We start from the raw sequence: 224,286 nt of genomic DNA on the forward strand, positions 1-224,286 counted from the left end.
CGAAGCCGCGGTGCCCGAAGCGGCGTTGCCCGACGCCGTGGTGCCCGCGGTCCCGGCGCCGGCCGCGGGCCCGCCCGCGCCGCGGGCGCGGCTGCGGGCCCTGGACGGGCTGCGGCTGATCGCCGCGCTCATGGTCGCGACCTACCACTACGTGGTCCGCGGCGGCGACGCGTGGCACCGCCCGGTGCGGGAACTCCTTCCGCACCTGATCGCGCCCAGCGCCTACGGCCCGCTCGGCGTGCAGATCTTCTTCGTCATCAGCGGGTTCGTGATCTGCATGAGCGGCTGGGGCCGCAGCGTGAAGGAGTTCGCGGTCTCCCGGATCAGCCGGCTGTACCCCGCGTACTGGGCGGCGCTGATCCTGGTGGCGGTGGTCCTCTTCCTGATCGGCGAGCAGACCGTCTCCCGCACCGACCTGATCACCAACTTCACGATGCTCCAGACCCCGGCGGGCGCGCAGCGGCAACTGGGCGTCTCCTGGACGCTCTGGGCGGAGCTGCGCTTCTACGCGCTGTTCGCGCTGACCGTGCTGTGGCGCGGCGCGACCCACCGCCGGGTGCTGGCGTTCTGCGCGCTGTGGACGCTCGGCGCGGTCTACGCCCAGGGTTCGGGCGACGGCTTCCTGCAACTGGCCCTGATGCCGGACTACGCGCCCTTCTTCGTCGGCGGCATCGGCCTCTACCTCGTCTTCCGCTTCGGGCACGACCTGGTGAACTGGTCCGTGGTCGCCACCGGGTTCCTGCTCGGCCAGCACTACGCGGTCAAGGCCCTGGTGGCGCCGCGCAGCTCCCACCCCTTCTACCTGCGGTCGCCGACGGTGGTGATCGTGCTGGTCGCCGCGGGGTTCGCGGCGGTCGCCGCGGCCACCCTGGTGCCGCGCGTCGCCCGGGTGGAGTGGCGCTGGCTGACCACCGCGGGCGCGCTGACCTACCCCTTCTACCTGGTGCACGAGATCCTCGGCACCAAGGTCATCGACCGGCTGGAGCACCACACGTCGCTGCCCGCCGGCGCGGTGCTGGCGCTCGCCATCGGCTCCATGCTGCTGCTCGCCTGGCTGGTCCACCGGCTGGTCGAGCGGCCGCTGGCGCCGCTGCTCCGGCGGCGGCTGTCCGCCCCGCTGCCGGGCGGCCCGCTGCTCGGGTCCAGCCGGTGAGCCCGCCCGTCAGGACGAGCCGGTGAGGTGCACCCCCCGGTGCGAGCGCAGTTCGAAGCGGTCGCCGGACGCGGCGAAGGTCACCGTGGACGGCAGCGGAACCGGTGCCCGGAACTGCGCGCGCACCCGCTCGGTCAGGTCGAGCGCGGCCGCGCAGCGGGCGACGGTCCACATCCCGTGGGCGATCGCCCGGGAGAACCCGAGCGGCCGGGCGGTCAGCGCGTGCAGGTGGATCGGGTTGTAGTCGCCGGACACGCGGGCGTGCTGCCGGCCGAGGCCTGCCGGCAGCCGCCACTCCTCGACCGCGGGCAGTGCCCCGCCCGCGTCCTGCCCGCTGTCCCGCCCACCGTCCGCCTCCGCGTTCCGTCCACCGTCCGCGTCCGCGTCGCGCGCGCCGTCCGCCCCCGGGCCGGAGACCTGCCCGGCCTCCGGCCCGGCGTGCTGCTCCGGCGGGCGATCGGCGGCGTGCCGGGCCAGGTACGTACTGCGGTCGGTCCACACCGCCGCCCCGCCGATACGGGCCTCGGTGACGAGGACCGCCTCCGTACCGCGCCGGTGCGGGCGCAACTCCTCGGCGTGCACGGCGATCTCGGGCCGGTCGTCGACGGTGAGCGGGCGGTGCGCGGTGATCTCGATCGAGGTGTGCACCAGCCCCATCAGCGGTAGCGGGAAGTCCCGGGCGGCCATGACGCGTGCGGCCAGCGGGAACCCGAGGATGTGCGGGTAGGTGAGCGGGACCCGGTCGGCGGCCGGGGAGTAGCCGCAGACCTCGGCGTAGCGGGCCATCCGCGCCGGGTCGATCCGCACCTCCGGCTCGGCGAGCCGCAGCCGCGGCAGCGCGGCACCGGCCGACGGCCGCTTGCCGATCCCGGTCAGCGCGCCGCGCCCCAGGGTGAGCAGCAGGGCCATCTCACGCCCCCAGCAGCGACTGCCCGCAGACGCGGACGACCTGGCCGGTCACCCCGCCGGAGCCGGGCGCCGCGAGCCAGGACACGGTCTCGGCGACGTCCTGCGGCAGGCCGCCCTGGCCGAGGGAGTTCATCCGCCGCCCCGCCTCGCGGATGAACAGCGGTACGGCGGCGGTCATCTTCGTCTCGATGAATCCGGGGGCCACCGCGTTGACGGTGATGCCGCGCCCGCGGACCCCGCTGTCGGCGGCCAGCGCGCGGACGAAGCCGATGACGCCGGCCTTGGAGGCGGCGTAGTTGGTCTGGCCGACGTTGCCGGCGATGCCGGCGATGGACGCGGTGCCGACGATCCGGCCGTGCGGGCGGACCGCGCCGGCCTTGAGCAGGTGGTCGGTGACGCGCAGCACCGAGGCGAGGTTGACCTCGATGACCGTGTCCCAGCCCTCGGCCGTCATGTTGGCGAGCTTGCGGTCGCGGGTGATGCCGGCGTTGTGCACCAGGACGTCCAGGCCGCCGGGCACCGCGGCCGCGATCCGCTCCGCCGCGTCCGGCGCGGTGATGTCCACGGTCAGCGCGGTACCGCCGACCCGCGCCGCGGTGACGGCGAGCGCCTCGGCGGCCTGCGGCACGTCCAGGCAGATCACGTGCGCGCCGTCCCGGGCGAGGGTGGCCGCGACCTCGGCGCCGATGCCGCGGGCCGCGCCGGTGACCAGCGCCGTACGGGTCCCGGCCGCGCCGGTGCCGGCCCGCGCCGCCCCTTCGGCGTCCCCGGCCGCGCCGGCACCCGGCGCGGCGTCCACCCCCGCCTCCCCGGCGCCCGGACCGCCCACCTCCGGGCCGACCTCGATCACCTGCCCACTGACGTAGGCGGACCGGGGCGAGAGCAGGAAGTCCAGAGTGGAGCCGGCGTCGGCGCCGGGCGCGAGCCGGACGAGCTGCACCGTCCTGCCCCGGCCGATCTCCTTGCCGAGCGAGCGGACGAACCCCTCCAACGCCTGCTGGGCGGCGGCCTGGTGGACGTCGGCGCCGTCCGGCCGGGCACCGAGCACCACCACCCGGCCGCTCGCGGCCAGGGTGCGCACCAGCGGGTGCAGGCTGGCGCGGACGGCCCGCAGCCCCGCCGGGTCCGCGATGCCGGTCGCGTCCAGCACCACCGCGGCCGGCGCCGTCCCGCCCGGCGCGGCCGGCGGCGGCGCCTCGCCCGCGGTCAACCGCAGGACGGGGCCGTCGAGTTCAGGCGTCACGGGTGACCAGCGCCGCAGCGCGGCCGGCTGCGGCAGGCCGAGCCGCCGGGTGAGGAAGCGGCCGGGAGCCGTACCGGTGAAGCCGAGATAGCGGTCGGCCATTGGCCTTCTCCTTACTCTGGAGTAAGTTTACCGCCGGTAAGGCTACTGGTGAGTCGTCGCTCCGGCCAAGAGCCCTCAGGAGTTCCGTATGCATACCGTTCGCCGTGTCGCCGTCATCGCCGGCCACCGCATCCCCTTCGCCCGCTCGGACGGCCCCTACGCCACCGCGTCCAACCAGGACATGCTCACCGCCGCGCTCGACGGCCTGGCCGAGCGGACCGGACTGGCCGGCCGCGAGGGCGGCGCGCGGGCCGGAGCCGGCCCGGTGGTGGGGGAGTTCGCGGCCGGCGCCGTGCTCAAGCACGCCCGCGACTTCAACCTCGCCCGGGAGACCGTGCTCGGCTCGGTCCTCGAGCCGACCACCCCCGCCTACGACGTCCAGCAGGCGTGCGGCACCGGCCTGCAAGCGGTCTTCGCGGTCGCCGCCAAGATCGCGCTCGGGGTGATCGACTCCGGCATCGCGGGCGGCGCCGACACCACCAGCGACGCCCCGCTCGGCGTCAACGACGAGCTGCGCCGCACCCTGCTCGCCGCCCGCCGGGCGAAGTCCCTCGGCGGGCGGGCCCGCGCGCTCGCCGGGGTGCGCCCGCGCCACGTGGTGCCCGACATGCCGCGCAACGCCGAGCCGCGCACCGGCCTGTCGATGGGCGAGCACGCCGCGCTCACCGCGGAGCGGTGGGGCATCACCCGCGCCGCCCAGGACGAACTGGCCGCCGCCAGCCACCGCAACCTGGCCGCCGCCTACGACCGCGGCTTCTTCGCGTCCCTGGTCGGTCCGTACCGCGGCCTGGACCGCGACCAGAACCTGCGGCCCGACTCCAGCCCCGAGAAGCTCGCCCGGCTGCGGCCGGTCTACGGCGGCCCCGGCGGCACCATGACCGCGGGCAACTCCACCCCGCTGTCCGACGGCGCGGCGGTGGTGCTGCTCGGCTCCGAGGAGTGGGCGGCGCGGCGCGGGCTGACCCCGCTGGCGTACCTCACCGCCTACGAGACGGCCGCGGTGGACTTCGTCGCCGGCCGCCCCGACACCGACGGGCTGCTCATGGCGCCGGCCTACGCGGTGCCGCGGATGCTGGCGCGGGCCGGCCTCCGCCTGGGCGACTTCGACCTCTACGAGATCCACGAGGCGTTCGCGTCCCAGGTGCTGGCCACCCTGGCGGCGTGGGAGGACAAGGCGTTCTGCGCCGAGCGGCTCGGGCTGGCCGAGCCGCTCGGCGCGATCGACCGCTCCCGGCTGAACGTGGCGGGCTCCTCGCTCGCCACCGGACACCCCTTCGCCGCGACCGGGGCGCGGATCGTGGCGACGCTGGCCCACCTCCTCGCCGAGCGGGACGCCCCGGGGCGCGGCCTCATCTCCATCTGCGCGGCGGGCGGGCAGGGAGTGACGGCGATCCTCGAACGCGCCTGAGGGCTGTGCGGCGGGTCCTGCCGGGCCCGCGACGCCCGGCGCCGCACCTCCCCGCGTTGTCGAACCCTCCACGTACGACCCGGTCCACGTACGACCCGGTCCACGTACGACCCGGTGCGCGGACGGTTCTCCGCCGCGCGGTGCACGGCACCGGACGTCGCGCGCCCGACCGGCACGATCCGCCGGACAGGCCCTGACGGCGCGCCGGTGATCCTCGAAGACGCCCGGGCCGGCCACGGGGTCCGCGCCCCCCGCACGGAAGCTCAATCACCCTCACCTTTCAGGAGCCGTAGATGTCAACTGGAGCAGGGCAACCGGCGAGTCCGGCACCGAACGTGGTGGCCGAGGCGGGGCGGACCGTGCAGGTGGCGGTGCCTCCCCTGGTCGATCCCCCGACGAGCGGGAGCCTGGCCGACATCCCCTTCACGAACGCGCGGGAGGCCCCGCGGGACACCGTGCTGAGCCGGGAGGCGGCGGACGGGACCTGGCACGACGTGAGCGCGGCCGAGTTCCGCGCGGAGGTGACCGCCGTCGCCAAGGGGCTGGTCGCCGCCGGGCTGAAGCCCGGTGAGCGGCTGGCGATCATGGCCCGCACCAGCTACGCGTGGACGCTGTTGGACTTCGCGGGATGGGCCGCCGGCCTGGTGACCGTGCCCATCTACCCGACCTCGTCCGCGTCGCAGACCGCGTGGATCCTCGGCGACTCGGGCGCCGCCGCGTGCGCGGTGGAGAACGTGGAGCAGTCCCGGCTGGTCACCGGGCGGCGGTCCGAACTGCCCGGGCTGCGCCACCTGTGGCAACTGGACGCCGGCGCGATCGCGCAGCTCGGCGCGGACGGCGCGGACCTGCCGGACGCGCTGGTCACCTCGCGGCGGCAGGCCCTGACCCCGTCGAGCACCGCCACGCTGATCTACACCTCGGGCACCACCGGCCGCCCCAAGGGCTGCGTGCTCACCCACGGCAACTTCTTCGCCGAGGTCGACAACGCGATCGAGCTGCTGCACCCGGTCTTCAAGTCGGTGAGCACCGAGCCGGCCTCCACGCTGCTCTTCCTGCCGCTCTCCCACGTCTTCGGGCGGATGGTCGCGGTCGGCTGCCTGCGCGCCCGGGTCCGGCTCGGCCACGCGCCGAGCATCGCCACCGAGGACCTGCTCGCGGACCTGGCCGGCTTCCAGCCGACCTTCCTGCTGGCCATCCCGTACGTGCTGGAGAAGGTCTACAACACCGGCCGGGCCACCGCGGAGAAGATGGGCCGGGCCGCGTCCTTCGACCGTGCCGCCTCGATCGCGCAGCGTTACGGCCGGGCGCTGGCCGCCCGGCAGACCGGCACCGGCCCCGGACCGTCGCTCGGCCTGCGGATGGCACACGCGCTGTACGACCCGCTGGTCTACCGCCGGATACGCGCCGCACTGGGCGGCAGGGTCCGGTACGCGATCTGCGGCGGCTCCCCGCTGGGCGAGCGGCTGAGCGCCTTCTACGCGGGCGCCGGGGTGATGGTCTTCGAGGGGTACGGCCTGACCGAGACCACCGCCGCCGCCACCGTGACACCGCCGCTGGCGCCGCGGCTGGGCACCGTGGGGCAGCCGCTGCCGGGCACCGCGGTGCGGATCGCCGAGGACGGCGAGGTGCTGCTGCGCGGCGGGCAGGTCTTCACCGGCTACTGGAACCACGCCGGCGGGGTGCCGCACGTGGACGGCTGGTTCCCCACCGGGGACATCGGCGAGCTGGACGAGGACGGGTACCTGCGGATCACCGGCCGGAAGAAGGAGATCCTGATCACGGCGGGCGGCAAGAACGTGGCGCCGGCGCCGCTGGAGGACCGGCTGCGGGCCCACCCGCTGGTCGGCCAGTGCATGGTGGTCGGCGACAACCGGCCGTTCGTGACCGCGCTGATCACGCTGGAGGCGGACGGCCTCACGCACTGGCGGCGGATGCGGCGCAAGGAGGGGGTGCCCTCCGCCGACCTCGTCACCGATCCCGACCTGCTCGCCGACCTGCAGAAGGCGGTGGACGACGCGAACTCCACGGTGTCCCGTGCCGAGTCGATCCGGGCCTTCCGGGTGCTGCCGGTGGACTTCACGGAGGAGAGCGGCCACCTCACCCCGTCGATGAAGCTCAAGCGCTCCGCGGTCGCGGCGGACTTCGCCGACACCATTGAGGACCTCTACCGCCGCAGGTAGGCCGGCCGACCGGCCCCGCCCGGAGGCGAGAGGGCGGAAGGAAAAAGGCAGGGGCCCCGCATCAGATGCGGGGCCCCTTGGTACTGCAGGTTCTGGGCGCGATCGCGCCGCTGTCCGACCGATCTAGTGGAGGACTAGTTCGGGGTGACGTTCTCCGCCTGCGGGCCCTTCGGGCCCTGGGTGACGTCGAAGGTCACCGGCTGGTTCTCCTCGAGGGAGCGGAAGCCGGTCGCGTTGATCGCGGAGTAGTGAACGAAGACATCCGGGCCGCCGCCGTCCTGGGCGATGAAGCCGAAGCCCTTTTCAGCGTTGAACCACTTCACGGTTCCGGTAGCCATAAAGCCCTCCTTGGGCCCAAAGGGTTGCCCTGCTCCAGAACCTGCAACTGCGAAGTCTGAAAACTACAAAAGCCCGCGGGTTACATGATCCGCAGGCCTTGTACTGCAAGGAAACCAAACTGCAACTTGCGTCGAGCCTAGCATGGGGGGCCGGGGCACGGAAGGGTTGCAAGATCCTTCCTACGGCTTGCCGGGGCACCCCCGCACAGCGCCGCGCGGACCCAGGAGTAGCGTCCGGCATATGGACACAACCGCGCGTGAAAGCGACAGCGACCGGGTCCGCCCCCGGGTCGGCCACATCCAGTTCCTGAACTGCACCCCGCTGTACTGGGGACTGGCCAGGACCGGTGCGCTGCTGGACGTGGAGCTGACGAAGGACACCCCGGAGAAGCTCAGCGCCCAGCTCGTCGACGGCGATCTGGACATCGGCCCGATCACCCTCATGGAGTACCTCAAGCACGCTGACCGGCTCGTGGCGCTGCCCGACATCGCGGTGGGCTGCGACGGCCCGGTGATGTCGTGCGTCATCGTCAGCCAGCTCCCGCTGGACCGGCTGGACGGCCAGCGGGTGGCGCTCGGCTCCACCAGCCGCACCTCCGTGCGCCTCGCCGAGCTGCTGCTCGCCGAGCGGTACGGCGTCAGCCCCGAGTACTACCGCTGCCCGCCCGACCTCTCGCTGATGATGCAGGAGGCCGAGGCCGCGGTGCTGATCGGCGACGCCGCCCTGCGCGCCTCCCTGCACGACGCGCCCCGGCTCGGGCTGGCCGTCCACGACCTCGGGCAGATGTGGAAGGACTGGACCGGGCTGCCCTTCGTCTTCGCCGTCTGGGCGACCCGGCGGGACTACCTCGCCGCGCACCCCGACGCCGTGCGCGACGTGCACCGGGCGTTCCTCGCCTCCCGCGACCTCTCCCTGGTGGAGGTCGACAAGGTCGCCGAACAGGCGGCGCGCTGGGAGGCGTTCGACGAGGACCTGCTGCGCAACTACTTCACCACGCTGGACTTCTCCCTCGGCGCGCCCCAGCAGGCCGGCATCTCCGAGTTCGCACGTCGCGTCGGCTTCCCGCCGGGTGCGGGCGTCGACCTGCTGCCCCCGGCCTGACCGTCCCATCCCGCCCCGCCCGGCCCCGTCCGACGCTCCACCCGGCTCTGCCGCGCCGGTGCCGACGTGCCCGGCCGCCCGGCCCGACGCTCCCGCCGGGCCGGGCGCCGGGCGCCGCCGTCCGCGCGCGGCCGAGGGGCGCCCATCTCCTCCCGTACGGCACCGGTGAGGGCACCGCCGACCCCTGGCGTACGCTGAACCGGTCCGATCCCGTCCTCCGAAGGGCCTGCCACGGTGACCTCTCCGACCGACCTCGCAGCCGTCCTCGACCGCGCCGCCGCAGGGGGCAGGATCACCCCGGAGGAGGCGCTCGACGTCTACCGGTCCGCGCCGCTGCACGCGCTGGGGGCCGCGGCCGACGCGGTGCGGCGCAGGCGGTTCGCCGGCACCGAGCACATCGCGACGTACATCATCGAGCGCAACATCAACTACACGAACGTCTGCGTCACCGCGTGCAAGTTCTGCGCGTTCTACGCGGCGCCCAAGGACACCGCGAAGGGCTGGAGCCGCGGGCTCGACGACATCCTGCGCCGCTGCGCGGAGACCGTCGAACTCGGCGGCACCCAGATCATGTTCCAGGGCGGCCACCACCCGGACTACGGCGTCGAGTACTACGAGGAGCACTTCGCCGCGATCAAGCGCGAGTTCCCGCAGCTTGTGATCCACTCGCTCGGTGCGTCGGAGATCGACCACATGGCGCGGGTCTCCGGGGTCAGCGCGGAGGAGGCGATCCGCCGCATCCACGCCGCCGGGCTCGACTCGTTCGCCGGCGCCGGCGCCGAACTCCTGCCGGAGCGGCCGCGGAAGGCGATCGCGCCGCTGAAGGAGTCCGGCGAGCGGTGGCTGGAGATCATGGAGACGGCCCACCGCCTGGGCGTGGAGTCCACCACGACCATGCTCATGGGCACCGGTGAGACGAACGCGGAGCGGATCGAGCACCTGCGGATGATCCGCGACGTGCAGGACCGCACCGGCGGGTTCCGGGCCTTCATCCCGTACACCTACCAGCCGGAGAACAACCACCTGAAGGGGCAGACGCAGGCGACCCTCTTCGAGTACCTGCGGATGATCGCGATCGCGCGGCTCTTCCTGGACAACGTCGCCCACATCCAGGGGTCCTGGCTGACCACCGGCAAGGAGGTCGGCCAGCTCTCGCTGCACTACGGCGCCGACGACCTCGGCTCGGTCATGCTGGAGGAGAACGTGGTCTCCTCGGCCGGGGCGAAGCACCGCTCCAACCGGATGGAGCTGATCCACCTGATCCGCGCTGCCGGGCGCGTGCCCGCGCAGCGCGCGACCACCTACGAGCACCTCGTGGTCCACGACGACCCGGCGAACGACCCGGTCGACGACCACGTCGTCTCGCACCTGTCCTCGACCGCGATCGAGGGCGGCACCGCGCACCCCGAACTCAAGCTCCTCGACGCCCGCTGAGCCCCCGCGCCGCGGGGCCGGCCCGCCGCCGGGCGGTGTGCCGGGGCACGGCGGGGCCGGGCGGGCGGCCGGCGGCGCACCCCGTAGGGTGGTGCGGGTGACACGGGCCTCGCTGGAGAAGCAGCCGCAGGACGTCGCCGCGATGTTCGACGGCGTGGCGGCGAAGTACGACCTGACGAACGACGTGCTGTCGCTCGGCCAGACCCGCCTGTGGCGGCGGGCCGTGGCGCAGGCGCTCGACGTGCGGCCGGGGGAGCGGGTGCTCGACCTCGGCGCGGGCACCGCGACCTCGTCGCTGCCCTTCGCGGCCGCCGGCGCGTACGTCGTACCGTGCGACTTCTCCCTCGGCATGCTGCGCGAGGGCAAGGGCCGCCACCCCGAACTGCCGCTCACCGCGGGCGACGCGACCCGGCTGCCGTTCGCGGACGGGGTGTTCGACGCGGTGACCATCTCCTTCGCGCTGCGCAACGTGCAGGACGTCGACGCGGCGCTGCGCGAGATGCGGCGGGTGGCCAGGCCCGGCGGGCGCCTGGTGATCTGCGAGTTCAGCCATCCGACGCTCCGGCCGCTGCGCACCGTGTACACGGAGTACCTGATGCGCGCGCTGCCCCCGGTGGCGACCAGGGTGAGCAGCAACCCGGACGCCTACGTGTACCTCGCCGAGTCCATCCGCGCCTGGCCCGACCAGCGGGCGCTGGCCGGGCGGTTGAAGGACGCGGGCTGGGCGGGCGTGGCCTGGCGGAACCTGACCGGCGGGATCGTGGCGCTGCACCGGGGGACGAACGGGCGGGCCTGACCTCCCCTCCCCCGAACCGGAGTCCGACGTTCCGGGTGGTTGTGGCCGGTAGGGGCCGTATGCTGCCTTGTCCGCGGGGGGACAGCAGCCCCGCCATGCCCCGGAGTTGCCGATGCCCTTCTGCCCCGCTTGCGGGAACCAGGTCGCCGAGGCGGAGGGCAACCGCTTCTGCCCGCGCTGCGGCCGAGACCTGACCGCGCCCTCGCTCCCGGCGCAGCCCCCGACGGCGGCGCCCGCGCCCCCGCAGGTCGGGTCGCCTCCGCCGCCACCCCCACCACCGCCGTACGGCGCCCCGCCCGGGCAGGTGCCGCTGCCGCCCGGGCCGTCCGGGCCGCCCGGCTTCGGGCCGGGCTACCCGCCGCCCGCGCCGGTCGGACCCTCGCCCGCCGCGGTGTTCGTGCGCCGGGTGTTCACCGGCCGCTGGGAGGGACCGCTGCTGGTCGCGCTCGGCCCGGCGCTCACCGTGGTCGCGGCCGCCCTGGCGATAGCGGGCGCCGCGGGCGCGGCGCTGCCCAGCGGCACCATCGGCATGGCCACCCGCACCCGGGCCGCCCTCGCGGCGCTGGTCCAGGGCCTGGGCGGGAACCTCCACGCGAGCACGACCTACACCGACGACGACGTGTTCGGCGACTCGGACGACGGGGACGGCGACGACGACCCGTCCGACGGCGGCAGTGACGGCTTCGACTTCTCCGACGGCGGCAGCGACGGGTTCGACGACGGGTCGGACGGCGGCAGCGACGGGTTCGACGACGGGTCGGACGGTTACGACGACGGTTCCGACGGGTTCGACGACGGGTCGGACGGGTTCGACGACGGAAGCGACGGCTACGACACGGACGGCTCGGACGGCTACGACAGCGACGGGTCCGACGGCTACGACGACGGCAGCGACGGCTACGACAGCGGCTCCGACGGCGCCGACGGCAGCGACATCGGCTACACGATGAGCGGCAGCGGCGGCGACGGCCACTCGCACACCCTCCACGCCTCGTTCTCGGTGCTGCCCTGGACCGTCACCCTGGTCTGGGTCCTGGTGCTGGTGCTCGGCCTGCGCGCGCTGCGCCGGCGGCAGCTCGGCGCTGCCGCCGCCGCGGGCGCCGCTCCGGAGGCGACCGCCGACAGCGCGGCCGCCGCCGTGCGCGTCGCGCTGCTCGCCGCCGCCGCGGTGCTCGCCATCGGCTTCTTCGCCGAACCCCACATCGGCGTCGCGCACTTCACCACCGCGCCGTTCCTCGCCGCGCTGTGGACCTTCGTGCTCAGCCTGGTGACCGCGCTGGTCGTGCTGTGCCGCCCGGCGCTCAACGGCTGGCTGGCCGCGCGGCCCGGCGCCGCGGCCACCTACCGGGTGGCGGCCACCACGGCGATCGCCCTGCTGGCCACCCTGTTCGTCGCCGGGGTCGCGGTCTTCGTGATCGCGGCCGCGCACTACCACGACCTCACCGGGTGGGGCGTGGCCGCGGCCGCGCTGCTGCTGGTCAACCTGGGTGTGTCCGGGCTGGGGTTGGGCTGGGGCGCGCCGTTCCGGCTCGGCACCGGCGAGGGTTCGTCCGCCCGGCACGTCTCCTTCGGGCTGGGGGACCTCGACCACGTGTGGGGCGGCTGGTCGGTGGCCGGCACCGTCGCGGGCGGGCTGTGCTGCGCGCTGCTGATCGGGGTGCTCGCGGTCCGGCGCAACCGCGGCCGGCCCGAGCAGTTCGCGGTGGCCGCGCTGTTCACGGTCCTGCTGGTGGTCCTGGCCGCGGTCAGCGGCGCGCACACCGGCGGCGACGAGGGCTCGGGCCTCGGCGGTGTGCTCGAGCACTCCAGCGCGCACACCGAAGTGCCGCAACTGCTCGGGCTCGGCCTGCTGTGGACGTTCGGCGGCGTGCTGGTGGCGCCCTACGTCTGGCGGGTGTTCGGCGGCCGGATGCCGCCGGCGGCGTACGCGGAAGCGGGCGCCCCGTCCCCGTACGCCCCCGGCGGGACGTACGGCGGGGCGTACGGTGCCGCCCCGGGCGCCGCGCCCACCGGTGCGCCCGGCGCGCCCGGTGCCGTGGTCCCGCCGCAACCCGCCCCGCCGGCCGGGGCGTACGGTCCGCCGCAGCCGCCCGGCCCGGCCGGGCCCGCGGAGCCCACCGTGCACGACCTCGGCGTGGTGGAGCCGGACCGGCTGCGCAAGCAGCCGCCCGACCACCGCTGACGGGCCGTCCCCCCGAGAGCCGCCGCTCCGCACGGAGCGGCGGCCTCATACACTCGGCATGACGTCCGCTGCCGGCGTCCAGCGCCGGCAACAGCCCCACGCCGAACCGGGAGAGCCCACGTGACCGACACCGCCCTGTCCGAGCGCAGCGCCGACGTGATCGTCGTCGGCGCCGGTCCCGCCGGTTCGACGACCGCCTACTACCTGGCCAAGTCCGGCCTCGACGTCCTGCTGCTGGAGAAGACCGCCTTCCCGCGCGAGAAGGTCTGCGGCGACGGGCTGACCCCGCGCGCCACCAAACAGCTCGTCCAGATGGGCATCGACGTCTCGGAGGAGGCGGGCTGGCTGCGCAACAAGGGCCTGCGCATCATCAGCGGCGGCATGCGGCTGGAGATGGACTGGCCGGAGCTGGCCGCCTACCCGGACTACGGACTGGTGCGCCGGCGCGACGACTTCGACCAGTTGCTCGCCCAGCAGGCCGTCAAGGCCGGCGCCCGGCTGTACGAGCGGTGCAACGTGGGAGCGCCGATCGTCGACGAGCGCACCGGGCGGATCACCGGCGTCACCACCAAGCTCGGCGAGGAGAAGACCCCGGCCGCCTTCCACGCGCCGCTGGTGGTCGCCGCGGACGGCAACTCCACCCGGCTGTCGCTGGCGATGGGCCTGCACCGGCGCGACGACCGCCCGATGGGCGTCGCGGTGCGGACGTACTTCACCTCGCCCCGGCACGAGGACGACTACCTCGAATCCTGGCTGGAGCTGTGGGACCGGCGCGGCGCCGCGCCCCGCCAGCTCCCCGGCTACGGCTGGATCTTCGGCCTCGGCGACGGGACCTCCAACGTGGGCCTGGGCATCCTCGACTCCTCGGCGGCCTTCCGCGAGCTGGACTGGCGCGAGGTGCTCAAGGCGTGGGTCGGCTCCATGCCCGAGGACTGGGGCTTCACCCCGGAGAACATGACCGGGCCGATCCGCGGCGCCGCGCTGCCGATGGCCTTCAACCGCCAGCCGCACTACACCCGCGGCCTGCTGCTGGTCGGCGACGCCGGCGGGCTGGTCAACCCGTTCAACGGCGAGGGCATCGCCTACGCGATGGAATCCGGCCAGCTCGCGGCCGACGTGATCACCCAGGCGCACGCGCGGGCCGGCGCCGCGCAGCGCGAACTCGCGCTCGCCGCCTACCCGCGCATCCTCAAGGACACCTACGGCGGCTACTACAACCTCGGCCGCGCCTTCGTGAAGCTGATCGGCAACCCGAAGGTCCTCCAGCTCTGCACCCAGCGCGGCCTGACCCACCCGATGCTGATGCGCTTCTGCCTGAAGCTGCTGGCCAACCTCACCGACCCCACCGGCGGCGACGCGATGGACCGCATCATCAACGGCCTCACCAAGATCACCCCGCGCGCCTGACCGCGGCGCCCCGCCACCCGCTCCCGGCGGCCCGGGCGTCCGTGACCCCGGGCGTCCGGCAGACGGGGAACAACCGCGCACGAACCGGCGGGAGGCGGCCGCGCCGAGCCTGGTCGGGGCATGGCGCGGCCGCCTCCCGCCGTTGTCGGGGGAGCGGTGCGAGGGGCGCGCGGGGAGCGCGGCTCAGAGGACGTCGACCGCCCAGTCGGGCATGTAGTCCGCGAGCTGGTGGATGGCGACCGGCGTGGACGGGTTGGCCGCGTCCAGGTACTGGCCGTCGCCGATGAAGACGCCCACGTGGTAGGCGCTGCCCTCGCCGCCCCAGAAGACGAGGTCGCCGGGCTGGAGGGCGGAGATCGAGACGGGCGTGCCGGCGGTCGACTGCTCCTGCGAGGTCCGCGGGATGTCGACGCCCACGGAGGCGAACGCCGCCTGGGTCAGGCCCGAGCAGTCGTAGGAGTCGGGACCGCTGGCGCCGTACACGTAGGGCTTGCCGATCTGGGACTTCAGGAACGCGATCAGCCGGTCGACCTTGCTGGACGAGGCCGCGGCGACGGGCGTGGTGGACGTCGTGGTGGACGTCGTGGTCGCGGTCGGCGTCGCGGTGGCCGAGTCCTGCCCGGACGAGCCGGACCCGGTGCTGCCGCCGGCGCGCGAAGCGGCTCGGGCCCTGGCCGCCTTCGCGGCCGCCTCGGCCTTCCGCAGCGCGGCCTTGTGGGCCTTGGCGGCGGTCTTCGCCGCGTCGGCGGCGGCCTTCTCCTGGTCCGCGGACAGGGCGGCGGCCAGCGCTTCGCGTTCCAGGGCGGCGACGGCCTGCTGGGCGGAGGCCGCCGTGGACAGCGTGGCCGCGCGGGCGTCGGGCTCGTGCGCGGAGCGGGTGTCCTGCGCGGTGGCCGCCCGGGCGGCCGCGGTGGTGTGGTGCGTGGTATCGGCCATGGCCGGAGCGGCCGCGCCGCACAGGGCGAACGCGCTGACGACACCGCCGACGAGTCCGGCCCGGCGAACCCAGTTCGGGTCACGGGGCGCCGCGTGCCGTCGGCGGCCGGTATGGGGTTGCGTGTCGGACAGCTGTGTCCGGGTTGTGTTCGGGGACATGCGTCTCTGGCTATCAGGAACGAATGGTTCCGTTCAATAAAGGTGGGATGCGCCACAGTTGACGTGCGCACGGCTCAATTGCCCGATTCGTGATCTTGCCTGACGAGTGCTTTGATCCGTTTTCACAGCTCCGGTTCCGTATGTGCTCGTGCACGCGTTCACGCGCCCCGTTCCAGGGGATCGGCGGGCCGGCCGGGTCGATCGGGTGGCGCTATCACGTCGTTCGGTCCATCGCCAATTTGCCTGTAACGTCCACTGTCTGGTAGTGGAATCGCGGCTCTGACCAGCGAAGACGCCCGTGGATGTGACGTCAGGTGATGGTTCGGGTGCCATCCGCCGCAAGATCACCGCTCGTCCGACGTGATGATCGTTCGTCAGGTGGTGGAGATCACAAAGTCGGTGCTGACCCCCGTGTCGCAGATCACAGACCGGGAGGCATAGTATGCAGGCGGCTTGGGCTTGTGAACTGCCTCACATGGCCGCGATCTTCGCGCCTTCGTGACGTGGTGCGCCGGTCCGGGCACGGTCCGTACATCAGTCACAGTCGACTGGAAGGAGCGGGGGACGGTGAACGCCTACGCGCCCATCCTCGTGCTGGGCGGCCTCGCGGCCGGCTTCGCGATCTTCTCCGTTTTCATGGCCTCGATCATCGGGCCGAAACGGTACAACCGGGCCAAGTTGGAAGCCTACGAGTGCGGCATCGAGCCCACTCCGCAGCCGGCCGGCGGTGGCCGCTTCCCGATCAAGTACTACCTGACGGCGATGCTCTTCATCGTCTTCGACATCGAGATCGTCTTCCTCTATCCCTGGGCGGTCACCTTCGACCGGCTGGGGATGTTCGGGCTCGTCGAGATGCTCCTCTTCGTGCTCACCGTCTTCGTCGCCTACGCCTACGTCTGGAGGCGCGGCGGCCTGGAGTGGGACTAGCAGTTCCGGCAACTGACGGCGACCAGGGGACCGAGGAGACCAGGAGCAACCCATGGGTATCGAAGAGAAACTGCCGAGCGGATTCCTGCTGACGACGGTGGAGACCGCGGCGGGCTGGGTGCGTAAGGCATCGGTCTTCCCGGCCACCTTCGGCCTGGCCTGCTGCGCCATCGAGATGATGACCACCGGCGCCGGGCGGTACGACATGGCCCGGTTCGGCATGGAGGTCTTCCGTGGATCGCCGCGGCAGGCCGACCTGATGATCGTGGCCGGCCGGGTGAGCCAGAAGATGGCGCCGGTGCTGCGCCAGGTCTACGACCAGATGCCGAACCCCAAGTGGGTCATCTCGATGGGCGTGTGCGCCTCCAGCGGCGGCATGTTCAACAACTACGCGATCGTGCAGGGCGTCGACCACGTGGTGCCCGTCGACATCTACCTGCCCGGCTGCCCGCCGCGCCCCGAGATGCTCCTCGACGCGATCCTCAAGCTGCACGAGAAGATCCAGCACGGCAAGCTCGGCGTGAACCGCGAGGCCGCCGCCCGCGAGGCGGAGGAGGCGGCGCGCAAGGCGCTCCCGACCATCGAGATGAAGGGGCTCCTGCGATGACCGCCACCCCGAACCCGCCCGACCTGCCCGAGGAGCCCGCCGAGGGCGTGCCGGCCCAGCGCCACGACGCCGGCGAGGTGATCGGCGTGCGCACCGGGATGTTCGGCGCCGCCAACGGCGGCGACACCAGCGGCTACGGCGGCCTGGTCCGCACCGTCCGGCTGCCGGGCGCGGCCAACCGCCCCTACGGCGAGCCCTTCGACGAGATCGCCGACGAGCTGGAGGGCGCCCTGGAGGAGCAGGGGCTGCCGCCGGGCGAGGCGATCGAGAAGACCGTCGTCGACCGCGGCGAGCTGACCTTCCACATCGCCCGCGAGCACCTGGTCCGGGTCGCCCGCACGCTGCGCGACGACCCCGCGCTGCGCTTCGAGCTGTGCACCGGCGTCAGCGGCGTGCACTACCCGGGCGACAAGGGCCGCGAGCTGCACGCGGTGTACCACCTGCGCTCGCTCACCCACGGCCGCGTCCTGCGGCTGGAGACCAGCGCGCCGGACGCCGACCCGCACGTCCCGTCGCTGGTCACGGTCTACCCGACCAACGACTGGCACGAGCGCGAGACCTACGACTTCTTCGGCATCGTCTTCGACGGCCACCCCGCGCTCACCCGGATCATGATGCCGGACGACTGGCCCGGCCACCCGCAGCGCAAGGACTACCCGCTCGGCGGCATCCCCGTCGAGTACAAGGGTGCCCAGATCCCGGCTCCCGACCAGCGGAGGTCGTACTCATGAGTTACGGATACACGGCTCCGCAGCAGGCGGAGGAGCGGGAGACCACCGAGGGCCGGGTGTTCACCGTCACCGGCGGGGACTGGGACGAACTCGCCGAGACCGTGGGCAAGGCCGATGACGAGCGGATCATCGTCAACATGGGCCCGCAGCACCCGTCCACCCACGGTGTGCTCCGGCTGATCCTGGAGATCGACGGCGAGACGGTCACCGAGGCCCGCTCCGGCATCGGCTACCTGCACACCGGCATCGAGAAGAACATGGAGTTCCGGACGTGGACCCAGGGGTCCACCTTCGTGACGCGCATGGACTACCTCACGCCGCTGTTCAACGAGACCGCCTACTGCCTCGCGGTGGAGAAGCTGCTCGGCATCACCGACCAGATCCCGGACCGGGCCAGCGTCATCCGGGTGCTGATGATGGAGCTCAACCGGATCTCCTCGCACCTGGTGTGCATCGCCACCGGCGGCATGGAACTGGGCGCCACCACCATCATGATCTACGGCTTCCGCGACCGCGAGTACATCCTCGACATCTTCGAGCTGGTCACCGGCCTGCGGATGAACCACGCCTACGTCCGCCCCGGCGGCCTCGCCCAGGACCTGCCGCCCGGCGCGGTCGACCAGATCCGCGAGTTCGTGAAGAAGTTCCGGAAGAACCTGCCGGAGTACGACAAGCTCGCCACCGGCAACCCGATCTTCAAGGGCCGGATGCAGGACGTCGGCTACCTGGACCTGACCGGCTGCATGGCGCTCGGCGCCACCGGCCCGATCCTGCGCGCCGCCGGACTCCCGCACGACCTGCGCAAGTCCGACCCGTACTGCGGCTACGAGAACTACGACTTCGAGGTGCCGACCACCGACACCTGCGACTCCTACGGCCGCTTCCGGGTCCGCCTGGAGGAGATGTACCAGAGCCTGCGGATCGTCGAGCAGTGCCTGGACCGGCTGGCCCCCGGACCGGTGATGGTCGAGGACAAGAAGATCGCCTGGCCGGCGCAGCTCGCGCTCGGCCCGGACGGCATGGGCAACTCCCTCGACCACATCAAGAAGATCATGGGCACCTCCATGGAGGCCCTGATCCACCACTTCAAGCTGGTCACCGAGGGCTTCCGGGTACCGCCGGGGCAGGCGTACTCCGCCGTCGAGTCGGCCAAGGGCGAACTGGGCGTGCACGTCGTCAGCGACGGCGGCACCCGCCCGTACCGGGTGCACTTCCGCGACCCGTCCTTCACCAACCTGCAGACCATGGCCGCGATGTGCGAGGGCGGCCAGGTCGCCGACGTCATCGTCGCCGTGGCGTCCATCGACCCCGTGATGGGAGGTGTCGACCGATGACTGAGCCCGCACAGGCAGGCGGCTCCCAGGGGGTGTCCCTGGGAATCCCCGAGATGCCCGCCCCCGACTACCCGGCCGACGTCCGGGCCCGGCTGGAGACCGACGCCAAGGAGGTGATCGCCCGCTACCCCGGCTCGCGCAGCGCGCTGCTGCCGCTGCTGCACCTGGTGCAGTCCGAGGAGGGGTACGTCACCCGCACCGGCATCCGGTTCTGCGCCGAGCAGTTGGGCCTGACCACCGCCGAGGTCACCGCGGTCGCCACCTTCTACACGATGTACCGGCGCAAGCCCTCCGGCGAGTACCAGGTCGGCGTCTGCACCAACACGCTGTGCGCCGTGATGGGCGGCGACGCGATCTTCGAGGAACTGCAACAGCACCTCGGGGTGGGCAACGACGAGACCACGCAGGACGGCAAGGTCACCCTCGAACACATCGAGTGCAACGCGGCCTGCGACTTCGCGCCCGTGGTGATGGTCAACTGGGAGTTCTTCGACGACCAGACGCCCGAGTCCGCCAAGCGCCTGGTCGACGACCTGATCGCCGGCCGCGAGGTCCGGCCGACCCGCGGCGCCCCGCTGTGCACCTACCGGCAGACCGCGCGCATCCTGGCCGGCTTCCCCGACGAGCGCGAGGGCGCGGTCGAGGCGACCGGCGGCGCCGGCCCCGCCTCCCTGGCGGGCCTGCGGCTGCACCGCGGGGAGCTGCCGTCGCCGAAGGTGGTCGGCCAGCGCGACGCCTCGCCGGCCGACGACCCCGGGGCGCACGACACCGCCACCTCGCCGTCGCCCGCGCAGCACCCCAGCTCGCACGACGCACCGCGGCAGACCGCCGAGTCCGACCCCGCCCACCCCGCGGACCCGGTCGCCGAACACGCGCAGGACCACGCCACCGAGGAGGAGGGCGAGTGATGACCGTCGAACCGGCCGAGAAGCTGCTCGCGCCCGTACTGTCGGCGTTCTGGGACGACCCGCGGTCGTGGACGCTGGAGACCTACCGCCGGCACGAGGGGTACGAGGCGCTCACCAAGGCGCTCGCGATGGCCCCGGACGACCTGATCGCGTACGTCAAGGACTCCGGACTGCGCGGCCGCGGCGGCGCGGGCTTCCCCACCGGCATGAAGTGGCAGTTCATCCCGCAGGGCGACGGCAAGCCGCACTACCTGGTGGTGAACGCCGACGAGTCCGAGCCGGGGACCTGCAAGGACATCCCGCTGCTCTTCGCCAACCCGCACTCCCTCATCGAGGGCATCGTGATCGCCTGCTACGCGATCCGCTCGCACCACGCCTTCGTCTACCTGCGCGGCGAGGTGGTCCCGGTGCTGCGCCGGCTGCACGAGGCGGTCCGCGAGGCGTACGCCGCCGGCTACCTCGGCAAGGACATCAAGGGCAGCGGCTTCGACCTCGACGTCACCGTGCACGCCGGCGCCGGCGCCTACATCTGCGGCGAGGAGACCGCGCTGCTGGACTCCCTGGAGGGCCGCCGCGGCCAGCCCCGGCTGCGGCCGCCCTTCCCCGCCGTCGAGGGCCTGTACGCCTGCCCCACCGTGGTGAACAACGTGGAGTCGATCGCCTCGGTTCCCGCGATCATCCAGCGCGGCAAGGAGTGGTTCCGCTCCATGGGCAGCGAGAAGTCCCCGGGCTTCACGCTCTACTCGCTCTCCGGCCACGTCGCCCGCCCCGGCCAGTACGAGGGCCCGCTCGGCATCACGCTGCGCCAACTGCTCGACATGGGCGGCGGGATGCGGCCGGGCCACCGGCTGAAGTTCTGGACCCCCGGCGGCTCCTCGACCCCGATGTTCACCGACGAGCACCTCGACGTGCCGCTGGACTACGAGGGCGTCGGCGCGGCCGGCTCCATGCTCGGCACGAAGGCCCTCCAGTGCTTCGACGAGACGACCTGCGTGGTGCGCGCCGTCACCCGCTGGACCGAGTTCTACGCGCACGAGTCGTGCGGCAAGTGCACTCCCTGCCGCGAGGGCACCTACTGGCTGGTCCAGCTCCTGCGCGACATCGAGGCCGGCAAGGGCCGGCCGGAGGACCTCGACAAGCTCCAGGACATCGCCGACAACATCAACGGCAAGTCCTTCTGCGCCCTCGGCGACGGCGCCGCCGCCCCGATCTTCTCCTCCCTGAAGTACTTCCGCGCGGAGTACGAGGAGCACATCGAGCGCGGAGGCTGCCCCTTCGACCCGGCCCGCTCCACCGCCTGGGCCGACAAGTCCCGTACGGAGGCCCACGCGTGACCATCACTACGAACGCCCCCTCCGGGTCGCAGCCGGCGCCGCCCCCCGAGGACCTGGTCTCGGTCACCATCGACGGCATCCCGATCTCGGTGGCCAAGGGCACCCTGGTGATCCGCGCCGCCGAGCAACTGGGCATCGAGATCCCCCGGTTCTGCGACCACCCGCTGCTGGACCCGGCCGGCGCCTGCCGCCAGTGCATCGTGGAGATCGAGGGCCAGCGCAAGCCGGTCGCCTCCTGCACCATCACCTGCACCGACGGCATGGTGATCACCACCCAGCTCACCTCGCCGGTCGCCGAGAAGGCGCAGCGCGGCGTGATGGAACTGCTGCTGATCAACCACCCGCTGGACTGCCCGGTCTGCGACAAGGGCGGCGAGTGCCCGCTCCAGAACCAGGCGATGTCGGTCGGCGACCCCGACTCCCGCTTCGAGGGCCGCAAGCGCACCTTCGCCAAGCCCGTGCCGATCTCCGCGCAGGTGCTGCTGGACCGGGAGCGGTGCGTGCTGTGCGCGCGCTGCACCCGCTTCAGCCAGCAGATCGCCGGCGACCCGATGATCGAGCTGCTCGAACGCGGCGCGCTCCAGCAGGTCGGGACCGGCGAGGGCGACCCGTTCGAGTCGTACTTCTCCGGCAACACCATCCAGATCTGCCCGGTCGGCGCGCTCACCTCCGCCGCCTACCGGTTCCGCTCGCGCCCCTTCGACCTGGTCTCCTCGCCGTCGGTGTGCGAGCACTGCGCGGGCGGCTGCGCCACCCGCACCGACCACCGGCGCGGCAAGGTCATGCGGCGGATGGCCGCCAACGACCCGGAGGTGAACGAGGAGTGGCTGTGCGACAAGGGCCGGTTCGGCTTCCGCTACGCGCAGCGGCCGGAGCGCCTCACCCACCCGCTGGTCCGCGGCGCCGACGGTGAACTCGCCCCCGCCAGTTGGCCGGAGGCGCTCGCCGCGGCCGCCGCGGGGCTGAACGCCGCGCACGGCCGGGCCGCCGTGCTGGCCGGCGGCCGGCTCACCGTCGAGGACTCCTACGCCTACGGGAAGTTCGCCCGGGTGGCGCTGGGCACCAACGACGTGGACTTCCGGGCCCGCCCGCACTCCGAGGAGGAGGCCGACTTCCTCGCCGCCCACGTGGCCGGCCAGGGCGTCGACCTGGGAACCCCCGGGGTGACCAACCGGGCCCTGGAACAGGCACCGACCGTGCTGCTGGCCGGCCTGGAGGCCGAGGAGGAGGCCCCCGGCGTCTTCCTGCGGCTGCGCAAGGCCCACCGCAAGAGCAGGCAGCAGACCTTCGCGCTGGCCACCCACACCTCGCGCGGTCTGGAGAAGGCCGGCGGCGTGCTGCTGCCGGCCGCGCCCGGCACCGAGCCGGACTGGCTGGACGCGCTGGCCGGTGGGGGCACCTCCGCCGCGGGCAGGGGGAGTGCCGGTCTGGACGAGGCCGGCCGTCTGGCCGCGGAGGCGCTGCGCGCGCCCGGCTCGGTGATCCTGGTCGGCGAGCGGCTCGCGGCCGTGCCGGGCGCCCTGACCGGGGTGCTGCGGCTGGCCGCGGCGAGCGGCGCGCGGACCGCGTGGATCCCGCGCCGGGCCGGCGAGCGCGGCGCGGTCGAGGCGGGGGTGCTGCCCGGGCTGCTGCCCGGCGGGCGCCCGCTCACCGACCCGCGCGGCCGCGACGAGGTCGCCCGGGTGTGGGGCCTGCCGGCCCTGCCGACCCGGTTCGGCCGCGACACCGGCGAGATCCTGACGGCCGCGGCCACCGGCGAGCTGGCCGCCCTGGTCGTCGGCGGCGTCGAGGTCGCGGACCTGCCCGACCCGGCGGCCGCCCGGGCCGCGTTCGGCAACGTCGCCTTCCTGGTCAGCCTGGAGCAGCGGCCGAGCGAGGTCACCGACCGCGCCGACGTGGTGCTGCCGGTCGCCGCGGTCGCCGAGAAGTCCGGCACCTTCCTCAACTGGGAGGGCCGGGCGCGGATGTTCGAGGCCGCGATCAAGCCCGACCAGGCCACCACCCGGCACCAGCTCCCCGACGCCCGGGTGCTGACGATGCTCGCCGACGCGATGGACGTCGCGCTCGGCCTGTCCGACGTGCGCGCCGCGCGCCGCGAACTCGACGCCCTCGCCGGCTGGTCCGGCTCCCGTGCCGCCGCGCCCGCCGCGGCGTCGGTGCCGCTGCCCAGGCCCGCCGCGGGCCAGGCGGTGCTCGCCGGCCACCGGCTGCTGCTCGACCAGGGCCGGCTCCAGGACGGCGACGACGCGCTGGCCGCCACCCGGCACGCGGCCGTCGCCCGGCTGTCGGCCGCGACCGCCGCGGAGGTCGGGGCGGCCGACGGCGACGTCCTCACCGTGGCCGGACCGGCCGGCAGCGTGGCGCTGCCGCTGGCCGTCACCCCGATGCCGGACCGGGTGGTGTGGGTGCCGCTCAACTCCGCCGGCGGCGGAGTCGCCTCGGACACCGGCGCCCGCCCGGGCCAGGTCGTCTCGCTCACCGCGTCGCCCAGTGCGGAGGTCCAGTCATGACCGCCCTGTCCACCGGCGGCGTCCAGCTCGCCGCCACCACGGAGAACCTGTCGTTCTTCGGCACCGACCCGTGGTGGCTGATCGTCGTCAAGGCGGTCTTCTGCTTCGCCTTCGCGATGCTGACCGTGCTCTTCTCCATCGTGTGGGAGCGCAAGGTCGTCGCCTGGATGCAACTGCGGATCGGACCGAACCGGCACGGCCCCTGGGGCATGCTCCAGTCGCTCGCCGACGGCGTGAAGCTGATGCTCAAGGAGGACCTCAACGTCAAGCGCGCGGACAAGGTGGTCTTCGTCCTCGCGCCGATCGTGGCCGCGATCCCCGCCTTCATGTCGTTCGCGGTGATCCCCTTCGGCCCGGCCGACAACGAGGTCTCCGTCTTCGGCCACCGCACCGCGATGCAGCTCACCGACCTGCCGATCGGCATCCTCTACATCCTCGCCACCGCGTCCGTCGGGATCTACGGCATCGTGCTCGCCGGCTGGTCGTCCGGCTCGACCTACCCGCTGCTGGGCGGCCTGCGCGCCTCCGCGCAGATGATCTCGTACGAGATCGCGATGGGCCTGTCCTTCGCGGCGGTCTTCCTCTACTCCGGTTCGATGTCCACCTCGACCATCGTCGAGGCGCAGAACGGGCGCTGGTACATCATCCTGCTGCCGGTGTCGTTCCTGGTGTACATCTGCACGATGATCGGCGAGACCAACCGGGCGCCGTTCGACATGCCGGAGTCCGAGGGCGACCTGGTCGGCGGCTTCAACACCGAGTACAGCTCGATCAAGTTCGCGCTGTTCATGCTCGCCGAGTACGTCAACATGGTGACGGTCTCCGCGGTCGCCACCACGCTCTTCCTCGGCGGCTGGCGGGCGCCCTGGCCGATCAGCACCTTCTGGACCGGCGCCAACCACGGCTGGTGGCCGCTGCTCTGGTTCGTCGTCAAGGTGCAGTTGCTGCTCTTCTTCTTCATCTGGCTGCGCGGCACCCTGCCCCGGGTCCGCTACGACCAGCTGATGAAGCTCGGCTGGAAGGTGCTCATCCCGATCTCGATGGTCTGGCTGATGCTGGTCGCCGCCGTGAAGGCGATGCGCAACCAGGACTACGACTTCACCAGGATCGTGCTGTACGTCGGCGGCGCGGTCGTCGCGCTGCTGCTGATCTCGCTGGTCGTCGACGTCATGCGGGACCGCGAGGAGAAACGCAAGGAGTCCGCGGCCGGCGGCGCGCTCGCGCCGCAGCAGCGGTTCGACCCGATGGCGGGCGGCTATCCGGTGCCGCCGCTGCCGGGCCAGCAGGCCGAGCGGGTGCCGCGGCGGCCCAGCCGTGCACAGGCCCAACTCGTAGGCGCACCTGGTGCGTCCGGCGCGCCCGGTCCGTCCGGTCCGGACGCCGCGCAGACGGAGAACACGGAGGACGGCGATGCCTGAGTTCCTGGACCCGGTCGCGGGCTTCGGCGTGACCTTCAAGGCCATGTTCAAGAAGCGGCTGACCGAGCAGTACCCCGAGTACAAGAAGCCGACCGCGCCGCGGTTCCACGGCCGCCACCAGCTCAACCGGCACCCGGACGGCCTGGAGAAGTGCGTCGGCTGCGAGCTGTGCGCCTGGGCCTGCCCGGCCGACGCGATCTACGTGGAGGGCGCGGACAACACCGACGAGGAGCGCTACTCCCCGGGCGAGCGCTACGGCCGCGTCTACCAGATCAACTACGCCCGCTGCATCCTGTGCGGGCTGTGCATCGAGGCGTGCCCGACCCGCGCGCTGACCATGACCAACGAGTACGAACTCGCCGACCGCACCCGCGAGTCGCTGATCTTCACCAAGGAGCAGCTGCTCGCCGGGCTGGAGGAGGGCATGGTCGACTCGCCGCACTCGATCTTCCCCGGTACGGACGAGGGCGACTACTACCGCGGCGCGGTCACCGGGGCGGCGCCCGGCACCGTACGGCAGGTCGCCGTCTCCAAGGGCGAGCGGCCCGACGAGTCGGCGCCGGCGACGAACCCGTACACCGGCGAGCCGGAGGCGGCCGAGACCGTCGCCCCCGGCGGCAGCGCCCCGGCCGGAACGGGGGAGGAGGCATGACCGGCTCGATGCAGTCGCTGCCGCTCGCCGCCGCCGCGTACCAGACCTCCACCGGCGAGGCCGTGCAGTTCTGGGTGCTGGGCACCGTCGCCGTGCTCGGCGCGCTCGGCACCGTGCTGATGAAGAAGTCCGTGCACAGCGCGCTGTCGCTGGCCGGCACCATGATCATCCTCGCGGTGTTCTACCTCGCCCAGGGCGCGTACTTCCTCGGCGTGGTGCAGATCGTGGTCTACACCGGCGCGATCATGATGCTCTTCCTCTTCGTGGTCATGCTGGTCGGCATCACCGCCGCCGACTCGCTGAAGGAGACGCTGAAGGGCCAGCGCTGGATGGCCGCGCTGTGCGGCCTCGGCTTCGGCATCCTGCTGATCGCCGGCATCGCCAACGCCTCCCTGGACACCTTCACCGGCACCGGCGCGGCCAACGCGGTGGACGGCGGCAACGTCCAGGGCCTGGCCCACCTGGTGTTCACCAAGTACGTGTGGGCGTTCGAGATCACCGGCGCGCTGCTGATCACCGCGGCGATCGGCGCGATGGTGCTCACCCACCGGGAGCGGACCGAGGAGCGCCGCACCCAGCGCGAGCTGGCCGAGGCCCGGGTCCGCGAGGGCCGCCAGGTCACCCCGCTGCCGGCGCCGGGCACCTACGCCCGGCACAACGCGGTGGACGTGCCGGCGCTGCTGCCGGACGGCTCGCCGTCCGACCTGTCGGTCAGCTCCACGCTGCGCGACCGCGGCCAGATCCGCGACGTGTCGCGGGACGCGATGCGGCGGCTGGCCGCGCTGGACCAGCGCTCCGACGAGTGGCTGGAGAGGGCCCCGGAACAGCCCGGCACGGTACAGCCCGGCACGGTACGGCCCGGCCCGGCACGAGGCGGCCCGGCACAGGACGGCGAGCGGGCCCCGGCGTCCGCGGAGGAGGGTGCGAAGTGAACCCGGCGAACTACCTCTACCTGGCGGCGCTGCTGTTCACCATCGGCGCGGCGGGCGTGCTGGTCCGGCGCAACGCGATCGTCGTGTTCATGTGCGTGGAGCTGATGCTGAACGCCTGCAACCTGGCGTTCGTCACCTTCTCCCGGCTGCACGGCAACCTCGACGGGCAGGTCATCGCGTTCTTCACGATGGTCGTCGCGGCCGCCGAGGTCGTGGTCGGCCTGGCGATCATCGTGTCGATCTACCGAACCCGCCACTCGGCCTCGGTCGACGACGCGAACCTGATGAAGCTGTAAGGGGCTGCGAGACGTGGAAACCCTGATCGGACTGCTCGTCGCGGCGCCGCTGCTGGGCGCGGGCATCCTGCTCACCGGCGGACGCCGGCTCGACCGCGGCGGCCACCTGCTGGGCACGCTGCTCGCGCTGCTGTCCTTCGTGCTCGGCGTGGTGCTCTTCGCCAACATGCTCGGCAAGGACGCCGACGACCGCGCCCTGCACGCGCACCTGTTCACCTGGGTGCCGGTGGAGGGCTTCCAGGCCCAGGTCGGCTTCCAGCTCGACCAGCTCTCGATGACGTTCGTCCTGCTGATCACCGGTGTGGGCACCCTGATCCACATCTACTCGATCGGCTACATGGAGCACGACGAGCGCCGCCGCCGCTTCTTCGGCTACCTCAACCTCTTCCTCGCGGCGATGCTGCTGCTGGTGCTCGCCGACAACTACCTGCTGCTGTACGCGGGGTGGGAGGGCGTCGGGCTGGCGTCCTACCTGCTGATCGGCTTCTGGCAGCACAAGCCGAGCGCGGCGACCGCCGCGAAGAAGGCGTTCCTGGTCAACCGGGTCGGCGACATGGGGCTGTCCATCGGCATCATGCTGATGTTCACCACCTTCGGGTCGTTCGCCTTCGCCGACGTGCTGCCGGCCGCCGCGGGTGCCTCGGCCACCCAGCACGCCACCGTCACCGGCATCGGCTTCATGCTGCTGCTCGCCGCGTGCGGCAAGTCGGCTCAGGTGCCGCTCCAGTCCTGGCTCGGCGACGCGATGGAGGGCCCGACCCCAGTCTCGGCCCTGATCCACGCCGCGACCATGGTGACCGCGGGCGTCTACCTGATCGTCCGCTCGGGCGCGATCTTCGACGCGGCGCCGGACGCGCAGACCGCGGTGGTCACCGTCGGCGCGGTCACGCTGCTCTTCGGTGCGATCGTCGGTTGCGCCAAGGACGACATCAAGAAGGCGCTCGCCGGCTCCACGATGTCGCAGATCGGCTACATGATCATGGCCGCCGGGCTCGGCCCGATCGGCTACGTCTTCGCGATCATGCACCTGGTCACGCACGGCTTCTTCAAGGCCGGGCTGTTCCTCGGGGCCGGCTCGGTGATGCACGGGATGAACGACGAGGTGGACATGCGCCGCTACGGCGGCCTGCGCACGTACATGCCGATCACCTTCGTCACCTTCGGCCTGGGCTACCTGGCGATCATCGGCTTCCCGGGGCTGTCCGGCTTCTTCTCCAAGGACAAGATCATCGAGGCGGCGTACGCCAAGGGCGGCACCGAGGGCTGGATCCTCGGCAGCGCGGCCCTGCTGGGCGCCGCGGTCACCGCGTTCTACATGACGCGGGTGATGCTGATGACCTTCTTCGGCGAGAAGCGCTGGGTGCCGGACGCGGAGGGCCACGAGCCGCACCCGCACGAGTCGCCGAAGTCGATGACCGTCCCGATGATGATCCTCGCCCTCGGCTCGGTCTTCGCCGGCGCCGCCTTCAGCATCAACTCCTCGTTCCTGAAGTGGCTGGAGCCGGTCACCGGGCACAGCGAGGGCGACTCGCCGGTGAGCGCCGGCACCGTCACCGCCGCCACCATGGTCTGCCTGGTGGTCGGCGTCGGCATCGCCTGGCTGATGTACGGGCGCAGGCCGGTGCCGGCGGTCGCGCCGCGCGGCAGCCTGGCCACCCGGGCGGCCCGCCGCGACCTGCTCCAGGACGACTTCAACCACGTGGTGCTGGTGCGGGGCGGCGAGCACCTGACCCGCTCGCTGGTCTACCTCGACCACTCCCTGGTCGACGGCGTCGTCAACGGCACGGCCGCCTCCGTCGGCGGCCTGTCGGGGCGGCTGCGCCGGCTCCAGAACGGCTACGTCAGGTCGTACGCCGTCTCCATGCTCGGCGGTACCGCGGTGGTGGTCGCCGCGACCCTTCTCATGAGGGCGGTCTGATAGCTCATGTCGTTTCCTCTGCTGACCACCACCGCGGTACTGCCCGCGGTCGGCGCCGTCGCCACCGCCGCGGTGCCCGCCGCGCGCAGGGCCGCCGCCAAGTACACGGCACTGGCCTTCTCGCTGGGCACGCTGGTGCTGGCGATCGTCGCGATGGTGCGGTTCGATCCGCACGGCGACCGCTACCAGCTCACCGAGTCGCACACCTGGGTGAAGAGCTTCGGCCTCCACTACGACCTGGGAGTCGACGGCATCGCGGTCGTCATGGTCGCGCTGACCGCGTTGCTGATCCCGTTCGTGATGCTCGCCGGCTGGCACGACGCCGACCCGCTGGAGGGGCCCGACCCCAACCGGCGCTGGCGGCCCACCCAGGGCTTCTTCGCGCTGATCCTGCTGGTCGAGGCGATGGTGGTGCTCTCCTTCGAGGCCACCGACGTCTTCCTCTTCTACATCTTCTTCGAAGCCATGCTGATCCCGATGTACTTCCTCATCGGCGGCTTCGGCGACCGGGCGCACGCGGCCGGTGAGGAGGAGGCGGCCCGCCAGCGGTCGTACGCGGCGGTGAAGTTCCTGCTCTACAACCTGGTCGGCGGGCTGATCATGCTGGCCGCGGTGATCGGGCTGTACGCCGCCACCGCCAGCCAACTGGGCACCGGAACCTTCTCGTTGCAGGAGATCCTGTCCGCCCGCGCCGCCGGTCACCTGCACCTGGCCACCTCCACCGAGCGGTGGCTGTTCCTCGGCTTCTTCTTCGCCTTCGCGGTGAAGGCGCCGCTGTGGCCGCTGCACACCTGGCTGCCGAACGCGATGGGCGAGGCCACCTCGCCGGTGGCGGTGCTGATCACCGCGGTGGTGGACAAGGTCGGCACCTTCGCGATGCTGCGCTTCTGCCTCCAGCTCTTCCCGGAGGCGTCGAAGTGGGCGACCCCGGTGGTCCTGGTGCTCGCGGTGATCAGCATCATCTACGGCGCCCTGCTCGCGGTCGGCCAGCGCGACATCAAGCGGCTGATCGCGTACGCGTCGGTGTCGCACTTCGGCTTCATCATCCTGGGCATCTTCGCGATGACCAGCCAGGGCCAGTCCGGCGCGACGCTCTACATGGTCAACCACGGCATCTCCACGGCCGCGTTGATGCTGGTCGCCGGGTTCCTGATCACCCGGCGCGGGTCGCGGGTCATCGCCGACTTCGGCGGGGTGCAGAAGGTCGCGCCGGTGCTCGCCGGCACCTTCCTGATCGGCGGCCTGGCCACGCTGTCGCTGCCGGGGCTCGCGCCGTTCGTCAGCGAGTTCCTGGTGCTGGTCGGCACGTTCAGCCGCCATCCGGTGCTGGGCATCGTCGCGACCCTCGGCATCGTGCTCGCCGCGCTGTACGTGCTGGTGCTCTACCAGCGCACCATGACCGGCCCGGTCAAGGCCGGCATCGAGGGCATGGCCGACCTGAAGGCACGCGAACTGGTGGTGGTCACGCCGCTGATCGCGCTGCTGCTCTTCCTCGGCGTGTACCCGAAGCCGGTGGCGGACATCGTCAACCCGTCGGTCGGGCACACGCTCTCCGACGTGCACAAGACCGACCCCAAGCCCGCGCTGGAGGCGAAGAAGTGAGCGCCGCACTGCATACGGGACCCGCCGTCCACACCCTGTGGACGAGCGCCGCGTCCTCCACGGACCGCTTCCCCACGCCGCACGTCGAGTACGCGCAGCTCTCGCCGGTGCTGATCGTCTTCGGCGTGGCGATGCTCGGGGTGCTCGTCGAGGCGTTCGTGCCCCGCCGGTCCCGCTACACCGCGCACGTGGTGCTGGCCGTGGTCGGTCTGGCCGCCGCGTTCGCCGCGGTGGTGGCACTCGCCGAGAAGGGGTACGGCACCACCAAGGCGCACATCGCGGCGATGGGCGCGGTCGCGGTGGACGGGCCGGCGCTGTTCCTCCAGGGCACCATCCTGCTGGTGGGGCTGGTCGCGGTGTTCACCTTCGCCGAGCGCCGCCTCGACCCCAAGGCGCACGGCCGGCAGGTCGACTCCTTCGCCGCCCAGGGCTCCGCGGTGCCCGGCGGCGACCAGGAGAAGGCCGCGGTGCGCGCCGGGTTCACCACCACCGAGGTCTTCCCGCTGCTGCTCTTCGCGGTCGGCGGGATGCTGGTCTTCCCGGCGGCGAACGACCTGCTGACGCTCTTCGTCGCGCTGGAGGTCTTCTCGCTGCCGCTGTACATCCTGTGCGCGCTGGCCCGCCGCAACCGGCTGATGTCGCAGGAGGCCGCGGTCAAGTACTTCCTGCTCGGCGCCTTCTCGTCGGCGTTCCTGCTCTTCGGTATCGCGCTGCTGTACGGGTACGCGGGCACCGTGTCGTACTCCGGGATCTCCTCGGTGATCGACGGCACCGCGAAGATCACCCCGGCGCTGGCCGACACCACCGGGAACGACGCGCTGCTGCTGATCGGGCTGGCGATGGTCGCGGTCGGGCTGCTGTTCAAGGTCGGCGCGGTGCCCTTCCACATGTGGACGCCGGACGTCTACCAGGGCGCGCCCACCCCGGTCACCGGGTTCATGGCCGCGGCCACGAAGGTCGCCGCGTTCGGCGCGCTGCTGCGACTGCTGTACGTGGTGCTGCCCGGCATGCGCTGGGACTGGCGGCCGGTGATGTGGGGCGTGGCGATCGCCACGATGGTCATCGGCGCGGTCATCGCGGTCACCCAGACCGACGTGAAGCGGCTGCTCGCGTACTCGTCGGTCGCGCACGCCGGGTTCATCCTGGCCGGCGTGATCGCCACCGACCGGTCGGGCGTCTCGTCGGTGCTCTTCTACCTCGCCGCGTACTCCTTCGTGACCCTCGGCGCGTTCGCGGTGGTCACCCTGGTGCGCGACGCGGGCGGCGAGGCCACCCACCTGTCCCGCTGGGCGGGTCTGGGCCGCCGCTCGCCCCTGGTCGCCGCGGTCTTCGCGGTGTTCCTGCTGGCGTTCGCCGGCATCCCGCTGACGTCCGGGTTCGCGGGGAAGTTCGCGGTCTTCAAGGCGGCGGCGCAGGGCGGCGCGATGCCGCTGGTGATCGTCGGGGTGATCTCGTCGGCGATCGCGGCGTTCTTCTACATCCGCGTCATCGTGCTGATGTTCTTCAGCGAGCCCAAGCCCGACGGCCCCTCGGTCGCGGTGCCCTCGCCGCTGACCTCGACCGCGATCGCGGTGGGCGTGGCGGTCACGCTGGTGCTGGGCCTGGCCCCGCAGTACTTCCTGGACCTGGCCGACAAGGCGGGGGTGTTCGTCCGCTAGGGCCGCACCCGCCGCACCCGCCGCACACCGACCACCGAAGGGGCCCGCCCACCACCCCGGGCCCCTTCCCCCGTCCCGCCCCCACCCCCGGGAAGCGGGACTTTGCGGGTGCACCCTAGAACTGGCCGGCCCGCCATTCCTTGAACGTCGTGGGCAGGTCGGTGAGGCCGAAGTCCACCAGCCCGTCACCGTAGGACCGCAACCTCGCGTACGCCTTCCGGAGATCGCCGTCCGTGGGGAACCTGCCCTGCAGGACCGCCAGTTGCAGGACGTTCTCGATGGTCAGCACGGTCAGGTCGTAACGTGCCGAGGTGGCTTGGCCGTCCTGGTCATCGATGGCGACGTACACCTCATGTCCGCGTTCGGCAAGATCCACGGCGTGGGCGATGACCACCGCCTCGCCCAGGTCCTTGGGACGGCGCAACGCCTGTTCGAACTGCAACCCGCGGATCTCCTCGAACACCTCGACGAGACGCGGGGACACGGCTGCCGCGCGCAGTGCGGGAAGCACACGCACGCACTCGCTCGCGACCAACCGACGCCAAGGAACCTCGATCGAACCGTACTTGCGCGACTTGCCGAGCACCTCCTGATGCACCTCCTCCGGCACGAGCAGTACCAGGCGGGCGGTCCGCAGCACGTCGACCAGAAGCCGCTGCAGATTCGCCCCCACGAAGTGGACGCAGATGACCGCATCGAGCACGCACAGCGAGTCGAGCCCGGTGGACGGACCATCGCCCTCGACGGCCTCGTCACGGTTCTCGGGCAATCCCCACCCCTTCGTTCGGCAGCCCTGTACAGCCTCGACGGCACGTCACCAAGGGATGGCGGTTGCCGTCTGCGAGTCCTAGCGATCCCCGGATTCGTGTCGGGAGTGTGATCTGGCGGCGAGGCGGGTCACGTCGGCCCGCTTGGCCGTACGCACTTCGGGCACGAGGCCGGCCTCCCGCAGGGCGGCCTGGGTCTCCTCGACACCGCGCCCCTCCAGCATCGCCAGCACGCGGACGCCGATCCGTTGCCCGCGGTACGCGCTGACCGCCCGTTCCAGGATGCGTCGAGGAGGCCGCACCGTCCGGGAGACGTCGATTTCCTGCTCGTACGCGGGCCCCCAGCCGTAGCGCTGCGAGAGTTCGACGCCGGTGGGCCCCTTGAGAGCGTCCTTCCGAGCGGTGGAGATGAGGTCCAGGCACTCCAACTGGATGAGCATCACCGGGAAACTCACCCGGAAGTGCCGGGCGAGGAGGGCCGCGGTCCGCTCGTCCACGCTCGGACCGGCCGCGGTGCCGACCCGTCCGTCAGGCCCCAACCAGGTGCGGATGCCTTCCAGGGGGGCCAGCAGATGCCGTGCGAACGCGTCGCAGCGCTGCTCGGTCGGTGTCCTGGCCCCACCCAGTTGGTGCACCTCGGCGCCGTCGCCCTGGAGAAGGTGTCCGAGTTCGTGGGCGAACGTGAACCTCTGGCGCTCGGGTACGTCGCACGCGCGCACCGCGATGAGCGTCGTGTCCCGCGCGGGGTCGGTCACGGTGAAGCCGTCGACGGGTTGCGGCAGGCGTAGCACCGCCGTGTCCACTCCGGTGAGGTGCTCGATCAGCTCGTCCACATCGGCCACCGGCGCGGTGCCGAGGCCGAGCACGGAGCGCACGTGTGTCGCGAGTTCCCGACCCTGCTCCTCGGGAGTGGTGCCGATCGGGCGCGGTGCGGTGAGACGCCTGCGGTGCTGCTGAGCGGCCGCTGCGTCATCGGCGCCGCCGTCGAGGCGCGCGTCGAGTTCCAGTACCTCCACGACCAGTCGCAGCGCGCGCTCCTTGTCGTCCTCGGCGACGGCCGGGTCGATGCGGGCGGCGATGTGCACGCGCCCCCGCACGGGGCTCCCCGTGGTGAGCTGCCGTACCGGTACGTCCAGCGCGTCCGCCAGTCGGTCGAGCTCGGCAAGGGTCACCTGCGCCCGCGTACCGAGTTCGATCCGGTGGAGAGTCGGCTGGGAGAAGCCGGCGAGCTCGGCGAGGGCTCGCTGGCCGTAGCCCGCGCGCTCGCGCTCCTCGCGGACTCGCCGTCCCACAGCTACAAGATCCACAGAGCACCTCCTTGCTTGAATCAATTCTACGCGGGTGATTCACGCTGTCCACCGGTATGTCTACCAGGGGGGTCTGACAGCGGGGCGGCGGATCGTCGCGGGGCGGCTGTACCGGGCGGCGTGGTCCCCTTGGCGACCTCCATGGAAAGCGGGTGTCAACTCAGGTGAATATCGGGTTGTTTCTGATTCACATCAGTTGACCTTTGCTCGATGGGTGGGCAATGCTGAACGCCGTCGCCGGCGGCAGCGGTCCTGCCGTACGGCGGCGGAACGCGGATACGCGTCCCGGGTACGGTCCGGGCGCGGTGCACCCGCACCGGCGCTCCTCGGCCGGGTCCGAGCCGGGCCCGACCGGCGCGGCTCCGGGCCGGAACCGGGCCCGACCGCAACGGCGGCCGGCCGCCGGCCGGCCACGACCGAAGGAGAGCCCATGTCCCCTCTTGCCGCGAAGGCGAACGACAGCAGCGAACTGGCGGCCGTGCCGCTGCGGTCCACCGACGTGCAGCGGCTGGCGAGCACCGAGCTCCAGCCCATCCTGTCCGTCGTCGTGGTGACCTCCACCGTCAGTGTCTCGATCAGCGCCACCGGCGGCGAGTGGCCGTCGTCGTAAGGACCGTTGCGCGGTCCCGGTCCGGTTCCGTTCCCGGTTCCGGCCGGTGACGCGGCGTCGGCGCCCTCCCCGTCCGGTGGCGGCGAGGGCGCGCGGCGCTCGACGCGTTACCGCGCTCCGCGTCATCCGCACCCCCGCGTCGACCCGCGCCCCGCGCCCACCCAGAGAAGGGGAAGACCCGTGCCGAGACTCCAGCGGATGCTGCGTGCCGCGGTGGCACCGCCCACGGTGGACCGCGGGACCGCGCTGACCGTCATGGAGCGGTTCGGCGCGGTCAACCACCTGGTGGCGAGCCTGGAGTACCTGGCCCGGCCCGGCGACCGCGACCGGGGCGGCCTCAACGACTGGCAGGTCGCCCGCGGGCAGTTCGCGCGCTGGCCGCGCCCGGCCCGTGCCGCGCTCGACGCCGTGGGCCGGCCCGCCGTGACCCGCACGCTGCACGTCGCCCGCGTCGCCGCGGCCGGCGCCCTGCTCCTGCCCCTGCCCCGCCGCGGCCGGTTCGCCGCCGACCTGGTGCTCAGCGCCTCCTGCCTCGCGCTGTACCCGCGCAACCACTACGGCACCGACGGCGCCGACCAGGCCGCGTTCGTCGTGCAGACCGCGGCGACGGTGGCGCGGGCGGCCGAGGGCCGGCCCCGTACCGTGGACGCCTGCCTGTGGTTCGCCGGCCTCCAGTCGGTGCTGTCCTACACCGCCTCCGGCTGGGTGAAGGCGTCCAGCCCGACCTGGCGCAGCGGCCGTGCCCTGCCCGGCGTGCTGCGCACCGCCTCCTACGGCGAGGAGCGCGCCTGGCGGCTGGTCCGCGACCATCCGCGCGCCGCGAAGGCGGTGTGCGCCTGCGTGGTGGCGCTGGAGTCCGCGTTCCCCGCCGTCCACCTGGCCCGCGGCCGCGCCGCCAAGCCGCTGGTCGCCGCCGCCGCGGGCTTCCACCTGGCCAACGCCGGCGTGATGGGCCTGGGCCGCTTCCTCACCGGCTTCTGCGCGCTGCACCCGGCGGTGCTCTACGTCACCGGTCCGCGTGAACGCGTCCTGCCCGGCGGCGGGGTGCAGCGGCGCGACGACACCTTCCCGGTCGCCGCCGGCGCCGCGCTGGCCGCGGCCCTGACGGCCGGGGCCGTCGTGCGCGCCAGGGACCGGCGGACGGTGCTGCGCGGGCGCGGCGACGAACGGCGGTTCGTCACCTCGGCCGGCACCACCCTCGTCCACCGCGTGACCGGTCCGCCCGACCCCGGTCGGCCCCGGGTGGACCCGCCCGGCCCGCTCGACCCGCTCTTCGACGACGGAACGTCGGGCGCCCGCGCGGGCGTGGCCGCGGCCGGCGCCGTCCCCGGGGGAGCCGGGCAGGGCGCGCACCCCTGGCCCGCCGCGGGAGGGGCGGGTGCCGTGGACCGCGCCGACGGGGCGCCGACGCCAGCGGGCCCGGCCGACCCGCCCGGGACCGGCGCCGGCGCCGCCCCCGCGGACGCCCTGCCGTGGGCGGGCGGCCCGGTGGCCGACGGTGTCCAGGGCGCCGTGGGCGGCCCTCCCGGCGCGGGCGGCCCGTCCATCGGCCCTGCCGCGGACGGGGGAACGGTCGTGGTGCTCTGCGGCGCGCTCGCCGATTCGCCCGACCGCTCCGAGTGGCTGGTCCGCGCGCTCGCCCGGCGCCACCGCGTGGTGACCTACCACCGGGCCGGCCAGGCGGGCAGCACCGCCGCGCCCCGGACCGGCCCGCACGCCGGTCCGGACGCCGGTCCGGACGCCGGTCCCGGCCACGGCCTGGACGCCGCCGCGGCCGATCTCGCCGACCTGGTGCTGCACGTCGCGGGCGGCCGCCCGGCGTTCCTCGTCGGCCACGGCGTCGGCGGCGTCATCGCCGCCTCGGCCGCGACCCGGCTGGAGGGCCGCCTCGCCGGCCTCGTCCTGGTGGACCCGCACCACCCCGGCGACGTCCCCCGCCCGGACCCCGACGAAGGACCCGGCGGGACGGCGGCGGACGACCCCGCGGGAGCCCCGGACCAGCGCGAGGTGACCGCGCTGCTCGACCAGATGACGGTCTCGCTGCGGCTGGGCCTCGGGCAGTTGCTGCGCGACCCGGACTGGCTGCGCCTGCTCCCGCCGGACGTGCGCGGCCTGGCCCGCGCGCACTACCGCGACGCCGCCGGCTGGAGCGCGGCCCGCGGCGAGTGGCGGGCGCTGCGCGCGCGGGCCGCGGCAGCGCGGCCGGGCGAGGACGCGGTCCCGGCCGCCGCCGTGCCCACCTGCCTAGTCCTGTGCGAGCCGGGCGGCGCCCCGCCCGACGCCAGGCGGGCCCTCCAGGAGCAGTACGCGCGGCGCGCCCCGCACGCCGTCGTCCACGCGGTGGACGCCTCCCGCGACGACGTCCTCGCGGCCCGCACGTCCGCCCGCGCGGTCGCGGAACTGGTCACGGCGTTCGCGGCGGGGTCCGGCGGCCCCGGCCGCGACGGCACCGACCAGCGGGAGGAGGCCGCCGATGTCCCCGCTCAGCGGTGAGGGTCCGGCCGCAGGCCGCGACCTGGTCGGAGCGGCGGCGATCGGGGCCCTCGCGGCCTGGTTCGCCGCCACGGTGCTCAGCCAGCACCCGCGCCCGGAGTTCAACCGGATCGCCGTCCTCGACGGCACCGGCGCCCTCATCCCCAACTGGCGCTTCTTCGCGCCCGAGCCGGCCCGCCACGACTTCCACGTCCTGTTCAGGACCGAGGACGCGCGGGGCCGGGCCACCCCCTGGCAGGAGGGCTCCGCGATCACCCCGCGCCGTCCGCTGCACCTGGTGTGGTTCCCCAACCGCCGCCGGGAGAAGGCCCTCTACGACCTGTGCCACGAACTCGTTGCGGTCCTGGGCCAGTTCGACGGCGACGTCACCCGCACGCCCGCCTACCGCATGCTGCGCAACTCCGTGGCCCGCGCCGTCAGCGGGCTTCCCGGACGGCCGCCCCGCGGCTTCCAGTTCGTGGTCGCCCGGCACACCGGCCACGACCCGGGGCACGACCCGGACTACCTCTTCGTGTCGCCGTACATCCCCTACACCGCGGACGCGCCGTACGCCTGAGCGGGGCGCGCCCGGCGGCGGCGTCAGGAGGTGGTGGCCCAGCCGAGCAGGGCCGTGTGGGGGAGGGACAGCGCGCCGCTGTCGGTCCGGAACTCCGCCGCCAGCACGTCGTACTGCCGCCGCACCTCCGCCGCGGTGTCCGGGGGCAGGGAGTGCAGGATCTGGCCGACCGTGGCGATCCCCGCCGCCGGGCCCGACCACCACACCTCCGGGTCGGCCACGTGGTTCCAGCTCAGTGTCGCGCAGCGCGCCCCGACCAGCCCGGCGGCCGTCAGCAGCCCGGTCAGGCCCTCCTCGGTGCGGGCGAAGTCGTCCTCGGCGGCGAGCGTCGGGACGGACGAGGGCCGGGCGGCGCCGGCCGCCTCCAGGGCCCGTCCCAGCAGCGCCTGCCCGGGCGCGGGCGGCGCGGACCAGATGGTGACCGCGACCCGCCCGCCGGGCCCGGCCACCCGGCGCAGCTCGGCGAGCGCGTCCGCCGGCCGGCCCACGTGGTTGACCACGAAGTTCGCCACCACCGCGTCGAACTCGCCGTCGGCGAAGGGGAGTTCCGGCAGCATCGCGTGCTGCACCGCGGCCTCCGGCACCGCCCGCGCCGCACGCTCGACCATGCTCGGCTCCGCGTCCACCGCGTGGACCTCCGCGCCGCGGCGCACCGCCAGCGCCGCCGCGGTGCCGGGGCCGGTGCCGACGTCCAGCACCCGTACGCCCGCCCCCACGCCGGCGGCGTCCAGCAGCATGGGCACGGTGTGCGCGCACAGCAGCCCGAAGCTCCGCGCGTACGCCTCCGCCCGTCCGGCCCACGCCTCGCGCTCGAACGCGTCGAAGTCGCCCACCGCACACCTCCGTGCCGTACCGAACCGTTCACCGACCGCCTGTAGCCGATCACTCTAGAGGAGAGAAAGGACACTGCCCGCCACTCTTGCCAGGCCGCGGACCGCCGCCGGCGGTGGAGTCGCCCGGGCCGCGCCCGTCCACCCAACTCACGTACCGAGCACGGGCGTTCGCGTCGACCGACGGAACCGCCGGGGCGGGGTCGGGCGGGACCGCCGCGCCCGGCAGGCGGCGCGGACGGTCCCTTCGTGCGGCGGGCCGGACGGCGGGTCAGGAGGCCGGCCCGACGCCCAAGCCTGCCGGCCCGGTTCGGTCCGATCGGTGCGGCCCGCCGGTGCCGCCCGTCAGTTCGGCACGGCCAGCAGCAGGGCGAAGCGGGCCGCCGCGTCGGTCCACCAGTGCCGGACGGTGAAACCGCCGGCGTGCAGCTCGGCGGTCAGCGACTCGCGGCGGAACTTGCAGGACAGTTCGGTGCGCAGGTCCTCGCCGGCCGCGAGGTCGACGGACAGGTCGAGGTCGGGGATCTTGACGGTCTGCGCGACGCGCGAGCGCAGGTGCATCTCGATCCGCTCGTCCTCGGCGTTCCAGACGGCGACGTGCTCGAAGGCGTCGGGGTCGAAGTCCGCGCCGAGCTCCCGGTTCAGCACGTGCAGCACGTTCTTGTCGAACGCGGCGGTGACGCCGGCCGCGTCGTCGTAGGCGCGGACCAGCACCGCGGGGTCCTTCACCAGGTCGGCGCCGAGCAGCAGCACGTCGTCGCTGCTCAGCGAGCGGGTCAGGGTGCGGTAGAAGGCGGCGCGCTGCGGCCCGTCGAAGTTGCCGATGGTGCTGCCGAGGAAGGCGAGCAGCCGCGGGCCCGGCTCGTCGGAGAGCGGGATGCCGCCCTCGAAGTCGGCGACGGTGGCGGAGACCTCGAGCCCCGGGTAGTCGGAGCAGATGGCCCGCCCGGCCGCTTCGAGCGCCGAGGCGCTGACGTCCAGGGGCGCGTAGCGGCGCAGCGTGCCGCCCGCGGTGAGGGCGTCGAGCAGCAGCCGGGTCTTGCGTGAGGAGCCGGAGCCCAGCTCGATCAGGGTGGCCGCGCGGGTCGCCGCGGCGATCTCCGGCGCCCGGCGGACCAGGATCTCCTGCTCGGCCCGGGTCGGGTAGTACTCGGGCAGCCGGGTGATCTGCTCGAACAGGTCACTGCCGCGCTTGTCGTAGAACCACTTGGGCGGCAGGGTGCGCGGAGCGGCGGTGAGGCCGCCGACCACGTCGGCGTGCAGCGTGTCGGTGAAGTAGCCGGCCGGCAGCCGGTCGTCGAGGGTGAAGCGGCTCTGGTTCTCGTCGCTCATGGGGGTGGTGTCCTTGCGTTCGGGGCGCAGCGCGATGACGCGCACGCCTTCCGTGGTGGCCAGGAGCAGGGAACGGTCGGGGACCTCGCGCCACTCGCCGAGCGCGGCCCCGACCGCGTCGTCGGGTTCTGACGCGACGACCACCGCACCCGGGCGGGCCCGGTACCAGAGCGTGTCGCCCCACGCGCTGGCGGCGATGGTACGGCCGTCGGTGAGCAGGAAGTTGAGCCGAGCGGTGGGCCGCGCGGCGGCGACCTCGCGGACCACGGCGGCGATCGCGCCCCCCGGCGGCTCGCCCCGGCGCAGCCGGCCCGCGAGCATCGCCCACAGCAGGGCGGAGTCCGACCGTGCCTCCAGGGACAGCAGTTCGGCGGAGCCGAGCCCGGTCGGCAGCCGGGTCCAGTCCGGCACCGCGCCGTTGTGGCTGAACAGCCAGCGGCCGTCCCGGAAGGGCGCGGCCGCCGACTCGTCGGGCGCGGTGCCCTCGGTGGCCGACCGCACCGCGGCCAGGACGGCGCCGCTGCGGATCACCCGGGCCAGCTCGGCGAAGTTGGGGTCGGCCCACACCGGCAGCGCCCGGCGGTACCGCGCGGGCACGGCCGCCCCTTCGTCACCGGGCCGTTCCGCGGGGGCGGCCGGGCCGCCCGCCGCGGGGACGGGTGGCGCCGGGTCGTGCGGGGCCGGGTCATGCGGGGCCGGGCCATGCGGCGCCGGCGGACCGGGCACCGCGGCGGCCCCGGGCTCCCCGGGCACCGCGGCTTCCGAGTCCGCCGGGTACCAACCCACCCCGAAACCGTCGGCGTTCACCGTGCCGTGCCGCTGCCGGCGCGGCTGCCAGGACTGCTCGTACAGGCCCCGCGGCGGCTCCACGAGCAGCCGCGCCAGCGGCAACGGCGGGCCCACGTAGGCGAGATGGCGGCACATCAGACGATCCCACCGCCCGTCGCCCCCGAACCCCCGGCGCGCGAGGCGCCGTTCGCGATCGCGGCGGTGCCGGGCGCGGTGCGCGCCTCGGTGTCCGTCAGGTCCCTCGCCGTGCGGAACCCGGCGAAGATCTGCCGTCGGATCGGGTAGTCCCAGTTCCGGAAGGTGCCGCGGCAGGCCACCGGGTCCACCCCGAAGGCACCGCCGCGCAGCACCTTGTACTCGGGGCCGAAGAACACCTCGGAGTACTCCTTGTAGGGGAAGGCGGCGAAGCCCGGGTACGGCGCGAAGTCCGAGGACGTCCACTCCCAGACGTCGCCGATGAGCTGCCGGGCGCCGCTGGGCGCCGCGCCTTCGGGATAGCTGCCCGCGGCGGCCGGCCGCAGGTGCCGCTGGCCGAGGTTGGCGTGCTCCGGGCCGGGGTCCGCGTCGCCCCACGGGTAGCGGCGCGAGCGGCCGGACGCCGGGTCGAACCGCGCCGCCTTCTCCCACTCCGCCTCGGTGGGCAGCCGCCGGCCGGCCCACCGGGCGTAGGCGTCGGCTTCGTACCAGCACACGTGCACCACCGGCTCGTCGGCCGGCACCGCCTCCACGTGGCCGAACCTGCGGCGGATCCAGCGGTCGCCGTCCCGGGACCAGAACAGGGGCGCCGTGAGCGCGGCGTCCTGGACGTGCCGCCAGCCCTCCGGCGTCCACCACCGCGGGTCGCGGTAGCCGCCGGCGTCGATGAAGTCGGCGTAGCGCCCGTTGGTGACCGGCACCGTGTCGAGCCAGAACGGGGCCACCCGCACCTCGTGTGCGGGCAGTTCGTTGTCCAGCGCCCACGGCTCGGTGCTGGTGCCCATCGTGAACGGGCCGCCGGGGACGAGGACCTCGCGCGGCAGCCCGGCCGCGTCGGCGGGCGCGGGCGGCGGCGCGGGGGCGTCGAGGACGGCCGGCCCCGACCGCAACTGGTGGGTGGCGAGCATCGTCTCGCCGTGCTGCGCCTCGTGCTGGGCGAGCATCCCGAAGACGAAGCCGCCCTTCAGCAGCCGTTCGGGGTGCGCGGGATCGGTGTCGATGCCGGACAGGACGTCCAGGGTCTCCTCCCGCACCTCGGCGACGTAGGCGCGCGCCTGCGCCGGCCCGAGCAGCGGCAGGGCGGGGCGGTCCGCGCGGGGGTGCCGGAACGCGTCGTAGAGGTGGTCGAGGTCGGGCCGCACGCCGTCGCGCCGGCCGGCCTCGCGGACCAGCCACAGCTCCTCCTGGTTGCCGATGTGCGCCAGGTCCCACACCAGCGGGGACATCAGCCGGGAGTGCTGGGCGACCAGGTCGTCGTCCGTGACGGAATCGGTGAGCAGCCCGGTACGGTGCCGGGCGGCCCGCAGCGCCGCCAGCGCGCGGGCGGCGGGGTCGCCGCCGGGGTGGTCGGGACGGCCGGGGCCGCCGGAAGGGGCCGCGGGCGCGCGGCCGGCCGGGGCCGCCGGTGCGACGTGGGGTGAGGGTGTGGCCGAGGGCGTCGAAGAGGCTGGAGTGGCCGGATTTTCGGCAGTGTCGGGGTGCGGGGTGCGAGGGTCTGTCACGACTAGCCTTCCGGAGGGTCAGGCGCGGCTCAACGCGTCCAACTGGTCGTGGGCCGGACATCGGCCGCGTTGTGGATAGCGCTCGGCGAAGTCGGAGACGGCCTGCCGCAGGGCCGGGGGAGCCCCGGTGCGCGCGAGGGCGCTCTCGGCGGCGGCGAAGCAGGCGCGGGCGGCCCGGGCCAGTTCGGGATCGGCCAGACCGGTCCGCGCGGCACGGCGCCAGACGAGATCGGTGGGGAGGGGATCACCGCTCGTGGCGAGCGGTTCGGTGGCGGCGTACGCGGTTTCGGCGGCGACCGGATCGTCCAACAGGGTTGCTGCGAGCACGGTCGGCACGATCCACTGGTCGCCGTCCTGCGCGTCGGTCATCCGCAGCTCCAGCCAGCCGCGCGGCCGGACCGGGGGGAAGAGGGTGCTGAGGTGGTAGTCCAGGTCGGCGACGGTGGGCCGCCGGACCCCGGGGGCGCCGCGCACCCACTGGCGGAAGGTGAGCCCGTGGGGCGCGGACCAGTCGCCGGAATCGGTGCGGTCCGGGCCGCTTGGAGAGCCGACAAGACTGCCTTTGAGAGAGCCTGTGGCAGAGCTTCCGCGGCCGGGAGCAGCGGAGGCGGCGGTGCGGCCGCCGGCGGAGGACGCGCCGGGACGCGTGGCGTGCTCCGCGGCAGGGCCCACGGTGCCGCCGTCCTGGCGGATGCACAGCACCCGGGCGTCCAGGGCGTACCGCGCCCACGCGGCGCGCGGGTCCTCGTCCGGTCCGTCGTGCCGCGGCTGCCGGGTCCTGCCGGGGTCCATCAGGGCCCAGTTCGCCTGCCGGGTGGAGACCCAGCCGGTCGGTCTGCCGTCCCGGAAGGGCGAGTTCGCGAACGCCGCGACCATCACCGGGCCGATCCGGTGGGCCAGCGCCCAGCGGCCGCGGTAGCCGGTCACGCCCGGGCGGTCCTCGCCGCTGTCCAGGTTGACCTGCAAGGACGCGGTGCGGCGCATCATCGTGCGACCCCAGGGGCCCTCGCGGTCGAAGAAGCGCTCCATCGCCCGGTAGCGGGGATGGTCGAGGACCCGGGGAGGTTCGCGGTGGGGGTCGAGGCCGTGTCCGACGAGCACCAGTCCGGCGCGTTCGACGGCCTCCCGGAGAGCGGCGAGGTCTTCCGCCATCGCCGCCACGCACCCCGCGAGGCTGGGTGCGGGTGGAGAGCTCAGCTCCACCTGGCCACCCGGTTCCCGGGTGAGCCTGCTGCCCCGGGGCAGTGCCCCTGGGGCCTCGACCGGCGCGAGCGCCGCGTCGAGTCGTTCGACGGGTATCAGTGCGCGGGGATCGGAGCGGTCCTGGACCAGCCACTCCAGTTCCACGCCGGTGCGCTCGGGCGGGCCCGTCTTGAAGCACACCCCGTGTACGTGGGCCTCCGCCTCGTCCTCGGTGAGGTCTTCACGTCGGTCGGCACGGTTGACAGCCATCGGTCCACCTCCTCATTTCTTCTGTCGGGTGTTCATCCGAAGCGAGGACATGTCACATGTTGCTGGGGAGAGTGTAGTTCGCCACGGTGCGTGGCGGTCTTACGTCATGATGACCGGGCATGCGGGCAAGCATTCGATATCGGCCGAGTATTCCCCCGTCCGTACTCTTCACTCTTTCGAGTGGGTCATATATGAATAAACCAGGTGATCGTGATGATACGGGCGGTGGTCGTCCGCAGCTCGTCGCAGGGCGATGCCCCGGCGGTGATCAACACGTGACCGGCTACCCTGCCGGTAGGAGCAGTCGCAGGTCCCCGTCCCCGGACGGTCCCCGCGGCGGTTCCCGGTAGTAGCCGCCGTAGCCGCCCGAAGCGCAGACCCCGCCAGATGCCAGACCAGCGACAGGAGTACCCCTCGTGACCGTCGTCGGGCCCTTCGGGCTGAGCGTGTGGGACGAGAACCTCGATGCCGACGTCCAGGCCGGTCTCGCAGCCGTGGAGGAAGGGCTGCTGGAGGCGACCAAGAGCGACGTCCCCTTCATCACCGACACGGCGCGCCACCTCCTGCGGGCCGGCGGCAAGCGCTTCCGGCCGCTCCTGGTGATGCTCGGGGCGCAGTTCGGCGACCCGCACGCGCCGGGGGTGGTGCCCGCCGCCGTCGTCGTGGAGCTGACCCACCTCGCCACCCTCTACCACGACGACGTCATGGACGAGGCGGACGTGCGCCGCGGGGTGCCGAGCGCCAACTCCCGCTGGGACAACTCGGTGGCGGTCCTCACCGGCGACTTCCTCTTCTCCCGGGCCTCCCACATCCTCGCGGACCTCGGGCCCGAGGCGGTGCGGGTGCAGGCCGAGGCGTTCGAGCGGTTGGTCACCGGGCAGATCATGGAGACCGTCGGCCCGCGCGACGGGCGCGACCCGCTCGACCACTACCTGGAGGTCATCGCGGGCAAGACCAGCTCGCTGATGGCGGTGTCCGGCCGGTTCGGGGCGATGATGTCGGGCGCCGACGAGTCGGTGGTCCACGTCCTCACCCAGTACGGCGAGCGGATCGGCGTGGCGTTCCAACTGGCCGACGACGTGCTGGACATCGCGAGCGACAGCCACGAGTCGGGCAAGACGCCCGGGACGGACCTGCGCGAGGGCATCCCGACGCTGCCGGTCCTGCACGTGCGCCGCTGGCGCGCGCAGGGAAAGGGCCCGGCGACGCCCGAGGACCGGCGGCTGAACGAACTCCTCGACGGCGACCTGACGGACGACGCGCTCCACGCGGAGGCGCTGCACCTGCTGCGGGCGCATCCCGCGCTGGAGCAGGCGCGCCGTGACACCGTCCGCTACGCGGACGAGGCGAGGGCGGCGCTCGCGCCGCTGCCCGACCTCCCGGCGAAGGCGTCCCTGGCCGCCCTGTGCGAAGCGGTCGTCCACCGCGCGGGTTGAGGCGGAGCGAGGGCGCCTCACCCCCGGGGTGGTCCGTGCCGTCGGTTCCGCGACCACCTGCCGGTGGGTCGCCGGCCGCACCGTATCCCCGCCCCTGGGCAACCGCGGGTCTTCCACGGCCTTCCACGGCCGGCTGTCTTCGGGGCGGCCTGGTGGGGCCAGTTGGCGGGGCCGGGAGGGGCACCGGCGGAGCGTCCGCGGGAGGGCCCGCACGGCCCAGGGGCGCGGGGGCGGCGCGATCGGCCACGACGCACCGGGTGGTCCCGGAACCGACGGCACCGCGTACCCCGGAGGGTCGGGGGCGCCCCGGGCAGGCGTCATACCCGGGGCGTACGGCGGGCCCGCCCCCGGAGGGATGTGCGGGGGCGGGGAATCTGGTCGGATGGGGTCACCCCACCGCATGGCGGACTGGGGGACAATCGCCCCGGGTAGGGGGAAACCGCGAGCGGGCCGCCGCTGACGACGGAGGTACAACGCCATGGCAGTGACCGAACGGATCGGGCGACCCGAGCCGGAGGAGCCGGAGCGACCGCGCGGCCGCGCCCGGAAGATCGCGCGCTACGCCGTACCCGTCGCTGTGGCGGGCGTGGCGGCCGCCACGATCACGCTGGTGCCCGCGCTCGCCGACGCCGGCGACCCCTCGCTGCCGAAGATCACCGCACAGCAGTTGCTGACGAAGATCGCGGCCTCGGACACCCGCGCCCTGGACGGCACCGTGAAGGTGAGCACCGACCTCGGCCTGCCCGACGCGCTCTCGGGGGGCGCGGCCGGCGGTCTGCTGTCGGGCGCGGGCGGCTCCGGCAAGGACGGCTCCTCCGCCGCCCCGCAGGCGCAGCTCGCCCAGCTCCTCGTCGGCACCCACCAGTTGCACGTCGCGGTCGACGGCCAGGACCGGCAGAAGGTCTCGGTCATCGAGCCCGCCGCCGAGTACAGCGTCATCCACGACGGCACCCAGTTGTGGGCGTACGACAGCGCGTCGAACCAGGCGTACCACGCGACGCTGCCCGCCGCGGCGGACGAGTCCTCGGGCCCGGTCGGCGCGCGGCCGTCCGACGGCGTGCCGACCACCCCGCAGGCCGCCGCCGAGCAGGTGCTCCGGGCGGCGCGCGGCACCTCCTCGGTCACCGTCGACGGCACCGCCCGGGTGGCCGGCCGCAGCGCCTACGAACTGGTGGTCACGCCCGAGCACGCCGCCGACACCACGGTCGGGTCGGTCCGCATCGCGGTCGACTCCGGCACCGGGGTCCCGCTGAAGTTCACCGTGCTTCCGAAGGGCGGCGGCAAGGCCGTCTTCGAGATCGGCTTCACCAAGGTCGGGTTCGGGGAGCCGGCCGCGAGCACCTTCTCGTTCACCGCGCCCAAGGGCGCCGAGGTGACCGAGGGCAAGTCCTCCGGCGCGTCCGGCGGCAGCGGGGCCGGCGCCGTGGCCGGCCTGGCCGCGCCCACCGTGCTCGGCACCGGCTGGGACTCCGTCGCGGTGATCGACACCGGCGACGCGGGCTCGGGGTCGGGCGACGGCGGCGGCAGCGGCTTCGGCGCGGACGGCACGGCCGGTTCGGGCCGCGGCGGCGACGCGTCGTCGGCGCTCGACGGATACGGCACCAAGGTCACCGGCTCCTTCGGCACCGGCACCGTCTTCCACACCCGCCTGGTGAACGTGCTCCTCACCGACGAGGGCAGGCTCTACGTCGGCGCGGTCACCGAGTCCGCGCTGACCGCGGCGGCCGGCGGCCACCACTAGCCCCGGTGCGCGGCGCGGCGCGGTGCGGCAGCGCGGGAGAGCGGCGGAGCCAGGAGAGCGAGGGAGCGCGATGACGGAGCCGGCCCCGGCGGCGGCCCCCGGTGAGGCCGTGATCGAGACCCGCGGCCTCGCCAAGCGGTACCGCGGCACCCTCGCCGTCGACGGCCTCGACCTGCGGGTGCCGCGCGGCAGCGTCTTCGGCTTCCTCGGGCCGAACGGCTCGGGCAAGACCACCACCATCCGGATGCTGATGGGCCTGGTCGAGCCGACCGCCGGTACCGCCCGGGTGCTCGGCCGCCCGATGCCGCGTTCGGCCCGCTCGGTGCTGCCCCGGGTCGGCGCGCTCATCGAGGGCCCGGCGCTGTACGGCTTCCTGTCCGGCCGCGACAACCTGCTGCGGTACGACGCGGCCGACCCGACCGCCGACCCGCGCACCCGCCGGGCCCGGGTCGGCGCCGCCCTGGACCGGGTGGGGCTGGCCGCGGCCGCGCAGAAACGGGCCCGGCAGTACTCGCTCGGCATGAAGCAGCGCCTCGGCCTCGCGGCGGCGCTGCTCCAGCCGCGGGACCTACTGGTGCTCGACGAGCCGACGAACGGCCTCGACCCGCAGGGCATGCGGGAGATCCGCACCCTGGTCAGGGAGCTGGCCGCCGACGGCACGACCGTCTTCCTCTCCTCGCACCTGCTGGACGAGATCGAGCAGGTCTGCACGCACGCCGCGGTGATGGCCCGCGGCCGGCTGATCACGCAGGGCCCGGTCGCCGAGCTGTCGGCCGGTACCCGCGGCCGGCTCGCCGTCACCACGCCGGACCCGGCCGAGGCCGTCCGGGTGCTGGCCGGCCGCGGCGTGACCGCCCTGTCCGCGGACGGGCAGCGCGTCACCGGCGAGTTGCCCGCCGAGCCGCCGGACCTCGCGGAGCTGAACGCGGCCCTGGTTGCGGCGGGCGTCCGCGTGCGCGGCTTCGGCCTCGAACGCGGCTCGCTGGAGGACGCGTTCGTCGCGCTGACCGGGGAGGGCTTCGATGTCGCGGGCTGAGACGGCGCCGGAGGGGGCGCAGGAGGCCGCCGGCGCCCCGCCGGACCCCGTGGATCCGACCGGCGCCGCCTCGGGCCGTACGGGCCGAGCGGCGGTGCGGCGGCTGTGGTCGCTCGCTCTGTTCCGCTCCGAGCTGCTGATCGTCTTCCGGCGCTGGCGGACCCTCGCGCTGTTCGGGGTGCTGGCGGGCGTCCCGGTGCTGGTCGGCGTCGCGGTGCGGATCGAGACGCGCGACGGCGGGTCGGTCGGCGGCCGGTCCGGCGGCGACGGCGGGCCGGCGTTCATCCAGCAGGTGAGCAACAACGGCCTGTTCCTCGCCTTCACCGCGCTCGCCGCCACCCTGCCGTTCTTCCTGCCGATGGCCGTCGGCGTGGTCGCGGGCGACGCGGTCGCCGGCGAGGCGAGCGGCGGCACCCTGCGCTACCTGCTGGTCGCCCCGGCCGGGCGGACCCGGCTGCTGGTCGCCAAGTACGCCTCGGTGCTGGCCTTCTGCCTCGCGGCCACGCTGGTCGTCGCCGTGTCCGGCCTCGTGGTGGGCTTCGTGCTCTTCCCGGTCGGCGACGTGACGACCCTGTCCGGGACCACCGTCCCGCTCTCCCAGGGCATGCTGCGGGCGCTGCTGATCGCGGCCCTGGTGGCCGGCTCGCTGGTGGGCGTGGCCGCGCTCGGGCTGTTCGTCTCCACCCTCACCGACAGCGGCATCGGCGCCATGGCGGCCACCGTCGGCCTGCTGATCACCGTGCAGATCGTGGACACCATCCCGCAGTTGCACGCGGTCCAGCCGTACCTCTTCCCGCACTACTGGCTGAGCTTCGCCGACGTGCTGCGCGATCCGGTGCAGTGGAACGGCATCGGGCGGAACCTGGGCCTCCAGGCGCTGTACGCGGCCGTGTTCGGGTCGGCCGCGTGGGCGCGGTTCACCTCGCGCGACATCACGGCGTAGCGCAGGACATCACGGCGTAGCGCTGTCGGCGGCCGCGCGGCCGGACACGGCACCCGTCGCGGCGCCGGCCGCGGCGAGCGCGAGCCGGCCCCGCCGGGCGGTGCGCAGCGCGTCCCAGGTGAGGACCGCCAGCGCGGCCCAGACCAGGAAGAACCCGGCCCACCGGTCGGGCGGCATCGTCTCGTGGAAGTGGAGCACCCCGATCAGGAACTGGGAGACCGGGGTGAGGTACTGCATCAGGCCGATCGTGGACAGCGGCAGCCGGGTCGCGGCCATGCCGAAGAAGATCAGCGGTACCGCGGTGACCAGGCCGCAGGCGGCGAGCAGCGAGGCGTGCCCCGGTCCGTGGTGGGTGAAGGTGGAGTGGCCGCCGGCGCCGAGCACCACCAGGTAGCCGAGCGCGGGCAGGAACTGCACGCTCGCCTCGGCGGCGAGCGACTCCAGGCCGCCCATGGCGACCTTCTTCTTGATCAGCCCGTAGCCCCCGAAGGAGAAGGCCAGGGTGAGCGCGATCCACGGCAGCCGCCCGTAGCCGACCGTGAGCACCACCACGGCCGCGCAGCCGATGCCGACGGCGGCCCACTGCACCGGGCGCAGCCGTTCGTGCAGCACCAGCACGCCGAGGCCGATGGTGACCAGCGGGTTGATGAAGTAGCCGAGCGCGGCCTCGACCACGTGGCCGGCGTTCACCGCCCAGATGTACACGCCCCAGTTCACGGTGACCGCGGTCGCCGCGGCCGCGATCAGCGCCAACCGCCGCGGCTGCCGGACCAGTTCGGCGATCCACGCCCAGCGGCGCAGCACCAGCAGGATGACCGCGGCCACGCCGAGCGACCACACCATGCGGTGCGCCAGGATCTCCAGCGCCCCGGCCGGCTCCAGCAGCGGCCAGTAGAGCGGGAAGAGCCCCCACAGCCCGTAGGCCGCGAAGCCGTAGCCCAACCCCGCCCGCTGCTCGTCCATGTGCCCGCCCCTCCCGACCCCGTACGGCTCCCCGACCGTAGCGGGCGGCGGCGCGGCCTGTCATGGCCATATCGCAGTGTGGTCATGACAGGCCGCGCCCGGGCGGGCTGGGCGGGGGCGGTCAGCCCTTCAGCGCGGCGGCCACCGACTGCGGCATCGGGGTGGTCGGGCGGCCGATCAGCCGGGACAGGTCGCCGCTGGTGCCCGCGAGCAGGCCGCGGCCGATCGCCCGGTCGACGTCGACCAGCACCTCGGCGAACGCGGCCGGCAGGCCGGCGCCCACGAGGATCTCCAGGTACTGCTCGGAGGAGACGTTCCGGTAGGCGATCTCCTGTCCGCTCGCCTGCGCGACCGCTGCCGCGTACTCCGCGAAGCTCCACGCGGTGTCGCCGCTGAGTTCGTACGCCTTGCCCTCGTGGCCCTCGCCGGTGAGCACCACGGCCGCCGCGGCCGCGTAGTCCGCGCGCGCGGCGGAGGAGACCCGGCCCTCCCCGGCGCTGGCGACGACGGCGCCGTGCTCCAGCACCGTGCCGAGGTTCTGCGTGTACACCTCGGTGTACCAGCCGTTGCGCAGGAAGGTGTGCGGCAGCCCGGAGTCGAGGATCAGCCGCTCGGTCAGCTTGTGCTCCTCGGCGAGCGCGAGATCGGCCTCCGGGCCGCCGAGGATGCCCGTGTACGCCAGCAGGCCGACGCCCGCCCCGCGCGCCGCGTCGACCACCGCCGTGTGCTGCGGCAGCCGTCGGCCGACGTCGTTGCCGGAGACGAACAGCACCCGGTCGCCGGCCGCGAACGCGCCCTTCAGGGTCTGCGGGTCGTCGTAGGTCGCGACCCGCACCTCCACGCCCTTCGCGGCCAGGTCGGCCGCCTTGCCCGGGTCCCGGACGACCGCGGCGATCCCGCCCGCCTCCACCCCGCGCTCCAGCAGGTCCGCGATGACGAGCCGGCCCAGGTGGCCGGTTGCCCCGGTGACGACGATGCTCATGCTGTTGCTCCCGTTCTGCGGTGGTCCGCGGATCACTCCGACGTCTCCGCCACCGTAACGCGGGCACTAACTTCGGGAAAGTACCCACCTTGGAGTACGGTACCCCCATGAAGGTGAGTGAAGCGGGCCGGCTGCGGGGCTGTCCGGAGCGGGCGGTCCTCGAACACGTCACCAGCACCTGGGGCGTCCTGGTGCTGGTCGAGCTGGCGGGCGCGGGCACCCTGCGCCCCAGCGAGCTGCGCCGCCGGATCGGCGGGGTGAGCGAGAAGATGCTCGCGCAGACCCTGCGCACCCTGGAGCGGGACGGCTTCGTCCGCCGCCTGGCCCACCCGGTGATCCCGCCCCACGTCGACTACGACCTCACCCCCCTCGGCCACCAGGTCGCCGGGAAGGTCCGCGCCCTCGCCGAGTGGACCGCCGGGAACATGGCCGCGGTCGCCGCCGCCCAGCGGGCCTACGACGCGGCCCGGTGACGCGTCCGCCCCGCCGCACCGGAGCGGGCCGGCGGGGCGGGGCGGAGGGGTTCCGTGGCCGGCGCGTCAGTCGGCGACGGTCCAGGTGTCCTTCCCGGCGAGGAGGGCCGCCAGGTCGCCGGGCCCCTGGCGGGTGACGGCGGCTTCGAGCTGCTCGGCCATGTCCGTGTCGTAGACGGGACGGGCGGTGTCGCGGAAGACGCCGATCGGGGTGGCGGTGCCCGGGCCGAAGGCGGTGCCGTCGGTGAGCCGGGTCAGGGCGAAGGCGTTGGTCGGCGAGGGGGAGTGGGCGTCGTGCACGAGGAGGGCCGCCTCGTTGGCGGCGGTGACCTCCACGACCTCCAGGTCGCCGGTGCGCGGGTCGCGGACCACACCCCGCGAGCCGTCGGGGCCGAAGCGGACCGGGGCGCCGTGCTCCAGCCGGATCAGCGCGCTCTGCGCGGTGTCCTTGTCCTTGAGCACGTCGAAGGCGCCGTCGTTGAAGATGTTGCAGTTCTGGTAGATCTCCACCAGCGCGGTGCCCTCGTGGGCGGCGGCCGCGCGCAGCACCGACTGGAGGTGCTTGCGGTCGGAGTCGATGGTGCGGGCGACGAACGACGCCTCGGCGCCGATCGCCAGCGACAGCGGGTTGAAGGGGGCGTCGAGGGAGCCCATCGGCGTGGACTTGGTGATCTTCCCGACCTCGGAGGTGGGGGAGTACTGGCCCTTGGTGAGTCCGTAGATCCGGTTGTTGAAGAGCAGGATCTTGAGGTTCACGTTGCGCCGCAGCGCGTGGATGAGGTGGTTGCCGCCGATGGACAGCGCGTCGCCGTCGCCGGTGACCACCCACACGCTCAGGTCGCGCCGGGAGGCCGCCAGCCCGGTGGCGATGGCCGGGGCGCGGCCGTGGATGGAGTGCATCCCGTAGGTGTTCATGTAGTACGGGAAGCGCGAGGAGCAGCCGATGCCGGAGACGAAGACGACGTTCTCCCGGGCCAGGCCCAGTTCCGGCATGAACGACTGGACGGCGGCGAGGATGGCGTAGTCCCCGCAGCCTGGGCACCAGCGCACCTCCTGGTCGGACTTGAAGTCCTTCATGCTCTGGGGGGAGGCGGCCTTGGGCACCAGCGACAGCGCCGTCGCGCCGGCGAGCGGGCCGATCCCGGCGGCGGGGTCGAGCGTGGGGGTCTCAGACATCCGCGTTCTCCTTCGCGATGGCCTGCGCCAGCTGTTCGGCCTTGAAGGGCAGCCCGGTCACCTGGGTGTGGGAGCGTGCGTCCACCAGGTACTTCGCCCGCAGCAGGTGCGCGAGCTGACCGAGGTTCATCTCCGGCACCAGCACCTTGTCGTACCGGGCCAGCACCGAGCCGAGGTTCGCCGGGAACGGGTTGAGGTGGCGCAGGTGGGCCTGTGCGACCCGGCCGCCCTCGCGCCGGACGCGGCGCACCGCGGCGGTGATCGGCCCGTACGTCGATCCCCAGCCCAGCACCAGGGTGCGCGCGGCGCCGTCCGGGTCGTCCACCTCCAGGCGGGGGACCTCGATGCCGTCGATCTTCGCCTGGCGGGTGCGGACCATGAAGTCGTGGTTGGCCGGGTCGTAGGAGATGTTCCCGGTGCCGTCCTGCTTCTCGATGCCGCCGATCCGGTGCTCCAGACCCGGGGTGCCGGGCACCGCCCAGGGCCGGGCCAGGGTCTCCGGGTCGCGCAGGTAGGGCCGGAAGCTCCGGGTGCCGTCGGCCGCCGTGTGGTTCGGGCCGGAGGCGAACTCCACCCGCAGGTCCGGAAGTTCGTCGACGTCCGGGACCCGCCAGGGCTCCGAGCCGTTGGCGAGGTAGCCGTCGGAGAGCAGCATCACCGGGGTGCGGTAGGCGAGCGCGATCCGGGCGGCCTCCAGCGCGGCGGCGAAGCAGTCCGCGGGGGTGGCCGGGGCCACCACCGGCACCGGCGCCTCGCCGTTGCGCCCGTACATCGCCTGGAGCAGGTCGGCCTGCTCGGTCTTGGTCGGCAGGCCGGTGGACGGCCCGCCGCGCTGGATGTCCACGACCAGCAGCGGCAGTTCGAGCGACACCGCCAGCCCGATGGTCTCGGACTTCAGCGCCACCCCCGGCCCGGAGGTGGTGGTGACCGCCAGCGACCCGCCGAACGCGGCGCCCAGCGCGGCGCCGATCGCGGCGATCTCGTCCTCGGCCTGGAAGGTCCGCACGCCGAAGTTCTTGTGCCGGCTCAGCTCGTGCAGGATGTCCGAGGCCGGGGTGATCGGGTAGGAGCCGAGGAACAGCGGGAGCCCGCTGCGGCTCGACGACGCGACCAGGCCGTAGGCGAGCGCGAGGTTCCCGGAGATGTTGCGGTAGGTGCCGCCCGGGAAGGCGCTGGCGGCGGGCGCCACCTCGTAGGAGACGGCGAAGTCCTCGGTGGTCTCGCCGAAGTTCCAGCCGGCGCGGAAGGCGGTGACGTTCGCCTCGGCGACGTCCGGCTTCCTGGCGAACTTGGCGCGCAGGAAGGATTCGGTGCCCTCGGTCGGGCGGTGGTACATCCAGGAGAGCAGGCCGAGCGCGAACATGTTCTTCGCCCGCTCGGCGTCCTTGCGGGCCAGGCCGCTGTCCTTGAGCGCCTCCAGGGTCAGCGTGGTCAGCGGCACCGGGTGCACCGCGTAGGCCGCCAGCGAGCCGTCCTCCAGCGGGTTCGCGGCGTACCCGACCTTCGCCATGGCCCGCTTGGTGAACTCGTCGGTGTTGACGATGACCTCGGCGCCCCGCGGCAGGTCGGCCAGGTTCGCCTTGAGGGCGGCAGGGTTCATCGCGACCAGGACGTCGGGGGCGTCGCCCGGGGTGAGGATGTCGTGGTCGGCGAAGTGGAGCTGGAACGAGGAGACCCCCGGCAGGGTGCCTGCGGGGGCCCGGATCTCGGCGGGGAAGTTCGGCAGCGTGGACAGGTCGTTGCCGAACGACGCCGTCTCGGAGGTGAAGCGGTCGCCGGTGAGCTGCATCCCGTCGCCCGAGTCGCCCGCGAACCGGATGATCACCCGGTCCAGCCGGCGCGTCTCCTTGCCGGGGGCCGGCGGCCCGCCGGTCCCGCCCGGCTCGGCGAGCCCACCGGCTCCGGCGAGTCCTCCGGGCTCCGCGACCTCCCCGGCGGGGGAGCCGAGCACGGTCCCCGGACCCTCGTGTTCCTCGTTGATGGGGCTGCTGACCTGGCTGGTCACTGAACGGACCTCCTTCGCGGCGGCACTGCTCATCACCGGTCATCGTACGTCGGTAAGGGTCACCTTCCCGGTACGTTCGGCAAAGGGGAACCGGACCCGCGGCTGACCGGAAAACCACCACCTGTTCCCCTTGTGAGACAGCGTGTCAGCAATTCACGAGTTGAGGTAGGTCAGCACCGCCAGCACCCTGCGGTGATCCCCCTCACTCGGAGCGAGGCCCAGTTTGAGGAAGATGTTGCTCACGTGCTTCTCCACCGCGCCGTCGCTCACCACGAGCTGCTTGGCCACCGCCGAGTTGGTCCGGCCCTCGGCCATCAGCCCCAGCACCTCGCGCTCGCGCGGGGTCAGCCCGGCGAGCACGTCCTGCTTGCGGCTGCGGCCGAGCAGTTGCGCGACCACCTCGGGGTCCAGCGCGGTGCCGCCCTCGGCGACCCGGACCACCGCGTCCACGAACTCGCGGACGTCGGCCACCCGGTCCTTGAGCAGGTAGCCCACCCCGCGGCTGCTGCCGGCCAGCAGTTCCGTCGCGTACTGCTCCTCGACGTACTGCGACAGCACCAGCACGCCCACGCCCGGGTGCTCCCTGCGCAATTGCACGGCCGCGCGCACCCCTTCGTCGGTGTGCGTCGGCGGCATCCGCACGTCGGCCACCACGACGTCAGGAGGCGCGCCCTCGCCGGCCAGCCCGCGGACCGCGTCGAGCAGGGCCTCGGCGTCGCCGACCCCCGCGACCACGTCATGGCCCCGGTCGGTGAGCAGCCGGGTCAGTCCCTCCCTGAGCAGTACCGAATCCTCGGCGATGACGACCCGCACTCTTTCCTCCACCGTCTCCAGCTCCCCCGTTCGAACCGACTGGCCCAGCATCCCAGCATCGGCGGCTCGATGAGGAATACGGTTCGGGGTGGGCAAGGTTGCGCCCGGCGATCAGCGGCGGCCGCCCGTACGGGCGGCGCCCGGGGAGAGGAGAACGTGTGCGCGCGGTCGGTTTCGACGTCATAGGCGGTCCTGAGGTACTCAAGGCCGTGGACCTGCCCGCGCCCGTGCCCGGGCCCGGCCAGCTCCTGGTCCGGGTCGCCTACGCCGGCGTCAACCACGACGAGATGCGGCACCGGCTGGGGGACTTCGGCACCCCGCGGCACACCACCGTGCCCGGCTTCGAGGTCTCCGGCGAGGTCGCCGCGGTCGGCCCGGGCGTGACCGGTCTGACGGTCGGCGAGCAGGTCGCCGCCTACCTCCCGGACGGCGGCGGCTACGCCGAGTACGCCCTGGCGCCCGCGGACTTCGCCTTCCCGCTCGACGGGATCTCGCTGCGCGACGGCGGCGGCGCCGGCCTCACGCTCACCGCCGCCTACGGCATCCTCGCCGGCGCCGCCCGGCTCACCGCGGGCGACACGGTGCTGATCCACGCCGCCGCCGGCGGCATCGGCTCGGCCGCCGCCCAGATCGCCCGCGCGCTGGGCGCCGCCGCGGTCTACGGCACCGTCGGCTCCGCGGCGAAGGCCGAGTACGCCGAGCGCTTCGGCTACGACGCGATCCACCCGCGCGACGCCTTCGCGGCGGCGGTGCGGGAGGTCGACGTGGTGCTCGACCCGATCGGCGGCCCCACCCGGCTCGCCTCGCTGCCGCTGCTCGCCCCCTTCGGCCGCCTCGCCCTGTACGGCGAGGCCGCCCGCCACCCGGACCTCTCGCTGCCGCTGCTGCCGCTGTGGCAGAACAACCGCTCGCTGGCCGGCTACAACATCGCCGACCTCGCCCGCCGCGCGCCCGCCGCCGTCCGCTCGCACGCCCTGTCCGCGCTGTCCCTGCTGGCCTCCGGCGCGATCCGGCTCGACATCACCGGGGAGCTGCCGCTCGCGCGGGCGGCCGACGCCCACCAGGTCCTGGCGGACGGCCGCGGCACCGGGAAGGTGCTGCTGCGGGTCGGCTAGTGCACGTTCGGCGCGGGCGGCGCCGGAGCAGGAGCCCGCGCATGGGCCCGAGCATGGGCCCGGGCCGCCCCGACCGCGGGCCCGGGCCGCCCCGGGCCCGCGGTCGGGGCAGCCCGGTGCAGGGCCGGTGGGCCCGGGTGCCCGGACGGTGGGTGGTGGCGACCCCCGGGGCTGCCTCCGGAGCCGGGTCCGGGTCGGTGGTGGGGCCCGGGGCCGGGATGAGGCCGGTGGACCTGTGCGCCGGGGCCGCTGCGCAACCGGTGTGCCCGGGTGCCTGGCTGCGGGCCGGGGCTGCCCCGGGGCCGAGCCGATGCCCGTACCCGGGTTCGGGGCGACGCGCGGGTGGAATCGGGGTGAGGGCCGAGCCGATGCCCGGGTTCGGGTCGGTGCCCGGGTTCGCTGCCGGGTCCGGCGCGAGCGCGGGTGGAATCAGGGTCAGGGCCGGGTCAGTGCCCGGGTTCGCTGCCGGGGCCGGGTTCGCTGCCGGGGCCGGGGCCGGGGCCGGGGCGGCGTGGGGGCGTGGGTCCGGGCGGCGGCGGGGCGGCTCAGGACTGGGCGACCTCGTCGAGCAGCGCCATCGCGTCGATGATCGTCTGCCGCTGCTCCTCGGTGTACCGGGTCCGCAGCTCCCGGACCAGCCACTCCTGCCGCGACCGGCGGTCGCCGAGCCGCCGTTCCACGCCCCGCTCGGTCAGCGCCAGCAACTGCCGCCGGCCGTCGTCCGGGTCGGGGCGCCGGGACACCAGCCCGGCCTCCTCCAGACCCGCCACGATCTTCGCCATCGACTGCGGCCGGACCCGCTCGATCGCGGCGAGGCCGCTGATCGAGGCACCCTCCCCCTTGGCCAGCCGGACCAGCACCGACGACTGGGCCGGTGTCAGCCCGTCGCCGTTCACCTCCCGCAGCCGGCGCCGCAGCCGGCCGACGACCACCCACACCTGCTCGGCCGCCCGCACCGCGGAGCCGTCACCCGCTCCGCCCGCCCCGCCGCTGATCTCGTCCATGGCCCCCACGGTAGGACCTCGCCCGGCGGGCGGTCAGGACCGCCAGGGCAGTTCGGCCGCGACACGCGTGGGGCCGCCGTACGGGGAGTCCACCACCAGCACGCCGTCCACCGCGTCGAGCCGCTCGGTCAGGCCGGCCAGGCCCGAGCCGCCCTCCGCCGAGGCGCCGCCGCGGCCGTTGTCGTACACGTGCAGCATCAGCCGTTCCCCGGTCTGCCAGACGTCCACGGAGGCGCGGGACGCGCCGCTGTGCTTGCTGACGTTCTGCAGGAGTTCGGAGACCGTGAAGTAGGCGATCCCCTCGATCGCGGGCACCGGCCGGGCCGGCAGGTCCACGGTGACCGAGACCGGCACGGTGCAGCGCGCCGCCACCGCCGACAGCGACGGGCCCAGCCCGCGGTCGGTGAGGATCGCCGGGTGGATGCCGCGGGCGAGGTCGCGTAGTTCCTGGAGGGCCACCTTCACCTCGCCGTGCGCCTCCTCGACCATGGCCGCGCCCACCGCCGGGTCCTCCAGCAGCTTCTCCTTGGCCAGGCCCAGGTCCATGGCCAGGGCCACCAGCCGGGCCTGGGCGCCGTCGTGCAGGTCCCGCTCGATCCGGCGCAGGTCGGCCGCCGCGGTGTCCACCACGGCGCCGCGGTCCGACTCCAGCTCGCTGACCCGGTGGGCCAGCCGGGACGGCCCGAGCAGTCCGCCGACCAGCATCCGGTCCACGTGCGCCATGCCCCGCACCGTCCACGGCATCAGCAGCACCAGCGCCCCGCCGGCGGCCACGCACAGCAGCATGTCCGCGGGGGTGTGCAGCCACCAGCCGTGGTGGCCGTCGCCGTCGCCGTACACCTGGATGCCCTCCTGGCCGAAGTAGACCGGGAACACCCAGCGCCACAGCGGGTAGGTGAGCAGGCCCCAGCCGTAGGTGAAGAAGCTGACCGACACGCAGAAGCTGAAGACGCCCCACGGGAAGTGCAGCAGGCAGTAGATCGCGTGCCGCCAGTTCACGCCGCTGCCGAGCTGGCCGCCCAGCCACGGGAAGAAGCCGCGGGACCTCGTCCGGACCGGGCCGGGCTCCTCCACGTCGAGCCACAGCAGCGAGCGGGCCCGCGCCCGCTCGGCGTACCCGACCGCCCGGCAGCCGCCGAGGGCCAGCACCAGCACCGGCAGCCCGACGAAGGTGACCAGCAGCCCCGCGCCCAGCGACAGCATCGTCACCGTCCACACGAAGCCGAGGACGCCCATCGGCAGGTTCAGCAGCAGGTAGGCCAGTTCCCGCCAGGTGCGCGCCTCCAGGGGCGCGCGCAGCGCGGTGGGCAGCCGGTGCTCTCGCTCGGCGGGCTGGATGCCGTACGCCATGGTCGGGACCGTCCTTTCGGTACTGCTGGTCATACCGACCACACTGGCCCGGCCGGCCCCGGCCGCCCATGGTGCGGATCGGCGTCTTCGGGGTGGGGATTTCCCTACCCCCGGCGCGCCGCCTGCCGCTTCGACTCACGGTCGCGCCAGGGCAGCTCCGCGGTCACCACGGTCGGGCCGCCCGCCGGCGAGGCCACCACGAACAGCCCGTCCACCGAGTCCAGCCGCTCCGCCAGCCCGGCCAGTCCCGACCCGCCGGAGACGTCCGCGCCGCCCCGGCCGTCGTCGCGCACCTGGATCATCAGCCGGTCGCCGGCGTGCCACACCTCCACCGAGGCGTGCCGGGCCCGGCTGTGCTTGCTGACGTTCTGCAGGAGTTCGGAGACCGTGAAGTAGGCGATGCCCTCGATCGCCTCGGCCGGCCGGGCCGGCAGGTCCACGGTGACCGAGACCGGCACGGTGCAGCGGGTCGCGACCGAGGACAGCGCGGCGTCCAGCCCGCGGTCGGTGAGGATCGCGGGGTGGATGCCGCGGGCGAGGTCGCGCAGTTCCTGGAGGGCCACCTTCACCTCGCCGTGCGCCTCGCCGACCATCTTCGCCGCCGCCTCCGGGTCCTCCAGCAGCTTCTCCTTGGCCAGGCCCAGGTCCATGGCCAGGGCCACCAGCCGGGCCTGGGCGCCGTCGTGCAGGTCCCGCTCGATCCGGCGCAGGTCGGCCGCCGCGGTGTCCACGACCACCCCGCGGTCCGACTCCAGCTCCGCGATCCGCCGCTCCAGCTCGTCGGAGGGCTGGAGCAGGCCGCGGGCCAGTGCCCGGTCCACCGTCGACATGCCCCTGGCCAGGAACGGGAGCACCGGCCAGAGCACGAACAGCGAGACCAGCGTGACCACGAAGGTCACGATGCCCCACGGCAGCCGGATCGCCAGGTAGAGCGCGTGCCGCCAGGCCACCGGGTCTTTCAGCGACGCCCACAGCCAGGGCAGGAACCCGCCCAGCGTCCGAGTGCGCAGCGGCCGCGGCTCCTCCACGTGCACCCCCAGCAGCCGGCGCACCCGGGCCCGCTCCAGCCGGCCCAGCAGCCGGCAGCCGCCGAGGCCGAAGGCGAGCAGCGGCAACCCGATCACCGTCACGGACAGCCCGGCGCCCAGTGAGAGCGTCGTCACCACGTAGACGAAGCCGATCAGCGCCATCGGGAGGTTCAGCAGCAGGTTCGCGATCTCCCTCCACGTCACGGCGTCGAAGGCGAAGCGGGCCGGGGGCAGCCGCTGCGGGTCCGGCGTCGGGCCGGGGCCCGGTGCGGAACCGGGGGCCGCGGAGCCGCGCGAGGCGGGCGAGGTGTCCATGGGCCAAGCCTGCCGCCCCCGCGGGGGCGCGCGCCATGGGGTGCGCGGTCCGGCGGTTGGTGGGGTTATCCCCCCTTGTCCGCCGCTCGCCGACCGCGATCCCTGGACGCCTGCTTCCGCCGCAGGGGCCAGGGCCTAGACTCCCTCCGTACAAATCGTCTAAAGATCCATCCGGATCGCTGGACATCGCTGGTCAACGAGTGAACGAGGGGCGGATGGACGTGGACTACTTCCACGGCTACTCGGTCGTCGGTCTGGTCGCGGTCGTCGGCGTGCTCTTCGTGACGGTCTCGTTCACGGCCGGGCGGCTGCTGCGACCCGACGTGCCGACGCGGGAGAAGCTGCTCAGCTACGAATGCGGCGTCGACCCGGTCGGCGAGGACTGGGCGCACACCCAGATCCGCTACTACGTGTACGCGTTCCTCTACGTGATCTTCGCGGTGGACGCGATCTTCCTCTTCCCGTGGGCGACGGTCTTCGCGGCCCACGGCTTCGGCGGGACCACGCTCGTCGAGATGTTCGTCTTCCTCGGCTTCCTCGCGGTCGGGCTGCTGTACGCGTGGAAGAAGGGCGTGCTCGAATGGACGTGACCCTGCCCGACCCGGCCCTGCCGGACCGGTCCGCGACGGCGCTGCCCGAACCGCGCCGGCTCGGCCCGCTGGCCCGGCTGGCACCCGAGCCGATGAAGGTCGTGCTCAACTGGGGCCGCCGCTACAGCCTGTGGGTGTTCAACTTCGGGCTCGCCTGCTGCGCGATCGAGTTCATCGCCGCGTCCATGGCCCGGCACGACTTCATCCGGCTCGGCGTGATCCCCTTCGCGCCCGGCCCGCGGCAGGCCGACCTGATGGTGGTCTCCGGCACGGTCACCGACAAGATGGCGCCCGCGGTGAAGCGGCTCTACGAGCAGATGCCGGAGCCGAAGTACGTCATCTCCTTCGGCGCCTGCTCCAACTGCGGCGGGCCCTACTGGGACTCCTACTCCGTCACCAAGGGCGTCGACCAGATCATCCCGGTCGACGTCTACGTGCCCGGCTGCCCGCCCCGCCCCGAGGCGCTGTTGCAGGGCATCCTCAAGCTCCAGGAGAAGATCGCCCGCGAGTCGCTGGGCGAGCGGTACGGCCGCGGCGGCGGGCGGCCCTCGGCCGCCGCGCTGACCAGCGGCCTGGTCACCCCGCCGCCCCCGCCCGCCGCCGGCGACGGCCCGGAGGCGGGTCGGCGGTGAGCGACTTCGAGCAGTTGCCCGAGCGCGCGGCCGAGGTCTTCGGCGAGGGCGCGACCGCCGAGGAGGCGTACGGCCTGCTGACCGTCGACGTGCCGCCCGCCGGGTGGGTGGCGGCGCTGACCGCCGCCCGGGACGGCCTGGGCTGCACCTTCTTCGACTGGCTGAGCGCGGTGGACGAACCCGGCACCGGCTTCCGGATCTGCGTCCATGTCGTACGCCTCGAAGGCGGCGTCGGGCGGCTGCTGGTGCGGACCACGGTGCCGCACGACGCGGCCGAGCTGGCGACCGCGACCGGCGTCTACGCGGGCGCGGACTGGCACGAGCGCGAGACGCACGAGATGTTCGGCGTCACCTTCACCGGGCACCCGGGCATGGCCCCGCTGCTGCTGCCCGACGAGTTCGAGGGGCACCCGCTGCGCAAGGACTTCGTGCTGGCCGCCCGGGTGGCCAAGGCGTGGCCGGGCGCGAAGGAGCCGGGCGAGTCCCATGACGGCGGCCCGAAGCGGCGCCAGATGCTGCCGCCGGGGGTGCCGGACCCGAACGACTGGGGCCCGCTGAAGGGACAGCTCCCGCCCGCGCCTGCCCGCCCGGCGCGGCGCGCGGCGGCGGGCGGCGCCGCGGGGGAGCGGCCGGCCCGCAGGACCCGCACCGCGGGGGAGGGCTCGGCGAGCCAGGAACCGGCGGGCGGGAGCGCGGCGGGCGGAGGCCCGGCAGCGGAGGGGGCGGCGCGTCCGGCCCGTCCGGCCCGCACCCCGCGCCCGAGCACGCCGGACGCGCCCTGGCAGAAGCCGGCCGAGCGGCCTCCTGCCGGCGGGGAGGCGCCCGAGCCGTCGAAACCCGCCGAGCCGTCGGAACCCGCCGAGCAGCCGCCCGCGGAGAAGCCCCGGTCCGAGCGGCCGCCCCGGTCCGGGTCGGAGCAGGCCGAGCCCTCGGAGGCGGCCGAGCCGTCGAAACCGGTCGAGCCGTCGAAACCCGCCGAGTCCTCGGAACCCGCCGAGCCGTCGGAACCCGCCGAGCAGCCGCCCGCGCCGCCCGCACGTGACGAACCGCCCACCGACGAAGGAGGACGTACCCCGTGAACGACACGCTCCATGTCGTCCTGCGGCTGGTCGCCGTCCTCGTCGCGTTCCTGGTCCTTCCGCTGCTGGTCGGGCAGACCGAGCACAAGGTGATGGCGCACATGCAGGGCCGGCTCGGCCCGATGTACGCCGGCGGCTTCCACGGCTGGGCCCAGCTCGTCGCCGACGGCGTGAAGTTCGCGCAGAAGGAGGACGTGGTCCCGGCCGACGCCGACCGCAGGATCTTCCAGCTCGCGCCCGCCGTCGCCCTGCTGCCGTATCTCCTGGTGCTGATCGTCATCCCGGTCGGGCCGGACGGCTTCGTCGGCGAGGCGGTCGACGCGGGGCTGTTCTTCGTGCTGGCCGTGATGGGCGTCGGCGTCCTCGGGTCGCTGATGGCCGGATGGGCGTCGGCGAACAAGTTCTCGCTGCTCGGCGGCCTGCGCACGGCCGCCCAGCTGATGGCGTACGAGCTGCCGATGCTGCTGGCCGCCGCGTCCGTGGCGATGGCCGCCGGCACCCTGTCGCTGCCGGGCATCGTCGAGTCGTACCACTGGTGGTGGACGCTGTGGCAGCTCATGGGCGGCCTGGTGTTCTTCACCGCCGGACTCGCCGAGTTGCAACGGCCGCCGTTCGACATGCCGGTGGCCGACTCGGAGATCATCTTCGGCGCGTACACCGAGTACACCGGGCTGCGCTTCGCGCTGTTCCTGCTCGCCGAGTACGCGGGGATCGTCGTGCTCTGCGCGCTGACCACGGTGCTGTTCCTCGGCGGCTGGCACGGGCCGTGGTCGGGCGGTGTCGGCTGGCTGTGGACGCTGCTGAAGACCGGTGTGCTCGCCTTCGTGGTGATCTGGCTGCGGGTGAGCTACCCGCGGCTGCGCGAGGACCAGTTGATGAAGTTCGCCTGGACCGTGCTGATCCCGATTTCCCTCGTCCAGATCGCCCTGACCGGCGTCGTCAAGGTGGTGACCTCGTAAGCCATGCCGATTCCCGGCTCCGGTCTGGCCAAGGGCCTGGCCGTCACCCTGCGCACGATGACGAAGAAGACCGTCACCGCCCGCTACCCCGACGTGCAACCCGAACTCCCCCCGCGCAGCCGCGGCGTGATCGCGCTGTTCGAGGAGAACTGCACGGTGTGCATGCTGTGCGCCCGTGAGTGCCCCGACTGGTGCATCTACATCGACTCGCACAAGGAGACGACGCCGCCCGCCGCGCCCGGCGGACGCGAGCGCAGCCGCAACGTGCTGGACCGCTTCGCGATCGACTTCGCGCTGTGCATGTACTGCGGGATCTGCATCGAGGTCTGCCCGTTCGACGCGCTGTTCTGGTCCCCGGAGTTCGAGTACGCGGAGACCGACATCCTCGACCTGACCCACGAGCGCGACAAGTTGCGCGAGTGGATGTGGACGGTGCCCGCGCCGCCGCCGCTGGACCCGGCGGCGGAGGAGCCCAAGGAGGTCGCGGCCGCGCACAAGGCGGCCGAGAAGGCGGCCCAGGCGGCGCAGGCCGCCCGGGAGGCGGAGGCCGCGCAGACCGACGGTGGCGGGCAGGCCGACGGTGGCCCGCAGACCGACGGTGGCGCGCGGGCCGACGGCGGCGGGTCGTCCGAGCGGCCGGGGGAGGGCGAGGCGTGATGCACGGCAGCGTCGCCGGCCACAACGGCTTCCTCTCACCCACCGGTGTCGAGATCACCTTCCTGCTGGTCGGGCTCGCCACCCTCGGCGCGGCCCTGATCACCGTCACCACCCGCCAACTGGTGCACGCGGCGCTGTGGCTGGTGGTCGCGCTCGGCGGGATCGCGGTGGAGTACCTGCTGCTGACCGCCGAGTTCATCGCCTGGGTGCAGGTGCTGATCTACGTCGGCTCGGTCGTCGTCCTCCTGCTGTTCGGGCTGATGCTCACCAAGGCGCCGATCGGCCACTCGCCCGACGCCGACTCCGAGAACCGCTGGGTCGCCCTCGCGGTGGCCGTCGCGGCCGCGGCCACCCTCGTGTGGGTGGTGGTCGACGCCTTCCGCAGCACCTGGATCGACGTGCACCGCACCGCCGGGGCCGGCTCCACCAAGGTCACCGGCAGCAGCCTCTTCCGGTTCTGGGTGCTGCCGTTCGAGGCGCTGTCGGTGCTGCTGCTGGCCGCGCTGGTCGGCGCGATCGTGCTGTCGCGGCGCAGGACCGACGCCGAGCCCGCCGGCGCCGGTCCTGCGCCCCGCCCCGCCGCGTCCGGCTCCGGCGGCCGTACCGCGTCCGGCGGCCGTACCGCGTCCGGCGGCCGCGCCGCCCCGAACGGCAAGGACCGCTGATGCACCTCGTCTACCCCGCCGTCCTGGCCGCCCTGCTGTTCTGCGTCGGCCTGTACGGGGTGCTCGCCCGGCGCAACGCGATCCTCGTCCTGATGTCCGTCGAGCTGATGCTCAACGCCGTCAACCTCAACCTCGTCGCCTTCGACACCTGGCTCGACGACCGCCTGCACACCGGGCAGGCCCTCACCCTGTTCACCATCACCATCGCCGCCGCGGAGATCGGGCTCGGCCTGGCGATCGTGCTGCTGGTCCACCGCAACCGCGGCACCGCCGACATCGACCGCCTCACCGACCTGGCCGACCCCGGACAGCCGCTCGGCGCGGCCGGCCCGCCGGACGGCGACCTCCCGGCCCCGGGCCCGGCCGCCGCCTCCGGCCACGACGAGAAGGCAGAGGCCACCGCGTGACCCTGACCGCCCTTGCCGCGCTCGTCCCCGCACTGCCCTTCCTGGGCGCGGCCGCCGGGCTCCTGCTCGGCCGCAGCGCACCCGGCTTCGTACGCCCGCTGGCGGTGCTGCCCACCGCGGTGTCCTTCGTGCTGGCGATCGTCGTCGCCGCCCGGCAGGGCACCGGGCGGGCCACCGACGCCGCGCACCGGCTGACCGCCACCGGCTCGGTGCCGATCGACCTCTCGCTGCACCTGGACGGCTTCTCCGTCCTGATCGCGCTGCTCGTCGGGCTGGTCGCCACCTGCGTGCAGGTCTACTCCGTGTCCTACCTGCGCGACGACCCGCGCTACCCCTCCTACGCGGCCCTGGTCTCGCTGTTCACCTCCGCGATGCTGCTCGTCGTCTACTCCGGCGACCTGATGGTGCTGCTGGTCGGCTGGGAGGTCATGGGCATCTGCTCCTACTTCCTGGTCGGCCACTACTGGGAGACCGAGGCGGCCCGCTCCGCGTCGATCAAGGCGTTCCTGGTCACCAAGCTCGGCGACGTGCCGTTCCTGATCGGCGTGTTCGCGCTGGCCGCGGACGCCGGCACCTTCCGGATCAGCGGCATCCTCACCGCCGCCGCCGACGGGCGGCTGCACCACCCGACGGTGGTGGCCCTGCTGCTGCTCGCCGGTGTGGCCGGCAAGTCCGCGCAGTTCCCGCTGCACACCTGGCTGCCCGACGCGATGGCCGGCCCCACGCCGGTGTCCGCGCTGATCCACGCGGCGACCATGGTGGCCGCCGGCATCTACCTGGTGGCCCGGCTGCTGCCGGTGTTCACCGCGTCCGCCGCCGCGCTCGCGGTGCTGGCCGCGATGGCCGCGGTCACCATGGTCGGCTCGGGACTGGCCGCGCTCGCGCAGGACGACATCAAGCGCGTGCTCGCCTACTCCACCATCGGCCAACTCGGCTACATGGCGGGTGCGCTGGCCGTCGGCGACCGCGACGCGGCCGTCTTCCACCTCCTGTCGCACGCCGCGTTCAAGGCGCTGCTCTTCCTGGGCGCGGGCGTGGTGATCCACGCGGCCGGCACCAACTCGCTGACCGCGATGTCCCGGATGGGCTCGCTGCGCCGGCGGGTCCCCGACGCGATGTGGACGATGGGGCTCGCGCTGGCCGCGCTGGCCGCGCTGCCGCCGCTGTCCGGCTTCTTCTCCAAGGAATCGGTCCTGCGTGCCGCAGAGCACGCCTCCGCCGGCGACACCGCGCACGTGCCGTCGGCGGTCGGCTGGACGGTGCTGGTGGCCGGACTGGCCACGGCCGTCCTCACCGGCGCCTACGCGACCCGCCTGTTCCTCCTCGCCTTCCTCGGCACCGGCCCGCAGGTCGCCGACCACGGCCGGCAGCCCCTGCCGATGACCACGGTGCTGTGGGTGCTCGCCGTCCCCACCGTCGCCTTCGGCGGGCTCACCTACCGCGAACTGCCCGACTGGTTCGGCGGTACCCCGCTCGGCCCGACCCTGCTCACCGCGCTCCTCGGCACCGGCCTGGCCCTGGCGGGCGTACTGGTCTCCTACGGTGCCTGGCGGGCGGTCGCCCCCACCCGCCGGGCCGTGCCGATCGGCGCGGTCGTCGCCGAGCCGCCGGGCACCGGCACCGCGCTCGCCGACCACCTCGACGCGGACTCCGAACCCGCCCTGATCGAGGCCGAGGCCGAGGAGGACCACGACAAGGTCTACGGCGACGTCGCCGCCGCGCACGACCCCGGCGACCCCGGGCGGCTGCTGCTCGGCCCGCTGCACACCGCCGCCGCGCACGGCTTCCGCCTCGACGCCCTCTACACGGCGCTCTTCGTCCGTCCGGTGCTCGCCGCGGCCGCGCTGGTCCGCTTCCTGGACCGGGACGTCGTGGAGACCTGGGTACGCGGCGCCGCGGGCACCCCGAACCTGCTGGGCGCGGCCGTCCGCAAGGCCCAGACCGGAAACGTCCAGACCTACCTCAGCGCGCTGCTGGCCGGTGCGGTCGTCCTCGCCGTCCTCGTCGCCGTCGGAGGCTGAGCCCGAAGTGAACGACACCGCCCTTCAGTACGTCCTCGCGGCGATCCTCGTCCTGCCGCTGCTCGGCGCGGTCGGCGCCCTGCTGCCGGCCCCGCCCGGCCTGCGCGGACGCGGCCCCGACCAGGCGGTGCTGCGGCACGGCGTGACCGTCACCGGCGCGGTGCTGGTCCTCGCGGTGGTGCTCGCCGCCGGCTTCGACCACGACCACCCCGCCAGGATGCAGGCCACCACCGACCTGGACTGGATCCCCGCGCTGCGCATCCACCTCCACCTCGGGGTGGACGGCATCTCGCTGCCCCTGCTGGTGCTGACCGCGCTGCTGACCTTCCTGTGCGCGCTGTACTCGTACTTCAGGATGCCGGACGGGCCCCGGCCGCGGGCCTTCGTCGCGCTGCTGCTGCTGCTGGAGGGCGGCACGCTGGCCAGCTTCGCCGTCCTGGACCTGATCCTGTTCTTCCTCGCCTTCGAGACCGTCCTGGTCCCGATGTACTTCCTCATCTCGCGCTGGGGCGGCGCCGACCGCGAACGCTCCGCACTGCGCTTCATCGTCTACACCCTCCTCGGCTCCGTGATCATGCTGCTCGGCCTGCTCCTCATCGGGGTGAAGGCGGGCACCTTCGACATGGTGGCACTCGCCACCGACAACGGGTCACACCTCGGTCACACCACGCAACTGGTCGCGGTCCTGGCGATCGGCCTCGGGCTCGCGGTGAAGGCGCCGATGTGGCCGCTGCACAGCTGGCTGCCCGACGCGCACACCGCCGCGCCCACGGTCGGCTCGGTGCTGCTCGCCGGGGTGCTGCTCAAGATGGGCACCTACGGCCTGGTCCGGGTGGTGCTGCCGATCGCGCCCGGCGGGATGCACACGTTCGCGCCGTACCTGGCGGCCTTCGCGGTCGTCGGCATCGTCTACGGCTCGCTCGCGTGCCTCGCGCTGGCCCGGCAGGGCAACGGCGGCGACCTCAAACGGCTCATCGCCTACTCCTCGGTCGGCCACATGGGCTTCGTGCTGCTCGGCATCGCCTCCATGACCCGCACCGGCGTCAACGGAGCCCTGTTCGCCAACGTCGCCCACGGCCTCATCACCGGCCTGCTCTTCTTCCTCGTCGGCGCCCTGAAGGACCGCTACGGCACCAGCGACCTGGACCGGCTGGCCGGACAGGGCGGCGCCGCCCTCTACGGGCGGGCGCCACGGCTCGGCGGGCTGCTGGCCTTCGGCGCCGTCGCCTCGCTCGGCCTGCCCGGGCTCGCCGGGTTCTGGGGGGAGATGCTGGCGATGTTCGGCGCGTTCGAACCCGGCGCCGGGCTCAGCCGCCCGGCCTACGTCACCTTCACCGCGATCGCCGCCTTCGGCACCCTGCTGACGGCCGCCTACCTGCTGTCCGTGGTCCGCCGGATCTGCATGGGCGACCGCGGCACCGCGCGGGCCGAGCCGGCCCTCGCCGACGTGCGCGGCTACGAGTTCGCCGCGTGGACACCGCTCGCCGCCCTCACCGTGCTGGCCGGGCTGTGGCCCGCGCTGCTGCTCGGCCTCACCGATCCGGCCGTACGCTCCCTGCTCGGAGGAAGCTGATGACCTCCCTCGGCGCGATCCCCGCCGCGCTCCCGGGTGCGATCGCCACCGCCGGCCCCGCCCACGGCACCGGCGCCGCCCACGCGCTGGGCCACGGGCCCGGGCTCGCGCTGGCGTCGCCGCTGACGGAGTCCGTCGACTGGACCGCGATCGCCCCGGCCGCCGTCCCGGCCGCCCTGGCCGTGCTGCTCCTGGTCGCCGACCTGTTCCTGCCGCCGCTGCGCAAGCGGTTCCTGGCCTGGGGGGCCGTGGCCGGGCTCGCGCTGGCGCTGCTCGCGCTGATCCCGCTGCGGGCCGGTCACCACGCCACCTTCTGCAGCACCGGCGCGACCGGCGGCGGCTGCTCGTACACCGCCGACCGCTTCGCGCTGGTGGTGCAGGTGCTGGTGCTCGGCGGGGCGCTGCTGACCGCCCTGCTGTCCGCGCCCGCGGTCGAGGAGGAACTGCCGGCCGGCGAGTTCTGGTTCCTGCTGCTGGCCTCCGCGTCCGGCGCCACCCTGCTGCCCGCCTCCCGGGACCTGGCCACGCTGATCGTGGCGCTGGAGGTCACCACGCTGCCGTCGTTCGCCCTGGTCGGGCTGCGCCGCGGCGACCGGCTGGGCAGCGAGGCCGCGCTGAAGTTCTTCCTCACCTCGGTGACCGCCACCGCGGTGTCGCTGATGGGCGTCAGCTTCCTGTACGCCACCACCGGCACCCTCTACCTCGACCGGATCGGCCGGACCCTCGGCCACGAACCGGGCCAGCTCCACACCCTCGGCAAGGCCGGCGCCGCCCTCACCCTGGTCGGGTTCGCCTTCAAGCTGGCGGTGGCGCCCTTCCACTTCTGGGTGCCCGACACCTACGCGGGCGCCCCGCTGCCGGTGGCCGCCTACCTGTCGGTGGTCGGCAAGGCGGCCGGCTTCTCCGGCCTCATCCTGCTCACCACGCTCGCCCTCCACCCGTACGCCGACACCTGGGGCCCGGCGATGGGCGTGCTGGCCGCGCTGACCATGACCGTCGGCAACGTCGGCGCCCTGCGGCAGCGGCCGGACGCCGAGCGCGGCGCCGTACGGCTGCTGGCCTGGTCCTCGATCGGCCAGGCCGGCTACCTCCTGGTGCCGCTCGCCGCCGAGGCCGCCGGCCGCCCGGCCGGCTACCACGTCGGGACCACCGTGGCGTACGCCCTGATGTACGCCGTGGTGAACCTCGGCGCCTTCGCCGTCGCGGCCCTGGTCGGCCGCGGCGCGCCGCACTGCCGGCTGACGGACTTCCGCGGACTGTACGCGTCCCGCCCCGCGGCCGCCCTCGCGCTGGCGTTCTTCCTGCTCTGCCTGGCCGGGCTGCCGCCCGGGGTGATCGGACTGTTCGCGAAGGTGGCCGTCTTCTCCACGGCGGTCGACGCCCGGCACGGCTGGCTCGCGGTGATCATGGCCGTCAACGTGGCGATCGCCCTCGTGTACTACCTGCGCTGGACGGCACTGCTGTTCGGACGCGCGCCGAGCGGGAAGGAGGAGGGCATGACGGACTCGGCGGCCACCTCCGACGCCACCGGCGCGGCGCACGGTGCGGCCGACGGCGCCACCGGCGCGACGCGCGGGGCCGCCGCGGACGCGCCGGCCGGTGCGGTCGCCGCGGGCACCCCCTTCGCCCTGGCGGCGGCCATCGCCCTCGCCGCGGCGGCCGGCGTGGTGCTCTCCGGCGCCCCGCAGATCGTGCTGCGCTACGCGGAAGGGGTGCTGCTCTGAGTGCCCGCCCGCCGGCCGCGGCGGGTGGCCGGACCGGCCGGCCCGGCGGGAGCCGCAGGTGGGGGGCTCGCCGACCCGTTCCGTACGGTAGCGCTGCGTACGCACAAGGGAACCAACGGCGCCCGAGTCGCGTTGACCAGTGCAGGAGGTTTTCCTGAAGGGGGAGATCCCCCCGCCGCACACTTTGGAGGGCGCACGTGCACCGCCGGCACAACGGGCTGAAGACCGCCGTACTCCTCGGCGGCCTGTCGGCACTCATCCTGGTCATCGGTGGCTTCTTCGGCCGGACCGGGCTCATCGTGGCGCTCGTCATCGCCCTGGGCACGAACGCGTACGCGTACTGGAACAGCGACAAGCTGGCGCTGCGGGCCATGCGCGCCCGCCCGGTCAGCGAGTTCGAGGCGCCCGAGATCTACCGGATCGTGCGCGAGCTGTCGACGGCCGCCCGGCAGCCCATGCCGCGGCTGTACATATCGCCCACCGAGGCGCCGAACGCCTTCGCCACCGGCCGCAACCCGCGCAACGCGGCGGTCTGCTGCACCGAGGGCATCCTGCAGATCCTCGACGAGCGGGAGCTGCGCGGCGTGCTCGGCCACGAGCTGAGCCACGTCTACAACCGTGACATCCTGATCTCCTCGGTGGCCGGCGCGCTTGCCTCGGTCATCGTCTTCCTGGCGAACTTCGCCTGGCTGATCCCGATCGGCCGCTCCGACGACGACGACGGCCCCGGCATCCTCGGCATGCTGCTGCTGATGATCCTCGGCCCGGTGGCCGCCTCCCTGATCCAGCTTGCCGTCTCCCGCTCCCGGGAGTACGAGGCGGACGCCTCCGGCGCCCGCCTGACCGGCGACCCGCTGGCGCTCGCGTCGGCGCTGCGCAAGCTCGACGCCGGCACCAGGCAGCGCCCGCTCGCCCCCGAACCGCGGCTGGAGACGACCAGCCACCTGATGATCGCCAACCCGTTCCGGCCGGGTGACGCCTCCAAGCTGTTCTCGACGCACCCGCCGATGGCCGAGCGCATCGCGCGCCTGGAAGAGATGGCAGGTGGTAACCGATGAAGACGATCCTCAACGTGATCTGGCTCGTCCTGTGCGGGCTGTGGATGTGCCTGGGCTACTTCCTGGCCGGGCTGCTGCTGTGCATCACGATCATCGGCATCCCGTTCGGCATCGCCGCCTTCAGGATCGGCCTCTACGCCCTGTGGCCCTTCGGCTACACGACGGTCGAGCGGCGCGACGCCGGAGCCGGCTCGCTGGTCGGCAACGTGCTGTGGCTGATCCTCGCAGGCTGGTGGCTGGCGCTCGGCCACGTGGTCACCGGGATCGCGCTGTGCGTGACGATCATCGGCATCCCGTTCGGGATCGCGAACTTCAAGCTCATCCCGCTGTCGCTGATGCCGCTGGGCCGGGAGGTCGTGCCGACCGACCAGCCGTTCGCCACGCGCTGAGCGGTCCGGGCGCCTCTACCGGGCGGAGTACCCGTACCCGGGCGCAGTAGCCGTGCCCGGGCGGAGCGCCCGTACCCGGGCGGAGTGCCCGTGCCCGGGCGGAGCACCGGTATCCGGGCCGTGACCGAGCGACGAGGAGGCGCGCGTCCCCGCGACGCGCGCCTCGCCCGTTTCCGGGGGTCCTCCCGCACCCGGCCCGCGCCGCCGTACCCTCCTAGTCCAGCCGTTACCGAGGAGACCGCGATGACCCTGCAAGTCGGCGACAAGGCACCGGACTTCACCCTTCCCGACCAGTCGGGGGCGGAGGTGAGGCTCAGCGAGCGACTGCGGCACAAGACCGTCGTCCTGTACTTCTACCCGAAGGACAACACCCGCGGCTGCACCGCCGAGGCGTGCAGTTTCCGCGACGGCTACGAGAGCTTCACCGACGCCGGAGCCGAGGTGATCGGCGTCAGCTCCGACACGGTCGCGTCCCACGAGAAGTTCGCCGGGCGGTACGAACTGCCCTTCACGCTGCTCTCCGACCGCGACCGCGCGGTCCGCCGGCAGTACGGCGCCACGACGCTCGGCGTCGTCCCCGGCCGGATCACCTTCGTCATCGACCAGGGCGGCACCATCCGGCACGCGTTTTCGTCGATGATGAACGTCGGGGCGCATGTGGACGACGCGCTGGCGGTGGTGAAGAAGGTGCAGGAGGAGGCCGCGGGGGCCGCCGCGGCGGGTGCGGGCGGCGAGGGGCCGACCTCCGCCGAGGAGGCCGCCGGCGGGGACGGGGGAGAGGCCGGGAGCACGCGGTAGCGGGGCGGGAAAGCGCCGAGGCCGGCCGGGCACGCGGTGATGCGTGCCCGGCCGGCCTCGTGTCGTCCCGCGGGCGCCAAGGGGCCCGTCGGCCCCGCCGCCCGACCGACCTGTCGTCGGCCCCCGGTTCAGCGGTAGTTGACGAACTGGAGCGCGAAGTCCAGGTCCTTGCCCTTCAGCAGGGCCTGCACGGACTGGAGGTCGTCACGGCTCTTGGAGCTGACCCGCAGTTCGTCGCCCTGGACCTGCGCCTTGACGCCCTTCGGGCCCTCGTCCCGGATGATCTTCGCGACCTTCTTGGCGTTCTCCTGCGAGATGCCCTCCTCGATCGTCGCGAAGATCTTGTACTCCTTGCCGGACAGCTGCGGCTCACCCGCGTCCAGCGACTTCAGCGAGATTCCCCGCTTGACCAGCTTCGTCTCGAAGACGTCCAGGATCGCCTTCACGCGCTCCTCGGAGTTCGCCTCCAGCAGGATCTTCTCGCCCGACCACGAGATCGACGCGCCGACGTTCTTGAAGTCGTAGCGCTGCGAGATCTCCTTGGCGGCCTGGTTGAGGGCGTTGTCGACCTCCTGCCGCTCGACCTTCGAGACGATGTCGAAACTGGAGTCGGCCATCTTCAGTGGGCTCCTTGACTGTGTTCATCGGTACGTCGGTTCCCTGCACATCGGCGACGGTCCAACCCGGCACCGCCACCGGCCCAGCCTAGCCACCCGGGACCCCGGTGCCCTGATCAATCCGGTGGCGAACCACCCCTCCGCATCAGGTATCGTTTACCCCGTCGCCACGACCCCCGGCCTCCCAGGCCGGCCCGCGGCGCGTCCCATGGCGGTATGCCCGAGTGGCCAATGGGAGCGGACTGTAAATCCGTCGGCTTAGCCTACCGTGGTTCGAATCCACGTGCCGCCACACCATGAAGAGGGCCCCTCACCTGCGCTTGCGCGGGGGAGGGGCCCTCTTTGTATGTGGGGCGGGGGAGCGCCGTGTCTCGCTCAGCCCCGCCCTGAGCCGCTGTCTACCAGCTTCTCTGGACGGGGCGTGGACGGGATTCGGCGCTCCGACCTGCTGATGCGGGAGGAGCGGGTGCCCCAGTCAGGACGGTCGCTTCCGTTGGGCGAGGCGGGCGGAGATTTTGGCGTTGGCCTCGTCGTCGCCGCCCTTGAGGAACTTGGCGTAGAAGCGGAAGAGGACGGCGACACTCTGGCCGGCGCGGTGGGCGACGAGTTGGGGTTCGACGCCGGAGCTGAGCCAGGTGGAGACGGCGGCGTGGCGCAGGTCGTACGGGCGCTTGGCGAGCTTGGTCTTCAGCTCGTCGGGGGAGAGGGTGGCTTCGCGGGCGCGGCGCCAGACCTCGCCGTAGCCGCTCTCCTGGACGATGCCGCCGCGGGTGGTACGGAACACGCGTCCATCGGGCGCGCAGCCGTGGACGGTGATGTGCCAGCGGAGCAGGGCGACGAGTTCCGGTGGGATCGGTACCCAGCGGACGGCGCTGCGGGGGCGGTGCTTGAGCCCTTTCCTGTCGTGTGCCTCGCCCGAATCCGTCCACGGGCGGCCGGCCCGCGGACGGCTTTCGTGCAGCCGCATCATGCCCCAGCCCCGCCGGGGAAGCTTCAGGTCGGTACGGCTGAGGCCGACGATCTCGCCCGGGCGGGCGGCGCCGTAGTAGATGCAGCCGAAGAACGCCTTGAGGTGCCGCCCGCGCGCCCCCTGATCGGCCACCGACGCGAGCAGCGACTCGGCGAGTTCCGGGTTCGGCACGCACTCCGGATCGAGTTCCTCCTCGATCCGCTCGGGCGGCTTCCACTGAAGTGCCGGGAGAGGGTTCTCATTGAGGAGCTCCGCTTCCACTGCGAAAGCGAGGGCCTGGTGGAAGACGGCCCGCTTGCGGTGGATGACGGACGCCGCGGACGTCTTGCCGTCGAGGCGCTTCGCGCACGCGTTGAGGGCCTTGCGTACGGTCGCCGCTTCCGCAAGGGCGGACATCGGAAGGGACTTCTTGGCGAACCAGGCCAACGCCTGCTTGATGTCCTCGGGCGGCTCCGTGTCCCAGCGGTTCTTGTTGAACGCCCAGCTGTAGAGCGCCCGCCTCGCAAGCCTGGCGTCGGGCATTCCCTTCGTGTCCTTGACGAGCACGGCAGCGACCGTGGCCATGGTGTCCGCGTACCCGGTGCGTGTCTTCGCCGGGGCGTGGTCCCACTTGAGGTCCACGTAGTTCCGGGCGTGCTGGTAGAAGGAAATGTCCTTCTGCTTGCGGACCTTCGACTTGGGCATCCCGGTCTCGACGTCGAACGCCTCGCCGGCCCGCGCCGCGGTGATGAGTTCGGCTCGCCTGCTCTCCGCGAGCCCCGACGTCAGGAAGGACTCGGAGTGCGGCCGAATGCCGACCTGCCAGCGGAGCTGGTACGGCTTGCGGTACGGGCGCTTTCGGATGCCCCACACCCGAACGGTGTAACTCCACTCGGTCACGATTCCTCCATCTCACGGAGGAACGAGTCGAGTTCGCTGCGGCGTACCCGCAGGTGACCGTTCGGGAGACGGTGAACCTTCGGGCCCAGACCGCGATTGCGCCAGCGATACCAGGAAGCGCGCGTGATGCCGAGCTCGTCCAAGACGACGGTCAGCGGCAGCAACTCGTCCTTGGGCGAGCGGTGGTGGCGCCGGTAGTGGGTGGTCACGTCACACCACCTCGGTCCCAGACTTGATGAAGGGGAAGCGACTGGTCCGGATGCTGGTGTCGACGCGGGGGAAGACGGAGTAGATGCGGATGGCGGTGCCACCGATGGTGGTCGCGCATTCCAGGAATTCCCTGGTGTCGGAGGCACGGTGCGTGGCGGATTCGGTGGCCAGGTTGAGCGTTTCCCGCCAGGTCTCCCAGACGCCGGGGCTGTCGAGCTGGATGTCGACCTGGTTCGGGAACAGGTTGTGGGAGACGACGTATGCGCCGGGGAGGTGGGGGTGGAGGTCGATGAGGTGGAGCAGGGCGCGTAAGGCGTCTGCTTGCGCCGCGATGGGCGGTTGCGGGCTGGGAGGGTAGGGCATGCTGGGGGCACCTCCTGTGCCGTGTTGGCGGGGCGGGAGGCCGGAGCAGCGGGCGTCCTTGGCCGGTTGGCCGCTGCTCCGGGCCGAGTCAGGTGTCGTCGGCGGTGGGGTGGGTCGGGGCGACGGTGGTGGTGGCGACGAGCGAGACGGTGCCGTCAGGGTCGCCCTCGAAGACGGTTTCCATCCAGTCCCAGGTGTGTTCGCCGTCGAGGAGGGCGTAGCCGAGGGTGGCGAGGGCGTTGGTGCGGGCGCGGAGGGTGGGGATGCCGTCGGTGAGGGGGAAAGGGACGGTGGGCCAGCGGGCTTCGTCGGGCAGTGCGACGAAGACCTGCCATTCGGTGCCGTCGTAGGACTGGATCATGTGGGCGCGGATGGCGCGGGTGTGGGGCATGTGCTCCGTTCGTCGGGGGCCTGGGCGGGTGGCGCGGGGTCAGCTCGCGCAGAGGAAGCCGTGGGTGTCGGCGTAGTGGATGAGGTGGTGGAGGGCGCGTTCGGCGTGCTGGCCGTAGGCGTGGGCGGTGTCGGCGAGCACGGTCGACAACTCCGTCTCCACGTCGTCCTCTTCGGTGTCCTGGGCCTGTTCGCAGGCGATGAGCCGGGTGCGGAGGTCGGTGAGGTCGCGGGCGCCGGCCTGGGCGGTGAGGGAGTCGCTGAGGTCGGGGAGGTCGTCGGCGGTGAGGCGGTAGTTGCCGTTGCGGTCGCGCGGGAGTTCGGCGTGGTGCGGGTGTTCGGCGCGCAGGACGGCGGACATGGCGTTGGCGGTGCCGTGGGCGTAGCCGAGGGCCGCGTTCTCGTAGAGGCCGTGGGTGTGGTGTTCGAGCACCATGTACAGGTCGCTGAGCTGCCACAGGGCCTCGTCGTGGGGACGGACGGGCTCGGCGTTGCCGGGGACGGTGAGCAGGCCGGGGACCGGGATGATGCGGGCGGGGTCGGCGGTGCGGGCGGTGTGGCGGGCGTGCTGGTGGGCGGCGCGCAGTTCCTCGGTGGCGGCGGCGAGGGCGCGCACGCTGTCGAGGAGGCTGAGGTGCCATTCCGGGGTGGTTGCGGGCATGGGTTCCTCCGTTGGGCGGCTGGGCTGTCCGGTCCTCGGAGCGGCTCCAACGCACCTCGTCGGGGAGGAGTTGGAGCCGCACCGGGGGCCGTCAGCCCAGGGGGCCGGCGGGGCCCGGCGTGAGCCCGGCGCGTTCGAGGAGGCGGCGGAAGTCGCCGCCGACGGCGGCGAGGCGGTGCTCGATCGCCTGCCAGGACTCGGTGTCGATGGACATCAGCGCGGTGATCGCGGTGGGGCCCTGGCCGCGTTCGAGGGCGGTGAGAGCGTCGCGGAGGTCGCCGACGGCCATCAGGGAGAGCCGGGGCGTGATGTTCGGGACGCACATGATGAACTCCCTTGTGGTCATGTGTGGTTGCCGGGGATGGCGTCGCGGAGGGCGGACATGATCTGGTCGATGGACGGGGCGGCGGCGCTTCGGGCGAGGTAGAAGCCGAAGAGCAGGGCGACGACCGCGGCGCCGGCGCCGAGGGCGCGGTAGCGGATGAGCAGGGCCACGAGGGCGCCGAAGAGGACGAGCGCGGAGATGCTGAAGGCCATCTGGGTGCCTTTCTCAGGAGCGAGCTGAGGCGGTCAGCGGGTGCCTTCGCGGTGGAGCCGCGTGGCGACGTTGTAGAGGTGGCGGCCGACCCGGACGCGTTGTCCGTAGCCGCGGCAGCGACGGCACTCCCGGCCGCGGACGATCCGCCCGCGTCGGTTCTGCCGGACCTTGAAGCCGAACCCGCCGCACCTGCGGCAGACCCCGAGCGGGCTCGCGGTGCAGAGGGCGGCGTAGCAGGCGGCGGCGATCACGATGAGGGCTATAGCGGCGGCAAGCGAGGGCATGCGTAACCCCTTCCAGGGCGGAATCAGGGCGTGCGGAACGAGGGCCGCTAGGAGCTAGCGGCCTGGTCAGAGGTGGTGCGGGGCGCTAGCGGGGGTGCTAGACCTAGCGGGGCGCGGCGCTAGGCCGGTGGCCCCGGGGGCACTACGCGCAATTACGCATAAGTACGCGTAACGACGCGCACGAGCTGGTCAGCATGCCGAACTACGCGTAACTACGCGGCCGCGGTGTCACCGTCGCGCTCGGCGAGAACCTTGAGGACGTCGGCACGGCGGAGGCCCCGGCGGTTGGCGCCCTTGCCGTCGGCGGTACCCCAGACCTGGACAGTGCGCAGGCCGTACGGCTTGACGGCGGCGGCCAGTTGCTCGGCGGTCCAGCCCGAGTAGACCTCGGGGCGCAGCTCGGCGAGCCGGGTGACGATGTCCTCGCTCCACGCCTTCGCCTTGCCGGCCGGTAGCGCCGCGACAAGATCGGTGAGGAGGTCGTACGACGCCGAAGCACTCGTCTCGACTTCCTCGCCCAGAGCGTGGCCGCTCAACCGGCCTGCCCTCGCACGTAGTTCGTGGACCTGAGCCGTGAGTGCGTCGGCGGTGGGTGCGTCGACCTCGACGCAGCGCACGACGCGGGCGTCAGCACCCTCACCGACGAACCAGGCGATGCCTTTGTCCGCCCAGGCGAGGGTGTTGGCGCGGATGCCGCGCTTGTAGGAGCCCGTGCCCAGGACCATGTCGTTCTCGATCTGACCCATCACCTTGAGGCACCACCGCACGGTGGCGTTCGCCGAGATACCGGTCGGCAGCGACTTGGAGTCAGGCCGCTGCGTCGCGAGCAGCAGTGTGATGCCGAGTGCGGGGCCGCGCTTGACGAGGTCGGTGCAGTGCTCTTCGAACTCGGCGCCATGCTGGGGGTGTTCGAACCACTTCTGGCACTCGTCCACGCCGATGACGATCGGGTGCAGGCCGAGCGACTTGCGGTCGGCGAGAGGGGAGGTGACCTTCGACTCCGGGCACAGGTCTTTCGGCAGTTCCCGGATGACCCTGGCTCGCCGCCTCAACTCCGCGCGCAGCTCGCGCAGATCGGCGAGCGCGTAGGCGATGTCGTCCTCTTCCTCGCCGGCCCGGTAGCGGTGGGCGACGCGGGCGAGGGGCGAGAGGTCGCCGGTGCCCTTGAGGTCGTACGCGTGGATCTCGGCGCGCAGGTCCATGCAGGCGATCAGCAGGACCAGGCGCAGGAGGAACGTCTTGCCCATCCGGGGGACGGCTCCGATGATCCCGGAGACGTACATCAGAGTCTGGCCCACCCAGCGTCCGCGCTGGTCGGTGGCGAACGGCTGCGGCTTGAACAGGTCGACCGAACCGGCAGCCAGGAGAGGCCACTTGGACTGCCGAGCCCTGGACATGTCCTGGTCGCCAACCCACAGGCGCAGGCGCCCGGTGTGCTCGTCCGGGACCGCCTCCGGCCATACGCACCCGAGCGGACGTCGCAGCCCGCTCGCCAACTTCTCGCGGCGGTCGAGGACATCGGCGACGGTGACGCCGTAGGGGAGGTCGCCCTCCGCGAGCCATCCGGGGCCGTCGCGGGTGATGGGTGCGGTGAAAGAGAAGCCTGAACCACCCTTGCCCTGGGCCTGGTTGATCGCGGGAATGCCGAGCGCGCCAAGCGCGCGCAGCACGATGTCGCTGGTGAGCTTGGTCGCCCGCGGGATGTCCACAGCCCTGTGGATGACCGGCGCGTCCGCGGGCTGCCCGAGCCGGCCGAAGGCGAGGGTGAGCACCACTCCGGCCACGGCCAGCACCCATGCCGGGGCGAGCACGTACAGCGCGAGAGCCGTCGCTGCCCCGAAGACGGCGGCGAGTACGCCGACGACCGTGCGCCACCGCACCCGGCGGTCCCGCTGCCGTGAGAGCTTGAGGTACTCCTCGACGTCTTCACGCGTGGCCGCGGCCTGTCGCAGCGGGCCGCCTTCCGCGTCGGCGACCCACCGCAGCGATCCACCGACGAACCGTGCGGTGCCGCGCGGGGCTTGAAGGGAGAGGCGGACGGCGTACCAGGGCACGCGGACCGCGTGATACGCGCTGACGTGTCCGACGTATCCGCCCAACCACCGGGCAGAGCTACGGAGGTCTCGCCGCGAGCGCGCCCACGTCGGCACGATCGGGCGGCGCTTCACACCGTGGATGCGATCGGTGAGGCCGTGTCCGGAGCGGTCGTCGGGCTTGTCGACCAACGGCACGGCGTAGGGCGGCGGTAAGGACGTCTGCACGGGTGTGTCGTCGGGCCGGGCATGTTTCACTGGCGGTTCCTTCCTGCACGGAGGGGACGCCGGGGCCCGGCCCTACCCGCCAAAGCAGCGGCCAGGCCCCGGTGATGGGGCGGCACGAAGCGAGTGGGGTCAACGCGGCGTGTTCACCGGACGGGGGCCGCGTTCACGGTCGAGCCGTACGAACACGCTGTGGACGTAGCTCGGGGCGCGGGTGGCGCGGCGGGCGGTCTCGCGCACGGTGAGGCCGTCGGTCCAGCCGCGTTCGATGGCCGCCAGTGCATCGGCGGTGCCGAGCTTGGCGGGTGAACGTCCGGGTGAGCACGTCTCTCCTGAAGCCGGGCTCTCTGCGCGGTGTTCGGTGAACGGCGGCATCGGGAAGTGGCGAGCGTTCGCCGTCGCCTGTGTCATCTGGGCGCGCACGTGGTGAGCCGGCGCGGACGCCGTCGGGTCCGGCCGCACCGCCCACGGAGACGGCAGCGCGACCGTTGCGAGGTCGGCCGCGTGACGGCGGGCCGCAAGCTGGTCGAGCAGTTTTCCGCGCTGATCCGCGTCGGTGCCGACGGACGCCTTGGCCACGGCCACGGACAGCCGTCGCGCGATCCGCCGACCGCGCCGCTTCCCCCGCCGCACCGGACTGATCTCCGCGAGCCGGGTGGCCAGCGCCACCGCTCGTACGGTGGCGCGGTCGCGCGTGATCTGGGCGGCGTCGCGGTGCCGTTCGGCGATCCCGAGCCGGGAGAGGAGACGTTCCCGCAACTCCCTTACGAGAAGGGCTCCGAGACCGTTGGATGACGTGGCCGGCGTGCGATGCCGTAGCTCGATGCCCATGGCGAGGTGCCACAGCAGTGCTGCCAGCACCGGACCGACGAAGGCGCGTACGGTGCCGCCGATCGGGCCGGACTCGGCGTACGCGGGGATGATCTGCACTCCCGTGATCACCCAGACGAGCACGCCGGGGACCCCGGGAGCCGCGCTCGGCCCGTTCAGGTTCTGCCGGGCCAGCAACGCGGTGGCGAACAGGGCGAGTTCGGCCGCGCCGAACATGGCGGCTCGCTCGGCGGCTCCCGCCATGTCGAGGTAGTCGGCGGCGAACCGCCAAGAGGTGTCGGCGCTGTACGCCGTGCAGCCCGCCGCCGCAAGGGCGGCGACACGCACCGCCGGTGTGCCGCGCCGCAGTTGCCGGACGAGGAGCCAGGCCGCCCAGGCCGCGAGCGCTATCAGGGCGAGCGCGGCGGCCGGGCTGCGGGAGAGGCTTGCGAAGGCGTTCACGCCGCCTCCCGCACCAGGGCCGCGGCGCCGCGCAGCAGTTCGGCACCGCCGAGGCGCACGGCGTACCAGGCGTCTTGCAGGGCGAGGTCGTCGTGATCGCCCGCGTCCAGCAGTTCGGCGAGCACGTCACGTGCCACCGCCAGACGGGCAGCCCGTTCGTCCGCGGACTCATGCGCGCCGGGCGGGCCGCGGAACAGCTCCCGGAAGCATCCCGGGAGTTCTCCTAACTCCAAGTCGCTGGCACTTCCGCAGCGACGGGTGAACGTACGCATGAACGCTCCTGCTCATCTACGGAGGCGGGGCCGCTGGGCGGCTCAGACGCGGAACCGCCGCGGCGACACCAGACGCGCCGACCAGCGGACGACAGTGGTGACCGCGCTGAAGCCGCCGACACCGGCAAGGAACGCCAGCAGCCAGTCGGCGCCGACCTCGCGCGCGGAGCGGCCGGCGACGAAGGCGAAGAGCACGGCGAGGACGTATCCGGCCGCGCGAGCCGCGTTCCTTCGGGACGTGGGCGGGAACCGCAGCGCCGGCGACGAGGTCAAGCTCGCCCGGATCGGCGAGGTGCAGGTCGGACGAGACCTGGAAGGCGACGAGGGGGCCGTCGGGGTGGCTGGCGAGGCCGGCCACCGTGCCGAGGGCCTGGTCGGTGCGGTCACGGACCACGTCGCCGACTGCGAGATGCATCGGGTCCCTCCTTGGGGTGGTGGGGACCGCTCATCACGGACGAGCGGTCATGACCTCCGGCGCGGCCACCGACCGCTGGGGCGGGGCGGCGGACGTGCCGGGATCAAAAGCACTCGTTCGTTCAGGCGCTCTGTGGAGTTCTCAAGCAACGGGCGTTGCCTTAGGAACCGTTTCGCGGGCCCTCCGGACGCTCTGGACATGGCAACTCATCAAGAATTCCTGTCCTCAGGTCCTCTTTAGGAGTTCGGGAGCGACTGTGACACGTGACTCCTTAAGTCGTCAAGTCCTCTTGAGGAGTTGTATGCTGGCGCGGGCCGATGATCAGGACGGTGAGCTGCATGGCGAAGGCGTACGAACGGATCGCAGACGATCTACGTGACCGCATCCGCGCAGGTGAGCTGGCGGCGGGCGACCGATTGCCCTCCGAGACGGCGCTCGTGGAGGAGTACAACAAGAGCCTGCCGACCGTCCGCCAAGCGCTCGGGCTCCTCCAGGCCGAGGGCCTGATCGAGAAGCAGCACGGCCGCGGCAACTTCGTGCGGCAGGCCCGTACCCCCGTGTTCCGCTCGAACCTGCGGCACCAGTGGGAGAAGGACCGGGCCCGCGAGCCGGAGCAGCAGCGGAAGAAGACCGGGGCGACCGAGCACGACACTGGGCTCGAAGTGAACGACCTCGTCTTCTACGCCGTGTACGACGAGGTCGAGGCCGACGAGGAACTCGCCGCGATCTTCGGCGTCCCGGTCGGCACCACGATGGTGGAGCGGTCATACCGCACTCGGTACGAGGCGGAGGACTACCCCTTCAACCTCGTCTCCTCCTACCTCGTCCGCGACATGGTCGCCGTGAACCCGGATCTCCTGGACGCGACCAACGAGCCCTGGCCCGGCGGCACGCAGAACCAGCTCTTCACCATCGGCATCGAACTCGACCGCATCGAAGAGCGCGTCTCGGCCCGGCCCCCGACCGCCGAGGAATCCGAGGAACTCGGCCTGCCGCCCGGCACGGCCCTCATCGTGCTGGGCAAGACCTCGTACGACACCGACGGCCGCGTGGTCGAGCACTCCTACGTCCGGCTGCCGGGCGACCGCACGGAGATGACCTTCGTCACCGACCTGGGAAGGTGGTGACCGCCGTGGCGGACCGCCGGATCGACGTCATCACCGCAGTCCACGCCCCCTCGACGCCGTACCTGGCGGACGCCTACACGTCGCTGTGCGCACAGGAGTTGCCCGACGGCTGGGAGTGGCACTGGATCATCCAGGAGGACGGGTACGGCGACGCCGTACGGCCGCACGTCCCGGACGACCCGCGCGTCACCTTCCACCAGGGCCGTCCCGGCGGTCCTGGGGTCGCCCGCACCATGGCCCTCGCGTACGCCTCCGGGCCGTACGTCAAAGTCCTCGACGCGGACGACCAGTTGACCCCGGGCGCCCTCGCCCGCGACCTGGCCCTCCTGGAAGCCGACCCCGAACTCGGCTGGGCCACCTCCCGCGTCCTGGACCTTCTCCCCGACGGTTCCACCGCCGGCTTCGACGGCGACCCGGACGACGGCCCCCTCTCCCGCGGCGCCGTCGTCGACTACTGGAAGGCGAATGGCTTCCGCGCTCAGGTCCACCCGGCCACCCTCTTCGTCCGTCGCGACCTGCTCCTCGCCCTGGGCGGCTGGATGGCCCTCCCCGCCTCCGAGGACACCGGCCTCCTCCTGGCCCTGAACACCGTCTCCCCCGGCCACTTCACCCGCGAGTACGGCCTCCTCTACCGCAAGTGGCCCGGCCAGGCCACGGCCCAGCCGAGCCACACCGACGAAGCCGAGCGAGCGGCCCGCATGGCGGTGGTAGCGGCCCGCGCCGAGGCGTTGGCAGATTCCGGTTGGCGCCTGGCCGCGGCCGATTGAGTCAGAACATGCCTGCACGCCTGGGAGCACCCCGCCGTGAACAGCGGCTTTGCTCGCATCCCAAGGTTTGCCTATATCGGAAATCTTTGGCACGCGGGATTCCGTGGAAAACGCATATACTCGTCGATCGGCTGACGCTACGGACTCCGCAGAACGCTACGCTCGGGCATGGGCCCTGTAAGCGGCTACGCAGTGGTTCGCCGGAAGCGTGCGGCTACCGCCCCATGTCCGTCTCTGCCTGGGTGGACTGCTTGGCCAGACTTTCGGGAAATTTTCCGGTCACTGCGATTTCTGGATCAAGAGCTGCATTTCTTGCTGCATGAGCGTCATGGTTGCGATCTTGTCGGGATCGCCGGGGCTGTATGTCTTGACGTAGATGAACATGTCGCCCCATGAGGCTGCTATTTGAGTCACTGTTTTGTTGAACTTGCTTTTCTCTGGCGACATCGTCCCCTCCCCGGCTACGGCTGGGTCGGAGAATGCGACATTAGGGCTTTTCTCCCACTTGAAGGCGGAGGCTACGCTTTGATATTCGTAGCGAGCCTGTCCGCCGGTTGAGAACCTTACGAGCCAGATGTCGGACTCGAAACCGTCCGGAGCCATCCAGCCCCGGCAGTATGCCGATGTGAATCCATGGTGGGCGAGGAATGCCCGTTCGTAGGACTGGTAGTCTTTCTGGTAGACATGTTTGACGAAACCGGCTACGTTCATGTAGCCAGTATTCTTGGCGGGGTAGTGCATTACGCCGTTGGGATACGGGAGAACTGCGTCGGCCAGTGTAACTGCTCTGCGGGTCGCCTTTTTTCTTTGTGTATCCGTCTCGGCTGACGATTTTCTCTGCCCGGATGGGTGCGTCTGTGCAGCCCCTCCGGTGAAGAGTGCGAGTATCCCGATGAGGAGTAGCACGGATATGAGGCGATGGCGCTGATGGGGCACGCACGACTCCATCGTTATGAGGGTGGTCTCATTAGGGCTGCAGTATCGCTGATGAGGCTAGGCCGCCTCGGTCACTTTTGGAGATTTTCCGTAGGAAGCGTCGTCGGGCTGCGTTCCATTAGTTGGTTGCTGCTGAGGCTACGGGTTGACCGGGACCTCGTAGACGACTTCGCAGAGGTTCGCCGGGACCACGATGTCCGCGGTTTCGACGGGGCGACCGTCTTCCGCGTAGTACGTGCGCTGGATGTGGGTGGCGAGGGTGCCCTTCTGCACGCCGAGCAACGCGGCTTCCTCGGCGGTCACGGCTCGCGGTGAGGGTTGCTCGACTGCCCGGGTGACCGTCACGCCGATCTCGGCCATGCGGCGGACGACGCCGGCGCCGGCGTGGGGGCCACCCTCCGGGAGGACGACGAGGGTGCCCGACGTGAGGGCGTAGGGCTCCCAACTGGTCGATAGCTGCGCGGGCTTGCCGTCGGCGAGGAACTCGTAGGCGGTGCGGACGCACAAGTCGCCCTCGGCAATGCCGAGTCGGGCCGCGATGTCGGCAGGGGCCGGAACTTTGGCGTCGGTACGGCTCTCCCAACTGCCGCGCTTGCCCAGGGCCGCCATGTCGGACTGGAAAGGCGAGCTGCCGGTCTGCTCGCGGTAGAGCGAGCGGACGATGCGGAGCCGTTGGCGTGGCTCGGCCACATACGTGCCGGAGCCGGCGCGCCCTTCGAGCGCGCCCAGGGAGATCAGCAACTCCTGGGCGCGGCGGATGACGTTGTCGCCGACGCCGTACGCGGTGGCCAGCTCGGCGCGCGACGGCAGGCGGTTGCCGGGAGTCCACTCCTGGTCGGCGATGCGCTTGCGGAGTGCGTCCGCGATCCGGAGATACGGCGGCTGATCAGGCATGTGGACAATCTAGTCCACTAGCTCTAATCTAGTGAACTAGCTTCACTGAGAGTGCCTGATTGGCAACGGAGGACTGCCTTGTGCCCCGACCCGAAGCTCGCATCGCCGACATCTGTGCGCGCTTGGCCGCCGTAGGTCTGACGCCCGAGCGGACGGATCGCGGCGGCCGCGCACGGATCGAGGCGCCGGTTCCGCCGGACTTCCCGGCGGGGAGGTGGCCGGAGCTTCTGGCGGTCCTCGAAACGGCCGACCGGTTCGGCTTTGCCGACAGCACCTCGCGCGGCCGCCACTTGTGGGCGGTCGTGCGGACAGACCCGGACCGGCGCGTCACGCCCCGCCGGGAATCCCCTGAACCGTAGGAGCCGAACCGATGCCCGAACTCATCTTCCGAGCCGCCGCGTGGTTCGCGCGACAGCTCTTCCCCCCCGCAGGGCGGCACCGTCATAGTCCGCTACTGGCAGCGCGGTTGGAGGTTTCTCCGTCCTGCCCGGCCGTGAGCGCGGCGCCGGCCACCCCACGCTGGAGCGTCATCCGCGCCGAGGAGGTCGCGTGCGTCCGCCCGTACGTGCTCGCCGCGGAACGACGGCGAGGTCGGGGGCACGGCCCCGCGCTCGCGGCGGCACCGTGACCGCGCGCCACCAGGTCGTCGCCGACGACCTGCGCCGGCTGATCGCCGCGGGGGAGTACGCAGTCGGAGAGCGGCTTCCGCCGGAGACACGGCTGGCCACGCGCTACCACGTCAGTACTCCGACGCTCCGTGACGCGCTCGACGTGCTGCGGGCCGAGGGTCTGGTCGCGAAGTTCCAGGGCCGTGGCAACTTCGTCTGCCGGCCGGCGGATCGGATCGCCTTCCCCCGGGGTATGGACGCGCTCGACATCGTCGTCAGCGTCGTCGAACGCACCGCCTCCGCCGAACTCGCCGACCATCTCGGCGAGCCGTCGGACGCTCGCATCACCCAGTACGTCTGCCTGACTCATACGGACGACGGCCCGCAGGTACTCGCGCACGTCCACGTCCCACACGCGGTGTCGGGCGGCCGGGTGATCCCGTCGGGCACGTCGCCATGGGGCGACGACATCCTCAGAGGTCTCACGCACGCGTCAGCAAGGCGCAGCGGGGAGATGAGCAGCTTCGACCAGGTCACCGCCCGGTTCCCCACCGGCGCGGAAGTACAGTCACTGCGCATCACCGCCCGTACGCCGGTGCTTGCGATCCATCGGACGGTCACGGTGGGCGGTGGGCGGACAATCGCCTGCGTCCATGTCGTCCTGTCCGGTATCCGAGGTGAAGTCGCCTTCACCGGGGTCCCGGTAGGCCGTGGCACGGCAGACGGACGAGCGGGGGCGCCGTGATGCGGCTCCTGCCGTGGCAGGGCGCGGACGGGAAGCCCTGCTACCTGGACACGGACGCCGACGGCTCGTCGTTCCTCTCCAGGCTGGCGGACAACGTCGAGGCCGTACAACTCGGCCTCGGCCGCGATCTGCTGGCACGCATACGGAGATACGAGGCCGAACAGCTCCTGTCTGAAGACGACTTGCGCGTGGTCGTCACTCACCTGTGCACGGCCCTCGCCGATGTACTCCGTGTCGCGGAGAGCCGCGGCGCGCGGGTGCCGGACGCGGACGAAGACGAGGGCGGCGGCAACGCGGACGACGCCGTACGGCTCCGCCAGGCCGTCCAGTCGATCACCGGGCGCGCGTTTGTGCGGCGGGACCTGTCCTGACGCCAATTCCGCCCGTGAGCCGCGCTCTCACGCCCACACCGCCTCGCCTCACCGATTCACCGATGAAAGGAACCCGAGCCGATGACCATCGGCACCACGGATGCGGAGTTACGCGTAGCCGACCGGGCACGCGCCTGGAAGATCACCACCACCAACGGCATCAGCACCTCTGGATACCTCCCCGATTGGGCGGAGGAAGACCCCAGCGCGACCGGACTCGACCCCCGGGAACTGCACGTCACGCTGGCCGATATCGGGCATCGCAGCCCGTTCCACGGTGTGGCGTTGAATGCCTTCACCCGGGACGGCGGGACCGAGCAGGCTCACGAGATCGACGCGTTCCAGGGCGAGATCGTGTGCCACCCGTTTCCCGACGCGGACGTGCCGGACGGGGCGCTCTTGCCGACCGTCAACGTACAGCTCACGCCGGACTGCTGGCTGATCGGTCTGGGGCCGCAGCAACTCGGCGCTCTGGCGGCGAAGCTGCGCGCCCACGCCGACCTCTTGGACGGAGACGTGAGGCCCAGGCTGGTCGCAGCCCGTGAGGACTGGAGCGTTCATCACGACGTGGGGAGTCGGCGACTGTGACGGCGGACTCCGCCCGGCCGCCCGAGGTGAAACGCGCCCGCGCCGGCCCCAGGCGACTGCACCACGAACCCGAGGCGGTCGCCTGGGCGCGGGGGAAGTCCGGGTTGACCAAGCGGGCACTGGCCGGTCTGGTCGGGATCTCCGAGCAGTTGATGGGCGACATCGAGTCCGGTCGGCGAAACGCCACCCCGGCGAACCTCGTGAAGATCGCCGCAGCGCTGAACTGCCCGGTCGTGTTTCTGGAACGCAAGCGCAACGACGGCCCGCCCCGGCCCGAGGCCGAACCGGTACCCGGACCCGACCCTGCGCCCTCGACCACGGTCCTCCTGCCTCCCGACTCCGACCACCCGGCACCGACCGACGACTGACCGCGCCTGGCTACCGCCACTTCACACGGTGGCGGCAGCCAGGCGTGCCCGTCCCCTCCACAAGGAGTTCCGACATGGCCAACCCCGGCCGCTTCGCCACGAAGAAGCTGGACACCACGCTGTCCGCGCGGGCGCTGTACGGCGCCGAACTGCGCTACTTCCGGGAGCGGATGGACCTGACCCTCCGGGACCTGGCGGACAGGCTGCACATCGAGATGTCCTTCCTCGCCCGCATCGAGCAGGGAGAACGCCGGTTGCCCGACGAGCTGGCCGCGGTGGTGGACGAACTCCTCCACACCGGCGGCTTCTTCGAGCGCAACCTCGAAGCCGCCCGGTCCGCGCCCAGGCCCGACCGCCTCACCCCGCTCGCGGAGTGGGAATGGCTCGCCGTCGCCATTCGGGAGTGGGACGCGGCCCTCGTGCCCGGCCTGCTCCAGACGGACGCGTACGCGCAGGCCGTCGCCGACACGTACGGCCCTCTTCTCACGGACCGCACCCAACGCCACCGCTGGGAGGCGCGGTTGTCCCGTACACCCGTACTCCTGGCTCCGCACGGGCCCCGTTACACCGCTGTCCTGGGAGAGGCCGTTCTCCGCCGGCCGCTCGGCGGCCCCGTCGCCATGGCCGTGCAACTCGACCACCTCGCCGGTCTCGTCCGCAGCGAGCGCGTCACGCTCAACGTGCTGCCGTTGATCGCCACCCCTCACCCGAGCGCCATGGATGGCGCGTTGCGGGTGATGACGTTCGCCGACGAGACCCCGGCCGTCCACTTCACCAGCCACCGGACCGGCGCGTACGGCACCGAGCCGGCCACGGTCGCCCTCGCCCACCTCACGTACGACCTGCTGTCGTCGGCGGCCCTGCCTGCGGACGTGTCGCTCGACCTCATCGAGGCCGCGGCCGAGGGGTACCGGGCTGAGGGCGGCACCCGGGAACGGCCGAGTCGGCGTACGGAGAAGCACCCCGGCGTCGTACGCACCGCTCCGTGAGAGCGGAGGCCGCGCGTCAACTCCCTTCTCAGGGAAGGGTTTCCGCGTCGACCCGGGAGAAGACGAGGTCGCTCTCGTCCGTCACCGGGCCGCGCCAGCGGATCGGTACGGCGGACGTGCCGTCGAGCGCTGTCGGGTAGGAAGAGGCGGCGTACTCGTTGGCGAGCCGGTAGACGTGGAAGCCGGCGCCGCGCATCGTGTCGAGCAGCTCCTCGACGGAGTCGCCGAGTTGCTCCATGCGCTCGGGGGTGACCTCGACGGTGACCTCGGCGTCGGGCCGTAGGCGTTCGAGCATGGGCGCCATGCCCCGTACGACGCTGCCCTCGGCGCCCTCGACGTCGATCTTGACGACCCGGGCGCGGGTGATCTCGTCGTCGGTGAGGACGTCGGGGAGCGGGTGTGCGTCGATGTCGAAGACGGACTCGGTCGGGCCGTCCCAGGGGACGATGCTGTTGGCGCCCATGTTCGCCGAGCTGGCGAGGATGAACGTGAGTGTCTGGTCCTTGTCGGAGACGGCGGTGTGCACGGCGCGGATGTTCGTGCAGCCGTTGAGGCGCGCGTTCTGCTCGACCCGGTCCAGGAAGGGGCGCGACGCCTCTATGGCGACGACGTGGCCGCTGGGTCCGACGAGCTGCGACGCGATCACGCTGAAGTAGCCGATGTTCGCGCCGACGTCGATGTACGTGTCCCCCGGGCCCAGGCGGTTGCGGAGCCAGTGCGTCATGCGCGGCTCCCACGTGCCGAACAGGTACAGGTAGCGCTGGATCAGGTCCTGGGTGTCGACGGCGAAGCGCGCGCCGCTCTCCGTCTCGGTGACGCGTCGGCGCGGGGTGTCCCGCAGGTGCGGGTTCAGCCAGCGGCCGGCCAGCGAGCCCTTGCCGAGGGTGCCGGGGGCGTTGCGCACGTACCAGCGGCCCAGGGTGACCAGGGCCTCCGTGGTGGGGTTGCTCATTCGTGTTGCTCCTCCGCGCGCCGCCAGGCCACCCACCCTACGGGCGCGCGCCCGCCACCACCCAAGCCCCCGCGGGCCGGATGCCCCGGAATCGCCCCCTTGCAGCCGCCCGCCCTCCTAAAATCCTCAAGACGTCTTGATGACTCGGGGACCGGGGGTGGGCTTGAGCACGTCCGAGCAGTTGCTGACCATCGCTGCCGTGCTCCTGGGCGCCCTCACCACGTACGTCACCAACTACTGGACCGAGCGCCAGCGCATCCGCCGCGAACTGCTCACCCGCTGGGACACCAAGAAGCTCGAAGCCTACGAGAACTACGTCGACCGCGTCCGCGCCGCCATCTACCTCGCCGTCGAGCTGTACGAGCACCGCGAGGGCATCCGCCTCAGCGACGACCCGGAGGCGCGCCAGCGGGCGGAGCTGTCGGAGGCCACCCACCTCCGCGGCCGCGCCTTCGAGCGCATCATGCTCCTGGCCGGCGACGAGGTCGTGGAAGCCGCCCACGCCCTGAACGCAGCCACCCTGGAAGTCGACTGGCAGTCCACCGGTAAGACCCCGGGCACCCTGGACGACTGGCGCACCCGCAACCGCGCCGTCTTCGCAGCGATTAACACCTTCCACGAAACGGCCCGCGTCGACCTCGGCGTCAGCGGCTCCGTCACGGGCGAGGCACACCCGGACCGGGATCTGCTGCTGCCCCCGGCGCGACGAGTGAGAGAGGGCGCTGACTGAAGAAGACACCTGCCTCGCGTCCAAAGTGCCATCAACCGCTCGCGTTATGTGTCCGTCAGAGAAATCTATTTGCCGCGGAAGGGCTTCTTCCCTGACAGTGCAGCCGTGTCACTTACTCGGAGGAGATAGTGAGGATGATTGACCCTGATCCGATGACGGGTACGAGTAGCGGAATTCGTACGCATTTTTCCCACCTTTCCACCATTGGCGCCAAAGTGATTGAAAGTTCGGTGTCATCACATTCGGTGCTACTTGGCGAGATTCTCCAACTTGAGGCAGATATTGGAGCGTGGGAAAGTTGTATATCTATGCGCCCAGAATCTGAGCAGATAGCCGATGCACGACGTGAACTTGGGTTTGCCGCTTACGCCGCCTGTTGTGGACTCTATCGACTGGCTTTCAGTGGTATTCGAACGTTCTTGGAGCTGAGTTTTGCGGCGGTTTATTTTTCCGCGAATGAGCTGCATCGCCGACAGTGGGTCGCCGACCGGCGAGATTTCTCTTGGTCGCAGGCGCTTGATGAAGAGAACGGCGTACTCTCTAAGAAATTCATTCAGGAATTCTTGAGAGATAGCGTTGGGGAGGCAAGTTTCTACGCCGCAATGGCGGCGCGCTCCTATAGGCACTGTTCGCAATTTATTCACGGCAAGTCGGCGGTCACCAAAGACCTGCCTCGCGATATGCGGTTTTCGACCGATGCTCTTGCCGACTGGGCAGCAACTGCACGAAACTCCGCGCAGTCGGTTCTATTCGCGCTCTACGGACGGTACGCCTCGGAGTTGATTCCCGGTGATGCCGGCGTCTTGGGCGCTACCCTGGAACATAGCTTCCTTCATCTAAAATCAGTAAGGTCGATACTCGGATTGCCCGTGGAGGGGTAACGTAATGCAGAGCGAGATCGTTTATAGGACTGAAGACATTCCGCCCGAGGAGATTCTTGATTATTTTGTTGAGACTGACACGGATAGGCAGCTTATTGATTTTCTGAAGGGGCGTTCCCCTGTCATCCTAAAAGGAAGCAGGGGGGTGGGAAAATCGTTCTTGATGCGAGCCGCAGAGGCCGAGATCAGGAAGAATTTTCCCACGCAGCGAATCCTTCCCGTCTATGTGACTTTTGCCCAAGCTAGTCTAATTCGTCAAGATACGCCTGACCGTTTTTTGCTTTGGATGATGGCTAAATTGTGTACCAGCATCTTGAGGGCGGCTTCGACTTTCGGATTGACGCTTCCTGGAGGGTCGGCAATTACGGCAATCCAGGGCAGTGCGGCCATCGGCAATTATGCTGGCATGCAGAAGGTAGAGGCAATATTCGAGTCTTCTTGGATGCAGGAGAAAGAGGAGCAGCTGCCTGTAGCAATCCCCGATCCTGAAGTTCTTCGTGACGCAGTAGAAGATCTCTGTCGCCATACTGGTACGAGGCGAGTGGTTGTCTTTGTGGACGAAGCGGCGCACGTCTTCATCCCCGAGCAGCAGCGCCAATTCTTTACGCTAATGCGTGATTTGCGTAGTCCATATATAACCGTGAAGGCGGCGGTATATCCAGGTGCGACCTCCTATGGTCATGTGTTCCAGCCGACGCATGATGCGACTGTGCTTTCAGTGGATCGACTTGTCACGGATGGTAAGTATGCGGGCGCGATGAGGTCTATTGTTTACAAGCAGGATGCCAGCCTTAAGAAGCAGATTGAGCCGAATGGTGATGTTTTCGATACCCTTGCGTATGCCGCTACGGGAAACCCAAGGATTTTGCTAAAGACGCTCCTGATGAGATCTCCTTTCAATCGAAGGAATATCCAAGAAACGATCAGAGAGTACTATCGCGGAGACATATGGGGTGAACATTCAAACCTTGGCGAGAGATACCCAGGTCATCGTGCGCTTATCGACTGGGGGAGGGGGTTCATCGAAGATGCGGTCTTGCCTGCACTTTACGCACGAAACCAGAGATCTTCTCAGACGTCATCGTATTTCTGGGTTCATAGAGATGCGCCGCAAGCAGTCCGTGAAGCTCTGAGACTACTCTGCTATAGCGGAATTGTGCAGGAAGGTGATTCTGGCATGCGGGCTACGCGAGGGGAGATCGGCACGCGCTACATGGTCAACCTAGGATGCCTGTTTGCCCAGGATGCGGAGCCAATTAAATTTGGTCAGAATGTCAGGCAGAACCTTCATCTTAAGCGTATGGTCGAATACGGCGCCAACCACCCGGCGTATCGTCCGATTGACACCTTCTCGCTTGACGGAATTGACACCGCTGGCAACCAGGCTCTAGAGAGTCAGCTCGATAGATCGATCGATTATCTTGATGTTACCGATTTTCAACGAGAAAAGCTGCGTGATCTCCGCTTGCTTACAATCGGCGAAGTGCTCAGATCCAACGAGGATGTATTCAAGCGGGCGTATTATGTCGGCACTAAGAGGGCGCGGCAAATCAGAAATGCCGCCATCATTGCGGTATTGGAATACTTGTCCGGCTGACTTGTGTGAATTCCTGCCGCGGCGGTTATGCTCGCACCAAGATCGGGACGTGGCATGGACGAGGCATTGGTCAAGCGACGGAGGATTGCGAGGAGGGCCTGGTCGGGGCGTCAACACCCGGGGTGGGCAAGCCAACTGTAAATCCGTCGGCTTAGCCTACCGTGGTTCGAATCCACGTGCCGCCACACCATGAAGAGGGCCCCTCACCTGCGCTTGCGCGGGGGAGGGGCCCTCTTCGTGTGCGGGGAGCCGGGGGGCTCCGGGGCGGGCAACGGGTGCGGTGGCGGGGGTGGTCGGGGGTGTCAGGGGGCCGTCGGGATGTCGCCGCGCAGCGTGATGCGGTGCATGACGCGGCGCGTGTCGCCGTAGTCGCGGTTGGCGTAGTGCGCGGTGCTGCGGTTGTCCCACAGGGCGACGTCGCCCCGGCGCCAGCGGTGCCGGACGACGTGCTCGGGCTTGGTCAGGTGGGCGTAGAGGATGTCGAGCAGTCCGCGGCTCTCCTCCGCCGAGACACCGACGACGTGCGAGGTGAACCCGGGGTTGACGAACAGCCCCTTGCGGCCGCTCTCCGGGTGCACCCGCACGACCGGGTGCTCCACCGGTACGAGGTCGGTGAAGGTCTCCCCCTCCCAGACGTTGCCGCGCCCCTTGCGGCGCTGCGCGAGGTAGTAGCCGAACTCGCGGCTGCCGTCGTGCACCGCGGTGAGCGTGTCCACGTGGGCGCGCAGCCCCGGCGACAGCGACTCGTAGGCGAGTTGGCTGTCCGCCCAGTTCGTGTCACCTCCGTACGGCGGCAGTTCCACCGCGCGCAGCACGGAGATCGCCGGGGGACGCCGTACGAAGGTGACGTCGGTGTGCCAGATGTCGGCGAAGCCGTTGTCCTGGCTGTCCACGGCGTACACCTCGGGCGGGACGTCGCCGGAGTCGTGGACGGGGTGGCCCGCGGTGACCTCCCCCAGCCGCCGGCCGAAGTCGATCTGCGCGGCGTCGTCGACGTCCTGGTCGCGCAGGAAGAGCACCTTGTGCTCCACGAGGGCCTCGCGGAGCGCCTGCACCTGGCCGTCCCGGAGGCGGGTGAGGTCGATGTCGTGGACCTCGGCGCCGAAACGGGGGCCCAGCCTGGTGAGGTTCAGCTCCGCGCGGACGTCGGTGGCCGGCTGTTCGCTGGTGACGGTCATCGTTGGTCGTTCCTCTCTTCTCGCGGCTCTGTCGCGGACGGTGGTCCGTTCGTGCGGTTCGCTCTGCTCCTCTCCTTCGCTCCGTGCCGTTCGTGCGGGAGTCGTTCCGCCCGCCGCGCCGGCCGGTCAGGCCGCCGCGGCCTTCACCGCGTGGGCGACGCGGGTGCGCAACTCGGCGAAGCGGGGCGAGTCCCGCAGTTGCTCCGCGTCGACGTCGCCGCGCGGCAGGTCGATCGGCAGGTCGAGGACGACGGTGCCGGGCCGCTTGCCGAGCACGACGATGCGGGTGCCGAGGAACACCGCCTCGTCGGCGGAGTGGGTGACGAAGACCGCGGTGGTGCCGGTCTGGTCGGTGACCTCGCGGATGTCCTCCTGCAACCGCTCGCGGGTCAGGGCGTCCAGCGCGGCGAACGGTTCGTCGAGCAGGAACAGCGGGTTCTTCGCGGCCAGCGCCCGGGCGATGGCGACGCGCTGCTGCTGGCCGCCGGAGATCTCCCAGGTCCGCCGGCTCTCGACGCCCTCCAGCCCGACCCGGGCCAGGAGTTCGGCGCGCCGCTGCGGCCACAGCTCCCGGGCGACCCCGGCGTAGCGCAGGGCCAGGTCGACGTTGCCCCGCACCGTGCGCCAGGGGAACAGCCGCGGCTGCTGGAACACCAGGCTCGCCGCCTTCCCGGGCCGCGGTGCGGCGCCCGCGACCTCGATCGAGCCGTGGGTGGGCTGCTCGAAGCCGGCGACCAGCCGCAGCAGCGTGCTCTTGCCGCAGCCGGAGGCACCCACCAGCACCAGGAACTCGCCGGCGGGCACGCTCAGGTCGATCGGCCCCACCGCGGTGATCGCCCGGTCCCCGCGGCCGTAGCGGTGCGTCACGTCGCGCAGGCGTACGGCCTCGGCCCGCGCCGGCGCGGTACCGGTCCCGCCCTCGGTTTCGCCGGCCGGGCCGGCACCGGTCACCCGCCCGGCTCCGTTGACGGCGTCGGCTCCGCTCCGGGCCCCGGCACCGGCGCCGGCCTCGGCCTCGGCCCCTGCGCCGCCCCGCCGCTCCGCGCCGGGGGGCCGGTGGGTCGCCGTACCGGCGGGCTCAGGCGAGGACACCGGGCAGCCCCTTCAGGTAGAGCGCCTTGCCGACCGTCGCCCGGCTCGGCGCGGCCGGGATCTGCTTCTGGGCGGCCAGGAACCCCGCGGTGCTGGTGACGTAGTCCACCAGCTTGCCCGGGCTGCCGTCCGTGCCCAGCCACTGCGCGGAGGACTCCTCAGCGGGGGTGAGGAAGACGCCCTGCGCGAGCTGCGCCCTGGCGTCCGCCAGGCTGATGCCCAACTCGGCCGCCACCGAACGCGCGGTCCCGTCCGGGTCGGATGCGAGCAGGCGCAGGGCGTGCGCCTCGGTCCGGCGCCAGACGTCGATGGCGTGCGGGTCCCTGGCGATCAGCTCGTCCGTCACCACCGCCAGGTCCAGGGTCGGCTTGCCGCCCGCCCCGATGCTCTTGCTGCTGACGAGTTGGACGCCGGTCTTCCGCAACTCGTCCAGGGTCGGCAGCCACACGTAGGCGGCGTCGATGTCGCCGCGCTGCCAGGCGGCGAGGATCGGCTGCGGCTGGAGGTCGACGAGCTTGACGTCCGACGCCTCCAGCCCCGCCTGCTGAAGGGCCGCCAGCAGGCTGTAGTGCGAGGTGGACGCGAAGGGGGTGGCCACCGTCTTCCCCTTGAGGCCGGCCACCGTCGTGATGCCGGTGCTCCTGCGCGCCACCAGCGCCTCGTTGTCGCCCGCGACGTCCAGGACGAACGCGGCCTTGTACGGGATCGGCGAGGAGCCCGAGATCCCGCTGGCGAACGGGCTGGAGCCCAGGGCGGCGATGTCCAGGGACTTGCCCAGGAACGCCTGGTTCACCGTGGCGCCCGAGTCGAACTTGATCCAGGTGATCCGGTAGTCGGGCAGCGCCTTGGCCAGCAGCTTCTGGTTCTTCACGATCAGGTCCCCGCTGGGGAAGGCGAAGTACCCGATGCGCAGCCGCTTCCCGCCGCCACCGCTCCCGCCGCTCCCTCCGCAGGCGGTGAGCGCCGCGGAGGCCGTCGCCGCCAGGGCGCCGGCCATCACGGAGCGGCGGGACGGCCGGCGGCCGCCGGGCCCGAATCGAGGTCCGGGTCCGGGTCCTGTCCCGGTTCCCGGAACGTTTCCTACGGCGCTTCCGACGGCGTTTCCTGAGGAGTTTCCGGTGGCGTCATGGGTCACCGAACGTGTCATGGGGGCCATTCCTGGGTGAGGGGGAGGGGGATACGAAGGAGGGGGCGGGACGGCCCGCGTTACGAGCGGCCGCGCCACGGCACCGCGCTGCGCTCCAGCCACAGCAGCAGGCCGTCGATGATCAGACCGGAGATCCCGATCACGAAGATGCCGACGATCACCACGGGGGTGTTGTTGTAGTTGGCGGCGTCCTTCACCATGCCGCCGATCCCGGGCAGCCCGTTCACCAACTCGGCCGCCACCAGCGACGAGTACGCCACGCCGACGGCCAGCCGGATGCCGGTGAACGTCTCCGGGAGCGCGGACGGGACGACGATGTCCTTCACCACGTCCCACCGGGACGCGCCCAGGGCCCGCGCCGCCTCGATGAGGCTGCTCGGCACCGAGGAGACCGCCGTGGTGGTGGACACCGCGACCGGCGGGAAGGCGGCCACGGCCAGCAGCGTGATCTTCGGCTCCTCGTTGATGCCCAGCCACACGATGAGCAGCGAGAAGTAGGCCAGCGGCGGCAGGGTGCGCAGGAACGTGATCCACGGCTCGAACAGCGCCCGCACCCACCGCACGCTGCCCATCACCAGGCCGAACAGCACGCCGATCACGATGCCGCTGCCCGCCCCGACACCGATCCGCCGCAGGCTGATGGCCAGGTGCTCGATCAGGAGCTTGCCGTCGTAGCCGCGCACGCCGTCATGCGTCGTGGACACGTCGACGAACGCGTCCCACACCTTGGCCGGCGGCGGGACCAGGATGTCGCTCCACCGTCCGCTCGACGCGACCGACTGCCACAGCGCGAGGAACACCCCGAGCGAGAGCAGCGGCAGGCCGAGGCGTACGAGCAGGGTCCGGCCGGCCCGCTCGCCCCATCGTCGGCGGGGCGGGGCCGGGTCGCGTAAGGCTTCCTCTGCGCCGGAGTCCGGAACCGGCGGTGCGGTGGGCAACGTGAGCCTCCAGGAAACGGGGAACAGGAACGGGAACGGGGACGCGGAACGGGGAAACGCGGAACAGGGCGCGGGAACAGCGAGCGGGGCAGGGCGGAGCAGGGAAGGGCAAGGCAGGGCCGTGCGGGGCCGCGGGGACGGGGCCGGCCAGGTGGGGCTCAGGTACGGCCGGACGGCAGCGCGCCACGCCGTCGGCGGACAGCCGCGCGGGCCGTGCGGCGGGGGAGGGCACCGGCGACGCGGTGCCGCGGGATGCCCGTCAGGCGGCGTCGCGGGACGCGCGCCACGCCTGGGGGCGAGAGGTCAGAGACAACACACGGCCGGGTGGCGGCACAGGTCAATGACCAGTCGTCGCACCAGGTTCGTCTCTGTCATGGCAGAGGACTGTACCGGGAAGGTACATGTCATGCCCAGGGTGCGTCCGCACCGTGGACGGCGGCCCGGTCAGCCGCCGTCGCCGCCGCGCAGGTACCGCGTGACCATGTCCACCAACTCGTTCTCGAACGTCTCGACGGGGATGGTCCGCGGATGGGCCATCAGCCGGTGGGTGTTGGTCTCCACCGTGAACAGGATCAGCTCGGCCGCCGTGTCGAGGTCGCGCACGCGGACGTCCGGGTGCCGGGCGAGGAGCTCGCGCAACTGGGCTGTGCGGACCCTGCCGTGGCGTTCGATCGAGTCGAGCAGCTCACGGGAGGGCGACGCCTCCTCGATCATGATCCGCAGCAGGTGCGGATCGTCGCGGTGGTTGTCGACCGCGTCGCGCACCAGCGTCCGGACCACCGTCTCCAGACTGCCGGGGGACAGGTCGAGCCGGTCGGCCTGCGTCCAGCTACCGCGGTCGATGTGCCGCACCAGCAACTCGGCGAGGATCGCGTCCTTGTTCGGGAAGTACTGGTACAGCGAGCCGATGGAGATGCGGGCGTGCTCGGCGATGCGGTTGGTGGTGCCGGCGGCGTAGCCGTGCTCGGCGAAAACGTGAGCAGCGGCCGCGAGGATCCGCTCGCGGGTGAGCTCCGCGCGTACCTGGCGGGGCTTGCGACGTGCCTGGAGACGGCGATCGGCCGACGGCATCGGGACACCCTTCCGGGGCGGGGAAAGCGAGTAGCCAAAGAGCTGAGCTATTGTTCACAATAGCCCTATGAACTGCGAGAACGCGAGTTTTCGAGACGCGGGCGGCTCGTCGTGATCCCCAAGGTGCAGCTCCCCGGGGCGCGGACGATGATCACGCTGGAGGTCCGCCGCCGGGTGTTCCTGTCCCCGGGATTCGCCTCCGTCACCCTGGGCGGACCGGGCGTGCGCGACCTGGCCGTCGCGGGCGGCGACCAGGCGGTACGGCTGTTCTTCCCGCGGGAGGGGCAGAGCGCGCTGCGGATGCCGACGGCGTCGAGCGAGGCGTGGATGGCGCAGGTGCTGCTGATGCCGAGGTCGGTCCGCCGGCACCTCGTCAACGACCGCGGGGTGCCCAAGCGGGACATCTCGTTCTTCGGCTACTGGCGCCTGGGGCGGTCGGCCCCGGGCTGAGAGGAGTCACCCGTGCGGCAGGACAACCGGCCGGGCGCGCTGCGCCGGCTGACAGCGGTGGACGAGGTCGAGGCGGTCATCGGCCGCCCCGCGGCTGTGATCATGCTCAAGCAGATCGGCTCGCTCGACGAGGGGTGCCGGGCCGTCCTCGCCCGCTCCCCGGTCGCCGCCGTCGGCTACCGGGACGCGGACGGTGCCCGCCGTACGGACTTCGTCGGCGGTGCGCCCGGGTTCGCGCGGGTGCTGTCCCCGACCCGTTTCTCGTGCGCGCTGCCCGGACCGGGCGACCCGCGCGGCCCGGCCTCGTTCTTCTTCCTGCTACCGGGGGTCGGGGAGATCCTGCGCGTCAACGGGACGGTGGCCGGGCGCGCGGGGGCGGAGACCGCCTTCGACGTCGAGGAGGCGTACATGCACTGCGCGCAGGCGGTCCTGCGCTCCCGGCTGTGGCAGCCGCCCCCGCCCGAGGCGCCGTCCGCCGCGGCGGACACGGCGAGCCCGTCCGACCCCGCCGACCCCGCCGACGCGGCCGGCACGGCGGCGGGCGGCCCGCTGGACCGCCCCGGCGTCGCCGAGTTCCTGGCCGCGGCGCCGTTCCTCGCGCTGTCCACCTGGGACTCCTCCGCCGGGAGCGACACCTCGCCACGCGGCGACCGGGGCCCGGTCGCGCGGATTCTCGACGGCCGCACCCTCGTCATCCCGGACCGCAGGGGCAACAAGCGCGCCGACTCGCTGCACAACCTGCTCCAGGACGACCGGTTGTCGCTCGCCGCGCTCGTCCCGGGGCACGGCGGCGTGCTGCACGTCCGCGGCCGCGGCGCGATCACCGACGACGCCCCGCTGCTGGCGACACTGGCGCTGCGGGGGACACCCCCGCACCTCGCGCTGGTCGTCGACGTCGAGCACGCCGAACTGGTGGACAACGACGCCGTCACGCGCTCGCGGCTGTGGACCCCCGACGCGCGCCTCGACCGCGACGCCGCGCCGGACATGATGGCGTTGGCCGGGGACCACCTCGCCGCCAACGCCGGTGCCGAGGGCGCTCCGCCGGCGTTCCTGCTCAGGCTGCTCGGCGCGCTCCCCGGTGTGACCCGCCTGATGCGGCTGGTGATCGACCGCGCCTACCGCTCCGGGCTGCGCAAGGAGGGCTACGACGACGAGCCCGGTGCGCGCCGCCGCCAGAGCCCCCGGCGCCGCGCCGGGGCCGGGGGGAGCGGCGGGCGGGCGCGGAGCCGCGCAGGGCAGGGGGACCGGTAGGCCGCGGGCCGACTCGCGGGCCGCCGCGCGGGTCGGAGCCTCGGGGGCCGCCGCGCGCCGCGTCAGACCCCGGGGATGCCGTCCTGGGCGACCTCGAACCGCCCGGGGCGGCGCACCGGGGCATCGGCGCCCAGTTTCCGCCGGCAGTTCTCGCCGAGCCCCCACGCCCTGCTCTCGGCGTCGGACAGCGGATGCCCGCACATCGCGCACCGTACGACGCGGCGCCCCGCCGCCAACTCCTCGTCGGTGGCGAGTCCGGGCAGCGGCGCGTCGTCCTTCATACGGTCCAGTGTGCGGCACGCCGGGTCCGGTACCGGGGTGCCGGGATCACGGGCGCGGGTCAGACCGGGTGCCGGGATCGCGGGCGCGGGTCAGACCGGGGTGCCGCCGCCCGTCGAGACGGTGTGGCGGACCTTGTCGACCGCCTTCCGGTAGAGCGCGGAGGCGAGCCGGGACGAGGTGTCGGAGACCTGGAAGAACATGTAGCCGACCAGCACCGGGCCGACCCGGCCGAAGGCGAGGTAGCCGTTGACCGGCACCCCGCTCAGTTCCCCGTCCATCCGGGTCGCCGCCGTCCGGCCGTCGCCGAAGCGGATCGGCGTGAGTTTCAGGGCGAGTTCGGTGCCGTCCGAGGTGAGGGTGAGGTCCCGGCAGGTGGTGAGCGCGGCCTTGTCCCGCGCGTACGCGGCGGCCCCGCTCGCCGACGACCCCGCGGTGAGCTGCTCGCTGAGCAGCGGCCCCGACCGGCCGCCGGTGAAGTCCGCCTCCTGCGTCCCGGGGCCGGGCGGCGCCTTCAGCACCTTCACCAGGGCTGGGCAGCCGGAGACGCCGTCGCCGGCGACGCCGCTGCCCCCGCCGGTCGACTGCGCCCCGTTCATCCCGGTGTCCGAGGGGGTCAGCAGGGCCGACCTCAGCTCGGCCGGGCCCGGTGTCCCGGTGCCGCGCGGAGCGGTCGCCGCCGCGGTGCCGGCGAGTGCCGTCCCACCGGCGACTGCCGCCGCGGTCAGCACCGCGGCCGTTCCCATCAGGCGGGCCCGGCGGACCCGGTGTCCTCGACGTATCCCCGGCATGGCGCCTCCCTCCGGCGTGCGGCGCTCGGCCGCGGACCGCGGCCTCGCCCCCCGCCAGTCTGCGCCGACCCGCGCCGCACCGCATCGTCAGGAGGACGCGGGCCGTGTGCCGCCTGCCGGGTACCGCTCTCCGCCGCGGTCCGTGACGGACCCGTCACCCGGGGTGGGACGAGAGGCCCGGAGCGGGGGGTGGGGTGGTGCGGGTGCCGAGGACCGCCGGAGGTCGGGAGCACCGGCGGTGATCGGGAGGGAACCGGTGACGGGAGAACCGTCGGCGATCAGGAGACCGCCGACGGTCGGGCGCACCGGTCCGCGGTCAGGAGGAGGACTTCTCCTGCGCCGCCTTCTGGACGTACTCGTCGGTGTAGGTCTTCGCCAGGTCGATCTTGTGGCCCTTGACGGCCGGGTCGACCGCGTTCAGCACCCGCAGGACGGTCTGCGGCGCGTCGGTCGGCATCTGGCCGGTCGGGTTGTACATGCCCATCTCGTTGGCCAGCGCCTGGATGTACTGGTCCTTGCCGCTGCCGGAGTAGAAGTCGGCCGGTACCTGCGCGGTGATCTGCGCGGCCGAGTGCGACTCCATCCACTGGAGCGTCTGGTAGATCGCGTTGACCATCTTCTGCGTGGTGGCCTTGTGGCTGTTCGCCCACGCCGTCTGGACGGTCAGCGCGGTGCCCGGGTACGGACCGCCGAGGGCGGCCTTGGTGCCGGCGAGCGTGCGCATGTCGGCGACGATCGTGCCGAGCTGCTTCTTGAGCAGGGTGGAGATCGTCGGCTCGGTGGTGACGCCGGCGTCGACCCGGTCGTGCTGGAAGGCGGCCACGAACGTGGCACCCGCGGCCACGGCCACCAGGTGGGTCTGCGACAGCGGGATGTTGTTGTGGATCGCGAGGTAGGAGCCGATGGTGGAGCTGGCCGAGCCGAGCGAGGTCACACCGACGGTCTTGCCGCGCAGGTCCGCCGGGGACTTGAGCGACGACTCGTTGGTGCGGGTCATCTCCACCATGCCGGGCGCCTGGAGCAACTGGACGACCGCCTCGGTGTCCTTGCCCTTGGCCTGGAGGTCGAGGTTGTGGTCGAAGAACCCGATCATGCCCTGGACGTCGCCCTTGAGCAGCGCGTCGGAGACCTGCGGGGTGCCCTGGAGGTTGTCGATCTTCACATCCAGGCCCTGCTTCGTGAAGAAGCCCATCCGCTGGGCCAGGATGAGCGGGAGGTAACTCTGGTTCGCCTGGTTCGACAGGGCGATCGTCACCTTCGTCGCGGAGCCGTCGCTCGCTGCGTCACTGCTGCCGGACTTGTCGTCCGAGCAGGCCGTCAGCCCTGCAGCCAGGAACGTCGTCGCGGCTATGAGAACGATCTTCTTGTGCCACATGAGACTTGCCTTCTCCTCGGGAGCGGGCGCGCCGTCGGCCGTCTTCGGCCGTGCCGCGTTCCGCCGGTCATTGCGGGGGGGATGTTCGGGGGGACCACCGTGGTCGTCGGGGTCATGCGGCCGCGTCGGCCCGCTGCGGGCGCGGCTGCCACCGCAGAAGGCGCCGCTCCAGGAGCGTGATCAGGCCCTCGGCGGCCAGTGCGTACGCGGCGGTGAGGACCAGGCCCGCGTACACGCCGTTGGGGTCGAAGTTGGCCTGCGCCTGGAAGATGAGCAGCCCGAGTCCCTGCTGCGCGCCGAGCAGTTCGCCCACGATCGAGCCCGTGACCGCGAAGCCGAAGGCCACGTGCAGGCTGGTGGTGATCCAGCTCAGCGCGGACGGGACCACGACCTGCAAGGTCACCTGGGTGTTCCCGGCGCCGAGGATGCGGGCGTTGGCGATGAGGTTGCGGTCCACCTCGCGGGCGCCCTGGAAGGCGTTGAAGAACACGCCGAAGAAGACCAGCACCGCCGAGAGCGTCACCTTGGAGCTGATACCGAGACCGAACCAGATCGCGAAAACCGATCCGAACAGGATCCGCGGGATCGAGTTCAGCGTCTTGATGAAGGGGGACAGGACGTCCGCCAGGAAACGCAGCCGGCCCAGCAGGATGCCGAACACGACCCCGAGGAGCACTCCGATGCCGAAGCCCATCAGCGTTTCTTCCAGCGTCACCCACACCTGGTCCCACAAGGACCCCTGCGAGGTGCCGTGGCGCACCCAGTCCCACAACTTCGAGCAGATGCCGGACGGTTCGCCGAAGTAGAACTTGTCGATGGCCCCGGTCGAGGAGCACACCTGCCACAGGCCGACGAACAGGACGAGGATGCCGACCCGGGTGAGGTTGACCAGCACCCGGCGCCGTATCCGCTGCCGCCGTGCGGCCTCCCCCCGTGGGACCTTGCCCGCCGGCGGTTCGGGGCGGGGGTCGGCGGTGGCGGGCTCGGCGCCCGCGGGCGCGGGCGTGGCGGGGGCCGCCTCGTCCGTCGCCTCGTCGGCCGTGCCGCTGCTGTCGGTGGGGGTGTCCGCCGGGTCGGCGGTCGACCGGGAACCGTGCACGTTCATACGCTCAATGCCTCTTCCGGCGGGGGTGGGTCAGGCCGCGGTGTCGGGCGTCGCGGTCACGGTGCGGCGGTAGGCGACCTGCACCTCGTCCCGCAGGGACTCCCAGATCCGCTCGTGGAGCCGGACGAACTCGGGGGTGTGCCGGATCTCGCGGGGGTTCCTGGGCCGTGGCAGGTCGATCGTGAAGGTCTCCTTCACGGTGGCCGGGCCCGCCGTCATGACCACGACCGTGTCGGCGAGCGAGATGGCCTCTTCCAGGTCGTGGGTCACGAAGACCACCGACGGCCGGGTCAGGTCCCACAGGGACAGCAGCTCGTCGGACATGATCTGACGGGTCTGCACGTCCAGGCCGGAGAACGGCTCGTCCATGAGGAGAACCCGCGGCCGGTTGATCATCGTCTGGGCGAGGGCGACCCGCTTGCGCATGCCGCCGGAGAGCTGGTGCGGGTGGTAGCGCTCGAACCCCGCCAGGCCCACCCGGCGTATCCAGTCGGTGGCCTCGGCGTGCGCCTCCCGGCGCGACGCGCCGCGGAAGCGCGGTCCGGCCGCCACGTTGCCCAGCACCGTCTTCCAGGGGAACACCGCGTCCGTCTGGAAGACGAAGCCCACGTCCTTCCCCATGCCCTCCACTGGCCGGCCGTCGACCAGTACCTCGCCGACGTCCGGCCGGGCGAGGCCGCAGATCAGGGAGAGGGTGGTCGACTTCCCGCACCCGGTCGGACCGACAACGGCGGTGAACTCTCCGGCTCCCACCGACAAATTGATGTCGCGCAGGACATCGTGATTCTCGCCCTGGGGCGTGTTGAAGGATTTCGTCACATTGCGCATCACGATAGGAGGCGTCATAGGAGGCGTCGTCGGTTGCCGCGATGTGACCGACCCATTGGTGCGTTCACGCTGGGATTCGCTCGTCACGCGAGTGAGGCTGCCAGAACCCGGCGCGGGAGAACAACCTTGACGGGCCGGGGTGCACTGACTTAAGCCCGGTGGCAGCGCAAACGTGCTGCTGCCGGGCCCTCCCGCGTGTCCGGTGTCCGGAGAAAGAGGTCAATGTTCGTCTTCGGCGGATTGTCGGCGACGGTTAGACATGGTGCGTTCTTCGGGGGTAACTTCTGGGCGGTGACGTTCCGTTATCTCGGCATACCCTCTGAAATCGCGCTCCCGGACCGGCTCGCCCTGCGTATGCTCGTCCGCACATTCCGGCCGGAACTGATGGACCGGCTGGTGGACGGGGCCGAGCGTCGGGAGCAGCGCCGGCGACTGCTTCCGGCGCAGCTGATGATGTATTTCGCGCTGGCGATGTGGCTCTTCGGGACATCCTCCTACGAGGAGGTGCTCGCCAAACTGACCGGCGGCCTCCCCGAGATGTTCCAGGACGCCAAGGACGCCGGCACCGTGGCCACCGCGGCCGCCATCGCCCGGGCCCGCATGCGGCTGGGCGTCGAACCCCTCAAGGCGCTCTGCGCCCACGTGGCCGCCTCGGCCGGGCTCCCGGTGGCGCCGGGCGACGAGCGGGTGTTCGTCCTGGAGCGGGTCGCCATGGAGGCGCCGGACACCTCCGCGAACCGCGCCGCGTACGAACTGCCGGACCCCGGGGTCCATCCACCGGACGCCGTCCGGCCGTCGGACGACGCTCTGGTGGTGGACGGGGACCGGCCGGCGGACGGGGCGGCGGCGGAGACGGCCCCGGCGCTCAGGCGGACGCGGGGGCGTGCCCTGGACGTGTGGCTGGTCTCGCTGACCGAGTGCCGCTCGCGCCTCTCGGTGGCCTCGGCCATCGCCCCGAGCCCCGAGTTGGGCGTCGAGGGCATCATCTCCGAATGGCCGCACGACCACCTCGGCGCGGGGGCGCTGGTGGTCGGCGAGTGGGACGTGGTGCCGCCGGCGATGTGGAACGCGCTGGCCGAGGCCGGCGCCCGGCAGATCTGGCGGGTGGGCGGCCGCGGCGGGACCGGGGACCTCCTGCCGGTGGTGCGCGCGCTTCCCGACGGGTCCTACCTGTCGCACCTGTCCCACCTGCCGCAGGACGGCCCGGGGGAGGGCGCCGCGCCCGGTCCGGTGGTCCGCGTGGTGCCCTGCCGGCGGCCCGATCCGGGCGGCGGGTCGCCGGTCCTGGTCACCTCCTTTCTCGACGAGGAGGTGACGGCCGACGAGATCACGGCGCGTCACGGGAATGTGGCGGAGATGTGCCGAAATGGTGTAGGTCAGTTCGCCGGGCAGATCGCGGGACTACGGGTGGGTTTGCGGTCGAAAAGCCCCGAACTCGTCCAGCAGGAAATATATGCGATGCTCTGCATGTATCACGTGGTGGGACACCTTCTGTCCCCGATGTATTCCGGCGACGGGTTTTCGGTCGAATCGGGCGGTCCGGCCCTGTGACCGGCGCGGCTGCCTTAAGTCAGTAGGGGAAGCCTTTGCTCCCGCGGGCTTGCGTGTGCTGCAATGAGGTCCCCCGACCGGCGCGCGGGAGCAAGCGGAAGCAAAGCGCCTGCGACGTGGTGTACCTGAGCCGACTGGTGTGCGCCGAGGTCGGGCGCTCGTGTGGTGAACCGAATGACCGGGCGTCGCCGCGTCGTGCCTGCGACGTTATTGAGGTTTGAGAGTTGGCAAAATGGTAGACCAGGGGTCCCGCGTAGCCGGATATCCGTTGACGTGCGGGAACCGCTTGGTGCGTCGCCGTGTGGTGATGCTGTGACAGCGGCCCGGAGATCCCGTTCGGCCCGCGCGCCGAAGCGGAGCAGCGCCATGTTCGGCAAGGTCCTCGCCCTCCTGCGGATCAAACGCCACCTGGGCGACTGGCGGCTGCGCAGCCGCATGCTGGTCCTGGTGCTCATCCCGCTGATCGCGATCATCCCGCTGGTCGGCGTGCGCGTGGTCTCGGAGGTCGGCAGCCTCCACTCCGCGACGCACATCCAGGGCCAGACACAGCTCGCCCGCCAGATCTCCACCCTGGTCAGCGCGCTCGACGACGAGCGGGACCTCACCGAGGTCGCGCTCAACGGGTCGGGCGTGACCAAGGACAAGGAACTGACGGCGGCTCAGAAGGCCACCGACGCACAGGTGACGGCGTTCGACGACAGCCTCGCCCAGCACCGCAGCAGTGTGGACGCCCTGCCGGCCGCGGTACAGCAGCTCGGTGCACGCGGGGAGGCCCGGCTCGGCGACCTCAGCCCGCTGCGCGCCTCGGCGCGCGGACTCGCGTCCGGCGCCGGCACGCCGACCTTCAGCGCGTACAGCACGATCATCGGCGACCTGCTGGACTTCAGCGACCAGCTCGCCGCGGTCAGCTCCGACCACACGCTCGCCAGCCTCGTCGCCACGCTCTCCTCGATCGAGCAGATCGAGCAGCAGACGTCCAGCGAGCGCGGCTACCTCGTCGACGTGCTGGACAGCGGCGACTTCACGCTGGAGCAGAAGGAGAACATCGAGCAGGCGCAGTTCGAGACGGCCAGCGACGCGCTCTCCAACAACGCGCCGACCTCGCTGCTGAACCTGTACCAGTCGACGGTCAGCGGCGACAAGGTCGGCGCGGCCGACGGCACCGTCCAGGCGGTCTCCACCGCCGCGCAGGAGGACATCCCGCTCCACGACCTCGGGATCAGCAAGACCACCGCCTTCGACCAGCTCACCGACAAGCTCGACGCGGTGCGCACCGTGGAGCGCCAGGCCGTCACGGACCTGAACCAGCGGGCCTCGGACCTGCTGTCGGCCGTGCGGACCCAGCTCTACGAGAACATCGCGATCATCCTCGTCGTGGTCGCCGTGTCGTTCCTCGGCGCCCTGGTGCTGGCCCGGTCGGTCGTGCGGCCGCTGCGCCAGCTTCGGGTCTCCGCGCTGGACGTCGCGGACAACCGCCTGCCGGACGCGGTGCGCCGGCTCCAGGACGTGGTCCCCTCGGACACGGACGAGCCGGTGCACGTCGAACCGATCGAGCTGCAGACGCAGGACGAGGTCGGCCAGGTGGCCCGCGCCTTCGACCGGGTGCACATCGAGGCGGTCCGGCTCGCCACCGAGCAGGCCCGGATGCGCAGCAACGTCAACGCGATCTTCACCAACCTCTCGCGCCGCAGTGAGAGCCTGGTGCTGCGGCAGCTCCAGCTCATCGACGACCTGGAGAACAGCGAGCAGGACCCGAGCCAGCTCGCGAGCCTCTTCCAGCTCGACCACCTCGCCACCCGCATGCGCCGCAACAACGAGAACCTCCTGGTGCTCGCCGGCGAGGAGCAGGGCCGCCGCTGGAACGAGCCGGTGTCGCTGATCGACCTGGTCCGCGCCGCCACCGCCGAGGTCGAGCAGTACGAACGCGTCATGCTGTACGAACTGCCCGACGTGGCGGTGGCCGGCCACGCCGCGACGGACGTCGTGCACCTCGTGGCCGAACTCATCGAGAACGCCACCTCGTTCTCCGGTCCGGAGACCCAGGTGCTGGTGGGCGCGAAGATGCTCACCTCCGGCGACGTCGTCCTGGACATCGCGGACGCGGGCATCGGCATCCGGCCCGAGGAACTGGACCGGATCAACCGCCGGCTGGCCGAACCGCCCGTGCTCGACGTGGCGATCTCCCGCCGCATGGGCCTGTTCGTCGTCGGCCGGCTGGCCGCCCGGTACGGCATCCAGGTGCGACTGACCAGCTCCGGCCGGACCGGCCTCAACGCGCTGATCCGCATCCCCCCGACCCTGCTGGTGCCCGCGAACGAGGTCGGCGCCGGCGGGGCGTCGGCGTTCGGCCAGCAGGCCGTGCACGCGGGGTCGTACGACACTCCCGAACTCGCCGGGGCGTTCCACTCCCCGGCCCCGTCCGCCGCGGTCGGCGCACCCGGCCACGCCGCCGCCCGCGGCCCGGCGGCGGAGGTCGGCGCCGGCGGCCGCCGCTACGACGAGGCCCCGGCCGGACGCCACTCCGGCCCGCCGGACGGCGGCTTCCCGTGGTTCAACGAGGAGCAGGCGGCGCAGCAGGCCGGCCACAGCTTCTCCTGGTTCGCGCAGCAGCTCGACGACCACGCGCTGATGTCCGGCGCGGACGGCGGCCCGGCACCGCAGGGCCTGCCGTGGGCCGGCTCCCACCCCGGCGACGCGCCGCAGCCCGGCCGGCACGCCCACCCCGGCTCGGCGCCGGGCGGGTACGCCGACCGCATGCCGAACGGCGAGCCGTCCCGGTCGGGCTGGCCCGGCCAGGAGGGCGGCCACGGGCAGCCCGACCGCGCCGCGCAGGGCCGGGGACTGCCGGCCGCCGGCCACCCGGCACCGGGGGCACCGCAGCACCCCGCGCAGTCCCAGCCCGCCCAGCTCCGCTCCCCGCAGCAGCCGCACCCCCTGCCCTCGCGGGACACCCACCAGGCGCCCTCCTGGGCGCGGCCCGAGGGCGGACCGCACGCCGGGGCGGGCGGCCGCAGCGGCGGGCCGACGAGCGGAGGCTCGACCGCCCAGGGACTGCCGCGGCGCGTGCCGTTCGACAACCTCGCGCCCGGTTCGGTGGGGCACGACGGGCCGGTGCAGCCGAACGCGGCGCCGGGCACGCCGCGCCAGGCCGACCTGATGCGGGAGCGGCTGTCGAGTTTCCGGCAGGGCGTCCGGCGGGGGAAGGACGGGGCCGAGCGTGACGGCGGGCGGGGCCGGTCACCGGGCGGATCGGGTCCGGTATGAGCCGGACGCCGTCCCCCTCGCCCGCAGTGCCGCCGCACGACGCCCCCAGCAGCATAGGAAGCAGCCTCAGCCATGAGCGATCTGAGCACCGAAGTACAGAACCTGAACTGGCTCATCGCCAACTTCGTCAAGCAGGTGCCGGGAGTCGCGCACGCGGTGGTCGTCTCCTCGGACGGCGTGCAACTCCTGGCCTCGGCGTCCATGCCCAAGGAGCGGGGCGACCAGCTCGCCGCGATGGCCTCGGGCCTGGCGAGCCTGACGCAGGGCGCGGCCACGCTGTTCGACGCCGGCACGGTCACCCAGACCGTGGTGGACATGCTGAACGGTTTCCTCTTCCTGACGTCGATCAGCGACGGCTCGGTCCTGGTGGTGCTCGCCGCACCCACCTGCGACATGAAGGTCGTCGGTTACGAGATGACCTTGCTGGTCGAACGGGCCGGCGACGTGCTCACCCCGGCGGTGCGCAGGGAGTTGCAGAGCGCGCTGGCCGGCTGAGGCCCGGCGTGACCGGCCGGCCGATTCACACCCGGAAGGACGTGTGTTCGTGAGTGCAGACCGCAGGCGCAGCTCGTCGCCCTTCGTACGCCCGTACGCCGTCACGCGCGGCCGTACGGCGGCACGGACCGACTTCGCGCTCGAGGCACTGGTGGGCACCACCGCACATGCGTGGGAGAGCGGTGTACGGCTGTTCCCCGAGCAGCAGGCGATCTGTCGGCTGTGCATGAACCTGACGTCGGTGGCCGAGATCTCCGCGCTGATGAACATCCCGCTCGGCGTCACGCGCGTCCTGGTGGGCGACCTGGCCGAGGGCGGCTTCGTCATCGTCCAGCAGCCGGGCCACGCCAACGGCCGGCCGGACGTCACGCTGCTGGAGAGGGTGCTCACCGGCCTGCGCGGCCTGTGAGCCCCCGCCCGTAGCCCGTAGCCGTAGGACGCCTGCCCGCCGGCCGCCCGGGCGACGGCCGGGAGGCGTCCTTCCGGCCGGAGCCCGGCTGCCCGCTTCCGCCCGCCCGGTCACCTGGTCCCACCCGGTCCCAGGGCCGTGCGACAACCTCTGGAGTGCCATGTCCCCTCAGCCTCGGCTCGCGGTGTCCTTCGGCGCCGCGGCGCAGGACTACGACCGCTACCGGATGGGGCCTCCGGCGCAGTCGCTCGACTGGCTGCTGCCCGCGGACCTCGGCCCGGTGCTCGACCTCGGCGCCGGCACCGGCCTGCTGACCCGTCAACTCGCCGAGCGCGCCGCGGAGGTCGTGGCGGTCGAGCCCGACGCCCGCATGCGCGAGGTGCTGGCCCGAAGCTGCCCGCAGGCCACGGTGCTCGAAGGGACCGGCGAGCACATCCCGCTGCCCGACGCCCGGGTCGACGCGGTCACGATCTCCGCGGCCTGGCACTGGATGGACCCGGCCGTCGCGCTTCCCGAGATCGCCCGCGTGCTCAGGCCGGGCGGCACGCTCTGCGTCCTGTACACGCGCCGGGACCGGCGGGTGCCGTGGCTCGACGAGCTCGACGCCTTCGTGCACGACGAGATGGGGACCGACGACCGGATCGGCGACCTGATCGGACGGATGGTCGGCGGGCCCTGGCTGCCGGAGGGCGTGCCCTTCACCGCGCCGGAGCTGCACGAGGTCACCTGGACCGCGGCGGTCTCCCCCGAGCAGGTGACCGCCATGTTCGCCACCTACAGCAGGTTCATCGCGCTGCCGGAGGACCGGAAGCGGGAACTCGCGGCCCGGATCGAGGAGAAGGTCCGCGCGACGGCGGAGATCCGGGACGACCTGGTCCAGCTCCCGCTGGTCTGCTGGAGCTGGCGCTCCACGCGGGCGGCCTCCTGAGCCGCCAGGCCCCGGGCCGTTCCTGACTTTACGGCGCCCGGGCCGCGGCCCGGGCGCCGTACGCACACCCCCGCGCGGCCGCCGCGCCGCCGGGCGCCGCCCCGCGCGGCACCGCCCTCAGGCGCCGGCCGCAGCCCGCACCGCCGCCGCCACCGGATCGGGCCCCGCGACCAGTTCCAGGGTCAGCCCGGCGGTGTCCGGCGCCGTCAGCAGCTCCGCCAGCACCGCCGCCACGTCGTCCCGCGGCACGGACCCGCGCCCGGTGGACGCGGCCAACTGCACCCGGCCCGTGCCGCCGTCGTTCGTCAGGGCACCCGGGCGCAGGATCGTCCACTCCAGCCCCTCGCGCGCCCGTACCGCGTCGTCCGCCTCGCCCTTGGCCCGCAGGTACGCCGTGAAGACCGGGTCCACCCCGCTCGCCTCCGCGTCCGCGCCCATGGACGACACCACCAGGAAGCGCCGCACCCCGGCCCGCTCGGCCGCGTCCGCGAGCAGCACCGCCGCGCCCCGGTCCACGGTCTGCTTGCGCGCCGCCCCGGAACCCGCGCCCGCGCCCGCGGCGAACACCGCCGCGTCCGCGCCCTCCAGCACCGCCGCCACCTGCTCCACCGTCGCCGACTCCAGGTCCAGCACGACCGGTTCGGCGCCCACCGCCCGCAGGTCGTCGGCCTGGGCGGGGTCGCGGATCAGGCCCACCGCGCTGTCCCCGCGCCCGCTCAGCACCTTCTGGAGCCGCAGCGCGATCTGTCCGTGTCCACCAGCGATCACCGTACGCATACCTCGACGCTACGCCTGCCGGTGCGCCTGGCGGGGGAGGTCGAGGGCCGCGTCGCCGGCGGAGTCGCAGTACTCGCGCACCGCGCTGGTGCGGGAGACCACCCGGCCGCGGTGGATCACGATCCGGCTGTAGGCCAGCGAGAGCACGCCGGCCAGGCTCTCGCCGCGCACCGCGAGCAGCTCGGCCGGGAAGCCGGCCTCGACGCGCACCGGCGGCAGCCCGAGCACGGTCCGCGCCTCCGCGCTGACCAGGTCGTAGGCGAGCGGGGGAGCGCACTCGCCGTGCGAGGCGAGCAGGAACGCCGCCTCCAGCGGGTCGCCGCGGCCGACCGGGTTGGCCAGGTCGCACAGCGCGCCGCTGCCCGCGGTCACCCGTACCCCGGCCGCGCGCAGCGCGCGGACCGCGGTGAGCGGCGCGAGCGGGCGGACGCAGGCGGCGGCGCGCGCGGCGGGGGTGTCCGGCGCAGGCGAGCAGCGGTCCAGGGCGCCGCACCCGCCCTGGGGGAGCGCCACCACCGAGACGCCCGCCGCGGCCAGCCGGTCGGCGGTGCGCGCCACCGCGTCCGGGCCGTGCGCGGCCAGGCCGTGGCAGGGGCCGAGGGTGACGCCGGGGCGCAGCCCGCCGGCCATCGCGGCGAGCCGGGCCATCCGCGCCGGGTCGTCGGCGGCGGTGTGCAGGTCCACCGGCAGCCCGAACTCGGCGGCCAGCGACAGCACCGCCTCGGTGTAGCCGCTCGGGTCGGGGTCGAGGTCCGGGCAGCCGCCCACCGCCGAGGCCCCCATCTTCAGCGCGTCCCTCAGCATCGCCAGGCCGTCCGCGCCGGCGGCGCCCGTCAGCACCCGGGGCACGGCCACCGCCTGCACGTCGAGCAGCCCGCGCAGCGACTGCCGGGCCTGGAGCACCGCCTCCAGCGACCGCAGCCCGCGGACGTCGCCGATCCGCACGTGGCTGCGCACCGCCGTAGCGCCGTGGCCGAGTTGGAGCAGCGCGGCCTCGGTGGCGCGGCGCTGGACGTCCTCGGTGCCGCCCGAGGGCGGGCCGCCTGCGGTGAGCGCGAAGTCCAGGTGCGCGTGCGGCTCGGCGGGGGCCGGCAGCAGGAGGTAGCCGCGCAGGTCGATCCGGGTGCCGCGGTCGTGCCGGGCGCCGCGCCGGTCGGCGCGGCCCTGCCGGTCGCCGTGCTCGGCGCGCTCGCCGGGCCCGGCCCGGTCGGCCGGCGGCTCGCCGCCCCCCGGGTCGGGCCGGTCCGCGGACAGCGCGAGGCTGCCCGCGGTGCCCACGGCCTCGATCCGCGGGCCGCTCAACCGCACGTCGACGGCCCGGCCGTCGGCGAGGCGGGCGCCGCACAGCAGCAGGGTGGCGGTCTCCGCGGTGGTGCCGCGGGGGCTGTCGGTCATCGCGCTCCTCCGGTACGGGCTGTGCAGGCGGTGGGAGGCAGGATCACGGGACAGGGGGCAGGAACACGCGGGTGCGGGATCACCGGAGGCGATCACGGCACCGGAAGGCGGACGATCACCCGCGGTTCACGGGGTGTGAGCGGTGGATGACCGGGACGTCGGGACGTACGGCATGATCACGCACTCCGAGCGTAGGGCGCCCGGTGGCGACGTCCCGGGAGGAGCGCATTAGTCGTACCGGTCGGGGTCGCGCGCGGCGGGCGGGGACGGCGTCGCGGGGGTGGCGTCGCGGGGGTGGCGGGAACGCGGCCGGAGCCCGGGCGCGGCCGCGCCGGGAGGCCCGCGGGAGGACGCCGGGGAGGGCCCCGACAGGCCCCGGGGGAGCCGTGGTTCGGGTGCCCGCCGGGTCCGATGTGCCCTGCCGGATACGGATTTCACGTATCGCTGCGGAGCGTGTAATGTCTTCCTCGCTCGCCCCAATAGCTCAGTCGGTAGAGCGTCTCCATGGTAAGGAGAAGGTCTACGGTTCGATTCCGTATTGGGGCTCTGATGGATCGGTCCCCCGTCGTAGCGGCGGGGGTCAGTCCGTCGAGGCGGCGTAGCTCAGTCGGTAGAGCAAGCGGCTCATAATCGCTGTGTCACCGGTTCAAGTCCGGTCGCCGCTACTCTCCGTAGCCGATTGCGGGTTCGGTCCCTCGATCGGCTACTCTTCCTGTGTTCATAACACCCGTTCGTCAAGGAGCACTCACGTGGCCGCCACCGACGTCCGCCCCAAGATCACGCTGGCCTGCGTGGAGTGCAAGGAGCGGAACTACATCACCAAGAAGAACCGGCGCAACGACCCGGACCGTCTTGAGATGAAGAAGCACTGCCCCCGCTGCAACGCGCACACCGCGCACCGCGAGACCCGCTGACCCTGGTCGGCGCTCTCCGCGTGCCGCCGGAGCGGGACCGCGTCCGACGGACCGTCGGGGCCCTTCGGCCCTGGTCCTGCGTGACGCCGGGCCCCGCACCGGCAGGTGACCGGACCCCGTCCGGCTGAAGCCCTACCGTGAGGCCGTTCCCGTATTCCGGGGGCGGCCTCACCGCATGTCCCGACCCGCGCGGTCCGCGCCGACCCACCCGCATCCGGAGGTTAACGATGGCCCTCGACCCGTCCTTCGTCGGGCGGAGCTATCCGCCCGGCAGCGTCTACGAGGTCGGCCGGGAGAAGATCCGCGAGTTCGCGGAGGCGATCGGCGACCCGAACCCGGTGTACGTCGACCCCGACGCGGCCAAGGCGCTCGGCCACCCCGACGTGATCGCGCCGCCGACCTTCCCCTTCGCGATCAGCTACAAGGCGGCGGGCCTGGTCATCCAGGACCCCGAACTCGGCCTCGACTACAGCCGGGTGGTGCACGGCGACCAGCGCTTCACCTACACGCGTCCGGTCCGGGCCGGCGACCGGCTCACGGTCAGCTCCACGATCGAGACGATCAAGTCCCTCGCGGGCAACGAGGTCATCGAGATCCGCGGCGAGATCCACGACGAGTCGGGCGAGCACGTGGTGACCGCCATGACGAAGCTGGTGGCCCGCAAGGCCGAGGCGGACGACGCGGAGGGCGCGGTCAGCGCGGACGGCACCGCGGACGGCACCGGGGACGCCGGCGCGGACGGCAGGGACGGCAGCGAGACGAGCGGGGACGAGCGATGACCGCGGCAATCGCCTACGACGACGTCGAGGTCGGCACCGAGCTGCCGGCCCGGGAGTTCCCGGTCGACCGGGCGACCCTCGTGCAGTACGCAGGCGCCTCGGGCGACTTCAACCCCATCCACTGGAACGAGAGGTTCGCCCGCGAGGTCGGGCTGCCCGACGTCATCGCGCACGGCATGTTCACGATGGCGGTCGCCATCCGCGTCGTCACCGACTGGACGGTGGACCCCGCCGCCGTCGAGGAGTACGGCGTCCGCTTCACCCGCCCGGTCGTGGTGCCCGACGACGGCGTCGGCGCCACGGTCCACGTCTCCGCGAAGGTCGCGGCCAAGCTCGACGACCGCCGGGTCCGGGTGGACGTCCTGGCCACCTCCGGCGGCCAGAAGGTCCTGGGCGTCTCCCGGGCCGTGGTCCGGCTCGCCTGAGCCGCCGGGCGCCCGGCGGCACAGGGCATAGGCTTTCCGCGTGGATGTGACGGAGAACTCCGAGCTCGCGGCGCTGACGACCTTCCGGCTGGGAGGCCCGGCGCGGCGGTTGGCGACCGCCCGGACCGACGAGGACGTGGTGGCCGCGGTGCGCGGAGCCGACGCCCGCGGCGAGCCGGTCCTGCTGATCGGCGGCGGCAGCAACCTGGTGATCGCCGACGAGGGCTTCGACGGCACCGCCGTGCGGATCGCCACCCGGGGCGTGTCCCTGCGCGGCACCGTGCTGGAGCTGGCGGCCGGCGAGGTCTGGTCGGACGCGGTGGCCCGCACCGTCGGGGCGGGCCTGGCCGGGATCGAGTGCCTGGCCGGCATCCCGGGCTCGGCCGGCGCGACGCCGATCCAGAACGTGGGGGCGTACGGCCAGGAGGTGTCCGCCACCGTCACCGAGGTGGTCGCCTACGACCGCCGGCGCGGCGAGGTCGTCACCGTCCCGAACGCCGAGTGCGGCTTCGCCTACCGGCACAGCCGGTTCAAGGAGGACCCGGCCGGGCACGTGGTGCTGCGGGTGCGGTTCGAACTGGAGGACGCCGGCGGGCTGTCGGCGCCGCTGAAGTACCCCGAGACCGCGCGGGCGCTCGGTGTCGGGGCGGGGGACCGGGTGCCGCTCGCGCGGGTCCGGGAGACGGTGCTCGCGCTGCGCGCCGGCAAGGGCATGGTGCTCGACCCCGCCGACCACGACACCTGGTCGGCCGGGTCGTTCTTCACCAACCCGGTGCTGAGCACGGCCGAGCACGCGGAGTTCCTGGTGCGGGTGAAGGAGCGGCTGGGCGCCGAGGTCATCCCGCCGGCGTACCCGGCCGACGCCGACCACGTGAAGACCTCCGCGGCCTGGCTGATCGACCGGGCCGGCTTCGCCAAGGGCTACGGCTCCGGCCCGGCCCGCATCTCCACGAAGCACACCCTCGCCCTGACCAACCGCGGCGCGGCCACCACCGCGGACCTGCTCGCGCTCGCCCGCGAGGTCCGCGACGGCGTCCACGACGCCTTCGGCGTCACCCTCGTCAACGAACCCGTCCTCGTCGGCACGGCTCTCTGAGGGCCGGCCCCCGGCGCCCCGTCGAGGGGGTCAGGGCGCCGCCCAGGCGGCGATGTCGGCGAGCATGCGGTCCCGGACCTCCTGGGGCGCGCGGGAGGCGCGTACCGACTGGCGGGCCAGTTCGGCCAGTTCGAGGTCGGAGAAGCCGTGGGAGTCGCGGGCGATCTCGTACTGCGCGGCGAGTCGGGCGCCGAACAGGAGCGGGTCGTCGGCGCCGAGCGCCATCGGCACGCCGGCGTCCCAGAGCGTCCGCAGCGGTACGTCCTCGGGCTTGTCGTAGACGCCGAGCGCGACGTTGGACGCCGGGCAGACCTCGCAGGTGACCCCGGAGTCGGCGAGCCGGCGCAGCAGGTACGGGTCCTCGGCGGCGCGGACGCCGTGCCCGACCCGCTGGGCGTGCAGGTCGTCGAGGCAGTCGCGGACGCTGGACGGCCCGGCCAGCTCGCCGCCGTGCGGGGCCGCCAGCAGCCCGCCGTCCCGCGCGATGGCGAAGGCCCGGTCGAAGTCGCGTGCCAGGCCGCGCCGTTCGTCGTTGGACAGTCCGAAGCCGATCACCCCCTGGTCGGCGTAGCGCACCGCGAGGCGGGCCAGCGTGCGGGCGTCCAGCGGGTGCTTCATCCGGTTCGCGGCCACGATGACGGCCATGCCCACGCCGGTGTCCCTCGACGCGGTCCGCACCGCGTCGAGGATGATCTCCAGCGTGGGGATCAGGCCGCCGAGCCGGGGGGCGTACGAGGTCGGGTCGACCTGGATCTCCAGCCAGCCGGAGCCGTCGGCGGCGTCCTCCTCGGCGGCCTCGCGGACCAGCCGCTGGATGTCCTCCGGGGTGCGCAGGCACGAGCGGGCGATGTCGTACAGCCGCTGGAAGCGGAACCAGCCGCGCTCGTCGGTGGCACGCAGCTTCGGGGGTTCGCCCGAGGTCAGCGCCTCGGGCAGGTGCACGCCGTGCCGGTCGGCCAGCTCCAGCAGAGTGGCGGGCCGCATCGACCCGGTGAAGTGCAGATGCAGATGTGCTTTGGGCAGCTCGCGGATCTCGCGTGCCGTCGTCCCTACCTCGCGTGCCATCCATAGATCCTGCTACAGGTCGGCCCCCGCCCGGAACCACTTTCTCCGAACGGGGGCTTGCCCGAAAGCGCGAGCGGCCGCGGAAGGCGGTCGCGCGGGCCTACGCGGAGGCTTCAGGCGAGCAGCTTCTGCAACCGGGAGATGCCCTCGACCAGGTCCTCGTCGCCCAGCGCGTAGCTCAGCCGCAGGTAGCCGGGCGTGCCGAACGCCTCACCGGGCACCACCGCGACCTCGGCCTCGTCGAGGATGAGGGCGGCCAGCTCGATCGAGGTCTGCGGGCGCTGGCCGCGGATCTCCCGGCCCAGCAGGGCCTTCACCGACGGGTAGACGTAGAACGCGCCCTCGGGGACCGGGCAGACCACGCCGTCGATCTCGTTGAGCATCCGGACGATGGTCTGCCGGCGGCGGTCGAAGGCGGCGCGCATGTCGGCGACCGCGGACAGGTCGCCGCTCACCGCGGCGAGCGCGGCCGCCTGCGCCACGTTGTTGACGTTCGAGGTGGCGTGCGACTGGAGGTTGGTGGCCGCCTTGACGACGTCCTGGGGGCCGATGATCCACCCGACCCGCCAGCCGGTCATCGCGTACGTCTTGGCGACGCCGTTCACCACCAGGCACTTCTCGCGCAGCTCGGGCACGGCCGCGGGCAGCGAGGTGAAGGCCGCGTCGCCGTAGACCAGGTGCTCGTAGATCTCGTCGGTGAGCACCCACAGGCCGTGCTCGACCGCCCAGCGGCCGATCGCCTCGGTCTCGGCCCGGCCGTAGACCGCGCCGGTCGGGTTGGACGGCGAGACGAACAGCACCACCTTGGTCCGCTCGGTGCGGGCCGCCTCCAGCTGCTCCACCGACACCCGGTAGCCGGTGGTCTCGTCGGCGACGACCTCGACCGGCACGCCGCCCGCGAGCCGGATCGACTCCGGGTAGGTGGTCCAGTACGGAGCGGGCACGATGACCTCGTCGCCCGGGTCGAGGATCGCGGCGAACGCCTCGTAGATCGCCTGCTTCCCGCCGTTGGTGACCAGGACCTGCGAGGCGTCCACCTCGTAGCCGGAGTCGCGGAGCGTCTTGGCGGCGATCGCGGACTTCAGCTCGGGCAGGCCGCCGGCCGGGGTGTAGCGGTGGTACTTCGGGTTCCGGCAGGCTTCCACGGCCGCGTCGACGATGTAGTCGGGGGTGGGGAAGTCGGGCTCGCCGGCGCCGAAGCCGATGACCGGGCGGCCGGCCGCCTTGAGGGCCTTGGCCTTGGCGTCCACGGCAAGCGTCGCGGATTCGGAGATCGCCCCGATGCGGGCCGATACCCGCCGGTCGGTAGCAGACTGTGCGGAGGGAGTGGCTGCGCTCATGACTGCATGGTCCCATCCCCCGGCCGGCCCCGGCACCGTGTCCACCGGGCCCGTTCGGCTCTTTCGGGTGCAAGGCGTTCGACGGGGCGGCCCGGACCACGTACACTCATCGGTCGGTGGCCCTCCCGTCGTACTGTTGCGGTACGTTGGGGGTGTCAGCGTAGGGTCGTAGCTCAATTGGCAGAGCACTGGTCTCCAAAACCAGGGGTTGTGGGTTCGAGTCCCTCCGACCCTGCTCCACACGTCCGACGGTGGGCGTGGGCGCAGGTAGCAGACAGAAGCACTCGCCGTACCGCGCGACGGGCGCGGCATGGCCACGACCCGGAGTCAGGTGAGGACGAGTGACTGAGATCACGGACTCCGTTGAGGTCCCTGCTGAGGACGACAAGGAGACCGACAAGAAGCCCCGCCGCGGTGGTAAGCGCGGCAAGAAGGGCCCGCTCGGTCGTCTCGCGCTCTTCTACCGTCAGATCGTCGCCGAACTGCGCAAGGTCGTCTGGCCGAGCCGCAATGACCTGTCGACGTACACCACTGTGGTGATTGTGTTCGTTGTCGTCGTCATCGCGTTCGTCAGCGTGGTTGACTACGGTTTCGAGAAGCTTGTCTCGTACGTCTTCGGATGAGCCTTCCTTCGAAACCGCGGCCCGCTCCGGTTCCACGGCGGCGCGCCGTACGTCCCACCCTTTGAGAAGTCAGGAAGAAGCAGTCACCGTGTCTGACCCCAACGTGCACGACGCCGACGCCGCCGACGAGTCCGTGGCGGACGAGGACTCCGCGCTCGACATCGTCGACGCCGCCGACGGCGACGTCGACCAGGCCGAGGCTGCGGACCTGGCCGCGGGGGAGCCTGCCGAGCAGGACGCCGTGCACACCGAGGACGCCGACGAGGCCGAGGACGACGCCGCCGAGGACACCGACGCTGAGGACGGCGACGAGGCGGACACCGCCGCCGACTCCGAGGACGAGGGCGAGGGCGAGGACGAAGCCGCTCCCGCCGAGCCGGTCGACGCGGTCGCCGCGTTCCGCGAGGAACTGCGCACCCTGCCCGGCGAGTGGTACGTCATCCACACCTACGCGGGCTACGAGAACCGCGTGAAGTCCAACCTGGAGCAGCGCGCCGTCTCGCTCAACGTCGAGGAGTACATCTACCAGGCCGAAGTGCCCCAGGAAGAAGTAGTCCAGATCAAGAACGGCGACCGGAAGACCATCCGGCAGAACAAGCTCCCCGGATACGTGCTGGTCCGCATGGACCTCACCAACGAGTCCTGGGGCGTCGTCCGCAACACCCCGGGCGTCACCGGCTTCGTCGGCAACGCCTACGACCCGTACCCGCTGACGCTGGACGAGATCGTCAAGATGCTCGCCCCCGAGGTGGAGGCCGCGGCCGAGGCCGCCGCGATCGCCGAGGGCACCGCGCAGCCGCGCAAGGTCGAGGTCCAGGTGCTCGACTTCGAGGTCGGCGACTCGGTCACCGTCACCGACGGCCCCTTCGCCACCCTCCAGGCGACGATCAACGAGATCAACCCGGACTCCAAGAAGGTCAAGGGCCTGGTGGAGATCTTCGGCCGCGAGACCCCGGTCGAGCTGAGCTTCGACCAGATCCAGAAGAACTAGCCTCCCGATCTCCGCAAGGGCCCCCTGCCCACCGGCTTCGCGCCGGGCAGGGGGCCCTTCGTGTGGTGCGGGTGCTGCCGCGGTCCTTCGCGGGACGCGGTGGCGGTCAGGAGGCGTCGGTGGTCAGGACCGGGAGGTAGCCCTTGGAGTGGCCGGTGGCCGTGGGGTGGTAGGACTCCCAGGTCGGGCTGATGACCAGGGAGTGCAGGTAGTCGTCGCCGGAGCACAGCTCGTGGCCGTTGAAGGTGGTGCGCACGTCGCCGAAGGTGAAGCCGTGCGCGGCGGCGCGGGCGGCGATGGTGGAGTCGATCAGGTCGGCGGCCTCGTTGAGCTTGTTGTGCTTGGTCGAGCTGAGGCCCAGGCACAGGGTGTTGAGCTTGTACAGGTGCGGGTAGTCCAGCACGACGACCTTCGCCGCGGGCGCCTTGGAGTGGACCGCGTTGTACACGGCGTCCAGCCGGGCCGGAAGCGTGTTCGTGATGTACGACTCGGCGGTGTTGACCCGGCTGACGCAGGTGTCGTCCGACCCCGTCACGCAGGTGGTGATCACGTCGGAGAAGCCCGCGTCGTCACCGCCCACGGTGATGCTCACCAGGCCGGTCGAGGCGTTCAGCGAACCGAGCTGATTGTTGATCACATCCGTGGTGACCGCGCCGGAGCACGCGGCGAACGTGAACGAGGACGGGCTGTGCGCGCTGGCCCACAGGGCCGGGTAGGCACTGTTGCTCCGGTGGCAGTCACCACTTGAACTGATGTAGTTGCCGGCGCCGTTGCCGGCCGCGTACGAGTCGCCCAACGCGACGTACGCCGGCCCGGCGGCCTGTGCCGGAGCGGCCAGCAACATCGCTGCCACCAGGGCGAACGCGACGGCGGCAAGAGCGGTCAGGGACTTTGTGAGTCTCACGAAACCTCCAAGGGCGGGATCGCTGCGTCACCTTGGTACCGCGCGGTAGCTTCCCTTGGGAAGTGTCCATGCCAAGAATTCTCCACGCGTAGACCTGAGTGTCAGTCAGTGGTACCCGCGATTCAGGTGGGTTGAAGAGCGACACGTGAGACGTATAGGGGCGCACTGGCGCACACAGGGTGGTGGGGTTGCGAAGGGGGCGGAAACGCCCCGGGGTTGGCGCCGGGCCCCCTCGCTTCCCGCGGTGCGGACGTGCGGCCGACCGGTTACTCGGATCGGGGCTCGGGAGGGCTCAGGCCCGGGGCGGGCGGGCGGCACGGGCGCGGGCGGCCTCGGTGACCGGCGTGAAGAGGTTGACGAGGTTGCCGTCCGGGTCGCGCAGCAGGAGCGCGCGGTTGCCCCAGGGCATCGTGGTGGGCTCGTTGACGAAGTCCGCCGGGTCCACGAAGCCGGCCAGGTCGCGGTGGGCGGCGTCCACGTCGTCGACCAGGAACTCGACGATGACGCTGCGGTTGTCCGCGGGCCGGGCGGAGCCGGGCGCGAAGAGGGGGACCGTGCGGGTGCTGCCGATCGCGAGGGTCGCCGTCGCGGTCCGGATCTCCGCGAAGTCCTCGTTCGCCCGGTCGGCCCGCACTCCGGTGACGCGCTCGTAGAAACCGGCGAGGCGGGCCACGTCCTCGGTGATGACGCGGATCGAGACGAAGTCCATGGGGTGCGCTCCTGGTGGTCGGGTGCCGCCGGCCGGCGGCACCGGGTGCGGTTGCCGACCCCGACGCTAGGACGGATACCGGGCGGAACCCGCCCGGTATCCGCGGCAGAATCGGACCATGCCCCGACCCACCGCCCGCGTGCTCACCCTGCTGGAGCTCCTCCAGTCCGGCGGCCTGCGCACCGTGGCCGAACTCGCCGACCGGCTGGGCGTGGACGAGCGCACGGTGCGGCGGTACGTCGACCACCTCCTCGACCTCGACATCCCGGTCGAGTCGGTACGGGGCCGCTACGGCGGCTACCGGCTCGCTCCCGGCCACCGCCTGCCCCCGCTGATGCTGAACGACGAGGAGGCGCTCGCCGTACTCCTCGGGCTGGTCGCGGGGCGCCGTTCCGGCCTGGCGACGGCCGCGGGGCCGGCGGGCACGGCCACCGCGGGGGAGACCGCCGCGGCCAAGATCCGCCGGGTGCTGCCCGAACGGCTGAGGGCCCGCCTCGACGCCGTGCTCGACTCGCTCGCCTTCACGGCGCCCGCGGCGGCGCCCGGCGCCGGACCGGCCGCGGGTACGGCGCCCGGCGCCCGACCGGCCATGCCATTCGACACCGCGCCCGACGCCGCGCCCGACGGCGCCCTGCTGCTCACGCTCGCCGACGCGGTACGCCACCACCGCCCGGTCTCCTTCCGGTACACCACCGGCGACGGCCGCGGCGGCGTGCGCACCCTGCGTCCGTACGGGATCGTCGCCCACTCCGGCCGGTGGTACGTCACGGGTGCGGCCGAACCGCACGGCGAGGAGCGGACGTTCCGGCTGGACCGCGTCGCGGACGCGCGCACCCTGCCGGGCTCCTTCGAGCCGCCGGAGGGGTTCGACCCGGCCGCGCGCGTGCTCGCCGGGTTCGCCACCGCGCCCTACCGCCACGAGGTGGTCCTGCGGATCGCGGGTACCGTCGAGCAGATCCGCGCCCGGCTGCCCGCGTCCGTGGCGGTCGTGACGCGGCCGCGCCGCGGGCCGGAGGCGGCGGACCGTTCGGACGGGGCGGACCGTTCGGACGGGGCGGACCCCGCGTCCTGGCCCCGCGTGGAGTTGCGGGTGGAGCACCTGGACTGGCTGCCCGCCGTGCTCGCCTCGCTCGACCTGCCGTTCGCCGTCGAGCGGCCGCCGGAACTGCGGGACCGGGTGGCCGACCTGGCCGACCGCCTCGCGGAGTCGGCCCGGCGCCCCCCGCCCGGAGAGCGGAGCCGCGGGTCACGCCACCGCCCGCGGTGACCTCACGATTTCAGGACGCGGCCCGCTACCCGTTATCGTGGTGCGGTATGCCTGCTCGCAGGCATGAACACTCTCAACAAGACCCGGAGAGAGCAATGCCTCCCAAGAAGAAGAAGGTCACGGGGCTGATCAAGCTCCAGATCAACGCCGGTGCGGCCAACCCGGCGCCGCCGGTCGGCCCCGCGCTGGGCCAGCACGGCGTGAACATCATGGAGTTCTGCAAGGCCTACAACGCGGCCACCGAGTCGCAGCGCGGCATGGTGATCCCGGTGGAGATCACGGTCTACGAGGACCGTACCTTCACCTTCATCACCAAGACCCCGCCGGCCGCGAAGCTCATCCTCAAGGCCGCGGGCGTGGACAAGGGCTCCGGCGAGCCGCACGTCAAGAAGGTCGCCTCGCTCAGCCGTGAGCAGGTGCGGGAGATCGCCACCACCAAGCTCCCCGACCTGAACGCCAACGACCTGGACGCCGCGGAGAAGATCATCGCGGGTACCGCCCGGTCCATGGGCATCACCGTCCAGGGCTGACGCCCCGCGTCCGGGCACCGGCCGAAACGCCGTCCCGGAGCACCCCCGGCAGTGAGTGGAAGGGCCTGCTCGGCTCGGACCACGACTCCAAGACACCGTAGGAGCAGCAAGTGAGCAAGCGCAGCAAGTCTCTCCGCGCTGCGGACGCCCGGATCGACCGGGAGCGCGTGTACGCGCCCCTGGAGGCCGTCCGCCTCGCGAAGGAGACCGCGACCACCAAGTTCGACTCGACCGTCGAGGTCGCCTTCCGCCTGGGTGTCGACCCGCGCAAGGCCGACCAGATGGTCCGTGGCACCGTGAACCTCCCGCACGGCACCGGCAAGACCGCCCGGGTCCTGGTCTTCGCGACCGGTGACCGTGCCGCGGCCGCGGAAGCCGCGGGGGCCGACATCGTCGGCTCCGACGAACTGATCGACGAGGTGTCGAAGGGCCGGCTCGACTTCGACGCCGTCGTCGCCACCCCGGACCTGATGGGCAAGGTCGGCCGGCTGGGCCGCGTGCTCGGCCCGCGCGGTCTGATGCCGAACCCGAAGACCGGCACGGTCACCCCGGACGTGGCGAAGGCGGTCACGGACATCAAGGGCGGCAAGATCGAGTTCCGCGTCGACAAGCACTCGAACCTGCACTTCATCATCGGCAAGGTCTCCTTCGACGAGACCAAGCTGGTGGAGAACTACGCGGCGGCGCTCGACGAGGTCCTGCGCCTCAAGCCGTCCGCGGCGAAGGGTCGCTACATCAAGAAGGCGGCCGTCTCCACCACGATGGGCCCGGGCATCCCGCTCGACTCCAACCGCACCCGCAACCTCCTCACCGAGGAGGACCCCGCCGCCGTCTGACGGCGGCGCGGCAGCGCGTGGCCGGGCTCCCGCCCGGCAGCACCACCACGGCGCCCCGTTCCCCCCGGCACCCCGGGCGGAGCGGGGCGCCCGCGCGTGCGCGGACCGGTACTCCGACCACGGTCTCAAGGTCCGTGTCACGGCGCCGCCGGCCTCGCAGACCACCGGCTTCTCCCGCCTGCTCGACCCGACCTCGTAGGCCGCCGGTCCGGCGCACCCCGGAGGCGATTTGCTCTGGGGCGGCATGTGCCCGTACCTTTACATCGAAGCCAAAGACCGCAGGTTGTCGCCGTGCCCGGGAACGGGTGGGGCGGCCGAAGGATTCCGCTCGGTGCGGACGGCCCGCGTAGGTGATCGGAAGAAGATCTCCGGGAGTGCGTCAAGTCCTCTCGTCGAGTTCCGCCCCGTGCGCCTGCGCCCGGGGCGTTTGTGTTCGTCGCGCCAGTCAAGTCCCCTTCGTCAACCGGGCGGTCCGCAATCACCCGGAAGGAGGCCGAGACTCATGGCGAGGCCCGACAAGGCTGCCGCGGTTGCCGAGTTGACGGACAAGTTCCGCACCTCGAACGCCGCGATGCTGACCGAGTACCGCGGTCTCACCGTGGCGCAGCTCAAGACGCTGCGCCGTTCGCTCGGTGAGAACGCCACGTACGCCGTGGTGAAGAACACGCTGACCAAGATCGCGGCCAACGAGGCCGGGATCGACACGCTCGACGACCTGTTCGCAGGTCCGTCGGCCGTCGCCTTCGTGACCGGTGACCCGGTCGAGGCGGCGAAGGGTCTGCGCGACTTCGCCAAGGACAACCCCGCTCTCGTCATCAAGGGCGGTGTCCTTGACGGCAAGGCGCTGTCCGCCGACGAGATCAAGAAGCTTGCGGACCTCGAGTCCCGCGAGGTTCTGCTCGCCAAGCTGGCGGGCGCCATGAAGGCCAAGCAGTCCCAGGCTGCCGCGCTCTTCCAGGCGCTCCCGTCGAAGTTCGTCCGCACCGCGGAGGCACTTCGGGCCAAGAAGGCCGAGGCGGAGCAGGGCGGTGCCGAGTAACTCGGCTCGCACAATGACCGCCGCCTGACCTGCGACGAGTACCGGCACACCGCCGGCACTCCCGCGGACCGGGAGCGGTCGCCGCGGGCCCGACGTACGCCCGCCGACATGTACACCACGGCACCAGCCGAATGAATGGAAGGACGCCAATCATGGCGAAGCTCACCCAGGACGAACTGCTCGCCCAGTTCGAGGGCCTCACCCTCATCGAGCTCTCCGAGTTCGTGAAGGCGTTCGAGGAGAAGTTCGACGTCACCGCCGCCGCGCCGGTCGCGGTCGCCGCCGCCGGTGGCGCCCCGGGCGCCCCGGCCGAGGCCGCCGAGGAGAAGGACGAGTTCGACGTCATCCTCACCGGCGCCGGCGAGAAGAAGATCCAGGTCATCAAGGTCGTGCGCGAGCTGACCTCGCTCGGCCTGAAGGAGGCCAAGGACCTCGTGGACGGCGCCCCGAAGCCCGTCCTGGAGAAGGCCACCAAGGAGGCCGCGGACAAGGCGAAGGAAGCCCTCGAGGGCGCCGGCGCCTCGGTCGAGGTCAAGTAACACCTCGCCCCGCCTCTGCTCCACCCGCCGTAGGGCGGCCACCCGAACGGGTGGCCGCCCTCGGTCGTTTTCGATCTCCGCGAGGCTTGGGCCTTGACGGATGGCACCTGGCACGCAATTCTCAGGACGCGCCGCCACACGCGGTCACCCGATCCGGCACACACCGGCTCCACACTTCTTCGGGGGCCGGATGCATGGATCGTCGGCGAAGCGGGAATGGATGCGTTGGTGGTCGGGTGGACCGGTTCCGGCCGTCCGCGCGGCAGGCAGGACAGGATGACGGACGCGGGACCCGGGCTCCGAGGGCCGGGCGACCGCAGACATGAGACGGGCGGAGGGGGCGACGATTCGGTACTCCGAATCTCAGCCTGGACATCAGTGGGCCAAGTGGCTACACTGACCCTTTGCGCTGCCTGTTAGCTGCTGCCTGGCCCGTCACCAGGGGTATGCCCGTGTCCGAGCACTCGTGAGGAAGCCTGTCATCAGGGCTTATCTCTTCCGCTCGGGTTCGGTCCGGTACGCGCGTAGTGAGTCCGAGCCCTCGGAAGGACCCCCTCTTGGCCGCCTCGCGCAACGCCTCGACCACCCATTCGAACAACGGCGCAAGCACCGCCCCGCTGCGCATCTCTTTCGCGAAGATCCGTGAACCGCTCGAAGTTCCGAACCTCCTCGCGCTCCAGACCGAGAGCTTTGACTGGCTGCTCGGCAACGCCGCATGGAAGGCCCGGGTCGAGGCGGCCCTGGACAGTGGGCAGGACGTCCCCAGGAAGTCCGGTCTGGAGGAGATCTTCGAGGAGATCTCCCCGATCGAGGACTTCTCCGGGTCGATGTCGCTCACGTTCCGCGACCACCGCTTCGAGCCGCCGAAGAACTCGCTCGACGAGTGCAAGGAGCGCGACTTCACCTACGGCGCCCCGCTCTTCGTCACCGCCGAGTTCACCAACAACGAGACCGGCGAGATCAAGTCCCAGACCGTCTTCATGGGCGACTTCCCCCTGATGACGAGCAAGGGCACCTTCTGCATCAACGGCACCGAGCGCGTCGTCGTCTCGCAGCTTGTCCGCTCGCCGGGCGTCTACTTCGACAGCTCCATCGACAAGACCTCCGACAAGGACATCTTCTCCGCCAAGATCATCCCGTCCCGGGGTGCCTGGCTGGAGATGGAGATCGACAAGCGCGACATGGTCGGCGTCCGCATCGACCGCAAGCGCAAGCAGTCGGTCACCGTGCTGCTCAAGGCGCTCGGCTGGACCACCGAGCAGATCCTCGAGGAGTTCGGCGAGTACGAGTCGATGCGCGCCACCCTGGAGAAGGACCACACCCAGGGCCAGGACGACGCGCTGCTGGACATCTACCGCAAGCTGCGCCCGGGCGAGCCGCCGACGAAGGAGGCCGCCCAGACCCTGCTGGAGAACCTCTACTTCAACCCCAAGCGGTACGACCTGGCCAAGGTCGGTCGCTACAAGGTGAACAAGAAGCTCGGCAGCGACGCGCCGCTGGACGCCGGCGTGCTCACCACCGAGGACATCCTGGCCACCATCAAGTACCTGGTGAAGCTGCACGCCGGTGAGACCGAGACGGTCGGCGAGTCCGGCCGGTCGATCATCGTCGAGACCGACGACATCGACCACTTCGGCAACCGCCGCATCCGCAACGTCGGCGAGCTGATCCAGAACCAGGTGCGGACCGGTCTGGCCCGTATGGAGCGCGTCGTGCGCGAGCGGATGACGACCCAGGACGTCGAGGCGATCACGCCGCAGACCCTGATCAACATCCGGCCGGTCGTCGCCTCCATCAAGGAGTTCTTCGGCACCAGCCAGCTCTCCCAGTTCATGGACCAGACGAACCCGCTGTCGGGCCTGACGCACAAGCGCCGGCTCAACGCGCTCGGCCCCGGCGGCCTGTCCCGTGAGCGGGCCGGCTTCGAGGTCCGCGACGTGCACCCGTCGCACTACGGCCGGATGTGCCCGATCGAGACGCCGGAAGGCCCGAACATCGGTCTGATCGGCTCGCTCGCCTCCTACGGCCGGGTGAACGCGTTCGGCTTCATCGAGACGCCGTACCGCAAGGTCACCGAGGGCCAGGTCACCGACCACGTCGACTACCTGACCGCCGACGAGGAGGACCGCTTCGTCATCGCGCAGGCCAACGCGCCGCTCACCGACGAGCTGCGGTTCGCCGAGTCCCGCGTGCTGGTCCGCCGCCGCGGCGGCGAGATCGACTACATCCCCGGCGACGACGTCGACTACATGGACGTCTCGCCGCGCCAGATGGTGTCGGTCGCGACCGCGATGATCCCGTTCCTGGAGCACGACGACGCCAACCGCGCGCTCATGGGCGCGAACATGATGCGCCAGGCCGTGCCGCTGATCAAGGCCGAGGCGCCGCTGGTCGGCACCGGCATGGAGTACCGCTGCGCGGTCGACGCCGGCGACGTGATCAAGGCCGAGAAGGACGGCGTGGTCCAGGAGGTCTCCGCCGACTACGTCACGGTCACCAACGACGACGGCACCTACACCACCTACCGGGTCGCCAAGTTCTCCCGCTCCAACCAGGGCACCTCCTTCAACCAGAAGGTCGTCGTGGACGAGGGCGCCCGCGTGGTGGCCGGCCAGGTGCTCGCCGACGGCCCGTCCACGGACGAGGGCGAGATGGCCCTCGGCAAGAACCTGCTGGTCGCGTTCATGCCGTGGGAAGGCCACAACTACGAGGACGCGATCATCCTGTCGCAGCGCCTCGTGCAGGACGACGTCCTGTCCTCGATCCACATCGAGGAGCACGAGGTCGACGCCCGCGACACCAAGCTGGGCCCCGAGGAGATCACCCGGGACATCCCGAACGTCTCCGAGGAGGTGCTGGCCGACCTCGACGAGCGCGGCATCATCCGGATCGGCGCCGACGTGGTGGCCGGCGACATCCTGGTCGGCAAGGTCACCCCGAAGGGCGAGACCGAGCTGACCCCGGAGGAGCGGCTGCTGCGCGCGATCTTCGGCGAGAAGGCCCGCGAGGTCCGCGACACCTCCCTGAAGGTGCCGCACGGCGAGGTCGGCAAGGTCATCGGCGTGCGCGTCTTCGACCGCGAGGAGGGCGACGAGCTGCCGCCCGGCGTCAACCAGCTCGTGCGGGTCTACGTCGCGCAGAAGCGCAAGATCACCGACGGCGACAAGCTCGCCGGCCGGCACGGCAACAAGGGTGTCATCTCCAAGATCCTGCCGGTCGAGGACATGCCGTTCACCGAGGACGGCACCCCGGTCGACATCATCCTCAACCCGCTCGGCGTCCCGTCCCGGATGAACCCGGGCCAGGTGCTGGAGATCCACCTCGGCTGGCTCGCGAAGCAGGGCTGGGACGTCTCCGGCATCGCCGAGGAGTGGGCCCAGCGGCTGGACGGCATCGGCGCCGGCCAGGTGGAGCCCGGGACCAACGTGGCCACGCCGGTCTTCGACGGCGCCCGCGAGGACGAGATCGTCGGTCTCTTCGAGGCCACGATCCCCAACCGCGACGGCGACCGCATGGTGCGGCCCTCCGGCAAGGCGCGGCTCTTCGACGGCCGCTCCGGCGAGCCGTTCCCGGAGCCGATCTCCATCGGCTACATGTACATCCTCAAGCTGCACCACCTGGTGGACGACAAGCTGCACGCGCGTTCCACCGGCCCGTACTCGATGATCACCCAGCAGCCGCTGGGTGGTAAGGCGCAGTTCGGCGGGCAGCGCTTCGGCGAGATGGAGGTGTGGGCGCTGGAGGCTTACGGCGCCGCGTACGCACTCCAGGAACTGCTGACCATCAAGTCCGACGACGTGCTCGGCCGCGTGAAGGTCTACGAGGCCATCGTCAAGGGCGAGAACATCCCCGAGCCCGGCATCCCCGAGTCCTTCAAGGTGCTCATCAAGGAGATGCAGTCGCTCTGCCTCAACGTGGAGGTGCTGTCCAAGGACGGCATGTCCATCGAGATGCGGGACACCGACGAGGACGTGTTCCGTGCGGCGGAGGAGCTCGGCATCGACCTGTCCCGGCGCGAGCCGAGCAGCGTCGAAGAGGTCTGACGGGCCGGCCCGTCCGGTCCCGCGCCGGACGGGCTCTCCCGCGACCCGTTCAGACCATTTTGAGAATCAACCCTGAGAGGGATTGACGACACAGTGCTCGACGTCAACTTCTTCGACGAGCTGCGGATCGGCCTGGCCACCGCGGACGACATCCGGACCTGGTCGCACGGCGAGGTCAAGAAGCCCGAGACCATCAACTACCGCACCCTCAAGCCGGAAAAGGACGGGCTCTTCTGCGAGAAGATCTTCGGCCCCACCCGGGACTGGGAGTGCTACTGCGGCAAGTACAAGCGCGTCCGCTTCAAGGGCATCATCTGTGAGCGCTGCGGCGTGGAGGTCACGCGCGCCAAGGTGCGCCGTGAGCGGATGGGCCACATCGAGCTGGCCGCGCCGGTCACCCACATCTGGTACTTCAAGGGCGTTCCCTCGCGCCTGGGGTACCTGCTCGACCTCGCCCCGAAGGACCTGGAGAAGGTCATCTACTTCGCGGCGTACATGATCACCTGGGTGGACGACGAGCGCCGCACCCGCGACCTGCCCTCGCTGGAGGCCCAGGTCTCCGTGGAGCGCCAGCAGGTCGAGCAGCGCCGCGACGCCGACGTCGAGGGCCGGCAGAAGAAGCTGGAGGCCGACCTCGGCGAGCTGGAGAACGAGGGCGCCAAGGCCGACGTCCGCCGCAAGGTGCGCGAGGGCGCCGAGCGCGAGATGAAGCAGCTGCGCGACCGCGCCCAGCGCGAGCTGGACCGGCTCGACGAGGTGTGGGCCCGCTTCAAGAACCTCAAGGTCCAGGACCTGGAGGGCGACGAGCTGCTCTACCGCGAGCTGCGCGACCGCTTCGGCACGTACTTCCAGGGCTCGATGGGTGCCGCGGCGCTGCAGAAGCGCCTGGAGTCCTTCGACCTGGACGAGGAGGCCGAGCGCCTCCGCGAGATCATCCGCACCGGCAAGGGCCAGAAGAAGACCCGCGCCCTGAAGCGGCTCAAGGTGGTGTCCGCCTTCCTGCAGACCACCAACAAGCCCGGCGGCATGGTGCTGGACTGCGTCCCGGTGATCCCGCCGGACCTGCGTCCGATGGTCCAGCTCGACGGTGGCCGGTTCGCCACCTCCGACCTGAACGACCTGTACCGCCGCGTGATCAACCGCAACAACCGCCTGAAGCGCCTGCTCGACCTCGGTGCCCCCGAGATCATCGTGAACAACGAGAAGCGGATGCTCCAGGAGGCCGTCGACGCGCTCTTCGACAACGGCCGCCGCGGCCGCCCGGTCACGGGTCCCGGCAACCGTCCGCTGAAGTCGCTCTCCGACATGCTCAAGGGCAAGCAGGGCCGGTTCCGCCAGAACCTGCTCGGCAAGCGCGTGGACTACTCCGCCCGCTCGGTGATCGTCGTCGGCCCGCAGCTCAAGCTGCACCAGTGCGGCCTGCCCAAGGCCATGGCGCTGGAGCTCTTCAAGCCGTTCGTGATGAAGCGCCTGGTGGACCTCAACCACGCGCAGAACATCAAGTCGGCCAAGCGCATGGTCGAGCGCGGCCGCACGGTCGTGTACGACGTGCTGGAAGAGGTCATCGCCGAGCACCCGGTGCTGCTCAACCGCGCGCCGACCCTGCACCGGCTGGGCATCCAGGCGTTCGAGCCGCAGCTCGTCGAGGGCAAGGCCATCCAGATCCACCCGCTGGTCTGCACCGCGTTCAACGCGGACTTCGACGGCGACCAGATGGCCGTGCACCTGCCGCTGTCCGCGGAGGCGCAGGCCGAGGCCCGCATCCTGATGCTGTCCTCGAACAACATCCTCAAGCCCGCCGACGGCCGCCCGGTCACCATGCCGACCCAGGACATGGTGCTCGGCCTGTTCTTCCTGACTACGGACTCCGAGGAGCGCGAGGTCAGGGGCGAGGGCCGGGCGTTCGGCGCCACCGCCGAGGCGATCATGGCCTTCGACGCGCGCGAGCTGTCCATGCAGGCGAAGGTGGACATCCGCTTCCCGGTGGGCACCGTCCCGCCGCGCGGCTGGACCCCGCCGGAGCCGGTGGAGGGCGAGGAGCCGTACCAGGTCGGTGACAGCTTCCGGCTGCGCACCACCCTGGGCCGGGCGCTCTTCAACGAGCTGCTGCCCGAGGACTACCCGTTCGTGGACTACGCGGTCGGCAAGAAGCAGCTCTCCGAGATCGTCAACGACCTCGCCGAGCGCTACCCGAAGGTGATCGTGGCGGCGACGCTCGACAACCTGAAGGCGGCCGGCTTCCACTGGGCGACCCGCTCGGGCGTCACCGTGGCCGTCACGGACATCGTGGTGCCCGAGGCGAAGAAGGGCCTCATCGCCTCCTACGAGGCGCTGGACGAGAAGGTCCAGAAGCAGTACGAGCGCGGCCTGATCACCAAGCAGGAGCGCTCGGACGAGCTGATCAACATCTGGACCAAGGCGACCAACGAGGTCGCGCAGGCGATGAACGCCAACTTCCCGAAGACCAACCCGATCTTCATGATGGTCGACTCGGGCGCCCGCGGGAACATGATGCAGATGCGTCAGATCGCGGGTATGCGCGGCCTGGTGTCCAACGCCAAGAACGAGACGATCCCGCGTCCGATCAAGGCGTCCTTCCGCGAGGGCCTGTCCGTGCTGGAGTACTTCATCTCCACCCACGGTGCCCGTAAGGGTCTGGCCGACACCGCGCTGCGCACCGCCGACTCGGGTTACCTGACCCGTCGTCTGGTGGACGTCTCGCAGGACGTGATCATCCGCGAGGAGGACTGCGGCACCGACCGCGGTCTGAAGCTGCGGATCGCCGAGCGCGCCGAGGACGGCTCGCTGCGCAAGGCGGAGGACGTCGAGACCAGCGTGTACGCGCGGATGCTCGCCGAGGACGTCGTGGTGGACGGCAAGGTCATCGCCCCCGCCAACGTCGACCTGGGCGACGTGCTCATCGACCAGCTCCTGCGGCACGGCGTCGAGGAGGTCAAGACCCGCTCGATCCTCACCTGCGAGTCGGCCGTCGGCACCTGCGCCTACTGCTACGGGCGCTCGCTGGCCACCGGCAAGCTGGTGGACATCGGCGAGGCGGTCGGCATCATCGCCGCCCAGTCGATCGGTGAGCCCGGCACCCAGCTCACGATGCGCACCTTCCACACCGGTGGTGTGGCCGGTGACGACATCACGCAGGGTCTGCCGCGTGTGGTCGAGCTCTTCGAGGCGCGCGTGCCCAAGGGTGTCGCGCCGATCTCCGAGGCGGCCGGCCGGGTCCGGGTCGAGGAGACCGAGAAGACCAAGAAGATCGTCGTCACCCCGGACGACGGCGCCGACGAGATCGCCTACCCGATCTCCAAGCGCGTCAAGCTCCAGGTCGGCGAGGGCGACCACGTCGAGGTGGGCCAGAAGCTCACCTACGGCGCGACCAACCCGCACGACGTGCTGCGCATCCTCGGCCAGCGCCAGGTCCAGATCCACCTGGTGCAGGAAGTGCAGAAGGTCTACAACTCGCAGGGCGTGTCGATCCACGACAAGCACATCGAGATCATCATCCGGCAGATGCTGCGCCGGGTGACGATCATCGAGTCCGGCGACGCGGAGCTGCTGCCGGGCGAGCTGGTCGAGCGCGGCCGGTTCGAGACCGAGAACCGCCGTGTGGTCTCCGAGGGCGGTCACCCGGCCTCGGGCCGTCCGCAGCTGATGGGTATCACCAAGGCCTCGCTGGCCACCGAGTCCTGGCTGTCGGCCGCCTCCTTCCAGGAGACGACCCGGGTGCTGACGGACGCGGCGATCCACGCGAAGTCGGACTCGCTGCTGGGCCTGAAGGAGAACGTCATCATCGGCAAGCTCATCCCGGCCGGTACGGGCCTGTCCCGCTACCGCAACATCCGGGTGGAGCCGACCGAGGAGGCCAAGGCCGCGATGTACTCGGCCGTCGGCTACGACGACATCGACTACAGCCCGTTCGGCACCGGCTCCGGCCAGGCGGTGCCGCTGGAGGACTACGACTACGGCCCGTACAACGGCTGAGTGGTGGGCCTGACGGTCTGAGCGACCGCGGCAGGTGAGGAGGGCGGTCGCCCCGGGATTCCGGGGCGGCCGCCCTTTCCCGTGTGCCGGTGCCGAGATAGGTGCGTGATACCGTTATCTCCGTTGTCATCATCCGATGACATCAACGGGTGACATCTGGTCCGGGGAGAGCGACGGCGTCGTGTCGAGCAGCGCACACATAGCAGGCGGGCCCAGCGGGTCCGGGGTCGTACCGCGCGGGCTGCGACTGCGCCTGCTCGGACCGACCCTGGTGATCGTGGGCTCGCTGATGTCGGTCGTCTCCAGCCTGGGCGCCCCGCTGATCCCCACCATCGCCGACGCCGACGGCGTCTCGCTCAGCACCGCGGAGTGGCTGCTGACCATCACGCTGATGACGGGCGCGCTCGCCACGCCGCTGATGGGCCGGCTCTCCGACGGCCCCCGGCAGCGCGACGTGATCCTCGCCGCGCTCGGCTCGGTGGTCGTCGGCTGCGTGGTCGCCGCGCTCTCGGGCGGCTTCGCCATGCTCATCGTCGGCCGCGGCCTCCAGGGGGTGGGCCTCGGGCTGCTGCCGGTGGCGATGGCCGTCGCCCGGCGCAACCTCACCCCGGAGAAGTCGCGGCAGGCCATCGCCACGCTCTCGGTCACCGCGGCGATCGGCGCCGGGCTCGGCTACCCGCTGACCGCGCTGATCGCGGAGACCTTCGACTACCGGGGCGCGTACTGGTTCGGCGCCATCACCGTCGGCTGCTCCTTCGTGCTGGCCGCCGTCGTGCTGCCCGGCCGGGCCGAGGTGCCCTCGCGGCGCTTCGACACCGTGGGCGCGACCCTGATCAGCCTGGTCGTCGTCGGGCTCTCGGTGGCGCTCAGCGAGGCGGACGGCTGGGGCTGGACGTCCGCCCGCGCGCTGGGCCTGTTCGCCGCCTGCCTGGTGCTGCTCGCCGCCTGGATCCCGTACGAGCTGCGCACCGCCGACCCGCTCATCGACCTGCGGCAGGTCAGGAACCGCTCGGTGCTGACCGCCGACACCGGCGGGTTCCTGATCAGCGTGGCGATGTACCTGCTGCTGCCGGTCGTGGTGGAGTTCGTCCAGGTCCCGGCGGCCAAGGGCTACGGCTTCGGCGCCTCGCTCGTCGTCTCCGGACTGGTGCTGGTGCCCTACGCGGCGGCGAACTTCGTGGCCAGCCGCTTCCTCGGGATCTACGAACGGCGGTTCGGCACCCGCAGCATGATCCCGCTGGGCTCGCTGATCTTCGCCTTCGGCACCGCCTTCTTCGCACTGGAGCACACCCACCTGTGGGAGGCGTTCGTGGTCACGGGGATCGCCGGCTTCGGGATGGGGTTCACCTACGCGGCGATGCCCGGCTTCATCGTGCGCGCGGTGCCGGCCAGCGAGACCGGCAGCGCGACCGGCTTCTACCAGGTGCTCCGCAGCATCGGCCTCACGTTGGGCAGCGCGCTGTCGGCGGCCGTCCTGATGGCGCACACCCCGTCGGGCAGCGCGCTGCCGAAGGTGTCGGGCTTCGAGACCGCGCTGCTCTTCGCCTCCGCGCTGGCGGTGGCCACGGCCGTGATCAGCTTCGTACTGCCCGGGATCGGCGCCGGGCGGCGGGCGCGGGCCGAGGCCGCGAAGCCCGCGGCGGTCGTCCCTATGATGGAGGAGGAGGCCGAACTCGCCGGCTCCGGCTTCATGACCGTCGACGACCGGGCTTCGGACACCCGCTGAGGAGGACCGAGGTGAGCGCCGAGCACGCGGCGGCCGGGGGCGGGGCGCCCGGCGACGGGGGAGCACCGTCGCGCACCGGGCGGTCCCGGGACGCCGCCGCCAGCAAGCAGGCGCTGCTGCGGGCCGCGCAGGAACTGTTCGGGCAGCAGGGCTTCGAGCGGACCACGATCCGCGAGATCGGCGAACGCGCCGGCGTGGACGCCGCGTTGATCGCCCGCTACTTCGGCAACAAGGCGGAGCTGTACGTCGCCGCCGTGGTCGCCGAGGACGCCGCCGTCGCCGGCCCGGCCGCGTTCAGCGGGCTGGCGCAGATCGCGGAGACCCTGGTCAGGAGGGCCGACGAGCGCGGCCCCGGCCCCATCCTCCAGGCGCTGATCCGGTCCGACACCCTCCCGGAGATCCGGGTGGCCGCCGGCGACCGCATCGCCCGCCGCGTCGTCGAGCCGCTGGCGGACGACATCGCCGGGCAGCACCTGGACCGGCCCCGGCTGCGCGCGGAGGTCGCCGTCGCCGCGCTGTACGGGATCAGCCTCGGCCGCTCGCTCGGCTGGTTCGAGGAGATCCGGTCCGTGCCGCGGGCCGACCTGCTCGCCCTGGTCACCGAGGCGCTCACCGCCCTGACCGCGGCCGGGGGAGGCGTGGAGGCAAGCGGGGGCGGTGGCGCCGACGGCGGTGCCGGCGCAGGCCGGGCCGGCGACGTGTGACCGCTGCCTTCCGCCCCGTTCTGTCACAACTTCTCTACACCCCGCGGACGTTCCCGCCGCGGGCCGCCGTCCTGGGGCATGCTGGTTCCATGCTGGCCGGTGACGCGGATCGTGAGCGTGCGGTGGACGTCCTCAAGGAGGCGTACACCCAGGGCCGGTTGAGGCCCGAGGAGTACGACGAGCGGGTCGGCCGGGCGTACCAGGCGCGGACCTACGACGACCTCGACCGGATCACCGCGGACATCCCGGGCCCGATGGCGCCGTACCCGGTGTACCCGCAGGTGCCCTTCGCCTTCGCCCCGCCGGTCCAGGGCACCAACGGCATGGCGACCGCCTCGCTGGTCTGCGGCATCCTCGGCACGGTCACCATGGGGGCCGCCTCGATCCCGGCGATCATCTGCGGGCACCTCGCCAAGGGCCAGATCCGCCGCACCGGACAGGCCGGCGACGGCCAGGCCACCGCGGGGCTCGTCCTCGGCTACCTCTGCCTGTTCGGCCTGCTCGCCTTCATCGGCACGATCGTCGCCGTCGTCGCCAGCGCCCCCGGCCCCTGACCCCGCCGACACCCGCCGGACACCGGCCGGACACCGCCTCGGCATACCGCCGCCAACCGGGGCACAGCAGGCCCGCGGCGGCCCGTGTGCATTTGTTTTGACCGTAGCCGATGCGGTAGGTACGCTCTCATCTGTGCCTGGGGTGTGCCCGGGTCCTTGTGCGTGCCGTGTGACCGGACGAGGACACCGAGGCCGCGGCGCCCGACCAAACGCACTCTCCGTCCTTTCGGATACGTGCGGGGCCCGCGACACACCCGACCGCGTGGGTCGGGTCCCAGGTTAGATGTATCGAGATCGGCACACAGAAACCGGAGAAACGGTGCCTACGATCCAGCAGCTGGTCCGAAAGGGCCGGCAGGACAAGGTCGAGAAGAACAAGACGCCCGCGCTGAAGGGTTCGCCCCAGCGCCGCGGCGTCTGCACGCGTGTCTACACGACCACCCCGAAGAAGCCGAACTCGGCCCTCCGTAAGGTCGCGCGTGTCCGTCTGACCAGCGGTATCGAGGTCACCGCCTACATCCCGGGCGAGGGCCACAACCTTCAGGAGCACTCCATCGTGCTCGTGCGCGGCGGCCGTGTGAAGGACCTGCCGGGTGTTCGCTACAAGATCATCCGCGGTTCGCTCGACACGCAGGGCGTGAAGAACCGTAAGCAGGCCCGCAGCCGCTACGGCGCCAAGAAGGAGAAGTAAGCATGCCTCGTAAGGGCCCCGCCCCGAAGCGCCCGGTCATCATCGACCCGGTTTACGGCTCCCCGCTGGTGACCTCGCTGGTCAACAAGATCCTCCTGCACGGCAAGCGCTCCACCGCCGAACGCATCGTCTACGGCGCCCTGGAGGGCCTGCGCGAGAAGGCCGGTGCCGACCCGGTGATCACCCTCAAGCGCGCGCTGGAGAACATCAAGCCGACCCTGGAGGTCAAGTCCCGCCGCGTCGGCGGTGCGACCTACCAGGTGCCGGTCGAGGTCCGCCCGGGCCGCCAGAACACCCTGGCCCTGCGCTGGCTGGTCGGGTACTCCCGCGCCCGCCGCGAGAAGACCATGACCGAGCGGCTGATGAACGAGATCCTCGACGCCAGCAACGGCCTGGGCGCCTCCGTGAAGCGCCGCGAGGACACGCACAAGATGGCCGAGTCCAACAAGGCCTTCGCGCACTACCGCTGGTAGTCACCACCCCCATCGAGACCGAGAGAAGACTGAGCCACATGGCCACCACTTCGCTTGACCTGGCCAAGGTCCGCAACATCGGGATCATGGCCCACATCGACGCGGGCAAGACGACGACCACCGAGCGGATCCTGTTCTACACCGGTGTCTCCTACAAGATCGGTGAAGTCCACGACGGCGCTGCCACCATGGACTGGATGGAGCAGGAGCAGGAGCGCGGCATCACCATCACGTCGGCCGCGACGACCTGTCACTGGCCGCTCGACAACGTCGACCACACCATCAACATCATCGACACCCCCGGCCACGTCGACTTCACCGTCGAGGTGGAGCGTTCGCTGCGCGTCCTCGACGGCGCCGTGACCGTGTTCGACGGTGTCGCCGGTGTGGAGCCGCAGTCCGAGACGGTCTGGCGCCAGGCCGACCGCTACGGCGTGCCCCGTATCTGCTTCGTCAACAAGCTGGACCGCACCGGCGCGGAGTTCCACCGCTGCGTCGACATGATCGTGGACCGCCTCGGCGCGGTGCCGCTGGTCATGCAGCTGCCGATCGGTGCCGAGGCCGACTTCAAGGGCGTGGTCGACCTCGTCCAGATGAAGGCCCTGGTCTGGTCGCTCGAAGCGACCAAGGGCGAGATGTACGACACCGTCGACATCCCGGACACGCACGTCGAGGCGGCCGAGGAGTGGCACGGCAAGCTGCTCGAGGCCGTCGCCGAGCACGACGACGAGATGATGGAGCTGTACCTGGAGGGCCAGGAGCCCACCCAGGAGCAGCTCATCGCGGCCATCCGCCGGATCACGCTCGCCTCCAAGGGCGGCGCCGGCTCGGTCACCGTCACCCCCGTGTTCTGCGGCACCGCGTTCAAGAACAAGGGCGTGCAGCCCCTGCTCGACGCGGTCGTGCGCTACCTCCCGTCGCCGCTGGACGTCGAGGCCATCGAGGGCCACGCCGTCGGCGACGCGGACGAGGTCATCAAGCGCCGGCCCTCGGACGACGAGCCGTTCTCCGGTCTCGCGTTCAAGATCATGAGCGACCCGCACCTGGGCAAGCTCACCTTCGTCCGGGTCTACTCGGGCCGCCTGGAGTCGGGTTCGGCCGTGCTGAACTCGGTCAAGGGCAAGAAGGAGCGCATCGGCAAGATCTACCGCATGCACGCGAACAAGCGTGAGGAGATCGAGTCGGTGGGCGCCGGCGACATCATCGCCGTGATGGGGCTGAAGCAGACCACCACCGGTGAGACGCTGTGCGACGACAAGAACCCGGTGATCCTGGAGTCGATGGACTTCCCGGCGCCGGTGATCGAGGTCGCGATCGAGCCCAAGTCCAAGGGCGACCAGGAGAAGCTGGGTGTCGCCATCCAGCGGCTCTCGGAGGAGGACCCCTCCTTCCAGGTCCACTCGGACGAGGAGACCGGCCAGACCATCATCGGCGGCATGGGCGAGCTGCACCTGGAGGTGCTGGTCGACCGCATGCGGCGCGAGTTCCGGGTCGAGGCCAACGTCGGCAAGCCGCAGGTCGCGTACCGCGAGACCATCCGCAAGACGGTCGAGCGCATCGACTACACCCACAAGAAGCAGACCGGTGGCACCGGTCAGTTCGCCAAGGTGCAGATCATGCTGGAGCCGCTGGAAGGCGGCGACGCGACCTACGAGTTCGTCAACAAGGTCACCGGTGGCCGCATCCCCCGTGAGTACATCCCCTCGGTGGACGCGGGTGCGCAGGAGGCCATGAAGTTCGGCATCCTGGCCGGCTACGAGATGGTGGGCGTCCGCGTCACCCTGATCGACGGCGGCTACCACGAGGTCGACTCCTCCGAGCTGGCGTTCAAGATCGCCGGTTCGCAGGCGTTCAAGGAGGGTGCCCGCAAGGCGAGCCCCGTGCTCCTCGAACCGATGATGGCCGTCGAGGTCACCACGCCCGAGGACTACATGGGCGACGTCATCGGCGACCTCAACTCCCGCCGTGGCCAGATCCAGGCCATGGAGGAGCGTCACAGCGCCCGGGTCGTGAAGGGCCTGGTCCCGCTGTCGGAGATGTTCGGCTACGTCGGTGACCTGCGGTCCAAGACCTCGGGCCGGGCCAGCTACTCCATGCAGTTCGACTCCTACGCCGAGGTTCCTCGGAACGTCGCAGAGGAGATCATCGCGAAGGCCAAGGGCGAGTAGTACCTTCCGGTACCTCGTCTAGGCTTGACAGCAGGCTTTCGGGGTGTTTCCGGCGCTATGCGCCGGAAACGCCCCCGGGTCGGCATTCCAGCAAAGATCACCTGGCGCCGATGAAGCAAGGCGTACAGATCCACTCCCAGGAGGACCCCAGTGGCGAAGGCGAAGTTCGAGCGGACTAAGCCGCACGTCAACATCGGCACCATCGGTCACATCGACCACGGTAAGACCACGCTTACCGCGGCGATCACCAAGGTGCTGCACGACGCGTACCCGGAACTCAACGAGGCTTCGGCCTTCGACCAGATCGACAAGGCTCCTGAGGAGCGCCAGCGCGGTATCACCATCTCCATCGCGCACGTCGAGTACCAGACCGAGTCGCGTCACTACGCGCACGTCGACTGCCCCGGTCACGCGGACTACATCAAGAACATGATCACCGGTGCCGCGCAGATGGACGGCGCGATCCTGGTGGTCGCCGCGACCGACGGCCCGATGCCGCAGACCAAGGAGCACGTGCTCCTGGCCCGCCAGGTCGGCGTGCCGTACATCGTGGTGGCCCTGAACAAGGCCGACATGGTGGACGACGAGGAGATCCTGGAGCTCGTCGAGCTCGAGGTGCGCGAGCTGCTCTCCGAGTACGAGTTCCCGGGCGACGACCTGCCGGTCGTGCGCGTGTCGGCGCTCAAGGCCCTCGAGGGCGACAAGGAGTGGGGCGAGAAGCTGCTCGGCCTGATGCAGGCCGTGGACGAGTCGATCCCCACCCCCGAGCGCGACGTCGAGAAGCCGTTCCTGATGCCGATCGAGGACGTCTTCACGATCACCGGTCGTGGCACCGTCGTCACCGGTCGTATCGAGCGCGGTGTGCTCAAGGTCAACGAGACCGTGGACATCATCGGCATCAAGACCGAGAAGACCACCACCACGGTCACCGGCATCGAGATGTTCCGCAAGCTGCTCGACGAGGGCCAGGCCGGTGAGAACGTCGGTCTGCTGCTCCGCGGCATCAAGCGCGAGGACGTCGAGCGCGGCCAGGTCATCATCAAGCCGGGCACGGTCACCCCGCACACCGAGTTCGAGGCGCAGGCGTACATCCTGTCCAAGGACGAGGGCGGCCGCCACACGCCGTTCTTCAACAACTACCGCCCGCAGTTCTACTTCCGTACCACGGACGTGACCGGCGTGGTGACCCTCCCCGAGGGCACCGAGATGGTCATGCCGGGCGACAACACCGCCATGACCGTCCAGCTCATCCAGCCGGTCGCCATGGAGGAGGGCCTGAAGTTCGCCATCCGTGAGGGTGGTCGTACCGTGGGCGCCGGCCAGGTCACCAAGATCAACAAGTAGGTCCCGAGGGCTCCTGGAGCCGTCGGCAGGGTGCCCCACTCCGTCCGGAGTGGGGCACCTTTCTGCGTTCCGCGACGCCGCGGAGAGCCGGACGGGAGGCCCTAGCGGACGAGCCTGTCCGCGGACCTCGCCGCCGCGTACCCGAGGGCGGCCGTCAGCAGCACGCAGACCGCGACGGCGCCGGCCGGGGTGGCGCGGGAGAGCGTGAGCGCCAGCACCGTCACGGCGACCAGCGGGCCCGCCGCGTACCAGGCGAGGTAGATCAGGGGCCCGGGGGAGCCGATCGGGGAGCCGCCGCCGAGGAACATGAGCTGGGTGCGGGCCGGCCCGCGGCAGGCGCCGTAGAGCGCGGCGGCGGTGAACGGGAAGGCGCACAGCGGCAGGTAGAGCAGCGCGGCGGGGGAGCCCTCGACGGCGAAGGGGATCCCCGCGAGCAGCCCGAGGGCCGCGCCCACCGCGGCCGGCACGATCCCGTGCCGGAGCATCAGGCCGCGCAGGCGGTACGGCGACCAGGCCGAGCGCCGCAGGTCGTCGGTCTCCACCCGGGCGGACTCGGCCAGCGCGCCCACCGCGAGGTAGCCGCAGAGTAGTCCGACCACCAGGCCGACCGGGCGGCGCTCGCCGCCGAGGTCGGCGCCGAGCCCCGCGGCCGAGGCCGCGGCGGCCGTCCACAGCGCGGCGCGGCCGACCCGGCCGGGCGCGCGCAGCAGCGTCAGGGCGTCGCGCCAGACGACGGCGAGGTGCCGGGCCGCCCGGCCGCGCGGCGGCGGCAGCCGGACCATGCGGGTGGCGTCGCCGCCGGCGGCGTCCAGCAGCGCGAGCTTGGCGGCGCGCAGTTCGAGCGACCAGGCCACCGAGGCGACGGTGGTGGCCGTGGCGGCCCTGGCCCGCAGCCGCGCGGTGGGCACGGCTGCGGCCTCGCGGTGGGCGAGCAGCACCGCCGCGGCGGTGCCGGCCAGCAGCAGGGCGACCGCGGCGGGCCAGCCCGGTGCGCTGCCGCCGCAGGCCCGGACTACGGGCTGGGCGGCCCAGCCCCAGGGGCCCGACCACAGCTCGACCCACTCCAGCGGCCGGACCCGGTGCCCGGAGCCGGCCAGCGCGGTCTGCGCGCCCAGCGCGGCGAGCAGGAGGACGGCGGGCGCGGTCCAGCGGCGCACCGTCCGGGACAGGTCCGGACGGCGCTCCACCGCCATGCCGACGGCCGTGGCGAGCAGCGGCAGGCAGAGCGCGGCGGGCAGCACGGCCGGCAGCGCGTGCCCGATCGACGCCTGGCCGGTGACGCGCAGCGCGACCGCGCCGGCCAGCCCGCCGAGGACGCCGGGGACCAGGGAGAGCCCCGCGGACAGCCGGAACCACGGCCGCAGCACCGCGGCCCGCCGGACCGGCTGCGCCAGCAGCCAGCCCACGGCCGGGCCGGGCAGCACCACCGGGCCGCGCCACAGCGCGTCCCGGGCGGCGACCAGGGACAGCAGCAGGCCCAGCGCGGTGAACAGGGCCGGCAGGCCGCGGGTCAGGCCGGCGCCGAAGCCGCCGTAGTCCGCGCCTTCGCCGAGGCCGCGCAGGAAGTGCACCGCCAGCCCGCTGCCGTAGCCGACGACGGCGAGCAGCACGGAGTAGAGCAGGACGGCCAGGTCGCGGCCCTGCTGCCGGCGGTGGGCCCGGCGCTTGGCCCGCAGCCACGCGAGCGTCTCGGCGGTGCGGTCGTCGTCGGTCTCGCTCCAGCCGCCCGACGCGGTCTCCCCGGGGTCGTCGGGCTCGGTCCCGTGGTCGTCCGGCGTCCCGGTCCCGTCGTCGGACCGCTCCGCGGCACCGGCGCCCGCCGCGTCCGTGGGGGCCGTAGGGGCCGCCGCGTCCGTCGGCGCCGGCACGGGCGCCCGGTCGGGCGGGCCGGGCAGGTCGGGCGGGGTCGGCCGGACCGCCTGGTCCGGCTGATTCCGGTGGTCCGGCGGGATCGCCATGGCCGTCCGCTCCTTCTCCGTCTCCGTCCCGTCCGGCTGGTCGTCCGAGGGCGCCGCGCCTGCCGGGCGGGACGGGCCGGGCCGCTCGGCCGGGGTCGGTGCTCCGGGGTGCCGGGTCACGAGGAGGCGGCAAGCTGGGCGAGGACCTCGGCCGGCGGGCCCTGGGCGACGACCCGGCCGTCCTCCAGGGCGACCAGGTGGTCGGCGACCGCCTCGGCCAGCTCGGCCTGGTGGGTGGCGAGCAGCACCGCCACGCCGCTCTCCTTCTCGGCGACCAGCAACTCGGCCAGCCGTCGCCGTGCGTCGGGGTCGAGGCGCTGCTCGGGCTCGTCGAGGACCAGCAGGTCCCGCGGCCGGACCAGGGCGGCCGCCAGCAGCAGCGACTGCATCTGTCCGGAGGACAGCGCGCCCGGCAGCGCGCCCGCGTGGTCGGACAGCCGGCGGTCGGCCAGCACTTGGTCGATCCAGCCGGCCGCGTCGTCGACGGCGTGCGCGACCGTCACCAGCTCCAGGTGCTCGCGCACGGTGAGGTCGGGATAGCAGGCCACGGTGTCGCCGACCACGGCGACCCGGGCGCGCACCTCCGGGTCGTCCTCGCTGATCGGCCGCCCGGCGAACAGGGCCTGGCCGCCGGTCGGGGCGTCGCGGCCGGAGGCGATCCGCAGCAGCGTCGACTTGCCGGAGCCGTTGTGCCCGAACAGCGCGGTGCACCGGCCCGCGGCCACGTCCAGGTCGAGCGGCCGCAGGGCCTGCCGTTTCCCGTAGCTCCTGCTGACCTTCCGCAGCCGCAGCAGCGCGCCCGCACCCGTGGTCGCCTTCATGCGGGCCCCTTCGTGCCGTGTGGGTGGATACGCCGAGACCTTAGTACGGCGCCCCGTGCCGGGAGGCGGCCCCGCCGGCTCCGTACCCGGCCGGTGACCGGCCCCGCGGAGTCGTGCGCACGGTCGTGGCATTGGTATAGACCTATAGCCGGTCGCCCGGATAGCATGCGAGCGCAATCGCACCACTCCGTACGGTCCCTGACGGTCTGTCAGGGAATCTCGCACTTTGAGGAGTTGGAACGTGAGACAACGCATCGGACTGCTCGCCGCCGCCGCGGTCGCCGCCCTGGTCCCGCTCGGCGCCGCGACCTCGGCGCACGCGACCCAGGAGTTCCCGCACCTTGCCGGCATCTACGCCACGCAGGACGAGTGCCAGGCGGCGGGCGTCGCCGGGCATGACCTGTGGGGGCCGGTCTTCCTCTGCCAGGGGGTCGGGCTGTCGTTCTACCTCTACACCCACTGATCCACCGGCACCGCGTGCGCCTGGGGCGGGCTCCCGCCCGCTCCCGGCCCGGTGTCGACCCCCGGCGCGGTGTCCGTTCCCAGGCCGCGGGATGCCGCGCGGGCCGCCCGGCGCAGCCCCGTGGCGGCGGACGAAACGGGACGTCTCGCGCACCGCGACCGGTGCGGGCGGCCCGGGTTTGGCGAACGGCCGCCAAAGGGTAGGCTTTCCCGCTCGATTGGCCACGGCCATGTCCCCTATGGCACACTGTCCAAGTTGCTCGGTCGAGCGCCGATGCTGCGCGCCTCCCGTCGGGGGGACCGGAAGCGAGTCCCACAGTACTCGTCGTCCATATCTGCCCTCCGGGCAGCACTGGGACGGACGTACGGGAATCTTCCGGGAAGTGTCAGCGCGGCTCCGACCAGGCATCCGGTGGGTGGTATCTCCCACGCAAATCCCTGTCGCAGGGCCTTTCCGCATGCGGAAAGGCATGTGCGAGGGAGGCGACACGCCCGACCGCGTGGGTCGGACAAGCGGATGCCAGAGCGTAAACAGAGACAAGGACTACGGAGTAGCCATGGCGGGACAGAAGATCCGCATCCGGCTCAAGGCCTACGACCACGAGGTCATCGACTCCTCGGCGAAGAAGATCGTCGAGACGGTGACCCGTACTGGTGCGCAGGTCGCGGGCCCGGTGCCGCTGCCCACTGAGAAGAACGTGTACTGCGTCATCAAGTCGCCGCACAAGTACAAGGACTCGCGCGAGCACTTCGAGATGCGCACGCACAAGCGCCTGATCGACATCCTCGACCCGACGCCCAAGACCGTTGACTCGTTGATGCGCCTGGACCTGCCGGCCGGCGTCGACATCGAGATCAAGCTCTGAGAGGCGCGGAGAAGATGACCAAGCAGATCAAGGGCATCCTGGGCGAGAAGCTCGGCATGACCCAGGTCTGGGACGAGAACAACCGTGTCGTCCCGGTGACCGTGGTCAAGGCCGGCCCGAACGTCGTGACCCAGGTGCGTACCAACGACGCCGACGGCTACGAGTCGGTCCAGCTCGCCTTCGGCGAGATCGACCCGCGCAAGGTGAACAAGCCCCTCAAGGGCCACTTCGCCAAGGCCGACGTCACCCCGCGCCGCCACCTCGTGGAGCTGCGCACCGCCGACGCCGCCGAGTACACCCTCGGCCAGGAGATCACCGCCGAGGTGTTCGAGGCCGGTGTCAAGGTCGACGTGACCGGCAAGAGCAAGGGCAAGGGCTTCGCCGGTGTCATGAAGCGCCACAACTTCAAGGGCCTCGGCGCCGGCCACGGTGTCCAGCGCAAGCACCGCTCTCCCGGTTCCATCGGCGGCTGCGCCACCCCGGGCCGCGTGTTCAAGGGTCTGCGCATGGCGGGCCGCATGGGCAACGAGCGGGTCACCACCCAGAACCTGACCGTTCACGCCGTTGACGCGGAGAAGGGCCTGCTGCTCATCAAGGGCGCGGTTCCCGGTCCGAACGGCGGCCTCGTCCTGGTCCGCAGCGCGGCCAAGGGGGCCTGAAGGATATGAGCACCAGCATCGACATCCTGTCGCCCGCGGGCGACACCACCGGGACCGTAGAGCTCCCGGCCGAGATCTTCGACGCCAAGGTCAGCATCCCGCTGATCCACCAGGTCGTCGTCGCGCAGCTTGCCGCCGCCCGCCAGGGCACGCACAAGGTCAAGACGCGTGGCGAGGTCCGCGGTGGTGGCAAGAAGCCGTACCGCCAGAAGGGCACCGGCCGCGCCCGCCAGGGCTCGACCCGCGCGCCGCAGTTCGCCGGCGGTGGCGTCGTGCACGGCCCCGTGCCGCGCGACTACTCGCAGCGCACGCCCAAGAAGATGATCAAGGCCGCCCTGCGTGGCGCCCTGACCGACCGCGCCCGGCACAGCCGCATCCACGTCGTGACCGACCTGGTCGAGGGCAGCGCGCCGTCGACGAAGGCCGCGAAGACGCTGCTGGGCAAGATCAGCGAGCGCAAGAACGTGCTGCTCGTCGTCGAGCGCTCCGACGAGGCCGGGTGGCTGTCCGCCCGCAACCTCCCCCAGGTGCACATCCTGGAGGCCGGTCAGCTCAACACGTACGACGTGCTCGTCTCCGACGACGTGGTCTTCACCAAGGCCGCCTTCGACCGCTTCATCGGTAACGGCGCCGCCGAGACCGAAGGGAGCGACGCCTGATGGCCGAGCAGACCGAACTGACCGAGGCCACCGACCAGGCGTCGGCCGCCGAGATCACCAGCAAGACCTTCACGGACCCGCGCGACCTGCTGATCAAGCCGGTCGTCTCCGAGAAGAGCTACGCGCTGCTGGACGACAACAAGTACACCTTCGTCGTCGACCCGCGCGCCAACAAGACCCAGATCCGGCAGGCCGTCGAGGCGGTCTTCCAGGTCAAGGTCACCGGGGTCAACACGATCAACCGGCAGGGCAAGCGCAAGCGCACCCGCACCGGTTTCGGCAAGCGGGCCAACACCAAGCGCGCCATCGTGACCCTTGCCGAGGGCGACCGCATCGACATCTTCGGCGGTCCGGTCTCCTAACGGAGGTCGGATCGAGTCGAAGTCCGGAATATTCCGAGGACTTAAGAATGGGTATCCGCAAGTACAAGCCGACGACCCCGGGCCGTCGTGGCTCCAGCGTCGCCGACTTCGTCGAGATCACGCGGTCCACGCCGGAGAAGTCGCTGGTCCGCCCGCTGCACAGCAAGGGTGGCCGTAACAACGCTGGTCGTGTGACCGTTCGCCACCAGGGCGGTGGCCACAAGCGCGCCTACCGGGTGATCGACTTCCGTCGGCACGACAAGGACGGCGTGCCCGCCAAGGTCGCGCACATCGAGTACGACCCCAACCGCACCGCGCGCATCGCGCTGCTGCACTACGCGGACGGCGAGAAGCGCTACATCCTCGCCCCCGCCCGCCTGCAGCAGGGCGACCGGATCGAGAACGGCCCCAGCGCCGACATCAAGCCGGGCAACAACCTGCCGCTGCGCAACATCCCGGTCGGTACCACGATCCACGCGATCGAGCTGCGGCCCGGTGGCGGCGCCAAGATCTCCCGCTCCGCGGGCGCCTCGGTGCAGCTCCTGGCGAAGGAAGGCAACATGGCCACCCTTCGCATGCCGTCCGGCGAGGTCCGGATGGTCGACGTCCGCTGCCGCGCCACCATCGGCGAGGTCGGCAACGCCGAGCAGTCGAACATCAACTGGGGCAAGGCCGGCCGCATGCGGTGGAAGGGCGTCCGCCCGACCGTCCGCGGTGTCGCCATGAACCCGGTGGACCACCCGCACGGTGGTGGTGAGGGCAAGACCTCCGGTGGTCGCCACCCGGTCTCCCCCTGGGGTCAGAAGGAGGGTCGTACTCGTTCTCCCAAGAAGGCGAGCAACAAGTACATCGTCCGCCGCCGCAAGACGAACAAGAAGCGCTAGGAGCGGGTTTAGATGCCGCGGAGTCTCAAGAAGGGGCCCTTCGTCGACGACCACCTGATCAAGAAGGTGGATGTCCAGAACGAGGCTGGCACCAAGAACGTCATCAAGACCTGGTCCCGCCGCTCGATGATCGTCCCGGCCATGCTGGGCCACACGATCGCGGTGCACGACGGCCGTAAGCACGTCCCGGTGTTTGTCACTGAGTCGATGGTCGGCCACAAGCTCGGCGAGTTCGCGCCGACCCGTACCTTCCGCGGTCACGAGAAGGACGACCGCAAGGCGCGGCGTCGCTGATCCAGCGGCGAGAAGCGACCGACCATGACAGACACTGAAGGGACAACCATGGAAGCCAGGGCCCAGGCGCGGTACATCCGCGTCACGCCCATGAAGGCCCGCCGCGTGGTGGACCTCATCCGTGGCATGAATGCCACGGAGGCTCAGGCGGTCCTGCGTTTCACGCCGCAGGCCGCGAGCGAGCCGGTGGGCAAGGTGCTGGACAGCGCCATCGCCAACGCCGCGCACAACTACGACCACACGGACGCCGAGTCGCTGTACATCAGCGAGGCGTACGTGGACGAGGGCCCGACCCTGAAGCGGTTCCGGCCGCGCGCCCAGGGCCGCGCCTACCGCATCCGCAAGCGGACGAGTCACATCACCGTGGTCGTTGCCAGCAAGGAAGGGACCCGGTAATGGGCCAGAAGGTTAACCCTTACGGGTTCCGGCTCGGCATCACCACGGACTTCAAGTCCCGGTGGTACGCCGACAAGCTCTACAAGGACTACGTCAAGGAAGACGTCGCCATCCGCCGGATGATGACGCAGGGCATGGAGCGGGCCGGCATCTCCAAGGTGGAGATCGAGCGCACCCGTGACCGCGTCCGCGTCGACATCCACACCGCCCGGCCGGGCATCGTCATCGGCCGCCGCGGCGCGGAGGCCGACCGCATCCGCGGCGACCTGGAGAAGCTGACCGGCAAGCAGGTGCAGCTCAACATCCTCGAGGTCAAGAACCCCGAGATGGACGCGCAGCTCGTGGCCCAGGCGGTCGCCGAGCAGCTCTCCTCCCGGGTCTCCTTCCGCCGTGCCATGCGCAAGAGCATGCAGGGCACGCTGAAGGCCGGCGCCAAGGGCATCAAGATCCAGTGCGGCGGCCGCCTCGGCGGCGCCGAGATGTCCCGCTCCGAGTTCTACCGCGAGGGCCGGGTGCCCCTGCACACCCTGCGGGCGAACGTGGACTACGGCTTCTTCGAGGCCAAGACCACCTTCGGCCGGATCGGTGTGAAGGTGTGGATCTACAAGGGCGACGTGAAGAACATCGCCGAGGTCCGCGCCGAGAACGCCGCCGCCCGCGCCGGCAACCGCCCGGCCCGCGGTGGTGGCAACGAGCGTCCGCAGCGCCGCGGTGGCGAGCGCGGCGGCCGTGGCCGTCGTCCCCAGACGGACGGTGCCGCGTCGGCCCCCAAGGCCGAGGCGCCCGCTCCCGTCGAGGCGGCCCCGGCTGCTGAGACCCCCGGAACGGAAGGCTAAGTACCATGCTGATCCCCCGTAGGGTCAAGCACCGCAAGCAGCACCACCCCACCCGGCGCGGTATGGCCAAGGGCGGCACGGAGCTGGCGTTCGGCGAGTTCGGTCTCCAGGCCATCACGCCCGCCTACGTGACCAACCGGCAGATCGAGTCCGCTCGTATCTCCATCACCCGCCACATCAAGCGCGGCGGCAAGGTCTGGATCAACATCTACCCGGACCGCCCGCTGACCAAGAAGCCGGCTGAGACCCGCATGGGTTCCGGCAAGGGTTCGCCGGAGTGGTGGATCGCGAACGTCAAGCCCGGTCGGGTGATGTTCGAGCTGTCCTTCCCGAATGAGAAGGTTGCGCGCGAGGCGCTGACCCGCGCCGCGCACAAGCTTCCGATGAAGTGCCGCATCGTGCGGCGCGAGGCAGGTGAGTCGTGATGGCGGCCGGTACCAAGGCGACCGAGCTGCGCCAGCTTGGCGACGAGGACCTCGTCGGCAAGCTGCGTGAGGCCAAGGAGGAGCTGTTCAACCTCCGCTTCCAGGCGGCCACCGGACAGCTTGAGAACAACTCCCGGCTCAAGACCGTCCGCAAGGACATCGCCCGGATCTACACCCTCATGCGTGAGCGTGAGCTCGGCATCGAGACGGTGGAGAGCGCCTGATGAGCGAGAAGAATGTGACTGAGACCAACGCGCGCGGCTTCCGCAAGACCCGTGAGGGCCTCGTGGTCAGCGACAAGATGGACAAGACCGTGGTGGTCGCCGTCGAGGACCGCGTGAAGCACGCGCTCTACGGCAAGGTCATCCGCCGCACCAACAAGCTCAAGGCCCACGACGAGCAGAACGCCGCCGGCATCGGCGACCGCGTGCTCCTCATGGAGACCCGGCCGCAGTCCGCGACCAAGCGGTGGCGCGTCGTGGAGATCCTCGAGAAGGCCAAGTAGCCAAGTAATTCCTGCGGGGATTCCCTCGCAGGACGGTTCCGCCAGGCTCGGCGGGCGCCGCGTGGAGTGCTCCGCGCGGCGCCCGCCGGGAACCGGCAGACAAACAGGAGATAGACGTGATCCAGCAGGAGTCGCGACTTCGTGTCGCCGACAACACTGGTGCCAAGGAGATCCTTTGCATCCGTGTTCTCGGTGGCTCGGGTCGCCGCTACGCGGGCATCGGTGACGTCATCGTCGCCACCGTCAAGGACGCGATCCCCGGTGGCAACGTGAAGAAGGGCGAGGTCGTCAAGGCTGTCGTCGTGCGCACCGTCAAGGAGCGCCGCCGTGCCGACGGCTCGTACATCCGCTTCGACGAGAACGCGGCGGTCATCCTCAAGAACGACGGTGACCCCCGCGGCACCCGCATCTTCGGCCCGGTCGGCCGTGAGCTGCGCGAGAAGAGGTTCATGAAGATCGTCTCGCTCGCGCCGGAGGTGCTGTAACCGATGAAGATCAAGAAGGGCGACCTGGTTCAGGTCATCACCGGCAAGGACAAGGGCAAGCAGGGCAAGGTCATCGTGGCCTACCCCCGCGAGGACCGGGTCCTGGTCGAGGGTGTCAACCGGGTCAAGAAGCACACCAAGGCCGGCCAGACCGACCGCGGTTCGAAGACCGGCGGGATCATCACCACCGAGGCGCCGATCCACGTCAGCAACGTGCAGCTTGTTGTTGAGAAGGACGGCAAGAAGGTCGTGACCCGCGTCGGCTACCGCTTCGACGACGAGGGCACCAAGATCCGCGTTGCCAAGCGGACCGGTGAGGACATCTGAGATGACTACTGCAACTTCAGGTGCCGCTGCCACCAGCACCGCTCCGCGTCTCAAGTCGCGCTACCGCGAGGAGATCGCGGGCAAGCTGCGTGAGCAGTTCGAGTACGAGAACGTCATGCAGATCCCCGGTCTCACCAAGATCGTGGTCAACATGGGTGTGGGCGACGCCGCCCGCGACTCCAAGCTGATCGAGGGCGCGATCCGCGACCTCGCCACGATCACCGGTCAGAAGCCGCAGGTCACCAAGGCCCGTAAGTCCATCGCGCAGTTCAAGCTGCGCGAGGGTCAGCCGATCGGCGCGCACGTCACGCTGCGCGGTGACCGGATGTGGGAGTTCCTGGACCGCCTGCTGTCGCTGGCGCTGCCGCGTATCCGCGACTTCCGCGGCCTGTCGCCGAAGCAGTTCGACGGCCGGGGCAACTACACCTTCGGTCTCACGGAGCAGGTCATGTTCCACGAGATCGACCAGGACAAGATCGACCGGGTCCGGGGCATGGACATCACCGTGGTCACCACGGCGACCAACGACGACGAGGGTCGTGCCCTCCTTCGTCACCTCGGCTTCCCGTTCAAGGAGAACTGACCGTGGCGAAGAAGGCTCTGATCGCTAAGTCGGCTCGCAAGCCCAAGTTCGCTGTGCGCGCGTACAACCGCTGCCAGCGCTGTGGCCGGCCGCACTCCGTCTACCGCAAGTTCGGCCTGTGCCGCGTGTGCCTTCGTGAGATGGCCCACCGTGGCGAGCTGCCGGGCGTGACCAAGAGCTCCTGGTAGTCCCCTCCCGGACATCAGGACCCGATCCACTACGCCGTAGGTCCCCGCACCACACCCGCTCCCGGCTCCGGCCGGGGGAGAGGGACGGAGCAGACAGGAAACCCCGGCGAGAGAGGCCCAGGGCCAACTCATGACCATGACCGACCCCATCGCAGACATGCTGACCCGTCTGCGCAACGCGAACTCGGCGTACCACGACGACGTCGCGATGCCGTTCAGCAAGATCAAGTCGCACATCGCGGAGATCCTCCAGCAGGAGGGCTACATCACCGGCTGGAAGGTCGAGGAGGCCGAGGTCGGCAAGAACCTCATCCTCGAGCTGAAGTTCGGCCCCAACCGCGAGCGCTCGATCGCCGGCATCAAGCGGATCAGCAAGCCGGGTCTTCGGGTCTACGCAAAGTCCACCAACCTGCCTCGGGTGCTGGGCGGCCTCGGCGTGGCGATCATCTCCACGTCGCACGGACTGCTCACCGGCCAGCAGGCGCAGAAGAAGGGCGTGGGTGGGGAAGTCCTCGCCTACGTCTGGTAACCGGGAAAGAGAGGTAGAGCAATGTCGCGCATCGGCAAGCTGCCCATCTCGGTTCCCGCCGGAGTGGACGTCACCATCGACGGCCGCACGGTCGCGGTGAAGGGCCCCAAGGGTTCGCTCACCCACACCGTCGCCGCGCCGATCGAGATCGCAAAGGGCGAGGACGGCGTGCTGCTGGTCACCCGCCCCAACGACGAGCGTGTCTCGAAGGCCCTGCACGGCCTGTCCCGCACGCTGGTGGCGAACATGATCACCGGCGTGACCGCGGGCTACAGCAAGTCCCTTGAGATCAGCGGTGTCGGGTACCGCGTCCAGGCGAAGGGCTCCAACCTGGAGTTCTCGCTCGGGTACAGCCACCCGATCCTCGTCGAGGCCCCCGAGGGCATCGCCTTCAAGGTCGAGTCCCCGGTGAAGTTCTCCGTCGAGGGCATCGACAAGCAGAAGGTCGGCGAAGTGGCCGCCAACATCCGCAAGTTGCGGAAGCCTGACCCGTACAAGGCGAAGGGCGTCAAGTACGCCGGCGAGGTCATCCGCCGCAAGGTCGGAAAGGCTGGTAAGTAGCCATGGCATACGGTGTCAAGATCGCCAAGGGCAAGGCGTACAAGGGTGCGGCGCTCAAGCGGCGCCACATCCGGGTCCGCAAGCGCGTCAACGGTACGTCCGAGCGCCCGCGCCTGGTGGTGACGCGGTCCAACCGCGGCATCGTGGCGCAGGTGATCGACGACCTGGCGGGCCACACGCTCGCGTCGGCGTCGACCCTGGACGCGTCCATCCGCGGCGGCGAAGGCGACAAGAGCGCCAAGGCGAAGCAGGTCGGCCAGCTCGTGGCCGAGCGTGCGAAGGCCAAGGGCGTCGAAGCTGTCGTCTTCGACCGTGGCGGCAACCAGTACGCTGGGCGGATCGCCGCCCTGGCGGACGCCGCCCGCGAGGCCGGCCTGAAGTTCTGAGCCGCCCGTCGCGGCAGCGACTTCAACGGTTGCTGCGTTGCTAGCGGAGAAACGCTAAGAGGATCGAGAGGTAATTCCAATGGCTGGACCCCAGCGCCGCGGAAGCGGTGCCGGTGGCGGCGAGCGACGGGACCGTAAGGACCGGCGGGACGGCGGCCAGCAGGCCGAGAAGACCGCCTACGTCGAGCGGGTCGTCGCGATCAACCGCGTCGCCAAGGTTGTGAAGGGTGGTCGTCGCTTCAGCTTCACCGCGCTGGTCGTGGTGGGCGACGGTGACGGCACCGTCGGTGTCGGCTACGGCAAGGCCAAGGAGGTGCCGGCCGCCATCGCCAAGGGTGTGGAGGAGGCCAAGAAGCACTTCTTCAAGGTCCCCCGTATCCAGGGCACCATCCCGCACCCGATCCAGGGCGAGAAGGCCGCGGGCGTCGTCCTGCTCAAGCCGGCTTCCCCCGGTACCGGTGTGATCGCCGGTGGCCCGGTGCGAGCCGTGCTGGAGTGCGCGGGCATCCACGACGTGCTGTCCAAGAGCCTCGGCTCGGACAACGCGATCAACATCGTGCACGCCACGGTGGCCGCGCTCCAGGGCCTTCAGCGGCCCGAGGAGATCGCCGCCCGCCGCGGTCTGCCGATCGAGGACGTCGCGCCCGCCGCGCTGCTGCGCGCCCGGGCCGGAGTGGGTGTGTGATGGCGCGCCTGAAGGTCACGCAGACCAAGTCCTACATCGGCAGCAAGCAGAACCACCGTGACACCCTGCGTTCGCTCGGGCTCAAGCGCCTGCACGACGTCGTGGTCAAGGAGGACCGCCCGGAGATCCGCGGCATGGTCCACACCGTCCGCCACCTCGTCACGGTCGAGGAGGTCGACTGATCATGGGTGACAACCCGATCAAGGTGCACAACCTCCGTCCGGCTCCGGGCGCCAAGACCGCCAAGACCCGCGTGGGTCGCGGCGAGGCGTCCAAGGGCAAGACGGCCGGTCGCGGCACCAAGGGCACCAAGGCCCGCTACCAGGTTCCGGAGCGCTTCGAGGGCGGGCAGATGCCCCTCCACATGCGGCTCCCGAAGCTCAAGGGCTTCAAGAACCCGTTCCGCACCGAGTACCAGGTCGTCAACCTGGACAAGCTCGCGGCCCTCTACCCCGAGGGTGGCGAGGTCACCGTTGCCGACCTGGTCGCCAAGGGTGCCGTGCGCAAGAACCAGCTCGTCAAGGTGCTCGGCACCGGCGACGTCTCCGTGGCCCTGCAGGTGACCGTTGACGCGGTCTCCGGCTCCGCCAAGGAGAAGATCACCGCCGCCGGCGGCACCGTCACCGAGCTCGTCTGAGCCGGATGTGCAACCCGACCGGGGACGCCCAGTACCTCAGGGCGTCCCCGGTCGTTCTTTTCTGTGAATTTTCCCTGGCCGATGGGTCATTCCTACCGGGGGCACGTCGCCGGTAAGGTGGCCGAGCCCCTATCCGTCAGAAATCTCACCAGAGACCGTCCTTCCGCCGTGGCGCGGGGGGTGCAGGAGGCACCGTGCTCACCGCGTTCGCCCGGGCGTTCAGGACGCCCGACCTGCGCAAGAAGCTGCTCTTCACGCTCGCCATCATCGTGGTGTACCGGCTGGGCGCGCACGTGCCGGTGCCGGGGATCGACTTCGGCGTGGTCAACGACTGCGTGAAGCAGACGAAGGGCAACAACAGCCTCTTCGGTCTGGTCAACATGTTCAGTGGCGGAGCGCTGCTCCAGCTCACCATCTTCGCACTCGGGATCATGCCGTACATCACGGCGAGCATCATCCTGCAACTGCTGACCGTGGTGATCCCGCGCCTGGAGGCCCTGAAGAAGGAGGGGCAGGCCGGTACCACCAAGATCACGCAGTACACCCGGTACCTGACGGTCGCGCTGGCGATCCTCCAGGGCACCGGCCTGGTGGCCACCGCCCGCTCCGGCAACCTCTTCTCGACCTGCACCCAGGGCAACGACATCGTCCCGAACCAGTCGATCTTCACCACCGTCACCATGGTCACGTGCATGACCGCGGGCACCGTGATGATCATGTGGCTGGGCGAGCTGATCACCGACCGCGGCATCGGCAACGGCATGTCGATCCTGATGTTCGTCTCGATCGCGGCCGGCTTCCCCGGCTCGCTGTGGGGCATCAAGGTCTCCGGCACCATCGCGGGCGGCTGGGTCGAGTTCATCTCCGTGATCCTGATCGGCCTGGTCATGGTGGGCCTGGTGGTCTTCGTCGAGCAGGCGCAGCGCCGCATCCCGGTGCAGTACGCGAAGCGCATGATCGGCCGCCGGTCCTACGGCGGCACCTCGACGTACATCCCGCTCAAGGTGAACCAGGCGGGTGTGATCCCGGTCATCTTCGCCTCGTCGCTGCTCTACATCCCGGCGCTGATCGTCCAGTTCTCCGGGTCGACGGCGGGCTGGGCGCAGTGGATCAGCCGCAACTTCACCAAGGGCGACCACCCGGCGTACATGGCCGCCTACTTCCTGCTGATCGTCTTCTTCGCCTTCTTCTACGTCGCGATCTCCTTCAACCCCGAGGAAGTCGCCGACAATATGAAGAAGTATGGTGGGTTCATCCCGGGTATCCGGGCCGGTCGTCCCACCGCTGAGTACCTGAGTTACGTCCTCAACCGCATCACGTGGCCCGGTTCGCTGTACCTGGGTCTGATCGCCCTCGTTCCGACGGTCGCCATCGCGATCTTCAACGGGAGCAACGGCAACTTCCCTCTGGGTGGCACCAGCATCCTCATCATCGTCGGTGTGGGTCTGGAGACCGTGAAGCAGATCGAAAGCCAGCTCCAGCAGCGCAACTACGAAGGGTTCCTCCGCTGATGCGTATCGTCCTGGTCGGGCCGCCCGGCGCAGGCAAGGGGACGCAGGCCGCGTTCCTCGCCAAGAACCTCTCGATCCCGCACATCTCCACGGGCGACCTGTTCCGCGCCAACATCAGTCAGGGCACCGACCTGGGCAAGCAGGCGAAGGCGTACATGGACGCCGGCGACCTGGTGCCCGACGAGGTCACGATCGGCATGGCCGAGGACCGGCTGGACCAGCCGGACGCGGCCGGTGGCTTCCTGCTCGACGGCTTCCCGCGCAACGAGCAGCAGGCGCGGGCGCTGGACGTCTACCTGGCGCGGCACGAGATCGCGCTGGACGGCGTGCTGGACCTGGAGGTCCCCGAGGAAGAGGTGGTCAAGCGGATCGCCGGCCGCCGGATCTGCCGCAACGACGGCTCGCACGTCTTCCACGTCGAGTACAAGCAGCCGAAGGAGGAGGGCGTCTGCGACGAGTGCGGCGGCGAGCTGTACCGGCGCGACGACGACGCCCCGGACAAGGTCCGCAACCGGCTGGAGATCTACCACCGCGAGACCGAGCCGATCATCGACTACTACAAGAAGCAGGGCCTGGTCGTGACGATCTCCGCGCTCGGCGCGGTGGCCGAGGTGACCACGCGGGCCATGACGGCCCTGCGCGCGGACGCCGGCGAGCCGACCGCGTAGGTCCCGGCGCCGGCCGGACCGGTGCATGTGCACACCACGGCCGTGGTGCCCCGACGGGCGCCACGGCCGTATGGTTGGGGTGGCAAGGACCTGACCGAACAGGGACCCAAGGCAGCAAGGAAGGCGTCGGCCGCGATGGTGGAGCTGAAGACCCCGGAGCAGATCGCGAAGATGCGGGAGGCCGGTCTGGTCGTCGCGGCGATCCACGAGGCGACCCGGGCGGCGGCGGTGCCCGGCGCCACCACCAGGGACCTGGACGAGGTCGCCGCGAAGGTGATCGCCGACCACGGCGCGAAGCCCAACTTCCTGGGCTACGGCGGCTTCCCGGGCAACATCTGCACGTCGGTCAACGACGTGGTGGTGCACGGCATCCCCGACTCCGTGACGGTGCTCAAGGACGGCGACATCCTCGCGGTGGACGCGGGCGCGATCGTGGACGGCTGGCACGGCGACGCGGCCTTCACCTGCCTGGTGGGCACCGGACACGCCCCGGAGCTGGCGGAGTTGAGCCGGGTCACCGAGGAGTCCATGTGGGCCGGGATCGCCGCCTTCCGCAAGGGCAACCGGCTGGACGACATCTCGCAGGCGGTCGAGTCGTACATCCGCCGCCAGCCGCGGCCGGCCTCGGGCAAGTACGGCATCGTGGAGGGGTACGGCGGGCACGGCATCGGCAGCCAGATGCACATGGACCCGCACGTGCTCAACTACGTCACCAAGAAGCGCGGTCGCGGCATCCGGCTGGTGCCCGGGCTGTGCCTGGCGATCGAGCCGATGGTGACGCTCGGCACCCCGCACACCCACGTGCTGGAGGACGAGTGGACCGTCAAGTCCGACGACGGCTCCTGGTCCGCGCACTGGGAGCACACCATCGCGCTGACCGAGCAGGGCCCGCTGGTGCTCACCGCCCCCGACGGCGGCCGGGCCAAGCTCGCGGAGTACGGCGTCACCACCGCCCCCGATCCGCTCTCCTAGCGGCGGCCGGCAGCCGCGGCGCGTAACGATCACGCTGCGTGGGCATACTCCCCGATTCGTCTTTCCGCCGCTGTTGCCGTAGACTCATATGTCGGCCCCGCGTGTCTTCCGGCATGTCCGGAGCCGACCCCGGTAGCCGATCCCGAAAGCAGGACATGGCCAAGAAGCAAGGCGCCATCGAGATCGAGGGCACCGTGATCGAGTCTCTGCCGAACGCGATGTTCAAAGTGGAGCTGCAGAACGGTCACAAGGTCCTCGCGCACATCAGCGGCAAGATGCGGATGCACTACATTCGCATCCTCCCGGATGACCGGGTCGTGGTGGAGCTGTCTCCCTACGACCTGACGCGCGGACGGATCGTCTACCGATACAAGTAACCCGCTTGTAGATCTCAACACGACCCGGAGAACCTCAGTCCCATGAAGGTCAAGCCGAGCGTCAAGAAGATCTGCGACAAGTGCAAGGTGATCCGCCGCCACGGCCGGGTCATGGTCATCTGCGACAACCTGCGCCACAAGCAGCGCCAGGGCTGACGCCCGCCGACCACCCCTGCACCCGCAGCACTTCGCGCGACGCAGCACGCGTACATACGCGGCTCCCATCCCCGTCCGACGGGGATGACACCCCCGGTGGAGGCCGGGGACCCGTTCCGTACCTGGTACGGCGGAAGGGAACCGGAGCCGCGGAAGACCTCCGAGAACACCAGGAGCCAAGCACATGGCACGCCTTTCAGGCGTTGACCTCCCGCGCGAGAAGCGCGTCGAGATCGCCCTCACCTACGTCTTCGGCATCGGGCGCTCGCGCGCCCAGGAGATCCTGAAGAACACCGGTGTGAACCCCGACACCCGAGTCCGCGACCTTGCCGAGGACGACCTCGTCAAGATCGGCAAGTGGGTCGACGAGAACTACACGACCGAGGGCGACCTCCGCCGTGAGATCCAGGCCGACATCCGCCGCAAGGTCGAGATCGGCTGCTACCAGGGTCTGCGCCACCGTCGCGGCCTGCCGGTCCACGGCCAGCGCACTCACACCAACGCCCGTACCCGCAAGGGTCCGCGTCGCGCCATCGCCGGCAAGAAGAAGCCGGGCAAGAAGTAGTCCGCAGCCAGACCCCATCAGCGGTCTTCGCTGTAGGACCGACCACCTCCACCGGGAGAACCGACACATGCCTCCTAAGGGCCGTCAGGGCGCAGCCAAGAAGGTGCGCCGCAAGGAAAAGAAGAACGTCGCTCACGGGCACGCCCACATCAAGAGCACGTTCAACAACACCATCGTCTCGATCACCGACCCCTCCGGGAACGTGATCTCCTGGGCCTCCGCCGGACACGTCGGCTTCAAGGGCTCGCGCAAGTCCACCCCCTTCGCCGCGCAGATGGCCGCCGAGTCGGCCGCCCGCCGCGCGCAGGAGCACGGCATGCGCAAGGTGGACGTCTTCGTCAAGGGTCCCGGCTCCGGCCGCGAGACCGCGATCCGCTCCCTCCAGGCCACCGGCCTCGAGGTGGGTTCGATCCAGGACGTCACCCCGACCCCGCACAACGGCTGCCGCCCGCCGAAGCGCCGCCGCGTCTGACCAGCTGATACAGGAGAACTGAGACAATGGCGCGTTACACCGGGGCCGACTGCAAGCGTTGCCGTCGGGAGAAGCAGAAGCTCTTCCTCAAGGGAGCTAAGTGCGAGAGCGCGAAGTGCCCGATCGAGATCCGTCCTTACCCCCCGGGTGAGCACGGACGCGGGCGCACCAAGGACAGCGAGTACCTCCTCCAGCTTCGCGAGAAGCAGAAGTGCGCGCGCATCTACGGTGTCCTCGAGAAGCAGTTCGTGAACTACTACAAGGAAGCGAACCAGAAGACCGGCAAGACCGGTGAGAACCTTCTGCGCATCCTTGAGACCCGCCTCGACAACGTGGTGTACCGGGCCGGCTTCGCCAAGTCCCGCGACCACGCCCGTCAGCTCGTCCGTCACGGACACATCACCGTCAACGGCCGCAAGACCGACATCCCGTCGGCTCGCGTGTCCGTCAACGACATCGTCGAGGTCCGCGAGCGGTCCCGTAACCTGACCCCCTTCGCGGTGGCCCAGGGCGAGGCCGGCGACCGGACGGTGCCCGCGTGGCTGGAGGCGAACGCCGGCAAGCTGCGCATCCTGGTGCACAGCCTGCCCGAGCGCCAGGTGATCGACACCCAGGTGCAGGAGCAGCTCATCGTCGAGCTCTACTCGAAGTAGTAGTCGGGTAGAAGTTCGCAGGTGAAGGGCGGTGCGGCCCCGTCTCACGACGGTTTCGCCGCGCCGCCCGTACCCTCGTAGTACAGGGGGCGTCAAATAGCGGGCGCCCACGACTGAAGGACCGAACACATGCTGATCGCTCAGCGTCCCTCGTTGACCGAAGAGGTCGTCGACGAGTTCCGCTCCCGGTTCGTGATCGAGCCGCTGGAGCCGGGCTTCGGCTACACCCTCGGCAACTCCCTGCGTCGTACGCTCCTCTCCTCGATCCCGGGTGCGGCTGTCACCTCGATCCGGATCGACGGGGTCCTGCACGAGTTCACCACCGTGCCGGGCGTCAAGGAGGACGTCACCGACCTCATCCTGAACATCAAGCAGCTCGTGGTCTCCTCGGAGCACGACGAGCCGGTCGTGATGTACCTGCGCAAGCAGGGCCCGGGTGTGGTCACCGCCGCCGACATCGCGCCGCCGGCCGGTGTCGAGGTGCACAACCCCGACCTGGTGCTGGCCACGCTCAACGCCAAGGGCAAGCTGGAGATGGAGCTGACCGTCGAGCGCGGTCGCGGCTACGTCTCCGCGGTGCAGAACAAGCAGCAGGGCCAGGAGATCGGCCGTATCCCGGTCGACTCCATCTACAGCCCGGTGCTCAAGGTCACCTACAAGGTCGAGGCGACCCGTGTCGAGCAGCGCACCGACTTCGACAAGCTGATCGTCGACGTCGAGACCAAGCAGGCCATGCGGCCGCGTGACGCCATGGCGTCGGCCGGCAAGACCCTGGTCGAGCTGTTCGGCCTGGCCCGCGAGCTGAACGTCGACGCCGAGGGCATCGACATGGGCCCGTCCCCGACGGACGCCGCCCTGGCCGCGGACCTGGCGCTGCCGATCGAGGAGCTGGAGCTGACCGTCCGCTCCTACAACTGCCTCAAGCGCGAGGGCATCCACTCGGTGGGCGAGCTGGTGGCCCGCTCCGAGGCGGACCTGCTCGACATCCGCAACTTCGGCGCCAAGTCGATCGACGAGGTCAAGGCGAAGCTGGCCGGCATGGGCCTGGCCCTCAAGGACAGCCCGCCCGGATTCGACCCGACCGCCGCCGCCGACGCCTTCGGCGCCGACGACGACGTGGACGCGGGCTTCGTGGAGACCGAGCAGTACTGAGCGCCACCGGCGCGGGGCGGGACTCCCGCCCCGCGCCATGTATGACGTGCCCCGCGAGGGGTTCCCCCGGGGCGAAGCCCCCGGGTTGCCACGAGCCGGCGGCCGCCGGCTCGCACTGACATCGGTACCTGACACGGCCGGTGCAGCGGAGAAGGAGAAGGACCATGCCCCAGCCCGCTAAGGGCGCCCGTCTGGGCGGGAGTGCCGCGCACGAGAAGCTGCTGCTCGCGAACCTCGCGAAGTCGCTCTTCGAGCACGGCCGGATCACCACCACCGAGGCCAAGGCGCGCCGGCTGCGCCCGGTCGCGGAGCGGCTGATCACGAAGGCGAAGAAGGGCGACATCCACAACCGTCGCCAGGTGCTGCAGCAGATCACCGACAAGGGTGTCGTGCACGCGCTCTTCACCGACATCGCGCCGCGGTACGAGAACCGCCCGGGTGGCTACACCCGCATCACCAAGATCGGCCCCCGTCGCGGCGACAACGCCCCGATGGCGGTCATCGAGCTGGTGGAAGCCCTCACCGTGCAGCAGAACGCGGTCGGCGAGGCCGAGGCCGCCACCAAGCGCTCCGCCAAGGACCGCGCCGGTGACGAGGCCCTGGCCGACGTCAAGAAGGCCGACGCGCCGGTCGAGGACGCGGCGCCGGCCGACGCCGAGCCCGCCGACGCCGCTCCCGCGGACGCGGCGGACGAGGAGTCCAAGGACGCCTGAGCGTTCTTGCGGTCCTTCGGGACCGGCGAGCGGGCCCGCACCCTCCGGGGTGCGGGCCCGCTCGCCGTATGGCGGGGCACGGGTACGAGGCGCGAGGAGCGACGGGTGAGCGAGAGGCCGGCGGACGGGTTCGTCCGGGTGCGCTTGGATCTTGGGTACGACGGGGCGGACTTCTCCGGGTGGGCGAAGCAGCGCAGCCGGCGCACCGTGCAGGGGGAGCTGGAGTCCGCGATCGCCACGGTGCTGCGGCTGCCGGACCCGGTCGAGCTGACGGTGGCGGGCCGCACCGACGCGGGCGTGCACGCCCGCGGGCAGGTGGCGCACGTGGACCTGCCGGCCGAGGTGTGGGAGCGGGAGAGCGGGAGGCTGCGGCGCCGGCTGGCCGGGCGGCTGCCGTGGGACGTGCGGGTGTGGGGGGTGGCGCAGGCGCCGCCCGGCTTCGACGCCCGGTTCTCCGCGGTGTGGCGCCGGTACGCGTACCGGATCGGCGACCACCCGGGCGGGGTGGACCCGCTGCTGCGCGGCCACGTGCTGTGGCACGACCGCCCGGTGGACGTGGACCTGATGAACGACGCCGCGAAGCTGATGCTGGGGGAGCACGACTTCGCCGCCTACTGCAAGAAGCGGGAGGGCGCGACCACCATCCGCACCCTGCTCGACCTGGCGTGGGAGCGGACCGCGGACGGCCTGGCGGTGGCGACGGTACGGGCCGACGCCTTCTGCCACAACATGGTGCGGGCGCTGGTCGGGGCGATGATCCTGGTCGGCGACGGGCACCGGCCGGTCGGCTTCCCCGCGGAGGTGCTGGCCGGACGCGAGCGGCACTCGGCCGTCAACGTGGTGCGGCCGCACGGCCTGACGCTGGAGGAGGTCGGCTACCCGGCCGACGAGCTGCTGGCCGCGCGCAGCCGGGAGGCCCGCAACATCAGGACGCTGCCCGGCTGCCGGTAAGGGCCGCCCTCCAGGAGGACGGCCCTTACCCGGGTCCTGCGCGGGCCCGGCACCGGGTCCTGAGCGGGCCCGGCACGTCCGGTGCGGCCCTACTGGCTGTTCGCCTGGGCCTGCGCCGCGTCGCGCCCGCGCTGGACGATCCGCTGGAAGGCGAAGTCCGACGCGTCGTTGGCGGCCTGCGCGCCGGTGGTGTTGTCCGAGGTGAGGGTCGTGCCGTTCTTGAAGCCGGCGATCGCGAAGTAGGCGTAGCGGCCGACCGAGTTCGAGGTCATCTGGCAGGCCACGGCGTGGCAGAAGTCGGCGATGCCGCCGCCGTTGAGCGGCCTGACGTACTGCGCGACGCTGTGCACCTTGGTGGCGTGGGAGGCGTCGGCGAAGACGGCGACCCCGATGGTGACGGCGATCGCCCCGTTGGTGTAGGTGGCGCGCAGCATCTCGGTGCAGCCGTCCGCGGCGAGCGCGCCGGAGAGCTGGCCGCCGGCCGCCGCGGAGCACGCGGTGGTGCTGGAGGTGGTGGTCTTGGCGTAGGTGCGGCCGCCCAGGACGAACTGCTTGCCCGGGAAGAGCGACGCCGGGCTCAGCGGCGCCTTGTCCTTCGCCGCGGAGGAGATGAAGTCCAGCGGGTTCGCCGGCGAGGGCGGTGCCACGGAGGAGAACGACGGCTCGGGCGGCAGCGGCTTCTGGCTGCCGGAACCGCTCGCCGAAGCGCTCGGGTCGGCGATCGTGTGGTCGGAGCCCTTGCCGGACACCACCACGGCCGTGGCCACGCCGCCGGCGATCACCGCGACGGCGACGGCCCCGCCGACGAGCATCATCACCCGGCGGCGGCGCCGCTCCCCGCTGGCCTGCTCGTCGGCGAGCGCGCTCCAGTCGGGTGTGCCGGGCGCGGACCCGCCCGCAGCCCCGGACGGGGATGCCGCCGGGCCCGTCCCGCCGCCGGCTCCGCCGGGCGCCTGCGGCCCCGGGTAGCCGTACCCGCCACGGCCGCCGCCCGCGGACGGTCCACTGGCGGCTCCGGCTGCCTCATGACGGGGGAAGCCGTACCCGCCGGAGGCGGCCGGCCCGCCCGCGGGCGCCTGCTGCGGTGCCTGCTGCCGGGGCTGCTGCGCGAAGCCCTGGCCGCCAGGAGCCGTCCCCGCCTGCCCGGACCCGGCCGGCGGGCCCGACGCGGCCGGGGCGGCCCGGGGCGGGGTGTGCGCGCCCTGCCCGCCGGGCGGACCCGGTGTGCCCGGGCGGACGCTGTACGGGCCTTCGGGGGCACCGGCCCCGGGCGCCGTGGCCGCGGGGGCCTGGGCGTCCTGCGCGTCCTCGCGCCGGGGAGCCGACTGCTGCGGCGGGCCGGCGAAGCCGCGCCGGGGGTCGGACGTGCGGGAGGGGATGACGCGTCCCTCCAGGACCTCGCGGGGGCCGTCGGAGGCTTGTTTACGGGGTTCCTGCGGGGGCTGCTGCCCCGGCCCTTCACTCATGTCGCGCATCATATGGCCGTCGCGGCCCGGGAAAAGGACTTGGGGCGGGTCCGCGGGGACAGGGAGAATCCGGGCCATGGGTCATGTCGAAGCCGCGCACATCGAGTACTACCTCCCGGACGGCCGGGCGCTGCTCGGCGACGTCTCGTTCCGGGTCGGCGAGGGCGCCGCGGTGGCCCTGGTGGGGCCGAACGGAGCGGGCAAGACCACGCTGCTGCGGCTGGTCTCCGGCGAGCTGAAGCCGCACGGCGGCACCGTCACGGTCAGCGGCGGCCTGGGCGTGATGCGCCAGTTCGTGGGCAGTGTCCGCGACGACCGCACCGTCCGCGACCTGCTGGTGTCCGTGGCGCACCCCCGTATCCGGGCCGCCGCGAAGGCGGTGGACGCCGCCGAGCTGGCGATCATGGCGCAGGACGACGAACCGGCGCAGATGGCGTACGCCACGGCGCTGAGCGAGTGGGCCGAGGCGCGGGGGTACGAAGCGGAGACGCTGTGGGACATGTGCACCGTGGCGGCGCTCGGGGTGCCGTACGACCGGGCGCAGTGGCGCGAGGTGAAGACGCTCTCCGGCGGCGAGCAGAAGCGGCTGGTGCTGGAGGCGCTGCTGCGCGGCCCGGACGAGGTGCTGCTGCTGGACGAGCCGGACAACTACCTGGACGTGCCGGGCAAGCGCTGGCTGGAGGAGCAGATCGCGCAGACCCGCAAGACGGTGCTGTTCGTCAGCCACGACCGCGAGCTGCTGGCGCGGACCGCGGAGCGGATCGTCAGCGTGGAGACCGGTCCCGCCGGCTCCACCGCGTGGGTGCACGGCGGCGGGTTCGACACCTTCCACGCGGCCCGCAAGGAGCGCTTCGCCCGGTTCGAGGAGCTGCGCCGCCGCTGGGAGGAGGAGCACGCCAAGCTCCGGGCAATGGTGCTGCGGCTGCGGCAGCAGGCTGCCAACAGCCCCGACATGGCCTCGCGCTACCACGCGGCGCAGACCCGGCTGCGGCGGTTCGAGGAGGCGGGCGCGCCCCAGGAGCCGCCGCGCGAGCAGGACATCCGGATGCGGTTGCAGGGCGGCCGGACCGGGGTGCGGGCGGTCACCTGCGAGCAGCTCGAACTGACCGGCCTGATGCGGCCGTTCGACCTGGAGGTGTTCTACGGCGAGCGGGTCGCGGTGCTGGGGTCCAACGGGTCGGGCAAGTCGCACTTCCTGCGGCTGCTGGCGGGGGACGCCTCGGTCGCGCACACCGGGACGTACAAGCTGGGCGCCCGGGTGGTGCCCGGGCACTTCGCGCAGACGCACGCCCACCCCGAGCTGGCCGGCCGCACCCTGGTGGACATCCTGTGGGCCGAGCACGCCCGCGACCGGGGCCGCGCGATGTCGGTGCTGCGCCGGTACGAACTGGAGCGGCAGGGCGACCAGTCCTTCGACAAGCTCTCCGGCGGCCAGCAGGCCCGCTTCCAGATCCTGCTGATGGAGCTCCAGGGCACCACCGCCCTGCTGCTGGACGAGCCGACGGACAACCTCGACCTGGAGAGCGCGGAGGCGCTCCAGGAGGGCCTGGAGGCGTACGACGGGACGGTCCTCGCGGTCACCCACGACCGGTGGTTCGCCCGCGCCTTCGACCGCTACCTCGTCTTCGGCTCCGACGGCCTGGTCCGCGAGACGCCGGAGCCGGTCTGGGACGAGCGCAGGGTCGAGCGGCCGCGCTGACCGTCCGGGGCGCTCCGGGGACCGCGTTTTGACCCGCCAGGGTGGGCACGGGTATTCTGCGATGTCGTTATGCGTATTGGCTTGCTCTATCTCACGTGAGAGGCCCTTACGCCGGTCCACCGGGCCGATGACCAGCGGTAGGTCCACGGGTTGCGTCCCCGTGTGCCACCAGGGCTGTCGTGATCGCCGGGTGGCCTTGTCAGGACCAACTCACCGAAGATAGCGAAGGCTCACGACCGTGCGTACGTACAGCCCCAAGCCCGGCGACGTTCAGCGCCAGTGGCATGTCATCGACGCGCAGGACGTCGTCCTGGGTCGCCTGGCCACCCAAGCCGCGACCCTCCTGCGGGGCAAGCACAAGCCCATCTACGCGCCCCACGTCGACACCGGTGACTTCGTCATCATCATCAACGCCGACAAGGTGCACCTGTCCGGGAACAAGAAGACCCAGAAGATGGCGTACCGCCACTCCGGGTACCCCGGCGGTCTGCGCTCGGTGCGTTACGACGAGCTGCTGGCCAAGAGCCCGGAGAAGGCCGTCGAGAAGGCCGTCAAGGGCATGCTCCCCAAGAACACCCTGGGCCGCCAGATGCTCACCAAGCTGAAGGTCTACTCGGGCGACCAGCACCCGCACGCTGCCCAGCAGCCGGTGCCGTTCGAGATCACCCAGGTCGCGCAGTAGTCCCGGCCACCTGCTACCAGAAAGAACCTGAGGAGAATCGTGGCTGAGACCACCGCCGAGACCCCCGTCGAGGGCGAAGAGTCCTACGACGAGATCACGACCTTCGAGTCCGAGGCCGTCGAGGGTGAGTACACCTCCGAGTCGCTGGCCTCCCGCTTCGGCGACCCGCAGCCGGCCGCCGGCACCGGCCGCCGCAAGCGCTCCATCGCCCGCGTCCGGATCATCCCCGGCAGCGGCAAGTGGAAGATCAACGGCCGCACCCTCGAGGGCTACTTCCCGAACAAGGTGCACCAGCAGGAAGTCAACGAGCCGTTCAAGGTGCTGGAGCTCGACGGTCGCTACGACGTCGTCGCCCGCATCTCCGGCGGCGGCATCTCCGGCCAGGCCGGTGCGCTGCGCCTGGGTGTCGCCCGTGCGCTCAACGAGGCGGACGTCGACAACAACCGCGGCCCGCTCAAGAAGGCCGGCTTCCTGACCCGTGACGACCGCGCGGTCGAGCGGAAGAAGGCCGGTCTGAAGAAGGCCCGCAAGGCGCCGCAGTTCAGCAAGCGCTAGTCGTCCCGGCGGGGGAGCCGGCGCCTTGCGCCCACCCCCGTCCGACGCGCGACGCAACGCCCCGGAGGCACATCGGTGCCTCCGGGGCGTTCGCATGATGAGCTAGGGGCGTATATGTGTGCTTGTACGACCCTGCGGGATCGCGGCACACCGCAAGCAGAGCCGAGCCGCCGCATCGCATCGGAGGAAACACTGTGGGACGACTCTTCGGCACCGACGGGGTGCGGGGCATCGCCAACGCCGACCTGACGGCGGAGCTGGCGCTCGGCCTGTCGGTCGCGGCGGCGCACGTACTGGCCGAGGCGGGCAGCTTCGCCGGCCACCGGCCGGTGGCCGTGGTCGGGCGCGACCCGCGGGCCTCCGGCGAGTTCCTGGAGGCCGCCGTGGTGGCGGGCCTGGCCAGCGCGGGCGTGGACGTCCTGCGCGTCGGTGTGCTGCCCACTCCCGCGGTGGCGTATCTCACCGGCGCGCTGGGCGCCGACCTCGGCGTGATGCTCTCCGCCAGCCACAACGCCATGCCGGACAACGGCGTCAAGTTCCTGGCCCGCGGCGGCCACAAGCTCGACGACGAGCTGGAGGACCGGATCGAGGCGGTCTACGAGGAGCACCGCACCGGCGCCCCGTGGGTGCGTCCGACCGGCGCCGGCGTCGGCCGGGTCCGGGACTACGACGAGGGGTTCGACCGGTACGTCGCCCACCTGGTCGCGGTGCTGCCCAACCGGCTCGACGGCCTGAAGATCGTGCTCGACGAGGCGCACGGCGCGGCCTCCCGCGTGTCGCCCGAGGCGTTCTCCCGGGCCGGCGCCGAGGTGGTCACCATCGGCGCCCAGCCCGACGGCCTCAACATCAACGACGGCTGCGGCTCCACCCACCTCGACCTGCTCAAGGCCGCCGTGGTCGAGCACGGCGCGGACCTGGGCATCGCCCACGACGGCGACGCCGACCGCTGCCTGGCCGTGGACGCCGCCGGCGAGGAGATCGACGGCGACCAGATCCTGGCCGTGCTGGCGCTGGCGCTGCGCGAGCAGGGCGGGCTGCGCGAGAACACCGTGGTCGCCACGGTGATGTCCAACCTCGGCTTCAAGCTGGCGATGGAGCGCGAGGGCATCAACCTGGTGCAGACCGCGGTCGGCGACCGCTACGTGCTGGAGTCGATGAAGGAGCACGGCTACGCGCTCGGCGGCGAGCAGTCCGGCCACGTCATCGTGCTGGACCACGCCACCACCGGCGACGGCACCCTGACCGGGCTGCTGCTGGCCGCCCGGGTGGCCGCCACCGGCCGTTCGCTCGCCGACCTGGCCACCGTCATGCGGCGGCTGCCGCAGGTGCTCGTCAACGTCCCCGACGTGGACAAGGACCGGATGCCGCGCGCCCCCGAACTGGCCGTGGCCGTCAGCGACGCCGAGGCGGAGCTGGGTACCACCGGCCGGGTGCTGCTGCGCGCCTCGGGCACCGAGCCGCTGGTGCGGGTGATGGTCGAGGCGGCGGACATCGACCACGCGCGCACGGTCGCCGGGCGGCTGGCCGACCTGGTCAAGGCGACCCTGGGCTGAGGCCGGGCCGGCGACACCCGGGCGGTGGGGCGGGGCGCGGCCCCGCCCCACCGCCCGCGCGCCTCACAGTTTGCGCAGCCTCAGCCGCTGGACCTTGTGCCGCTCGCCCTTGCGCAGCACCAGGGTGGCGCGGCCGCGGGTGGGCAGCACGTTCTCCTCCAGGTTGGGCCGGTTGACCGTCCGCCACACCATCCGGCCGTACGCCAGCGCCTCGTCCTCCGGCACCTGGGTGTACTTCCGGAAGTAGGAGTCCGGGTCCTGGAAGGCGGTCTCGCGCAGCTTGCGGAACCGGTCGAGGTACCACTGCTCGATGTCCTCGGTGCGCGCGTCGACGTACACGCTGAAGTCGAAGTGGTCGGCCAGGCTGATCCGGGTGCGGCCGTCCTTGCCGGGCAGCGCGGGCTGGAGGACGTTCAGCCCCTCGACGATCAGGATGTCCGGGCGGCGCACGCTCAGCCGCTCGCCGGGCACGATGTCGTAGCTCAGGTGCGAGTAGACCGGCGCGGTCACCTCGGGCCGGCCGGACTTCACGTCCGCGACGAACCGGATCAGCGCGCGGCGGTCGTACGACTCGGGGAAGCCCTTGCGGGCCATCAGCCCGCGCCGCTCCAGTTCGGCGTTGGGCAGCAGGAACCCGTCGGTGGTGACCAGTTCCACCTTCGGGTGCTCCGGCCAGCGGGCCAGCAGTTCGCGCAGGACCCGGGCGGTGGTGGACTTGCCGACCGCGACGCTGCCCGCGACGCCGATCACGAACGGCGTGCCGGGCTGGGCGCCGGCCGGCCCCGCGGCCGACCCGAGGAAGGTGTTGAGCGCCCCGCGCAGGCCGCTGTGCGCGGCGATGTACAGGTTGAGCAGCCGGGACAGCGGCAGGTAGACGTCGACCACCTCCTCCAGGTCGACGACGTCGCCGAGCCCGCGCAGCCGCTCCACCTCCTCGGCGGTGAGCGGCAGCGGGGTGCGGTCGCGCAGCGCGCTCCACTGGGCGCGGGTCAGGTCGACGTAGGGACTCGTGGCGGCGGCGTGCGGTGGCGTGGTCGGCACCCGGCCATTGTCCAGCCGGCGGGCAACGGCCGTGCCGCCGGGGGCGGATGGCGGGCCCCCGGCCGGCGCGCCCGTAAGCTGGCCCCATGGACGGCAGCGCGCGGCAGGACGGCCGCACCGGCACGGCATCCTGTACGGCGTCTCGTACGGCGGCCGCCGGGGCGTCCGGCGCGCGGGCGGGTGCGCGGTGATCGTCGGGGTGGGCATCGACGTGGCCGAGATCGAGCGCTTCGAGGCGGCGCTGGCCCGCACCCCGGGGATGGCCGCCCGCCTGTTCACCCCGGCCGAGCTGCTGCTCCCCTCCGGGGCGCCGCGCGGCTCCGCCTCCCTGGCGGCGCGCTTCGCCGCGAAGGAGGCGCTGGCCAAGGCGCTCGGCGCTCCCGCCGGCCTCCAGTGGCTCGACGCCGAGATCACCACGTCGCCCGCCGGACAACCGCACCTCGCCGTCCAGGGCACGGTCGCCGCCCGCGCCGCGCTCCTGGGCGTCCGCGGCTGGCACGTCTCCCTGTCCCACGACGCGGGCATCGCCTCGGCCGTGGTGATCGCCGAGAGCTGAGGTCAGCACCCGTAGGGGTAACGGCAGGCCGCGATCCGGATCTCGTCGTCGACCACTTTGCAGACGAGGCGGTGCTCGTCGGTGATGCGGCGGGACCAGTAGCCCTGGAAGCCGTGTCTCAGCCGCTCCGGCTTGCCGATGCCGTCGTTGCCGTTGCGGGCGATGCCCTCGACCAGAGCGTTGATGCGCTTGAGTACCTTGCGGTCCTGGACCTGCCACCACACGTGGTCGTCCCAGGGCGCGTCGTCGAAGACGACCTTCATTCGTCCTCGACCAGTTCACGGGGAGTGCCGGCGCCGTGCTCCAGCCGGTCGATGGACGCGAGGAGACGGCGCGCGTCGGCCGGGCTGCGGAGCAGGTAGGCGGTCTCGCGGAGCGATTCGTACGCGTCCAGAGAGACGATCACCACCGGGTCATGGCCGGCGCGGGTGATGACGACCTCTTCCCGGTCGTCGTTCACGGAGTCCAGCACCTCGGCGTACCGGGCGCGGGACTCGGAGTACGTCACGGTCTTCATGACCACCTCCTTCTGTACGGAACGTTCTACAACAGATGTGCCCCGGGGCGGCGTGGCGGCGGGTTCGGGGGCTCCGTAAGCTCGGGAGGGGCGCCGAGGGGAAGGTTGCTGATGAGGTACGGGCACAGCGTGGAGACCGTGCGGCGGGCCGAGGCGGCGCTGATGGCGCGGGTGCCGGAGGGCGCGTTGATGCAGCGCGCGGCGGCCGGACTGGCGGGTGCGGGCACCGACCTGCTGGGGCGGGTCTACGGCGCGCGGGTGGCGGTCCTGGTGGGCAGCGGCGCCAACGGCGGCGACGCGCTGTACGCCGCGGCCCGGCTGCTCCGCAGGGGCGCCGCCGCGACCGCGGTGCTGCTGAACCCGGAACGCGCGTACGCCGAGGGCCTGGCCGCCTTCCGGTCGGCCGGCGGCCGGGTGGCGGCGGCGGACGGGGGCGCGCGGGCCGTCGCCCGCGCCGACCTGGTGCTGGACGGCGTCACCGGCATCGGCGGCAAGGGGGGCCTGCGCCCCGAGGCGGCCGACCTCGCGCTGGCCGCGCGGGACGGGCGGGGGGCGGTGCTCGCCGTGGACCTGCCCAGCGGGGTGGACGCCGACACCGGCGAGGTGCACGGCCCGGCGGTGCACGCGGACGCGACCGTCACCTTCGGCACGTACAAGCCCGCGCTGCTGGTCGACCCGGCGGCGGAGTTCGCCGGGGCGCTGCGGCTGGTGGACATCGGGCTGGACGGCGACCTCGGGGCGCCCGAACTGGAGGCGCTCCAGCACGCCGACGCAGCGGCGCTGCTGCCGCGCCCGAGCGGGGAGAGCGACAAGTACCGGCGGGGCGTGGTCGGGGTGGCCGCCGGCTCCGAGCGGTACCCGGGCGCGGCGGTGCTCGCGGTGTCCGGGGCGCTGCGCGGCGGCGCGGGCGCGGTGCGGTACGCCGGTCCGGGCGGGCCGGCGGTCCTGGCCCGGCACCCCGAGACGCTGGTGTCGGCGGGTTCGCCGCGCGCGGCCGGGCGGGTGCAGGCGTGGGTGGTCGGGCCCGGGCTCGGCGACACCTCGCAGGCGCGCACCGCGGTGGACGACGCGCTGGCCGCGGACGTGCCGATCCTGGTGGACGCGGACGGGCTGCGGCTGCTGACCCCCGAGGCGGTCCGGCGGCGTACGGCGGCGACCGTGCTGACCCCGCACGCGGGGGAGGCGGCCGCGCTGCTCGGCTGGGCGCGCGAGGACGTCGAGGGCCGGCGGCTGCACGCGGTACGGGAGCTGGCCGCGCGCTTCGGGGCGACCGTGCTGCTCAAGGGCTCCACGACGCTGGTGGCCGACCCGGACCCGGGCCGCCCGGTCCGCGTCAACGCCACGGGGACGGCGTGGCTCGCCACGGCCGGCAGCGGCGACGTGCTGTCCGGGCTCACCGGGTCCCTCCTCGCGGCGGGCCTCGCCGCCCGGGACGCCGCTTCGCTGGGGGCGTACCTGCACGGCCTGTCCGCCCGCCTCACCCCCCACCCCCTCACCGCCCTCGACCTCGCCGACTCCCTCCCCGCCGCCTGGCACAACGTCTCCGCGTAGCCCCGCCGGGGGCCGGGGCGGAGGCACCCGCCCGCTTCGACGGCGGGTCGCCCCGTCAGGGGCGCGGGGAACTGCGCGCCCAGCCCCCACTGACATGTCACCCGGGCGGACACGTGAGCGGTCGCGGCGGGTTGCCGCACCCGCGTGCCGGGTGGCCTGGGCGGACACGCGCGCCGTGGCGGCGGGTCGCCGTGCGGGTGCCTGTGCGCTACGGCGGCAAGTCGCCCCGTCAGGGGCGCGGGGAACTGCGCGCCCAGCCCCCACTGACATGTCACCCGGGCGGACACGTGAGCGGTCGCGGCGGGTTGCCGCACCCGCGTGCCGGGTGGCCTGGGCGGACACGCGCGCCGTGGCGGCGGGTCGCCGTGCGGGTGCCTGTGCGCTACGGCGGCAAGTCGCCCCGTCAGGGGCGCGGGGAACTGCGCGCCCAGCCCCCACTGACATGTCACCCGGGCGGACACGCGAGCCGTGGCGGCGGGTTGCCGCACCCGCACCCTGACTCCGCGGGTTCCACCGCCACCGCAGAGCCCTCCCACCTCGGCCTGAGACACTGGGAAGTAGCCGCACCCCCGCCCGCCCGCCCCAAAAGCCCCTGCAAGGACCCTGCGAGGACCGCCACATGCACACCGGCCCCCTCATCCCCCCGTCGCTCCGCGCCACCGCGCTGATCGACCTCGCCGCACTCCGCTCCAACGTGGCGGCCCTGCGCGCCCACGCCCCGGGCGCGGCGTTCATGGCGGTGGTGAAGGCCGACGCGTACGGCCACGGCATGGTCGAGTGCGCGCGGGCCGCCCGCCAGGCCGGCGCGGAATGGCTCGGCGCCGCCACCCCGCAGGAAGCCCTCGCCCTGCGGGAGGCGGGCCTTCCGGGCCGCATCCTGTGCTGGCTGTGGACCCCCGGAGGGCCCTGGCGGGAGTGCGTCGAGGCCGGCATCGACGTGACCGTCAGCGCCCGTTGGGCACTGGACGAGGTGGTCGCGGCCGCGCGGGCCGCCGACCGCCCCGCCCGGGTCCAACTGAAGATCGACACCGGCCTCGGCCGCAACGGCGCGCAGCCCGCGGACTGGCCGGACCTGACCCGCGCCGCCCGCGCCGCCGAACGGGAGGGCACCGTCCGCGTCACCGGCGTGTGGTCCCACTTCTCCTGTGCCGACGAACCCGACCACCCCTCGATCGCCCGCGAGCTCACCGCGTTCCGCACCGCCCTGGCGCAGGCGGCGGACGCCGGGCTGGAGCCGGAGGTGCGGCACCTGGCGAACTCGCCCGGCACCCTCACCCTCCCCGAGGCCCACTTCGACATGGTGCGGCCCGGCGTCGCGATGTACGGCATCTCGCCGGTGCCCCGGCTCGGCGGCCCCGCGGACTTCGGGCTGCGCCCGGTGATGACGCTTGCCGCCCGCCTCGCCTCGGTCAAACGGGTCCCCGGCGGCCACGGCGTCAGCTACGGCCACCTGTACGTCACCCCGGGTGAGACCACGCTTGCGCTGGTGCCGCTGGGGTATGCAGACGGTGTGCCGCGGCACGCGTCGGGCACGGGCCCGGTGCTGGTCGCCGGCAAGTGGCGCACGGTGGCGGGGCGGGTGGCGATGGACCAGTTCGTGGTGGACCTCGGCGGCGACGGTGCGGCGCCGGGCGACGAGGCCGTGCTCTTCGGCCCGGGCGACGCGGGCGAGCCGACCGCCGAGGACTGGGCCCGTGCGTGCGGCACCATCGCGTACGAGATCGTCACCCGGATCGGCGCCCGGGTGCCGCGGGTGTACTCCGGCGAGGCGGCGTGAGCGGCCGCCCCGCGCCCGCGTGCGGCCGCCGTCGCCAGCCCGGCCGGAGCACCTGACCCATGGCAGAGGGAGCGGGGATGAAGTGGGAGCGCGCCGGCCTGGTCGGCGCCGCGATCGGTGTGGTGGCGGCGGGCGCGGCCGCGGGGGTCGCGATCGAGCGGGCCACCGTGGGCCGCGGGACGCGCCGCCGCGCACAGCTCGCCCTCGACGCCGCTGGCCCGTACGGCAGCCTGCGCGGCGCCCCCGGCAGCGCGGTCGCCGAGGACGGCACCGAGCTGTACTACGAGACCGACGAGGCCGACGAGGCCGAGCCCGCGTCCGAGCCGGCGTCCGAGCAGGCAGGGCCGTCCCGCGAAGCCGGGTCCGTGCGCCCCGCCAGGCGCGGCTGGCTGCGCGGCCGCCGCGCGGACACCGGCGCCGGCGCCGGCGCCGGCGCCGGACCGGACCAGGACGCGCAGGACCCGCCGGAGCCGCTGACCGTGGTCTTCTCGCACGGCTACTGCCTCAACCAGGACTCCTGGCACTTCCAGCGGGCGCTGCTGCGCGGCGCGGTGCGGGCGGTCTACTGGGACCAGCGCAGCCACGGCCGCAGCGAGCGCGGCCGGGACCAGCTCGCGGGGGAGCCCGCCACCATCGACCAGTTGGGCCGCGACCTGAAGGCGGTGCTGGACGCCGCGGCGCCCCGCGGCCCGGTGGTGCTGGTCGGGCACTCCATGGGCGGGATGACGGTGATGGCCTTCGCCGACCAGTACCCGGAGTACGTCCGCGAGCGGGTCGCCGGGGTCGCGCTGGTCTCCACCTCGTCGGGCAAGCTCGCCGCGGACACCCTCGGCCTGCCCGCGGCCGGTGCCCGGGCGTTCCGCGCGATCGCGCCGGGGCTGCTGCGGGTGATGGGCCGCCAGGCGGAGCTGGTGGAGCGCGGCCGGCGGGCCACCGCCGAGCTGTTCGCCGGCGTCATCAAGCGCTACAGCTTCGGCTCCGACGACGTCGATCCCGCCGTGGCCCGCTTCGCCGAGCGGCTGATCGAGGCCACCCCGATCGACGTCGTGGCCGAGTTCTACCCGGCGTTCACCGCGCACGAGAAGGTCGGCGCGCTCGCCGTGCTGGACGGCCGGCCCGCGCTGGTGCTGGCCGGCGGCAAGGACCTGCTGATGCCGAGCGCGCACAGCGCGGAGATCGCGGCGCGGCTGCCGGACGCCGAACTGCTGGTGGTGCCGGGCGCCGGCCACCTGGTGCTGTTCGAGCGGCCCGAGGTGGTGGGCCCCGCGCTGGCGGCGCTGGTCGCGAAGGCCGCGGACGGCGTGCGCGCGCCCGTACCGCGGCGGCTGCGCGAGCTGACGGCCGCCGCCGACGCGTAGCATTCGCCTTCATGGGCAAACCGCACGACCCTTATCCCGCGGGCGCGGGCACCGCCGAGGACGCGCACGCGGTCCGGATCACCGTACGCACCGCGGAACACATGCGTGAGCTGGGACGACGGCTGGCCGCGCTGCTGGCCCCCGGCGACCTGGTCCTGCTCACCGGCGAGCTGGGCGCGGGCAAGACCACGCTCACCCGCGGGCTGGGCGAGGCGCTCGGCGTGCGCGGCGCGGTCACCTCGCCGACGTTCGTCATCGCCCGGGTGCACCCGTCACTCACCGGCGGCCCGGCGCTGGTCCACGTCGACGCCTATCGCCTCGGCGGCGGCCTGGACGAGATGGAGGACCTGGACCTCGACGTCTCCCTGCCGGAGTCCGTGGTGGTGGTGGAGTGGGGCGAGGGCAAGGTCGAGGACCTCTCCGACGCCCGGCTCCAGGTGGTGATCGGCCGCACGATCGGCGAGGAGCGGGACCGCACGGCGGACGGGGAGTCCCGTGAACGGGTCTCCCCGGGCGGCCTGGACGGGGAGCGGGACGGCGCGGACGACACGCGCGAGGTGACCGTGATCGGCATCGGGCCGCGCTGGGCCGGGCAGGACCTCACGCCGCTGGTCCTCTGAGCCGGTGCCCCGGTCGGCGGACCGGCCGGGGCCGGGAGGTTGCGCCGACACTCTGTCGGGAAGATGTTGCGCAGGAGCGGTTGGCCGTGGTGTGCTGGTAGCGGCCACCTGCTTAGGGTTGCCTAACTTCTCTTCCCGGGGAGGCGTGCATGACGTCCGAAGACGACGCCGCCGCACAGGCTCCGACGCCCACAGCGGCTGCACCGGCTGCACCGGCGGCATCCGCGGCGCCGGCCGGGTCCGCGGTGCCCGCGGTGCCCTCGGTGCGGGACCTCCTCGTGTCCTGCGCGGCCGCCCGTACGGTCTCCACGCCGCCCTCCGCCGACGAGGAGCGCACCGGGTCGCGGGGCCACCGGCCGACCGGCGGAACCGGACCGCGGCGGTAGTCGGAACCGGACCGCGGAGGTCGGCAGGGCCGCGGCGGTAGGCAGGGCGGGGCCGCGACGATGGGCGGGCGGAGCCGCGCCGTCCGGAGGCGCGGCCGACGCGGTACGGCCGCGGCGCGGCGCCCGTGCGGCGGTTCGCCGGTTCCCCGATTCCCGGGTTCGGCGGTGCGGCCGGGGCCGGATGGTTGCTACGGCACCACGGCGACCAGTGAACCCACGGGCGCGTGCCGCCAGAGCGCGTCCGCGTCCGCGGGCGCCTCGCGGATCGCGGCCCCCCGGGCGCCCGCGCCCCCCTCCGGAGCGAACCCGACGTTCACTCCATCGGTGGACGCGAACAGGACGACCCGGCCGCTCTCGCGGGCGAAGACGCGGTGCGTGCCGCGCGCGGGGGCCGCCGTGCCGCCGCGCACCCCGTAGCTGCGCAGCACACCGTCGTGCGCGTCCACCAGCCACACCCGGTGCCGGCCGAGGCTGTAGACCACCCGGGAGCCGTGCCCGGTGCCGGCCGGGAGCGCGGTGGAGGCGGCCGCGGACGTGCCGGAACCCGTGGCGGAGGGCGTGGCCCCGTCGGCAGCGGCGCCGTGCACGCCTCCCATGTGGCGCCGAGGCGGCGCGTCGGCCGCCGCGGCCGTCAGCGCGCCCACCACCGCGATCGCCGTCGCGAGGAACCCGGCCGCCGCGACTCCCGAGCTGATCCGCACCACGGGCGCCGTCCTCCCGTCGGACCGGCTCGCCGCCGGAACCGACTGTCATATAGGTGTAATAAGGCTTTTGTCGGATTTGAACGTAGCAGTCACCCCGCCCATGCCCCTGGCGCCCCGCCGCGCTCCCCGCGCGCCGTAGGCTGGGGGCGTGCTGCTGCTTGCCTTCGACACCGCCACGCCCGCCGTGACCGCCGCCCTGCACGACGGGGAGGAGGTGCTCGCCGAGTCCACCGTGATCGACGCGCGCAGGCACGGTGAGTTGCTGGTGCCCGCCGTCGACCGGGTGCTGGGCACCGCCGGCCGCGCGCTGGCCGACGTCACGGGCGTCGTGGTCGGCACCGGCCCGGGCCCGTACACCGGGCTGCGGGTCGGCCTGGTCACCGCCGCGTCGTTCGGCGACGCCCTCGGCGTTCCCGTGCACGGCGTCTGCACGCTGGACGGGCTGGCCTGGGCGGCCGGCGAGGCGGGGCTTGACGGACCGTTCACCGTGGCCACCGACGCCCGCCGCAAGGAGGTCTACTGGGCGCGGTACGACGGCCCGCTGCACCGTGTCGGGGAGCCCGCCGTGGACCGCCCGGCCGACATCGCCGCCGAGGTCGCCGGAATGCCCGCGGTCGGCGCGGGCGCCGCGCTCTACCCGGAGGTCTTCACCGACCGCCGGCCCGACCCGGCGCACCAGTCGGCCGGCGCGCTCGCCGCGCTCGCCGCCCGCCGGCTGGCCGCGGGCGAGACGTTCCCGCCCGCCCGGCCGCTGTACCTGCGCCGGCCCGACGCCCAGGTGCCGGCCGGCTACAAGGCGGTCCTGCCGAAGTGACCGAGCGCGTCGGCGCCGCCCCCGCCCCCGCGGGCGGCGTCATCCTGCGGGCCATGCGGTGGTGGGACCTGGACGCCGTGGTCGCCCTCGAACACGACCTCTTCCCCGAGGACGCGTGGTCGCGCGGCATGTTCTGGTCCGAACTGGCCGACGCCCGGCACCCGTCCGCCACCCGCACCTACGTCGTCGCCGAGCAGACCGAGCAGACCGAGCAGGGCGGGAAGGCCGAGCAGGGCGGGAAGGCCGGGCGGACCGCGTCTCCCGGAGGACCCGAAGGAGCAGGCCCGCCCGCCCCCGCCGGGGAGGGAACCGCCGCCCCGCGGATCGTCGGCTACGCCGGCTTCGCCGCCGTCGCCGGCACCGGCGACGTCCAGACCATCGCCACCGCCCGCGACCAGTGGGGCAGCGGCCTCGGCGGCCGCCTGCTCACCGAACTGCTGCGGGCCGCCACCGCCGCCGAGTGCCACGAGGTGCTGCTGGAGGTGCGGGTGGACAACCCCCGTGCCCAGCGGCTCTACCAGCGCTTCGGCTTCGAGCCGATCGGCGTGCGCCGCGGCTACTACCAGCCCGGCAACGTGGACGCGCTCGTGATGCGGCTGGCCGACCCCGCGCAGACCGTCGCGGCCGACCTTCGTCGAGGAATCTGAGGATCTGAGGAACTGATGGCTGACGAACCCCTGGTCCTGGGTATCGAGACCTCCTGCGACGAGACCGGCGTCGGCATCGTCCGCGGCCACACCCTGCTCGCCGACGCCGTCGCCTCCAGCGTGGACGAGCACGCCCGCTACGGCGGCGTGGTGCCCGAGGTCGCCAGCCGCGCGCACCTGGAGGCCATGGTCCCGACCATCCAGCGCGCCCTGAAGGACGCCGGGGTCAGTGCCCGCGACCTGGACGGCATCGCCGTCACCGCCGGCCCGGGGCTGGCGGGCGCGCTGCTGGTCGGCGTCTCGGCCGCCAAGGCGTACGCCTACGCGCTCGGCAAGCCGCTGTACGGCGTCAACCACCTGGCCTCGCACATCTGCGTCGACCAGCTCGAACACGGCGCGCTGCCCGAGCCGACGATGGCCCTGCTGGTCTCCGGCGGCCACTCCTCGCTGCTGCTCGCCCCCGACATCACCGGCGACGTCCGCCCGCTCGGCGCGACCATCGACGACGCGGCCGGCGAGGCGTTCGACAAGGTCGCCCGGGTGCTCGGCCTCGGCTTCCCCGGCGGCCCGGTGATCGACCGCCGCGCCCGCGAGGGCGACCCCTCGGCGATCGCCTTCCCGCGCGGCCTGACCGGGGGGCGCGACCCGCTCTACGACTTCTCCTTCTCCGGCCTGAAGACCGCCGTGGCCCGCTGGGTCGAGGCGCGCCGCAGGGACGGCCAGGACGTGCCGGTCGCCGACGTGGCGGCGTCCTTCCAGGAGGCCGTGGTCGACGTGCTGACCCGCAAGGCCGTCCGCGCCTGCAAGGACCACGGCGTCGACCACCTGATGATCGGCGGGGGAGTGGCCGCCAACTCCCGGCTGCGCGCGCTCGCCCAACAGCGCTGCGAGGACGCGGGCATCCTGCTGCGGGTGCCGCGCCCCGGGCTGTGCACGGACAACGGCGCGATGGTCGCCGCGCTCGGCGCCGAGATGGTCGCCCGCGGCCGCGCGGCCTCCACGCTCGACCTGCCCGCCGACTCCTCGCTGCCGGTCACCGAGGTCTCGGTCCCCGGCCACACCCACGACGCGGACGCCCCCCACGGCCACGCCGGCGGCAGCGGCCACGGCCCCGCGCACACCCATGACCACGACCACGTGCACGAGTTGAGCAAGGACAACCTCTACGGATGACCGTCACGCTGATGTGGGAGGCGGCCGCGGCCGACGACCGCGGCGCCGAGCTCCTGGACTGGGCCCGGCGGCAGGAACTGTCCGACACGCCCCAGCGGGTGGAGTACCTGACCGCGCCCGGTGACCGGGTGCTCGTCATCAGCTGGTGGGACGCGCCCTACGGCGCCGAGCTGCCCGAACTGCCCGATCCGCCGCCGGAACTGGTCCGCCGCCAGGTGCACCGCTGGCGGTTCGTCTCGGTCGCGGTCACGCCCTGATCCGGCCGTCCCACGCCGCCGGCCCGCCCACGAGCATGGCCGGCGCGCCCGCCGTCCGGGTCAGGAACACCGTCGCCTCGTGCGGCCCCTGCGGCCGTACCCGGCGCCTCAACTCCTCCGGCTCCATGGCGAATCCGCGCTTCTTCACCGTCAGCCGGCCCACCCCGCGCTCACGCAGCAGCGCCTTGAGCCGCTTGAGGTTGAACGGCAGCGCGTCCCGGATCTCGTACGCCGCCGCGTACGGCGTCGGGTGCGGCACGTCGCCGGTGACGTACGCGATGGTCGGGTCGATCAGCCCGCCGCCGACCTCCTCGGCGACCAGGGCGACCAGGTGCGCGCGGATGACCGCGCCGTCCGGCTCGTACAGGTACCGGCCGACCGGGCGCACCCGCGGGGCCGGCGGCGGGCCGGGCGCGGCGAGGCCCGCCCCGCCCGGCAGCAGGGTGGCGCGCACCGTGCCGGGCCCGGTGCCGAACCACAGCGCGGCCTCCTTCACCTCGCCCCGGTCCGAGACCCACTCCGCCTCGGCGTCCCCGGGCACCGCCTCGTGCGGCACCCCCGGCGCGACCTTCACCGCCGCGTACGGCACCGCGCGCGCCGCGTCCAGCGCCCAGGACAGCGGCGGGGAGTACGCCTCCGGGTCGAACGTGCGGCCCCGGCCGGAGCGGCGCGCCGGGTCCACGAACACCGCGTCGTACCCGGCGGTGTCCACGTCGGCGACGTCCGCGCAGCGCACCTCGATCCGGTCGGCCAGGCCCAGCGCCCGCGCGTTGGCCCGCGCCACCGCGCAGGTCAGCGGGTCGCGGTCCACCGCCAGCACCTCGATGCCCGCGCGGGCCAGCGCGACCGCGTCGCCCCCGACGCCGCCGCACAGGTCGGCCAGCCGCCGCACGCCCAGCGCCCGGAACCGCTCCGCCCGGTGCGCGGCGACCGCGGCTCGGGTCGCCTGCTCGACACCGTTCGGCGTGAAGTACATCCGCGCCGCGTCCTCGGCCGCGAACTTCGCCGCGGCGCGCTGCCGCAGCCGGCTCTGCCCGAGGGCCGCGGAGACCAGTTCCGGCGGGTGGGCCCGCCGCAGCCGGGTGGCCGCGGCCAGCTCGTCCGCCGGGTCGTGGTCGCGCAACTCGCGCAGCAGCTCCTGCCCTTCGCCGGTCAGCAGGGCATCGAATTCCTCGGGGTTCACGCCTCCATTGTCCGCGCCCCGGCGCCGGGCGCGGACCCGTTCGTGCGGCTCTGCTGGCACTCCGCTTGACCGAGTGCTAAGCGCGTCCTAGTCTCGGTTCTGGCACTCGGCCCCGCTGAGTGCCAGAACTCAGCGACGGGCAGGTCCGGCACCCGCGACGACGGGCCTACCAGGTCGCCGACCCAGACAGACACTCCCGTGAGCCCTTTGAAGGGGGAGGTCGGATCGTGACGACCGCCAGCACCAAGGTTGCCATCAAGCCGCTTGAGGACCGCATCGTGGTCCAGCCGCTCGACGCCGAGCAGACCACGGCCTCGGGCCTGGTCATTCCGGACACCGCCAAGGAGAAGCCCCAGGAGGGCGTCGTCCTGGCCGTGGGCCCGGGCCGCTTCGAGGACGGCAACCGCCTGCCGCTCGACGTCGCCGTCGGCGACGTCGTGCTCTACAGCAAGTACGGCGGCACCGAGGTGAAGTACAACGGCGAGGAGTACCTCGTCCTCTCGGCCCGCGACGTTCTCGCGATCATCGAGAAGTAATCTTCCGGCCCACCACAGCCGTGATCCCGCCCCGGGACTCCGCGCCCTCTTCCGGCCGGGGCCGGGGCGGTTTCGTTGACCGTCCTCACTGACTGACGACGACATACGAGTAGACGAGGTAGTTCGCAGGCATGGCCAAGATCCTGAAGTTCGACGAGGACGCCCGTCGCGCCCTTGAGCGCGGCGTCAACAAGCTCGCCGACACCGTGAAGGTGACCATCGGCCCCAAGGGCCGCAACGTCGTCATCGACAAGAAGTTCGGCGCCCCGACCATCACCAACGACGGCGTGACCATCGCCCGCGAGGTGGAGATCGAGGACCCCTACGAGAACCTGGGCGCCCAGCTCGTCAAGGAGGTGGCGACCAAGACCAACGACATCGCGGGTGACGGCACCACCACCGCGACCGTGCTCGCGCAGGCGCTGGTCCGCGAGGGTCTGCGCAACGTCGCCGCCGGCGCCTCCCCCGCCGCCCTGAAGAAGGGCATCGACGCGGCCGTCAAGGCGGTCTCCGACGACCTGATCGCCACCGCCCGCGCGATCGAGGGCAAGGAGGACATCGCCGCCGTCGCCGCGCTGTCCGCCCAGGACAAGCAGGTCGGCGACCTGATCGCCGAGGCGATGGACAAGGTCGGCAAGGACGGCGTCATCACCGTCGAGGAGTCCAACACCTTCGGCCTGGAGCTGGACTTCACCGAGGGCATGGCCTTCGACAAGGGCTACCTGTCGCCCTACTTCGTCACCGACCAGGAGCGGATGGAGGCCGTCCTCGACGACCCGTACATCCTCATCCACCAGGGCAAGATCGCCTCGATCCAGGACCTGCTGCCGCTGCTGGAGAAGGTCATCCAGGCCAACTCCTCCAAGCCGCTGCTGATCATCGCCGAGGACGTCGAGGGCGAGGCCCTGTCCACCCTCGTGGTCAACAAGATCCGCGGCACCTTCAACGCGGTCGCGGTCAAGGCCCCGGGCTTCGGTGACCGCCGCAAGGCCATGCTGGGCGACATCGCCACGCTGACCGGCGCCACCGTCATCGCCGAGGAGGTCGGCCTCAAGCTCGACCAGGCCGGTCTGGACCTGCTGGGCAGCGCCCGCCGGGTCACCGTCACCAAGGACGAGACCACCATCGTCGACGGCGCCGGCGACAAGGCCGAGATCGAGGGCCGGGTCGGCCAGATCAAGGCCGAGATCTCCTCGACCGACTCCGACTGGGACCGCGAGAAGCTCCAGGAGCGCCTGGCGAAGCTGGCCGGCGGCGTCTGCGTGATCAAGGTCGGCGCGGCCACCGAGGTCGAGCTGAAGGAGAAGAAGCACCGCCTGGAGGACGCGATCTCCGCGACCCGCGCGGCCGTCGAGGAGGGCATCGTCTCCGGCGGTGGCTCCGCGCTCGTGCACGCGGTCAAGGTGCTCGGCGACAACCTCGGCAAGTCCGGCGACGAGGCGACCGGTGTCGCCGTCGTGCGCCGCGCCGCGGTCGAGCCGCTGCGCTGGATCGCCGAGAACGCCGGCCTGGAGGGCTACGTCATCACCTCCAAGGTCGCCGAGCTCGACAAGGGCCACGGCTTCAACGCCGCCACCGGCGAGTACGGCGACCTGGTCAAGGCCGGCGTCATCGACCCGGTGAAGGTCACCCGCTCCGCCCTGGAGAACGCGGCGTCGATCGCGTCCCTGCTGCTCACGACCGAGACCCTGGTCGTCGAGAAGAAGGAAGAGGAGCCGGAGGCCGCTGCCGCCGGTCACGGCCACAGCCACTGACGCGCTCCCGCGCCACAGGCCCCTCCGCGGCCTTGAGGGCCCGCCACCTCGTGCACCGAGGTGGCGGGCCCCGGTCGTTCGCGGGTACGGGGCGAAGGGCCGGTGGAAGCGGGGTGCGTCCGCCGGCGCGCGGGGGGAGCGGGGGAGCGGGCACGTGTCCGACGGTGCACGGGCCCGGTGGCCCGCGCCCCTACTTCCGGGCGCCGCGCAGCTTCGGGTCGTAGCGGCCGGTCCGGCCGGCCGCGGCGCTGAAGAGCGTCGGGGGCACGTGGCGGGCGAGCGAGACCGCCACCTTGTAGCGGGCGGACGGGACGCTGACGACACGGCCCCTGGCCAGGTCGCGCAGCGCGGCGGCGACGACCGCGTCCGCGTCGAGCCAGGCCCACGACGGCAGCCCGGAGGCGTCCATGCCCGCCCGCGCGTGGAACTCGGTGCGCACGAAACCCGGGCACAGGGCGAGGAAGCGCACCCCCGAGCCGCGCAGTTCGTGCGCGATCCCCTCGGTGAACCGCACCGCCCACGCCTTGCTCGCCGCGTAGGTGCCGCGCGGCATGTAGGCGGCGACCGAGGAGACGTTCACCACGAAGCCGTGCCGCCGCTCCCGCATGCCCTCCACCGCGGCCGTGGTCAGCCGCAGCACCGCCTCGCAGTGCACCTTGAGCATCCGCACCTCGTCCTCGATCGGCGCGTCGAGGAAGGCGCCGCGGTTGCCGAACCCGGCGTTGTTCACCAGCACGTCCACCGGCCGGGCCGGCTCGCGCAGCCGCGCCTCGACCGCCGCGATCCCGGCGTCCGCCGCGAGGTCCGCGGCGAGCACCTCCACCTCGACGCCGTACCGCTCGCGCAGGTCCGCCGCGGACCGGGCGAGCCGCTCGGCGTCCCGCGCGACCAGCACCAGGCCGTGTCCGTCGGCGGCGAGCCGGCGGGCGAAGGCCGCGCCGAGTCCCGCGGTCGCCCCGGTCACCAGAGAAGTCGTCATGCCGCCAGCCTAGGGTCTGTCCGGCCGATCCTGCCGGGATCGCGGCGCCCGGCACCGCACCGCCCCCGCGGTGCCGAAGCCTCCACGGGCGACCCGGTACGCGGATGCTTCTCCGCCTTGCGATGCACGGCGCCGGACGCCGCGAGCCCGACCGGCACGATCCGCCGGACAGCCCCTGGGAGCGACCGGGCGCCGACGACGCGGTGCCCCGACCGCGCACCGCGGCGCGCCGGTCAGCGGGACAGGCGGCGACGGATCGCGGCACGGTCCTCGGCGGGGAACGCGGGCAACTCGACCAGCAGCGGCAGCAGCCCGGGTTCGGTGGTCACCGCGCGGAAGGACAGCGCGACCGTCACCTCGTGGTCGGGCCGGTCCACCACCCGCACCGCGTCGCCCGCGCTCACCTCTCCCGGCTCGACCACCCGCAGGTACGGTCCCGGCAGCGCGGCCGCCACGAACCGCCGCGTCCACCCGGCCTCCGCCAGCCAGCCGGCGAAGGTCGCGCACGGGATGCGCGGGCAGGACACCTCCAGCAGCGCCGAGCCGATCCGCCACCGCTCGCCGATCAGCGCGGAGTTGACGTCGATCCCGGACGTGGTCAGGTTCTCCCCGAAGGAGCCGTTGGGCAGCCGGCGGCCCAACTCCTCCTGCCAGCCGTCCAGGTCCTCCCGGGCGTACGCGTAGACGGCCTGGTCGCTGCCGCCGTGGTGCTCCACGTCGTACGCCCGGTCGCCCGCCAGCCCGACCGCGCCGGTCCCCTTCGGACCCGGCGCCGTCACGGCCACCGGCCCGGCGACCGGCCACTTGTCGATGCCGGTCGCCGGCAGCCGCTTCCACGGGTTCGGCCGCGGCCGCCCGATGTTGACGGTCAGTACCTTCACGCCCCTCACCCGTCCGCCGCTCCTCGTCAGCCCGCCGCGCGGACGTACGGCGTGGTGGTCGCCAGCGCGGCGAAGCCCAGCCGCTCCAGGATCGGCCGGCTCTGGTCGGAGGCGTCCACCTGGAGGTACCGGCAGCCGCGCGCGGCGGCCACGCGGGCGCGGTGCGACACCAGCGCCCGGTAGACGCCCCGGCCGCGCCATTCCTCCACGGTGCCGCCGCCCCACAGGCTCGCGAACCGCGTGCCCGGGTGGAACTCCATCCGCGCGGCGCACACCGCCCGGTCGCCCGCCATCGCCACGGTCATCGCGACGTCGGGGTCGCCGACGTGCGCCAGCAGCCGCTCCCGCAGCCGGGCGGAGTCCCTGCCGAACGCCTGCTCGTGCACGTCGGCGACCAGGTCGACGCCGGCCGCGTCGGTCACCTGCACCAGCCGCACGCCCTGCGGCGCTGGGGTGTCCTGCGGCAGGTCGGCGATCTCCGCGACCATCAGGGTCTCCGCGGGCTCGGCCACGAAGCCGGCGCCCGCGAGGCGCTCCGGGAGGTCCGCGGGGAGGTCGTACGAGTACAGCTTCCACTCGAACTCGCGGCCCGCGCCCGCGTCGGAGCGCAGCCACGCGAGCTGCGCGGCGATCGCCCGGTCGGCCTCGGCGGCGCCCTCCGCCGCGAACCCCGACCACACCACCCCGGCCCACCCGGCCGGCCCCTCGCCCTCCACCAGCCGCACGACCCCCTCCGGGGCCACCGGCCCCGCACCCCGCCTCATCTGCGCGTCGAACGTCTCCCGCACCTGCCCGATGTCCATCCCGGCACTCTAGGCCGCCCCCTCCCCCCGTTCCGCCCATTTTTCCGCCGGGAGTACCCGTGCCTTTCGAGGGGCGCGGGGAACGGCGCGCCCAGCCCGACCGGACCGCAAGGTCCCTCAACCGACAGAACCCCCCACCTCGGGGGAGGGGTTCGCCGGAACCACCGGCGCTGTCCGAGGGGCGCGGGGAACTGCGCGCCCAGCCCGATCGGACCGCAAGGTCCCTCAACTGACAGAGCCCTCCGCCTCGGGGGAGGGGTTCGCCGGAACCACCGGCGCTGTCCGAGGGGCGCGGGGAACGGCGCGCCCAGCCCGACCGCACCGTAAGGTCCCGCAACCGACAGAACCCCCCACCCCGGGGGGACCCGCCCACCCCTATCGTGGGAGCCGTGATCGAGGCACGCCACCTGCGGGTCCTGCGCGCGGTGGCGCGCACCGGCTCCTTCTCCGCCGCCGCCCGCGAACTGGGCTGCACCCAGCCCGCCGTGAGCCAGCAGATGAAGGCGCTGGAGGGCGCGGCGGGCACCCCCCTGCTGGTCCGCGGCGCCCGCGAGATGCGGCTGACGGAGGCCGGCGACGCGCTCGTCCGGCACGCCGCCGGCATCCTCGCCGGGCTGACCGCCGCCGAGGAGGAGGTCGCGGCGATCGCGGGTCTGCGGGCCGGACGGGTCCGGCTCGCCTCCTTCCCCTCGGGAAGCTCCACCCTCGTGCCGGCCGCCGTCGCCGCCCTGCGCGCCCGCCATCCGGACACCCGCGTCTCGCTGGTCGAGGCGGAACCGCCCACGTCGGTGGAGATGCTGCGGGCCGGCGACTGCGACATCACGCTCGCGTTCCGCTACGTGGACCTGCCGACGCCCGCCGAGGAGTCCTGGTCCGACCTGGTGGTGCGCCCCCTGTCCACGGACCGGCTGGTCGGCCTGGTCCCGCGGGACCACCGGCTGGCAGCGGCGTCGGCCGCGGACGCCGCCGTCCCGCACGGCTCACCGGCGACGGCGCCGCCCGTGCCGTACGCGGAGCTGGCCGCCGAGCAGTGGATCGCCGGGTGCCCGCGCTGCCGCCGACACCTGGTCGAGGTCTGCGAGCGGGCCGGCTTCACCCCCCGGATCGACTTCGCCACCGACGACTCCCCGGCGGTGGTCGGCCTGGTCGCCGCCGGTCTGGGCGTCGCGGTGCTCCCCGAACTCGCGTTGGCGGCGGTGCGGACCGACGGCGTGGCGGTCCTGGACATGGCGCCCGCGGTGGAGCGCGAGGTCGTGGCGCTCACCCTCCCCGACCTCGCCCGCGTCCCCGCGGTGGACATGATGCTCACCCGGCTGAGCCGGGCGGCGGTGCGTTCGTGAGCCGCCGGTGAGCCGGCCCCTGCGGGCACAGGGTCCGAGGCGCCCCCGCCGACGCCCTGTGAAGAATCGATTCTTCGGTACGGTCGCGCGGTCCCGCGGTCAGTAGATGTGCAGCGGCTCGCCGTCCCGGTCGGGATCCATGTCCAGGTCGGGCTCGCCGTCGTACGGGTCGTAGTCGTCGTGGCGGCCGTGCGGGTCCCCGTCGGCGTCCGCCACGGCCTCGTCGGCCTCGGCGTCCTCCACGTCGGCGTACCGCTCGTACCGCCTGCGCTCGCGGTCCCGCTCGCGTTCGCGCTCCCGCTCGTCGTCGTCGCGGTCGGGGGCGGCGCGGTGGCGGGAGCGGCCCATCATGGCCTCGCGCTCGTCCTCGGTGAGGCCGCCCCACACGCCGTACGGCTCGCGCACGGCCAGCGCGTGGGTGGCGCACTCCGCGCGGACCGGGCAGCGCATGCACACCTCCTTGGCGGCGGCCTCGCGCGCGCTGCGGGCGGCGCCGCGCTCACCCTCGGGGTGGAAGAACAGCGAGCTGTCGACGCCGCGGCAGGCGGCGACAAGCTGCCAGTCCCATAGGTCCGCGTTGGGGCCGGGAAGGCGGGAGAAGTCTGCCATTGCTCATCCCCTCGAAACGTGGGTGACGGCCTGGGAGGCCGGCTTCGCTCAGCCGTACGTCCGACCGTACATCTACTGTCGTAGTAGATGTAAATATGACTCATCGCCAATCTAGCGACGATTACCCCACGCACCAGAAAAGAGCCGCCAAACAGTGCAAAATCCTTCATAGGACCCGTTTGGCATAATTCGCCGCCCCGGATGCTGGGCCGCGCGAGTGGTGCTCCGCCCCTCGCGCGGATGAATCAGGCCGCCCGCCGCCTCGGAAAACACGGCCGCCTCGCCCATCTGACCTGCGACATGGTCGATTCGTACACGCGTGATCACGTAGAGTGCACACGACCGTGATCCGACGTCGTAACTCTTTCGGGTGAGGGTCGTTGAGTGTGGCGGAAGCGGTTGGCGGGATCACATGATTCGGGCACATGCCCGAGCCGTCAGCCCCAACGGTGAAGATTCGTACTTCGTACAGCCTGGAGGCACAAGTGACGCGGTTCAGCTGCGGGGGGCGGTCATGACTTCCGTCCTCGTCTGCGACGACTCCCCGCTCGCCCGAGAGGCCCTGCGCCGCGCGGTGGCCACCGTGCCCGGCGTCGAGCGCGTGACCACCGCGGCCAACGGCGAGGAAGTCCTCCGCCGCTGGGGTGCCGACCGCTCGGACCTCATCCTGATGGATGTCCGCATGCCCGGTCTCGGCGGCGTGGAGACGGTACGGCGGCTGCTGTCCGCCGACCCCGGCGCCCGCATCATCATGCTCACCGTCGCCGAGGACCTCGACGGGGTGGCGCTCGCCGTGGCGGCCGGCGCGCGCGGCTACCTGCACAAGGACGCCTCGCGCGCCGAGCTGCGGGCCACCGTGACGCAGGCGCTCGCCGACCCGACCTGGCGGCTCGCCCCGCGCCGGCTGCGCTCGGCCGAGATGGGCGCTGCGCCCACCCTGACCGCCCGGGAGATCCAGGTGCTCGAAGGGATGAGCCACGGCCGCTCCAACGCGGAGATCGGCCGGGAGCTCTTCCTGTCCGAGGACACCGTCAAGACGCACGCCCGGCGGCTGTTCAAGAAGCTCGGTGCCTCCGACCGCGCCCACGCGGTGGCGCTCGGGTTCCGCTGGGGCCTGGTCCGCTAGGGCCTGTCCGGCGGATCCTGCCGGGCTCGCGGCGCGCGGGCCCGGCCCGTGGCGGCCCGGCTCCGCACCGGGCCTGCGGAACGGGCCAGCGCACCGGGCCGCCGCCATGCCGCGCACGGACCGGTCGGTGACGCGGCGAGGCGGGGCCCGCGGGACGGGCCCCGGGCATCGGGCCGGTGTCGGGGTACGCCTCGTCTCCGGTCCGGTCCGTGGGCGCTCCTGCGGCCGCGGTGCGGACCGTGGGGCGTTCCCTCGGCTGCGCCGGAGGACCTTCGCCAGGTGAAACGCGGTGGAGGTCCCTCGGACCGCGTCTTGGACCGTGCCCCGGGCCCCGCGCTGCGGGCCGGCAACGGTCGGCGCGCCGCGCCCGGCCCGGCTGGCGTGGAGCCGCGCCGCGGGCCGTCGTGCCGGTCGGCGGCCGGTGAGCCGGTGCGGGGCGCGGTCCCGGGGCGATGTCGCGTCGGCCGGCGGTGATCGGGGTCCTCGTCCGGCCGGACCCGCCGTGGTACGGGTCGATCACGCCCTGCTCGGCGTCCGCCCCGATCGGGCAGCCGCCCAGGAAGGGCGCGGCCGTCCCGTCCCGGCGTATCCGGCCGGAGGCGGGGGCTCCGGGCGGGCGGGGCTCCGGGCGGATGCGGGACGCCGTACGGCCGTCGCCGGGATGAGCCCCAACCTCCCCCCACAGGTGGGGAGGCCCGGCAACCGCTGCGGGCCCACCCGCACTCAGCCATCCCGTCCGGTCCACAGGGGTGAACGTCGGTTGCGGGGCACGTGCCGCGCGACGCCGCGGCCACCCTCCGGGCCGCGGGCCACGGTTCGCGGCCACGGGCCCCGGTCACGGTTCGCGGCCGACGGCCCGGAGGCGGCTGGCGGCGCGGGTCGGCGCCTCCTCGGACCGCCCCGCTCCGGCTTCGCCCGGGCCACGGGTCGCGGGCCGTGGGCCGTGGGTCGCGGAACGGTGTTCTTCCGTGCGGCCCCGCCCCGCCCCGCCCCGGACCCCGACGCGCGGGTCGCGGGTCGCGGGTCGCCGGACGGCCGGTGGCGCGCCGCGGGACGGCGGTTCCCCGGGCGGGGCCCGCCCCCCGGCGATGATGGCGAACTCCCCTGGAAAACCCGCGGGAAGGCCGGGAGGCCGCCGGCGGGTCCACGGTTTCCCGGGGGAGGACGCATGCTTGACGTATGGACTTCCTCGGGGATCGGTGGGGGCCGGGTATGGCGGAGATGACAGCGGCGGGCGCACGGGCGCGGTCGTCCGCGTCCGTACCCGGTACGAACGGCGGGCGGGACGCCGCGCGGAGCGCGCCGTCCGGCGCGGGCTCCGCGTCCGCGACCGCCCAGGCGGCGCCGGTCGCCGGGCCGGACGCGCGGGCGTCCGCCGCGGCGCGCGGCACCTCGTCCGCGGTGCGCTCGGCCGCACCGGCCGGTGCGGGCGCCCCAACAGGGCCCGCAACCAGGCCGGATACCGGTGTCGGCGCCGCCCACGGCGCCGGGTCGGCCGGGCCGTCGGACACCGGGAGCGGGGGACCGCATAACGCTTCGGTGCAGAAGTCCGGACGCGATGCGGCGAATCGTCCGGCGGCGAGGCACCATGGGTGGATGCCTGACGACGAGCCCCCGGCCATCGGTGCCCTCGTTCGTCGCGCTGTCGACGGGGACCAGCGGGCCACGCACGACCTGCTCGCCGCCGTCCACCCCCTCGCCGAGCGCTACTGCCGCACGAGGCTGTCCCGGTTGCCCGGCGACGCCCGGCACTTCGTGGACGACCTCGCCCAGGAGGTGTGCCTCGCGGTGCTGTGCGCGCTGCCGCGCTACCGCGACCTGGGCCGGCCGTTCGAGGCGTTCGTGGTGTCGATCGCCTCGCACAAGATCGCCGACCTCCAGCGGGCCGCGATGCGCGGGCCCGGCGCCGCGGTGCCGTCCGACGAGATGCCGGAGAAGCCGGACGACTCGCTCGGGCCCGAGGAGCGCGCGCTGCTGAACAGCGACGCCGCCTGGGCCCGCAAGCTGCTCGCCCGGCTCCCCGACCACCTGCGCGAGCTGGTGCTGCTGCGGGTCGCGGTGGGCCTGAGCGCGGAGGAGACCGGACGGGTGCTGGGCATGTCGCCCGGCGCCGTACGCGTCGCCCAGCACCGCGCGCTCAGCCGGCTGCGGGCGATCGCGGAGGAGTCCGGCGCGGTGTCGGAGGAGCAGGACGCGCCGGGCCTGAGCGCCTGACCGTCTCCGGGCGACCCGGCGACGGGGTGCTCGGCGGCCGGGCCGCCCGGGTGCCCGGCGACCGTTCACCGGCCGGGCGGAGGGTGGCGAACCCGACAGACCGGACGGCTCCGGGCGGTCGGGGGAATAGCGGCGCAGCCACTACCATTGGACAACTCGCCGGGCAAGACCATTCGGGAAGGTGTCATGTCGCTGAACGCCGACGGAGTAGCCGAGAAGTTCGCCACGCTCGGACTGACCTACGACGATGTGCTGCTGCTCCCCGGAGCCTCCTCGGTGCTGCCCAACCAGGTGGACACCTCCTCGCTCATCTCGCGGAACGTCCGGGTCAACATCCCGCTGCTCTCCGCGGCCATGGACAAGGTCACCGAGGCGCGGATGGCGATCGCGATGGCCCGCCAGGGCGGCGTCGGCGTGCTGCACCGCAACCTCTCGATCGAGGACCAGGTCAGCCAGGTCGACCTGGTCAAGCGCTCCGAGTCCGGCATGGTCAGCGACCCGATCACGGTCCGGCCGGAGGCCACCCTCGGCGAGGCCGACGCGCTGTGCGCCCGGTTCCGGATCAGCGGCGTGCCGGTCACCGACGAGGCGGGCCGGCTGCTCGGCATCGTCACCAACCGCGACATGGCCTTCGAGTCCGACCGCAGCCGCGAGGTCCGCGAGGTCATGACCCCGATGCCGCTGGTCACCGGCACGGTCGGCATCTCCGGCACCGACGCGATGGCGCTGCTGCGCCGGCACAAGATCGAGAAGCTGCCGCTGGTCGACGAGGACGGCAGGCTCCAGGGCCTGATCACCGTCAAGGACTTCGTCAAGGCCGAGCAGTACCCGCACGCCGCCAAGGACTCCGACGGCCGGCTGCTGGTCGGCGCGGCCGTGGGCGCGAGCCCCGAGGCGCTGGACCGGGCCCAGGCGCTCGCCGCCGCCGGCGTGGACTTCCTGGTGGTCGACACCTCCCACGGCCACAACAGCAACGCGCTGGACTGGATGGCCAAGATCAAGTCCAGCGTCCAGGTCGACGTGGTCGGCGGCAACATCGCCACCCGCGACGGCGCCAAGGCGCTGCTGGACGCGGGCGTGGACGGCGTCAAGGTCGGTGTCGGCCCCGGCTCCATCTGCACCACCCGGGTGGTCGCCGGCATCGGCGTCCCCCAGGTCACCGCGATCTACGAGGCCGCGCAGGTCTGCATCGAGGCCGGGGTGCCGGTCATCGGCGACGGCGGCCTCCAGTACAGCGGCGACATCGGCAAGGCACTGGCCGCGGGCGCGAGCAGCGTCATGCTCGGCAGCCTGCTGGCCGGGTGCGAGGAGTCCCCCGGGGAGCTGCTGTTCATCAACGGCAAGCAGTTCAAGTCCTACCGCGGGATGGGCTCGCTCGGCGCGATGCAGTCGCGCGGGCAGGGCCGGTCGTACTCCAAGGACCGCTACTTCCAGGCCGAGGTCTCCTCCGACGACAAGCTGGTCCCCGAGGGTGTCGAGGGGCAGGTCGCCTACCGCGGCCCGCTGTCGGCGGTCCTGCACCAGTTGGTCGGCGGGCTGCGCCAGACCATGGGCTACGTGGGCGCGGAGAGCATCGCGGAGATGGAGTCGAAGGGCCGGTTCGTGCGGATCACCGCCGCCGGGCTCAAGGAGTCCCACCCGCACGACATCCAGATGACCGTCGAGGCCCCCAACTACCACGGGTGATCCACCGTGCGGCCCCCCGGCGGCACCGCCCGGGGGCGCCGGGACCCCGCCGTGGCCGGTCGCGTCGTACGCCGCGCCCCTCGGCGGGCGCCGCCCGCCGCGTGCTTGCCCCGGGGTGGGCGGAAGCACCCGCTTCGGGGGGACCCGCCATACTGGGGAGCGCTGGACGGACAGAGAGGCGTAGCACGTGACAGAGATCGAGATCGGGCGGGGCAAGCGGGGCCGCAGGGCATACGCGTTCGACGACATCGCCGTGGTGCCCAGCCGGCGGACCCGGGACCCCAAGGAGGTCTCGATCGCGTGGCAGATCGACGCGTACCGCTTCGACCTGCCCTTCCTGGCCGCGCCGATGGACTCGGTGGTGTCCCCGGAGTCGGCGATCAGGATCGGCAACCTGGGCGGCCTCGGGGTGCTGAACCTCGAGGGCCTGTGGACGCGGTACGAGGACCCTGAGCCGCTGCTCGCCGAGATCGCCGAGATCGACGACTCGCGGGCCACCGCGCGCCTCCAGGAGATCTACGCCGCGCCGATCCGCGAGGAGCTGATCGGGCAGCGGATCAAGGAGGTCCGCGACGCCGGGGTGACCACGGCGGCCGCGCTGTCGCCGCAGCGCACCGCGCAGTTCTCCAAGGCCGTGGTGGACGCGGGCGTCGACCTGTTCGTGATCCGCGGCACCACGGTGTCGGCCGAGCACGTCAGCGGGTCGCACGAGCCGCTGAACCTGAAGCAGTTCATCTACGAGCTGGACGTGCCGGTGATCGTCGGCGGCTGCGCCACGTACACCGCGGCGCTGCACCTGATGCGGACCGGCGCGGCCGGCGTGCTGGTCGGCTTCGGCGGCGGCGCCGCGCACACCACGCGGAACGTGCTCGGCATCCAGGTGCCGATGGCCACCGCCGTCGCGGACGTCTCGGCGGCCCGCCGGGACTACATGGACGAGTCCGGCGGCCGGTACGTGCACGTGATCGCGGACGGCGGCTTCGGCGCCAGCGGCGACCTGCCGAAGGCGATCGCGTGCGGCGCGGACGCGGTGATGATGGGCTCGCCGCTGGCCCGCGCCACCGACGCGCCCGGGCGCGGCTTCCACTGGGGCATGGAGGCGGTCAACACCGAGCTGCCGCGCGGCAAGCGGATGAACCTCGGCACCGCCGGGACCACCCAGGACATCCTGCTCGGCCCGTCGCACGCCCCCGACGGCTCGATGAACTTCTTCGGCGCGCTGCGCCGCTCGATGGCCACCACCGGCTACTCGGACCTGAAGGAGTTCCAGCGGGTCGAGGTCACGGTGTCGCCGACCCACCACCGCTGACGCACCGCCGCCGGCGTGCGGCCGGGCGGCCCGCCCGGCCGCACCGGCGAAGGGGCCCGTACCGCTGCGACGCGGTACGGGCCCCTTCGCCATGCCGCCGGGAGCGGCGGCCGGGTGGTCGGGTGGTGCGGTGGTCGCTCAGTTCTCGCCCATGCGCTTGGCCAGACCCGCGGCCGCGACCGCGGCGAACACCAGGAAGAACACCCGCATCGCGCCGAAGTCCGACTTCCACGCCTTGAACAGGATGCCGAAGTGGTGGAAGAGCAGCGTGGCCACCGAGATGCTGCCGCCCTGCTCGCTGGCGTAGTGGCTGATGATCAGGGCGCCGCCGAAGATCTCGCCGAACATCACGGCGAGCACCGCGAGCACGGCCGCGAGGATCGGCATCGCGACGGTGCGGCCGCCGACCTTGCCCATCACCACGCCGATCAGCGCGCCGACCGCGAGAGCGGCGTAGCGGAACTCGACGGTGGTGCCGTCGCTCTTGGCCAGGGCGCGCAGCAGGCCGCCGTAGGCGAGTGCCGCGACCAGGGCGACCGCCACGCCGGCCACGATGCCGAGGCCGATGTTGTCGCGCCGCTGGGCGACGGCCGGCGGCGGGTACGCGTTCGGGTTGAAGGCCGGCGCGACCTGCGGGCCGCCGTAGGGGCCCTGCGGCTGGCCGTACGGGTTGCCGGCCGGCGGCGGCCCGTAGGGGTTGCCTCCCGCCGGGCCGGGGGCGAACGGGTTCTGGCCGGAAGGCTGCTGCGGAGGTGGGAAGTTGGCGCTCACGAAAGGTTCCCCCGGGGACGGAAGCGGGTATCGCACACGGTTGCGTCCGTGCGATCAGTGACGCCGAAATCTAGTAGTGGGGGGCGACAATCGGACAAGATGCTTGATCCGCTCGTTACAGGACCACGACACGCCCGCACAACCCCCGCCCCACGCGGCCCTGTCGCCCCGTGCCCGGGTGCGGCCGGGTGGCGCGACACCGCGGAGCTTCGAACGGGACGGCCCTCAGAGCCGGGCGGCGGCTCCCGCGGGGGTCGCGCCCCTGGTGTCGAGCAGGAGTTGGGCCTTGACCGCCAGCCCCTGGAGGTCGTAGGTGCGGTGGTGCTGGAGCAGCAGCGTCAGGTCGGCGTCGGCCGCGGCCTCCCACAGCGAGTCCGCGCGCGGCACCGGACGGTCGAGAACGCGCCACTGCGGCACGTACGGGTCGTGGTAGCACAACTGCGCGCCCAGCTCCGTCAGCCGGGTGCCGATCTCCCGGGCCGGTGCGCCCTCCTGGTCGGCGAGGTCCGCCTTGTAGGTGACGCCGAGCAGCAGCACCCGGGCGCCGCGCAGCGACTTGCCGTGCTCGTTGAGCAGGGTCGCGGCGCGCTGCACCACGTAGCGCGGCATCCGGCCGTTGACCTCCTGGGCGAGTTCCACCATGCGCAGCGGGTGGCCGGGGGTGCGCGGGCGGCCGCCGCCGGCGCCGCCGGTGAAGTGGGGCGCTGCGTTGGGGTCCAGCGCGACCGCGTGGCCGCCGACGCCCGGCCCGGGGCGAAACGCCTGGAAGCCGAACGGCTTGGTCTCCGCGCAGCGGATCACGTCCCACAGGTCGACGCCGATGTCGTGGCAGTACACCGCCATCTCGTTGGCGAAGGCGATGTTCACGTGCCGGTAGTTGGTCTCCAGCAGCTTGACCGCCTCCGCCTCGCGGGGGCCGCGGGCGCGCACCACCCGCTCGCTGAGCCGGCCGTAGAACGCGGCGGCGGCCTCGGTGCAGGCGGGGGTGAGACCGCCGACCACCTTCGGGATGTGGGACAGCGGGTAGGCGCGGTTGCCGGGGTCGAGCCGGCTGGGGGCGTAGGCGAGGTGGAAGTCGCGGCCGGCCCGCAGCCCGCCGGCCTCGATCAGCGGCCGCAGGTACTCCTCGGTGGTGCCCGGGTGCACCGCCGACTCCAGGACCACGGTGGTGTGCGGGCGCAGGTGGCCGGCGAGCGCCCGGGCGGCGGCGGCGACCGCGGTCAGGTCCAGCGCGTTGTCCTCGCCGAGCGGGGTGGGCGCGCAGATCACCGCGGTCCTGACCCGGCCGAGCACCGCCGGGTCGCTGGTGGCGCGGAAGCCGCCGGCCAGCATCCGGCGCAGTTCGGCGGCGGCCAGGGTGCCGGGCGGCACCCGGCCGGCGTTCACGTCGGCGGCCACGGCCGGGTCGGGGTCGTAGCCGATGGTGCCGACGCCGGCGGCGGTGGCCGCCTGCGCGAGGGGGAGACCGGTATGGCCCAGTCCGAGTACGGCGAGGTCTGCGGGCACGGTTTCCGGTCCTCTCCCTGGAGCCGCCCTCCTGGCGAGACGTGCGCACGGGGTCACGAAGGGCTTTAAAGCAGGCTAACCAGACAATTGACTGATATGACCGCACGGCGCGCCGGGCAGCGCTGGCCGGTCGGCGCCGGGGCGGTCACTATCGGAAGGAGCGGGTAGGCGCGAGGTGGCCGGTCACCGGCCGCGCGCCCGGCCGCCGCACCGGCCGCGGCGCCAGCGCGAGGGCGCGGGCGCGGGCGGCACCGACGACCGGACGGCAGCGAGACAGCGACACACCGAGCGACACCGTAGCGACGCAGTCACGGAGGCACGGATGCGGACGACATCACTCGGCCCGGCGGAGAGGGCCCAGGCTCTGGCCCGAATGGCCGAGCACGAACTGGACATCCTGGTCGTGGGCGGCGGCGTGGTCGGCGCGGGCACCGCGCTGGACGCCGCCACGCGCGGCCTGTCCGTGGGCCTGGTCGAGGCCCGCGACTGGGCGTCCGGCACGTCGAGCCGGTCGAGCAAGCTCATCCACGGCGGCCTGCGCTACCTGGAGATGCTGGACTTCGCCCTGGTCAGGGAGGCGCTCAAGGAGCGCGGGCTGCTGCTGGAGCGGCTGGCCCCGCACCTGGTCAAGCCGGTGCCGTTCCTCTACCCGCTCCAGCACAAGGGCTGGGAGCGGCTGTACGCGGGCTCCGGCGTGGCGCTCTACGACGCGATGTCGATCTCCTCCGGCCACGGCCGGGGCCTGCCCGTGCACCGCCACCTCAGCCGCCGGCACGCGCTGCGGGTGGCGCCCGCGCTGCGCAAGGACGCCCTGGTCGGCGCCCTGCAGTACTACGACGCCCAGGTCGACGACGCCCGCCTGGTGGTGACGCTGGTGCGCACCGCGGCCTCCTACGGCGCCGTGGCCGCCAACCAGGCCCGCGTGGTCGGCTTCCTGCGCGAGGGCGAGCGGGTGGTCGGCGCCCGGGTCGAGGACCTGGAGGCGGGCGGCGAGTACGAGATCAGGGCCCGGCAGGTGGTCAACGCCACCGGGGTGTTCACCGACGACACGCAGGCGCTGATCGGCGAGCGCGGCCAGTTCCACGTCCGCGCCTCCAAGGGCATCCACCTGGTGGTGCCCAAGGACCGCATCCACTCCACCACCGGCCTGATCCTGCGGACCGAGAAGAGCGTGCTCTTCGTCATCCCCTGGGGCCGGCACTGGATCGTGGGCACCACCGACACCGACTGGGACCTGGACAAGTCCCACCCGGCGGCCTCCAGCGCCGACATCGACTACCTGCTCGGCCACGTCAACTCGGTGCTCTCCACCCCGCTGACCAGGGACGACGTCCAGGGCGTGTACGCGGGCCTGCGGCCGCTGCTGGCCGGGGAGTCCGACGCGACCAGCAAGCTGTCCCGCGAGCACACCGTGGCCCACCCGCTGCCGGGCCTGGTGGTGGTGGCCGGCGGCAAGTACACCACCTACCGCGTGATGGCCAAGGACGCGGTGGACGAGGCGGTGCACGGCCTGGACCGCAAGGTCGCCGGCTGCTGCACCGAGGAGGTGCCGCTGCTGGGCGCCGAGGGCTACCAGGCGCTGTGGAACGGCCGGGCCCGCACCGCCGCCCGCACCGGCCTGCACGTCGCCCGGGTGGAGCACCTGCTCAACCGCTACGGCACGCTCGCCGAGGAGGTGCTGGCGCTGATCGCCGACGACCCCTCGCTCGGCGACCCGCTGCCGGCCGCCGACGACTACCTGCGCGCCGAGATCGTCTACGCCGCCAGGAGCGAGGGCGCCCGCCACCTGGAGGACGTGCTGACCCGCAGGACGCGCATCTCCATCGAGACCTTCGACCGCGGCACCGGAAGCGCCCGCCCCGCCGCGGAGTTGATGGCGCCGGTGCTGGGCTGGGACCAGGCGCAGATCGACCGGGAGGTCGAGTACTACGAGAAGCGCGTCGAGGCCGAGCGCGAGTCCCAACTGCAGCCCGACGACCAGACCGCGGACGCCGCCCGGTTGGGCGCTCCCGATATCGTGCCTCTCTAGGCGCCGAGTTCGCCTGGGCGCGAGCCGGGAGGCGCCCGCGGGGAGGGCACGACATGGATGGGGCCGGACACGGCGACGAAGGGCGGCTCGTCGCGGGCCGCTACCGGCTGCTCGAACGCGTCGGCCGGGGCGGGATGGGCACGGTGTGGCGGGCCGAGGACGAACTCCTCGGCCGCCTGGTCGCGGTGAAGAAGCTGCACTCGCCGCAACCGCACATGGACGACGAGGAGTTGGCCACGCTCTTCGAGCGCACCCGGCGCGAGGCGCGGGCCGCCGCGCGGATCAGCCACCCGAACGTCGTGGTGGTGCACGACGTGGTCGACGACGCGGGGCTGCCGTCCATCGTGATGGAGTACGTCCCCTCGGTCACGCTGGGCGAACGCCTCAAGGAGCAGGGCCCGTTGGAGCCCGCCGAGGCGGCGCGGGTCGGCCGCGGCATGATCGCCGCGCTGCGCGCCGCGCACCGCGCCGGGGTGCTGCACCGCGACGTCAAGCCCGGCAACGTGCTGCTCGGCGGGGACCAGCGGGTCGTGCTCACCGACTTCGGCATCGCGCAGGCGTCGGGCACCTCCACCCTGACCCGCACCGGTGAACTCATCGGCTCCATCGACTTCCTGAGTCCGGAACGGATACGCGGCGTGCCGCCCGGGCCCGAGGCGGACCTGTGGGCGCTGGGCGCGACGCTGTACCAGGCGGTGGAGGGCTCGTCCCCCTTCCGCCGCCCGACCGCCATCGAGACGGCGTACGCCATCGCCGAGGAGCCGGTGCGGCCGCCCGCGAAGGCCGGTGCGCTCATCGGCGTCATCACCGGGCTGCTCGCCAAGGAGCCGGGCGACCGGCTGTCGGCCGACGAGGCCGAGCGGATGCTGCGGGTGCCGGCGGCCGACTCGGACACCACGCGGGTGGACCGCGGGCGCTTCGAGTCGCCGCCCGGCCAGACCACCACCACCCGCGTCGCGCCGTACGCCCCGGCCTCCCACGCCGCGCCCCCCGGCCCGGCGACGGGCCACCCGCCGTCCGGCGGACCGGCCGGGGGCCTCACGGCACCGCCGGGCGGGCCGGGCGGAGCGCACGCGGTCCCGCCACCCGCCGGGGGCCGAAGGCACCGGGCGCTGCCCTGGATCGCCGCGGCCGTGGCGGCCGCCGTGGTGATCGGCGGCGCGCTGTACGCCGTCCACCGCGCGAACAGCTCCTCGGCGGAAGCCGACCCGGCGCCGACCGGTACGTCCGGGACGGCCTCGCCGTCCACCGCCCCGACCGGCGGGCAGACCACGCCCGCGCCGCCGCTCCCGGCCGGCTACCGGCTGGCCGAGGAGGACCACGACGGCTACCACTACTCCGTGCCGGTGCCCGACGGCTGGAAGCGGACCACCCCGAACGGCACCGACGAGGTCGACTGGGTCACCCCCGACGGCCTGGTCGGACTGAAGGTCGACGCGCTGCCCTTCGCCAGTACCGACCCCCTGGAGCACTTCCAGGAACTGGAGCCGCAGACCGAGCAGGCCGTCGGGGACACCTACCACCGGGAGCGGATGGACCGCACCGTGCGCCTCGGCCAGCAGGCCGCGCTGTGGGAGTTCACCTTCCAGGGCAAGGCCCGCGCCTGGCACGCCATCGACCTCGGCTTCGGCCGGCCAGGCGCCACCGAGTACGCGATCTACCTGTCGGCCCCCGACGCCCAGTGGCAGAAGTGGCGACCGGTGTTCGACAACGCCGTCGCCGGATTCCGGGCCGCCGACTGACCTGCCGGGTTCGCAACCACCTTCCCCGGTCGGGGATGATGGGAGCCGAACCGCCCGACAACCGCCGCCGGTGCCGCAGTTGGCGGCTGCCCCGACCGCGCCGCGCGCAGCGGCGCCCGGTGCGCGCCGCCGCCCGGCCCGGCACCCGCCGGAACGCGGCGCCGGAAGGCACGGCACCGGTCAGACACGACAGAGGGATTCCATGAGCGAGGACGAAGGCACCGACGGACGCGTGCTCGCCGACCGGTACCGCCTCGGCGGCGTGCTCGGCAAGGGCGGCATGGGCACGGTGTGGCGCGCGGTCGACGAGACGCTCGGCCGCAACGTCGCCGTCAAGGAGCTGCGCTTCCCCGGCAACGTCGACGAGGACGAGAAGCGCCGGCTGGTCACCCGCACCCTGCGCGAGGCCAAGGCCACCGCGCGCATCCGCAGCACCGGCGCCATCACGGTCTTCGACGTCGTCAAGGAGGACGACCGGCCGTGGATCGTCATGGAGCTGGTCGAGGGCCGCTCGCTGGCCGACGCGATCCGCGAGGACGGCCCGCTCAGCCCCCGGCGCGCCGCCGAGATCGGGCTGGTGCTGCTCGACGTGCTCAGGGCCGCGCACGCTGAGGGCATCCTGCACCGCGACGTGAAGCCGTCCAACGTGCTGCTCGCGGAGGCCGGCGACGACGAGGCGGGCCGCGCCTCGGGCGCGGGACGGGTCGTGCTCGGGGACTTCGGCATCGCCCTGATCGACGGCGACCCGTCGGTGACGTCCACCGGCATGCTCGTCGGCGCGCCGTCGTACATCTCGCCCGAGCGGGCCCGCGGCCAGAAGCCCGGCCCGCCCGCCGACCTGTGGTCGCTGGGGGCGCTGCTGTACGCCTCGGTCGAGGGGCATCCGCCCTACGACAAGGGCTCCGCGATCGCCACCCTCACCGCGGTGATGACCGAGCCGGTCGGGCCGATGCGCAACGCCGGACCGCTCGCCGAGGTGATCACCGGGCTGCTGGTGAAGGACCCGCAGCGGCGGCTGGACGACGCGGGCGCGCGGCGGCTGCTGGACGCGGTGGTCAACGCCCCGGAGGAGCCGGCCGCGCCGGCCGCGGACGCCACCCGCATGATGGCGCTCCCGGCGGCCCCGCCGGCCGCGGGCGCTGCCGCCGACCCCCAGCCGGTGCCCACCGACGCACCGCCCGCCGCCCGCAAGGCCGCCCTCGACCAGGCCAGGGCGCGCGAGGCGCTGCGGTCGCTGCGCAAGGCCGCCGACCGCAAGGCGCCCGCGGGACCGGGCGCGGCGGCGCCGGCCGGACCGGCCCGCGCGCCGCTGAGCGACGTGGTGCCGCGCCGCACCCTGGTGATCGTGATCGCCGTGGTGCTGGTGGCGCTGCTCGGCACCCTGATAGGCGTGGCGGTGGCCAACTCCGGCGGCGGCGACGACAAGGGCGGCAAGGGCGCGCCGAGCGGCACCCCCAGCACCTCCATCAGCGCCACCGGGCGCAACGCGGCCGAGACGACCGGGCAGGCGCAGGACCCCGACGGCGCCACCGGCGGGCCCGCCACCACCGCCTCCACCAAAGCGCCGTCCTCCGCTTCCCCCTCCACCTCGTCATCCGGCACCGGCACCCTCCCCGCGGGCTGGCACGTCTTCAAGGACTCCGAGGGCTTCTCCATCGCGCTGCCCGCGGGATGGAAGCGGGTCGGGGACGACGGGTACGGCGTCGGTTCGCGCTTCAAGGGCAGCGGCGGCGAGAACCTGCTCGTGGACTGGACCCACCACCCGGGCAAGAGCGCGCTGGGCAACTGGCGCACCTCGGCGGCCGCCGCGCCCGGTTCGATGCCGGGCTACCACCAGATCAAGGTGGTGTCCGCGGACTACCGCGACTACGACGCGGCCGACTGGGAATACACCCGGCAGGAGCAGGGTAAGGCCGTACATGTCCTGAACCGCGGCATGGTGACGGACGCGAAGCACGGCTACGCCCTGATGTTCACCACCCCGGCCGGCGCGTGGGGCGACGACGCGAACGCGAAGCGGCTCGCGACCTTCTTCAGTACCTTCAAACCGGCCGAGTGACGGGGCCGAAGCACGTATGGTGAGTACGTGTGGACTGTCCGCAGCCGGATACCGACCGTCTCGTCGTCGGAGGTGTCCGGACCTGAAAGGGCCTGACCGTTTCGGGGGTCCTTCCAGGACGCGGGCGGATGAGCGAACGGGCGGGCCGGAAGGGGGGCGCCGTGGAGGAGTACGCAGGCCGGGTGCTCGCTGAGCGCTACCGGCTGCCCCGGCCGCCCGCCGACGGCTTCGAACTCGTGGAGAGCCGCGCCTTCGACACCTACAGCGGCCAGGAGGTCCTGGTCCACCAGGTGCTGCTGCCCGAGGTGGTCAGCGCCGAGGACGGCCCGGACACGGCGGGCGACGACGGGCTGGACGAGAGCGCCCGGCGCGCCCTGGAGGCGGCCCGCAGCGCGGCCGCCATCCCCGACCACCCCCGGCTGGTGCAGGTCTTCGACATCTTCGTCGAGGACGGCAGCCTGTGGATCGCGAGCGAACTGGTGTCCGCCCGGTCGCTGGCCGCGATGCTCGCCGAGCGCCCGCTCGACGCGTACCGCGCCGCCGAGGTCGCCTCCGACGTGCTGACCGCGCTGCGCGCCCTGCACGCCACCGGCTGGACCCACCGCAACGTCACCGCGAGCACCGTCCTGGTCTGCGACGACGGCCGGGCCATGCTCGCGGGCCTGGCCGCCGGCGCCGCCCAGGAGGCGCTGTGCGGGTACGACCCGGTGCCCGAGCAGGTGCTCGCCGGCGGCGGTGAGGCGGAGTCCGACGACTGGCACGGCCCGCGCTCCGCGCTCGAACAGGAGCGGGCCCGGCAGAACCGCATCACCGTGGTCGGCGCCGTCACCGAGCGCTGGGCGCCGGAGCAGGCCCACGAGGTGCACGAGAACTGGCGGCTGTCCCCTCCGGTGGGCCCGGCCGCCGACCTGTGGGCGCTCGGCTCGCTGCTGTTCCGCAGCGTCCAGGGCCACCCGCCCTTCCCCGAGGAGAGCGCGGCCGAACTCGTCCAGCTTGTCTGCGCGGAGCCGCCGGCCTTCGCGGAGGAGTGCGGCCCGCTGCGGCCGGTCGTGGAGTCGCTGCTGCGCCAGGACCCCGAGGAGCGGCCGGAGGCCGAGGAACTGGGCGGCTGGCTGCGCTCGCTGATCCGCTCCGCGCCCGAGCCGGACGTCGGCGTGGGCACCGTGCAGGTGCCCACCGACCCGGCGAAGCTGCCGGTGAAGCGGCGCCGGGGCGAGCTGGTGCGCCGCCGCCGGAAGGCGGCCGCCGCGGCGGAGGCGGGCGGCACCCGGCACCGCCGGCACGCCCGCGGCAAGGAGGCCAGGGCCGGCCGGCCGCCGAAGCCCCCCAAACTGCCGAAGCCCGCGCAGGCGTCCGGCCCGGCCGGCGCCCTGGGCATGTCCGGCCTGGGGGCGGCACCCGCCGGCGCCACCGCGACCACCGCGCCGATGGAGGCGGTCCGCCCGGCGCCGCCGCCCCGGCCGCCGCGCCCGGCCGTGCCGGCGCAGCCCGCCGCGGCCCGCGGCCAGCGGCCCGCCGCCCGCCCGCCCATCCACGAGGAGGACGTCGTCTACCGGCGTCCCGACGGCAGCGACGAGTCGCCACGCCGGCTCGGGGTGAAGCTGCTGATCGCGGTGCTGGTGATCCTCGCGGCCGCGGTGGCGTACGCCCTGCTGGTCATGCCGCACCGCGGCGACGGCTCCGGCGCGAAGGCCGACCGCAGCGTGCCGGCGTCCATGCCCAAGCCCGGCGCCGGGAAGTCCGACGGCAAGGGCGGCGCCTCCACCGCGCCCGGGTCCGGCACCTCGGCGCCCGCCACCACGCCGCCGGCCAAGCCCACCACGTCGGCGCCGGCCTCCCCGGCCGGGCCCTCGCTCGGCCCGGACTTCGCGCTGCGGCACGACCCCGCTGGCTTCTCCGTCGCGGTGCACACCGGCTGGCAGCGCTCGGGCCCCAACGCGCAGGACGAGGTCACCTACGCCGGCGACGACCTCCAGCTGACCGTGGTCCCCGGCCGCGACCGGTCCTCCGCGCGCGGCAGCGACCCGGTGGCCTACCAGCTCGACGAGCCGGAGCTGTCCGACTTCCGCTCCTCGGCCTGGTCCTCGGCGTCGGGCCTCCAGTCCCTGACGCTCGACGGCCACCCGGCGGCGGAGGGCGAGTACACCTACCGCAACTCCAGCGGCCAGGGCGTGTACGCGCGCAACCTCGCCCTCCTGATCGACGGGAAGTACCACGTCGTGCTGGTCACCGGGCTGGACAGCCAGCGGGCCGCGGTCCAGCAGGCGTTCGACCGCGCCGTGGAGACCTACAGCGCCGGCTGACCGCCGTTCCGCCCACCTATTCGACCCCTTCTGAGCTGCGAAGATCATCACGATGCCATCACATGCTGGCGCGATCGTGGAAGTCCCGCAGAAAAAAGCTACTGATGGGTACCCACGGCGGTCCGGCCGCCGTACCCTCACCGGCATGACGGATTCGCCGGAAAGCGTGACCCGCAGTGCATCCCTCGACGGCGGCGGCGCCGACAACCCCGTCGCCCCCCGGCCCGCCGTCGCGCGCGGCCCGCGCGACGTCGTCACCCCCGACCTGGTCGCCCGGCTGACCGCGGGCGTGCTCGGCTCCGGCCGTACCGCCGGCCACACCCCGCTGACCGGCGAGAAGCTCGCCGACCTGCCGGAGGCGACCCCGGACGACGTCGCCGAGGCCTACCGCCGGGCCCGCGCGGCCCAGGCCGGCTGGGCGGCCACCCCGGTGCGCGAGCGGGCCCGGGTGCTGCTGCGCTTCCACGACCTGGTGCTCGCCCGGCAGGCCGAGGTCCTGGACCTGATCCAGGTGGAGACCGGCAAGGCGCGGCTGCACGCCCACGAAGAGGTGCAGGTGGTCGCGATGTCCGCCCGGCACTACGGCTTCCGGGCGCCGGCCTACCTGCGGCCGAAGCGGCACACCGGGGCCGTGCCCGCGCTCACCAGGGCACTCGAACTGCGCCAGCCGCGCGGGGTGGTGGGCCAGATCTCGCCCTGGAACTACCCGCTGGAACTGTCCGTCGGCGACGCGCTGCCCGCCTTCGCGGCCGGCAACGCGGTGGTGATGAAGCCCGACACCGAGACCGCCCTGACCGCGCTGTGGGCCCGCCGGCAGCTCATCGAGGCGGGGCTGCCCGAGGACGTGTGGCAGATCGTGATCGGGGAGGGCCCGGTGGTCGGCCCCGCGGTCGTCGAGCACGCCGACTACGTCTCCTTCACCGGCTCCACCCGCACCGGCCGCGAGGTCGCCCAGCGCGCCGCCGCCCGGCTGGTCGGCGCCTCGCTCGAACTCGGCGGCAAGAACGCCCTGCTGGTGCTGCGCGACGCCGACCTCGACCGGGCCGCCGCCGGCGCGGTGCGCGCCTGCTTCGCCTCCGCCGGGCAGTTGTGCATCTCCATCGAGCGGCTGTTCGTGCACGAGTCGGTCGCCGACGCCTTCACCGCGAAGTTCGTCGCGCTGACCCGGTCGCTCAAGCTCGGCACCGCGCTGGCCTACGGCGCGGGCATGGGCTCGCTGGTCGGCCGCCGGCAGCTCGACGTGGTCAGCCGGCACGTGGACGAGGCCCGGGAGAAGGGCGCCACGGTGCTCACCGGCGGACGCCCGCGCCCCGACATCGGCCCGTACGTCTACGAGCCGACCGTGCTCGACGGGGTCGAGGCGCCGATGGCGGTGTGCACCGAGGAGACCTTCGGCCCGGTGGTGTCGGTCTACCGCTTCGCGGACGAGGACGAGGCGGTCGCGCGCGCCAACGCCACCGAGTACGGGCTCAACTCCAGCGTGTGGACCCGCGACGTCCGCCGCGGCACCGCGATCGCGACCCGGCTGCGCTCCGGCACGGTCAACGTCAACGAGGCGTACGGCGCGGCCTATGGCAGCGTGCGGGCGCCGATGGGCGGCATGAAGGACTCCGGGCTCGGCCGCCGCCACGGCTCGGAGGGCATCCTCAAGTACACCGAGGCGCAGACCGTGGCGGTGCAGCGGCTGATGCCGATGGGCCCGGCGTTCGGCATGGACGACGAGAAGTACGCGGCGCTGCTCAACGCGTCGCTGCGGCTGATGAAGGCGCTGCGCATCCGCTGAGCGCCCGCCGGCGCCCAGCAGCCCGGCCCGCCCGGCGCACCCGCCCGGGCCGACGGCCGCGGCATGACCGACCGACCCTCCGGAGGACCAGGTGGCACAGGCAGACGGCAGCGACGACGGCTACGACTTCGACGTCGTCGTCGTCGGCTCGGGCTTCGGCGGGGCGGTGTCCGCGCTGCGGCTGACCGAGAAGGGCTACCGGGTCGGCGTGCTGGAGGCGGGCCGCCGCTTCGCCCGCGACGAGCTGCCGAAGAACTCCTGGGACGTGCGCAACTACCTGTGGGCGCCCTCGCTCGGCCTCTACGGCATCCAGCGCATCCACGTGCTCGGCAAGGTGCTGGTGCTGGCCGGCGCGGGCGTCGGCGGCGGCTCGCTGAACTACGCCAACACCCTCTACGTCCCGCCGGCCGCCTTCTTCCAGGACCGGCAGTGGGGCGCGATCACCGACTGGCAGCAGGAGCTGGCGCCCTACTACGACCAGGCCCGGCGGATGCTCGGAGTGCGGCTCAACCCGACGATGACCCCCTCCGACGTCCACCTCAAGGACGCCGCCGACAAGATGGGCGTCGGGGACACCTTCCACCTCGCGCCGGTCGGGGTGTTCTTCGGCGACGGGCGGGACGCCTGCGGCGGGGAGGACGCCGGCGGCGAGGGCGACGGGACCGGCGGGCCGAGCGCGGCGCCCGGCGAGGAGGTCGCGGACCCGTACTTCGGCGGCGCCGGGCCGCGCCGGCGGGCCTGCACCGAGTGCGGCGAGTGCATGACCGGCTGCCGGCACGGCGCGAAGAACACCCTCAACGAGAACTACCTCCACCTCGCGGAGCAGGCCGGCGCCGAGATCCGGCCGATGACGACCGTGGTCGGGCTGGCCGAGGACCCCGAGGGCGGCTACCGCGTCACCACGGTGCCGACCGACCGGCGCAGGAGGGGCGCCCGGGAGGTGCTGCGGGCCCGCCAGGTGGTCGTCGCGGCCGGCACCTACGGCACCCAGACCCTGCTGCACGCCATGCGGGACGCCGGCCGGCTGCCGCGGATCTCCCGGCGGCTGGGCGAGCTGACCCGGACCAACTCCGAGGCACTGGTGGGCGCGCAGACCTCCGCGTCCCGCTACCGCAAGCGCTACCCGGACCGCCCGCTGGACTTCACCCGGGGCGTGGCCATCACCTCGTCGGTGCACCCGAACGCCCACACCCACATCGAGCCGGTCCGCTACGGCCGCGGCTCCAACGCCATGGGCAACCTGTCGATCATGGCCGCGCCCCACCGGGGGAAGCTGCCGCGCTGGGCGGAGTTCGCGGTCAACTACCTGCGGCACCCGGCGGTCGCGTTCCGCTCGCTGTCGAACTTCCGGTGGTCGGAGCGGACGATCATCGGCCTGGTGATGCAGACCAGCGACAACTCGCTGACCACCTACCGCAAGCGCAAGGGCCCGGGCAAGGGGCTGCTGACCGCCCGTCAGGGCCACGGCGCCCCCAACCCGGTGCACATCCCCGAGGGCGCCCGGGCGGCCGAGCTGATCGCCGACGAGATCAACGGCTTCGCCGGCAGCAACATCGGCGAGGCCACCGACCGGCCGATGACCGCGCACTTCCTGGGCGGCTGCCCGATCGGGGCGGACGCCGAGCAGGGCGTGATCGACCCGTACCACCGGCTGTTCGGGCACCCGGGCATCCATGTGGTCGACGGCGCGGCGGTCTCGGCGAACCTCGGGGTCAACCCGTCGCTGACGATCACCGCGCAGGCCGAACGGGCGATGTCGCTGTGGCCGAACAAGGGCGCGCCGGACCCGCGGCCGGCCCAGGGCGAGGAGTACCGCCGGATCGCCGCGGTCCCGCCGGCCGCCCCGGCCGTGCCGGCGGACGCCTTCGGGGCGCTGCGGCTCCCGCTGCTGCCGGTGCCCCGGGTGCCGAAGGCGGAACGGGAGTCGAAGGCGGAGCGGGCGCCGAAGGTGCCCAAAACGCCCTGAACACGCTGTAATGTGTGACTCGCAGAGCGGCCGGTCCCGGGCGTCCCCGGGAACCGACCGCCTCTTTCAGAGTCGTGACCAGGCTGCTGTCCCCTGCCGTCCGGCCACTTCGACCGGTGCGAGGTCCCACGGCGGCCACAGTGCCGCGGCCGCCTCATCGCACCGGCTCACACCCCGCCTAGCTGCGTCTAGACGGTGTCCCTCTCCACGCGTGGTGTGGGGTGACCGCCCCTGGCTGGCACGGACACCACCTCCAACGAAAGGGCCGTCGGCCGGTCACGTGCCGTTCGGGTGATCCCCCTCGAAAGGTGACGCGCGGGCGTGGCGGTCATATCGTCCTACCCGGCCTCATGCCCGGCCGCGGCCCAGTTCCAGCAGCGTCATCGCCAGCGCGGTACCGGGCCGGCCGAGCGCGTCGCCGTACGCCCGCAGCACCTCCATCTCGCGGGCCAGGTGCAGCCGGCGGCCGCCGGCGCCCATCCGGGCCCGCTGCACCTCCTGCGACACCCCCACGCGCTGGCGGACCAGGTCGATGATCCGTGTGTCGAGGTCGTCGATGCGCTGCCGGGCGTCGGCGATGGTCTGCTCGGTCTCGGGGGGAAGGGTGTCGGTCACGGTCTGCTCCTCGGGTCGGTGGCACGTCGGTCACGACCCGGGCCGCGGTCCGGGGAAGCGACAGGCGCCCCGGGCCGAGTGGCCCGGGGCGCCTGGAGGTCGCTTGCTTCAGCTCACGCGACGCGGCCATGGCAGCCGGACCGGCCGGTGCCATAGGTAAACGCGAAGGTGTGCGGGTGCATGGCGCCCAGTATGGACCACGGACCGGGGGCGGGCGCAAGGCGGGGCGGCGGCGAGAGGTGCCCGGGGCCGGGGCCGGGCGGACCGCGCCCGGGGCCGGCGGGCGCCGTCCGAGGACCGCTGCGGCGCTGGGTAGACTGGGCGGCACGCTCCCGTACTCTCGCCGGAAGGCCGCCCGTGTCCTCAGCGACCCCAGCCGACCCCGCTCCCCACGGCGCCGCCGCCGACACCGTCCTGGTCGTGGACTTCGGCGCCCAGTACGCCCAGCTCATCGCGCGCCGGGTGCGCGAGGCGCGGGTCTACAGCGAGATCGTGCCCTCGTCGATGCCGGTCGCCGAGATGCTGGCCAAGCGGCCGCGGGCGATCATCCTGTCCGGCGGCCCCTCGTCGGTCTACGAGCCGGGCGCGCCCCGCCTGGACCGCGAGCTGTTCGAGGCCGGCGTCCCGGTGTTCGGGATGTGCTACGGCTTCCAGCTCATGGCCACCGTGCTCGGCGGCACCGTCGACAACAGCGGCGCGCGGGAGTACGGCCGGACCGCCCTGGAGGTCTCCAGGCCCGGCTCCACCCTCTTCGAGGGCACCCCCGACCGGCAGGAGGTGTGGATGTCCCACGGCGACGCCTGCTCGGCCGCGCCGGAGGGCTTCGCCGTCACCGCCAGCACCGACGTCGTGCCGGTCGCCGCGTTCGAGAACGACGAGAAGCGGCTGTACGGCGTGCAGTACCACCCCGAGGTGATGCACTCCACGCACGGCCAGCAGATCCTGGAGCACTTCCTCTACCGCGGCGCCGGCATCACGCCGGAGTGGACCACCAGCAACGTGGTCGACGAGCAGATCGCCGCGATCCGCGCCCAGGTCGGCGACCGCCGGGCCATCTGCGGGCTGTCCGGTGGGGTGGACTCCGCGGTCGCCGCGGCCCTCGTGCAGCGCGCCATCGGCGACCGGCTGACCTGCGTCTACGTCGACCACGGCCTGATGCGCAAGGGCGAGACGGAGCAGGTCGAGAAGGACTTCGTGGGCGCGACCGGGGTCCGGCTGAAGGTCGTGGACGCCTCGCAGCGCTTCCTCGCCGCGCTCGACGGGGTCTCCGACCCGGAGCAGAAGCGCAAGATCATCGGCCGGGAGTTCATCCGGGTCTTCGAGCAGGCGCAGGCCGAGATCGTCGCCGAGGCGCCGAACGACCAGCCGGTGGAGTTCCTGGTGCAGGGCACCCTCTACCCGGACGTGGTGGAGTCCGGCGGCGGCACCGGCACCGCCAACATCAAGTCGCACCACAACGTCGGCGGCCTGCCCGAGGACCTGGAGTTCGCCCTCGTCGAGCCGCTGCGCATGCTCTTCAAGGACGAGGTGCGGATGGTCGGGCAGGAGCTCGGCCTGCCCGACGAGATCGTCCAGCGGCAGCCGTTCCCCGGCCCCGGCCTGGGCATCCGCATCGTGGGCGCGGTCACCCGGGAGCGGCTGGACCTGCTGCGCGAGGCCGACGCCATCGCCCGCGAGGAGCTGACCGCGGCCGGACTCGACCGCGACATCTGGCAGTGCCCGGTGGTGCTGCTCGCCGACGTCCGCTCGGTCGGTGTCCAGGGCGACGGCCGCACCTACGGCCACCCGGTGGTGCTGCGCCCGGTCTCCTCCGAGGACGCCATGACCGCCGACTGGTCCCGGCTGCCCTACGACGTGCTGGCCCGGATCTCCACCCGGATCACCAACGAGGTCGCCGAGGTCAACCGGGTCGTGCTCGACGTCACCAGCAAGCCGCCGGGCACCATCGAGTGGGAGTGACCGGCCGGGAAAAGTAGCGCCGCGGTGAGTCGCGGCGCCCCGGCGTACGTACCTCCCCCTGACGCCGCTGCACCGGAAGACGACTTCCACCCCACCAACAGCGGCGGGAGAGGCGGAAGAAGATGCTGGAGACGTGGCGGGACACCGCGCGCCGGTACGCGCTGCTGCCCTTGCGGATCTTCCTGGGGGTGACGTTCGCCTACGCCGGGCTGGACAAGCTGACCAGCGACACCTTCTTCACCGACTCGGCGAACGGCTCGCTGCTCCAGACCCTGCACGGTGTGCGGGACTCGGCGGCGATCCCGGGGCTGGTCGACCTCGCGCTGAAGGCGCCGCACGGCTTCGGCTACGCGATCGCCTTCGGCGAGCTGGCGGTCGGCCTCGGCGTGTTCTTCGGGCTGCTCGGCCGGGTGGCCGCGCTCGGCGGGGCGCTGATCTCGCTGAGCCTGTGGCTGACGGTGAGCTGGTCCACCACGCCCTACTACTACGGCAACGACCTCGCGTACCTGATGGCCTGGCTGCCGCTGCTGCTCGCGGGCACCCCGTACCTGTCGCTCGACCTGCTGATCAGGAAGCGCCGCAGCGGAGCCGGCCCGGGCACCGCCTCCACCGGGACCGACCGTGCCACCGCCGCGGCTACCGCCGGGGGGACCGGCGCCTCCGCAGGGCGCGTGCGGTCCGCACCCCCTGCGTGACGACCGCCGTCGCCGCGACCAGGCCGAGGCCCGTGCCCGCGATCGGGATCGTGCGGTGCGGGTCCGACAGGTCCCAGACCCCGAGCACGTCGAGCAGGAAGAACCCGGCGAGCGCGACCAGCACCAGGCCCATCGCCAGCGCCGCCGGTTCGAAGCGGTGCCGCCTCACCGGACCACCCGCACGTCTCCGGCGGTGACGTCGACCCGCAGGTCGACGGTCCCGTCCGACGCGGTGCCCGGCGCCGGGCCGAAGACCTTGGTGTCGTGGGCCCCGGTCTTGACGTCCACTCCGCCGTGCTCCTCTCCGGGCAGCATGAGCTCGCCGACGCCGATGTGGTAGCGCAGCACCACTGTGGCGTGCGCCGGGAGCCGCACCAGCGCCTCGCCGGCCCGCACCCTCAGCCGGGTGCTGACGGTGCGGCCGGCCAGCGACGTCCTGCGCAGGTCGAGGACGACGTGTCCGGCGCCGCGTTCGTACGAGGGCCGGACCGCGGTCGCGGAGGCCGGCGCCCAGCGGGTGGTCCAGCCGGTGCCGTCCTTCGGCAGCCAGGCCGTGCCGACCAGCCCCGCGACGGTCAGCAGCGACCAGAACGCGGTCAGGCCGCGCGGCCGTCCCGCGAAGGACGCCACGAGGTAGGCGGCGCCGAACACGAACAGCGCGGACACCAGCCCGATCTCCGCGCTGCGGCCCACCGACGTGCGCGGCAGCGCGACCGAGGTGCCCACACCCGCGGCCGTCGCCGCCAGTACGAAGGCCGCCAGCCCGAACGGCCACGTCCGCTCCCGGCGCGCCGCCCTGCGCCGCTCCCGCCACGCCTGCCGGTCCGCCTCCTCGTACGGGCCGTCGTCCGGGCCCCACAGGTAGGGCGGTGCCTTCGTCAGCGGGTCGCGCCACCACGACGGGGTGCTCCCCGGCCCGGGCGGCGCCTGGGCGGCGGGCGGCGCGTCCGCGACGGACCCGGCCGCCGCCGGCGGGGCCTCGCCGGCCGCCCGCATCCGGGACCGCTGCTGCGACCAGTGGACGGCGGCGACCGTGGCGACCAGCAGGATCAGTGAGAACGCCTGGCTGGCGCCGTTGCCGAGCAGCGAGGCGTACAGCCCGCAGCCGACCAGGGCCATCAGCACCGCGGTCAGCGGCGCGCCCTCGATCCGGCCGGACAGCAGGCGGTGCGCCTCGCTCTCCTCCTCGTCCTCCTGCGGGACGACCAGCCAGCCCAGCCCGTAGATGATCAGGCCGATGCCGCCGGTCAGCGCGAGCACCGCGAGCACGATCCGGATGATGACCGGGTCGACGTCGAAGTAGCGGCCGGCCCCGTGGCAGACACCGGCGAGCACCTTGTCGTCGCCGTGGCCGCGCCGGAGCTTCGGGCGGCCGGGGTCCGTGCCGCCGGTGCCCCCGTCGGCCGCGCGGGTGGCGCCGGTGCCGCTGTCCCCTCCGCTTCCGCTGTCCCCTCCGCTTCCACTTCCGCCTCCGCTTCCGTGGCCGCCCGGGCGCGTGCCGGCGGGGTCGGCGCCGACCCGGGTGGCGCCCGGGGGGCCGCCGGGCGCCGGGGCCGCGCTCGGGTCGGTGGGGTCGTCGGTCATGCACACCATGGTCGCCGGTCGCGCGCCGCACCGGCACCCGGCCCGACCCTGGTGCGACCCTGATCCCGCCCCGGACACCGGCTGGGGGTTCGCCGGCCGCCCTACGGGGGTTCACCCTGATGCCCCGCGGGACGTGCCTGTGTGACGATCGGGGTATGTCAGCCAGCCCCCCGCCGCCGCCCGGACCGTCCGGCGGCGTCTCCGGAGCGTCCTTCCTCGCGCCCCCGCAGCCCGGTGCGGACGGGGTGCGCAAGCTCTACCGCAGCTCCGAGGGCCGGATGGTCGGCGGTGTGGCGCGCGGACTGGCCGGCCACCTCGGGCTGCCCGTGCTGTGGGTGCGGGCGCTGTTCGTCCTGCTCGCCGTCTTCAACGGCATCGGCATCCTGCTGTACGCGGTGTTCTGGTTCTTCGTCCCGCTCGGGGTCGGAGGCGTCGCGGAGGCGAAGGAGCCGCGCGACGCCCGTTCCTGGCTGGCCGGCAAGCGCCCCGACAAGGGCCAGGTGATGGCCCTGATCGCGCTGGCGGTCGGCACCGGCATCCTCGTGGACAACCTCAACCTCGGCGCGGCCAACCGCGCGGTGTGGCCGCTGCTGGTGATCGGCGTCGGCGTCGCGCTGGTGTGGCGGCAGGCCGACAACGCCCGCAAGGCGCGCTGGGTCGAGATGAGCCACGGCAAGCGGTTCTGGCCGCTGGTGCGCGCGGCCGGCGGCATCGTGCTGGTGATCGCGGGCGTGACCGGGTTCATCGTGGTGCGCGGCTCCGGCGGCCACCTCGGCGGCATCCTCCAGGCCGCGCTCGCGGTGCTCGTCGGGGTCGCGCTGATCGCCGGCCCGTACCTGGTGCGGATGACACAGGACCTGTCCGCCGAGCGCCTGCTGCGCATCCGCGCCCAGGAGCGCGCGGAGGTCGCCGCCCACGTGCACGACTCGGTGCTGCACACGCTCACGCTGATCCAGCGGCACGCGGAGGAGCCGCGCGAGGTGGCCCGGCTGGCCCGGGCGCAGGAGCGCGAGCTGCGGGCCTGGCTCTACCGCCCCGAGGGCACCGGCCGCGACGACGAGCCGACCACGCTGGCCGAGGCGGTACGGGCGGCCGCCGCCGAGGTGGAGGACGCGCACGGTGTGCCCGTCGAGGTGGTCTGCGTCGGCGACTGCCCGCTGGACGAACGGCTGGTGGCGCAGACGCAGGCCGCGCGCGAGGCGATGGTCAACGGTGCGAAGTACGGTGGCGACGGCGCGGTCCAGGTCTACGCCGAGGTGGAGGAGGCGAGGGTGTTCGTCTCCGTGCGCGACCACGGTCCCGGTTTCGACCTCGACCGGGTTCCGGACGACCGCATGGGCGTAAGAGAATCGATCATCGGACGGATGCGGCGCAACGGCGGCGAGGCCCGGCTGCGGCCCGCGCCCGGCGGCGGCACGGAAGTCGAACTGGAGATGGAGAGGGTGGCGGCGGCATGACTACGCCCACGGGAGACGAGCGACGGGTCCGGGTGGTCCTCGTCGACGACCACCGCATGTTCCGCACCGGGGTCCAGGCGGAGATCGGCGTCACCGCGGAGACCGGGGTCGAGGTGGTCGGCGAGGCGGCGGACGTGGACCAGGCGGTCACTGTCGTCACCGCGACCCGGCCCGAGGTGGTGCTGCTCGACGTCCACCTGCCCGGCGGCGGCGGGGTGGAGGTGCTGCGGCGGTGCGCCGCGCTCAGCGCCGACCCGGACCGGCCGGTGCGCTTCCTCGCGCTGTCGGTGTCCGACGCGGCCGAGGACGTGATCGGCGTCATCCGCGGCGGCGCGCGCGGCTACGTCACCAAGACCATCACCGGCCCCGACCTGGTCGACTCGATCTTCCGGGTGCGCGACGGCGACGCGGTCTTCTCGCCGCGGCTGGCCGGGTTCGTGCTCGACGCCTTCGCGTCCACCGACGCCCCGCCGGTGGACGAGGACCTCGACCGGCTCACCCAGCGGGAGCGCGAGGTGCTGCGGCTGATCGCGCGCGGCTACGCGTACAAGGAGATCGCCAAGCAGCTGTTCATCTCGGTGAAGACGGTGGAGTCCCACGTCTCCGCGGTGCTGCGCAAGCTCCAGTTGTCCAACCGGCACGAGCTGACGCGGTGGGCGACGGCGCGCCGGCTGGTCTGAGGCAGCCGGTCCGGGGACGGCCGGTCCGGAGAGGGCCGGTCTGGGGACGGCCGGTCCGGGGACGGGCGTCCCGCCGCCACCCGGGTCCGCCGCCCCGCCGTCGTCCTCAGCCGTCCTCGTCGTCGGTGGGCCAGACCAGGGCGTAGTTGGGGGTGTGGGCGGTGCGCTGCTCCACCGGGGTGTGCAAGGAGTCCATGGGGACGTCCTCGGGCACCGCGCAGCGGCTGAGGTGGACGCCGGTCAGGCAGCTCCCGCACCAGAAGGACGCGTATCCGACGCGGTCGGCCGGCAGGCCGCAGAAGGTCAGGTTCAGCTCCGGCGTACCGCAGTTGGGACAGTGCACGTCGGGCGCGGCCTCGGGCAGCCGGTCGTAGCGCTGCCGGAAGGCCGCCATCCAGTCGCCCCAACTCGCCTCCAGGGCTTGCATCCGTGGTTCTCCCGTCGGGTCGGCTCATCGGGCGAGCGTAGACACTACGCCGGTGCGGTGCCGCGGTGGCCGGAATGCCCGAACCGTGACCTCCGGTCGGGGTTTAAGTGGTAGTTCGTACCCTTATGGCGGCCGCCGTCGCGGGGACGACGACGTCCGCCACCACGCAGCTCACGTTGTCGGGGCCGCCGGCGGCGTTCGCCAGCGCGACCAGCGCGGCCGCGGCGGCGTCGGGTTCGGCCTCGGCCGCCAGCACCCGGCGGATGTCCGCCGCCCCGGCCACCGCGGGGAGCCCGTCGGAACACAGCAGGTAGCGGTCGCCGGGCCGGGGCGCGTGCAGCTTCAGGTCGGCGGTCGGCGCCGGGCCGCCGGACAGCAGGGCGCGCAGCAGCAGGGACCGGTCCGGGTGGGAGGCGGCCTCGGCCTCGGTGAGGCGGCCGTCGTCGACCATGGACTGCACGAGCGTGTGGTCGTGGGTGATCAGGAACAGCTCGCCGCCACGCAGCAGGTACGCGCGGCTGTCCCCGATGTGCACCAGGGCGAGGTGGGTCCCGGTCCACAGCATGGCGGTGAGGGTGGTGCCGTCGGGGATCGCGTCCGGTGCGTCGGCGTCAGTGCACGGACCGGCCCCGCCCCCGGCTCCGGTGCTCGCGCCGACCGCGCGGGCCGCCGCCTCCACCGCGTCCTGGAGGACGTTGAGCAGGTGGCCCGGCGGCAGCGGCCCCGCGGTGTCGAGGCCGGCGAGCGCCCCGATCGCGGCCGCACTGGCCGGGGCGCCGGCCGGGCCGAAGCCGTCGGCGACCGCGAGCAGGCGCCGCCCGGCGTAGACCGCGTCCTGGTTGCCCGGCCGGACCAGGCCCGCGTCCGAGCGGGCGGCGTAGCGCAGGGCGAGCGCGCCGCGCGGCCCGGCGGGCTCCCCTTCCGCAGCGGCCGCGGCCGGGGACCCGGGCGGAGCGTCCGCGGGTTCCGGCGCCCGGTCGAGGTGCGCGAGCAGGAACCCGGCGAGGTCGCGCCGCGCGGCGGTCTCCGCCTCCACCCGCGCCCAGTACCCGCGCACCTCCTGGGCGGCCTCCGCGTCGGTGGCGCACGCGCACACCCGCCGGATACCGGCCAGCGGCATGCCCAGCCGGCGCAGCCACGCCACCAGCCGGGCCCGGTCGAGCTGCTCGGGCGCGTAGAAGCGGTAACCGGTCCCCGGGTCCACCCGGACCGGCACCAGCAGGCCGAGTTCGTCGTACAGCCGCAGCGCCTTCGGTGACAGGCGGGCCGCCCGGGCGAAGGCGCCGATGGTCAGCAGGTCCACGGCCGGCTCAGGCCGCGGCCGCGAGATGGGCCGCGATCCGCTTCAGCGTCGTGGCGTTGTCCGTGTGGAGCACCGCGGACATCCCGACCGCCTCGGCCGCCTCGACGTTCGCCGGCAGGTCGTCCACGAACAGGCAGTCGGCCGGACGGGCGCCCAGCCGCTCGCAGGTCAGCGTGAACGCCCGCGGATCGGGCTTGGACAGGCCGATCTCGTGGGAGTAGACGACCGCGTCCGGTCCGCCGACCAGGGACGCGAAGCCGTACCGCTCCTCCTCGCGCTCCCGGGCGCCGACGAAGCTGTTGCTGAGGATGCCCAGCGTGCAGCGCCCCCGTATCTCCTCCAGGTACGCGATCAGTTCGGTGTTCGGCACGCCCAGGTACTCCGTCCACAGGTCGGCGAGGAACGCCTCGGTCCGGTCCGCGTCGAGGCCGAGCGCGGTGCCGACCGCGGTCCGCACCTCCGGCTCGGTCACGGCGCCGACCTCGCCCGCCCGCCACACCGGTGCCAGCCGCTGGTCCACGGTGCCGGCCGGCAGGCCCAGCCGCCGGTCCCAGGCCAGGTCCCAGCCGGTGCGCGGGGTCAGTTCCAGCACCCCGCCGATGTCGAGAACGAGGCACGCGGTCGCCGTCGCAGAGGTCATACGGTCGTCCTTCCGAGGCGTGGCCGGTCCGGCCCGGGGGTCCGGCCGGGGCGTCCGGCCCGGGCGGCGGCCGGTGCGACCACGATGGGGCCTGTCCCAGGGGGAAGGTCAAGCCGGGGCCGTCCGGCCGTACCGGTGGCGTACCGCCGCGGTACCGGTGGCGGTACGGACCCTGGACACGGCGGGGCGGATTTTGGCACGGTGGGGTGCGCCGGAGCGCTCGTCGGGATCGTGGCCGAGGTCCGGTGCCGAGAACGGGTACCGCAGGCAGGGGGCTCCGCCATGACCGCACACCGCCTCGCCCCGGAGGAAGCCGCCTTCTACGCCTCGCAGAGCGCCTTCTCCGACCCCGGCGAGTTCGTCGGCTGGTACACCGACCTGCCCAGGGACGCCGGCGCGCTCGCGCGGGTGGTCCGGGAGGTGATGGTCCACCGGGTCGAGGGCGGGCAGTTCGGGGTGCCGATCGCCGCGGACCGGATGCGCGACGACGCGGAGAGCCGCTACGTGGACGACATCCTGCGGCTGGTGGTGGACCGGGACGGCGCCCCGCTGGCGGAACGGCGGGAGCTCGCCGACCGGTTCGTCGGGATCTGCCGGGACTTCACCCTCCTGCACGTCTCCCTGCTGCGCCACGTCGGCGTCCCCGCGCGCCTGCGCTCCGGCTTCGCCGACTACTTCGGGACCGACGGGTTCCACTCCGACCACGTCGTCACCGAGTACTGGGACGAGGAGCGGGGCTGGCTGCTGGCCGACGCGCAGATCGCCGACAGCGGCTGGTACCCGATGCCCTTCGACCCGACCGACGTGCCGCGGGACCGCTTCCTCACCGCAGGCGAGGCGTGGCGGCTGGTCCGCTCCGGGGCGGCGGACCCGAAGTCCTTCGGTCTGCGACTGCCCGACGGGCCGATGGTGGGGGAGTGGTTCGTGGCCGGCAACGTGCGGCTCGACCTCGCCGCCCTGAACAAGGTCGAGACCCTGCTGTGGGACGTCTGGGGCACCGGCGCCGAAAGCGACGACGGGATGACCGGCGAGATCCGCGCGCTGTACGACACCGCCGCCCGCGTCACCGGCGGCGAGGTGCCCTTCGCGGCGGCCCGCGCGCTGTTCGCCGGCCACGACGGGCTGCGCACCCCCGCGACCGTCCTGTCCCTGGCCCCCTTCAACGGCCCCGCCCAGGTCACCCTGCGCTGAGGCCCGGGGTTCGTCCCCCGGGGAGCCGGGCCGTTCCGCCGGGCGTGAGGGCGTCGTCGGGCCGGGCGGATGGGCAGCGTCGGGCCGGGCGTGAGGGCGTCGTCGGGCCGGGCGGGTGGGCAGCGTCAGGCCGGGCGGGTGGCGCCGGCGAAGGGCATCTCGGAGATCGGGGCGATCCGGACCGCGGCGCCCGGGTGCGGGGCGTGGATCATCTCGCCGTGTCCGATGTAGATCCCCACGTGGGAGACGCCGGAGTAGAAGAACACCAGGTCGCCCGGGCGCAGCGCGGACCGCGGCACGCGGGTCCCGGCGTTGATCTGGGTGTAGGTGGTGCGCGGCAGGGAAACGCCGGCGGCCTTCCACGCGGCCTGGGTGAGCCCCGAGCAGTCGTACGCGCCGGGGCCGGTGGCGCCCCACACGTAGGGCCGTCCGATGGCCCGGTAGGCGAAGGCGACGGCCCGCGCGGCGCGCGCGGAGGGCGCCGGGTCGGCGTCGAGCCGTGCGCGGGAGGTGCCGCGGGTGGCGGCACCTCCCGAGTGCCGGGCGGTGCCGCCCGAGCCGTCGGAGGCGTCGACGGCCGCGCGCTGGGCCGGGGTGAGCGACGCGAGCAGGGCCTGCGCCGCGTGCAGCGCGCTCTGCACGGTCCGCTTGCGGTCGGCGAGTCGCCCCTGCGCGGCCTTGAGGGCGGCGAGCCGGCCGTTCGCCTCGGTACGGGTCTGCTCGATGTCGCGCCGCTCACCGGCGAGCCGGGACAGCGCCGCGGCCTGCCGGTCGCCGATCCGGTCCAGCGCGCCGGCCTGGGCGAGGTACGTCTCCGGCGAGGAGCTGAGCGCGAGTTGGAGCGTGGGGTCGAGCGTGCCCGAGCGGTACTGCGCGGCCGCGACCGCGCCCAGCGTGTCGCGGGTGGTGTCGAGCCGCGCGGTCTTGCGGGCCAGTTCGTCCTGGAGGCCGTCCACCGCCGCGCGGGCGGCGCCGACCTGCTGCCGCGCGCCGTCGTACTGCTGCGTGGCCGTCTCCGCGCGCCGGTACAGGGCGTCGACCCGGGCGCGGATTGCCGCGGGGGTCGCGGGTGTCGCGGCGGCGCCGTCCGGGCCGGCGGTCACCGGGCCGCCGCCCGGGCCCGGTGCGGCCTGCGCGTTCCCGCCGAGCGCGCCGACGGACGCGGCCGAGACCAGCACCAGCGAGAGGGCGGCGCGGGCGGCCGGAAGCCCGCCGAGCGGAGCCCGGGCCGGGGCCGGGCCGGCGGAGGCGCGGTGCGCCGTCGGGCGGTCGGCGGAGGAACGGCCGGGGGTCGGGCGGCCGGGGGTCGGGCGGCTGCCGGGGGCACGGTCGGTGGGTGCGTGGCGGCTCGCCGGGTGGTCGGCGGGAGTACGGTCGACGGCCGCGGGGCCGGATGCCCGGCCGTTCGCCGGGCGGTCGGCGTGGGCGCCGTCGGTGGGCCGGCCGGCGGAGGCCGCGCGGCCCGCCGGGCCGACCGGCGGGACCGGGGCGGGGGCCGGGCCGCGGCGGTGGCGACTGCGGCGACTGTGCGAGGCCATGCGGCCGTCACTCCTTCGTCGGGGAGGCCCGGCGGCACCGTGCACGGGGGAACGCGGCGCCGCCGGGCCCGGCGGAGGTGGCCGCGCCGGGGACGAGCCGTCGGCGATGGGTACCGGCCACCTGCCAGTGACGCTAAACCTGCCCCCGACCCCACCCGGGCCCACTGTCCGGGACTGCCCGCTTTCCGTCGCGGCCGACCGGATCCGACCGCCGTCCGACGGGTGACCCGCCCGCATCCGGGCGCCGGGCGACCGAAGCCCGCGATACGGCACCCCGCCCGCCGCCCGGTGCTATGCGCGCCGTAGGGTCCGGCGCATGGACACCCTCATCAATGTCTTCGTCGGGCTGCACATCATCGGCATCGCGGCGCTGCTGGGCGGCTTCCTCACCCAGCTCAAGGCGATGGGCCGGGTCGGTGCCGCGCCGCGCTTCGTGCCCGGCATGCTCTACGGGGCCTGCGCGATGCTGGTCACCGGTGTGGCACTCGTCGGTCTGGCGCACGCCGACGACCGGCACCTGAGCAGCGTCAAGATCGGCGTCAAGCTGGCCGTGCTGCTGGTGATCCTCGGGCTGGTCTACGTCAGGCGCGACGAGGAGGAGGTCGACGCGGTCTCCTTCGGCGCGGTCGGCGGCCTGACCGTCGTCAACATCTTCATCGCGGTGCTCTGGACCTGAGCGCGCCGACCGCCGACACCGCGCCGGCGGACGGCAGCGCGCCGACCGCCGGCACCGCGCCCTCCGCCGAATCCGGCGCGGGCGCGGGCGGTCAGACGATGCGGCGCGCCGTGGCGAACGGCATCCAGCTCAGCGGGGCGACCTCGACCGACGCGCCCGTGTGCGGGGCGTGCACGATGTTGCCGTTGCCGATGTAGATCCCGACGTGGCTGAGGCCGGAGTAGAAGAACACCAGGTCGCCCGGGCGCAGGTCGGCCTCCGAGACCGCGGTGCCGTCCTTGGCCTGGTCCCAGGTGGTGCGCCCGATGCTGACCCCCGCGGCCTTGTAGGCGGCCTGGGTCAGGCCCGAGCAGTCGTACGAACTGGGGCCGGTGGCACCGAAGACGTACGGCTTGCCCTGCTGCGCCAGCGCGAACTGGATCGCGGCGGCCGCGCGGCCGGTGGCGCTGCCGGTGTAGGTCGGGGTGGTGCCGGACGACGACGAGGAGGAGGACGACGAGGACGACGACGTGGTCGTCTTCGGCCGCTGCAACGCGGCGAGCTTGGCCTTCTGCGCGGCGGTGAGGGTGTTGAGCAGCTTCTGCGCGGCGGCGAGCTTCGTCTGGACGTTCTTCTTCTGCGTGGCGAGCGTGCTCTGCGAGCTGGTCAGCTGCTTCAGGCTCGCGGTGGCCTGGGCGCGCTGGACGGACGCCTGCTCCTGCTGGATCTTGAACGTCTTGAGCGCCTGCTCCTGCGTGGCGGTCAGCCGGTCCAGCAGGTGGTTCTGCGACAGGAAGCTCTGCGGGTCGTCCGAGAAGAGCAGTTGCGTGGTGGAGCCGAGACCGCCGGTGCGGTACTGCTCGGCCGCGAACTGCCCCAGCACGCGCCGGGACTCGTTCATCTGCTCGGTCTTGTCGGCGACCTGGGCGAGCAGCTGGTTGGTCTTGGTGCGCTGCGCCGCCGTCTTCTCCTTGGCCTGGTCGTACTGCTGGGTGGCGACCTCGGCCTGCTGGTTGAGCGTGTCGACCTGCTTCTTGACCTCGCTGATGGAGGGCTTCGCGGGGGCCGCGTTCGCCGTCTCGCTCAAGAGGGTGACCGATGCCAGGGCCGCGGTGGTGATCCCGACGGCGGCCCGCGCGCCCGTCGACGCGAGTATCGGGGTGCGCGGCTTGCGGTGCGACGCCAAGGAGGCGACTCCTTCCGTGG

The 224,286-nt window shown here is 72.6% G+C and carries 215 protein-coding genes, 4 tRNA genes, 4 pseudogenes and 1 riboswitch (2 of these 224 running past the window's edge); of the genes and pseudogenes, 150 read left to right on the forward strand and 73 right to left on the reverse strand.

From position 1 onward, the window contains the following. Positions 1-1,153 carry the 3' portion of an acyltransferase family protein gene (locus RVR_RS21475; RefSeq protein WP_202235400.1) on the forward strand. Its footprint begins 101 nt before the window's first position, so the window shows 1,153 of its 1,254 coding nt (coding positions 102-1,254); the start codon falls outside the window, past its left edge; its stop codon occupies positions 1,151-1,153. 9 nt (positions 1,154-1,162) lie between these two features. Here RVR_RS21475 and RVR_RS21480 read toward each other — a convergent pair whose 3' ends face one another. Beyond that, a complete protein-coding gene (locus RVR_RS21480; RefSeq protein ID WP_202235401.1) occupies positions 1,163-2,062 on the reverse strand; it encodes a MaoC/PaaZ C-terminal domain-containing protein in 900 nt (299 codons plus the stop codon). Between the two features lies 1 nt (position 2,063). Continuing rightward, complete coding sequence (locus tag RVR_RS21485) at positions 2,064-3,407, reverse strand: 3-oxoacyl-ACP reductase (RefSeq protein WP_202235402.1); 1,344 nt, start codon at positions 3,405-3,407, stop codon at positions 2,064-2,066. Positions 3,408-3,495: 88 nt separating this feature from the next. On the opposite strand from RVR_RS21485, the gene RVR_RS21490 reads away from it, so the two are divergent. After that, positions 3,496-4,815, forward strand: coding sequence for an acetyl-CoA C-acetyltransferase (locus RVR_RS21490; protein ID WP_202235403.1), 1,320 nt, complete (start codon positions 3,496-3,498; stop codon positions 4,813-4,815). Positions 4,816-5,108: 293 nt separating this feature from the next. Continuing rightward, entirely contained in the window at positions 5,109-6,995 is a 1,887-nt protein-coding gene (locus RVR_RS21495) for an AMP-dependent synthetase/ligase (protein ID WP_202235404.1), read from the forward strand. 134 nt (positions 6,996-7,129) lie between these two features. Here RVR_RS21495 and RVR_RS21500 read toward each other — a convergent pair whose 3' ends face one another. Next, positions 7,130-7,333: a cold-shock protein gene (locus RVR_RS21500; protein WP_103887033.1), complete on the reverse strand. Its 204-nt coding sequence runs from the start codon at positions 7,331-7,333 to the stop codon at positions 7,130-7,132. Between the two features lie 241 nt (positions 7,334-7,574). Between RVR_RS21500 and RVR_RS21505 the strand changes: the two genes are divergently transcribed. The 5 genes from RVR_RS21505 to RVR_RS21525 all read left to right on the forward strand — a co-directional run bounded on the left by RVR_RS21505 (position 7,575) and on the right by RVR_RS21525 (position 14,254). Beyond that, positions 7,575-8,435, forward strand: a complete 861-nt coding sequence (locus tag RVR_RS21505; RefSeq protein WP_202235405.1) for a menaquinone biosynthetic enzyme MqnA/MqnD family protein — start codon at positions 7,575-7,577, stop codon at positions 8,433-8,435. A 234-nt stretch (positions 8,436-8,669) separates the two neighbouring features. After that, entirely contained in the window at positions 8,670-9,869 is a 1,200-nt protein-coding gene (mqnC, locus tag RVR_RS21510; RefSeq protein WP_202235406.1) for a cyclic dehypoxanthinyl futalosine synthase, read from the forward strand. A gap of 97 nt (positions 9,870-9,966) precedes the next feature. Continuing rightward, positions 9,967-10,665 (forward strand): demethylmenaquinone methyltransferase, encoded by a 699-nt coding sequence (locus RVR_RS21515; protein WP_202235407.1) that lies wholly within the window; start codon positions 9,967-9,969, stop codon positions 10,663-10,665. Positions 10,666-10,777: 112 nt separating this feature from the next. Further along, complete coding sequence (locus RVR_RS21520) at positions 10,778-12,847, forward strand: zinc ribbon domain-containing protein (protein WP_202235408.1); 2,070 nt, start codon at positions 10,778-10,780, stop codon at positions 12,845-12,847. A gap of 120 nt (positions 12,848-12,967) precedes the next feature. Then, the gene (locus tag RVR_RS21525; protein ID WP_202235409.1) at positions 12,968-14,254 is read left to right on the forward strand and encodes a geranylgeranyl reductase family protein; all 1,287 of its coding nucleotides are present in this window, start codon (positions 12,968-12,970) and stop codon (positions 14,252-14,254) included. A 183-nt stretch (positions 14,255-14,437) separates the two neighbouring features. On the opposite strand, the gene RVR_RS21530 is transcribed toward RVR_RS21525, so the two are convergent. Further along, a complete protein-coding gene (locus RVR_RS21530) occupies positions 14,438-15,190 on the reverse strand; it encodes a C40 family peptidase (RefSeq protein WP_237404888.1) in 753 nt (250 codons plus the stop codon). Positions 15,191-15,916: 726 nt separating this feature from the next. Between RVR_RS21530 and RVR_RS21535 the strand changes: the two genes are divergently transcribed. The 14 genes from RVR_RS21535 to nuoN are packed head-to-tail and all read left to right on the forward strand — an operon-like array spanning position 15,917 to position 32,176. Continuing rightward, complete coding sequence (locus RVR_RS21535; protein WP_103887024.1) at positions 15,917-16,276, forward strand: NADH-quinone oxidoreductase subunit A; 360 nt, start codon at positions 15,917-15,919, stop codon at positions 16,274-16,276. 52 nt (positions 16,277-16,328) lie between these two features. Then, positions 16,329-16,883, forward strand: coding sequence for a NuoB/complex I 20 kDa subunit family protein (locus RVR_RS21540; protein ID WP_093785987.1), 555 nt, complete (start codon positions 16,329-16,331; stop codon positions 16,881-16,883). Then, positions 16,880-17,614: an NADH-quinone oxidoreductase subunit C gene (locus tag RVR_RS21545; RefSeq protein ID WP_202235411.1), complete on the forward strand. Its 735-nt coding sequence runs from the start codon at positions 16,880-16,882 to the stop codon at positions 17,612-17,614. Before RVR_RS21540 ends, RVR_RS21545 begins: the two co-directional genes overlap by 4 nt. After that, on the forward strand, positions 17,611-18,948 hold the full coding sequence (locus tag RVR_RS21550) for an NADH-quinone oxidoreductase subunit D (RefSeq protein ID WP_202235412.1): 1,338 nt from the start codon (positions 17,611-17,613) through the stop codon (positions 18,946-18,948). The genes RVR_RS21545 and RVR_RS21550 overlap by 4 nt, the downstream gene beginning before the upstream one ends. After that, on the forward strand, positions 18,945-19,856 hold the full coding sequence (gene nuoE, locus RVR_RS21555; RefSeq protein ID WP_202235413.1) for an NADH-quinone oxidoreductase subunit NuoE: 912 nt from the start codon (positions 18,945-18,947) through the stop codon (positions 19,854-19,856). Before RVR_RS21550 ends, nuoE begins: the two co-directional genes overlap by 4 nt. Then, entirely contained in the window at positions 19,856-21,190 is a 1,335-nt protein-coding gene (gene nuoF / locus RVR_RS21560; RefSeq protein WP_202235414.1) for an NADH-quinone oxidoreductase subunit NuoF, read from the forward strand. Before nuoE ends, nuoF begins: the two co-directional genes overlap by 1 nt. Next, on the forward strand, positions 21,187-23,700 hold the full coding sequence (locus tag RVR_RS21565) for an NADH-quinone oxidoreductase subunit G (protein ID WP_202235415.1): 2,514 nt from the start codon (positions 21,187-21,189) through the stop codon (positions 23,698-23,700). The genes nuoF and RVR_RS21565 overlap by 4 nt, the downstream gene beginning before the upstream one ends. Then, positions 23,697-25,118 carry an NADH-quinone oxidoreductase subunit NuoH gene (nuoH, locus tag RVR_RS21570; protein ID WP_202235416.1) on the forward strand — a complete coding sequence of 474 codons (1,422 nt, stop codon included), beginning with the start codon at positions 23,697-23,699 and terminating at the stop codon, positions 25,116-25,118. The genes RVR_RS21565 and nuoH (RVR_RS21570) overlap by 4 nt, the downstream gene beginning before the upstream one ends. Further along, a complete protein-coding gene (gene nuoI, locus RVR_RS39190; protein ID WP_202235417.1) occupies positions 25,111-25,770 on the forward strand; it encodes an NADH-quinone oxidoreductase subunit NuoI in 660 nt (219 codons plus the stop codon). The genes nuoH (RVR_RS21570) and nuoI overlap by 8 nt, the downstream gene beginning before the upstream one ends. Beyond that, positions 25,767-26,702 carry an NADH-quinone oxidoreductase subunit J gene (locus RVR_RS21580; protein ID WP_202235418.1) on the forward strand — a complete coding sequence of 312 codons (936 nt, stop codon included), beginning with the start codon at positions 25,767-25,769 and terminating at the stop codon, positions 26,700-26,702. The genes nuoI and RVR_RS21580 overlap by 4 nt, the downstream gene beginning before the upstream one ends. After that, the gene (gene nuoK, locus RVR_RS21585) at positions 26,699-26,998 is read left to right on the forward strand and encodes an NADH-quinone oxidoreductase subunit NuoK (RefSeq protein ID WP_202235419.1); all 300 of its coding nucleotides are present in this window, start codon (positions 26,699-26,701) and stop codon (positions 26,996-26,998) included. Before RVR_RS21580 ends, nuoK (RVR_RS21585) begins: the two co-directional genes overlap by 4 nt. Positions 26,999-27,011: 13 nt before the next feature. Further along, positions 27,012-28,916 carry an NADH-quinone oxidoreductase subunit L gene (nuoL, locus tag RVR_RS21590; protein ID WP_202235420.1) on the forward strand — a complete coding sequence of 635 codons (1,905 nt, stop codon included), beginning with the start codon at positions 27,012-27,014 and terminating at the stop codon, positions 28,914-28,916. Between the two features lie 6 nt (positions 28,917-28,922). Continuing rightward, on the forward strand, positions 28,923-30,518 hold the full coding sequence (locus RVR_RS21595; RefSeq protein ID WP_202235421.1) for an NADH-quinone oxidoreductase subunit M: 1,596 nt from the start codon (positions 28,923-28,925) through the stop codon (positions 30,516-30,518). Continuing rightward, positions 30,515-32,176, forward strand: coding sequence for an NADH-quinone oxidoreductase subunit NuoN (gene nuoN, locus RVR_RS21600; RefSeq protein ID WP_430393159.1), 1,662 nt, complete (start codon positions 30,515-30,517; stop codon positions 32,174-32,176). Before RVR_RS21595 ends, nuoN begins: the two co-directional genes overlap by 4 nt. 115 nt (positions 32,177-32,291) lie before the next feature. On the opposite strand, the gene RVR_RS21605 is transcribed toward nuoN, so the two are convergent. Both RVR_RS21605 and RVR_RS21610 read right to left on the reverse strand, forming a co-directional pair. Then, positions 32,292-32,945 (reverse strand): PIN domain-containing protein, encoded by a 654-nt coding sequence (locus tag RVR_RS21605; RefSeq protein ID WP_202235422.1) that lies wholly within the window; start codon positions 32,943-32,945, stop codon positions 32,292-32,294. Between the two features lie 78 nt (positions 32,946-33,023). Further along, positions 33,024-34,235 (reverse strand): helix-turn-helix domain-containing protein, encoded by a 1,212-nt coding sequence (locus RVR_RS21610; protein WP_202235423.1) that lies wholly within the window; start codon positions 34,233-34,235, stop codon positions 33,024-33,026. Positions 34,236-34,680: 445 nt separating this feature from the next. On the opposite strand from RVR_RS21610, the gene RVR_RS21615 reads away from it, so the two are divergent. The 3 genes from RVR_RS21615 to RVR_RS21625 all read left to right on the forward strand — a co-directional run bounded on the left by RVR_RS21615 (position 34,681) and on the right by RVR_RS21625 (position 37,909). Further along, the gene (locus RVR_RS21615) at positions 34,681-34,860 is read left to right on the forward strand and encodes a hypothetical protein (RefSeq protein WP_202235424.1); all 180 of its coding nucleotides are present in this window, start codon (positions 34,681-34,683) and stop codon (positions 34,858-34,860) included. A gap of 180 nt (positions 34,861-35,040) precedes the next feature. Next, the gene (locus tag RVR_RS21620) at positions 35,041-37,353 is read left to right on the forward strand and encodes an alpha/beta fold hydrolase (protein WP_202235425.1); all 2,313 of its coding nucleotides are present in this window, start codon (positions 35,041-35,043) and stop codon (positions 37,351-37,353) included. Beyond that, positions 37,334-37,909: a hypothetical protein gene (locus tag RVR_RS21625; protein WP_202235426.1), complete on the forward strand. Its 576-nt coding sequence runs from the start codon at positions 37,334-37,336 to the stop codon at positions 37,907-37,909. Before RVR_RS21620 ends, RVR_RS21625 begins: the two co-directional genes overlap by 20 nt. 23 nt (positions 37,910-37,932) lie before the next feature. Here RVR_RS21625 and RVR_RS21630 read toward each other — a convergent pair whose 3' ends face one another. The 5 genes and pseudogenes from RVR_RS21630 to egtA form a co-directional block, all read right to left on the reverse strand. Next, the gene (locus RVR_RS21630) at positions 37,933-38,742 is read right to left on the reverse strand and encodes a class I SAM-dependent methyltransferase (RefSeq protein ID WP_202235427.1); all 810 of its coding nucleotides are present in this window, start codon (positions 38,740-38,742) and stop codon (positions 37,933-37,935) included. A 342-nt stretch (positions 38,743-39,084) separates the two neighbouring features. Next, the gene (gene egtD, locus RVR_RS37805) at positions 39,085-40,071 is read right to left on the reverse strand and encodes an L-histidine N(alpha)-methyltransferase (protein WP_430393243.1); all 987 of its coding nucleotides are present in this window, start codon (positions 40,069-40,071) and stop codon (positions 39,085-39,087) included. Positions 40,072-40,182: 111 nt separating this feature from the next. Next, positions 40,183-40,995 (reverse strand): annotated as a pseudogene (locus tag RVR_RS37810) (class II glutamine amidotransferase); the annotation flags it as partial. After that, positions 40,995-42,371, reverse strand: coding sequence for an ergothioneine biosynthesis protein EgtB (gene egtB, locus RVR_RS21640; RefSeq protein ID WP_237405363.1), 1,377 nt, complete (start codon positions 42,369-42,371; stop codon positions 40,995-40,997). The gene egtB and the pseudogene RVR_RS37810, both read right to left, overlap by 1 nt. A gap of 204 nt (positions 42,372-42,575) precedes the next feature. Then, on the reverse strand, positions 42,576-44,009 hold the full coding sequence (gene egtA, locus RVR_RS21645; RefSeq protein WP_202235430.1) for an ergothioneine biosynthesis glutamate--cysteine ligase EgtA: 1,434 nt from the start codon (positions 44,007-44,009) through the stop codon (positions 42,576-42,578). 416 nt (positions 44,010-44,425) lie between these two features. Here egtA and RVR_RS21650 point away from each other — a divergent pair, with 416 nt between their 5' ends. The 4 genes from RVR_RS21650 to RVR_RS21665 all read left to right on the forward strand — a co-directional run bounded on the left by RVR_RS21650 (position 44,426) and on the right by RVR_RS21665 (position 49,165). Continuing rightward, on the forward strand, positions 44,426-45,445 hold the full coding sequence (locus RVR_RS21650) for a polyprenyl synthetase family protein (protein WP_202235431.1): 1,020 nt from the start codon (positions 44,426-44,428) through the stop codon (positions 45,443-45,445). A gap of 478 nt (positions 45,446-45,923) precedes the next feature. Then, positions 45,924-47,186, forward strand: coding sequence for a LolA family protein (locus tag RVR_RS21655; protein WP_237404889.1), 1,263 nt, complete (start codon positions 45,924-45,926; stop codon positions 47,184-47,186). Between the two features lie 70 nt (positions 47,187-47,256). Beyond that, a complete protein-coding gene (locus RVR_RS21660) occupies positions 47,257-48,222 on the forward strand; it encodes an ABC transporter ATP-binding protein (protein WP_202235432.1) in 966 nt (321 codons plus the stop codon). Beyond that, on the forward strand, positions 48,209-49,165 hold the full coding sequence (locus tag RVR_RS21665; protein WP_202235433.1) for an ABC transporter permease: 957 nt from the start codon (positions 48,209-48,211) through the stop codon (positions 49,163-49,165). Before RVR_RS21660 ends, RVR_RS21665 begins: the two co-directional genes overlap by 14 nt. A 9-nt stretch (positions 49,166-49,174) precedes the next feature. On the opposite strand, the gene rarD is transcribed toward RVR_RS21665, so the two are convergent. After that, positions 49,175-50,128, reverse strand: coding sequence for an EamA family transporter RarD (gene rarD, locus RVR_RS21670; protein ID WP_202235434.1), 954 nt, complete (start codon positions 50,126-50,128; stop codon positions 49,175-49,177). Between the two features lie 121 nt (positions 50,129-50,249). Next, positions 50,250-51,110: an SDR family oxidoreductase gene (locus RVR_RS21675; RefSeq protein ID WP_202235435.1), complete on the reverse strand. Its 861-nt coding sequence runs from the start codon at positions 51,108-51,110 to the stop codon at positions 50,250-50,252. A 107-nt stretch (positions 51,111-51,217) separates the two neighbouring features. Between RVR_RS21675 and RVR_RS21680 the strand changes: the two genes are divergently transcribed. Beyond that, a complete protein-coding gene (locus tag RVR_RS21680) occupies positions 51,218-51,583 on the forward strand; it encodes a winged helix-turn-helix transcriptional regulator (protein WP_202235436.1) in 366 nt (121 codons plus the stop codon). A gap of 66 nt (positions 51,584-51,649) precedes the next feature. Here RVR_RS21680 and RVR_RS21685 read toward each other — a convergent pair whose 3' ends face one another. The 3 genes from RVR_RS21685 to RVR_RS21695 form a co-directional block, all read right to left on the reverse strand. Next, entirely contained in the window at positions 51,650-52,759 is a 1,110-nt protein-coding gene (locus RVR_RS21685; RefSeq protein ID WP_202235437.1) for a 2-oxoacid:ferredoxin oxidoreductase subunit beta, read from the reverse strand. Beyond that, entirely contained in the window at positions 52,752-54,764 is a 2,013-nt protein-coding gene (locus tag RVR_RS21690; protein WP_202238897.1) for a 2-oxoacid:acceptor oxidoreductase subunit alpha, read from the reverse strand. The genes RVR_RS21685 and RVR_RS21690 overlap by 8 nt, the downstream gene beginning before the upstream one ends. Before the next feature lie 153 nt (positions 54,765-54,917). Next, positions 54,918-55,577 carry a response regulator transcription factor gene (locus RVR_RS21695; RefSeq protein ID WP_202238899.1) on the reverse strand — a complete coding sequence of 220 codons (660 nt, stop codon included), beginning with the start codon at positions 55,575-55,577 and terminating at the stop codon, positions 54,918-54,920. Positions 55,578-55,735: 158 nt separating this feature from the next. Between RVR_RS21695 and RVR_RS21700 the strand changes: the two genes are divergently transcribed. Further along, positions 55,736-56,692 (forward strand): quinone oxidoreductase family protein, encoded by a 957-nt coding sequence (locus tag RVR_RS21700; RefSeq protein ID WP_202235438.1) that lies wholly within the window; start codon positions 55,736-55,738, stop codon positions 56,690-56,692. A gap of 545 nt (positions 56,693-57,237) precedes the next feature. On the opposite strand, the gene RVR_RS21705 is transcribed toward RVR_RS21700, so the two are convergent. From RVR_RS21705 to RVR_RS21715, 3 genes are all read right to left on the reverse strand, one after another. Further along, entirely contained in the window at positions 57,238-57,696 is a 459-nt protein-coding gene (locus RVR_RS21705) for a MarR family winged helix-turn-helix transcriptional regulator (protein ID WP_202235439.1), read from the reverse strand. Between the two features lie 33 nt (positions 57,697-57,729). Continuing rightward, a complete protein-coding gene (locus RVR_RS21710; RefSeq protein ID WP_430393160.1) occupies positions 57,730-59,079 on the reverse strand; it encodes a sensor histidine kinase in 1,350 nt (449 codons plus the stop codon). Between the two features lie 71 nt (positions 59,080-59,150). After that, positions 59,151-60,389 carry a sensor histidine kinase gene (locus tag RVR_RS21715; protein ID WP_202235440.1) on the reverse strand — a complete coding sequence of 413 codons (1,239 nt, stop codon included), beginning with the start codon at positions 60,387-60,389 and terminating at the stop codon, positions 59,151-59,153. A gap of 215 nt (positions 60,390-60,604) precedes the next feature. Between RVR_RS21715 and RVR_RS21720 the strand changes: the two genes are divergently transcribed. The 13 genes from RVR_RS21720 to RVR_RS21780 all read left to right on the forward strand — a co-directional run bounded on the left by RVR_RS21720 (position 60,605) and on the right by RVR_RS21780 (position 72,941). Continuing rightward, positions 60,605-60,979, forward strand: coding sequence for an NADH-quinone oxidoreductase subunit A (locus tag RVR_RS21720; RefSeq protein ID WP_202235441.1), 375 nt, complete (start codon positions 60,605-60,607; stop codon positions 60,977-60,979). Continuing rightward, entirely contained in the window at positions 60,970-61,611 is a 642-nt protein-coding gene (locus RVR_RS21725; protein ID WP_202235442.1) for an NADH-quinone oxidoreductase subunit B, read from the forward strand. The genes RVR_RS21720 and RVR_RS21725 overlap by 10 nt, the downstream gene beginning before the upstream one ends. Further along, on the forward strand, positions 61,608-62,690 hold the full coding sequence (locus RVR_RS21730) for an NADH-quinone oxidoreductase subunit C (protein ID WP_202235443.1): 1,083 nt from the start codon (positions 61,608-61,610) through the stop codon (positions 62,688-62,690). The genes RVR_RS21725 and RVR_RS21730 overlap by 4 nt, the downstream gene beginning before the upstream one ends. Next, positions 62,687-63,649 carry an NADH-quinone oxidoreductase subunit NuoH gene (gene nuoH / locus RVR_RS21735; protein ID WP_202235444.1) on the forward strand — a complete coding sequence of 321 codons (963 nt, stop codon included), beginning with the start codon at positions 62,687-62,689 and terminating at the stop codon, positions 63,647-63,649. The genes RVR_RS21730 and nuoH (RVR_RS21735) overlap by 4 nt, the downstream gene beginning before the upstream one ends. Positions 63,650-63,652: 3 nt before the next feature. After that, positions 63,653-64,306 carry a NuoI/complex I 23 kDa subunit family protein gene (locus tag RVR_RS21740; protein ID WP_202235445.1) on the forward strand — a complete coding sequence of 218 codons (654 nt, stop codon included), beginning with the start codon at positions 63,653-63,655 and terminating at the stop codon, positions 64,304-64,306. Next, entirely contained in the window at positions 64,306-64,971 is a 666-nt protein-coding gene (locus tag RVR_RS21745; RefSeq protein WP_202238903.1) for an NADH-quinone oxidoreductase subunit J family protein, read from the forward strand. Before RVR_RS21740 ends, RVR_RS21745 begins: the two co-directional genes overlap by 1 nt. After that, the gene (gene nuoK / locus RVR_RS21750) at positions 64,971-65,378 is read left to right on the forward strand and encodes an NADH-quinone oxidoreductase subunit NuoK (protein ID WP_202235446.1); all 408 of its coding nucleotides are present in this window, start codon (positions 64,971-64,973) and stop codon (positions 65,376-65,378) included. Before RVR_RS21745 ends, nuoK (RVR_RS21750) begins: the two co-directional genes overlap by 1 nt. Then, positions 65,375-67,399: an NADH-quinone oxidoreductase subunit 5 family protein gene (locus tag RVR_RS21755; protein WP_202235447.1), complete on the forward strand. Its 2,025-nt coding sequence runs from the start codon at positions 65,375-65,377 to the stop codon at positions 67,397-67,399. The genes nuoK (RVR_RS21750) and RVR_RS21755 overlap by 4 nt, the downstream gene beginning before the upstream one ends. A gap of 7 nt (positions 67,400-67,406) precedes the next feature. Next, positions 67,407-68,972, forward strand: a complete 1,566-nt coding sequence (locus tag RVR_RS21760) for a complex I subunit 4 family protein (protein ID WP_202235448.1) — start codon at positions 67,407-67,409, stop codon at positions 68,970-68,972. Beyond that, on the forward strand, positions 68,972-70,696 hold the full coding sequence (locus tag RVR_RS21765; RefSeq protein WP_202235449.1) for an NADH-quinone oxidoreductase subunit N: 1,725 nt from the start codon (positions 68,972-68,974) through the stop codon (positions 70,694-70,696). The genes RVR_RS21760 and RVR_RS21765 overlap by 1 nt, the downstream gene beginning before the upstream one ends. Positions 70,697-70,893: 197 nt before the next feature. Further along, positions 70,894-71,754, forward strand: a complete 861-nt coding sequence (gene htpX / locus RVR_RS21770) for a zinc metalloprotease HtpX (protein ID WP_202235450.1) — start codon at positions 70,894-70,896, stop codon at positions 71,752-71,754. Then, positions 71,751-72,143, forward strand: coding sequence for a YccF domain-containing protein (locus tag RVR_RS21775; RefSeq protein WP_202235451.1), 393 nt, complete (start codon positions 71,751-71,753; stop codon positions 72,141-72,143). The genes htpX and RVR_RS21775 overlap by 4 nt, the downstream gene beginning before the upstream one ends. Positions 72,144-72,386: 243 nt before the next feature. After that, the gene (locus RVR_RS21780; protein WP_202235452.1) at positions 72,387-72,941 is read left to right on the forward strand and encodes a peroxiredoxin; all 555 of its coding nucleotides are present in this window, start codon (positions 72,387-72,389) and stop codon (positions 72,939-72,941) included. A gap of 128 nt (positions 72,942-73,069) precedes the next feature. On the opposite strand, the gene RVR_RS21785 is transcribed toward RVR_RS21780, so the two are convergent. Then, positions 73,070-73,558, reverse strand: coding sequence for a YajQ family cyclic di-GMP-binding protein (locus RVR_RS21785; RefSeq protein WP_202235453.1), 489 nt, complete (start codon positions 73,556-73,558; stop codon positions 73,070-73,072). A 210-nt stretch (positions 73,559-73,768) separates the two neighbouring features. Between RVR_RS21785 and RVR_RS21790 the strand changes: the two genes are divergently transcribed. Continuing rightward, a tRNA-Tyr gene (locus tag RVR_RS21790) sits at positions 73,769-73,850 on the forward strand. Positions 73,851-74,033: 183 nt separating this feature from the next. Here RVR_RS21790 and RVR_RS21795 read toward each other — a convergent pair. The 12 genes from RVR_RS21795 to RVR_RS21850 form a co-directional block, all read right to left on the reverse strand. After that, positions 74,034-75,407 (reverse strand): tyrosine-type recombinase/integrase, encoded by a 1,374-nt coding sequence (locus RVR_RS21795; RefSeq protein ID WP_202235454.1) that lies wholly within the window; start codon positions 75,405-75,407, stop codon positions 74,034-74,036. Further along, positions 75,404-75,616, reverse strand: a complete 213-nt coding sequence (locus tag RVR_RS21800) for a helix-turn-helix transcriptional regulator (protein WP_237404891.1) — start codon at positions 75,614-75,616, stop codon at positions 75,404-75,406. The genes RVR_RS21795 and RVR_RS21800 overlap by 4 nt, the downstream gene beginning before the upstream one ends. Position 75,617: 1 nt before the next feature. Then, the gene (locus RVR_RS21805) at positions 75,618-75,980 is read right to left on the reverse strand and encodes a hypothetical protein (protein WP_202235455.1); all 363 of its coding nucleotides are present in this window, start codon (positions 75,978-75,980) and stop codon (positions 75,618-75,620) included. An 88-nt stretch (positions 75,981-76,068) separates the two neighbouring features. After that, positions 76,069-76,371 carry a DUF6303 family protein gene (locus tag RVR_RS21810; RefSeq protein WP_202235456.1) on the reverse strand — a complete coding sequence of 101 codons (303 nt, stop codon included), beginning with the start codon at positions 76,369-76,371 and terminating at the stop codon, positions 76,069-76,071. A gap of 39 nt (positions 76,372-76,410) precedes the next feature. Further along, complete coding sequence (locus RVR_RS38655) at positions 76,411-77,031, reverse strand: hypothetical protein (protein ID WP_202235457.1); 621 nt, start codon at positions 77,029-77,031, stop codon at positions 76,411-76,413. Positions 77,032-77,122: 91 nt separating this feature from the next. Next, entirely contained in the window at positions 77,123-77,356 is a 234-nt protein-coding gene (locus RVR_RS21820) for a hypothetical protein (RefSeq protein ID WP_202235458.1), read from the reverse strand. A 17-nt stretch (positions 77,357-77,373) separates the two neighbouring features. Further along, the gene (locus RVR_RS21825; RefSeq protein ID WP_202235459.1) at positions 77,374-77,568 is read right to left on the reverse strand and encodes a hypothetical protein; all 195 of its coding nucleotides are present in this window, start codon (positions 77,566-77,568) and stop codon (positions 77,374-77,376) included. A 33-nt stretch (positions 77,569-77,601) separates the two neighbouring features. Beyond that, positions 77,602-77,820, reverse strand: coding sequence for a hypothetical protein (locus RVR_RS21830; protein WP_346731466.1), 219 nt, complete (start codon positions 77,818-77,820; stop codon positions 77,602-77,604). 245 nt (positions 77,821-78,065) lie between these two features. Then, complete coding sequence (locus tag RVR_RS21835; protein ID WP_430393244.1) at positions 78,066-80,114, reverse strand: cell division protein FtsK; 2,049 nt, start codon at positions 80,112-80,114, stop codon at positions 78,066-78,068. A gap of 129 nt (positions 80,115-80,243) precedes the next feature. Beyond that, on the reverse strand, positions 80,244-81,383 hold the full coding sequence (locus tag RVR_RS21840) for a hypothetical protein (protein WP_430393161.1): 1,140 nt from the start codon (positions 81,381-81,383) through the stop codon (positions 80,244-80,246). Continuing rightward, positions 81,380-81,520: a hypothetical protein gene (locus RVR_RS21845; protein ID WP_202235462.1), complete on the reverse strand. Its 141-nt coding sequence runs from the start codon at positions 81,518-81,520 to the stop codon at positions 81,380-81,382. The genes RVR_RS21840 and RVR_RS21845 overlap by 4 nt, the downstream gene beginning before the upstream one ends. A 177-nt stretch (positions 81,521-81,697) precedes the next feature. Then, complete coding sequence (locus RVR_RS21850; protein ID WP_202235463.1) at positions 81,698-81,928, reverse strand: hypothetical protein; 231 nt, start codon at positions 81,926-81,928, stop codon at positions 81,698-81,700. Positions 81,929-82,408: 480 nt separating this feature from the next. On the opposite strand from RVR_RS21850, the gene RVR_RS21855 reads away from it, so the two are divergent. Then, complete coding sequence (locus RVR_RS21855) at positions 82,409-83,197, forward strand: GntR family transcriptional regulator (protein WP_202238907.1); 789 nt, start codon at positions 82,409-82,411, stop codon at positions 83,195-83,197. Further along, complete coding sequence (locus RVR_RS21860) at positions 83,194-83,964, forward strand: glycosyltransferase family 2 protein (RefSeq protein WP_202235464.1); 771 nt, start codon at positions 83,194-83,196, stop codon at positions 83,962-83,964. Before RVR_RS21855 ends, RVR_RS21860 begins: the two co-directional genes overlap by 4 nt. Positions 83,965-84,243: 279 nt before the next feature. On the opposite strand, the gene RVR_RS21865 is transcribed toward RVR_RS21860, so the two are convergent. Both RVR_RS21865 and RVR_RS21870 read right to left on the reverse strand, forming a co-directional pair. Further along, positions 84,244-84,870 (reverse strand): hypothetical protein, encoded by a 627-nt coding sequence (locus RVR_RS21865; protein WP_202235465.1) that lies wholly within the window; start codon positions 84,868-84,870, stop codon positions 84,244-84,246. Between the two features lie 168 nt (positions 84,871-85,038). Next, positions 85,039-85,794, reverse strand: a complete 756-nt coding sequence (locus RVR_RS21870) for a GntR family transcriptional regulator (RefSeq protein ID WP_202235466.1) — start codon at positions 85,792-85,794, stop codon at positions 85,039-85,041. A 624-nt stretch (positions 85,795-86,418) separates the two neighbouring features. Here RVR_RS21870 and RVR_RS21875 point away from each other — a divergent pair. The 5 genes from RVR_RS21875 to RVR_RS21895 all read left to right on the forward strand — a co-directional run bounded on the left by RVR_RS21875 (position 86,419) and on the right by RVR_RS21895 (position 89,463). After that, the gene (locus tag RVR_RS21875) at positions 86,419-87,147 is read left to right on the forward strand and encodes a GntR family transcriptional regulator (protein ID WP_202235467.1); all 729 of its coding nucleotides are present in this window, start codon (positions 86,419-86,421) and stop codon (positions 87,145-87,147) included. Beyond that, positions 87,147-87,518: a hypothetical protein gene (locus tag RVR_RS21880; RefSeq protein WP_237404892.1), complete on the forward strand. Its 372-nt coding sequence runs from the start codon at positions 87,147-87,149 to the stop codon at positions 87,516-87,518. Before RVR_RS21875 ends, RVR_RS21880 begins: the two co-directional genes overlap by 1 nt. Positions 87,519-87,599: 81 nt before the next feature. Continuing rightward, complete coding sequence (locus tag RVR_RS21885) at positions 87,600-88,106, forward strand: DUF6907 domain-containing protein (RefSeq protein ID WP_202235468.1); 507 nt, start codon at positions 87,600-87,602, stop codon at positions 88,104-88,106. Continuing rightward, positions 88,103-88,474 carry a helix-turn-helix domain-containing protein gene (locus RVR_RS21890; RefSeq protein WP_237404893.1) on the forward strand — a complete coding sequence of 124 codons (372 nt, stop codon included), beginning with the start codon at positions 88,103-88,105 and terminating at the stop codon, positions 88,472-88,474. The genes RVR_RS21885 and RVR_RS21890 overlap by 4 nt, the downstream gene beginning before the upstream one ends. 74 nt (positions 88,475-88,548) lie before the next feature. Then, entirely contained in the window at positions 88,549-89,463 is a 915-nt protein-coding gene (locus RVR_RS21895; protein ID WP_202235469.1) for a helix-turn-helix domain-containing protein, read from the forward strand. 28 nt (positions 89,464-89,491) lie between these two features. Here the strand turns inward: RVR_RS21895 and RVR_RS21900 are convergent, their stop codons facing one another. After that, positions 89,492-90,415, reverse strand: coding sequence for an FkbM family methyltransferase (locus RVR_RS21900; RefSeq protein WP_202235470.1), 924 nt, complete (start codon positions 90,413-90,415; stop codon positions 89,492-89,494). 157 nt (positions 90,416-90,572) lie between these two features. On the opposite strand from RVR_RS21900, the gene RVR_RS21905 reads away from it, so the two are divergent. From RVR_RS21905 to RVR_RS21915, 3 genes are all read left to right on the forward strand, one after another. Continuing rightward, complete coding sequence (locus RVR_RS21905; RefSeq protein ID WP_346731467.1) at positions 90,573-91,145, forward strand: hypothetical protein; 573 nt, start codon at positions 90,573-90,575, stop codon at positions 91,143-91,145. A gap of 134 nt (positions 91,146-91,279) precedes the next feature. After that, positions 91,280-92,026: a hypothetical protein gene (locus RVR_RS21910; protein ID WP_202235472.1), complete on the forward strand. Its 747-nt coding sequence runs from the start codon at positions 91,280-91,282 to the stop codon at positions 92,024-92,026. Positions 92,027-92,030: 4 nt separating this feature from the next. Further along, positions 92,031-93,623 (forward strand): ORC-CDC6 family AAA ATPase, encoded by a 1,593-nt coding sequence (locus tag RVR_RS21915; protein WP_202235473.1) that lies wholly within the window; start codon positions 92,031-92,033, stop codon positions 93,621-93,623. 302 nt (positions 93,624-93,925) lie between these two features. Here RVR_RS21915 and RVR_RS21920 read toward each other — a convergent pair whose 3' ends face one another. From RVR_RS21920 to RVR_RS21940, 5 genes are all read right to left on the reverse strand, one after another. Then, the gene (locus tag RVR_RS21920; RefSeq protein WP_202235474.1) at positions 93,926-94,801 is read right to left on the reverse strand and encodes a TauD/TfdA dioxygenase family protein; all 876 of its coding nucleotides are present in this window, start codon (positions 94,799-94,801) and stop codon (positions 93,926-93,928) included. 126 nt (positions 94,802-94,927) lie between these two features. Next, positions 94,928-95,677, reverse strand: coding sequence for an ABC transporter ATP-binding protein (locus RVR_RS21925; protein WP_237405366.1), 750 nt, complete (start codon positions 95,675-95,677; stop codon positions 94,928-94,930). Between the two features lie 202 nt (positions 95,678-95,879). After that, entirely contained in the window at positions 95,880-96,890 is a 1,011-nt protein-coding gene (locus RVR_RS21930; protein ID WP_202238911.1) for a taurine ABC transporter substrate-binding protein, read from the reverse strand. A 209-nt stretch (positions 96,891-97,099) separates the two neighbouring features. Beyond that, positions 97,100-97,978 (reverse strand): ABC transporter permease, encoded by an 879-nt coding sequence (locus RVR_RS21935; protein WP_202235476.1) that lies wholly within the window; start codon positions 97,976-97,978, stop codon positions 97,100-97,102. Positions 97,979-98,422: 444 nt separating this feature from the next. Beyond that, on the reverse strand, positions 98,423-99,049 hold the full coding sequence (locus RVR_RS21940; RefSeq protein WP_202235477.1) for a TetR/AcrR family transcriptional regulator: 627 nt from the start codon (positions 99,047-99,049) through the stop codon (positions 98,423-98,425). Positions 99,050-99,196: 147 nt separating this feature from the next. Here RVR_RS21940 and RVR_RS21945 point away from each other — a divergent pair, with 147 nt between their 5' ends. Next, positions 99,197-99,499, forward strand: coding sequence for a siderophore-interacting protein (locus RVR_RS21945; RefSeq protein WP_237405368.1), 303 nt, complete (start codon positions 99,197-99,199; stop codon positions 99,497-99,499). Between the two features lie 12 nt (positions 99,500-99,511). After that, entirely contained in the window at positions 99,512-100,753 is a 1,242-nt protein-coding gene (locus RVR_RS21950) for a pyridoxamine 5'-phosphate oxidase family protein (protein ID WP_202235479.1), read from the forward strand. 62 nt (positions 100,754-100,815) lie between these two features. Here the strand turns inward: RVR_RS21950 and RVR_RS21955 are convergent, their stop codons facing one another. The 5 genes from RVR_RS21955 to RVR_RS21975 all read right to left on the reverse strand — a co-directional run bounded on the left by RVR_RS21955 (position 100,816) and on the right by RVR_RS21975 (position 105,149). Next, positions 100,816-101,034: a DUF6011 domain-containing protein gene (locus RVR_RS21955; protein WP_237404894.1), complete on the reverse strand. Its 219-nt coding sequence runs from the start codon at positions 101,032-101,034 to the stop codon at positions 100,816-100,818. 90 nt (positions 101,035-101,124) lie between these two features. Beyond that, the gene (locus RVR_RS21960; protein WP_202235480.1) at positions 101,125-101,823 is read right to left on the reverse strand and encodes a hypothetical protein; all 699 of its coding nucleotides are present in this window, start codon (positions 101,821-101,823) and stop codon (positions 101,125-101,127) included. 316 nt (positions 101,824-102,139) lie between these two features. Continuing rightward, on the reverse strand, positions 102,140-103,198 hold the full coding sequence (locus RVR_RS21965) for an ABC transporter substrate-binding protein (protein WP_202235481.1): 1,059 nt from the start codon (positions 103,196-103,198) through the stop codon (positions 102,140-102,142). A 112-nt stretch (positions 103,199-103,310) separates the two neighbouring features. Further along, a complete protein-coding gene (locus RVR_RS21970) occupies positions 103,311-104,303 on the reverse strand; it encodes an ABC transporter permease (RefSeq protein ID WP_202235482.1) in 993 nt (330 codons plus the stop codon). Positions 104,304-104,333: 30 nt separating this feature from the next. Continuing rightward, a complete protein-coding gene (locus RVR_RS21975; protein ID WP_202235483.1) occupies positions 104,334-105,149 on the reverse strand; it encodes an ABC transporter ATP-binding protein in 816 nt (271 codons plus the stop codon). A gap of 204 nt (positions 105,150-105,353) precedes the next feature. Between RVR_RS21975 and RVR_RS21980 the strand changes: the two genes are divergently transcribed. From RVR_RS21980 to RVR_RS22000, 5 genes are all read left to right on the forward strand, one after another. Beyond that, complete coding sequence (locus tag RVR_RS21980; protein WP_202235484.1) at positions 105,354-106,682, forward strand: transposase domain-containing protein; 1,329 nt, start codon at positions 105,354-105,356, stop codon at positions 106,680-106,682. Between the two features lie 366 nt (positions 106,683-107,048). Further along, positions 107,049-109,946: a sensor histidine kinase gene (locus tag RVR_RS21985; protein ID WP_202235485.1), complete on the forward strand. Its 2,898-nt coding sequence runs from the start codon at positions 107,049-107,051 to the stop codon at positions 109,944-109,946. A gap of 72 nt (positions 109,947-110,018) precedes the next feature. Then, complete coding sequence (locus RVR_RS21990) at positions 110,019-110,441, forward strand: roadblock/LC7 domain-containing protein (RefSeq protein WP_202235486.1); 423 nt, start codon at positions 110,019-110,021, stop codon at positions 110,439-110,441. A gap of 49 nt (positions 110,442-110,490) precedes the next feature. After that, positions 110,491-110,850, forward strand: a complete 360-nt coding sequence (locus RVR_RS21995; protein WP_346731468.1) for a DUF742 domain-containing protein — start codon at positions 110,491-110,493, stop codon at positions 110,848-110,850. 160 nt (positions 110,851-111,010) lie between these two features. Next, positions 111,011-111,778, forward strand: a complete 768-nt coding sequence (locus RVR_RS22000) for a class I SAM-dependent methyltransferase (RefSeq protein ID WP_237404895.1) — start codon at positions 111,011-111,013, stop codon at positions 111,776-111,778. 117 nt (positions 111,779-111,895) lie between these two features. Here the strand turns inward: RVR_RS22000 and RVR_RS22005 are convergent, their stop codons facing one another. Beyond that, positions 111,896-112,555 (reverse strand): NAD(P)H-binding protein, encoded by a 660-nt coding sequence (locus tag RVR_RS22005; protein WP_202235488.1) that lies wholly within the window; start codon positions 112,553-112,555, stop codon positions 111,896-111,898. Between the two features lie 9 nt (positions 112,556-112,564). Continuing rightward, the gene (locus tag RVR_RS22010; RefSeq protein ID WP_202235489.1) at positions 112,565-113,950 is read right to left on the reverse strand and encodes an amidohydrolase family protein; all 1,386 of its coding nucleotides are present in this window, start codon (positions 113,948-113,950) and stop codon (positions 112,565-112,567) included. A 473-nt stretch (positions 113,951-114,423) separates the two neighbouring features. Between RVR_RS22010 and RVR_RS22015 the strand changes: the two genes are divergently transcribed. The 6 genes and pseudogenes from RVR_RS22015 (at position 114,424) to RVR_RS22040 (ending at position 117,164) form a co-directional block, all read left to right on the forward strand. Beyond that, a tRNA-Thr gene (locus tag RVR_RS22015) sits at positions 114,424-114,496 on the forward strand. A 46-nt stretch (positions 114,497-114,542) separates the two neighbouring features. After that, positions 114,543-114,615: transfer RNA gene (locus tag RVR_RS22020), tRNA-Met, on the forward strand. Positions 114,616-114,699: 84 nt separating this feature from the next. Further along, positions 114,700-114,864 carry a 50S ribosomal protein L33 gene (gene rpmG, locus RVR_RS22025; protein ID WP_004571794.1) on the forward strand — a complete coding sequence of 55 codons (165 nt, stop codon included), beginning with the start codon at positions 114,700-114,702 and terminating at the stop codon, positions 114,862-114,864. A 227-nt stretch (positions 114,865-115,091) separates the two neighbouring features. After that, a pseudogene (locus tag RVR_RS22030) lies at positions 115,092-115,535 on the forward strand (MaoC family dehydratase N-terminal domain-containing protein); the annotation flags it as partial. 104 nt (positions 115,536-115,639) lie between these two features. Then, complete coding sequence (locus tag RVR_RS22035) at positions 115,640-116,068, forward strand: MaoC family dehydratase (RefSeq protein ID WP_202235491.1); 429 nt, start codon at positions 115,640-115,642, stop codon at positions 116,066-116,068. A 40-nt stretch (positions 116,069-116,108) separates the two neighbouring features. Then, positions 116,109-117,164 (forward strand): UDP-N-acetylmuramate dehydrogenase, encoded by a 1,056-nt coding sequence (locus tag RVR_RS22040; protein ID WP_202235492.1) that lies wholly within the window; start codon positions 116,109-116,111, stop codon positions 117,162-117,164. 30 nt (positions 117,165-117,194) lie between these two features. Here the strand turns inward: RVR_RS22040 and RVR_RS22045 are convergent, their stop codons facing one another. Beyond that, on the reverse strand, positions 117,195-118,229 hold the full coding sequence (locus tag RVR_RS22045) for an adenosine deaminase (protein WP_202235493.1): 1,035 nt from the start codon (positions 118,227-118,229) through the stop codon (positions 117,195-117,197). 113 nt (positions 118,230-118,342) lie between these two features. Next, positions 118,343-119,569, reverse strand: coding sequence for a pyridoxal phosphate-dependent aminotransferase (locus RVR_RS22050; protein ID WP_202235494.1), 1,227 nt, complete (start codon positions 119,567-119,569; stop codon positions 118,343-118,345). 162 nt (positions 119,570-119,731) lie between these two features. On the opposite strand from RVR_RS22050, the gene RVR_RS22055 reads away from it, so the two are divergent. The 3 genes from RVR_RS22055 (at position 119,732) to nusG (ending at position 121,183) form a co-directional block, all read left to right on the forward strand. Then, a tRNA-Trp gene (locus tag RVR_RS22055) sits at positions 119,732-119,804 on the forward strand. Positions 119,805-119,910: 106 nt separating this feature from the next. After that, entirely contained in the window at positions 119,911-120,192 is a 282-nt protein-coding gene (gene secE, locus RVR_RS22060) for a preprotein translocase subunit SecE (protein WP_202235495.1), read from the forward strand. An 88-nt stretch (positions 120,193-120,280) separates the two neighbouring features. Further along, positions 120,281-121,183 (forward strand): transcription termination/antitermination protein NusG, encoded by a 903-nt coding sequence (nusG, locus tag RVR_RS22065; RefSeq protein ID WP_202235496.1) that lies wholly within the window; start codon positions 120,281-120,283, stop codon positions 121,181-121,183. A 106-nt stretch (positions 121,184-121,289) separates the two neighbouring features. Here nusG and RVR_RS22070 read toward each other — a convergent pair whose 3' ends face one another. Together RVR_RS22070 and RVR_RS22075 are read right to left on the reverse strand one after the other, a co-directional pair. Next, entirely contained in the window at positions 121,290-122,027 is a 738-nt protein-coding gene (locus tag RVR_RS22070) for an SGNH/GDSL hydrolase family protein (RefSeq protein WP_202238917.1), read from the reverse strand. A 352-nt stretch (positions 122,028-122,379) separates the two neighbouring features. After that, positions 122,380-122,796 (reverse strand): VOC family protein, encoded by a 417-nt coding sequence (locus RVR_RS22075; RefSeq protein ID WP_202235497.1) that lies wholly within the window; start codon positions 122,794-122,796, stop codon positions 122,380-122,382. A 118-nt stretch (positions 122,797-122,914) separates the two neighbouring features. Here RVR_RS22075 and RVR_RS22080 point away from each other — a divergent pair, with 118 nt between their 5' ends. The 14 genes from RVR_RS22080 (at position 122,915) to tuf (ending at position 142,703) form a co-directional block, all read left to right on the forward strand. Continuing rightward, positions 122,915-124,063 carry a helix-turn-helix transcriptional regulator gene (locus RVR_RS22080; RefSeq protein ID WP_202235498.1) on the forward strand — a complete coding sequence of 383 codons (1,149 nt, stop codon included), beginning with the start codon at positions 122,915-122,917 and terminating at the stop codon, positions 124,061-124,063. A gap of 95 nt (positions 124,064-124,158) precedes the next feature. Further along, a complete protein-coding gene (gene rplK / locus RVR_RS22085; RefSeq protein WP_202235499.1) occupies positions 124,159-124,593 on the forward strand; it encodes a 50S ribosomal protein L11 in 435 nt (144 codons plus the stop codon). Between the two features lie 110 nt (positions 124,594-124,703). Beyond that, positions 124,704-125,429: a 50S ribosomal protein L1 gene (gene rplA / locus RVR_RS22090; RefSeq protein ID WP_202235500.1), complete on the forward strand. Its 726-nt coding sequence runs from the start codon at positions 124,704-124,706 to the stop codon at positions 125,427-125,429. Between the two features lie 502 nt (positions 125,430-125,931). Further along, the gene (rplJ, locus tag RVR_RS22095; RefSeq protein WP_202235501.1) at positions 125,932-126,468 is read left to right on the forward strand and encodes a 50S ribosomal protein L10; all 537 of its coding nucleotides are present in this window, start codon (positions 125,932-125,934) and stop codon (positions 126,466-126,468) included. Positions 126,469-126,620: 152 nt separating this feature from the next. Beyond that, complete coding sequence (rplL, locus tag RVR_RS22100; protein WP_202235502.1) at positions 126,621-127,007, forward strand: 50S ribosomal protein L7/L12; 387 nt, start codon at positions 126,621-126,623, stop codon at positions 127,005-127,007. 557 nt (positions 127,008-127,564) lie between these two features. Further along, positions 127,565-131,050 carry a DNA-directed RNA polymerase subunit beta gene (rpoB, locus tag RVR_RS22105; protein WP_202235503.1) on the forward strand — a complete coding sequence of 1,162 codons (3,486 nt, stop codon included), beginning with the start codon at positions 127,565-127,567 and terminating at the stop codon, positions 131,048-131,050. Positions 131,051-131,143: 93 nt separating this feature from the next. Further along, on the forward strand, positions 131,144-135,043 hold the full coding sequence (locus tag RVR_RS22110) for a DNA-directed RNA polymerase subunit beta' (RefSeq protein WP_202235504.1): 3,900 nt from the start codon (positions 131,144-131,146) through the stop codon (positions 135,041-135,043). A 136-nt stretch (positions 135,044-135,179) separates the two neighbouring features. Next, positions 135,180-136,769 carry an MFS transporter gene (locus RVR_RS22115; RefSeq protein WP_202235505.1) on the forward strand — a complete coding sequence of 530 codons (1,590 nt, stop codon included), beginning with the start codon at positions 135,180-135,182 and terminating at the stop codon, positions 136,767-136,769. An 11-nt stretch (positions 136,770-136,780) separates the two neighbouring features. Beyond that, complete coding sequence (locus RVR_RS22120; RefSeq protein ID WP_202235506.1) at positions 136,781-137,473, forward strand: TetR/AcrR family transcriptional regulator; 693 nt, start codon at positions 136,781-136,783, stop codon at positions 137,471-137,473. Positions 137,474-137,562: 89 nt separating this feature from the next. Then, positions 137,563-138,027, forward strand: coding sequence for a DUF1707 and DUF4190 domain-containing protein (locus RVR_RS22125; protein WP_202235507.1), 465 nt, complete (start codon positions 137,563-137,565; stop codon positions 138,025-138,027). A gap of 319 nt (positions 138,028-138,346) precedes the next feature. Then, entirely contained in the window at positions 138,347-138,718 is a 372-nt protein-coding gene (gene rpsL / locus RVR_RS22130; protein ID WP_014144289.1) for a 30S ribosomal protein S12, read from the forward strand. 2 nt (positions 138,719-138,720) lie between these two features. Continuing rightward, a complete protein-coding gene (gene rpsG, locus RVR_RS22135; protein WP_033177779.1) occupies positions 138,721-139,191 on the forward strand; it encodes a 30S ribosomal protein S7 in 471 nt (156 codons plus the stop codon). Between the two features lie 38 nt (positions 139,192-139,229). After that, positions 139,230-141,359 carry an elongation factor G gene (fusA, locus tag RVR_RS22140; RefSeq protein ID WP_202235508.1) on the forward strand — a complete coding sequence of 710 codons (2,130 nt, stop codon included), beginning with the start codon at positions 139,230-139,232 and terminating at the stop codon, positions 141,357-141,359. 150 nt (positions 141,360-141,509) lie between these two features. Continuing rightward, on the forward strand, positions 141,510-142,703 hold the full coding sequence (gene tuf, locus RVR_RS22145; protein ID WP_202235509.1) for an elongation factor Tu: 1,194 nt from the start codon (positions 141,510-141,512) through the stop codon (positions 142,701-142,703). Positions 142,704-142,804: 101 nt separating this feature from the next. Here the strand turns inward: tuf and RVR_RS22150 are convergent, their stop codons facing one another. Both RVR_RS22150 and RVR_RS22155 read right to left on the reverse strand, forming a co-directional pair. Beyond that, positions 142,805-144,661 (reverse strand): hypothetical protein, encoded by a 1,857-nt coding sequence (locus RVR_RS22150; protein ID WP_202235510.1) that lies wholly within the window; start codon positions 144,659-144,661, stop codon positions 142,805-142,807. Between the two features lie 116 nt (positions 144,662-144,777). Beyond that, the gene (locus RVR_RS22155; protein WP_202235512.1) at positions 144,778-145,482 is read right to left on the reverse strand and encodes an ABC transporter ATP-binding protein; all 705 of its coding nucleotides are present in this window, start codon (positions 145,480-145,482) and stop codon (positions 144,778-144,780) included. Positions 145,483-145,723: 241 nt separating this feature from the next. Here RVR_RS22155 and RVR_RS22160 point away from each other — a divergent pair, with 241 nt between their 5' ends. The 33 genes from RVR_RS22160 to truA all read left to right on the forward strand — a co-directional run bounded on the left by RVR_RS22160 (position 145,724) and on the right by truA (position 164,401). After that, positions 145,724-145,945: a hypothetical protein gene (locus RVR_RS22160; RefSeq protein ID WP_202235513.1), complete on the forward strand. Its 222-nt coding sequence runs from the start codon at positions 145,724-145,726 to the stop codon at positions 145,943-145,945. A 556-nt stretch (positions 145,946-146,501) separates the two neighbouring features. Then, positions 146,502-146,810: a 30S ribosomal protein S10 gene (gene rpsJ, locus RVR_RS22165; protein WP_014144312.1), complete on the forward strand. Its 309-nt coding sequence runs from the start codon at positions 146,502-146,504 to the stop codon at positions 146,808-146,810. A 14-nt stretch (positions 146,811-146,824) separates the two neighbouring features. Then, positions 146,825-147,469: a 50S ribosomal protein L3 gene (gene rplC / locus RVR_RS22170; protein WP_103886919.1), complete on the forward strand. Its 645-nt coding sequence runs from the start codon at positions 146,825-146,827 to the stop codon at positions 147,467-147,469. Positions 147,470-147,474: 5 nt separating this feature from the next. Continuing rightward, positions 147,475-148,128, forward strand: a complete 654-nt coding sequence (gene rplD / locus RVR_RS22175) for a 50S ribosomal protein L4 (RefSeq protein ID WP_202235514.1) — start codon at positions 147,475-147,477, stop codon at positions 148,126-148,128. Beyond that, a complete protein-coding gene (gene rplW / locus RVR_RS22180; RefSeq protein ID WP_202235515.1) occupies positions 148,128-148,490 on the forward strand; it encodes a 50S ribosomal protein L23 in 363 nt (120 codons plus the stop codon). The genes rplD and rplW overlap by 1 nt, the downstream gene beginning before the upstream one ends. Before the next feature lie 47 nt (positions 148,491-148,537). Then, positions 148,538-149,374 (forward strand): 50S ribosomal protein L2, encoded by an 837-nt coding sequence (rplB, locus tag RVR_RS22185; protein ID WP_202235516.1) that lies wholly within the window; start codon positions 148,538-148,540, stop codon positions 149,372-149,374. Between the two features lie 12 nt (positions 149,375-149,386). Next, on the forward strand, positions 149,387-149,668 hold the full coding sequence (rpsS, locus tag RVR_RS22190; RefSeq protein ID WP_202235517.1) for a 30S ribosomal protein S19: 282 nt from the start codon (positions 149,387-149,389) through the stop codon (positions 149,666-149,668). Positions 149,669-149,716: 48 nt separating this feature from the next. Beyond that, positions 149,717-150,064, forward strand: coding sequence for a 50S ribosomal protein L22 (gene rplV / locus RVR_RS22195; protein ID WP_073492408.1), 348 nt, complete (start codon positions 149,717-149,719; stop codon positions 150,062-150,064). Further along, positions 150,064-150,900: a 30S ribosomal protein S3 gene (gene rpsC, locus RVR_RS22200; protein ID WP_202235518.1), complete on the forward strand. Its 837-nt coding sequence runs from the start codon at positions 150,064-150,066 to the stop codon at positions 150,898-150,900. The genes rplV and rpsC overlap by 1 nt, the downstream gene beginning before the upstream one ends. Before the next feature lie 5 nt (positions 150,901-150,905). Beyond that, positions 150,906-151,325, forward strand: a complete 420-nt coding sequence (gene rplP / locus RVR_RS22205; protein ID WP_202235519.1) for a 50S ribosomal protein L16 — start codon at positions 150,906-150,908, stop codon at positions 151,323-151,325. Further along, positions 151,325-151,549 (forward strand): 50S ribosomal protein L29, encoded by a 225-nt coding sequence (gene rpmC / locus RVR_RS22210; RefSeq protein WP_202235520.1) that lies wholly within the window; start codon positions 151,325-151,327, stop codon positions 151,547-151,549. The genes rplP and rpmC overlap by 1 nt, the downstream gene beginning before the upstream one ends. Further along, the gene (rpsQ, locus tag RVR_RS22215; protein ID WP_202235521.1) at positions 151,549-151,830 is read left to right on the forward strand and encodes a 30S ribosomal protein S17; all 282 of its coding nucleotides are present in this window, start codon (positions 151,549-151,551) and stop codon (positions 151,828-151,830) included. The genes rpmC and rpsQ overlap by 1 nt, the downstream gene beginning before the upstream one ends. A gap of 116 nt (positions 151,831-151,946) precedes the next feature. Beyond that, positions 151,947-152,315, forward strand: a complete 369-nt coding sequence (rplN, locus tag RVR_RS22220; RefSeq protein WP_037912379.1) for a 50S ribosomal protein L14 — start codon at positions 151,947-151,949, stop codon at positions 152,313-152,315. A 3-nt stretch (positions 152,316-152,318) separates the two neighbouring features. After that, positions 152,319-152,642, forward strand: coding sequence for a 50S ribosomal protein L24 (gene rplX / locus RVR_RS22225; RefSeq protein ID WP_202235522.1), 324 nt, complete (start codon positions 152,319-152,321; stop codon positions 152,640-152,642). A gap of 1 nt (position 152,643) precedes the next feature. Then, positions 152,644-153,225, forward strand: coding sequence for a 50S ribosomal protein L5 (rplE, locus tag RVR_RS22230; protein ID WP_202235523.1), 582 nt, complete (start codon positions 152,644-152,646; stop codon positions 153,223-153,225). A gap of 2 nt (positions 153,226-153,227) precedes the next feature. Next, positions 153,228-153,413: a type Z 30S ribosomal protein S14 gene (locus tag RVR_RS22235; protein WP_093713218.1), complete on the forward strand. Its 186-nt coding sequence runs from the start codon at positions 153,228-153,230 to the stop codon at positions 153,411-153,413. Positions 153,414-153,543: 130 nt separating this feature from the next. Further along, positions 153,544-153,942 carry a 30S ribosomal protein S8 gene (gene rpsH / locus RVR_RS22240; RefSeq protein ID WP_202235525.1) on the forward strand — a complete coding sequence of 133 codons (399 nt, stop codon included), beginning with the start codon at positions 153,544-153,546 and terminating at the stop codon, positions 153,940-153,942. Between the two features lie 21 nt (positions 153,943-153,963). Then, entirely contained in the window at positions 153,964-154,503 is a 540-nt protein-coding gene (gene rplF / locus RVR_RS22245; RefSeq protein ID WP_202235526.1) for a 50S ribosomal protein L6, read from the forward strand. 2 nt (positions 154,504-154,505) lie between these two features. Continuing rightward, complete coding sequence (rplR, locus tag RVR_RS22250) at positions 154,506-154,889, forward strand: 50S ribosomal protein L18 (protein WP_103886906.1); 384 nt, start codon at positions 154,506-154,508, stop codon at positions 154,887-154,889. A 79-nt stretch (positions 154,890-154,968) separates the two neighbouring features. Next, on the forward strand, positions 154,969-155,574 hold the full coding sequence (gene rpsE, locus RVR_RS22255) for a 30S ribosomal protein S5 (protein WP_031524774.1): 606 nt from the start codon (positions 154,969-154,971) through the stop codon (positions 155,572-155,574). Further along, positions 155,574-155,756, forward strand: coding sequence for a 50S ribosomal protein L30 (rpmD, locus tag RVR_RS22260; protein WP_031524772.1), 183 nt, complete (start codon positions 155,574-155,576; stop codon positions 155,754-155,756). Before rpsE ends, rpmD begins: the two co-directional genes overlap by 1 nt. 2 nt (positions 155,757-155,758) lie before the next feature. Then, the gene (gene rplO / locus RVR_RS22265) at positions 155,759-156,211 is read left to right on the forward strand and encodes a 50S ribosomal protein L15 (protein WP_430393162.1); all 453 of its coding nucleotides are present in this window, start codon (positions 155,759-155,761) and stop codon (positions 156,209-156,211) included. 194 nt (positions 156,212-156,405) lie between these two features. Continuing rightward, positions 156,406-157,722, forward strand: coding sequence for a preprotein translocase subunit SecY (gene secY, locus RVR_RS22270; protein WP_202235527.1), 1,317 nt, complete (start codon positions 156,406-156,408; stop codon positions 157,720-157,722). Beyond that, positions 157,722-158,390, forward strand: a complete 669-nt coding sequence (locus RVR_RS22275; RefSeq protein ID WP_202235528.1) for an adenylate kinase — start codon at positions 157,722-157,724, stop codon at positions 158,388-158,390. The genes secY and RVR_RS22275 overlap by 1 nt, the downstream gene beginning before the upstream one ends. 135 nt (positions 158,391-158,525) lie before the next feature. Beyond that, the gene (gene map, locus RVR_RS22280; RefSeq protein WP_202235529.1) at positions 158,526-159,362 is read left to right on the forward strand and encodes a type I methionyl aminopeptidase; all 837 of its coding nucleotides are present in this window, start codon (positions 158,526-158,528) and stop codon (positions 159,360-159,362) included. A 155-nt stretch (positions 159,363-159,517) separates the two neighbouring features. After that, positions 159,518-159,739 (forward strand): translation initiation factor IF-1, encoded by a 222-nt coding sequence (infA, locus tag RVR_RS22285; protein ID WP_003956442.1) that lies wholly within the window; start codon positions 159,518-159,520, stop codon positions 159,737-159,739. Positions 159,740-159,781: 42 nt separating this feature from the next. After that, a complete protein-coding gene (rpmJ, locus tag RVR_RS22290; protein WP_003956441.1) occupies positions 159,782-159,895 on the forward strand; it encodes a 50S ribosomal protein L36 in 114 nt (37 codons plus the stop codon). A 184-nt stretch (positions 159,896-160,079) separates the two neighbouring features. Beyond that, entirely contained in the window at positions 160,080-160,460 is a 381-nt protein-coding gene (gene rpsM, locus RVR_RS22295; protein WP_202235530.1) for a 30S ribosomal protein S13, read from the forward strand. A 67-nt stretch (positions 160,461-160,527) separates the two neighbouring features. Further along, entirely contained in the window at positions 160,528-160,932 is a 405-nt protein-coding gene (gene rpsK / locus RVR_RS22300) for a 30S ribosomal protein S11 (protein WP_003956432.1), read from the forward strand. Positions 160,933-160,958: 26 nt separating this feature from the next. Beyond that, positions 160,959-161,585 (forward strand): 30S ribosomal protein S4, encoded by a 627-nt coding sequence (rpsD, locus tag RVR_RS22305; protein WP_202235531.1) that lies wholly within the window; start codon positions 160,959-160,961, stop codon positions 161,583-161,585. Between the two features lie 129 nt (positions 161,586-161,714). Further along, complete coding sequence (locus tag RVR_RS22310; protein WP_093786121.1) at positions 161,715-162,737, forward strand: DNA-directed RNA polymerase subunit alpha; 1,023 nt, start codon at positions 161,715-161,717, stop codon at positions 162,735-162,737. A gap of 164 nt (positions 162,738-162,901) precedes the next feature. Next, complete coding sequence (gene rplQ, locus RVR_RS22315; RefSeq protein WP_202235532.1) at positions 162,902-163,450, forward strand: 50S ribosomal protein L17; 549 nt, start codon at positions 162,902-162,904, stop codon at positions 163,448-163,450. 105 nt (positions 163,451-163,555) lie between these two features. Next, complete coding sequence (gene truA / locus RVR_RS22320) at positions 163,556-164,401, forward strand: tRNA pseudouridine(38-40) synthase TruA (protein WP_202235533.1); 846 nt, start codon at positions 163,556-163,558, stop codon at positions 164,399-164,401. Positions 164,402-164,490: 89 nt separating this feature from the next. Here truA and RVR_RS22325 read toward each other — a convergent pair whose 3' ends face one another. Further along, positions 164,491-165,219 (reverse strand): hypothetical protein, encoded by a 729-nt coding sequence (locus RVR_RS22325; RefSeq protein WP_202235534.1) that lies wholly within the window; start codon positions 165,217-165,219, stop codon positions 164,491-164,493. A 724-nt stretch (positions 165,220-165,943) separates the two neighbouring features. Between RVR_RS22325 and RVR_RS22330 the strand changes: the two genes are divergently transcribed. From RVR_RS22330 to glmM, 4 genes are all read left to right on the forward strand, one after another. Next, complete coding sequence (locus RVR_RS22330) at positions 165,944-167,566, forward strand: ABC-F family ATP-binding cassette domain-containing protein (RefSeq protein WP_202235536.1); 1,623 nt, start codon at positions 165,944-165,946, stop codon at positions 167,564-167,566. 238 nt (positions 167,567-167,804) lie between these two features. Further along, positions 167,805-168,248 (forward strand): 50S ribosomal protein L13, encoded by a 444-nt coding sequence (gene rplM, locus RVR_RS22335; protein WP_103886886.1) that lies wholly within the window; start codon positions 167,805-167,807, stop codon positions 168,246-168,248. Positions 168,249-168,287: 39 nt separating this feature from the next. Continuing rightward, on the forward strand, positions 168,288-168,803 hold the full coding sequence (gene rpsI / locus RVR_RS22340; RefSeq protein WP_202235538.1) for a 30S ribosomal protein S9: 516 nt from the start codon (positions 168,288-168,290) through the stop codon (positions 168,801-168,803). Between the two features lie 194 nt (positions 168,804-168,997). Then, positions 168,998-170,356: a phosphoglucosamine mutase gene (gene glmM, locus RVR_RS22345; RefSeq protein WP_202235540.1), complete on the forward strand. Its 1,359-nt coding sequence runs from the start codon at positions 168,998-169,000 to the stop codon at positions 170,354-170,356. Between the two features lie 63 nt (positions 170,357-170,419). Here glmM and coaA read toward each other — a convergent pair whose 3' ends face one another. Beyond that, entirely contained in the window at positions 170,420-171,397 is a 978-nt protein-coding gene (coaA, locus tag RVR_RS22350) for a type I pantothenate kinase (RefSeq protein WP_237404896.1), read from the reverse strand. 187 nt (positions 171,398-171,584) lie between these two features. Here coaA and RVR_RS22355 point away from each other — a divergent pair, with 187 nt between their 5' ends. Next, positions 171,585-171,953 carry a holo-ACP synthase gene (locus RVR_RS22355; RefSeq protein ID WP_202235542.1) on the forward strand — a complete coding sequence of 123 codons (369 nt, stop codon included), beginning with the start codon at positions 171,585-171,587 and terminating at the stop codon, positions 171,951-171,953. A 2-nt stretch (positions 171,954-171,955) separates the two neighbouring features. On the opposite strand, the gene RVR_RS22360 is transcribed toward RVR_RS22355, so the two are convergent. Then, positions 171,956-172,216, reverse strand: a complete 261-nt coding sequence (locus tag RVR_RS22360) for a Txe/YoeB family addiction module toxin (protein ID WP_202235544.1) — start codon at positions 172,214-172,216, stop codon at positions 171,956-171,958. Continuing rightward, positions 172,213-172,470: a type II toxin-antitoxin system Phd/YefM family antitoxin gene (locus RVR_RS22365; protein ID WP_202235546.1), complete on the reverse strand. Its 258-nt coding sequence runs from the start codon at positions 172,468-172,470 to the stop codon at positions 172,213-172,215. Before RVR_RS22365 ends, RVR_RS22360 begins: the two co-directional genes overlap by 4 nt. Before the next feature lie 111 nt (positions 172,471-172,581). Here RVR_RS22365 and RVR_RS22370 point away from each other — a divergent pair, with 111 nt between their 5' ends. The 4 genes from RVR_RS22370 (at position 172,582) to tsaE (ending at position 177,776) form a co-directional block, all read left to right on the forward strand. After that, positions 172,582-174,021, forward strand: a complete 1,440-nt coding sequence (locus tag RVR_RS22370) for an NAD(P)H-hydrate dehydratase (protein ID WP_202235548.1) — start codon at positions 172,582-172,584, stop codon at positions 174,019-174,021. 619 nt (positions 174,022-174,640) lie between these two features. After that, positions 174,641-175,798, forward strand: a complete 1,158-nt coding sequence (gene alr / locus RVR_RS22375) for an alanine racemase (protein ID WP_202235550.1) — start codon at positions 174,641-174,643, stop codon at positions 175,796-175,798. A gap of 59 nt (positions 175,799-175,857) precedes the next feature. After that, positions 175,858-177,156 carry an alpha/beta fold hydrolase gene (locus tag RVR_RS22380; protein WP_202235552.1) on the forward strand — a complete coding sequence of 433 codons (1,299 nt, stop codon included), beginning with the start codon at positions 175,858-175,860 and terminating at the stop codon, positions 177,154-177,156. 11 nt (positions 177,157-177,167) lie between these two features. Beyond that, positions 177,168-177,776, forward strand: a complete 609-nt coding sequence (tsaE, locus tag RVR_RS22385; RefSeq protein WP_202235554.1) for a tRNA (adenosine(37)-N6)-threonylcarbamoyltransferase complex ATPase subunit type 1 TsaE — start codon at positions 177,168-177,170, stop codon at positions 177,774-177,776. Between the two features lie 574 nt (positions 177,777-178,350). Here the strand turns inward: tsaE and RVR_RS22390 are convergent. After that, positions 178,351-178,866 carry a hypothetical protein gene (locus tag RVR_RS22390; protein WP_202235555.1) on the reverse strand — a complete coding sequence of 172 codons (516 nt, stop codon included), beginning with the start codon at positions 178,864-178,866 and terminating at the stop codon, positions 178,351-178,353. A gap of 148 nt (positions 178,867-179,014) precedes the next feature. On the opposite strand from RVR_RS22390, the gene tsaB reads away from it, so the two are divergent. The 4 genes from tsaB to RVR_RS22410 are packed head-to-tail and all read left to right on the forward strand — an operon-like array spanning position 179,015 to position 181,757. Next, positions 179,015-179,680, forward strand: coding sequence for a tRNA (adenosine(37)-N6)-threonylcarbamoyltransferase complex dimerization subunit type 1 TsaB (tsaB, locus tag RVR_RS22395; protein ID WP_202235556.1), 666 nt, complete (start codon positions 179,015-179,017; stop codon positions 179,678-179,680). A 53-nt stretch (positions 179,681-179,733) separates the two neighbouring features. Further along, the gene (locus RVR_RS22400; RefSeq protein WP_237405370.1) at positions 179,734-180,327 is read left to right on the forward strand and encodes a GNAT family N-acetyltransferase; all 594 of its coding nucleotides are present in this window, start codon (positions 179,734-179,736) and stop codon (positions 180,325-180,327) included. 15 nt (positions 180,328-180,342) lie between these two features. Continuing rightward, positions 180,343-181,500, forward strand: a complete 1,158-nt coding sequence (gene tsaD / locus RVR_RS22405) for a tRNA (adenosine(37)-N6)-threonylcarbamoyltransferase complex transferase subunit TsaD (RefSeq protein ID WP_202235557.1) — start codon at positions 180,343-180,345, stop codon at positions 181,498-181,500. Next, positions 181,497-181,757, forward strand: a complete 261-nt coding sequence (locus RVR_RS22410; RefSeq protein ID WP_202235558.1) for a hypothetical protein — start codon at positions 181,497-181,499, stop codon at positions 181,755-181,757. Before tsaD ends, RVR_RS22410 begins: the two co-directional genes overlap by 4 nt. Here the strand turns inward: RVR_RS22410 and RVR_RS22415 are convergent. After that, entirely contained in the window at positions 181,747-182,940 is a 1,194-nt protein-coding gene (locus RVR_RS22415; RefSeq protein ID WP_237404897.1) for a class I SAM-dependent methyltransferase, read from the reverse strand. The two genes, RVR_RS22410 and RVR_RS22415, sit on opposite strands and share 11 nt — an antisense overlap. 227 nt (positions 182,941-183,167) lie before the next feature. Between RVR_RS22415 and groES the strand changes: the two genes are divergently transcribed. Both groES and groL read left to right on the forward strand, forming a co-directional pair. Then, entirely contained in the window at positions 183,168-183,476 is a 309-nt protein-coding gene (gene groES / locus RVR_RS22420; protein ID WP_033177833.1) for a co-chaperone GroES, read from the forward strand. Positions 183,477-183,607: 131 nt separating this feature from the next. Further along, the gene (gene groL / locus RVR_RS22425) at positions 183,608-185,230 is read left to right on the forward strand and encodes a chaperonin GroEL (protein ID WP_202235560.1); all 1,623 of its coding nucleotides are present in this window, start codon (positions 183,608-183,610) and stop codon (positions 185,228-185,230) included. Between the two features lie 190 nt (positions 185,231-185,420). Here the strand turns inward: groL and RVR_RS22430 are convergent, their stop codons facing one another. From RVR_RS22430 to RVR_RS22440, 3 genes are all read right to left on the reverse strand, one after another. After that, positions 185,421-186,209: an SDR family NAD(P)-dependent oxidoreductase gene (locus RVR_RS22430; RefSeq protein WP_202235561.1), complete on the reverse strand. Its 789-nt coding sequence runs from the start codon at positions 186,207-186,209 to the stop codon at positions 185,421-185,423. A gap of 233 nt (positions 186,210-186,442) precedes the next feature. Then, on the reverse strand, positions 186,443-187,090 hold the full coding sequence (locus RVR_RS22435) for an MOSC domain-containing protein (RefSeq protein ID WP_202235562.1): 648 nt from the start codon (positions 187,088-187,090) through the stop codon (positions 186,443-186,445). Between the two features lie 26 nt (positions 187,091-187,116). Beyond that, complete coding sequence (locus tag RVR_RS22440) at positions 187,117-187,893, reverse strand: GNAT family N-acetyltransferase (RefSeq protein ID WP_202235563.1); 777 nt, start codon at positions 187,891-187,893, stop codon at positions 187,117-187,119. Between the two features lie 389 nt (positions 187,894-188,282). Here RVR_RS22440 and RVR_RS22445 point away from each other — a divergent pair, with 389 nt between their 5' ends. After that, complete coding sequence (locus RVR_RS22445; RefSeq protein WP_202235566.1) at positions 188,283-189,233, forward strand: LysR family transcriptional regulator; 951 nt, start codon at positions 188,283-188,285, stop codon at positions 189,231-189,233. Positions 189,234-189,551: 318 nt separating this feature from the next. Here the strand turns inward: RVR_RS22445 and RVR_RS22450 are convergent. Further along, positions 189,552-189,842, reverse strand: a pseudogene (locus RVR_RS22450) (WhiB family transcriptional regulator); the annotation flags it as partial. A gap of 514 nt (positions 189,843-190,356) precedes the next feature. Between RVR_RS22450 and RVR_RS22455 the strand changes: the two are divergent. From RVR_RS22455 to RVR_RS22470, 4 genes are all read left to right on the forward strand, one after another. Continuing rightward, positions 190,357-190,968 carry a response regulator transcription factor gene (locus RVR_RS22455; RefSeq protein WP_003948568.1) on the forward strand — a complete coding sequence of 204 codons (612 nt, stop codon included), beginning with the start codon at positions 190,357-190,359 and terminating at the stop codon, positions 190,966-190,968. Positions 190,969-192,564: 1,596 nt separating this feature from the next. Then, positions 192,565-193,182 carry an RNA polymerase sigma factor ShbA gene (gene shbA / locus RVR_RS22460; protein WP_237404898.1) on the forward strand — a complete coding sequence of 206 codons (618 nt, stop codon included), beginning with the start codon at positions 192,565-192,567 and terminating at the stop codon, positions 193,180-193,182. A gap of 186 nt (positions 193,183-193,368) precedes the next feature. Next, positions 193,369-194,868: an IMP dehydrogenase gene (gene guaB / locus RVR_RS22465; RefSeq protein WP_202235568.1), complete on the forward strand. Its 1,500-nt coding sequence runs from the start codon at positions 193,369-193,371 to the stop codon at positions 194,866-194,868. Positions 194,869-195,055: 187 nt separating this feature from the next. Then, on the forward strand, positions 195,056-196,177 hold the full coding sequence (locus RVR_RS22470; protein WP_202235570.1) for a GuaB3 family IMP dehydrogenase-related protein: 1,122 nt from the start codon (positions 195,056-195,058) through the stop codon (positions 196,175-196,177). Between the two features lie 138 nt (positions 196,178-196,315). Here the strand turns inward: RVR_RS22470 and RVR_RS22475 are convergent, their stop codons facing one another. Then, on the reverse strand, positions 196,316-196,948 hold the full coding sequence (locus RVR_RS22475; RefSeq protein ID WP_202235572.1) for a hypothetical protein: 633 nt from the start codon (positions 196,946-196,948) through the stop codon (positions 196,316-196,318). Positions 196,949-197,173: 225 nt separating this feature from the next. Further along, positions 197,174-198,454, reverse strand: coding sequence for a nucleotide sugar dehydrogenase (locus RVR_RS22480; RefSeq protein WP_202235574.1), 1,281 nt, complete (start codon positions 198,452-198,454; stop codon positions 197,174-197,176). Positions 198,455-198,776: 322 nt separating this feature from the next. Here RVR_RS22480 and RVR_RS22485 point away from each other — a divergent pair, with 322 nt between their 5' ends. From RVR_RS22485 to RVR_RS22510, 6 genes are all read left to right on the forward strand, one after another. After that, complete coding sequence (locus RVR_RS22485) at positions 198,777-200,483, forward strand: glycerol-3-phosphate dehydrogenase/oxidase (protein ID WP_202235576.1); 1,707 nt, start codon at positions 198,777-198,779, stop codon at positions 200,481-200,483. A 53-nt stretch (positions 200,484-200,536) separates the two neighbouring features. Continuing rightward, positions 200,537-202,225, forward strand: coding sequence for a serine/threonine-protein kinase (locus RVR_RS22490; RefSeq protein WP_202235578.1), 1,689 nt, complete (start codon positions 200,537-200,539; stop codon positions 202,223-202,225). Between the two features lie 202 nt (positions 202,226-202,427). Further along, entirely contained in the window at positions 202,428-204,284 is a 1,857-nt protein-coding gene (locus RVR_RS22495; protein WP_202235580.1) for a serine/threonine-protein kinase, read from the forward strand. Positions 204,285-204,445: 161 nt separating this feature from the next. Next, the gene (locus RVR_RS22500) at positions 204,446-206,587 is read left to right on the forward strand and encodes a protein kinase (protein ID WP_202235582.1); all 2,142 of its coding nucleotides are present in this window, start codon (positions 204,446-204,448) and stop codon (positions 206,585-206,587) included. 145 nt (positions 206,588-206,732) lie between these two features. Next, complete coding sequence (locus RVR_RS22505) at positions 206,733-208,370, forward strand: succinic semialdehyde dehydrogenase (protein ID WP_202235584.1); 1,638 nt, start codon at positions 206,733-206,735, stop codon at positions 208,368-208,370. Between the two features lie 91 nt (positions 208,371-208,461). After that, positions 208,462-210,336: a GMC family oxidoreductase gene (locus RVR_RS22510; protein ID WP_202235586.1), complete on the forward strand. Its 1,875-nt coding sequence runs from the start codon at positions 208,462-208,464 to the stop codon at positions 210,334-210,336. A gap of 348 nt (positions 210,337-210,684) precedes the next feature. Here RVR_RS22510 and RVR_RS22515 read toward each other — a convergent pair whose 3' ends face one another. Continuing rightward, complete coding sequence (locus tag RVR_RS22515) at positions 210,685-210,951, reverse strand: chorismate mutase (RefSeq protein WP_202235588.1); 267 nt, start codon at positions 210,949-210,951, stop codon at positions 210,685-210,687. Positions 210,952-211,308: 357 nt separating this feature from the next. Here RVR_RS22515 and guaA point away from each other — a divergent pair, with 357 nt between their 5' ends. Then, positions 211,309-212,910, forward strand: a complete 1,602-nt coding sequence (gene guaA / locus RVR_RS22520; protein WP_202235590.1) for a glutamine-hydrolyzing GMP synthase — start codon at positions 211,309-211,311, stop codon at positions 212,908-212,910. Positions 212,911-213,032: 122 nt separating this feature from the next. Next, positions 213,033-213,503 (forward strand): annotated as a pseudogene (locus RVR_RS22525) (DoxX family protein); the annotation flags it as partial. Positions 213,504-213,546: 43 nt separating this feature from the next. Here the strand turns inward: RVR_RS22525 and RVR_RS22530 are convergent. Both RVR_RS22530 and RVR_RS22535 read right to left on the reverse strand, forming a co-directional pair. Continuing rightward, positions 213,547-213,774, reverse strand: a complete 228-nt coding sequence (locus RVR_RS22530; RefSeq protein ID WP_202235592.1) for a hypothetical protein — start codon at positions 213,772-213,774, stop codon at positions 213,547-213,549. Next, positions 213,771-215,189: a PspC domain-containing protein gene (locus RVR_RS22535; protein ID WP_202235593.1), complete on the reverse strand. Its 1,419-nt coding sequence runs from the start codon at positions 215,187-215,189 to the stop codon at positions 213,771-213,773. Before RVR_RS22535 ends, RVR_RS22530 begins: the two co-directional genes overlap by 4 nt. 155 nt (positions 215,190-215,344) lie before the next feature. Between RVR_RS22535 and RVR_RS22540 the strand changes: the two genes are divergently transcribed. Then, a complete protein-coding gene (locus RVR_RS22540; RefSeq protein WP_202235594.1) occupies positions 215,345-216,646 on the forward strand; it encodes an ATP-binding protein in 1,302 nt (433 codons plus the stop codon). Beyond that, positions 216,643-217,326, forward strand: a complete 684-nt coding sequence (locus RVR_RS22545; RefSeq protein ID WP_202235595.1) for a LuxR C-terminal-related transcriptional regulator — start codon at positions 216,643-216,645, stop codon at positions 217,324-217,326. The genes RVR_RS22540 and RVR_RS22545 overlap by 4 nt, the downstream gene beginning before the upstream one ends. 106 nt (positions 217,327-217,432) lie before the next feature. On the opposite strand, the gene RVR_RS22550 is transcribed toward RVR_RS22545, so the two are convergent. The 3 genes from RVR_RS22550 to RVR_RS22560 form a co-directional block, all read right to left on the reverse strand. Beyond that, positions 217,433-217,753, reverse strand: a complete 321-nt coding sequence (locus RVR_RS22550; RefSeq protein ID WP_202235596.1) for a hypothetical protein — start codon at positions 217,751-217,753, stop codon at positions 217,433-217,435. Positions 217,754-217,856: 103 nt separating this feature from the next. Then, a complete protein-coding gene (locus RVR_RS22555) occupies positions 217,857-219,056 on the reverse strand; it encodes a MerR family transcriptional regulator (RefSeq protein WP_202235597.1) in 1,200 nt (399 codons plus the stop codon). A 7-nt stretch (positions 219,057-219,063) separates the two neighbouring features. After that, entirely contained in the window at positions 219,064-219,696 is a 633-nt protein-coding gene (locus RVR_RS22560) for an HAD family hydrolase (RefSeq protein WP_202235598.1), read from the reverse strand. 282 nt (positions 219,697-219,978) lie between these two features. On the opposite strand from RVR_RS22560, the gene RVR_RS22565 reads away from it, so the two are divergent. Then, positions 219,979-220,887 carry a transglutaminase-like domain-containing protein gene (locus RVR_RS22565; RefSeq protein ID WP_202235599.1) on the forward strand — a complete coding sequence of 303 codons (909 nt, stop codon included), beginning with the start codon at positions 219,979-219,981 and terminating at the stop codon, positions 220,885-220,887. 125 nt (positions 220,888-221,012) lie between these two features. Here RVR_RS22565 and RVR_RS22570 read toward each other — a convergent pair whose 3' ends face one another. Further along, positions 221,013-222,068 carry a C40 family peptidase gene (locus RVR_RS22570; RefSeq protein ID WP_202238927.1) on the reverse strand — a complete coding sequence of 352 codons (1,056 nt, stop codon included), beginning with the start codon at positions 222,066-222,068 and terminating at the stop codon, positions 221,013-221,015. Between the two features lie 673 nt (positions 222,069-222,741). Here RVR_RS22570 and RVR_RS22575 point away from each other — a divergent pair. Next, a complete protein-coding gene (locus RVR_RS22575; protein WP_202235600.1) occupies positions 222,742-223,101 on the forward strand; it encodes a hypothetical protein in 360 nt (119 codons plus the stop codon). A gap of 91 nt (positions 223,102-223,192) precedes the next feature. On the opposite strand, the gene RVR_RS22580 is transcribed toward RVR_RS22575, so the two are convergent. Further along, positions 223,193-224,266, reverse strand: a complete 1,074-nt coding sequence (locus RVR_RS22580) for a C40 family peptidase (RefSeq protein ID WP_202235601.1) — start codon at positions 224,264-224,266, stop codon at positions 223,193-223,195. A 7-nt stretch (positions 224,267-224,273) separates the two neighbouring features. After that, positions 224,274-224,286: riboswitch (cyclic di-AMP (ydaO/yuaA leader) on the reverse strand (it continues 142 nt past the right edge of the window).

Origin of the sequence: Streptomyces sp. SN-593 (assembly GCF_016756395.1) — a bacterium.
GTDB classification, from domain to species: Bacteria; Actinomycetota; Actinomycetes; order Streptomycetales; family Streptomycetaceae; genus Actinacidiphila; species Actinacidiphila reveromycinica.

What these genes read in the sequence shown, in the direction of transcription:
- RVR_RS22370 (WP_202235548.1), top strand. Translation starts at nt 172,582, where the DNA reads ATGAGGTACGGGCACAGCGTGGAGACCGTGCGGCGGGCCGAGGCGGCG.
- RVR_RS22010 (WP_202235489.1), bottom strand. Translation starts at nt 113,950, where the DNA reads ATGACCGACAGCCCCCGCGGCACCACCGCGGAGACCGCCACCCTGCTG.
- nuoK (WP_202235446.1), top strand. Translation starts at nt 64,971, where the DNA reads ATGCACCTCGTCTACCCCGCCGTCCTGGCCGCCCTGCTGTTCTGCGTC.
- egtA (WP_202235430.1), bottom strand. Translation starts at nt 44,009, where the DNA reads ATGGCTGTCAACCGTGCCGACCGACGTGAAGACCTCACCGAGGACGAG.
- RVR_RS22050 (WP_202235494.1), bottom strand. Translation starts at nt 119,569, where the DNA reads ATGAGCGCAGCCACTCCCTCCGCACAGTCTGCTACCGACCGGCGGGTA.
- rpmJ (WP_003956441.1), top strand. Translation starts at nt 159,782, where the DNA reads ATGAAGGTCAAGCCGAGCGTCAAGAAGATCTGCGACAAGTGCAAGGTG.
- rplQ (WP_202235532.1), top strand. Translation starts at nt 162,902, where the DNA reads ATGCCCCAGCCCGCTAAGGGCGCCCGTCTGGGCGGGAGTGCCGCGCAC.
- nuoH (WP_202235416.1), top strand. Translation starts at nt 23,697, where the DNA reads ATGACCGCCCTGTCCACCGGCGGCGTCCAGCTCGCCGCCACCACGGAG.
- rpsM (WP_202235530.1), top strand. Translation starts at nt 160,080, where the DNA reads ATGGCACGCCTTTCAGGCGTTGACCTCCCGCGCGAGAAGCGCGTCGAG.
- RVR_RS22410 (WP_202235558.1), top strand. Translation starts at nt 181,497, where the DNA reads ATGACCGTCACGCTGATGTGGGAGGCGGCCGCGGCCGACGACCGCGGC.
- RVR_RS21820 (WP_202235458.1), bottom strand. Translation starts at nt 77,356, where the DNA reads ATGTGCGTCCCGAACATCACGCCCCGGCTCTCCCTGATGGCCGTCGGC.
- RVR_RS21685 (WP_202235437.1), bottom strand. Translation starts at nt 52,759, where the DNA reads ATGTCTGAGACCCCCACGCTCGACCCCGCCGCCGGGATCGGCCCGCTC.
- tsaE (WP_202235554.1), top strand. Translation starts at nt 177,168, where the DNA reads ATGGGCAAACCGCACGACCCTTATCCCGCGGGCGCGGGCACCGCCGAG.
- RVR_RS21940 (WP_202235477.1), bottom strand. Translation starts at nt 99,049, where the DNA reads ATGCCGTCGGCCGATCGCCGTCTCCAGGCACGTCGCAAGCCCCGCCAG.
- RVR_RS21660 (WP_202235432.1), top strand. Translation starts at nt 47,257, where the DNA reads ATGACGGAGCCGGCCCCGGCGGCGGCCCCCGGTGAGGCCGTGATCGAG.
- RVR_RS22540 (WP_202235594.1), top strand. Translation starts at nt 215,345, where the DNA reads ATGTCAGCCAGCCCCCCGCCGCCGCCCGGACCGTCCGGCGGCGTCTCC.
- RVR_RS21495 (WP_202235404.1), top strand. Translation starts at nt 5,109, where the DNA reads ATGTCAACTGGAGCAGGGCAACCGGCGAGTCCGGCACCGAACGTGGTG.
- RVR_RS21785 (WP_202235453.1), bottom strand. Translation starts at nt 73,558, where the DNA reads ATGGCCGACTCCAGTTTCGACATCGTCTCGAAGGTCGAGCGGCAGGAG.
- RVR_RS22400 (WP_237405370.1), top strand. Translation starts at nt 179,734, where the DNA reads ATGCGGTGGTGGGACCTGGACGCCGTGGTCGCCCTCGAACACGACCTC.
- RVR_RS22150 (WP_202235510.1), bottom strand. Translation starts at nt 144,661, where the DNA reads ATGGCGATCCCGCCGGACCACCGGAATCAGCCGGACCAGGCGGTCCGG.
- RVR_RS22455 (WP_003948568.1), top strand. Translation starts at nt 190,357, where the DNA reads ATGACTTCCGTCCTCGTCTGCGACGACTCCCCGCTCGCCCGAGAGGCC.
- map (WP_202235529.1), top strand. Translation starts at nt 158,526, where the DNA reads ATGGTGGAGCTGAAGACCCCGGAGCAGATCGCGAAGATGCGGGAGGCC.
- infA (WP_003956442.1), top strand. Translation starts at nt 159,518, where the DNA reads ATGGCCAAGAAGCAAGGCGCCATCGAGATCGAGGGCACCGTGATCGAG.
- rplK (WP_202235499.1), top strand. Translation starts at nt 124,159, where the DNA reads ATGCCTCCCAAGAAGAAGAAGGTCACGGGGCTGATCAAGCTCCAGATC.
- rpsG (WP_033177779.1), top strand. Translation starts at nt 138,721, where the DNA reads ATGCCTCGTAAGGGCCCCGCCCCGAAGCGCCCGGTCATCATCGACCCG.
- RVR_RS21615 (WP_202235424.1), top strand. Translation starts at nt 34,681, where the DNA reads ATGTCCCCTCTTGCCGCGAAGGCGAACGACAGCAGCGAACTGGCGGCC.
- RVR_RS38655 (WP_202235457.1), bottom strand. Translation starts at nt 77,031, where the DNA reads ATGCCCGCAACCACCCCGGAATGGCACCTCAGCCTCCTCGACAGCGTG.
- RVR_RS21920 (WP_202235474.1), bottom strand. Translation starts at nt 94,801, where the DNA reads ATGACCGTCACCAGCGAACAGCCGGCCACCGACGTCCGCGCGGAGCTG.
- RVR_RS21705 (WP_202235439.1), bottom strand. Translation starts at nt 57,696, where the DNA reads ATGGACGAGATCAGCGGCGGGGCGGGCGGAGCGGGTGACGGCTCCGCG.
- rpsQ (WP_202235521.1), top strand. Translation starts at nt 151,549, where the DNA reads ATGAGCGAGAAGAATGTGACTGAGACCAACGCGCGCGGCTTCCGCAAG.
- rpsK (WP_003956432.1), top strand. Translation starts at nt 160,528, where the DNA reads ATGCCTCCTAAGGGCCGTCAGGGCGCAGCCAAGAAGGTGCGCCGCAAG.
- RVR_RS21710 (WP_430393160.1), bottom strand. Translation starts at nt 59,079, where the DNA reads ATGACCAGCAGTACCGAAAGGACGGTCCCGACCATGGCGTACGGCATC.
- RVR_RS22575 (WP_202235600.1), top strand. Translation starts at nt 222,742, where the DNA reads ATGGACACCCTCATCAATGTCTTCGTCGGGCTGCACATCATCGGCATC.
- guaB (WP_202235568.1), top strand. Translation starts at nt 193,369, where the DNA reads ATGTCGCTGAACGCCGACGGAGTAGCCGAGAAGTTCGCCACGCTCGGA.
- RVR_RS21855 (WP_202238907.1), top strand. Translation starts at nt 82,409, where the DNA reads ATGGCGAAGGCGTACGAACGGATCGCAGACGATCTACGTGACCGCATC.
- RVR_RS21990 (WP_202235486.1), top strand. Translation starts at nt 110,019, where the DNA reads ATGAGCGATCTGAGCACCGAAGTACAGAACCTGAACTGGCTCATCGCC.
- RVR_RS21595 (WP_202235421.1), top strand. Translation starts at nt 28,923, where the DNA reads ATGTCGTTTCCTCTGCTGACCACCACCGCGGTACTGCCCGCGGTCGGC.
- RVR_RS21945 (WP_237405368.1), top strand. Translation starts at nt 99,197, where the DNA reads ATGATCACGCTGGAGGTCCGCCGCCGGGTGTTCCTGTCCCCGGGATTC.
- RVR_RS21655 (WP_237404889.1), top strand. Translation starts at nt 45,924, where the DNA reads ATGGCAGTGACCGAACGGATCGGGCGACCCGAGCCGGAGGAGCCGGAG.
- RVR_RS22045 (WP_202235493.1), bottom strand. Translation starts at nt 118,229, where the DNA reads ATGGCACGCGAGGTAGGGACGACGGCACGCGAGATCCGCGAGCTGCCC.
- RVR_RS22505 (WP_202235584.1), top strand. Translation starts at nt 206,733, where the DNA reads ATGACGGATTCGCCGGAAAGCGTGACCCGCAGTGCATCCCTCGACGGC.
- alr (WP_202235550.1), top strand. Translation starts at nt 174,641, where the DNA reads ATGCACACCGGCCCCCTCATCCCCCCGTCGCTCCGCGCCACCGCGCTG.
- rplX (WP_202235522.1), top strand. Translation starts at nt 152,319, where the DNA reads ATGAAGATCAAGAAGGGCGACCTGGTTCAGGTCATCACCGGCAAGGAC.
- RVR_RS21910 (WP_202235472.1), top strand. Translation starts at nt 91,280, where the DNA reads ATGATTGACCCTGATCCGATGACGGGTACGAGTAGCGGAATTCGTACG.
- RVR_RS21780 (WP_202235452.1), top strand. Translation starts at nt 72,387, where the DNA reads ATGACCCTGCAAGTCGGCGACAAGGCACCGGACTTCACCCTTCCCGAC.
- RVR_RS22485 (WP_202235576.1), top strand. Translation starts at nt 198,777, where the DNA reads ATGCGGACGACATCACTCGGCCCGGCGGAGAGGGCCCAGGCTCTGGCC.
- rpsD (WP_202235531.1), top strand. Translation starts at nt 160,959, where the DNA reads ATGGCGCGTTACACCGGGGCCGACTGCAAGCGTTGCCGTCGGGAGAAG.
- fusA (WP_202235508.1), top strand. Translation starts at nt 139,230, where the DNA reads ATGGCCACCACTTCGCTTGACCTGGCCAAGGTCCGCAACATCGGGATC.
- RVR_RS21970 (WP_202235482.1), bottom strand. Translation starts at nt 104,303, where the DNA reads ATGAACGTGCACGGTTCCCGGTCGACCGCCGACCCGGCGGACACCCCC.
- RVR_RS22490 (WP_202235578.1), top strand. Translation starts at nt 200,537, where the DNA reads ATGGATGGGGCCGGACACGGCGACGAAGGGCGGCTCGTCGCGGGCCGC.
- shbA (WP_237404898.1), top strand. Translation starts at nt 192,565, where the DNA reads ATGCCTGACGACGAGCCCCCGGCCATCGGTGCCCTCGTTCGTCGCGCT.
- rplJ (WP_202235501.1), top strand. Translation starts at nt 125,932, where the DNA reads ATGGCGAGGCCCGACAAGGCTGCCGCGGTTGCCGAGTTGACGGACAAG.
- RVR_RS21930 (WP_202238911.1), bottom strand. Translation starts at nt 96,890, where the DNA reads ATGGCCGGCGCCCTGGCGGCGACGGCCTCCGCGGCGCTCACCGCCTGC.
- RVR_RS21665 (WP_202235433.1), top strand. Translation starts at nt 48,209, where the DNA reads ATGTCGCGGGCTGAGACGGCGCCGGAGGGGGCGCAGGAGGCCGCCGGC.
- RVR_RS21825 (WP_202235459.1), bottom strand. Translation starts at nt 77,568, where the DNA reads ATGGCCTTCAGCATCTCCGCGCTCGTCCTCTTCGGCGCCCTCGTGGCC.
- RVR_RS22430 (WP_202235561.1), bottom strand. Translation starts at nt 186,209, where the DNA reads ATGACGACTTCTCTGGTGACCGGGGCGACCGCGGGACTCGGCGCGGCC.
- groL (WP_202235560.1), top strand. Translation starts at nt 183,608, where the DNA reads ATGGCCAAGATCCTGAAGTTCGACGAGGACGCCCGTCGCGCCCTTGAG.
- RVR_RS21715 (WP_202235440.1), bottom strand. Translation starts at nt 60,389, where the DNA reads ATGGACACCTCGCCCGCCTCGCGCGGCTCCGCGGCCCCCGGTTCCGCA.
- RVR_RS22115 (WP_202235505.1), top strand. Translation starts at nt 135,180, where the DNA reads ATGACATCAACGGGTGACATCTGGTCCGGGGAGAGCGACGGCGTCGTG.
- RVR_RS21680 (WP_202235436.1), top strand. Translation starts at nt 51,218, where the DNA reads ATGAAGGTGAGTGAAGCGGGCCGGCTGCGGGGCTGTCCGGAGCGGGCG.
- RVR_RS21550 (WP_202235412.1), top strand. Translation starts at nt 17,611, where the DNA reads ATGAGTTACGGATACACGGCTCCGCAGCAGGCGGAGGAGCGGGAGACC.
- RVR_RS21520 (WP_202235408.1), top strand. Translation starts at nt 10,778, where the DNA reads ATGCCCTTCTGCCCCGCTTGCGGGAACCAGGTCGCCGAGGCGGAGGGC.
- RVR_RS21540 (WP_093785987.1), top strand. Translation starts at nt 16,329, where the DNA reads ATGGGTATCGAAGAGAAACTGCCGAGCGGATTCCTGCTGACGACGGTG.
- RVR_RS21870 (WP_202235466.1), bottom strand. Translation starts at nt 85,794, where the DNA reads ATGCCTGATCAGCCGCCGTATCTCCGGATCGCGGACGCACTCCGCAAG.
- RVR_RS21955 (WP_237404894.1), bottom strand. Translation starts at nt 101,034, where the DNA reads ATGAAGGACGACGCGCCGCTGCCCGGACTCGCCACCGACGAGGAGTTG.
- RVR_RS22495 (WP_202235580.1), top strand. Translation starts at nt 202,428, where the DNA reads ATGAGCGAGGACGAAGGCACCGACGGACGCGTGCTCGCCGACCGGTAC.
- RVR_RS22380 (WP_202235552.1), top strand. Translation starts at nt 175,858, where the DNA reads ATGGCAGAGGGAGCGGGGATGAAGTGGGAGCGCGCCGGCCTGGTCGGC.
- rplL (WP_202235502.1), top strand. Translation starts at nt 126,621, where the DNA reads ATGGCGAAGCTCACCCAGGACGAACTGCTCGCCCAGTTCGAGGGCCTC.
- rarD (WP_202235434.1), bottom strand. Translation starts at nt 50,128, where the DNA reads ATGGACGAGCAGCGGGCGGGGTTGGGCTACGGCTTCGCGGCCTACGGG.
- RVR_RS21485 (WP_202235402.1), bottom strand. Translation starts at nt 3,407, where the DNA reads ATGGCCGACCGCTATCTCGGCTTCACCGGTACGGCTCCCGGCCGCTTC.
- RVR_RS22035 (WP_202235491.1), top strand. Translation starts at nt 115,640, where the DNA reads ATGACCGCGGCAATCGCCTACGACGACGTCGAGGTCGGCACCGAGCTG.
- RVR_RS21960 (WP_202235480.1), bottom strand. Translation starts at nt 101,823, where the DNA reads ATGCCGGGGATACGTCGAGGACACCGGGTCCGCCGGGCCCGCCTGATG.
- rpmC (WP_202235520.1), top strand. Translation starts at nt 151,325, where the DNA reads ATGGCGGCCGGTACCAAGGCGACCGAGCTGCGCCAGCTTGGCGACGAG.
- rpsJ (WP_014144312.1), top strand. Translation starts at nt 146,502, where the DNA reads ATGGCGGGACAGAAGATCCGCATCCGGCTCAAGGCCTACGACCACGAG.
- RVR_RS21965 (WP_202235481.1), bottom strand. Translation starts at nt 103,198, where the DNA reads ATGTGGCACAAGAAGATCGTTCTCATAGCCGCGACGACGTTCCTGGCT.
- RVR_RS22560 (WP_202235598.1), bottom strand. Translation starts at nt 219,696, where the DNA reads ATGACCTCTGCGACGGCGACCGCGTGCCTCGTTCTCGACATCGGCGGG.
- rplD (WP_202235514.1), top strand. Translation starts at nt 147,475, where the DNA reads ATGAGCACCAGCATCGACATCCTGTCGCCCGCGGGCGACACCACCGGG.
- RVR_RS21980 (WP_202235484.1), top strand. Translation starts at nt 105,354, where the DNA reads ATGTTCGTCTTCGGCGGATTGTCGGCGACGGTTAGACATGGTGCGTTC.
- rplP (WP_202235519.1), top strand. Translation starts at nt 150,906, where the DNA reads ATGCTGATCCCCCGTAGGGTCAAGCACCGCAAGCAGCACCACCCCACC.
- RVR_RS22075 (WP_202235497.1), bottom strand. Translation starts at nt 122,796, where the DNA reads ATGGACTTCGTCTCGATCCGCGTCATCACCGAGGACGTGGCCCGCCTC.
- RVR_RS21765 (WP_202235449.1), top strand. Translation starts at nt 68,972, where the DNA reads ATGACCTCCCTCGGCGCGATCCCCGCCGCGCTCCCGGGTGCGATCGCC.
- rpmD (WP_031524772.1), top strand. Translation starts at nt 155,574, where the DNA reads ATGGCGCGCCTGAAGGTCACGCAGACCAAGTCCTACATCGGCAGCAAG.
- RVR_RS21740 (WP_202235445.1), top strand. Translation starts at nt 63,653, where the DNA reads ATGCCGATTCCCGGCTCCGGTCTGGCCAAGGGCCTGGCCGTCACCCTG.
- RVR_RS22535 (WP_202235593.1), bottom strand. Translation starts at nt 215,189, where the DNA reads ATGACCGACGACCCCACCGACCCGAGCGCGGCCCCGGCGCCCGGCGGC.
- RVR_RS22440 (WP_202235563.1), bottom strand. Translation starts at nt 187,893, where the DNA reads ATGGACATCGGGCAGGTGCGGGAGACGTTCGACGCGCAGATGAGGCGG.
- RVR_RS22005 (WP_202235488.1), bottom strand. Translation starts at nt 112,555, where the DNA reads ATGCGTACGGTGATCGCTGGTGGACACGGACAGATCGCGCTGCGGCTC.
- RVR_RS22080 (WP_202235498.1), top strand. Translation starts at nt 122,915, where the DNA reads ATGCCCCGACCCACCGCCCGCGTGCTCACCCTGCTGGAGCTCCTCCAG.
- RVR_RS21810 (WP_202235456.1), bottom strand. Translation starts at nt 76,371, where the DNA reads ATGCCCCACACCCGCGCCATCCGCGCCCACATGATCCAGTCCTACGAC.
- RVR_RS21505 (WP_202235405.1), top strand. Translation starts at nt 7,575, where the DNA reads ATGGACACAACCGCGCGTGAAAGCGACAGCGACCGGGTCCGCCCCCGG.
- RVR_RS21500 (WP_103887033.1), bottom strand. Translation starts at nt 7,333, where the DNA reads ATGGCTACCGGAACCGTGAAGTGGTTCAACGCTGAAAAGGGCTTCGGC.
- rplO (WP_430393162.1), top strand. Translation starts at nt 155,759, where the DNA reads ATGGGTGACAACCCGATCAAGGTGCACAACCTCCGTCCGGCTCCGGGC.
- RVR_RS22275 (WP_202235528.1), top strand. Translation starts at nt 157,722, where the DNA reads ATGCGTATCGTCCTGGTCGGGCCGCCCGGCGCAGGCAAGGGGACGCAG.
- rplW (WP_202235515.1), top strand. Translation starts at nt 148,128, where the DNA reads ATGGCCGAGCAGACCGAACTGACCGAGGCCACCGACCAGGCGTCGGCC.
- RVR_RS21985 (WP_202235485.1), top strand. Translation starts at nt 107,049, where the DNA reads ATGTTCGGCAAGGTCCTCGCCCTCCTGCGGATCAAACGCCACCTGGGC.
- RVR_RS21975 (WP_202235483.1), bottom strand. Translation starts at nt 105,149, where the DNA reads ATGACGCCTCCTATCGTGATGCGCAATGTGACGAAATCCTTCAACACG.
- RVR_RS21480 (WP_202235401.1), bottom strand. Translation starts at nt 2,062, where the DNA reads ATGGCCCTGCTGCTCACCCTGGGGCGCGGCGCGCTGACCGGGATCGGC.
- RVR_RS21625 (WP_202235426.1), top strand. Translation starts at nt 37,334, where the DNA reads ATGTCCCCGCTCAGCGGTGAGGGTCCGGCCGCAGGCCGCGACCTGGTC.
- RVR_RS22550 (WP_202235596.1), bottom strand. Translation starts at nt 217,753, where the DNA reads ATGCAAGCCCTGGAGGCGAGTTGGGGCGACTGGATGGCGGCCTTCCGG.
- RVR_RS21530 (WP_237404888.1), bottom strand. Translation starts at nt 15,190, where the DNA reads ATGGCCGATACCACGCACCACACCACCGCGGCCGCCCGGGCGGCCACC.
- RVR_RS21775 (WP_202235451.1), top strand. Translation starts at nt 71,751, where the DNA reads ATGAAGACGATCCTCAACGTGATCTGGCTCGTCCTGTGCGGGCTGTGG.
- RVR_RS22125 (WP_202235507.1), top strand. Translation starts at nt 137,563, where the DNA reads ATGCTGGCCGGTGACGCGGATCGTGAGCGTGCGGTGGACGTCCTCAAG.
- RVR_RS21895 (WP_202235469.1), top strand. Translation starts at nt 88,549, where the DNA reads ATGGCCAACCCCGGCCGCTTCGCCACGAAGAAGCTGGACACCACGCTG.
- rpsE (WP_031524774.1), top strand. Translation starts at nt 154,969, where the DNA reads ATGGCTGGACCCCAGCGCCGCGGAAGCGGTGCCGGTGGCGGCGAGCGA.
- RVR_RS22070 (WP_202238917.1), bottom strand. Translation starts at nt 122,027, where the DNA reads ATGTTGCTGGCCGCTCCGGCACAGGCCGCCGGGCCGGCGTACGTCGCG.
- RVR_RS21915 (WP_202235473.1), top strand. Translation starts at nt 92,031, where the DNA reads ATGCAGAGCGAGATCGTTTATAGGACTGAAGACATTCCGCCCGAGGAG.
- nuoF (WP_202235414.1), top strand. Translation starts at nt 19,856, where the DNA reads ATGACCGTCGAACCGGCCGAGAAGCTGCTCGCGCCCGTACTGTCGGCG.
- RVR_RS21720 (WP_202235441.1), top strand. Translation starts at nt 60,605, where the DNA reads ATGGACGTGGACTACTTCCACGGCTACTCGGTCGTCGGTCTGGTCGCG.
- RVR_RS22565 (WP_202235599.1), top strand. Translation starts at nt 219,979, where the DNA reads ATGACCGCACACCGCCTCGCCCCGGAGGAAGCCGCCTTCTACGCCTCG.
- RVR_RS21745 (WP_202238903.1), top strand. Translation starts at nt 64,306, where the DNA reads ATGCACGGCAGCGTCGCCGGCCACAACGGCTTCCTCTCACCCACCGGT.
- RVR_RS22545 (WP_202235595.1), top strand. Translation starts at nt 216,643, where the DNA reads ATGACTACGCCCACGGGAGACGAGCGACGGGTCCGGGTGGTCCTCGTC.
- rplR (WP_103886906.1), top strand. Translation starts at nt 154,506, where the DNA reads ATGGCATACGGTGTCAAGATCGCCAAGGGCAAGGCGTACAAGGGTGCG.
- rplF (WP_202235526.1), top strand. Translation starts at nt 153,964, where the DNA reads ATGTCGCGCATCGGCAAGCTGCCCATCTCGGTTCCCGCCGGAGTGGAC.
- RVR_RS21805 (WP_202235455.1), bottom strand. Translation starts at nt 75,980, where the DNA reads ATGCCCTACCCTCCCAGCCCGCAACCGCCCATCGCGGCGCAAGCAGAC.
- egtD (WP_430393243.1), bottom strand. Translation starts at nt 40,071, where the DNA reads ATGAGCGACGAGAACCAGAGCCGCTTCACCCTCGACGACCGGCTGCCG.
- rplB (WP_202235516.1), top strand. Translation starts at nt 148,538, where the DNA reads ATGGGTATCCGCAAGTACAAGCCGACGACCCCGGGCCGTCGTGGCTCC.
- RVR_RS21580 (WP_202235418.1), top strand. Translation starts at nt 25,767, where the DNA reads ATGACCGGCTCGATGCAGTCGCTGCCGCTCGCCGCCGCCGCGTACCAG.
- rplV (WP_073492408.1), top strand. Translation starts at nt 149,717, where the DNA reads ATGGAAGCCAGGGCCCAGGCGCGGTACATCCGCGTCACGCCCATGAAG.
- RVR_RS21545 (WP_202235411.1), top strand. Translation starts at nt 16,880, where the DNA reads ATGACCGCCACCCCGAACCCGCCCGACCTGCCCGAGGAGCCCGCCGAG.
- RVR_RS21725 (WP_202235442.1), top strand. Translation starts at nt 60,970, where the DNA reads ATGGACGTGACCCTGCCCGACCCGGCCCTGCCGGACCGGTCCGCGACG.
- rpsH (WP_202235525.1), top strand. Translation starts at nt 153,544, where the DNA reads ATGACCATGACCGACCCCATCGCAGACATGCTGACCCGTCTGCGCAAC.
- RVR_RS22000 (WP_237404895.1), top strand. Translation starts at nt 111,011, where the DNA reads ATGTCCCCTCAGCCTCGGCTCGCGGTGTCCTTCGGCGCCGCGGCGCAG.
- RVR_RS22310 (WP_093786121.1), top strand. Translation starts at nt 161,715, where the DNA reads ATGCTGATCGCTCAGCGTCCCTCGTTGACCGAAGAGGTCGTCGACGAG.
- RVR_RS22365 (WP_202235546.1), bottom strand. Translation starts at nt 172,470, where the DNA reads ATGAAGACCGTGACGTACTCCGAGTCCCGCGCCCGGTACGCCGAGGTG.
- rplC (WP_103886919.1), top strand. Translation starts at nt 146,825, where the DNA reads ATGACCAAGCAGATCAAGGGCATCCTGGGCGAGAAGCTCGGCATGACC.
- RVR_RS22155 (WP_202235512.1), bottom strand. Translation starts at nt 145,482, where the DNA reads ATGAAGGCGACCACGGGTGCGGGCGCGCTGCTGCGGCTGCGGAAGGTC.
- RVR_RS22330 (WP_202235536.1), top strand. Translation starts at nt 165,944, where the DNA reads ATGGGTCATGTCGAAGCCGCGCACATCGAGTACTACCTCCCGGACGGC.
- RVR_RS21880 (WP_237404892.1), top strand. Translation starts at nt 87,147, where the DNA reads ATGCGGCTCCTGCCGTGGCAGGGCGCGGACGGGAAGCCCTGCTACCTG.
- tsaD (WP_202235557.1), top strand. Translation starts at nt 180,343, where the DNA reads ATGGCTGACGAACCCCTGGTCCTGGGTATCGAGACCTCCTGCGACGAG.
- RVR_RS21900 (WP_202235470.1), bottom strand. Translation starts at nt 90,415, where the DNA reads ATGAGCAACCCCACCACGGAGGCCCTGGTCACCCTGGGCCGCTGGTAC.
- RVR_RS21885 (WP_202235468.1), top strand. Translation starts at nt 87,600, where the DNA reads ATGACCATCGGCACCACGGATGCGGAGTTACGCGTAGCCGACCGGGCA.
- RVR_RS21490 (WP_202235403.1), top strand. Translation starts at nt 3,496, where the DNA reads ATGCATACCGTTCGCCGTGTCGCCGTCATCGCCGGCCACCGCATCCCC.
- rpsS (WP_202235517.1), top strand. Translation starts at nt 149,387, where the DNA reads ATGCCGCGGAGTCTCAAGAAGGGGCCCTTCGTCGACGACCACCTGATC.
- nuoE (WP_202235413.1), top strand. Translation starts at nt 18,945, where the DNA reads ATGACTGAGCCCGCACAGGCAGGCGGCTCCCAGGGGGTGTCCCTGGGA.
- rplE (WP_202235523.1), top strand. Translation starts at nt 152,644, where the DNA reads ATGACTACTGCAACTTCAGGTGCCGCTGCCACCAGCACCGCTCCGCGT.
- RVR_RS22360 (WP_202235544.1), bottom strand. Translation starts at nt 172,216, where the DNA reads ATGAAGGTCGTCTTCGACGACGCGCCCTGGGACGACCACGTGTGGTGG.
- rpsC (WP_202235518.1), top strand. Translation starts at nt 150,064, where the DNA reads ATGGGCCAGAAGGTTAACCCTTACGGGTTCCGGCTCGGCATCACCACG.
- RVR_RS21675 (WP_202235435.1), bottom strand. Translation starts at nt 51,110, where the DNA reads ATGAGCATCGTCGTCACCGGGGCAACCGGCCACCTGGGCCGGCTCGTC.
- nuoI (WP_202235417.1), top strand. Translation starts at nt 25,111, where the DNA reads ATGCCTGAGTTCCTGGACCCGGTCGCGGGCTTCGGCGTGACCTTCAAG.